Genomic DNA, 230686 nt, shown 5'->3' on the forward strand with positions numbered 1-230686 from the left:
AAAGTGTGGCCCTGTTGCTGTAAGGATTCACACCAGTACACCAACAGGGCCAGTAAATGGAAATATAGAAATGACACAGTTTAAATTACATTCCCATACCGTAAGTTAAAAATCTTATCTCTTTAATCGCAATTCTCTCCTCCGCTCTCATTAAAATCAGCGAGGCACTCTGTCAGGTCATTATTTGTTTCAGTACCATAGATCCCTCCATTTTCGGATAACCATGCTTGCGCATCATCAATGCAGCTTTGAACATCATCCGAAACATATGCCCCATTGGCTTGATTAAGTAAAGCCGCAATCAGTTGATGTGCCAAGCCAAGATTTGTACCTTGAACCGGGGTGTTGAGAATGGCGCACAGTTCATTTGCATTATAGGTCTCTTCACCTAAAGTTAGTCCATTTGCATTGACTTGCTGAGGCCACTCGTTTGAGTTATTCCCTTTAGCACAATCGCCTGGCCCGTGAGTTTTCCAATAACCTTGTGTGTAGGGACATGCTTTGGGTTCTTCTGGCTTTTTGCAGTAGTCCTCACATGTTTTGATATGTCCTTTAAAGCAACCTTTCTTAGTTTTGATATAGACTTTTGCACCACTAAGCATCTTATCTGCATCTTTCAGCTTAAAGTAGAACGTGGCTTTATTTTCCTTTAAAGCATAGTTTAATTCATTATTCAGGATTTTAAACTTCAGTACACCCTCTTCCTTTTCGTAATCACAGTTTTCATGTTCGAACTCCAGCTTAAAGTCTCCGTCTTTCACTGAAAAGGTCTTGCCACCAATTACTATTTTTGCATATTCAAGTTTGTACTTATCAAGTTTGATATGCTCTCCTTTACAGTTGTACAGTTTAAGGCTTAAGTGATATAAGCTATAAGCATCATATCCTTTCTTTACTTCAAAAGACCACTTGCCATCTTTATACTTTAAGCACCCTACTTTATAGCCGTCTATATTAACATAACCGATTTCCGAATTGCTGGCAGAAGAGCTCTCTAAAGATGCTGTAGGATTAACTTCCTCCTCCTTAGAACAGGCGAAGATTAACAAGCTGATAAGGAACATCAGCAGCGAATAATTCAGTACTTTTTTCATAATTTCATTTGCGATAATTAACTACCTACTTGATTTAGAAATGAGCATAGAAATTCCAGGCTGCCTGAGGCGCACGCATCAGCAGGAGGCAGCCTACACATAGAGGAGGAATTGAGCGGCAATGCTTACCGCAACAGGGAATGCTTAGTTTAAGAAGGACTTGCTCTTGGGAGTATATGCCCGTATAGCCCGGGCATAAAAGTATAAAGTAGTATCATAAACTTTTGTGCTATAACCTAAAGACATGAAGCGTCATCAAAGCTACCTGCTCCCCCAGTTCAGGGGCTCGCACAGAGCAGTTTCAGAGGTGGTTATTCAGGGTGATGGTCTAGTCAGATTGGTATGGCCCTTTAATGTAGCTTTATTTTCCTGTTAGGTATTTGGAGCAGACAATCAGTACTGTGTCTTTAAAGATATACTGCTTACAGGAAGAAAAGGTATAAAATAAACAATTTAAAGTTTAAATAATACAATATAAAGCAGTAAACGAACTTTAAAAGCCTGTGAAAAACATTAAGATTTTGGACTATATTAAAGGTATATAAAGCAAGAGGAGACAGCCGCAGCGGCTGCCTCCTCTTGCTTTAACAATTAGAAATCAGTTAGTTCTCTGAGAAGCTATAGTCGTAGAAGTTGTACACCTCCACTACTTTTGGTTTAGCATCTCCATATTGTCGCAGAAAAACATATTTGGGGCGCTCATCCGGAGACTCATACCCCCACTTCATCCGGTTCTTAAATTTAAGTTCCTCGGGTAATTCTAGTTTACGTTGTTTCATGATGCTGCCGCGTTAGTGGTTTCACAGACTACGCCCGTACAGGGGGTCGCAGCAAAGGTTGGATATGTACTTGTACGCTTTAATCACAAACAGGTAATTACACTGTTAAAGGATAAAGTATAACTAAATAAACCACCTGCTGCCACTGCTTTGTTCGCCTCCTGTTACGGTTACAAATAGCTATTGCACACACCATGCCAGAGCGGGTTCCGCGGCGCGGTTCTTTAGTTTCAGGCCGGCTCCGACACGGGCTCCTGCTGCAGCCTGGCCCTCCGCTTCCACTCTACCAGGCCGGCAAAGGCCATCACCAGAAGTATAAAGTAAAACACTGAGGAGAACACCAGGCCCTTTACGAAGTACAAGGGGATGGAGGCAATGTTCGTGGCAATCCACCAGTACCAGCTCTCCACCTTCTTGCGGGCCATCAGCCACATGCCCGTGTAGGCGGTGGCGCTGGCAAAGCCATCAGCCCACGGAATCACGCCCTCGTAGAAGGCGCCCTTTAAGTAGTGCAGGCAAGTATAAATGATGACGTACAGCACGCCGAAGAACAGCAGCTGCTGCCCCCACTGCCGCCTGTCGGAGAACGTGATGTGCAGCACATGCTCGTGCTGTTTGTTCTTTCTGGCCCACAGCACCCAGCCATACACGCTGAGGATGCTGTAATATACATTCACGCTCGCCTCCCCGATGAGGTGGTACTTAAAGCTGAGGTACACGTAGATGATCGTGCTGATGAGGCCAATGGGGTATACCAGGATATTCTCCTTGCGGGAGTACCACACACTGACCACCCCTGCCACCACGGCCACGTACTCCAGCAGCGAGGTTTGCTGCATGCCTGCCACAAACTGTGCCCACAACCCGTGCGTACTGCCGCCTGCGGCCGTCAGCACAAGCGAATTTATACTTTGCCAGATTTCCATTGCCGCAATTTACATGTACAAAGGTGCACTTGTAAGCAAAAGCTTCTTTAATTTTGGCCATGCGCGCAACCTGCCGCGGTTTGTGCCGCTAAAACTATACCTGCTATACTATACTTACATGGATGAGATCACGGCAAAGGAACTGAGGGACCGCCTGGCCCACAACAGCAAGATACAACTGGTGGATGTGCGCGAGCCGGAGGAGTTTGAGATATGCAACCTGGGCGGCGAGCTGATACCGATGGGCGAGCTACCCAAGCAGGCCGGGCGCATACGCCGCGACATACCCGTTGTGGTTATCTGCCACCACGGTTTCCGCAGCGCGCAGGCCATCAACTACCTCTCCCAGCGCCTTGGCTACGATAACCTGCTCAACCTGAAGGGCGGCATCCACGCCTGGGCCACGCAGGTAGACCCGGACATGGCTACCTATTAGGATTATACTTTAGTTTATACTTCCGGCTATATTTTATACTTGCCATGGATGCGCCGGCAATGCCTGCTAGTATAAACTGCACACTTTTATACTTTCCCATACTTTCTGCTTCCCCTGAGGATGAAAAGCCTCAGGCATACTTTGGGGTGCTCGCGCATTTATGCCGACGAGGTGCCGCCAGTATAAAAGCAATAGAAAACAAGGCTTTCAACTAGCCTGGATAGCACCCGCAACCAAGGCTAACACCTTAATTTCCAATTATCGCTATACTTTTATAGACGGGCTTCTCCAAAAAAATAAAGCTGCACTTGCGTAAATATCTGCTTAAGATTCTGTAACTTTACGCGGCAAATAAGAACCCCTAACTTTATTTGCCATGATCTCCGATCAGTCTAAGATTTTATTTGAGGCGCTCACCTACGACGATGTGCTTCTTCTTCCGGCCTACTCCGAGGTACTCCCCCACCAGACCGATACTTCCACCCAGTTAACCCGCAACATCCGCATCAACATTCCGCTTCTGTCGGCTGCCATGGACACGGTAACCGAGGCCGATCTGGCGATTGCGATGGCACAGGAAGGCGGCCTCGGCATCATCCACAAGAACATGTCTATCAGAAAGCAGGCCGAGCAGGTGCGCAAGGTAAAGCGTTCTGAAAGCGGTATGATCCTGGACCCGATCACCCTGAATGAGAAGGCCACGCTGGGCGACGCCGTGCAGATCATGACCGAGAACAAGATTGGCGGTATCCCGATCGTGAACGATGAGGGACGCCTGACTGGCATCATCACCAACCGCGACCTGCGCTTCCAGAAAGACCTTACCCTGCCTGTTTCGGGCGTGATGACGCGCGATAACCTGATCACAGCCCAGAAAGGCACCGACCTGGCCAAGGCTGAGGACATCCTGCAGGAGTTCAAGATAGAAAAACTGCCGGTGGTAGACGAGCACGGAAAACTGGCCGGCCTTATCACGTACAAAGACATCCTGAAGAAGAAAGACCGCCCCTTTGCCTGCAAAGACGAGTATGGCCGCCTGCGTGTAGGCGCTGCCGTTGGGGTAACCCCGGATGTGCTGGACCGCGTGAAGGCACTGGTAGACGCTGGCGTAGACGTAATCAGCGTAGATACAGCCCACGGCCACTCCAAGGGGGTGCTGGAGGCAGTGAAGCGCATTAAAACCGAATTCCCGAACGTAGACCTGATTGCCGGTAACGTGGCCACCGCCGAGGGTGCCAGAGCGCTGGCCGATGCTGGTGCCGATGCGGTGAAGGTTGGCGTTGGCCCGGGCAGTATTTGTACTACCCGCGTTATTGCCGGTATAGGCATGCCGCAGCTCTCTGCCGTAATGGAGGCCGTAAAAGGCCTGGAAGGCACCGGCGTACCGGTTATTGCTGACGGTGGCATCAAGTTCTCCGGCGACATTGTGAAGGCGCTGGCGGGCGGTGCAAGCACGGCTATGATTGGCTCGCTGCTGGCCGGCACGGAAGAGGCCCCGGGCGAGATGATCATCTACGAAGGACGCAAGTATAAAACCTACCGCGGCATGGGCTCTGTAGAAGCCATGGAGGAAGGCTCTAAGGACCGTTACTTCCAGGGCGACGAGAAAGACTCGAAGAAACTGGTGCCGGAAGGCATTGTGGGCCGCGTGGCTTACAAAGGCCTGGTAAGCGAGGTGATTTACCAACTGGTGGGCGGCATCAGGGCCGGTATGGGCTACTGTGGCACACCACGCATCGAGGATCTGCAGAAGGCTAAAATGGTGAAGATAACCGGCGCCGGCCTGCGCGAGAGCCATCCGCACGACGTGCAGATCATGCGCGAGGCCCCTAACTACAGCCGCTAACGTATAAAAAGTGCAGTGCCACACGTTTGTGTGGCAGCATGAGAGCATGTTTCAATTTCGTTTTTGCAAGCGAAAACTGGCCCGAACGGGTTCCGACAAAGTGGTTTTTGGGTCGCATAGCAGGGCTACGTGACGAGAAAAGTATGAAGTCAGGTTCTGTTCGGAACAGTCTGCAGCGCAAAGGATGAATTTTAAACATGCTCTTAAGTAAAAAGTATAGCAGCCGGTGCCTGTGCGCCGGCTGCTATACTTTTTTATAAACATAAACAAAATGCTATATTTTACGTTCGATACAGGGGCAAAGGCAAACCTGCGCTTCCTGAATTACGTTATGCAAGTTGTTTTGCCCCACAGGGCAGGACATCCTTAGCCAAGATGTCGTTTTTTTAACTACCTTTCATGTTAAAAGCAGGCCGGGAAACTTCCTATTCTGCTGTGGCTAACCAAAAGACGGATACCCGTTTTATGCTGTATAAGAACAACGCAAAAACCTTACTGGCAACCACTACAGTAGTAAGCTGGCTCTTGCTGCTGATTTATGTGTTGCTCACTGCCGAGAGCAAACTGGCAGGGAGCAAGGCGCCCGGTTTCGCGTATCCGTTCATCAGCAACTTCCTGACCGTAGTCTTCATCGTGTCGGTGTTCCTGTTTCAGCGGCTGCACACCGAGATGCTCAAGGGCATCGACTTCATCGGCTACCTCTGGAACCTCTTCTCCAAGGCGGGGGTGGCTGCTTACCTGAGCGTGGCCCTCTACCTGGTGTACCGGGTTTACATCAACTACATCGATGAGCAGTATACCTTGCTGCTGCACGTGGTGTACCAGATTAACTTCGGCTTGCTGGTGCTCTTTCTGGCCAAGGCCTTCTACATCTGGCGGCAGCTGCTGCTGCACCACAAAAACAAGTTTCTGCAGATAGCCTGGGATTGGTTTGAGCTGTTGCTGGGTGGCATCCTGCTCCTCACCCTGTTCAACTTTAAGTATACCAGCTACGTTTTCCTGCCGCTGCTGGCGCTGATGGGCTTCTACATCCTCTTCCTGTGCACCAACCTGAAGTGGGTGGCCTACCTTACCTTCAGCAACAAGAGCCGCTCGCTGGTGCTGCTGGGTGCCATCCTGCTGAGCTGCTACATCTTCATCCGCTTCTTCTACAACATGGCCGACAACGAGCAGCTCACGGTGGACTATACCGACGTGGGCTTCCTGCTGCTGGCCATGCTGTTTGTAGGGCTTTATACATTGGCAGCTTTCCTGGTGTCGTTGTTCAGTTTGCCTACCTCCAGCGTGTTCGAGCAGAAGAGCGAGGACCTGCTCAACTTCCAGCGCCTGAGCCTTTCCATCCAGCAGGGGCAGAGCGAGGCGCAGGTATACGACATGCTGGTGGACAGCACCATCAAGGCCTCGGATGCCAGCGCCGCCTGGTTCGAGGTAATCCGCAACAGCGATCCGCAGGTAACGCACCTGCTCAACATCACCGAGGCGCAGGTAAAAAGTATACGCCACCTGCTGCAGGCCTACAACATCCACAACATGGATTACATCAACAACAACCTGGGCCGCAACCCGGGCTTCCGGGGACTGGGCCTGCCCTGGAAATCCATGGCCATACTTCCGATAAAATCCACCAAGCACCTTTCGGGGGTGCTATACTTGCTCAAGGACGTGGAGGGCGGGTTTGACCACGAAACCGTGAACGTGCTGCGTACCTTTACCAGCCAGACCACCCTTACCATCGAGAACCTTCGCCTTGTAAACGAATCGCTGCAGAACGAGCGATACAAAGAGGAGCTGAAGATTGCCACGCAGGTGCAGGAGAGCCTGAACCCCAAAACATTCCCCACCGACAGCTGGTTCGAGATAAGCACCCACTCGGTGGCCGCCAAAGAGGTGGGCGGTGACTTTTACGATTTCCTGCAGCTGAGCGAATCGCGCATCGCCATCATCATCGGCGACGTATCAGGAAAGGGCATCTCGGCCGCGTTCCACATGGCGCAGATGAAGGGCATTTTTCATGGGCTGATGCAGCAGGACATGGCTCCGAGCGAGTTCATGAAACAGGCCAACAGCGCCCTGAGCCGCTGCCTGGAGAGAACCTCTTTCATTACTTCTTCGCTATATATCATAGATTACCGTATGAAGGGCTTTATGTTTGCACGCGCGGGCCACTGCCATACGTTATACTATAACTCTATGATGGATGACGTGTTCTATTTCAAGACCGACGGGCTGGGGCTGGGCATCCTGCGCGACGACAAAGCCTATGCCGGGCACATCCGCGAGATGTACTACGACTACAACCCCGGTGACGTGATGGTGATATACACCGACGGCATTGTGGAGGCACGCAGCCCGCAGAACGAGGAGTACGGCGAGGACAGGCTGCTGTACATGCTCAAGCAGACGTACCACCTGGAGGCCGACGACATCAAGTATGCCATCATCAACGATGTGAACGACTTTACCGGGCCCGACAACGTTTACGACGACCAGACACTGCTCGTCATAAAGTTCAGGCCCACCCAACAAAACACATGACTAACCCGTAAAGTATGCCGATGAAAATTACACAAGAAATCAGAGACAACACCGTAATCCTTACCCTGGACGGTGAATTGGACGCAAGTTCCTCCGTAATACTGGACGAAGAGTTATCCGACCCGGAAATTATGAAATACACTATGGTTTTGGTTAATTGCCAGAACCTGAACTATATTTCATCAGCGGGCCTTGGGGTGTTCATCTCCCACCTGCAGCGTTTCGAAGATGCCCAGATCCGGCTCATCTTCTACAACATGCAGGATAAGGTGCGCAACGTGTTCGAGATACTTGGTCTTGACCTGCTCATGACCATCGTGTCCGATTACGAGGAAGCAAGAAGCATTGCCAATGAGTAACTCCATTCGGGTAAATTGTACTAAAAAAAACCTGAAGCTGATACGGGACTTCGTGACGGAGTATCTGCGGACGCTTGCGCTCTCAGACATCCTCATGAACCAAATCGTATTGGCAGTGGATGAGATATGCGCTAACCTGATTATACACGCCAACCACGAGGACCCGAGCAAATACCTGACCCTGAAGGTGCACACTGTGAAAGACCAGGTGAAGTTTGAGATTTCTGACCAGGGCCGCGCCTTTGAGCAAAGCAACTACCGGGAGCCCAACATCCAGGAGCACATCCGGATGGGCAAAAAGGGCGGCGTGGGCATTGCCCTGGTCAACCGCATCATGGACAAGGTGGAGTTTATCACGGACGGCACCCAAAACACCTGCCTGCTTTATAAGAAAATCAGATAAAGTCAGTTACATACTTTAACTGCCCTTCTTCCGTTATCGGGGAACAAATACTCCTGCAATTATATTAAGGATACAGTTTTTGATTTATCTGTCAGAAATTTTACCTAAAATTGCAATTCCTGGTCCCCCGGGCCGGCGAGAAAGATACTACTGATTTTACATCAACCTATGCGCAGCAACCACCTACTGGTAGCGGTAGCCGCCCTGGCCATTGCCGGCTGTACCGCCACTAAGAAGAACGACAGTAAAGAACCCGCAATCGCTACGCTTGGCAACCAGCCTATTTCCACTTCTGAGTTCCGCTATGTGTATGAGAAGAACAACGGCGGGAACGATGATGCCTATACCCGCGAAAGCGTAACCGACTACCTGAGCCTCTACACTAATTTCAAGCTGAAGGTAATCGAGGCCGAGAACCGGGGCCTGGACACAACCATGGCCTTCAGGCGGGAGCTGGAGGGCTACAAGGAGCAGCTGGCGCAACCTTTCCTGACCGAGAAGAGCGTAACCGACCAGTTGGTGAAAGAGGCCTACGAGCGCATGAAGCAGGAGGTGAACGCCTCGCACATCCTTATTTCCCTGGCCTCGGACGCCGTCCCTGAAGATACGCTGGCCGCCTACAACCGCGTGCTGGAGCTGCGGCAGCGCGCCCTCAAAGGCGAAGACTTCGGAAAGCTGGCACGGGAGAACTCCCAGGATCCATCGGCCGCTGAGAACAATGGCGAGCTAGGCTATTTTACGGCCCTGCAGATGGTATACCCGTTCGAGGACGCGGCCTACAAGACAGCCGTCGGCGATATTTCCAAGCCCGTTCGCACGCGCTTTGGCTACCACCTGATAAAGGTGAACGACAAGCGTAACGCCCGCGGCGAGGCCAAGGTAGCACACATCATGGTGCGCTCCACGCCAAACGCCCCTGCCGCCGACTCACTGGCTGCCAAGCAGCGCACCGATGCTATCCACCGCCGCCTGCAGCGCGGAGAGCAGTGGGAGAAACTGGTTACTGAGTTCTCGGAGGATGCCAGCACTGCCCGCAACGGCGGCGAACTGCCGTGGTTTGGCACCGGCCGCATGATTCCGGCCTTTGAGGAGGCTGCCTTTGGCTTGCAGAAGCCGGGCGACATCTCCAAGCCGGTGTACACGCCTTACGGCTGGCACATTATCAAGCTGATCGAAAAGCGTAGCTTGCCGGCCTTTGAGGACATGGAGCAGCACCTGCGCAACAAGATAGCCAAAGACTCCCGCTCCGAGCTTAACAAGAGCGCCTTCCTGAAGCGCATCCGCCAGGAGAACAACTTTACCGAGAACGCGGAGGCAAAGGCTGCGGCACTAGCCAAAGCATCAGACGAGCTGCTGCAGGGCACCTGGACCTATGACGAGAATGACAAGGCGCTGAAGCAAACGCTTTTCTCCATCCAGGGGAAAAATTACACCGTGGCCGACTTTTATACTTATGTAAAAGCCGAGCAGCGCCCGCGCACCAGCGGCACCGCCGCCCACGCCATGAACCTGCTCTACGATAACTTTGCAGAGGAGTCCCTGCTGGAGTATGAGCGCAATAACCTCGAAAACAAGTATACCGACTACAGGATGCTGGTGCAGGAGTACCACGACGGCATTCTGCTGTTCCAGCTGATGGACGAGAAAGTATGGAGTAAGGCCATTGAGGACACCGCCGGGCTGCGTGCTTACTTTAACCAGAACCGCGAAAAGTATAAATGGGGCGAGCGCGCTGATGCCGTGGTTATCAGTGCGGCTAACAAGGAGTTGCTGCAGCAGGCACAGCAGCAACTGAATGCAGGTCGGCACCCTGTTTCTTTTGCCAGGCTGAGCGATGTGTTGTTTGCGCAGAACAAGGCAGATCTCACGGCGGAGGGCAAAGCCGAACTGGACAAGCTGGCAAGCCTGCTGGAGCAGAACCAAAGCCTGACGCTGGAGATTAACGGCCACACCGACGCCCGCGAAAACGCCAGTATAGCGGAGGCGCGCGCCAACGCTGCCAAAGCATACCTGCAGCAGCAGGGAGTGCCCGCCGCACAGATAACCAGTAAAAGCTTGGGCAAGAGCAAGCAGGCCGGACCAGACAACACAGAGACTGGCCGCCGCCGCAACCGCCGCACTTCCTTTGCACTTTATACTTCGGAGCTGGCTGCCCTGGCCGAGAGCCTGAATAAGGACAATCCGTTGGCCGTGCAGATCACGGAGAAGAAGTTCCAGCGGGGCGACAATAAGGCGCTGGACGCCGTGGAGTGGAAGGAAGGCAGCTATACCTTGCAGCAGAACGGCCGCGAGTACTTCATCCTCATCAAAGAGGTGCTGGCGCCTACCTACAAGGAGCTGAGCGAGGTGCGAGGCCCGGTTATCTCCGATTACCAGAACTACCTGGAAGAGCAGTGGGTGCAGGAGCTGCGCAACAAGTATCCGGTAAATATAAAAGCGGAAGAGGTAGAAAAACTGGTGCGGAAGTAGGCCATGGACCTGCGGCTAATTTGCCCTGCTTTTCGTGTATTTCAGAATAAAGAAGTAACTTGTGCGTTATTTCCCAGCATAAGTATAAATTAAAATAGATCCCTTGAAAAAGATACATCAGTTTGCCCTGTTGGCCTTTGCGGCACTTTGCCTCATCGTATCTTCTGCCCATGCCCAGGCCCCTGTGCAGCAGGTGCAGGTGGATGGCATCATCGCGAAGGTGGACAACCACGTGATACTTCGCTCCGACCTGGAATTCGGTTACCTGCAGTACCTGGCCCAGTCGAAACAACAGCCCAGCGAAGATCTGAAGTGCCAGATCTTTACCTCCCTGCTGCAGGACAAACTCCTGCTGGCCCGCGCTGAGATCGACTCGATAACGGTGGAGGAAGTGATGGTAACGGCTGAGCTGGACGACAGGATAAACTACCTGGCCAGCCAGGTGGGTGGCACCGAGCGCCTGGAGCAGTACTACAACAAGAGCCTGCGCCAGCTTAAAGACGAGCTTCGCAAAACCGTTCGCGAGCAAATGGTGATGGAGAAGATGCAGCGCGAGATCACCAGCAAAGTATCGGTTACCCCCAAGGAGATCAAACGATATTTCAACAACATCCCGAAAGACAGCCTCCCCTACTTTTCTACAGAAGTAGAGATTGGCCAGATTGTGAACCACGCGGAGATTGGCCGTGAGCAGAAACAGGCGGCGCGCCAGCAACTGGAAGAACTGCGCAAGCGTATACTTGCCGGTGAAGATTTCGCTACCCTGGCCAAACAATACTCCCAGGACCCGGGTTCTGCGCAGGACGGTGGCGAGCTGGGTTTCTTCAAGAAGAAGGAACTGGTACCGGAGTATGAGGCAGCTGCCCTTCGCCTGGAGCCGGGCGGCATCTCCAACGTTATCGAGTCGCAGTTCGGGTTCCACCTGATTCAGCTGATTGAGCGCCGCGGGCAGGAGTTTAACACCCGCCACATCCTGATAAAACCAGCCACCGCCACCGTTGACATCAAGGCAGCGGTAACCGAGCTGGACAGCGTTCGTTCGCTTATCGTAAGCGACAGCCTTACGTTTGCACAGGCAGCCAAGGAGTACTCCGACGACACCAACACCAAGGACAACGGCGGCATGCTTACGAGCCGCGCCACCGGCACTACCTACATCCCAATGGACCAGGTGGACCCGGCCATCTTCTTTGTGATTGATACGCTGGAGGTGGGTGAAATCTCTAAGCCGGTGGCCTTTACCACACCAGATGGCAAAGACGCGGCCCGCATACTTTACCTGAAGTCTAAAACGCCGCCGCACCTGGCTAACCTGACGGACGATTACCAGAAAATTGCCAACGCGGCCCTTGCCCAGAAGCGCAGCAGCGCCGTAAGCGATTGGTTTAAGAAGAACGTTAACACGGTATACATCGAAATAGACCCGCAGTACGAGGAATGCGGCGGGTTGGAGCATCTAACGCAATAACGAACCTATGAAGCAGTTCACCTCTGACAAAGAAGCAGCCGACGCCCTGCACCACTCCTACCGGGAGCTCACCTCCGAAATCTCAAAAGTGATTGTAGGTCAGGACGAAGTGGTAAGGTTAGTACTTACAGCTGTTTTTTGTCAGGGGCACTGCCTTTTGGTAGGGGTGCCGGGGCTAGCTAAAACGCTCCTCATCCAAACCATCGCCTCCACGCTCGACATGAGCTTTAACCGGGTGCAGTTTACGCCGGACCTGATGCCCTCCGACATCGTGGGTGCCGAAACGCTGGACAACGACCGCAATTTCCGGTTCGTGACGGGCCCTATCTTCGCCAATATTGTTTTGGCCGACGAGATAAACCGCACACCGCCTAAAACCCAGGCCGCGCTGCTGGAGGCGATGCAGGAGCACGCCGTAACCGTGGCGGGCCACCGATACCGCCTTCCGGAGCCTTTCTTCGTGCTGGCTACCCAAAACCCGATTGAGCAGGAAGGTACCTATCCCCTGCCGGAGGCCCAGCTCGACCGCTTCATGTTCAACATCACGCTGGGCTACCCTAGCTATGAGTCGGAGCTGCAGATTGTGAAGAACACTACCGGGGCTACCGTAAATCAGCTCCAAAGGATTCTGCACGCTGATGACATACTTGCGTTTCAGCAGCTCGTGCGCCGCGTACCTGTGGCAGACAATGTGGTGGAGTATGCCGTGAAGCTGGTGCACCAGACCCGCCCGAACATGCCAATGGCCTCCAAGCAGGCAAACCAGTTTCTGGAGTGGGGAGCAGGGCCAAGAGCTTCGCAGCATCTGATTGTGGGGGCCAAGTGCAACGCCATCCTCAACGGCAAGTATAGCCCTGATATTGAGGATGTGCAGGAAGTGGCCTTGCCTATACTTCGCCACCGCATTGTGCGCAACTTCAAAGCCGAGGCCGAGGGAATCTCAGAAGAACAGCTGATCCGGGAGCTTTTGTAGGGAGTTCCGAATGAGTGACTGAGTGAATGTATGAATCCTTGCCGTGTCATCCTGGAAGGAACTTGTTTGCGAGTAGCGATTGCTTCTATACATGGCCACTAGGTTCTTTACAAGATGACAGAACAGGGAGCGTCTGCCTTTTTACGCATACACTCATTCAAAATCCTTCCAATTGCAATTCAAACTTATTGGTGTAATTTTGCGCTCACACTTATAGTTACATTTACTCGATACAAATATGGAAGCGGCTGCTTTATTCCTTCGCTTTAGAGATAACCTCAACAGCATCGCCAATGCGCTGAACAGCAAACTGGAGATTCGCACCATGCCTTACAACGTCTCCATTCCGCTGGAGATAGACCTGCTGGCCGACGTGCTGCGCCTGCACGGGCTGGATTTTCAGTCAGGCACTCCTGGCTTGGCCCGCCTGTTTGATTTTCAGCAATGGTATCTGCAGCACCAGCAGCAGGCAGACGAGGTGATGCAACGCGTGCTGGAAGACAAGAAAGCCTATATGAAAACGGCCACCGGCACTGTGCTGCAGAAAGAGATGCTGTACCGCCGCCTGGAGTTCTTCAAAGAAACAGCCCACACGCTGGAGGTGATGATGATCCAGCAGAACCTGCACAGCCCGAAACACTTCAACTACCCGTACCTGAACGCGTAGCAAGTATAAAGTGTAAACGCGAAGCCACTCCCCAAAGTATAGGGAGTGGCTTCGTGCTGTTATGCGGCCTACACGTTACTTGCGGATAGAAGTATGGCTTTCCTTGGAGTGTTTCAGCTTCAGCTGCCCATCAGGCTGCTCCTTCATGCTGGCTGCGGCCATATCGCCGGCCGGGCCTTTGGCGATGAGCGTGCCCCCATCTACCGGGAAGATAGCACCGGTGACATAGGAGGCCTCCTCCGAAGCCAGGAACAAGTATACATTGGCCACTTCCTCCGGCGTGCCGCGGCGCCCCATCAGCGTGCCCTGCGTTACCATCTGCTCCATCTGCTTGTCCATCGGCCCGGTTTCCTTGTGGGTCCAGCCTGTATCGATGGGGCCGGGGGCTACTATGTTGCAGCGCACGCCTTTCTGTGCCTGCTCGGCGGCCAGGCCTTTGGCAAAGGCGTGCATAAAGCCTTTGGTGCCGCCATACGGCGCGTTTTGGGCAATACCCAGCGCCCCCGACTCCGAACCCGCGCAGACAATGTTGCCTTTGGTTTTCTGCAACTCCGGCAACGCCGCCCTGCTCATCACAAAGGCCGTCCGGATGTTGTTCTTGAGCAGGTAATCAAATGCCTCCTCGGAATAGTCGGAGAGCATGTTCACCTCCGGAAAGGTGCCTGCGTTGTTGATCAGGATGTCGAGTTTGCCATACTGCTTTACGGCCAGCTGCACGCAGCTCTCGGCGTTGGCCAGCAGCGATAAATCGGCTGTGAACGGGATGGCGGTGCCTCCCTCCTCCTGTATTTCGCGTGCCACGTCCTCTACCGGGTCCTCCGGAAAACCGGCCACTATAACGCTGGCTCCCTCTCTGGCGAATTTCTTACAGATGGCCTCACCGATGCCTGCGCCACCGCCCGTCACGATGGCTACTTTTCCTTCAAGTCTGTTTCCCATTTGCTTTCATGTCATTTTAAGTGGTTCAAAATCAATTCATACTTTGTAACGGCAGAAGCACGGCAACTGTTGGGTGCGCCTAAACTTGCCGGCATGGCAACACGTTTTACCTTAGTTAGCGTATGAGTGAGCAGAAACCTGACACTTTATCCCTGATGAGCTTTCTTTACAACGCACTCCCCGAAGACTTTGACGAGCACCTCGAAACCAAAAACCTACTGCTGCGCCCTTACCAGGACGGAGACGAGCGCGACTTCATGCGTTTGCTGCAGGAGAACATGGCATACCTGAGCCCTGCTTTTCCGGGCCGGCTGTCGCGTGTGCGTGTTTTGGATGATGCCCGCTCGCAGGTGCAGCAGCTGCGCACCGACTGGGACAACCGCCGCACGTTTGAGTTTGGGGTATGGCAGAAGCAGGATAATCATTACATCGGCGATATTGCCCTGAAGAACCTGGACCGCTCTGTTCCCAAAGCCGAGGTAGGTTTATACTTTGATGGCTGGCCTGCCACCCGGCAGCTGGCGCAGGAGGCGTTGGATGAGGTGATTCGTTTCGCATTCGGTCCCCTGGGCCTGAACAAAGTATACCTGCGCTGCACCACTGCCAACGAGAGCTACGGTTCCCTGGCAGAGAGCTGCGGGTTTATGAAGGAAGGCGTGCTGCGCTGCGACCACCGCGGCGCCGACTCGGATGAGCTGCTGGACCTGACCTACTACGGCCTCACCCGCCAGGATTTTGAGAGCAAGCAGCAACAGCAGGCCGCAAATTCTACGGCGGTTGTGTAGGTTTTTAGCACTGTAGTGCCGGGTCAACCACCCCTGCCCCTCAGAGCTGCGCTCGCTACCTTCGAACTCACGTTCTCGGTAGTCCAAGGAGGGGAGTCTGTAGTTACTGATTCTGAAGTATAAGTTTCATAGCCCTCTTTCACGCGCGGACAGGTCGCGACCTGTCCCTACAAAATATAAACCCACCCCAGCCCCTCCGAAGAGGGGAATTATTAGCAGACGATTACACCCCTATGGTCCCCTCAAGGGGACAGTTATACTTGTTGCATAGCAAGGGCAGCAGCTATCGAACTTGTTCCCAGCCTTTGGGTTGAGCGCCTTGTAGATTTCTGGTGCCCGTCAAGGGCATTGCGACCGAAGGGTAGCAAAATAAATGTACACCGAGCGATACCCTTATCGAGGGCCCCTTCCCCCAAGGCGAGGCCTCCCGGCCTGGGAGGGCACCAAAGCCAGAGATGCAACAGTAGCTTATTTAAGTCTGGAGGAGGAACGGTGGCTAGCATGAATAGCTTAGTTCAAATGGAAGGAAGCAGCGGCTATGAAGTATAGCCAAAGTATAAGTATGGCTTTTCCAGCCAGTCGAGTTACAAACCCGACACCGTAGTTAGGCACGAGTTACAAACTCGCGCCAGCGACGGGGATGGAAGTATAGCCCAAGGATAAAATCCTGTAAATCCTTTCATCCTGTAAATCCTGATTCAGACAAGTATAAAGTATAAACCTACTTCTATCCTCTCCATGTCTTCAGACAGCTATATTTTATACTTACCGCTTCGGCTTTGCCAGGAAAAAATCAGTGTTAAAAGCCAGGTAGAAGCCGCTGGAGAACTCCAGTTTGGGATTGTTGAAGTCCCAGAGCGGCTCCAGGCGCAGCGTTAGGTTCAGGTTCTCTACCAGCTCAATATCCTTCATCAACCGAAGTATAAGCAGTTCCCGCTCCTCCTCCAGGTAATCAGGGTGCTTAAAAGTAGTGGAGGCCGATTGGTATAGCTTGCCACCCAGCTCACTAATGTAGCCATCCCCGCGCCAGTAGCTCAGCATCACATCCTGGTATTTGGTGTCGGCCCCGATGTTGAAGTATAAACCGTGGCCCTGCTCGTAAGGCAGCTGCAGCTCGTTGGAGAAATCCTTAAAGCCCACCACATAATTTTTGGTATAGAGGCGGTGCAGCACCCGGCGGCTATACTTCTTCTCCAGTTCCAGGCCTATGGCGGCGTTGGCTACGGTGGTTAGCGGCAGTTCGGAGGCGTCTATCTGGCCGCCCTTGTGCTGGGCCGTGAACTGCACGGGCAGCGTTAAGTATAAACTATCGGTCAGGTTGGTGCGCCCCTCTTGTCCCAGCAAAAGTATAGCCATTGCCGCGCCGCCGTTCACCTGCTCCAGTTCGTTCTCTCCACGGTACAACATGTTTACCCAGTCGGCCCAGGCATCTACGCGGAAGCGGCTGGTTTGCAGCTTGTACTGGATGCCGTTTTCCAGCCGGTTAAGTATAAGCCGCTCAAAATCGTAGAGGGGTTCGATGTAGCCGTGGTTCAGGTTGCCCTCGAGCGTGCCGAAGAGCAGTTGCCAGTTTTGCCGCTGCACTTTAATCGTAAAGGTCGGGAGGATGTCCTCGTAGCCGGACGCGCCGAAGTCTTTCCAGAGCAGCGCGCCCGCTTCTATCACCAGGTTTTCGGTGGGCTGGTAGCTCAGCTTGGGGTTAAGCTGATAGCCAAACAGCGTATAGCCGTCGGCGATTTTGTTGAAGTACTCGTTATTTTTCAGGAAACCCAGCGCCTGCACCTGCATCCTAATATTTTTAGCATTTTGCTCCCGTACCTGCACCTGCTGCATCAGTGCCCGGTTGTTTAGCTGCGCCTTGGCAAGGGGACTTACAATCAACAAAATCAGCAGAAAAAAAACTTTTAGCAGGCGCATAAAAAAGCAGTAAGTATGGCACAAAAACAGGTGGAGCTATGTTATAATCAGACGGCAGCAATCAGCTAAAAAAATTAGCAAATTACTTGAAAACTATTTTGAAGATTGGTGCCGATTTAGTAATTTCACCTTCAATATAAAGCTAATTAAGAAAACACACATGAGCGTAAGCAACGAAAAACTGAAGGCCCTGCAGCTGACCATGGACAAGCTCGACAAAACATACGGCAAAGGCACCGTTATGAAGCTGAGCGACAACAAGGTCGAGGACATTCCGGCCATCTCCACTGGTTCACTGGGCCTGGATATTGCGTTGGGTATCGGCGGTTTGCCACGCGGCCGTGTCGTAGAGATCTACGGTCCTGAATCTTCTGGTAAAACCACGCTTACTTTGCACTGCATTGCAGAAGCACAGAAAAAAGGCGGCCTGGCGGCATTTATCGACGCTGAGCACGCATTCGACAGAATATACGCCCAGAAACTGGGAATCGACACAGAAAACCTGCTGATTTCTCAGCCAGACAACGGGGAGCAGGCGCTTGAAATCGCCGACCACCTGATCCGCTCTGGTGCTATTGATATTATTGTGATTGACTCCGTGGCCGCCCTCGTGCCGAAAGGCGAACTGGAAGGCGACATGGGCGACAGCAAGATGGGTCTGCAAGCACGCTTGATGTCTCAGGCACTGCGTAAGCTGACCGGTACCATCAACAAAACCGGCTGTACCTGTATCTTCATCAACCAGCTGCGCGAGAAGATTGGTGTGATGTTCGGCAACCCGGAAACGACCACTGGCGGTAATGCCCTGAAGTTCTATGCCTCTGTGCGTCTGGATATCCGCCGTGTAGGCCAGATTAAAGAGAGCGCCGACAACATTACCGGTAACCGTACCCGTGTGAAGGTAGTGAAGAACAAGGTAGCCCCTCCTTTCAAAGTGGTGGAGTTCGACATCATGTATGGCGAAGGCATCTCTAAAGTAGGCGAGGTACTGGACCTGGGCGTGGAGCTGGGCATCGTGCAGAAGTCCGGTTCGTGGTTCTCTTACAACGGCGACAAGCTGGGCCAGGGCCGCGACGGCGTGAAGCAGATCCTGCAGGACAACCCGGAGCTGATGGAAGAGATCGAAAACAAGATCAGAGCTATCGTAAAAGGCGAGCCGGAGAAAGTTGCCGCCGCCCTCGACGACTCAGCCGCAGCTGCAGCCGAGGCCGAGTGAACTTTATTTCCCGACCTGAAGTAAAAAAAGGTGCTACCCCGGTAGCACCTTTTTTATTTAAAATCAGTTGAATAGCTAAAGGAGATTCTATAATTTAAGCCTTGGCAAAGTTGGTACAGAACTTGATTATAGGTATGTATTGATACTGAAACCAAAAGGAAGGCACTTATGATGAAGAAGTTTTTCCCGGCACTCATTCTACTTTCGATCGTACTTTTTGGCTTTGCCACCAAGGACCGCATGCGATCCCACCCCAACGAGAGCTTTAGCACCGGAGAGGTATTGAAGTATAAGGTGCACTACGGCCCTATTACGGCGGCAGAGGCCGTGATCGACATTTCACCGGAGATACACACCGTAAACGACCGCGCCTGTTACAAGGCCACTGTTTATGGCAGAACCAATAGCTCTTTTGACCTCTTTATTAGAGTGCGCGATACCTGGCAATCCTACATAGATACGGCCGCTATTGTGCCGCAGCGCTCGTTTAGAAACATTGAGGAGGGCAACTACCGCAAGCGCGAGACAGTGCATTTCGACCATTTCGCCAACAAGGCGCATGTAGAGAAAAAGAAGAAATCTAAGAAGGTAGAGAAGCAGACCTACAAGATAACCGATAACGTGCAGGACATCGTGAGCGGCTTTTACTACCTGCGCACCCTCGATTTTAACAAGATGCGCGTGGGCGAAAAAGTATATGTGCAGGGCTTCTTCGATGAGGAGCACTTTAACATGGAGGTAGAGTTTAAAGGACGTGAGGTAGTAAGCACCAAAGCAGGCAACATCAGGGCCATTAAACTGGTGCCTCGCATGCCGGAGAACAAAATGTTCAAAGGCGAGAACTCCATCACCGTGTACCTGTCAGACGACCAGAACAAGATACCGGTGCTCATACAGGCAGAGATGTTTGTTGGCTCGGTTAAAGTAAATCTCTACGATTATAAAAACCTGAAGAACGAGCTGATGTTAGCCCGGAAATAAGTATAAAAGCCAGCGGCGGCTGGCTTTTATACTTTCCCTGCGCACTGTATAATATGCAAGGCACTGAATGCTGGTCTTTTAGAAGTATGGACCAACCCAAAGTTAAGAGAATGTTACCGGCAGGTTATACTTTTGTTACGTCATCCCTTCTTGCTACAAGGAATGGTATCTTTGCATAGAGAACGGCAACAGCCATTCGATACACAGCGCGTTGACCGGCGCAGGTGTAGCCTGACGCATATAACCAAAGACTCTATACCGTGCAAACAGCATCGCATTACAAAGTTCTTGTAGTAGACGACGATTCAGACATCGTGGAACTGCTGCAGTATAACCTCACCCGCGAAGGGTATGAGGTGAGCACTGCCGACAACGGGAAGAAGGCCGTTGAGATGGCCAAACAAATAAAACCAGACATTATCCTGCTGGACGTGATGATGCCGGTGATGGATGGCATCACGGCCTGCCGCCAGCTGCGCGAGCAGGAGGAGTTCCGCCAGACGCACATCATCTTCCTGACGGCCCGCTCCGAGGAGTTCTCGGAAGTTGCCGCCTTTGAGGCCGGTGCCGACGACTTTATCACCAAGCCCATAAAGCCCCGCGCCCTGCTTAGCCGCCTGGCAGCCTTTGCCCGCCGCGAGGCGCAACTGGAAGGCCAGGACAAGGTAATCGAGGCAGGCGACCTGAAAATAGACCGCACCAGTTTTGCCGTTTACAAAGGCGATGAGAAAATCACGCTGCCTAAGAAGGAGTTTGAGCTGCTGGCCTTTCTGGCTGCCACGCCTAACAAGGTGTTCACGCGCGAGGAACTGCTGAGCAACATCTGGGGCAACGACGTGTATGTAATTGCCCGTACGGTGGATGTGCATGTGCGCAAAGTGCGGGAGAAGGTAGGCGAGGGAAACATAAAGACCATCAAGGGTGTTGGCTATAAGTTTAACACCGACTAATACATGAACCTGAACTCGCGTACGCTTGCTCTCTTAACATCATTGGCGGTAGCTCTTGTGCTCACCGCCTTTCTTGCTTTAGCCAGCTCGTTCTCCTCCAAGGGGTTTATGATAGCGCTGGTGATTGTATTTGTCTGCTGCTTTGTGCTCCTGCACTTCTCTTACGAAGCGCTGGTTTTCCGGGAGGTAAAGAACGTTTACTCCAGCCTGGAGAAACTGAAGCGGCAGGATTTTAAGAAAGTGGAGAGCCGCTCTACCTTCGCCGCCGACCCACTGAAGAAGATAAAGGACGAAATTTACCTGATAGCCGAGCGAAAGCAGCAGGAGATTGATGAGCTGAAGAACCTGCAGATGATGCGCAGCGAGTTTCTGGCCGACGTATCGCATGAGCTGAAAACACCCATATTCGCAGCCCAGGGCTTTATCCATACTTTACTGGATGGCGCTGTGGACGACCCCAACGTGCGCGACAAATTTCTGGAGAAGGCAGCCCGCAGCCTGGACGGCCTTGATGCGCTGGTGCAGGACCTGATAAGCATCTCGCAACTGGAGAAGGGCGTGGTGAAGATGGCCAAGCGCAACTTTGACGTAGCCCAGCTGGCGCGCGATGTGGCCGAGCAACTGGAGCTGAAGGCGGTACAGCAGGAAATCACGATACACGTGGAGGCCACTGAGCCCATCATGCTCTTCGCCGACCCTAACCGCATCCGCCAGGTGTTCACGAACCTCATCGACAACGCCATCAAGTATGGCCGCAGGGGCGGCAACATTTGGGTCATGTTCGACGAGGGCAAGAAAAAGTATACCATCACGGTGAAAGACGACGGAAAAGGTATAGCCCAGGAGCATATCAACCGCATCTTCGAGCGCTTCTACCGCATAGACAAAAGCCGCACCCGCGACACCACCAGCACGGGCCTTGGCCTTTCCATCTGCAAGCATATCATTGAGGCGCACCGCTCGTTCATAGCCGTAAAAAGCGAGGTGGACAAAGGCACCACCCTTCGATTTAAGCTCCTGAAAGCGAAATAGGTTTTCGTTATTCGTGTGGTAAAACCGCTAACCTTGCTTGTGGCACCTGTAGCTATACTTTGGTAGAAGTATAGCGGCGCCACTAACAACGAGTATCGCTGGCAATCAACCAACCACTATTATCCGTATCTTTGCAGGATGCACGGCCGCAATTGGTGGCTGCGCCCGAACAAAGTATAAAGCGCATGAAGTACCCGGTTTTTGAAGACCTGATTATATTTGAGAACGAAGATTACGTAGTGGTGAACAAGCCGCCGTTTCTGGCCACGCTGGAAGACCGCACGCCTAACACGACCAACCTGTTAAAGCTGGCCCGCCAGTATAACCCGGACCTGCAGGCCTGCCACCGTCTGGACAAGGACACCTCCGGTTGCCTGGTGCTGGCCAAGAACCCGGAGGCCTACCGCAACCTGGCCATGCAGTTCGAGTCGCGGGAAGTATACAAAGTATACCATGCCGTGGTGTGGGGCACGCACAAGTTTGAGGATGAACTCGTGAGCCGCGCCATTTTGTCCAACGCCAAGGGGGTGGCCAAGCTATCACCACAGGGCAAACCCGCCGAGACCTACTTTAACACCCTGGAGAACTATGCCCGCCATACGTTGGTGGAGTGCCTTCCGGTAACAGGCCGACTGCACCAGATACGCGTGCACCTGGCCTTCCTGAATGCCCCCATTGTGGGGGATTCGTTGTACGGAGGCGAGCAGGTATACCTGAGCAGCCTGAAGCGCGGTTTTAACCTGAAAAAGAACACAGAGGAACTCCCCCTGATCAAGCGCTTTGCGCTGCACTCGTTCAACATTGGCTTTGTGCTGCCCAACGGAGAGCCGGTTAAAATTGAGGCCCCATATCCGAAGGACTTCGGTGTGCTGGTAAAGCAGCTGCGCGCGCATTAGGCTTAGACAAAAGAGATAAAAGACAAAGGATTTTTTGACAAAGGACAAAAGAAGTATGGATAGCCTGCTTCTTTTGTCCTTTTATACTTTAAGTGTCGGTTCAGGCATGTTATCCTAGATAAGATTTCTTGACCTACCATTGCTCCATGGACGTTTTATACTTCTATGCTTTTCCAAAGTATTTTTCCAAAGTATAAAGCCCACTCTTCGGAAGTATGAAGTTTCCTAGTCTTTTGTCCTTTGTCAAAAAATCCTTTGTCCGAAAGTCCTTTGCCAGAACCTCAGCTCACCCGCAGCACAATCTTGCCGATGTTCTTGTTCTGCTCCATGTAGCGGTGCGCTTCGGCTGCATCCTGCCAATCGTATACAGAGTCTATTACCGGCTTGAGTTTGCCCTCCTTAAACAGCGGCAATGCAAAGCGGCTCATGTCTTCGGTTAGTTTTATCTGGTAGTCCTTGGTGCGGGAGCGGAGCGTGGAGCCGATTACCTGCAGGCGCTTACTCAGGATTTTACGCAAATCCACCTCCTCTACCTTACCGCCACCCAGGCTGGCAAGTATAACCAGTCTACCATCCAGGCGCAGGCAGTCGAGGTTCTGGTTGAAGTATGGCCCGGCGATGAAGTCTACGATTACGTCTACGCCCTCGCTGTTTGTATAGGCCAGTACTTCATCCTCGAAAGGCACTTCTTTGTAGTTAATGGCTTTGTGTGCTCCCAAGTCAAGGCAGGCCTGTATTTTTTGCTCGGATGCCGTTACCAGCACCTCGGCCTTAAGCGCCCGCGCCAGTTGTATGGCTGCCGTGCCCACCCCGCTGGCACCGGCATGTATCAGGGCGCGCTCCCCGGACTGCAGCTTACCCAGCCACGCAAGCGCCTGCCACGCCGTCAGGAACACTTCGGGTATGGCGGCGGCCTCTTCCATACTTAGGTTCTCCGGCACCGGCATCGCCATGGCTTCGTCTATCACCGCATACTCGGCATAACCGCCACCGGGCAGCAGGCCAAATACCTTATCTCCCTTTTTATACTTGGTGCAGTTGATGCCTGCCTCCACCACCTCACCTGCCATTTCGAGCCCCAGCAACGAACTGGCCCCTTTGGGCGGCGGGTACTTGCCCTGCCGTTGGAGGGTATCGGCACGGTTAAGAGCAGTGGCGTGTACTTTTACCAGCAGTTCGTTCGGGTTGGGCAGGGGCTGCTCGTGCTCTCCAAGTATAAGTTGCTCCGGCCCGCCCGGCTGTTTTACAAGTATGGCTTTCATGGATGATCAGTTTAGTTGTAAGACTGCAAAGGTCACGATAGTAATAACTGTAAGCTACCGCTAAAGTTACGGGCGCTTTCCTGGTTTTCATTTCACGCTCGCTTTCAGCATTTTATTCAGGATGTGTTGCATATCAAAGAAATAGCTTCTATCTTTGTGTCCATTTTCCAAGAACCGAAAGTTCAAAATAAAAATAAATAAATCGCTTACAACCACTAAAAATGGATCATTTAAGTTATAAGACCCTTACTGTCAATAAGAAGACAGCCAACAAAGGCTGGGTGATTATTGATGCTGGGCAAGGAAGCTTGGGTCGTGTGGCATCTGAGATTGCCAAGATCCTGAAAGGCAAGCACAAGCCTTCGTACACTCCTTTCGCTGACTGCGGCGACAACGTGATCGTAATCAACGCTGATGACACACGTTTCACAGGCCGTAAGTGGGATCAGAAGTACTACCTGTCGCACACTGGTTACCCAGGCGGTCAGAAGAGGACTTCTCCACGTGAGCTTAAGGCTAAATCATCTACGCTGCTTGTTGAGCGCGCTGTTCGTGGCATGTTGCCTAAAAACAGACTGGGCCGCGAGCTGTTCCGTAATCTTCATGTTTTTGCAGGAAGCGAGCATCCATATGCAGCTCAGCAGCCTAAAGAATTAACCCTCAACATCTAATTAATTAATGGAAGTTATCAATACATCTGGTAGAAGAAAAACCTCGGTGGCTCGTATCTACATGACGGCCGGGCAAGGGAATATCACTATTAACGGTAAAGATATCAAGGCATACTTCCCTAACGAAGTACTGCAGACGATTGTGAATCAGCCGTTTCAAACCTTAGAAGCTATTGGCAAGTACGATGTGGTTGCCAACCTGAAAGGTGGTGGTGTAAGCGGCCAGGCTGAAGCACTCAGACTTGCTATCTCTAAAGCACTGGTAGTAGAAAACGCCGAGACTAAATCAGCCCTGAAGAAAGAGGGCTTCATCACGCGTGACCCACGCATGGTAGAGCGTAAGAAGTTCGGTAAGCGCAAAGCTCGTCGTTCATTCCAGTTCAGCAAACGTTAATATTAAAGGTGTATCAACAACATGGCAAGTACTAATTATAAAGAATTGCTTGAGGCAGGTGTTCACTTTGGCCACCTTACCCGCAAGTGGGACCCGAAGATGGCTCCGTACATCTTCATGGAGAAGAACGGTATCCACATCATTGACCTGAACAAAACGCTGGTTGCGCTGGATGAGGCTGCTGCCGCCATCAAGAACATCGCGAAGTCTGGTCGTAAAATCCTTTTTGTAGCTACTAAGAAGCAAGCGCAGGAAATCGTGGCAGAAGAGGCTCGTCGCCTGAAGATGCCTTACGTAACTGAGCGTTGGTTGGGTGGTATGCTTACAAACTTCGCTACAGTGCGTAAGTCTCTGAAGAAAATGTCTACCATCGACAAGATGATGAAAGACCCAGAGCAGTCTAAAGCACTGGCTAAGCGCGAGAAGCTGATGCTGTCTCGCGAGCGTGAGAAACTGGATCGTGTACTGGGCGGTATCGCCGACCTGTCTCGCCTGCCAGCTGCGCTGTTCATCGTGGACGTAAAGCGTGAGCACATCGCGGTAAAAGAGGCTCAGAAACTGAACCTGCCAATCTTCGCTGTTTGCGACACGAACTCTAACCCAGAGCTGGTGGATTTCCCAATCCCTGCCAACGACGACGCTTCTAAGTCTGTGTCCCTAATCGTTTCGATCATCGGTAAGGCTATTGAAGAAGGTCTGTCTGAGCGCAAAGTGGACAAGGAAGAGACTGAGCGCAAGCGTTCTGAGGAAGAAGGCATTAAGGCGAAGCAGGAAGCTGACGAGCAATAATCCCTGATTTATATTGCACTATATCAAACTGAACATTGGGCACGCTGCGCTTCAATGTTCAGTTTGTTTTAGGGGATTAGGAAGTGACAAAAGAAATTTTGACAAAGGACAAAAGACTTTATACTTCAAATCCTTTATACATAATTCTTAATTATTAATTCGTACTTCATAATTATATAATCATGGCTATTACAGCACAAGACGTTAACAAACTCCGCCAGGAAACCGGAGCTGGTATGATGGACTGCAAGAAGGCGCTTACTGAAGCTAACGGCGACTTTGAGGCAGCTAAAGATATTCTTCGTAAGCAAGGCCAGAAAATTGCCAGCAAGCGTGCTGACAATGCTACTTCTGAAGGTATCGTGCTGACGCACGTAAGCGAAGACGGCAAAAACGGTAAAGTGATTGCCCTGGCTTGCGAAACTGAGCCTGTTTCTAAAGTAGCTGACTTCCAGAACCTGGCTAAGGCTGCCCTGGAGACTGCTGTTTCTACAAACGCCGCTACTAAAGAAGAATTGCTGGCTGCTCCTCAGGCTGATGGCCGCTCACTGCAGGACCACATCACTGACCTGATGGGTAAAATCGGTGAGAAAATTGACGTTGTTTCTTACGAGACAGTTTCTGCTGAGCAAGTTGTTAACTACAACCACTCTAACGGCAAACTGGGTGTGCTGGTAGGCCTTGTAAACACTGGCGGTGCCAACGTAGAAGAGGTTGGTAAGGACGTAGCGATGCAGATTGCTGCCATGAACCCAATCGCGGTTGATAAAGACGGCGTTGATTCTGCTACTGTAGAGCGTGAAATCGAGGTTGGTAAAGAGCAGGCACGTGCCGAAGGCAAGCCAGAGCAAATGCTGGAGAAGATTGCCATGGGTAAACTGAACAAGTTCTACAAAGACAACACCCTGCTGAACCAGGACTTCGTGAAAGACCCATCCCTGTCTGTTGCCAAAGTACTTGACAACACTAGCAAAGGTCTGACAGTTAGCGACTTCAAGCGCGTAGCTATCGCTTAATTGCTGCTGAAAGTATAAACAAAAAAAGCCCGCCGTAAGGTGGGCTTTTTTTGTTTATCAAAGTATAATCTGTTGGTTTGTAGTAGAGTGCTACTTCACTTGTTCATACCAAAGCCCGGGGCCATCGCACGCCCACCAGGAACTTTGAAGCCCATCTTTATGCACCATTAAGGTTTCTTTCAGGCCAGCAGCATCACAACTACCTATAATGGTATTAAGTGACTGGTAAGTGAGTTCAAGGTACTGTTCTCCGGCAGTACTGTGGTAGGTATAAACGCCGGTAGCGGCAGTAGTTTCATCTCCCTTTTGCCTCACCTTAGAAAAACTACCATCGGGGTTAAGCACATAATGCTCCTGCCAAGGCATGTCCGCCCCTTTCTGCACGGAGTTGCGAATTTGACCGGACATTTGAACGAGCTGCCACTTTTGGGCCTGCTTGATATTACTTAAGGCTTGATGCGTACTCTCCTCACGGTTCATTGAATCGAGTTCGTCTTTTTGGCTGCATGAAAACAGGATTAGCACCAATAAAGGGAGCAACAGTAGCTTGTTCATCTGTCTAAACGTTAGGTTGTTGGTTCATTTTAAAACATGACCCTAAAGCCTGTCCATCCGTTGCATCGGATAAAGTAAATTTATCTTCACCCATTCCGCCTCATCGTACTCACAAAAGCATCGCGCATGTCCACAAAGCGGTTCACGACGGCCTCGATAAACTCTTCGTCTATCAGGGCTTTTACTCCTTCGTCGCCCATTACCTCGGTTTCCTCTATCTTATAAATCTGCTCCAGGTTGGCCTTCTCCAGTTTCAGGATATACTTGCCGTTGTAGGAGTGCAGCGTGATCTTCACGTGCGGGTTTGGTATGTCAGCTACTACTCTCATAGTTTAATGGTGTTGATAGTATAAATTACAAAGTATAGAATTGGGCAAGTATAAACCTTCCCCTCTTGGGCTACAAATAGGACACAAGTATAACCTACCTTCTCTCCCGCGAGCTTTCAGCTCGTGGTTATCCATAGCCGCAAGCTTTCAGCTTGCGGGAGCCGCTCTTTATACTTTCGCCAGTTGAAAACTGGCCCCATAATAGCTCCAAGTTGAAAACTTGAAGCAGCAATGGACTTGTGTCCTAAGCGTAAGCCCCTCCGGTGAAGTGAACTTGCAGTGTAGTCTTTTGTCCTTTGTCAAAAAATTCCTTTGTCAGGCAACTAAGCTTCTTCCTCAATCTCGATGCCCATGAGTTGCATAAGTTTGCTGGCGTTAAAGCTGCGGCAGAGGCCGGGCGTGAGCCTGTAATCGAAGCGAATCTCGTTGCCGATGATGTCGCTGTTGAAGCTGTAGTTTTCTACGCTGCCCTGCAGTTCCTGTTCCATGGCACCAAGCTCCAGGTCGTGGGTGGAGATGAGGCCAGAGGCATTGCGCTTGTGCAACTGCCGTATCAGCGACATGGCCCCAATGTGACGGTCGCGGGAGTTGGTGCCTTTGAGTATCTCATCCAACAGGTAGAAAACCGGCTGCCCTTGCTCCGTCAACTCCAGCAGCACGCGCAGGCGCTTCAGTTCGGCGTAAAACGAGGAAGTGTTCTCAGCCAGGTTGTCGGCCGTGCGCATGGCGGTGTATACTTGCGCCGGCGTCACCGTCATATCTCGGGCACATACCGGGGCACCCATCAGCGCCAGCACCATGTTGATGCCCACCGTGCGCAGAAATGTCGTTTTACCTGACATATTCGAACCCGTGATGACAATCGTATGGCCCGTGCCCTGCATCTGAAAATCGTTGGCAACAGGCTCGACCGAGAAAATGAGCGGGTGCGCCAACTCCGTGGCCTGGTACAGGAAAGGGACTTGGCTGAGTTGTGGCACAGCAAAATGCGGGTGCGCATGCTGGAAGGCTGCCATACTTGCCAAGGCCTCAACCTCGGCCAATACCTCCAGGCTGTGCTCCAGTTGCTGCAGGTGCTGCGCCTTCCAACGCTCCAGGCGGTACATCCACACAAAGTCCCACATCAGCATGGCATTCAGGAAAAAGGCCATCAGGGTGCTAAGCCGGTAGGAGAAGAAATCGATGATGTTGGCGAGCTTGTTTATACTTTCAGATGACCGCGTGCCGGACTTTGTGAGCTCCCGGTGCAGCGCCTGGAGCAAAGGCGTGTCGAACTGGTGCTGCTCTATGTGCTGCAGCTGTTTGGTGTAGCTACGCATGGCCTCATAAATGCCGATGCTCTTCTCATAATACTCGTCGCGCTCCGCAGTGAACCGGTTTGCCAACAGGTACTGCACCAGCAACAACCCAACCGCTATCCAGCCGCTAAGGCCATAGAACCAGCCGGCAATGGCTGCCAGTGTAAGTATAGGAAGTATAAACAGCAGCGGTTTCAGCCAGCCGTGCTGCCGGAAAAAGGCCTTATCCTTAAACCAACCTATAAAACCTGCTGCCGATTCCGCATCGTGTTTGTAGTGCATGGGCAGGGCCACCAGCTCTTGCAGCCAATCCAGCTTTTTGCCGGAGGCTAACTCGGCCACGGCCGCTTGCCGCTGCAGCACTTCCTGCGGGGCCGCCGCCTTACGCAGCCAGGTGGCCAGTTTATACATGCCAATGCTGGTAACAGAGCGGTTTAAAAGCTGGAAAAGCGAGTTGTGCCCGAAAATATCGAGGTCGGAAGTATAGGGGTGATGGTCATCCACGAACTCCTGGCCGCTATCGAAGTTTTTAAGCTTGCCCTGCAGCCGCTCCACCTCCTGCTCGTTTACCTGACGCAGCAGGCGCAGTTGCTGGTGCCGGAAGTTGAGGCGGCTGTGCCAGCGCATCACAAGTATAAAAAGGGCATAGAAGCCAAGTATGGCCAGCGTACCGCCGGTGGTATTATCTGCCTTAAAGAGAAAATAGGCCAGCACCGCGCCCGCCACAAACACCCCCACCCGCAGCCAGGAAACGGCGCTGGAAGTGGAGGCTGCTTTATTCTCCTGCTCGGCAAAGGCCGAAGCTCTTTCTAAGTATAAACGCTCTCTGCTTTCGCTCACCATCTGTTTTTTTAGTCCTGTTTATACTTGTTAGTCAATCATGGCAATGCACTTCAGCTCGATAGCAATGGGCGTGGGCAGCTTGTTTACCTCCACGGTGGTACGGCACGGCTGATTGTCTTTGAAGTACTCGGCATAAATCCGGTTATAGGTGGCAAAGTCGTCCTTCATGTTCGTCAGGAACACGGTCACGTCCACCAAACTGTCCCAACCAGAGCCGGCGTCCTCCAGGATGTACTTCACGTTCTGGAACACAGACCGGCACTGGGTTTCTATATCGTAGCTCAGGATGTTGCCCTGCTCGTCCAACTCCACGCCGGGTATCTTTTTGGTACCGCGCTCCCGTGGCCCCACCCCCGACAGAAACAGCAGGTTGCCTACGCGCCGTGCGTGCGGGTACAGCCCCACCGGCTCCGGGGCCTTGCTTGAGTTTAGTAGATCTTTATTAGTTGCCATAGCCAAATATACTTATTAATGAACAGGGATTCTATAGCCGTCTGAAAACAGAAAAAGCCGGCGGTCGCCAGCTCTTTCCTTCACCTTAAACAAACTATTCTAACGTCTTTTGCTCTATTTTATAAACCTTACATCGCCGTACTTGGAGATGATGCTTACCTCTGCCTTGGACGCGGTGTTGCCATACTTGCCCTTATACTCTGCCGAGGTATAGTCCTTTTCCAGGGAGGTGATAGTAATCAACGACTTATCTACGTTAAAGTTACCGAACTGTACATTCACGTCGAAGTTGAAGGCTGAATCATCAGCAAAACGCAAGCTAAGGGGAGAAAAACCGGAGTTCAGGGAAATCTTACGCACGTTGTTGCTGATATTGTCTACATTAAAGGAGCCATACTGCACCTTCATGTCGATGGCTTCCTGCAGGTTGCCGATGCTGAAGTCGCTGAACTTGGAGGAGCCTTGTAGCCCGCTCGCCTCCCCCACCTTCATGTTGCCATAGGCCACGCTGATGTTTCCGCCTTTTATATAGTTACAGTTGCCAGACCCGTACGCCAGTTTGATGGTATTCCCCTGGTTAGCCAGTCTGTCGCATTTCAGCGCGCCATACTTTACATCAATCTCGGCCTTGCCCTTCATCGAAGCCAGGTACACATCGCCGAACTGGTTCTTAATGGAGATGGCGTTTTCAGTAGGCATGTAGATGGTATAGTTTATCTCCAGGCTCTTGGTGTGCTTGCCGCTAATGTTCATCGGCGCTTTCTGGGTCCGGAAAACGTAGGCGTTCCCCTCGCGGCTTTCCTGGATGTTCACGCTGTTAAGTATGGCCTGCGCCCTGTCGTCAGTGGCGGCGCGGGCAATTACATCCACCTTTACCTGTATTTCTTTTTTATCCCAGGTGTTTACATGCACCTTGCCCCATTGGTTATCAATCTTCAGGGCGTCGGAACTGCTTACCTTAAAGGTTTTGTCGATGGTTTTGCGCTTCTCCGCGTCGAAGGCCATGGCCTCCTCGGTGGCATGGTTGCCGGTTTGGTCCACGATGACGATGTCTTGCAGTTCAGCCAGCTCTGCCAAATCAGCTAAATCAGCCAAGTTGGATAAATCAGGTATGCTCTCCAGCACAGCCAGCTGCGTTAGTTCCGTGAGGCTCTCCAAATCCAGGTCCTCCATCACCTGCAGCCCCGACAGGTTCACCGTTACATCCGAACAGGGTGCCTGGTCTTTTGCCTGACCTGTAGCCAGCATAGGTGCCAGCAACAGCACCACCATGAGGCGTAGATAATTATACATTTGAGGTATCATTTGTTTGTTGTTTTAGGTTGGTCTCCTTGTTTATTTTCTGCAGGCGCTGCAGCACCTCCAGTTGGCGGTTCAGCACTCTAACCCGTATTCCCAGGTTCTGAACCATGGCGTTTACAATTTCTTCGGTATTAGGAGATGTATAGAGTTGTTGCTTTAGGACGGTGTAGCTACTGTCGAGGCGGGCCAGTTCTTTGTCTATTACCTGCTGCTCATCCAGGCCCAGCACTTTCAGGTCATACTCGCTCAGCTCAGATTTCTTTTCCTCGATCTGGCTCACGTAGTACGCCTCTATCTCAGGCAGTTCGGGGGCAATGGCGCCCACCTCCGGCACTTCGGTAGTTATACTTTCTGAGGATGCGAGCGTGTAGGCCGACTCAGGGGTTTGCTGCTTCATCAGGAAGATGGTTAGTCCGCAGCCCAGTAGCAGCACGATGGCCGCCGCCACACGCATAAAGAAGTAGTCTGCGCTAAAGCTGGCACGGTCGCCGAAGGAGAATTTAATTACTTTAGCCTCTTTTTCGGGTGATTTCTGGGGCAGGTCCTGGCAGATTTGCTGCCATAGTTCCGTCCGGGGCTCAAAAACGTCGAACTCCTCGCGGTGGTCCTGTACAAATTTTTCTAGTCTATCTTTCATGGTAAAGCTCCGTCATACGTTTTTGTCTTAATTAAACCCTAAGCCACAAACTGAGGCTCTTTCATTATCTCGAGTAGCTTCTTGCGCGCCCGGCTGTACTGCGATTTAGAGGTAGACTCGGAGATACCCAGCACCTCCCCTATCTCGGCATGGTCATAGCCTTCCAGCAAGTATAAACTCAACACTACACGGTAACCGTCGGGCAGCTTTTGGATGGCGCGGCGCACCTGCTCCACCTGCCACTCCGACTCATCCTCATTCACTTCGTCTGCCATGTCAGCCACGGCGCGCTCATCCATCGGCACCAGCTCGGATCGGCGCTTGCGCACGGCATTAATGGCCGCATTGATGACAATCTTCTTCAGCCAGCTGCCGAAGCTCGCCTCCGCTTTGTAGCTGTGCAGGTTCTTGAAGGCGCTTACAAAGGCCTCCTGCAGCACGTCCTCCGCCTCCGCGTAATCATTGGTGATGCGCATGCTCACGTTAAACATGGCCTTGGAGTAAAGTTTATACAACTCATACTGCGCGCGATGGTCTCCGCTAATGCAGCGTTGCACCACCCCCTGGTTCACATCCTGATAGCTAAGTTTCTCCAATGTTTTTACTACTTAACCGGTTTCGTCGCGCTTACTCCTTGTATTTATACTTCCATCCGCCTCTTCCTAATCTCTGCACTAAAGACACGCCTGTCTATCCGAAGTTGCATATAGGTTACAAATATTTTCAGAAATTTTTCGTTAGGCGCCTTTATCCACACTATCCACACCCCTATGTGGATAATGTTTAGACATCGTTATCTGACTCACCCTCTTTTATTTATACTTTACGAAGTAAGATAACACAGGAAGCGAATGCCTCTTTTATTAATTTCTGCTTGCCATACAGCCAGTATAAACATGGGTTTTCCACATATCCACATACTTCTTATTCACAATTGTGGATAAGTATGCTTTATACTTGGGATGAGGTGGGAGATAAAAAGTGCAAGTATGGAGAAGGCAATGGCGGGAGGTAACAAGACTGTGCATGAAATGTAAAGAACTCGTCGCAAAGACAGTATAAACACCTCAAAAATGAGTAATCTATACTTTATCCGTCACAGCCATACTTTATGCACAAGTATAAACACAAAAACGCCGGCCCTTTGGTAGAGCCGGCGTTTTATACTTTGTCTAAGTCAGGATTTTCTGCTGCTAGAGCTTAAACTGAAAATCCTGGCAATCCTTACATCCTAAAAATCCTAGTCCATGATGTCGAACTTGATGCCCTGGGCCAGTGGCATCTCACGGCTGTAGTTGATGGTGTTCGTCTGGCGGCGCATGTAAATTCTCCAGGCGTCGGAACCGGACTCGCGGCCACCGCCCGTGTCTTTCTCCCCGCCAAAGGCACCACCAATCTCCGCACCGGACGTGCCGATATTCACGTTGGCAATGCCGCAGTCGGAACCCCAGTGGCTCAGGAAAGCCTCTGTCTCCAGCAGGTTGGTAGAGAAAATGGAGGATGACAGGCCCTGCTTCACGCCGTTCTGCAGCTCGATGGCGTTCTCCACGTCGCCGCTATACTTTATCAGGTACAGAATTGGTGCAAATGTCTCTTCCTGCACCAGCTCGTAGTGGTTTTCTGCCTCTACAATGGCCGGCTTCACATAAGTGCCCGTCTCGTAGCCACTGCCGTTGAGTATTTCGCCGCCTATCAGCAGCTTGCCTCCCTCCTGCTGTACTTTCTCCAGGGCAGCGGTAAAGGCATCCACCGCAGTCTTGTCAATCAGCGGCCCCACCAGCGTGGTGCTGTCCAGTGGATGGCCGATGGGCAGGTTGGCGTATACTTTCAGCAGGCGCTCTTTCAGCTGCTCATACACGTTCTCGTTCACAATAATGCGGCGCGTGGACGTGCAGCGCTGGCCGCAGGTACCCACCGCACCAAATACAATCGCCCGCAGCGCCATTTCCAGGTCCGCGTGCTCTGTCACGATGATGGCGTTGTTGCCACCCAGCTCCAGCAGCGATTTGCCCAGGCGGGCGCCCACTGCCTCGCCTACTTTCTTGCCCATGCGCGTAGAGCCCGTGGCCGATACCAGTGGCACCCGCGTGTCGTGGCTCATCAGGCTGCCAATCTCCGCATCCCCGATTATCAGGTTAAATATACCTTCCGGCAACTCATTTTCGGCCAGCACCTCCCGTATGATATGCTGACAGGCAATGGCTGCCAGCGGGGTTTTCTCAGACGGCTTCCATACTACCACGTCGCCGCAAACGGCGGCCAGCATGGCGTTCCAGCTCCAAACCGCCACCGGGAAGTTGAAGGCCGAAATTACGCCCACCACGCCCAGCGGGTGGTACTGCTCGTACATGCGGTGCTGCGGGCGCTCAGAGTGCATGGTATAGCCGTGCAGCTGGCGCGACAAGCCGACAGCGAAGTCGCAGATGTCGATCATCTCCTGCACCTCGCCAAGGCCTTCCTGTAGGATTTTGCCCATTTCGTAGCTTACCAGCTTGCCCAGGGCCTCTTTGTGCTGGCGCAGCTTCTCCCCTATCTGGCGTACAATCTCGCCGCGCTTGGGGGCCGGCACCTTGCGCCATACCTTAAAAGCCTCCTGGGCGGTTTTAATCACGTGGTCGTAATCCTCGGCAGTGGCCATGTTTACCGAGGCAATGGTATTGCCATCGGCCGGGGAATTGATGGTGCGCGTGGTACGCCCTTCGTGTCCGCCCCAGGCAAGGCCGGTGCTGTAAGCAGGGTTCACTTCTTTTATACCAAGCTGGTGCAGTACATCCGATACTTCTTTTACCAGCGGGGCTGCGTCTATGGTTTGCTTCATGGTTTTATTCCTCTTATATCTTTTTATCAGGCTCTTATACAAAGCTAAAAAATAAAAAAGCTTCTGCAAGGCTGCAGAAGCTTTCTCTTTATAGGGTTACGGTTTCTTAACCTTTTCCGATTGGGTAATAGGCTTTCAGGCCATCCGGGTAAACACCTTCGATGTAAACCACGCCACCTTCAAAGTTTTTCAGGTACTTCTCTACATCGGCCGGCTCGTTCACTTCATACCGGTCGATGCGGGTGATGATAAAGCCGTCTTTCATACCCGTGTCGCTGAACTTGCTGTCGCCCACCCCTTTGATTTTGGCACCGCCGGTTATACCCAGCTTGCTCATTTCCTGTCTGCTCACCGGCTCAAAAGTGGCTCCGTCAAACGTTACAGCTTTGGCATTGCTGCGCTTCACCAGCTCGGTGCTGTTGTTCAGATTCTTCAGCGTCACATTGGTATTTCTGTTCTTGCCGTCACGCAGATAGGAGATCTTCACCTTGTCGCCAGGGCGGTAGCGGGCTATCTGCTCCAGCAACTGCGACGACTTGGCCACCTTCACATCGTTTACGGCGGTAATCACGTCTCCAGCCTTCAGACCGGCCTCTTCGGCGCCACTGCTTGCCTGTACTTCCGCAATGTATACTCCGTCCAGTGTTTTAAGGCCTTTTTCTTTGGCAAACGTCGCGTCAATTTCCTGGATAGAGGCACCCAGCAAGGCTCGCTGTACTTCGCCATACTTCAGCAGGTCGTCTACCACCTTGCTTACAATAGAGGAAGGCACGGCAAAAGAATAACCGGCAAAAGAACCTGTTTGGGAAGCAATGGCGGTGTTGATGCCTACCAGATCACCATTCAGGTTTACCAGCGCGCCACCCGAGTTACCCGGGTTCACGGCGGCATCCGTTTGGATAAACGACTCGATGCTCATGTCGCGGTTGGCGCTGGTGCGCAGGATGTTGATGTTACGGCCTTTGGCGCTCACGATACCGGCCGTTACGGTCGAGGTCAGGTTCATGGGGTTACCCACGGCCAGCACCCACTCGCCTACCTGCAGTTCATCGGAGTTACCGTAGCGGATGGTGGGCAGGTTATCTGCGTTAATTTTCAGCAGGGCAATATCGGTGGTCGGGTCGGCTCCTACCAGGGTGGCCTCAAACTTACGCTTGTCATCCATCACCACCTCAATCTTGTCGGCTCTGTCGATAACGTGGTTGTTGGTAACGATGTAGCCGTTAGAGGCGACAATCACGCCGGAGCCGGAGCCAATCTGCGGGCTGCGCGGCACGCTTCTGCCAAAGCCGTCACCAAAGAACTCGCGCAGGAAGGGGTCCATTGGGCTGCTGTAACGCTCGGAGGAGCGCACGCTATACTCCGTCATCACGTGCACCACGGCAGGCGTGGACACCTGCGCTGCCTTTATAAAATTCAGCCCTTCGGGCACTATCACATTGCTGCTGCGCATGTCGCTGGTATAGCGAACGGTGGGATACTGTTGCTGATCGGTCTGTACTACTTTGTCGTCTTCCAACAGTTTGTAGCTGCCAACAGCTACACCGCCGCCTAACACGGCCGAAAGCGCAACGCCAAGTATAAACTGTTTCGTCTTCATATGTTGATTTTAAAACTTTACTATATATAAATTCTTTAATGGTATGCCTGCTGAAATGCTAACGCCCTACTTGTATACGATAGTATACCCACTACGCGCCAGCCATTTTCACTATACTCCTAACAAACAAAAAAGAGGCCAAAATTGCTGGCCTCTTTGTTACGCTTATGTTAAGAAGTTTATTTAGCGGTGCCGTTTTCTGCGATGGCTTTCTCCTTTTTCTCGGCTTTCACCTCTTTGGTAGCGCCGGCTGCGATAGAAATCTGACGCTTCTTCGTCTTCTTCTCATCTTTCGGAACATCCACCAGTAGGATGCCATCGCGGAACTCGGCGGTGATCTTATCGGGGTTTACGTTGTCGGGCAGGAAGAAACTTCTGCTGAAAGAGCCGTACTGTGTCTCCATCATATGGAAACGGCGGCCTTCCTCCTTCTTCTCCAGTTTGCGCTCTCCGGTAATAGTCAGCTTGCCCTCCTGGAAATCAATCGTAATATCCTCCTTCTTCACGCCTGGCAACGCTACCTCAATCTCATAACCGCGCTCTGTCTCGCAGGCATCCACGTGTGGCGTAAAACCAGAGAACGTTCTGGAGTTTACGGTGTCGTTAAAGAACCTGTCCAGCATTGCGCTGAAAGTTGATGGCATGCTCTCCTGCATGCTGTTATACCTTGTCAGTGCCATAATATACCTCCTTTTTTAAGCTTCCTTATTTTCACTTACACTACAGTAAAATGTGTGCCAACAGAATATTCCTGTTGAAAAGAGAAATAATGTCATTCATGAAGTATAAAAAGGCTTTTTTTACTGACGATTTTTCAGTTAAAGAGCTGATTAGTAAGTAATACTGGCAGTTTCGGGGGTGCGGTTGATCGTGTACTTTAGCTCCAGGCCCACCACTGGTGTAATGCGGTTGCGCTTGGTGGTATAGCCATCCTCCTGCAGTTGCCCCTGCTCGTTATACACCGGCGGCACCAGCACATAATAGTAATCTGTTTGCCGCATAAAGTATGGATTCACGCGCAGCTTCTCCGTCACCTCATAGTTCAGGCTCAGGCGCAGGCGGGTGCGGTCGATGGTGCGTTCCTGGATGCGGCCTTCATACGCTTTGCCTAGGTTGGAGCGCAGCATGGCCTCGTAGTTTATACTTGGAGTGATGAACTTACTGCCCAGCGGCAGGCGCTTGCCCAATTCGGCTGACAACCGGAAGCGCCCGAAGCTGTCATAATCCTCCTGGTCGACATACTCGAAAAGCAATTGCTTGTTAAAGTATAAACCCTTTACCTGACCGTTGTGGCGCAGAAACAGCGTATAAAACAGCGTCTTGGGGTAATCCTCAGCGGCATAGCGTAGTATGGCGCCGCCGCGCCAGTGGTCAGACAGCATGTGCTCGTAGCCCAGGCTCAGCTCCACCCTTTCAAAATTGCTCCCTATCCCCGATTCCCTCAGGTCGTTGAAGCGGCTGTCGGTGTTGATGCGGTAGCCGTTCCGCAGGAACAGCAGCCCCTCCTCGCCCACGCCGTAACTTACCTGCAGTTCCGGCCAGATGGTGGTAGGGGCATTTACCTTGCTCTGCGCCTGCACGATTGCCGGCAACAGCACCAGAAGTATAAAGTATAATTTTCTCATACGTGTCGCGTTTTGTGGTTCATCCCTCCAGCTCCTGCAGCGCTATCCAGGCCATCAGGCCTATACCTGTTTCCAGGGCCGTTTCATCAATATCAAACGTTGGGGTGTGCACGCCGGAGGTGATATCGCGAGCCTCGTTTCGGGTGCCCAGACGGTAGAAGCAAGCCGGCACCTGCTGGGTATAATAGGCAAAGTCCTCGGCGCCCATCCACAGGTCCAGGTCCACTACGTTCTCGGCGCCCAAGTATACTTCCGCGGCTTTGCGGGCTATGCCGGTTACAGTCGGGTCGTTTTGCAGGAAGGGGTAGCCAAACTTAATGTCGATGTCGCAGCTGCCGCCCATACTTTCGCAGAGGCTCTCGGCCAGCTTCCTGATTTTCTGGTGCGCCTCTTTGCGCCATACTTCGTTCATGGTCCGGAAAGTGCCTTCTATTTTCACCTCGTTGGGGATAACGTTGGTGGCACCCTTGGCCTCTATCTTTCCAAACGAGAGCACCGTCGGCACCTTCGGGCTGGCGTGGCGGCTCACAATCTGCTGCAGCGCCACTAGCAGGTGGGCCGAGATAAGCACCGGATCAACGTTCATCTCAGGCAGCGCGGCGTGGCCGCCTTTTCCCTTCACCGTGATGTAGATCTCATCAGCGCTGGCCATGTACATGCCCGACTTAAACCCCACCTTGCCGGCTGGCAGCAGCGGGAACACGTGCTGGCCCACTATACTTTCCGGGGCAGGGTTTTGCAGCACGCCTTCTTTAATCATGATAGAAGCACCACCTGGAAATTTCTCCTCGCCCGGCTGGAACACCAGCTTCACAGTTCCCTCAAACTCCCCGCGCAGTTCCTGCAGGATGCGTGCCGTGCCCAGCACCGAGGCGGTGTGCACATCGTGGCCGCAGGCATGCATCACGCCTTCGTTCTTTGATTTATACGCCACCTCGTTTGCCTCCAGAATGGGCAAGGCATCCATGTCCGCGCGCAGGGCAATCGTTTTCTTCTCCGGGTTCCGGCCTTTTATCAGGGCCACCAGGCCTGTGTTCGCCATACTTTCCGCCTCGATGCCATACTGCCCCAGCACCTGCTTTACATAGGCGGCTGTGTTATACTCCTCAAACGAGAGCTCAGGGTTGGCGTGGATGTGGCGGCGCACCTGCACCGTGTCGGGTGCGTAGGCCTTGGCAAGTGCTTTAATTCTATCTAGGGTAGTGGACATAATTCTAATCAAAATACCGGCTGCTTTATACTTTGCACCGGGGCTTATCAACTGTAAAACAAGGTAGCAATTTTATACTTTCCGGCATCAACAAAAAAGCGTTGCAGCTACTTCGCCACAACGCTTCTACGGCTTTCTGCGCCTATACTTTAATTCTTCCGGATGTTTATCTTATCCGGCACAATTTGCGCGTTCGGGATCAGGTCGGAGATTTTGTTCAGCACCTGCTGCGCCTCCACCCGGTTAAAGAAGTCGCCCACCATCAGGCGGAAGTTCGGCTGCTGGTAAGTGAGGTAATCCTGTACATCAGGCACCCTGGTGATGATGGCCTTGCGCAGGTCCATCACGGTTTGGCGCTGCGAACCGTTATAGGCCAGAATGCGGTAGCCCTGAGCATACTTGATGTTCTTGTTCACGCTGGCCACCGTATCCATCAGCACGGCCACCTGCTCGTTGTTGTGGAGCGTTGGCTCTACGCGCGCCAGCGGGGCATTCTCTGCCGTTTCATACCTTGGGCGGTACTGGCTCAGGTCGTCGAGCACCTTTTCGGACTTACCTGTTCCTACTCTTGCCTCGCTGCCCACACGGCCAGTGCCTTTAGAAGGTGCACATGCGGTTACTACTGCCAGCAGCAAGACCAGCGAAAAACTCAGAAATCTATTCATGGGAAACTATTTGTATACTGGCCGAGCAACCCAACCTGTCGGCGCCGGCTTTAATTAATGCCTCTGCTTCGGCGGTGGTTCTGATGCCGCCGGAGGCTTTGATCTTCATTTTGCTGGGCAGCACGCGGCGCATCAGCTTGATGTGCTCTACGGTGGCTCCTTTGGCAGCAAAGCCTGTAGAAGTTTTAACGTAGTCGGCACCGGCGCTGGTACAAATGCTGCAGGCTTTTATAATTTCCTCCTCCGTCAGCAGGGCCGTTTCGATAATCACCTTCAGCTCGGCTTCGCGCATGTGGCAGAACTTGGCCAAGTCGCTTAGCTCATTCTCCACCTCCTTATACTTACCGGACATGAAGAATGAAACGTTCATCACCACGTCTATCTCATTGGCGCCATCTTCAATGGCTTGGTGCGTCTCTAGAAACTTCACTTTGGGGTGCTGGTAGCCCAGCGGGAAGCCAATGACCGTGGCAACCTTTACCAAGGATCCCACGCCCAACCGCTCCTTGGCCTGCTGCACATAGCACGGCGGCACACACACAGCCGCAAAGCCGTAACTCCGGGCCTCGTCGCAGAGTTGCAGCACCTGGCTGGCCGTAGCATCAGGGTGCAGCAGCGTATGGTCTATATAAGAGGCGATGTCTTCTCCTGCCATAGTGGTTGGATAAAAGACAAAGGACATAAGATGAAAGTATACTTTCTCCTACATCCTCTATCCTATTAACAAATAAGGTATAAAAAGCAGCCACTACTTACTCGTAGCGGCTGCCGCTCTTTAGTCTTCAATCAGTACGCAGCGGTTGTTCTGCAGGTCGTCTTCCACACTCTTATACTTTACGTCCTTCAGCACGCGGCCATCGTTGTACTGCACGCTTACGCGCTCGTTACGGCCGGCAACTTTCTGGGAGTGGGCTGGCATAATCTTCTCCGCCTCCTGCGCTGGCGCGCTGGTGTGGCCTGTTTCATCCTCCAACGAAGAATGCACTTCCTGCTTCTGCTCTTTCAGCACCGGCGGCTTAGGGGCCATGGGTGGCCTTACCGGCTGCTGCACCTGCTGCGGAGCCTGCACCGGTATAAACGCACGGAACAGGAACTCGATTGTCTGCTCGTTTACTTTGCCGATCATGCGCTTGAACAGCTCAAACGACTCGAACTTGTAAATCAACAGCGGGTCTTTCTGCTCGTACACGGCGTTCTGCACGCTCTGCTTCAGGTTGTCCATCTCGCGCAGGTGGTCGGTCCAGGCCTGGTCGATGGTACCCAGCGTGATAATTTTCTCCATAGAGCGCATCAGCTCCAGCCCCTGCGTTTCGAAGGCCTTGGTCAGGTTGGCTACGGCAGCCAGCTGGCGCTTGCCATCGGTAAACGGCACGGCGATGTTCTCGATCATCGGCCCACGGTTGGCGTGGATATCGGCAATAATCGGGAAAGCCTGGGCTGCGATCTGCTTGTTGCGGTTCAGGTAATGGTTCAGGGCCTCGTTGTAGAGGCGCTCTGCCAGTTGGTTGGCATTACCGGACTTGAACTCATTGTCGGTAATGGCAGACTCGATACCAAATACGCGCAGCACGTGCAGCTGGAAGTTTTCGTAGTCGCTGGTGTTCTTGTAGCTCACGATCACGTCTTCGCTGATGTCGTAGATCATGTTCCAGATATCCAGCTCCAGGCGCTCACCGTACAGGGCGTTTCTGCGGCGCTTGTACACCACCTCACGCTGTGCGTTCATTACGTCGTCGTACTCCAGCAGGCGCTTACGCATGCCAAAGTTATTTTCTTCCACCTTCTTCTGCGCACGCTCGATGGAGTTGGTGATCATCGAGTGCTGGATTACCTCGCCTTCCTCCAGACCCATGCGGTCCATCAGGCGGGCAATACGGTCAGAGCCGAACAGGCGCATCAGGTTGTCCTCCAAGCTCACGAAGAACTGCGAAGAGCCCGGGTCGCCCTGGCGGCCGGCACGACCACGCAGCTGGCGGTCTACGCGGCGGGACTCGTGGCGCTCTGTACCAATAATGGCCAGACCACCTGCCGCTTTAGATTCTGGTGTCAGCTTAATGTCGGTACCACGACCGGCCATGTTCGTGGCAATGGTTACCGTGCTTGGCTTACCGGCTTCGGCCACAATCTCGGCCTCTTTCTGGTGCAGCTTGGCGTTGAGTACCTGGTGCCTGATATTGCGCAGCTTCAGCATGCGGCTCAGGAGCTCGGAGATCTCTACCGAAGTAGTACCTACCAGCACCGGACGGCCGGCCTCTGTCAAGGCCACAATCTCGTCGGCCACGGCGTTATACTTCTCGCGCGTGGTTTTGTATACTTTGTCGTGCTCGTCTTTTCTGGCGATGGGGCGGTTGGTTGGGATGACCACCACGTCCAGTTTGTAGATGTCCCAGAACTCGCCTGCCTCTGTTTCGGCAGTACCCGTCATACCGGCCAATTTGTGGTACATACGGAAGTAGTTCTGCAGCGTAACCGTGGCGTAGGTCTGTGTGGCATCCTCTACCTTCACGTTCTCCTTCGCCTCAATGGCCTGGTGCAAGCCATCGGAGTAGCGGCGCCCTTCCATGATACGGCCCGTCTGCTCGTCCACGATCTTCACCTTGTTATCCGGCGTTACGATATACTCTGTGTCCTTCTCGAACAAAGTATAAGCCTTCAGCAACTGGTTGATAGTATGGATGCGCTTCGACTTCTCCTGGAAATCGGCGATCAGTTTCTCTTTGGCGTGCAGCTGCTCCTCATGCGACAAAGCATTGTTATGCTCAATCTCAGCGATCTCGGTACCGATGTCAGGCATGATGAAGAAGTTCGGATCCTCGCCCTGGCCTGTAATCAGGTCGATGCCGCGCTCGGTCAGCTCGATCTGGTTGTGCTTCTCGTCGATGGTGAAGTATAGCGGCTCGTCGGCCTCCGGCATCTGGCGGGAGTTATCCTGCAGGTAGAAGTTCTCCGTTTTCTGCATAATAGCGCGGTTGCCTGTCTCGCTGAGGAACTTGATCAGCGGCTTGCTCTTAGGCAGACCACGGTAAGCGCGGAACAGGGCTAGACCGCCCTCTTGGGTGTTTCCGTCCTTGATCAGGCGCTTGGCCTCGGTCAGGAAGTTCTGTACCACTTTGCGCTGCGCCTCCACCAGCATGGCAATGCGTGGCTTCAGCTGATAGAACTCGTGCTCATCACCCCGCGGCACCGGACCAGAGATGATCAGCGGCGTACGGGCGTCGTCAATTAACACGGAGTCCACTTCGTCCACCATCGCATAGTGGTGCTTGCGCTGTACCAGGTCCTGCGGTTCGCGGGCCATGTTGTCGCGCAGGTAGTCGAAGCCGAACTCGTTGTTGGTGCCGTACGTGATATCGGCGCGGTAGGCTTTGCGGCGGGCTTCGGAGTTGGGCTGGTGCTTGTCGATACAGTCAATCGTCAGGCCATGGAACTCAAAGAGAGGAGCCATCCATTCGGAGTCGCGGCGTGCCAGGTAGTCGTTTACGGTTACCACGTGTACTCCGCGTCCCGAGAGGGCATTCAGGTAAGCCGGCAGCGTAGCCACCAGTGTTTTACCCTCACCTGTGGCCATCTCGGCAATTTTACCCTGGTGCAGCACGGCGCCACCAATCAACTGCACATCGTAGTGCAGCATATCCCAGGTAATTTCGTTGCCGGCAGCCACCCATTTGTTTGCCCAAGTGGCTTTGTCGCCTTCGATCTGCACGTTTGGCTTGCGGGCCGCTATCATACGGTCGTGCTCTGTGGCCGTTACCACCAGCTGGCCGTTCTCCTTCCAGCGGCGGGCGGTTTCCTTTACAACGGCAAAACCTGTTGGCAGTACTTCCAGCAGCACTACTTCCAGGTCTTTGTTGCGCTGTTTCTCCAGCTCATCTATCTCGGAGAAGATGTTCTCCTTCTGCACAATGTTCAGCTCTGTTTCTTCGGCTACGCGTTTGTGCAAAGCGGCAATCTTATCGTCAACCGGCTTCAGGCGCTCGTCAATAATCCCCTTTATCTCGAAGGTCTTCTGACGAAGCTCATCATCCGTAATAGTATTTAGCTTAGCATACTCCTGATTTACTTTAGATACGTAAGGTAGTACCTCCTTTATATCTCTGTCGGATTTGGTGCCGAAAAGTTTCGCAACGGTTTTACCGAGAAAATCAAACATCTGTATATGTTGTTCTTAAATGAATTTTTCTGTTCGCAATATCGCCAAAAATAGCTGTTTTTCCGATATATCTTACATCGTGCACTAAAACAATACCAGAATAAGCACGGCCTGCCTCGCCTGCCAAATTTACCGATGAAGTATAGTGCCACAGCTATTTATACTTTAAACGGCCAATAGGCTATGACATAATAGGTAACATGTGGCAGTGTGGCAGAAGTTCGTTTTGGGGTGAGTTATACTTTCGCTGGCGCAAGCGTCCGCTTGTGCCTTCTAATAGCTGCTGCTTCCCGCGCCCTGACACAAGCTATCCTTACTAGCCCCTGTTCATCCTCTAGTTCGCACAAACTTACTGTTGCATCTCCTACTTGGCTCCCTCCCAGGCCGGGAGGCCTCGCCTTCGGGCATCGCGCTGTGTTCCCTCCTTGCCTCGCTCGCGCTCGGCATGCCCTTGACGGGCACCGGATCTCACAAGGCGCTCTTTATACGAGGGCCCCTACCCCCACCCAAAGGCTGGGAACAGGTTCGATAGCCGCTGCCCTTGCTGTCATCTCGACCATCGGGAGAGATCTCATTAGAATTCCAAATAGATCTCTCGCGCTGCTCGAGATGACAGAGAAAGTATGAAGTATAAATCCCCTCCTCTGGACTAGCCAAAACGCGAGTTTTGAGCTAGCGAGCGCAGCTCTTAGGGGTGGGTTTACACTTGTAGGGACAGGTCGCGACCTGTCCGCACGAGAACAGAAGCTATAAAACTTATACTTCAGCTAAAGCTATTACAGGCTCCCCTCCTTAGCCAAGGAGGGGCAGGGGTGGTTGGAACCGGTACTGCCGAAACGCCCTCCCCTGTTTTTAGGGGAGGGCTGGGGTGGGGTTTAACAGGGTGCTATCACGGCTAAACCATCAGAAAACCTTCTGGAACTCCACGACATCCTCCCAGCCGTCAAGAGTTCTGAGCCACTCTTTTCTCACGCCTACTTGCTGAAAACCGGCCTGCGTGAAAAGGTGGATGCTTGGCAGGTTGGTGGCGGTAACTGAGCAGTATACCTGGTGTAGCTGCAGTTTGCTTTGGCAGTAACCAAGCAACAGGTGCAGGGCTTCTTTGGCGTGGCCGTTGCCGCGGTGCTCGGCGGTTACCACAATGCCAATGCCTGCGCGTCGGTGCAGCGGGTCAAAATCATACAGGTCTATGGCGCCGATGGCCTGTTGGCCGTGGTTGCAGATAACCAGGCGCAGCTGCTTCACGGTGTAAATGTCCTGGGCAGCGTTTTCGAGGTAGGCCTCCAGCACAAACCTGGAGTATGGTGTAAGGGTGTTGCCCACGTGCCACACCGATGTGTCGTTTTCCAGCGAATACAGGAAATCCAGGTCGGTCGGCTCCAGGGCGCGGAGGTAGGTATTATCTGCTTTCAGAAACACGTCAACTATGCTTTATACATGCATCAAGGTATAAAAAAGAAAGACTCCCGACAATTTATACTTGCCGAAAGCCTTCTTTTATAGTTAGAACGACGGGTTAATCCTTGGTTATGATTTATACATTAACTGAGCCGGTAAACACCTGCTTTGCCGGCCCGATCAGGTAAATGTACTTGAAGTTATCTGCACCGGAGCGCTCGAAGGCCACCTGCAGTTCGCCGCCCAGCACTTTTACCTTTACCGGGCTCTGCATGCCCTCCATGCCTGCCACCAGCGCAGCGGCTGTTACACCCGTGCCACACGACAAGGTTTCGTCTTCCACGCCGCGCTCGTAGGTGCGCACAAATATCTCGTTCTCGCCAATTTTCTGCACAAAGTTTACATTAGTGCCCACGGCTGCAAAACGGTCGTTGTAGCGAATGGCGCGGCCTTCTTCATACACATCCATCCCTTGCACATTGTCTACAAAACGGATGTAGTGCGGAGAGCCGGTGTTCAGGTAATAGTCTTCACCAATTCGTTCCACTTGCTTCACGTCGTTCATCTTCAGCTGAATCAGGTCGCGCTCTACGCTGGCTTGGTGCTCGCCATCGGCGGCCAGAAAGCAGGCTACGTCCTCAATCACGCCCAGTTGGCGGGCAAAACGAACGGTGCAGCGCGCGCCGTTTCCGCACATGGAGCCCACACGCCCGTCTGCGTTATAGTACACCATCTCAAAGTCGTAGTCCGGATGGTCCTGCAGCAATATAAGTCCGTCGGCACCCACGCCGGTGCGGCGGTCGCACAGGTGTTTTACCAGCGCTTCGTTCTCGCCCGGGAACGTCATCTTCCGGTTATCGATCATCACGAAGTCGTTACCGGTGCCCTGGTATTTGAAAAAATTGATTCCCATGTATCTGAAACAATAAAAACAGCAGGTTCGTGCACTTTTTATGGTGTGGCGGATAATGCGTAATTTTACCCCCTTACGGGCGCCTCGCCTGAAATAAACGACAAAGATATGTATTCCTTTCTTACAACAGAAAACTGGCCTGATTATGAGCTGGTAGACAGCGGAAATTTCGAGAAACTGGAGCGATTTGGCCAGTATTACGTGGCCAGGCCGGAGCCGCAGGCCATCTGGGACAAGCACTTGCCCGAACAGGAGTGGCAGCGCCTGGCGCAGGCCGTGTTTACCCGCGACAAAGGCAGCCAGGAAAAAGGCCAGTGGAAACTGAAGAAAGGGATGCCGGAGCAGTGGTTCATCAACTACAAGTATAATGACCTGAAGTTGCGTTTCCGTTTGGGCTTGTCGTCGTTTAAGCACGTGGGCCTGTTTCCAGAGCAGGACAGCAACTGGAAGTTTATTTACGACACCACCCGTCAGTTGAAAACGCCCCAGCCTAAGGTGCTGAACATGTTTGCCTACACCGGAGCTGCCACCTTGGCCGCCAAAGCCGCCGGCGCCGACGTGACGCACCTGGACTCGATAAAGCAGGTTAACTTCTGGGCCCGCGACAACATGGAAGCCAGTAACCTGGACAACGTGCGCTGGATTGTGGAAGATGCCATGAAGTACGCCCGTCGCGAGGTGAAGCGTGGCAACAAGTATAACGGCATCATCCTGGACCCGCCCAGCTACGGCCGCGGCCCGAACGGCGAAAAATGGCAGCTGGAAGACGAACTGAACGAGATGATAAAGCTTTGCCGCGAGATGCTGGACGGCACCGATTACTTCCTGCTGATTAACCTCTACTCCATGGGCTTCTCAGCACTGGTGCTCGACAACCTGATGCGCGGCACATTTGGCGAGATGGTGAAGAATGAGGAACTCGGCGAGCTATACTTGCTGGACGGCGGCGACAGGAAACTGCCGCTGGGGACGTTCTTCAGGTTTACTTCGGTGGGGAGGTAGGGAAATAATTTCCCAGCCAAGCACTTTAAAGCAGGTGACTTCTTATCCAAAATCAAAACTAATTAATTCACAAATCACACTTCTCAAGCAAAATATTAAGTACATATTATGAAACTTTTCACACCCGTGTTCAGGCTAACTACTATTTTATGTTTAATACTTCTCATGGGTTGTGATGAGGATAAAAATTTCGAGGAACTTGCACCTTACCGTACTTACACAGCTTTGCTAAATCAACAAGATGAAGATGCCCCAGTTGCCACTGTGCTTGAGAATACGTTGAACATAACAATAGAATGGTCAAGAACTAGTAGAGGAAAATACTTAGGCACGCTAAGTCAGCCGGTTGATATCAATAAAAGCACCCTTTGGGTATCAACGCCTCCAACTCATGCAGTTATGAGAATACGGTTTAATAGCCCGACAGAAATCTACCTGGAAGCTGGTCAAGGAGTTAATTTTCATACTGACACTTACTCCAATGTCTCCTTAGAGCTAAAAGTATATAAGTAAGGTAGTTCCTTGTCTTGCTATCTCTGCTACACTACAGTTGGCGTTTCAACATTACAACTTTAGATGTAAAGCGCGTTATATTCAACAATCAACTAACAACTAACAATCAAATGAACCGCCTCGCACTAATCGATATGGGAACCAACACCTTTCACCTGCTGGTAGTGGAGGTGGATGAACAGGGCCAACTAACGGAGCTTTACAAAACTAAAGTGCCGGTACGGTTGGGGCAGGGCGGCATCAGCAACGGCAACATTGCCCCCGAGGCTTACGAGCGTGCGCTGAAAACGCTGCGTCAGTTCCGCAGCACCATAGATGAGTATGGCGCGAAGACGGTCCGGGCGATGGCAACCAGCATGGTGCGCAACGCAGCCAACGGCGATGATTTTATAAAGGACATCTACAAGCAAACCGACATACAGGTAGAAGTGATTGACGGCGCCCGCGAGGCCGAACTGATTTACTACGGTGTACGTACCGCAGGCGCGCTGGACGAGCAGGCAGCCCTGCTCATGGACATTGGCGGCGGCAGTGTGGAGTTTATACTTTGCAACAACCAGGAGATCTTCTGGAAACGCAGCTTCGAGATTGGAGCACAGCGCCTGATGGACCAGTTCTTCACCGCCGACCCGATACCCGCCGAAAGTATAGCCGCTGAAAAAAACTACCTGAACGAGCGCCTGCAGCCCCTCACTGAGGCCGTGGCAAAGTATAAACCAACCATCCTCGTAGGCTCCTCCGGCACCTTCGATACTCTCTGCGACATCAACGCCCTCCGCCACGGCGACACCTCGCGCCAGCAAAATATACCGCCCGCATCAAGTATAAGTATCGCCGATTACTATGCCATCCACGAAGAACTGCTCCGCAAGAACCACGACGAGCGCCTGGCCATACCCGGCATGCTGGAGATGCGCGTGGATATGATTGTGCTGGCAAGTATACTGGTGGATTTTGTGCTGCAAAAGTATACCCTCCAGGAAATCCGCACGTCATCCTACGCGCTGAAAGAAGGCGTGCTGTATGAGATGCTGCAGAAATAATGATTGTCTGAATCAGGATTGACGGGATTGTAGGATTGACGTGATTTCTGCAGTGCCGGGTCCAACCACCCCTAGCCCCTCCTTAGCCAAGGAGGGGAATTTATACTTGTCACTCTCCCTGTCATCTCGAGCTCAGCGAGAGATCTATAGGGAATTCTAACCAGCTCTCTCTAAGGTCGAGATGACAGCAAGGGCAGCGGCTTTCGAAGTGATTTTGGATCCTTGCCTCACACAAGGCTCTGTTGACGATTAACATCCCCCTACCCCCTTCAAAGGGGGACTTTGGCTGAAGCTCCGTTAGCCACGGCTATCGACTTTATCCCAGCCTTTGGGTTGAGCGCCTTGTGAGATCCGGTGCCCGGTGAGGGCATGCCGAGCTGCAGCGAGGCAAGGAGGGAACACCGCGCGATGCCCGAAGGCGAGGCCTCCCGGCCTGGAAGGGCAGAAAGTAAGCTATGAAATGATAGGTTTGTGCGAACTAGAGGATGAACGGCAGTTAGAAAGGATAGCTTGTTTCCAGTGGAAGGAAGCGGTGGCTATGAAAGTATAAGCCGGCAAGTATAAAAAGTCATAAGCGGACACCCGCGCCAGACAAGTATAACGTTTGCCCTGCTGAAAAAAACAGCTCCGGAAGTATAACCTCCGGAGTTGTCTTAAATATTATCCCTTTGCCAGTCGCTTCCGCTCCTTCTCGTACGTTTTCTTCAGTTGCTTAAGCTCCGGATTGTTCTGGCTATACTTTACGGACAGGATTTTAGCGTCCTGCAACTGTGCCTGCTGCGTATCTTTCAGCGCGAGTTGCTGCCCCAGTTGTTGCTGCACTTTCTTGGTCTTGCCGGTGCGGTAGCCTTTTTCCAGCAACTGCGCCAGCAGCTGAATCGACGCCTGCTCCTCGCCTTCGTTCGCGTAATGAGCCACAACGGCAGCGGTGAACGCCTGCTTCTGATGGCTGTTGGCGTAGTTGAAGAGCGAGATGTGATCCAGGCCGAATTTGTTCACCTGCTGTGCCAGGTAGTAGGTTCTGGCTTCCTCATACTTTAAAATAGCCCCGCTATAGTTGTTTCTGCTGATGAGGTGGCTGGCCTCTTCCAGTCTGCGCTGGTAAGCAGCTGCTACCGCAATGGCTGCTCTGCCATCCGTAGCCGTGAAGGTAGCAATGCCGCACTCCGACATGCCCTGCGCCGATCTAATGGCGGCTTCATACGCCTGGTCTGCCGCGATAAACTTTTTCTCCCGAACCAGCGCCTGCGCATTCTGGAAGTGCTTGTCGTACTCAGCCTGGGTGTTGATGCACTCCTGGGTAAAGATGCGCTCACGCAGCAGGTTATACTTGCTCCGCACCTCCGCGTCCTGCACCAGCGCATAACGCTCCTGCATGGCCGTGGCCTCAGCGGCTGTCTGGCGGGCGTTGCTCAGCCTGTTCTGCATCGCCAACTCATAACCTTGTCCCAGCATGGCCAGCAGCACTGGCTTGGCCGCCCGCTGCGACAACTGCCGTAGCTCCTGCACCGGCCGGAAAGTATACTGCTGCTCCAGCGTCAGCGCCTCCTCAAACTGGCCCAAGGCCGCGCGGTGATTCTGCTGCGCCAGGTAGCGCTTGCCCTCATCGATATAGCCCAGGTAGTACTGGAACTTCACTTGGCTCAGCAGGTCGCCGGCTTCGGTGGCGTTGTGCAGCACGTAATCATACTCCCGCTGGAAACCCAATGCCTCCCGCGCTACCCGCTCTGCTTCCTGCAAATCGTTGCGCGACAAGAGGCGTTTTCCGTTTTCCACCATACTTCGGTATACACCGCCAGCGGCCCGGGCCTCTCCGTCGTTCAGCGCCTGCATGTTGCAGCGCAGGCCGCCAATGGTGCTGCACAGGTCGCGGGCTTCGGCGTAGGATTCCAGGGCAAAGCTATACTCGCCACGGGTGGTAAAGCGATTGCCTTCGGTGATGTGGGCCGCGTAGATGTCGTGGGCCAGCGCCAAGGCCATTTGCTGAGTCTGTGGGTCCACACGCATGCGGGTTAGCACATCGCGGGTGCGGTTAGCTGCCTCGCGGATATAACCGTTGCGCAAATCGATGCGGGCCAGCTGTACATGCGCCGGAGCGAAGCTGGGGTTGGCCTCTGCGGATTTGGCAAAGTATGTCTGGGCCACAGAGGCATTGCCGTTGTTCAGCAGGCTCACGCCACGGTTGTAGAAGTGCTCATGGATGGTGGCCAGCGTATAGTTCACGGCCTTACGACGCTCCTGCAACACCTGCTGCAGCTGCTCCATTTTATACTTCAGGCGCTGCGGGTCCTGCTGCTTCAGGTTAAGCTTTTCGGTGTAGTTCTCCTTTTTAAGGGATTCATACTGCTTCTCCAACTCGTGCAGTTTGCGGTCGTGCAGGGGCAGGCGGTCTATGTCGTCCGGCAGTACGAGCGCCACTTCTTTCAGCGCCTGTTGCACCTTGCTGTCGGCGGCAAAGTATGCGCGCACCAGGCTGAGCTGGTCACGCAGCTGCTGCACATCCACAGCAGTATACTCCACCTGCTCCTCCACCACCTGCAGCTTGTAGTTCTGGTTGGCGGCCGTGTCTGGTAGCTGCTCCTGCAGCAGCGCCACGCCGTTTGATTTTAGCGTTACGGTGCGGTCGTATACTTGCACCACCTCATTTCTGGCGTTCAGCAGCTGCACTTTGGCTTTATACTTTTCCGGCAGCAGGGCATCCGCCAAGTCAAAGCCTTTGTAGTCGGTGCTGCCGCTTACCTGTACGTTGGTTACCTGCACCTTCAGTTGCAGCTTGTCGCCGGCATCGCTAATCTGCGCCTGCTGCTCAAAGCGAAGCGTAAACTCCGGCGTGCGGGGTGGCCTGCCGCTGCGGGTAGTTACCTGGTTTTCCTTTAGTATATTGATGATGCTGTTAAGCTGCGCCTGGCTGCCTCCGGAGCCGGTGCCATACTTCAGTAGGTATACTTCGGCTGTTTTTTCCTCAAACAGCAATTTGGTTTGTGCCTCGACAGAGGAGGTTGCAAGGACGATAACGAGTAGTAGTAGCGCTTTTTTCATAGTACAGGGGCTTTGCTTGCTGAGGCCAGGGCAAAGCTTGTTCCAGTTTTTCTTCTATCAGCCCGTAAAGTATAGAAAAAATAAAATATTAGTGGTGAAGGGACAGTTATTTATAGTATTGGTAAGGTGCGTAGGTGCATAAAAAGTATAGGGCAAGGCATTGGTTTGATAATTTCTTAATTTGCCACCCTTAACAGAAGACGTTTAGATGTACTCATACAGACAACTTTTTGACTTTACACAGGAGGTGTTCCTGCACATGGGCTGCCCGGCGGAGGATGCCGAGCTGGCTACCGAAGTACTGCTTTCCGCCGACCTGCGCGGCATCGACTCTCATGGCGTGGCCCGCCTGAGCGGTTATGTCAGGCTCTGGGAAGCTGGCCGCATCAACGCCAAGCCTAACATCCGCATCGTGCACGAAACACCCAGCACCGCCACTGTAGACGGAGATGCCGGCCTGGGGCTGGTGGTAGCTCCACGCGCCATGGCCATTGCCAAGCAAAAGGCCGAGCAGGCAGGCACAGGTTGGGTATCAGTAAAGAACTCGAACCACTTTGGCATTGCCGGCTACCACGCCATGATGGCCCTGGAGAAAGACATGATCGGTATCGCCATGACCAATGCCTCGCCGCTGGTGGCCCCTACCTTTTCCACAGACCGCATGCTGGGCACCAACCCTATTGCCGTGGCCGTGCCCGCCAACAGGCAGCCCCCCTTTGTAGCCGACCTGGCCACCGCCGCCGCCGCCAACGGCAAGCTGGAGATACTGCAGCGAAAAGAGAAGAAGGCCCCGCTCGGCTGGATCCAGACAAAAGACGGGCAGGAATCTACCAACCCGAACGAGCTGAAAGATGGCGGTGCTTTGCTGCCGCTGGGCTCCGACCGCGACCACGGCAGCCACAAAGGGTATGCCCTGGCGGCGATTGTGGATATACTTTCAGCGGTGCTATCGGGTGCTAACTATGGCCCGTGGGTGCCGCCGTTTGTGGCCTTCCTGCCTGTGGCGGATAATTTACCTGGCGAAGGCATCGGCCACTTTCTGGGCGCGCTGCGTGTAGATGCCTTCCGTCCTGCCGATGAGTTTAAACAGCACATGGATAACTGGATTGAGACTTTCCGGAGCGCACATGTGGTACCCGGAGAGGGTGCTGTGTTAATCCCCGGCGACCCGGAGCGTTTGATGGAAGAAATACGCATGATCCAGGGCATTCCGCTGCTGGAGCCTGTGGAGCGCGACCTGGAGACCCTAAGCCAGCGTTTCGGCATTAAACTATAAAAACAAAGTATGGCAGCGGGAGGAGGTACGGCAGCAGCAAGGTTTTTCAGAAGTATAGGCTTAGTCTCAGGTAAGCGCAGCATGCTGATGCTGGTTGTTTCGTGGACGCTGAACCTGTTCTGGCTGGGGCTGAACTACTTTTGGCGGCTCGTCTCCGTGGAGGTGCTGCTGGCGATTCCGGTGCTCCTGCTACTCTACGCTCTGCTTGCCCTGGTAGCTTACGTCTATTGGGGTGTGCGCCAGGTGCAGGAAGAGGAGGCGCCCTATGCCAACGTAATGGTAGGGGCAATTGTGGCTGTTACGCTGCTATACTTTAATTTTAACCTGCTGCAGTATGTGCTGCAGGCGATTCAATAATACCACAGCGCGGCGCACCTATTACTTGAGCTCAATATCTACGATTTTTATTTTTTTATACCTAGGGGCCTTTGGCGTAGGAAAGCCACAGATATACTCCTCGTCCAGCAGGGTATAAGTGAGAGTAACTTTCTGTTCTTCCATCTTTTGAAATCTCTCAGGCAGGTTGACAGGTGAGTGGTAGGTAGAGTTGATTAGAATCAGCCAACCGCATCCATCAGCGGCTTGATCCCCATGGAACTCAACGGTAGCGTCTACAGGGCCTGTTAGTTTACATGCACAGACAGTATCATCTTTTTTACAGGCTATCGCGCTGGTAAGTAGCACTATAACCCCAATGATCAGATAAGCTGTTCTCATTGCTTGCATATCAGGAGTGTTTTTTCTCAACCATCAACCTTATCCATAAATATAAAAATTATACTTTATCAATTGCATTAACAAAGTATAATTTTGTTCCTAATAAGAAAGGTCGACTATGCGTAGTCGACCTTTCTTATCTATAGTTAGCCTTGTACTTGCTCAGGCAGCTTTATACTTCTACTCGATTTTCTTGCCTGCCATCGCCTGCTTAATAGAGATCTGCATCACGCGCTCGGCAAAGGGACTTGTCTGCTCCTCCAGCCTGTCTACGGCAGTGTAAATGGCGTCTTTGTCGCCACCGGCGGCCAGCACGTCTTTCAGCTGCTGCACGTTCTCGCGCGTCAGGTTTATCTCGTCCTCCGTCAGGTGCTGGCCATTCTTCTCCAGGAAGCGCTCTACCTGGTACAGCATCTGCTCGGCTGTGGTGCGGGCCTCAATCTGCATGCGCGTGGCCACGTCTTCTTTGGCATGCGTAATGGAGTCCATCAGCATCTGCTCCACCTGCTGGTCGGTCAGGCCGTACTGTGGCTTTACCTCCACCTCCTGCCGCACCCCGGAGCGCAGCTCAATGGCCTCTACTTTCAGGATGCCGTCGGCGTTAAGTATAAAGTTCACGTCCACTTTCGGGAAACCGGCCGGCATGGCCGGAATGCCCTTCAAGTCGAACTCGGCCAGCTTGCGGTTCTCCTTCACCACGTCACGCTCTCCCTGATAAACCGATATCTTCATGTTTACCTGCCCGTCTACCGAGGTGGTATACTGGCGTCCGGCCTTGGTCGGGATTTTAGAGTTTCTGGGGATAATCGGGTCCATCAGGCCACCCATCGTCTCAATGCCCAGCGTGAGCGGTGTGACGTCCAGCAGCAAAATGTCCTTGCGGTTACCGGCAAGTATATCAGCCTGTATGGCGGCACCCAAGGCTACCACCTCATCCGGGTTAAGGGAGTTGTTGGCCGGCTTTCCAAAGAACGTAGACACCGCCTCATACACCAACGGCACGCGCGTAGAGCCTCCCACCATGATCACGGCATCAATCTGCTCCGGCTGTAGCTTGGCATCGGCCATGGCTTGCTGGCAGCTCTCCATCGTTCGTGCCACAATGGGGGCAATGAGCTCCTCAAATTTATGCCTGGTAATACCGCATTCTATACTTTCGCCAACCTTGCTTACGTACAGCTGCTGCTGGCTAAGTGCCTTCTTCGCCTCTTCGGCTTTCAGGCGCAGCTCCTGCGACAGTTGCTTGTCCTGATGCACGGTATCGGCTACCAGCTGGTTTTCCTGTATCCAGTAATTGATGATGGCGCGATCGAAGTCGTCACCGCCCAGGTACGTGTCGCCGTGCGTGGAGAGCACTTCGAAGATGCCCTGATGGATGCTAAGTATGGAAATGTCAAAGGTGCCGCCCCCTAGGTCGTACACGGCTACCGTTTTCTCCTCATTCGGGTCTATGCCGATGCCGTACGCCAGGGCCGCCGCCGTAGGCTCGTTTACGATGCGCAGCACCTCCAGCCCCGCCAGTTTCCCGGCATCGCGTGTGGCCTGGCGCTGCGAGTCGTTGAAGTAGGCCGGAACGGTGATAACAGCACGGTTTACCGGGGTTTTCAGGGAATGCTCCGCCCGCTCGCGCAGCTCCTTCAGTATCTCCGCCGACAGCTCTATTGGGGAGTAGAACTTATCCTTCACCCGTATCTTCACCAGGCCCTCCGAGTCGTCATCGATGATCTTGTACCCGTAGTAGTCCTTGTGCTCGCCCAGGTCCTTGTACGACTTGCCCAGCAGGCGCTTTACGGAGTAGAACGTATTGGCCGGGTCTGTGGTCAGGTACGCTTTCGCCTCGGTGCCCACTATCGTCTCGCCCTGCTGCGTAAAGTGTACCACCGACGGCACAATGGCTCCGCGGCCCTGATCGTTAATCGCGATAGGCTTTTTATCTTCAGGATGGATGTAGGCCACCAAACTGTTGGTCGTGCCTAAATCTATGCCTACAATCACCTCTTCCTGCTGAAGGGATCCGGTAGAAAGGTTTATTGCAACTTTTGCCATAGTATCTGTATTTACGTGAGCCCGCCGCCAACCGGCAGCAGCGCTATACAACAAAGTTACAAATTATTTGGGCAGGGATTTGTTTCGGGAAGGGAGAGGTTGGTGGGGTTTATACTTCAAGTATGGAAATAAGGCTGCAGCATTCAGCACCATAGCTGGTAAGCCACCTACTCATTAGGAGCACAGCCGGGCGCTTACGCTATAAATTGATGTTGCTCCAATTTATACTTTAAGTAAAGACTAAGGGGGCTAAGTTATACTTTAAAGCAGTTCTACTAACTCTTTACTCTTCACTTTTAACTCTTAACTATACGTCCTACTCCTCCCTTGGCACGATGATGAACACCTCCTCGTTGGGCCGCTTCATCAGGTATTTCTCGCGGGCGAATTTCTCCAGCAGGGCCGGGTTACCCATCAACTCGCGACGGTCTTTCTCCACTTCCGCCATCTTTTCCAGGTAATGCTCCTTGTCACGCTCCAGGTCGCTTAGCTCCCGCCGCATCTGGTACTGGGTTACAAAGTCGTTGGAGTCGAAGAACAGCATCCACACCAAAAACAGAAAAGATGTTATAAAATAGAAGTTTCTGAAGATTTTTGGGATGCGCTGTATCATAGGTAAAAAGGTAGGGTGTACTTACAAAAATAAGGCTGTGAGTTATATAACCCACAGCCTTACGAAATATATTTTCTCTAAGAGAGATTTTAGAACTTCTTGCCAGGATAGTATGCTACCTCGCCCAGCTCCTCCTCGATACGAAGTAGCTGGTTATACTTGGCCATACGGTCTGAACGGGAAGCCGAACCAGTTTTGATTTGGCCGGTGTTCAGAGCAACTGCCAGGTCAGCAATGGTGTTGTCCTCGGTCTCGCCTGAACGGTGGCTCATCACGCTCTTATAACCGTGGCGCATGCCCAGGTTAATGGCATTGATGGTTTCGGTCAGCGTACCAATCTGGTTCACCTTGATCAGGATGGAGTTTGCCACGCCTTGATCGATACCCTGCTGCAGGCGCTCTACGTTCGTCACAAACAGGTCATCGCCTACCAGCTGGCACTTGCTGCCTACTTTTTCGGTCAGTTCTTTCCAGCCTTTCCAGTCGTCCTCGGCCATACCGTCCTCAATAGAGATGATTGGGTATTTGTTCACCCACTCGGCCCAGTAACTTACCATGTCAGAAGAAGACAGCTTATCGCCTGTAGACTTCTTGAAGTGGTACTGGCCTGTAGAAGCATCGTAGAACTCAGAGCTGGCCGCATCCATGGCAATCATGAAGTCGTCGCCTGGCTTATAACCAGCAGCCTCAATGGCTTGCAGTACCACCTCAATGGCCTCTACGTTAGAGGCAATGTTTGGCGCAAATCCACCTTCGTCGCCTACGTTAGTAGAAAGGCCTTTTTTCTTCAGCACGTTCTTCAGGTGATGGAACACCTCCGACCCCATGCGAAGCGCCTCTGAGAAAGAAGGAGCACCCACTGGCATGATCATAAACTCCTGAAAGTCGATGGCGTTGTCGGCATGGCTACCGCCGTTCAGGATGTTCATCATCGGCACAGGCAGGGTATTGGCGTTCACGCCACCCACGTAACGGTAAAGCGGCATGTTAAGCTCCTGGGCAGCGGCACGCGCGATGGCCAGTGAAACACCAAGTATAGCATTGGCGCCCAGGTTTCCTTTGTTCGGTGTGCCGTCCAGCTCGATCATGATCTTGTCGAGCAGGTTCTGGTCAAACACCGGGAAGCCTACAAGCTCTTCGGCTATCTTGTCGTTCACGTTCTTCACAGCTTGCAGCACGCCTTTGCCCATGTACTTGGCTTTGTCTCCATCGCGGAGCTCCACAGCCTCGTGAATACCGGTAGAGGCTCCGGAAGGCACGGCAGCACGGCCCATTATACCTGTTTCAGTCATTACATCTACCTCTACCGTGGGGTTACCACGGGAGTCGAAGATCTGCCTGGCTTTAATGTCAGTGATTAAGCTCATTCGTTCTGTCTTTTTACAATAGTTATACTTTGTTTTTACTCTTCTCTAAAAGGGCCACAAACTCATCAAACAAGTAAGTAGAGTCGTGCGGGCCCGGTGATGACTCCGGGTGATACTGTACGGAGAAAGCAGGCTTTGTTTTCATACGCATACCCTCCACGGTGTTATCGTTCAGGTTAATGTGCGTAATCTCCACCTCCGGATGGCTTTTTAGCTGCTCCATATCTACCACGAAACCATGGTTCTGGCTGGTGATCTCGCTTCTGCCGGTCAGCAGGTTCTTCACCGGGTGGTTTAAGCCTCTATGGCCGTTATGCATCTTATAGGTACCAATACCATTGGCCTGCGCCAGTAGCTGGTGCCCCATGCAAATGCCGAACATTGGCTTCTCTTTCTCCAGAATCTGCTTCACGCTGCTCACAGCCACCTGGGTAGCGGCAGGGTCGCCGGGGCCGTTGGAGATGAAGTACCCGTCCGGATTCCACTTCTCCATTTCCTCAAACGGGGTGTTGTAAGGGAATACTTTCACCTCACAGCCACGCTGCATAAAGTTGTTGAGGCTATTGCGCTTTACGCCCAGGTCAAGTACAGCCACTCTATACTTTACCTCCTCTGGCTTCAGCTCATATACTTCTGGCGTGCTCACTTTGGAGGACAACTCTAAGCCGACCATGGATGGAACCTCAGCCAGGCGCTTGCGAAGCTCCTCGATGTCTGTAATCTCTGAAGATACGATGGCGTTCATCGCCCCTTTGTCACGGATGTGGCGCACCAGCGCGCGTGTATCGATTTCGCAGATACCTACTACGCCAGCTTTCTCGAAGTACTCCTGTAGGGAGCTCTCAGCTGTTTTCCTGGAGAAGAAATGGGAGAAGTCTTTACAAACCAGTCCGCTAATCTGCACTTTATCGGATTCTACCTCATTCGGTATAACCCCATAGTTGCCAACGTGCGAAACCGTATTTACCACTAGCTGCCCGTAGTATGATGGATCCGTAAAAATTTCCTGATAACCAGTCATACCTGTGTTGAAACAAAGCTCTCCACCAGATGTACCGATACGGCCGAGGCTTTTGCCTTTGAACACGGTGCCATCTTCTAGTAATAGGATTGCTTCTGAGGAAGTATGTTTTTTCATTGCAAGAGATTTATTACAAACATAAAAAAGGGACACGACTAACGTCGTGTCCCTTTAAAAATTATTTACATAAAGCGCTTATTTAGCATCTTTTGTATCTTCAGTTGCATCGTTAGACTCAGCAGCAGGAGTTTCAGGAGCCTCAGCGGCCGTAACCTCAGTTGCAGTTCCTTCTGCCTTCTTCTTACCGCCACGACGACGAGTCTTCTTGGCGCCAGCTGCAGCAGTACCAGTTGTAGTCAGCATATCCTCGTTGTAGTCTACCAGCTCGATTACACACATTTCTGCGTTGTCACCAAGTCTGTAGCCAGTCTTCAGGATTCTAGTATAACCACCTGGTCTGTTTGCAATCTTAACAGAAACCTCATCAAAAAGTTCCTTTACAGACTCCTTGTTCTGAAGGTAGGCGAAAACCGTTCTTCTGGAGTGCGTAGTGTCGTTCTTTGATTTAGTCAGCAGGGGCTCCACATACTTACGAAGCGCTTTAGCTTTTGCTACTGTAGTAGAAACGCGCTTGTGCAGGATAAGGGATGATGCCAGGTTTGACAACATTGCCTTACGGTGTGAAGCTGTTCTTCCTAAGTGGTTAATTTTTTTACCGTGTCTCATTATTTTGAATTGTGCACGTGCATACCGTCGATCAACCTAAGCGGGATCGGGAATTATGCCGTAGGATTAATTAATTATTCTTCCTCTAATTTATACTTAGAAAGATCCATACCGAAAGTCAGACCTTTCTCCTGAACCAGGTTCTCCAGCTCTGTCAGAGACTTCTTACCGAAGTTTCTGAACTTCATCATGTCCGCAATATCAAGCTGCACCAAATCACCAAGCGTTTTGATGTCGGCCGCTTTCAGGCAGTTGTAAGCACGAACTGAAAGGTCCATGTCCTGAAGTGGTGTCTTGAGAACCTTGCGCATGTGCAGCAGTTCTTCGTCTACCGCCTCCTCTTCTTCCGGCTTGGCCGTCTCAAACGTCATTGTGTTGTCTGAGAACAGCATGAAGTGCTGGATTAGGATATTGGCGGCACCCTTCAGAGCGTCTTCTGGATGTATAGAGCCGTCTGTCTGTATGTCAAGAACTAGTTTCTCGTAGTCGGTCTTTTGCTCCACACGGGTGTTCTCAACACTATACTTAACGTTCTTGATAGGGGTGAAAATGGCATCGATAAAGATTTGCCCGAACACCTGATCAACTGGCTTATTTTCTTCAGCCGGTACGTAGCCACGTCCCTTCTGAATTGTAACTTCTAGCTCAAAGTTCACGCTTGGGTCCAGGTGGCAAATTACCAGCTCTGGATTAAGCACTTCGAAGCTAGAAGTAAATCTGTTTATATCTCCAGCCTTGAAAGTATCCTGACCACTGAAGTTAACAGTGATTTTCTCATCTACCACTTCGTTCACTTTCTTTAAGCGAACCATTTTCAGGTTAAGGATAATATCTGATACGTCCTCAACCACTCCTTCAACAGACGAGAACTCATGCAGTACACCACCTATGCGAACGCTGGTTATAGCATATCCTTCCAAAGAAGAAAGAAGAATCCTTCGCAGAGCATTACCGATGGTTACCCCGTAACCTTTTTCAAGCGGCTTGAATTCAAATAAACCATGAAAGTCGTCGGCTTTTTCCATTACAACTTTCTCTGGCATTTGAAATGCTAATATTGACATACTTGCAGTGTTAAAGGTTATTAATTGATTATGCTGCTTACTTAGAGTAAAGCTCGACGATCAGCTGCTCCTGGATTTTCTCAGGAATCTGATCTCTTTGCGGAGTGGCAATGAATTTACCTGCCAATCCGTTAGCATCCCACTCTAACCAACCGAACTGACGTGCATTACGAACAGTCAGGCTTGACGTAATAGCCTCAAGAGACTTAGACTTCTCACGTACAGACACAACATCACCAACCTTCAGGGTGTAAGAAGGAATATTCACAATCTCACCATTAACAAGGATGTGCTTGTGCAGAACCAGCTGGCGGGCAGCTCTTCTGGTTGGGGCGATACCTAAGCGGTAAACCGTGTTATCCAATCTGGACTCCAGCAGCGCCAGGAGGTTTTCACCCGCAACGCCACCTTTTCTTTGTGCTTTATCAAACAGGTTAGCAAACTGCTTCTCTAAAACACCATAGATATATTTCGCTTTTTGCTTCTCAGCAAGCTGAATTGCGTATTCAGACTGCTTCTTGCGGCGACCGCGGCCATGCTGCCCTGGAGGGTAGCTCTTCTTCTTAAGTGCTTTACTTGGACCAAAGATCTCCTCGTTGAAACGTCTTGAGACTTTACTTTTAGGACCTGTATATCTTGCCATTACTTAATTATTCTCTTTTAAGGAATTAAACTCTTCTGCGTTTTGGAGGACGGCATCCGTTATGAGGCAACGGAGTAACATCCTTAATGATGGTTACTTCGATACCAGTGTTCTGAACTGTACGGATGGCAGATTCTCTACCTGCGCCTGGACCTTTCACAAACACTTCTGCTTTGCGCATACCAAGGTCATAAGCAACCTTAGCGCAGTCAGCAGCTGCCATCTGTGCAGCATAAGGAGTGTTTTTCTTCGACCCCTTGAAGCCCATCTTACCTGCAGAAGCCCAAGAGATAACTTGTCCTGCGTTATTGGTTACTGATATAATAATGTTGTTGAAAGAAGCTTTGATGTGTACTTGGCCAGTAGGTTCAACAACTACAACACGCTTTTTAGCTTTATCTTTTCTTTTCTGAGCCATGATCTAGTGATTATTTAGATGCCTTCTTCTTGTTAGCAACTGTCTTACGCTTACCTTTTCTCGTGCGAGAGTTGTTCTTAGTTCTTTGTCCGCGTACCGGCAGACCCTTACGATGTCTCAAACCACGGTAGCAACCAATGTCAAGAAGACGCTTAATGTGCAGCTGAACTTCGGATCTCAATACACCCTCCGTCTTGATTTCTGCAGCAATAATATTTCTAATTTCACCGGCCTCGTCCTCAGTCCAGTCTTTTACCTTTTTGTCAAGATCCACCCCGGCCTTTGTTAAGATATGTTTGGAAAGACTTCGACCAATACCGAAAATATAGGTCAGCGCGATCTCTCCTCTCTTGTTATCCGGAATATCTACTCCTGCTAATCTAGCCATAAAAATTAATTAACCTTGTCTTTGTTTATATCTTGGATTTTTCTTGTTGATCACATAAAGCTTCCCCTTGCGGCGGATAACTTTACATTCAGCACTTCTCTTTTTTACTGATGCTTTGACTTTCATTGGATTTATTTATATCGGTAAACAATTCTGCCTTTAGTAAGATCGTAAGGAGACATTTCGAGCTTTACTTTGTCGCCAGGTAAAATCTTAATATAGTTCATGCGCATCTTACCTGAAATATGTGCGATAACCTGGTGTCCGTTTTCAAGTTCAACTCTGAACATTGCATTAGACAAGGCTTCTACAATAGTACCGTCTTGCTCTATGGATGACTGTTTTGCCATTTATGATCTTTTGATAGCCTCTTCTATATAATCAAATGTTGTTAATATCTCCGCTTTGTCCTTGCGCACTACAATAGTATGCTCAAAATGCGCTGAGGGTTTATTATCTTTCGTGCGAATGGTCCATCCATCATCCTCCTGCACAATATGCCTGCTACCCAGATTTACCATAGGTTCAACGGCTATAACCAAACCATTCTGAAGCTTTATGCCCTGGCCTCTTCTACCATAGTTGGGCACCTCAGGTGCTTCATGCAGGTTGCGGCCAATACCGTGTCCCACCAATTCACGTACTACAGTAAAGTTGTTCTTTTCAGCATACTCCTGCACTGCAAAGCTTACATCACCCAGCCGGTTACCTGCTACAGCTTTTTCAAGAGCTAAATACAAGGACTCCTTTGTAACAGTTAAAAGCTTCTGTACTTCAGGCGAAACTTCACCTACAGCATGGGTGTATGCGCAATCACTATGGAAACCATTCTTGTAAACTCCACAGTCAACAGAAATTATGTCTCCTTCGTTCAGAGCGTAGTTACTCGGCATCCCATGCACAACCACAGAGTTGACAGAGATGCACAAGCTATAAGGGAAACCATTGTAATTCTTAAAGGAAGGTTTCCCCCCATTATCGCGAATAAACTCTTCAGCAACTTTGTCAAGCTGAAGAGTTGTAATACCGGGTTTTATAAGACGAGCAATTTCGCCATGTGCTTTGCTAAGTATCAAAGCACTCTGGCGAATTAACTCAATATCTTCTTCAGTTTTGTATAAAATCATGGATTAAGAAACCATGGCAATATTCTCTGTTCTGCCTCTTAACTTACCTGACTTCATCATGCCATCGTAATGGCGCATCAGTAAGTAGCTTTCAACTTGCTTAAGAGTATCTAGTACTACACCAACCATGATTAGCAAAGAGGTTCCTCCAAAGAACTGAGAGAACTCCCTAGTTACACCGAATAGCATGGCGATAGCAGGGAATATAGCCACAAGTGCAAGGTAAATTGCCCCTGGTAAAGTTATCTTAGTTAAAATCGCATCGATATACTCAGAAGTAGCGCGTCCTGGTTTAACACCGGGGATAAAGCCACCACTGCGCTTCAGGTCGTCTGCTATCTGATTTGGGTTAACACTGATTGCAGTATAAAAGTAAGTAAATACAAGTATCAACAGACCAAATACGAGGTTATACTGCCAGGAAGTAAAGTCTGAAAACGTTGCACCAATATAGTTCGCTGTCTCGCTGGTATCTGCCCAAATAGAGGCAAGCATAGATGGCAGGAACATTAAAGATTGTGCAAAAATGATTGGCATAACACCTGCCGCATTCACCTTCAGAGGTATAAACTGGCGCTGACCACTATAAAGGGAACTGGCACCTACCTGCTTGGCATACTGTACAGGGATTCTTCTCACTGCTTGCGTCAGCATAACAACTGACATCACAACCAGGAACAATACCACAAGTTCGAAGATGAAAAGAAGAGCTCCGTCTAGTTGCTTGGAAGTAGCTTCGAAGAGAATAGCACCTGGAAAACGGCTGATAATACCAATCATAATCAGCATTGAAATACCGTTTCCAATACCTTTATCGGTAATCTTTTCACCAAGCCACATACAGAATACGGTTCCTGATGTAAGCACAATCATGGAGGTAATTGTGAACAACGTCTGATTGATCACAATGGCCTCAGCATTAATCGTAGCCACAAACCCAACAGCCTGTGCAAGCGTAATCACAATGGTCAGAACGCGAGTGATCTGGTTGATTTTCTTTCTTCCAGACTCACCCTCCTTCTGCATCTTTTGGAAATATGGAACGGCAATGGTTAAAAGTTGCAGTACGATAGAAGCCGATATGTAAGGCATGATACCCAGTGCAAAGATAGATGCATTGCTAAACGCACCACCTAAGAACGTATCCAGCAGGCCGAAAATACCCTCAGTATTTGACTGCAGCTGACTAGGTTCAACGCCTGGCAAAACAACAAAAGAACCAAGTCTGAAAATTGCTATAAAGAAAAGAGTGTTGAAGATTCTAACCCTCAAGTCCTCAATAGCGAAAATGTTCTTTAACGTTGTTATAAACTTCTTCATACTTTCTACTGATTAAAGAGCAACTGTTTTACCGCCTGCGTTTTCTATTGATGATGTAGCAGTTACAGAGAAAGCATGAGCGTGTACTTCTACAGCCTTGTTCAACTCACCTCTGCCCAAAACCTTTACTTTATCATTCTTCTGAACCAGACCGTGTGCTCTGAAGAAATCAAAATTAATTACTGTTTCGTTTGTAGACTCTGCCAGAGCCTGAATAACATCAAGGTTGATAGCTTTATACTCAACACGGTTGATGTTCTTAAAGCCATACTTAGGAACTCGTCTCTGAAGCGGCATCTGGCCACCTTCGAAACCAGCCTTCTGTGAATAGCCGGAGCGTGATTTTGCTCCTTTGTGTCCACGGGTAGAAGTACCACCTCTACCTGAACCAGGACCTCTACCTATTCTTTTTCTGGCTTTAACAGAACCTTCTGCAGGTTTTAAAGAATGTAAGTACATGATTATTGTTCTTTAACTTCTACCAAATTGTGGACTTTTCTTACCATACCAGCAATCTGAGGAGTATACTCAACAGACACTGATTTATTTATCTTACCCAGACCCAAAGCCTTGATTGTCAGCTTCTGGTTGTTCGGTCTGTCGATAATGCTTTTAACCTGAGTTATAGTTACTTTAGCCATCTCGTTTATCCGTTGAATACTTTCTGTAAGTTAACTCCTCTTTGCTGAGCTACCGCCAAAGGATCTCTCATCTTAGAAAGCGCGTCAAAAGTAGCCTTAACAACGTTGTGTGGGTTAGATGACCCTTTAGACTTACAAAGAACGTCCTTAATGCCGGCACTCTCCAAAACAGCACGCATTGCTCCACCGGCAATTACACCTGTACCTGCAGCTGCTGGCTTAACAAGTACAAAACCGCCGGAGAACTTACCTTCTTGAGCATGAGGCACAGTATTGTGATACAAAGGCACCTTCATCAGGTTTTTCTTAGCGTCATCAATACCTTTAGCAATCGCGTCAGTAACTTCGTTGGCTTTGCCCAGGCCGTAGCCCACAACCCCGTTTCCGTCACCTACTACCACGATAGCGGCGAAGCTAAATCTTCTACCACCTTTTACAACCTTGGCTACACGATTAATGGCAACTACTCTTTCTTTAAGCTCAATTTCGCTTGCCTTTACGCTACGTATATTATTCTTCAACATAATTTTTAGAATTTAAGGCCAGCTTCACGAGCGCCTTCTGCCAATGATTTTACTTTACCGTGATAAAGGTAACCGTTACGGTCGAATACCACCTGAGAAATACCTTTAGCAAGTGCTTGCTCAGCGATAGTAGCTCCTACTTTTCCTGCGGCTTCAACATTAGCTTTTGCATCATCAAATTTAACTGAAGAGGCAGCTGCCAGTGTCACACCAGTAGTATCATCGACTAACTGCGCGTAGATAGCTTTGTTGCTACGGAACACAGTCAGTCTTGGCCTTTCAGCGGTACCAGAAATTTTATTTCTGATACCTCTCTTAATTCTTAGTCTTCTGCTTATCTTATTAGTAGACATGATGATGATTATTTAGATGCTGTCTTACCAGCTTTTCTTCTAACAACTTCTCCAACAAAGCGGATACCTTTACCTTTGTAAGGCTCAACTTTACGCAGAGACCTGATCTTAGCAGCAACCTGCCCAAGAAGTTGCTTGTCATTTGACTCCAGCGTTACAATCGGGTTTTTACCTTTCTCCGTAACAGCGGTAGCAGTTACTTCCTCTGGCAAACTCAAAAAAATGTTGTGAGAGTAACCTAAAGAAAGCTCTAAAACTTTACCTTGAACAGTAGCCTTGAAACCTACACCAACAAGCTCTAGTTGCTCTTTATAACCCTGGCTAACGCCAACAACCATATTGTTGATGAGTGATCTGTAAAGACCGTGCATTGCTTTATGACGCTTCTGCTCAGTTGGACGCTCAATAACAATAGTGTTGTCGTCTTGTTTTACCAGGATGTCTTTATCAACAGCTGTAGAAAGCTCACCTTTAGGGCCTTTTACAGTAACAACATTATTATCACCGATGGTAACTTGTGTGTTGTTAGGCAGGGTGATTGGCAATTTTCCTATACGTGACATTGTCTATCCTCCTATTAATATACATAACATAACACCTCGCCACCTACGTTCAGTGACTTAGCCTCTTTATCTGTCATTACACCCTTAGATGTAGACAAAATGGCTACTCCAAGTCCGTTCAATACTCGTGGCATTGTTTCGGTGCCAGTGTACTTGCGCAGCCCTGGCTTACTCACCCTTTCCAGTTTCACAATAGCAGACTGCTTAGTGTTAGGGTTATATTTCAGAGCTATCTTAATCGTTCCTTGCACGCCAGAGTCATCAAATTTATAACTTTGGATATACCCTTTGTCGTACAATACTTTAGTGATCTCTTGTTTAATCTTGCTAGATGGTATCTCAACTATTCTGTGGTTAGCCTTGATGGCGTTACGCACCCTAGTTAAATAATCTGCTATTGGATCTGTGTTCATTATGAATGAATATAATAATGAATGCTTTATCTAAGCGAGGGGCAAAGATAATAATATCTTTTGAAAGATTCCTGCAGGGAATCCCAAAAAATTACCAGCTCGCTTTTGTTACACCAGGAATTTTACCAGCCGATGCTAACTCTCTGAAAGTTACACGAGAAATACCAAACTTTCTCATATACCCTCTTGGTCTTCCGGTTAGTTTGCAACGGTTGTGCAGTCTAACCGGGGATGCGTTACGAGGCAATTTATCAAGTGCCTCGTAGTCACCTTTAGCCTTCAGCTCGGCTCTTTTTGCAGCATATTTTGCTACAAGTTTCTCTCTTTTAAGCTCTCTTGCTTTTACTGATTCTCTTGCCATGGTTATTTCTTGATATTGGCGAATGGCATTCCGAACGCTTTCAGCAGCTCGTAGCTCTCTTCGTCAGTTTTAGCCGTTGTAACAAAAGTGATGTCCATACCTGAAATAGCTTTGATCTTGTCAATGCTAATCTCTGGGAAGATGATTTGCTCCTTAACCCCCATGGTGTAATTACCACGGCCGTCGAATCCTTTGTCACTGATTCCTCTAAAGTCACGCACGCGTGGAAGAGCAATGGTTACGAGGCGATCAAGAAACTCATACATTCTCTCACCACGCAAGGTAACACGAGCACCAATAGGCATTCCCTCACGAAGTTTGAAGTTTGAAACAGACTTCTTCGCAATTGTTGGAACAGCCTTTTGACCAGAGATGATTGAAAGCTCTTCTACCCCAATATCAACCAACTTCTTATCGGCTACAGCAGCACCAATACCTTTACTGATGGATATCTTGGTGATCTTAGGCACCTGCATCACGTTCTTGTACTGGAACTTTTCTTTCAAGGCAGGCACTACCTCGTTATAATATTTCTCTTTTAATCTTGCAGTTGCCATGTTAGATTACCTCTCCTGTCTTTTTAGAATAACGCTCTGTTTTACCTTCGCTGTTTTTTCTCCTAGCAGTCTTAGTAGCTTCACCAGTCTTAGGGTCAACTAGCATCACGTTGCTGGCATGAATAGGAGCTTCTACTTTTTTGATACCGCCTTGAGGATTCTGGGCGCTAGGCTTCTGGTGCTTTGTCACCAGGTTAAGGCCCTCAATCGTCACTTTCTGCTTATCTGTATCAACAGCTATGATGCGGCCTGATTTACCGCGCTCGTCACCGGCTATTACTTTAACTGTATCGCCAGTCTTTACATGAAGTTTTTTCTTATTCATTTTAATCTGAATTTGTAGTTATAGAACTTCAGGAGCTAACGAAACAATTTTCATGAATTGCTTTTCACGAAGTTCACGGGCTACCGGTCCAAAGATACGTGTACCGCGTGGTTCGTTGTTGGCATTCAGAAGAACAGCAGCATTGTCGTCGAAACGGATATACGAGCCGTCTTTTCTTCTAATCTCTTTCTTAGTTCTTACAATAACTGCTTTTGTAACAGTTCCTTTTTTAACGTTACCAGAAGAAAGGGCAGACTTCACTGTTACAACAATTCTATCACCAACAGAGGCGTACTTCTTGCCAGTACCGCCTAACACACGGATGCAAAGTACTTCTTTTGCACCGCTGTTGTCAGCTACATTTAGTCTAGATTCCTGCTGTATCATCTTACTTAGCCCTTTCTATAATTTCTACTAAACGCCATTTCTTGTTCTTGCTGAGCGGACGAGTCTCCTGAATACGTACAGTATCACCGATGTTGCATTCATTCTTTTCGTCGTGAGCCATGAACTTGGTAGACTTGCTAACAAACTTACCGTACATAGGGTGCTTCATTTTGCTTTCCACCAGCACAGTAATAGACTTGTCCATTTTATTGCTAACAACCTTGCCGCTTCTTTCTTTTCTTAGGTTTCTCTCCATGATCTGAATCAATATTAAGAGTTCGCTTCTATTTCACGACGACGAACCTCAGTGCTCAGTCTGGCAATAAGTCGCTTCGTCTCGCGGATCTTCATTGGGTTCTCCAGTGGAGATATAGCATGTGCAAAACGCATGTTTTGCAAGTTAGCCTTCTCAGTGTTAAGCTTCTCTTGCAGATCCTCTGCAGACAAAGCCGTTATCTCTGAATTTTTCATTTTATTTCTCAACGTAATCTCTACGTACTACAAACTTTGTTTTTACCGGTAGTTTCTGAGCTGCAAGTCTTAATGACTCTTTTGCTACTTCCAGAGGTACACCATCTGATTCAAACATGATAGTGCCGGGCTTAACTACTGCTACCCAATATTCAGGAGAACCTTTACCCTTACCCATACGCACCTCAGCAGGCTTCTTCGTAACAGGCTTATCAGGGAAGATGCGGATCCAAACTTGGCCTTCACGTTTCATGGCTCTTGTCATGGCGATACGCGCGGCCTCAATTTGGCGTGAGGTGATCCAAGTTGACTCAAGTGATTTGATGGCAAAAGAACCAAACGCAATAGAACTGCCTCTATGAGCAAGCCCTTTCACGCGGCCTTTATGCATTTTTCTATATTTAGTCCTTCTAGGCTGTAACATTTTCTAAAACTTATAATGTTAACACTTAATTATTGACGACGCTTGCGCTTAGGAGCTCCTTCGCCCTTCTTGTTGCGACGCTCGCCGCCACCACGTCTGTCACCAGAGGCTGCACCAGGTCCTTTGGTCTCAAGGCCAGCGTTCGGAGTAAGATCTTTCTTACCATAAACCTCGCCTCTGAAGATCCAAACCTTGATACCTAGTTTGCCATACACTGTCTGTGCTTCTGAAAGTGCATAATCGATATCTGCACGCAAAGTATGAAGTGGAGTTCTTCCTTCTTTGTAGTGCTCAGTTCTAGCCATTTCAGCACCCCCTAGACGACCGGAAACCTGCACCTTGATACCTTCAGCACCTACACGTAGTGCAGAAGCAATAGCTTGCTTCATGGCACGACGGAAAGAGATACGGGCCTGCAACTGCTGAGCGATAGACTCGCCTACAAGTTTTGCATCAAGCTCTGGACGCTTAATCTCAAAGATATTGATTTGGATATCTTTGTTCGTAAGCTTCTTGAGCTCCTCCTTAATTTTATCTACTTCCTGTCCACCTTTACCAATTACAACACCAGGTCTTGCCGTGTTGATTGTAATGGTAATGCGCTTAAGTGTTCTTTCAATTATAATTTTAGAAATACCGCCTTTAGGAATCCGGGCAAGTATATATTTTCTAATTTTCTCGTCCTCGATCAGCTTCTCAGCGAAATCTTTGCCGCCATACCAGTTAGAATCCCAACCTTTGATAACACCTAGTCGAAAACCTATCGGATTAACTTTCTGTCCCATAATTCTTACTTGTTGGCTTTTTTAGATTTCTTAGACTGTTGCTCTAGCTGCTCCTCTGTCATACTATCAATTACCAGTGTCACATGATTAGAACGCTTGCGAATTCTGTAACCACGGCCCTGAGGAGCAGGACGAAGACGCTTCAGCATTTTACCTTCATCAACAAAAATAGTCTTGATGTAAAGGTTTGCCTCTTCGATGCGGGCATCCTCATTTTTCTGCTGCCAGTTTGCTAACGCTGAAAGAACAAGCTTCTCAACTTTGGCTGCACCAGCATTGGCTTCGAACTTCAGAATACCAAGGGCTCTTGATACACTCTTTCCGCGTACCAGGTCCGCTACCATTCTCATCTTGCGAGGAGAGGTAGGAACATTTCTAAGTTTTGCTACTGCTTCCATTATTAACGCTTGCCTTTATCTTTCTTAGCAATATGACCTCTAAAGTTTCTAGTCGGAGCAAATTCACCTAGTTTGTGACCAACCATGTTCTCAGTTACATATACTGGGATGAACTTATTTCCATTATGAACTGCAAAAGTATGACCTACAAAATCGGGGGAAATCATAGACCGACGAGACCAGGTTTTGATAACAGACTTTTTGCCTGCCTCGTTCATTACAGTCACTTTCTTCTCGAGCCTAAAGTCAATATAAGGCCCTTTTTTTAATGATCTAGCCATTTACTATTTCTTCTTACCTCTATTAACTATAAGCTTTTCAGAATATTTGTTCTTGTTTCTCGTCTTAAGGCCTTTAGCATACAAGCCTTTGCGCGAACGTGGGTGACCACCGGAAGACTTACCTTCACCACCGCCCATTGGGTGATCCACAGGGTTCATAGCAACACCACGAACGCGAGGACGCTTACCTAACCATCTGTTACGGCCGGCTTTACCAAGTCTCACATTCATGTGCTCAGCGTTGGATACCGTACCTACAGTAGCTGCACAGTTAACAAGTACCATTCTCAGTTCACCTGAAGGAAGCTTGATAGTTGCATAACGTCCTTCACGAGCCACTAACTGCGCATAAGAGCCTGCACTCCTTGCAAGTGTAGCACCAGCGCCTGGCTGCAGCTCAATATTGTGAATGATAGTACCTAGAGGAATTTCTGATAAAGGCAGGCAGTTTCCAACTTCCGGAGCTATACCAGGACCTGAGTTAACTACAGTACCAACCTGTAGACCTGCAGGAGCAATGATATACGCTTTCTCACCGTCAGCATACTGAAGAAGGGCAATACGAGCTGTCCTGTTAGGGTCATACTCTATTGTCTTCACTGTAGCAGGAACACCATGCTTAGTACGCTTGAAGTCAACCAACCTGTACTTTCTCTTATGACCACCGCCTAAATAGCGCATAGTCATCTTTCCAGAATTGTTACGTCCACCAGATTTTGTAAGGGGTGCCAACAAAGACTTCTCAGGAGTAGATGAAGTAATTTCATCAAAAGCCGGGGCTACTCTGAATCTTTGACCTGGTGTTATCGGTCTTAACTTTTTTAAAGCCATTTTAACTTAATTATATGCCGCTATAAAAGTCTATTACTTCACCCTCTTTCAGGGTTACTACTGCCTTTTTGATGAGAGAAGTACGGCCGGTTACAGCACCAGATTTGGTGTACTTTGTCTTCTTCTTTCCGATGGAGCGCATCGTAGACACTTTGTCTACAGTCACACCATACATCTTCTCTACTGCCTTCTTGATCTCAACTTTATTGGCATTTCTCTCTACCTCAAAAGCATATTTACCAACCTCGTTCAAGGCAGCGTACTTTTCAGTAATAATTGGTCTTTTCAGAACGTTCATTATTTCGCGCTTAGGAGGTTTTCTAATTCATTTACTGATTGCTCAACAAGAAGAAGTTTTTCTGTGTTCAGCAGGTCATAAGTGTTAACATCTTTCACAGTAGAAACTTTAACCTTTGGCAGGTTTCTTCCTGATAGAACGATGTTCTTGTCCACTGCTGGGAGTACCACCAGTGTTTTACCTGTTGACTGTAAGTTGTTCAGTATACCTCTGAACTCCTTCGCCTTAGGCGCCTCCATTGTAAAAGATTCTACCAGCGCCACACGGTTGTCGCGGGCCAGCAGCGAAAGAGCAGAAAGACGAGCAACACGCTTGAGCTTCTTGTTCAGCTTAAAGCTGTAGTTTCTTGGCTTTGGTCCGAACACACGGCCTCCACCTACAAACACTGGAGACTTCAAGCTACCTGCACGGGCACCACCTGTACCTTTTTGCTTCTTGATTTTCTTGGTAGAGCCTGCAACCTCGTTACGCTCCTTTGACTTGTGCGTACCTTGTCTTTGATTGGCCAGGTACTGCTTCACGTCAAGATACATGGCATGCTCATTTGGCTCAAGACCAAATATAGCATCAGAAAGAGTTACCTTTCTGCCTGTATCCTCACCTTTGATATTTAATACAGAGAGCTCCATTTTATTTCTCAATTAACACATAAGAATTTCTGGCACCAGGAACAGAGCCACTAACAACAATAAGGTTTTTCTCAGCCAGAACGCGCAGTACAGTCAGGTTCTGAACCTTTACTCTTTTACCGCCCATTCTACCTGCCATTCGCATACCTTTGAATACTCTTGAAGGCCAAGAGCAGGCACCGATTGAACCAGGGTGTCTCGCCCTGTTGTGCTGGCCGTGCGTCTGTCCGCCCACACCGGCAAAGTTGTGACGTTTCACAACGCCCTGGAAACCTTTACCCTTTGATGTGCCAACTATATCAACGAACTCACCTTCATCAAAAAGCGACGCATCTACAACATCACCCAAGTTGAAGGTAGCACCTTCCACATCAAACTCAGCTACCTTTTTCTTTGGAGCTGTGTTAGCTTTCTGATAATGTCCAGCTTCCGCTTTCGTCACTCTCTTCAGCTTTTTGTCGCCGTAGCCAAGCTGCACTGCAGCATAACCATCGTTCTCAACCGTCTTCACCTGAGTAACTACACACGGTCCTGCTTGAATAAGCGTCACTGGTGTGTATTTACCATCTGCTGTGAAGAGGCTTGTCATTCCGATTTTTTTACCGATAATTCCAGGCATTCAACTTTTTTTTAGAGATGGATACAATAATTCATTCTCCCCTATTTTTGCTAAGGGAGTGCAAAGTTAATAATTTTTTAAGCTTCTTTTCAAACTTTATCTAAAATATTTATTCTCAAGCAGGTATAAAAAAAGAGGAGAACCGAGATTCTCCTCTTTTTTTATGTCAGTCTGTTGTTATCAAACTTTGATTTCAACATCAACTCCACTAGGAAGCTCAAGCTTCATTAGCGCATCTACAGTTTTAGAGCTAGTGGAGTAAATATCTACCAGTCTCTTGTAAGTGCAAAGCTGAAACTGCTCACGCGATTTCTTGTTCACGTGTGGTGAGCGAAGTACTGTAAATTTATCCTTCTCAGTTGGAAGCGGAATTGGACCGCTTACGATGGCACCTGTAGCTTTTACAGCCTTTACAATTTTCTCAGAAGACTTATCTACCAAGTTGTGATCGTAAGACTTCAGTTTTATTCTTATTTTCTGATTCATTTCTTTACTGATTATTTAGCTGCTGTTCCTTTTACTTTAGCAACGATAGCGTCTGCCAGGTTCTGAGGTACTTGCTCATAGTGTGAGAAAGTAAGAGAGGCTGTAGCTCTACCTGAAGTGATTGTACGCAGGTCTGTTACATATCCAAATAGTTCGGATAATGGAACATCCGCTTTCACTACAGTTGCAGTGCCTTTTGTATCCATACCTTTCATGATACCTCTTCTTCTGTTCAAGTCACCTGTTACCGGACCTGTATACTCATCAGGCGTAACAACGTCAACTGCCATGATTGGCTCAAGAAGTTTAGGAGCGCACTGCTTGCCAGCTTCTTTGAATCCTTGACGGGCAGCTAATTCAAATGATAATGAATCGGAGTCAACATCGTGGAATGAACCGTGGAACAGGCGCACCTTCATGGAATCGATAGGGAAGCCTGCCAGGATACCATTCTTCATAGCCTCTTCGAAGCCTTTCTGAACGGCTGGAATGAATTCTTTTGGAATCACACCACCTACGATAGCGTTCACAAATTCCAGGCCTTGCTTGCCATCCTCGCGTGGTCCCATCTCGAACACGATGTCAGCGAATTTACCACGACCACCAGACTGCTTCTTGAATACCTCACGGTGCTCAACGCTCTTCGTGATTGTTTCTTTATAGGCAACTTGTGGAGCACCCTGGTTCAACTCAACCTTGAACTCACGCTTCATGCGGTCGATGATGATCTCCAGGTGAAGCTCACCCATACCACGAAGGATAGTCTGACCTGTTTCTTCGTCCGTATTAACCTGCAGCGTTGGGTCTTCCTCAATAAGTTTGGCAATTGCCATACCCATCTTATCTGCGTCGGCCTGTGATTTAGGCTCAATTGCATAGCCAATTACTGGCTCAGGGAACTCCATAGACTCAAGAACGATTTTTGCACTCTGGTCGCACAATGTGTCACCAGTCTTGATGTCTTTAAAGCCTACTACTGCACCGATGTCGCCAGCTTCCAGTCTTTCGATCTGGTTTTGCTTGTTAGCGTGCATCTGGAAGATACGAGAGATACGCTCCTTGTTATTAGAACGTGTATTGAAAACGTATGAACCGGACTCAAGGACACCTGAGTAAGCTCTTACGAAGCACAGACGTCCTACATAAGGGTCTGTTGCAATCTTAAACGCCAGACCCGCAAAAGGCTCATCTACGCTTGGCTTGCGAGAGATCTCCTGCTCAGTATCTGGGTTGATACCTTTGATGTTGTCTCTGTCCAGAGGTGAAGGAATCAATGCCATTACGTAGTCAAGCATTGTCTGTACACCTTTGTTTTTGAAGGAAGAACCGCAAAGCATTGGCACGATAGCCATGTCAATGGTAGCAGCACGAAGAGCAGCCAGAATCTCATCTTCAGTGATGGAGTTCGGATCTTCGAAATACTTCTCCATCAGCGTCTCGTCATACTCCGCTACCGCTTCCAGAAGTTTCTCTCTATACTCAGCAGCTTCTTCAACCATGTCATCCGGAATCGGAACCTCAGTAAAGGTCATGCCTTTATCGCTTTCGTTCCAGATGATACCGCGGTTATTTACCAGGTCCACAACCCCTCTGAAGTTGTCTTCAGAACCGATTGGCAGCTGAAGTGCTACGGCATTGCTTCCCAGCATTTCTTTTACCTGCTTGCACACTCCTAAAAAGTCTGCACCGGAGCGGTCCATTTTGTTAACGAAACCGATACGGGCTACTTTGTAGTTATCAGCAAGGCGCCAGTTTGTTTCTGACTGAGGCTCCACACCATCCACTGCAGAGAAAAGGAACACAAGGCCATCCAACACGCGCAGAGAACGGTTTACCTCTACGGTAAAGTCCACGTGACCTGGGGTGTCGATGATGTTGATGTGGTAGTTGTTTCCTCTGTATGGCCAGTTTACTGTAACAGCAGCTGAAGTAATGGTGATACCACGCTCCTGCTCCTGCTCCATCCAGTCGGTTGTAGCGGAACCTTCGTGAGTCTCCCCTAACTTATGAGACTTACCTGTATAGTAAAGTATACGCTCTGTCGTCGTTGTTTTACCAGCGTCGATGTGCGCGGCAATACCAATGTTTCTTGTGTATTTTAGATCTCTTGCCATTGATTAGAATCTAAAGTGTGAGAATGCTTTGTTTGCTTCCGCCATTCTGTGCGTATCGTCTTTCTTCTTAACGGCAGCACCTTCACCCTTAGCAGCTGCGATGATCTCGCCTGCTAATCTGTCCTTCATTGTTTTCTCACCTCTTTTACGAGCGTATGATATCATCCATTTGATACCAAGAGATACTCTGCGGTCCGGACGAACCTCAGTCGGCACTTGGAAAGTAGCACCCCCTACCCTACGGCTCTTCACCTCAACACTTGGCATGATGTTATTCAATGCCTTCTTCCAGGTTTCGAGACCGTTTTCTTTAGTTCTTTGCTCTACTAGGTCTACAGCGTCATAGAAGATGCCATAAGCAACACTTTTCTTTCCGTCTACCATCAGGTAGTTCACGAAACGTGTTACTAATGTTTCTTTGTATTTAGGATCGGGAAGGAGAATTCTACTTTTCGGCTTTGCTTTTCTCATTGTATTATAACTCTAGGGATTATTTCTTTTTACCTTTACCCGCAACTGCAGCAGCTTGTCCTGGCTTAGGTCTCTTGGCACCATACTTAGAGCGTGACTGCAGACGTCCGTTTACGCCAGCTGTGTCGAGTGCTCCTCGTACAATGTGATAACGAACACCTGGAAGGTCTTTTACTCTACCACCTCTGATCAGCACGATAGAGTGCTCCTGCAGGTTGTGGCCTTCTCCCGGGATGTAGGCGTTAACTTCTTTACCGTTTGTCAGTCTTACCCTGGCAACTTTACGCATGGCAGAGTTAGGCTTCTTTGGCGTAGTAGTATATACTCTAGTACATACTCCACGACGCTGTGGGCATGAATCTAAGGCTGGAGACTTTGACTTGTACGTCAACTTTTCTCTGCCCTTTCTTACTAATTGCTGTATAGTAGGCATTTACTAGCTGTTATTTATAGATTTTCCAATTTAAATTTTGGTCTGCAAAGGTATAAAAATCACTTTGCAATATCAAAATTTTAATTCATTAATTCTCTGCATCTTAGGCCTCCCCCACTGTGCCCCCAAAGTTCATCGGGAAAGATGGGGTATCCTGTGTTTGCTTTATTTCGCCAAAGCTCGCTTCAAACTTCTTTATATTATCACCCAGAGCAGCCAATAATCTCTTGGCATGCTCTGGGGTGATAATAACTCTCGATTTGACTTTTGCTTTTGGCAGGCCAGGCATCAACCTTATAAAATCTATCACAAACTCGCTGCTGGAATGGGCTATCATAGCAAGATTGGCATACTCGCCTTCAGCTATCTCTTCCGTTAGCTCGATGTTTATCCGATTTTGTTTTTGCAACTGCTCTGCCATGGCTTAATTACCTGTTTTGAAGTTCCTGCTGCTTTGTCTTGGCTGTTGTCTTTTTAGACTCCACCAACGCCTCATATTCTTCCTTGCTTCCAACAATCAGGTTCTGGTATTCTCTCAGACCTGTACCTGCCGGAATCAGGTGTCCTACAATCACGTTTTCTTTCAGACCAAGCAGTTCATCTGCCTTACCTCTGATAGCGGCTTCGCTCAGCACCTTGGTAGTTTCCTGGAACGAGGCAGCCGAAATAAAGCTCTGTGTACCCAGTGATGCCTGTGTAATACCCTGCAGTGTTGGACGAGATACAGCTGGTTGCGCGTCACGCACAGTCACTAACCTCAGGTCACGGCGCTTCAGGCTAGAGTTTTCATCACGCAGCCTGCGTGGCGTTATAATCTGCCCTGGCTTCAGGTTCGTTGAGTCACCGGCATCCTCCACTACTTTCATGTCAATGATATTATCATTTTCTTCCATGAAGGTAACTTTGTCTACTGTCTGGTGCTCCAGGAAGCTTGTATCACCTGGGTCAACTACCACTACTTTCTGCATCATCTGTCTAACAACTACCTCAATGTGCTTGTCGTTAATCTTCACACCCTGCAGACGATATACTTCCTGAATTTCATTTACCAGATACTCTTGTACAGCACCGGGTCCCTGGATATTCAGAATATCGGTAGGAGTAATCGCACCATCAGATAATGGCATACCTGCGCGCACAAAGTCGTTATCCTGTACCAGGATGTGCTTCGACAGTGGCACCATGTACTTCTTCTTCACCCCGTCCTTAGACTCAATGAAGATCTCGCGGTTACCACGCTTCACGCTACCGTAGGTTACCACACCATCAATCTCAGACACTACGGCTGGGTTAGACGGGTTGCGGGCCTCGAACAGTTCCGTTACTCGTGGAAGACCACCGGTAATGTCCCTAGTTTTACCTATTGCACGAGGAATCTTAGCCAGAATCTGTCCAGCTTTAATTTTCTCGCCGTTTTCCACTGTCAGGTGGGCACCGACCGGTATGTTGTAGCCTTTTGAATCTCCGCTCTTAGGAGTAACAACAACTGCCGGGTTTTGTGTCTTATCTTTAGTATCGATAATAACTTTCTCACGGTATCCAGTCTGCTCATCTGACTCCTCACGGTAGGTGATACCTTCAATGATAGACTCATAAGATATCTCACCGTCGAACTCGGACAGTATCACCGCATTGTAAGGATCCCAGTTACACAGTATAGCGCCTTTCTCCACTATCTGCCCCTCACTTACATGCAGGAAGGAACCGTAAGGCACGTGGTTGCTGATGAGGAGTTTTCCAGTGTTAGGATCTACTACCTTCACCTCACCAGAACGACCCATCACTACTTTTACCGGCTCGCCCTCGTTGTTTACCGTATCAAGCGATCTTACATCTTCAAACTCGACTCTACCACCGAACTTGGCAAGTATAGTCGCGTCTACAGCGATGTTGGAAGCCGTACCACCCACGTGGAAGGTACGAAGTGTCAGCTGCGTACCTGGTTCACCGATAGACTGTGCGGCGATTACACCAACAGCCTCGCCCTTCTGCACCATAAATCCTGTTGCCAGGTTTCGGCCATAGCACTTGGCACAGATACCACGCTTCGACTCACATGTCAGTACAGAGCGGATCTCAACTGATTCAATCGCTGTTTCTTCTATAGAGCGTGCGATATCCTCTGTAATCTCTGCCCCGGATTCCACCAGCAGTTCGTTTGAGATAGGGTCATACACATCGTGCACGGCCACTCTTCCCAGAATACGCTCTGACAGGGACTCTACAATATCTTCGTTATCCTTCAGTGCACTTACTTCCAGACCTCTAAGCGTACCGCAGTCTTCCTCGTTCACGATTACGTCCTGAGAAACGTCTACCAGACGACGGGTCAAGTAACCAGCGTCGGCCGTTTTAAGAGCCGTATCGGCAAGACCTTTACGAGCACCGTGGGTAGAGATGAAGTACTCGATTACATCCAGACCTTCCTTAAAGTTTGAAAGGATTGGGTTTTCGATAATTTCACCAACTGAACCCTGCAGTGATTTCTGAGGCTTCGCCATCAGACCACGCATACCGCCCAGCTGACGGATCTGCTCTCTCGATCCACGAGCACCGGAGTGCATCATCATGTAAATGGAGTTGAAGCCCTGATCGTCGTTCTCCAGACGGCGCATCAACGTTTCAGTAATCTGGTTGTTGATACGGGTCCAGATGTCAATTACCTGGTTGTAACGCTCGTTGTCTGTGATCAGACCCATTGAGTAGTTCATCCATACAGCATCCACATCTTTCTTGGCTTGCTCAATGAGTTGTTCTTTCTCAACCGGTATATTGATATCACCCAGACCCATTGACAGACCACCTTTATAGGCTGACTGGAAGCCCAGTGTTTTGATATCGTCCAAGAATTGGGCGGTGCGAGCCATACCTGTTTCCTTGAATACTCTGGAGATTACCTGCTGCAGTTTCTTCTTCGTCAGCAACTCATCCAGGTACCCAACCTCTTCCGGTACGAATTGGTTAAAGATAACACGGCCGGCAACTGTTTCAATCAGTTTTGTCTCCAGTTCGCCTTTAGTATTCTTAACAGTAACCCTTACCTTAATATAAGCGTGCTTGGAAACTCTGCCCTCGTTGATGGCGATAATCACTTCTTCCGCAGAATAGAAGCTCATACCCTCACCGGCAATCTTTTCGTTCTCAGTGCTACGCTTACCCTTAGTTACATAGTATAGGCCAAGCACCATGTCCTGAGAAGGAACCGCAATCGGAGCACCGTTCGCAGGGTTCAGGATGTTGTGCGAAGCAAGCATCAGCATAGAGGCTTCCAGCACGGCAGCAGGCCCTAGTGGAACGTGCACCGCCATCTGGTCACCGTCAAAGTCGGCGTTGAATGCCGTACACACCAATGGGTGCAACTGAATGGCTTTACCTTCTATCAGTTTTGGCTGGAATGCCTGGATACCTAACCTGTGGAGCGTAGGGGCGCGGTTCAGGAGCACTGGGTGGCCTTTCAGCACGTTCTCCAGGATATCCCAAACAACAGGGTCCTTACGGTCTACAATTTTCTTGGCTGACTTTACAGTCTTTACAATACCTCTTTCAATCAGCTTGCGGATGATGAACGGCTTGAAGAGTTCGGCTGCCATGTTCTTAGGCAGACCACACTCATGCAGCTTCAGCTCTGGACCAACCACAATTACTGAACGGCCTGAGTAGTCCACACGCTTACCAAGCAGGTTCTGACGGAAACGTCCCTGCTTACCTTTCAGCATGTCAGAAAGCGACTTCAGTGCACGGTTGCCTTCTGCACGAACAGCGTTCACTTTACGTGAGTTATCGAACAGAGAGTCTACTGCTTCCTGCAGCATACGCTTCTCGTTACGCAGGATTACTTCTGGAGCTTTGATCTCGATCAGTCGCTTCAGACGGTTGTTACGGATGATAACACGACGGTATAGGTCGTTCAAATCCGATGTCGCGAAACGTCCGCCATCCAAAGGAACAAGCGGGCGAAGCTCTGGCGGAATAACAGGCACCATGCGGATGATCATCCACTCTGGTCTGTTCTCGATTCTGGTAACAGCGTCACGGAAGGCCTCTACTACGCGCAGGCGCTTCAGGGCTTCAGCCTTACGCTGCTGCGAAGTTTCATGAGCCGCAGCATGGCGGAGTTCATAAGAAAGGTCATCCAGGTTGATACGCTCCAGCAACATCTGCAGGGCTTCAGCACCCATTTTCGCGATAAACTTGTTCGGATCGTTATTATCCAGAATCTGGTTCTCGCGTGGCAGTTTATCCACCATATCCAGGTACTCATCCTCTGTCAGGAAGTCAAGTGTGTTCACACCGTCTTCTGCAAGTATGCCTGGCTGGATAACTACATATCTTTCATAATAGATAATTTGGTCAAGCTTCTTTGTTGGAAGCCCTAACAGATAACCTATTTTGTTTGGAAGAGACTTAAAGTACCAGATATGGGCTACCGGAACAACCAGCTCGATGTGCCCCATGCGCTCGCGACGCACCTTTTTCTCGGTCACTTCTACGCCGCAACGGTCGCAGATAATACCTTTATATCTAATTCTTTTATACTTTCCGCAGTGGCATTCCCAATCCTTCACCGGGCCGAATATTCTCTCGCAGAACAGGCCGCCCATTTCAGGCTTATAGGTTCTATAGTTAATTGTCTCAGGCTTTGTTACCTCTCCATTAGAACGCTCCAGGATTGACTCTGGTGAAGCCAAGCTGATCGTAACTTTAGAGAAGTCCTGAGTTAGCTTTTTGTTTTTCGCAAATGCCATATTATTAGAATAATGTCGATACAATGAATTGCCTTACAGCCTAACAAGTATAAGTATGCATAGCGCCTTCGTTCTCACGGGGCGCTATGCATTATACTTTCTATTCCAGTGTAATCTCTAGGGCCAGGCCTCTTAGTTCGTGAATCAATACGTTGAATGATTCCGGTATATTCGGCTTTGGCAACACATCGCCCTTCACGATTGCCTCATAGGCTTTCGCTCGGCCGATCACATCGTCTGACTTCACTGTAAGAATCTCCTGCAGTACGTTAGAAGCACCGAAGGCCTCCAATGCCCACACCTCCATCTCACCAAAACGCTGGCCACCGAACTGGGCTTTACCACCCAACGGCTGCTGTGTAATCAGCGAGTATGGTCCGATAGAACGGGCGTGCATCTTGTCGTCTACCAGGTGACCCAGTTTCAGCATGTAAATAACACCTACTGTCACTGGCTGGTCGAACCTGTCGCCAGTCAAGCCATCGTACAGGTATGTGCGTCCGAAACGAGGCAAGCCTGCCTCTGCCAACTCAGCTGAAACCTGGTCTTCTGTAGCACCGTCGAAGATTGGAGTCGCATACTTGCGGCCCAGCTTCAAGCCTGCCCATCCCAATACAGTCTCATAGATCTGGCCAATGTTCATTCGCGAAGGTACACCTAGCGGGTTCAGCACGATATCCATCGGTGTTCCGTCCTCCAGGAAAGGCATATCCTCGTCGCGTACAATACGGGCAACGATACCTTTGTTACCGTGACGGCCAGCCATCTTATCACCTACCTTCAGCTTACGCTTCTTGGCAATGTATACTTTGGCAAGCTGAACGATACCTGCTGGCAACTCGTCTCCAACTTCCAGCGTGAAACGCTCGCGCTTAAAGTGAGCGGAAACTATATTGCGGCGCTTGTTATAGTTTTTAACTAGCTCCACCAGCATGTTGTTGGTGTTCTCGTCCGTGGTCCAGTTCTCCAGAATCAGGTCTTTGAACATGTTCACCTCTTCCGGAACAGCGTAGTTGCTCTCGTCTTTGTAAAGGTTCTTCTCCGGGAACAATGCTTCTGTAATGTTCTTACGGGAGAATTTAACACCTTTAGAGAGAATCTCGTCACCGAACTTGTGGCGTATGCCCTGAGAAGTTTTTCCTTCCAGCAGAGCAACCAGCTTATCTACCATCACATTTTTAATGGCGGTAAGTTCCCTGGCATACTTCACCTTCAGTTCTTCAACTTCTTTCTTGGACTTTGCACGCAGGTTCTTGTCTTTCTTAGGACGAGAGAACAGCTTGGTTTCAATAACCACACCATTCAGTGAGGGCGGTGCCTTAAGCGAGGCGTCTTTCACATCTCCGGCTTTATCCCCGAAGATGGCACGCAGAAGTTTCTCCTCCGGTGTTGGGTCTGTCTCACCTTTCGGTGTGATTTTACCAATCAGGATATCGCCTTCTTTTACCTCAGCACCAATTCTGATGATACCATTCTCATCCAGGTTTCGAACCGCCTCCTCACTTACGTTAGGAATCTCTGAAGTCAGCTCCTCTTCGCCACGCTTCGTCTCACGAACCTCCAGTTCGAACTCCTCAATGTGAATCGAAGTGAAGATGTCATCACGAACAACGCGCTCAGAGATAACAATCGCGTCCTCGAAGTTATACCCTTGCCAAGGCATGAACGCCACCTGCATGTTACGTCCGATGGCAAGCTCCCCATTATTGGTAGCATAGCCTTCGCACAGCGGCTGCCCTTTCGTCACGCGTTCCCCTGTCTTAACGATAGGAGTCAGGTTGATACACGTATCCTGGTTTGTTCTTCTGAACTTAACCAGCTTGTAGGTAACATACTCTGCGTCGAAGGAAACAAGTTTCTCTTCATCTGTCAGGTCATATTTTACTACAATCTTGTTTGCATCTACGAAGTCAATCACGCCATCGCCTTCTGCTACTACAAGCGCTCTGGAGTCAATGGCAGCTCTGCCTTCCAGGCCGGTACCTACAATTGGTGCTTCTGGCTTCAGCAGTGGCACAGCCTGACGTTGCATGTTCGATCCCATCAGGGCACGGTTAGCGTCGTCATGCTCCAGGAATGGAATCAGAGAGGCTGCAACTGATACAATCTGGTTAGGCGCGATGTCCATGTAAGTGTACCTGGTTGGCTCCTCCACAGGGAAGTCACCCTCAAATCGACCTTTCACCCTGTCGTTTACAAAGTTGCCATCGTCATCAATCAGCGCATTGGCCTGTGCAATGTAGTGCGTATCTTCCTCTTCAGCTGTCAGGTACTCAACCGTACCATCTACCTGCACTTTACCTTCAATCACCTTACGGTAAGGTGTCTCAATGAAGCCCATGTGGTTTACGCGGGCGTGCACGCAAAGCGATGATATCAGACCGATGTTCGGGCCTTCTGGTGTTTCGATAGTACACAAACGGCCATAGTGCGTGTAGTGAACGTCACGCACCTCGAAGCCGGCACGCTCTCTGGAGAGACCACCTGGTCCGAGAGCAGAAACGCGACGCTTGTGCGTTACTTCTGCCAGCGGGTTCGTCTGGTCCATGAACTGAGAAAGCTGGTTGGTACCGAAGAACGAGTTGATTACAGACGATAAGGTACGAGCGTTGATCAGATCAACTGGTTTGAAGTCCTCATTGTCGCGCACGTTCATACGCTCTTTGATGGTACGGGCCATACGAGCCAGACCAACCCCAAACTGCGCATACAACTGCTCCCCTACCGTCCTTACACGACGATTGCTTAGGTGGTCAATATCATCCACTACAGCCTTAGAGTTTATCAAACCAATCAGGTACTTCACGATCAGTACGATATCCTCATTAGTCAGAACCTTGGCATCCCAGTTTGTATCCAGGCCAAGTTTCTTGTTAATTCTGTAGCGCCCTACCTCACCCAGATCATAACGCTTGTCAGAGAAGAATAGCTTCTGAATAATGTCACGTGCCGTTTCCTCGTCCGGAGCTTCTGTGTTACGAAGCTGACGATAGATTTGCTCGACCGCTTCTTTCTCAGAGTTAGAGTTATCCTTCTGCAGCGTGTTATAGATAATGGCGTAGTCCGCAATGTTAACGTTCTCGCGGTGCAGGATAATTGACTGCACGCCAGAGTCAAGTATAACATCTATATCATCCGGAGTGATTTCCGAGTCACGCTCCAGAAGCACTTCGTTACGGTCAATAGAAACAACTTCACCTGTATCTTCATCCACAAAGTCTTCTGTCCATGTTCTGAGAACACGGGCAGCTAGCCTGCGGCCAATAGAGTTTTTCAGGGTATTCTTATCTGCCGGCACCTCCTCTGATAAGCCAAACAAGTCAAGAATATCCTTATCTGTACCATAGCCAATTGCGCGAAGCAAGGTAGTTACAGGGAATTTCTTCTTACGGTCGATGTAAGCATACATGACGTTGTTCACGTCGGTGGCAAACTCAACCCAAGATCCCTTGAAAGGAATAATTCTGGCAGAATAAAGTTTTGTACCGTTGGTGTGCTTGCTTTGCGCAAAGAACACGCCCGGAGAACGGTGCAACTGAGATACGATGACACGCTCAGCCCCATTGATCACAAAGGAGCCCTTTTCTGTCATGTATGGGATGTTGCCCAAGAATACCTCCTGCTCTATTGTTTCAAAATCTTCGTTATCTTCATCATTACAGATCAAGCGAAGTTTTGCCTTAAGCGGAACAGAGTAAGTTAGTCCTCTGTCGATGCATTCATCTACAGAGTATTTTGGAGGGTCTATATGATAGTCGATAAACTCCAGTACGAAGTTTTCGCGTGAATCTGAGATAGGAAAGTTCTCGGCAAACACCTTAAACAGCCCTTCTTGCGCCCTATTTTCAGCCGGAGTTTCCAGCTGAAAGAAATCCTGGAATGATTTCACCTGCACATCTAGGAAGTCAGGATAGTCAATCACGGGCCTGATAGAGGCAAAATTGATTCTCTCTGTCGTCTTATTCTTAGCCAAAGCTTTGGAATTTTACGTTTATAATCAGTTTCAAGCACACAGAGTCCAAAACAGCTGTGGGCAAAAAAAAGATTCAATTACCTTGAATCTGTATACAAACAGGAAAAGACCTGACGAATTTGCCAGGTCTACCTGTTCTCGGTATGTTGATAAAGCGAGATTATTTTACCTCCACTTCAGCACCAGCTTCTTCTAGAGACTTCTTCAGTGAATCTGCTTCGTCTTTCGCTACACCTTCTTTCAGTGTTTTCGGAGCACCGTCAACCAGCTCTTTTGCCTCTTTCAGGCCAAGACCAGTAAGCTCTTTTACAAGCTTAACTACTGCTAGTTTCTGAGCACCAGCTGACTTAAGGATTACGTCAAAAGATGTTTTCTCTTCTGCAGCAGCTCCTCCTTCAGCAGCACCACCACCAGCAACCATCACTGGAGCAGCAGCAGCAGGCTCAATGCCATACTCATCCTTAAGAATAGTAGCTAGTTCGTTAACTTCTTTAACAGTCAAGTTTACTAACTGCTCAGCGAATGCTTTCAAATCTGCCATTTTTATAGAAATTAAAAGTTACTTATTGATTACGTTTTTAAATTATTCTTTTTCTGATAATGTTTTCAAGATACCCGCTAGCTTACCGCCGCTGCTCTGAAGGGCAGAAACCACATTCTTAGCAGGCGACTGAAGAAGACCGATGATATCGCCAATAAGCTCATCCTTAGACTTAATCTCGGATAGTGTCTTCAGCTGCTCTTCGCCAATGAAAAGGCCACTGTCGATGTAAGCACCTTTCAGCAAAGGGAGCGTATTGCCTTTCTTTCTGAAGTCTTGGATCAGTTTCGCAGGTGCATTGCCTGACTCTTTCGAGAACAGGATACCGGAAGCGCCCTTTAAAACATTCTCAAGCGCAGCAGTGTCGGCTTCTAAAGTATCTAGCGCTTTCTTGATAAGTGTATTTTTGTACACTTTGTATTCGATGCCACGATCGAATGCCATTCTTCTGAACGCGTTGATGCCGGCCACACTCATGGTAGACGCATCAGTAATATAGAAGTAGTTGGTATTAGCTAACTTCTCGCTCAGGTCTTTTACAATTATCTCTTTTTCTTCCCTGGTCATTTTCTTAGATAGTTGCGTTCTTGTCAACGATTACGGCCGGGCTCATTGTGCTGGACAATGTGATGCTCTTGATGTATGTACCTTTAGCTGAGGATGGCTTCAGACGGTTCAGTGTCTGTATTACCTCATTCGCGTTTGCAGCAAGCTGCTCAGCAGAGAAGGAAACTTTACCAACGCTGGTGTGGATGATACCGGTCTTGTCAACTTTGAAGTCGATCTTACCTGCTTTCACCTCTTTTACAGCTTTTGCTACGTCCTGTGTAACGGTGCCCGACTTAGGGTTTGGCATCAGGTTACGAGGACCCAGGATTCTACCCAAACGACCAACTTTGGCCATAACCGCAGGCATCGTGATGATAACATCTACATCAGTCCAGCCTTTTTCGATTTTCTGGATATAGTCATCAAGACCTACGTAGTCAGCACCCGCATCCTTAGCTTCCTGCTCTTTATCAGGAGTAACCAACGCAAGTACCTTTACTTCTTTACCAGTTCCGTGAGGCAGTGTAACAATACCACGCACCATTTGGTCGGCTTTACGTGGGTCCACGCCTAAACGTACATCAATATCTACAGAGGCGTCAAACTTCGTAAAGGTAATTTCCTTTACTACTGCGGCTGCATCTGTTAGAGAATACTCTTTCGTTAGATCGGCTTTGGCTAAAGCCGCTTTTCTATTTTTTGAAATTTTCGCCATTTTCCTTCAAATGTTATTCGCTCCACGGAGCTGTGCCAGAAACTGTAATCCCCATGCTTCTTGCTGTACCTGCTACCATTTTCATGGCTGACTCCAGTTTGAAAGCATTCAGGTCAGGCATCTTCGTTTCGGCGATCTCTCTTACTTGATCCCATGTCACCGAACCCACCTTGTTACGGTTAGGCTCTTTGGAGCCGCCTTTCACTTTGGCAGCATCCATCAGCAACACTGGAGCAGGTGGAGTCTTAACAACGAAGTCAAAAGACTTGTCTGCATAAATTGTAATCAAAACTGGTAACACTTGGCCAGCCTTATCCTGGGTTCTAGCATTAAACTGCTTACAGAACTCCATGATGTTAAGACCCTTAGAACCAAGTGCAGGTCCAACCGGTGGCGATGGATTCGCTGCACCTCCCTTTATCTGAAGTTTCAGATAACCTTTAATTTCCTTTGCCATTAATATGTATTTACTAGGATTCTTTTTCTACCTGCATGTAGTTCAGCTCAACCGGTGTATTTCTTCCGAAAATCTTCACCATCACGTTGAGTTTCTTACGCTCTTCAAACACCTCTTCAACAGTGCCTGAGAAACCGCTGAACGGACCATCCATTACTTTCACAATCTCCCCTACTACAAATGGAGTATCCAGCACTTCCGCCTGCTCTTCTGCCTCATCTACAGTACCTAGTATTCTATTTACCTCAGATTGGCGCAATGGCACCGGCTTCTTACTTGGGGAGCCTTTTTCATCTGTTCCCAAGAAACCAATTACTCCCGGAGTACTGATGATGATGTGCTCGGCTTCACCATGGGAGAGATCCGCATGAACAAGAACATAACCTGGAAAAAAGCTACGCTCTCTGATTCTCTTCTTTCCGCCACGCATTTCGTACACTTTCTCTGCAGGAATTAGTACCTGAGGCACGTAATCCTGAAGACCGTGGCGCATTATCTCGTTTTCAAGGTAAGACTTCGCTTTCTTCTCCTGCCCACTAACGGCGCGCACTACATACCACTTTAAATCAGCCATGCAACTCTAATTTAAAACTGGTTGTAAAACCACGACAACACAGTGTCGAACCCAAAGTCCATAACACCTACTATCAAGGCAAAAATCAAAGAACCGATCAACACCAACACTGAGCTATTTTGCAACTCCGCGTATGAAGGCCAGGAGACCTTGTTCTTCATCTCTTCTACAGTGTCGTTGATATAGGTTCTTATATTGCTCATGGCTTTGATTACCAGATAGTGAAAATTGCACGGGTGGAGAGACTCGAACTCCCAGCCAACGGTTTTGGAGACCGCTACTCTACCAATTGAGCTACACCCGTAAAAAAATGCACGCCAATTTTTTATTGGAGTGCAAATTTATTCATAAGTTTTATGAAAACAAACCCGATCCTAAAAAAACTTTTAAGACCGGGTTTGCAACATAATATTAGTCAAGAATCTCAGTTACCTGACCGGCACCTACTGTTCTACCACCCTCACGGATAGCGAAACGAAGGCCTTTCTCCATCGCAACAGCGTTGATCAGGTTTACCTCGATAGTGATGTTGTCACCTGGCATAACCATTTCTACGCCTTCTGGCAGCATAATCTCGCCAGTTACGTCTGTGGTTCTGAAGTAGAACTGTGGACGGTACTTGTTGAAGAATGGAGTATGACGGCCACCCTCTTCTTTAGAAAGTACGTAAACCTCAGCTTTGAATTTAGTGTGAGGCTTAACAGAGCCTGGCTTACAGATTACCATACCACGACGGATATCAGTTTTCTCGATACCACGCAGCAGCAGACCTACGTTGTCACCAGCTTCACCTCTGTCAAGGATTTTGCGGAACATTTCCACACCAGTAACTGTAGACTTCAGGTTCTCAGCACCCATACCCAGGATCTCAACAGGATCACCAGAGTTGATTACACCACGCTCGATACGGCCTGTAGCAACAGTACCACGTCCTGTGATTGAGAACACGTCCTCAACTGGCATCAGGAATGGAAGGTCTACCAGACGCTCTGGAAGCGGAATCCAGTTGTCAACAGCGTCCATCAGTTGCTCGATAGTAGCAACCCACTTCGGATCGCCGTTCAGGCCACCAAGAGCTGAACCCTGGATAACTGGGATATTGTCACCGTCGAAGTCATAGAAAGAAAGCAGCTCGCGGATTTCCATTTCAACCAGCTCAAGAAGCTCTGGGTCATCCACCATGTCTACTTTGTTCATGAACACTACCAGCTGAGGTACACCTACCTGACGAGCAAGAAGGATGTGCTCACGAGTTTGTGGCATAGGACCATCTGTAGCAGCTACCACAAGGATAGCACCGTCCATCTGAGCAGCACCAGTAACCATGTTCTTCACATAGTCAGCGTGACCAGGGCAGTCAACGTGCGCGTAGTGACGATTCACAGTAGCATACTCTACGTGAGATGTATTGATAGTAATACCTCTTTCTTTTTCTTCAGGAGCGTTGTCAATTGAAGAGAAGTCACGCATCTGAGCAAGACCTTTATTTGCCAGCACTGTAGAAATAGCTGCCGTCAAAGTAGTTTTGCCGTGGTCAACGTGACCGATAGTACCGATATTTACGTGCGGTTTGGAACGGTCAAATGTTTCTTTAGCCATTGTATGATATTAAATTAAGGTTAAAACGTTTAAGTATCTGTCGCGCTTTTAATATTACACGTAACGGACTCTGAGCCAACGATGGGAATTGAACCCACGACCCCTTCCTTACCAAGGAAGTACTCTACCCCTGAGCTACGTCGGCTTATACTAGAGCTCATCAGAAAACAATATCCCTATTTACACTAAAAAGGAAGCTCATCTGCATGAATTTCCTCCTCCAGTCCTTGGTAATAAATATTTCCTGACAATAAAGAGCGGGAGACGAGGTTCGAACTCGCGGCCTATAGCTTGGAAGGCTATCGCTCTACCAACTGAGCTACTCCCGCTTTTTTTGATTTAGAATGAGAAACAGCCGAACAACTGAACACAGACTCACTTATTCAAGTCCTCAGCTATTTGCTCATTATCTTGTGGGGAGAGCAGGATTCGAACCTGCGAAGTCATTACAACAACGGAGTTACAGTCCGTCCCATTTGGCCGCTCTGGAATCTCCCCGAAACTAATTTCTACATTAAATTAGCAGAACTACCCTTAGATGTTCGCCGCTTTCGCCGCGCTGCTTGTTCTAAGGAGATGCAAAATTAAGCCCTTTTTGTTTCAAGTCAAATATTCGGACAAAAAAATGCGAAAAAATTTCTCCCGCCCTACATGCCATACATTTGCAGCAGGCGCTCGTCTTTCTCATTTGCCTTTATCTGCTGCATCAGGCTTTCTACCTCGGGCTTATCCGACATCACCATAAGTGTCTGGTAAGCAGCCGCTCTAACATAGTATAGACGGTGGCTCTTGGCTAGATCACCCAGAAATGAAATCACCTCCGGGGTATTCGTTTCGGGGTTGCTGGCCAGGTAAGCGCCAAAGCTCTGCAGCAGATAGTACAGCTGATTGTTGCTGGCCTTATGCAGCTTTTCCATAAACCAGTCATACTTCTCAGGTCCGGCCTGCACTGCATACACGGTTGCCAATGCTAAAGCTACCTCTTCGCTGTCCTCCTTCTCGAACTGCGTCATTTTCTGGTTGGCATCGCCAGCGCCTGTGCCGGCATAGGCCAGCAACGCAGCAGCAGCCACCTGGTACGAGCTGTCATTCATCGCCTGGTTATACAGACTCTGGTACCTGGGCCCGCCCCACCCCGCTAAAGCAAGCAAGGCCTCGGCACGCACTGCGCTCTTCTTATCCTTTACCGCCATTTGCCTGATTTGTGGCTCCAGTGTCGAAACCTGACCTTCTTTCAGGCGGCTAAGTATACCCAATGCCGTACTCCGCACCGACCAGTGTGCATCCTGCAAGGCTTCTTTATACATGCTTTGCACCTGTGCCCGGGCCGCCTGATCTTGCAGCTCTTGTAGCGCCTCCAGCTTCGACGCCATCTGCCCTGCGTGGCGGAACTGGAACAGCAGTTCGTCCTCAGTTTTCTCATGCTCTACTGTGGCCAGCAACTGCTGCTCCGCATCAAACAAAACTAGCTGCGGTTGTGTAGGGGCCTCGAAAGAGAAGACCTGCTGGGCTTTATCGATGACAACCGGGTGTACCTGCTTTTTGCCGTCGGACCAGATAGCCACCTGCACCGGCAGGCGGTAGACGGGCATGTAGGTAGTGTCCTGCACTTGCTGCACCTGTAGCTGTAACTGTCCTTTGCTGTAGCGCTGGGTTACAATCAGCTCCGGGTGGCCCGGCTTCATGAACCATTGGTCAAAGAACCACATCAGGTCCTGGCCGGTCACATCCTCAAAGGCCATGCGCAGTTCGGCCACCTCCACGTCGCTATACTTGTTGCGCGTTAAGTATAAGTTGAGCGATGCCCACCAGGCCTCATCGCCCACAAGCTTGCGCAGCATGTGCAGCACCCTTCCTCCTTTGGCGTAGGAATGGCTGTCGAACATATCTTCCCGGTCGTTGTAGTAATAGCGGATCAGCGGCTCCCGCTTCGTCTCTGCCTCATCCAGGTATTGCTCCAACTCCCCCAAGTGCAGGTAGGCTGCCTCGTCCGGGCCATACTTATACTCTGCCCACAGGTACTCGGAGTAGTTGGCAAAGGCCTCGTTCAGGGGCAGGTTGGCCCATGACTCTGTGGTGACCAGGTTGCCAAACCACTGGTGGAATAACTCGTGGGCAATGATACCGTCCCAGCTTTTATCCAGCAGTTCGCGTTCGTTCAGCTGCAGGTCCTCCATGAACGTGGAGGCCGAGGTGTTCTCCATCGCCCCGGAAACGAAGTCGCGCACCACTACCTGAGAATACTTCGCCCAAGGGTAATCTACTCCGAGCTTGGTGGTGAAGAACTCCAGCATCTCAGGCGTATTGCCGAAAATCTTCTTAGCGGTTTTCTCATAGGCAGGCTCCACATAGTAGTTCACCTCCAGTTCGCGCCAGCTGTCTTCTACCACGGCATACTCGCCAATGGCCAGCATGGCCAGGTAGGGCGCGTGCGGCTCTTCCTGTTTCCAGTAGTCGGTTTTGGTCCCGTCGGCATTCTGGCGGGAGTATATGAATGTGCCATTGGAGAGCGTGGTGAACTCCGGGTCGATGGTGATGTAGATATCCTGCGTCATGCGCTCATTCGGCGCGTCGATGGTGGGGAACCAGACGGAGCTTGCCTCTGTCTCGCCCTGCGTCCAGATTTGCCGGGGCTTGTTAGGCTCGGTGCCAAGCGGGTTGATAAAGTATAAACCCTTGTCGTCGGTGATGGTGTCGGAGCCGCTGGAGGCATACTCGTTTGGCTTGGCCGTATAGTCAATTTCTAGTTTATACTTCTCGTCGCGGGTATACTCCTTACCCAGGTCTATGGTAAGCTTCAGCCCATCATACTCATACTTCAGTTCCTTGCCATCATAGCCTTCCATCAGGTGCACGCTGTGGATATCCATGCCTTTGGCGTCGAGCACCAGTTGGCGCTGGGGATAGAAGTAGGGTTTCAGCGTGAGTTCGGCCAGCCCGTGCAGGTATTGTTTCTCCCAGTTAAAGCTGATGCGGAGGGTCGTGTGCAGCAGGTCGTGCTCGCGGGTGCGGGAAGGGTTAAAACTGTGTTTCTTGGGTGCCCATACCGGCTCAGCGCCTGCCGAAGGCGAGGCTTTGGCTGCGGCAGCGGCTTGAGGCTTTGTATCCAGTACAGGCTTGTTGATGTTGCAACCTCCGGCAAAGGCCATGGCAGCAGCAAGTCCAACTATACTCAGAAACCTATGGTTCATGGGCTGAAAGTTTTAAAATTTAAGGTCAAGTTCTAAAATACTCTGAGAAAACACTAACTTTAAGGTCGAAAACCACACGAAAAGAAGATGCTCCAGGTAAAAACCGGTAACGGCAAAACATGGCAGGTTGATATCCAGAAAGATACTATTCTTCTCAATAACTCACCTTTTGATTGGGATATTTCCCCCATCGGCCCCCAAACGTTTCATATCATTAAAGGCGCGCGCTCCTTTACCGCTGAGGTGGTTTCGGCCAATTACCAGGACAAGACCTTCACGTTTAAGATAAACGGGGCCGTGCAGACGGTGAGCGTAAAAGACCGCTTTGACCTGCTGCTGGACCAGCTGGGCATGAGCAATGCCAACTCCCACAAAGTGAACGACGTAAAAGCGCCCATGCCGGGTCTTATACTTGAGGTAAAGGTGCAGCCGGGCCAGGAGGTGAAGAAAGGCGACCCGATCATGATCCTGGAGGCGATGAAGATGGAAAACATCCTCAAGTCGCCGGGGGATGGGGTAGTAAAGGAAGTGAAAGTGCAGGTCAGGCAGAATGTGGAGAAAAACCAGGTCCTGATCCTGTTTCAGTAAAGAAATTTATGTTAGCACAAGCGGCTGCCCCGGTGGCCGCTTTGTTGTGTATAACGAATCCATAACCTATACAGATAGTTTACCGTGAAGTATAAACGAATTTTGCTGAAGCTGAGTGGCGAGGCGCTGATGGGCGAACAGCAGTATGGCATCGACTCCAACAGGCTGCTGCAGTATGCCAAAGAGATTAGAGAAGTGACCGACCTGGGCGTAGAGGTGGCCGTGGTGATTGGCGGGGGCAACATCTTCCGGGGCGTGCAGGCCGAGCAGGTAGGCCTGGACCGCGTGCAGGGCGACTACATGGGGATGCTGGCAACCGTTATCAACAGCATGGCCCTGCAAAGTGCCCTGGAGAAGCTGGGGGTTTACACCCGCCTGCTCTCCGGCATCAACATCCAGCAAGTATGCGAGCCATACATCCGCCGCCGCGCCGTACGCCACCTCGAGAAGGGCCGTGTGGTGATCTTTGGCGCCGGCACCGGCAACCCATACTTCACCACCGACTCTGCCGCGTCCCTCAGAGCCATTGAGATAGAGGCAGACGTTGTATTGAAGGGCACCCGTGTGGATGGCATCTACTCTGCCGACCCGGAGAAAGACCCGAACGCCGTGTTCTACAGAAATATTTCCTTTAAGGATGTTTTTGAGAAGGGCCTGAATGTGATGGACATGACCGCCTTCACGCTTTGCAAAGAAAACGGACTGCCGATTATTGTGTTTGACATGAACACGCCCGGCAACCTGAAGCGCCTGATACAGGGCGAGGAAGTGGGCACCCTGGTAAGTATGGAGGACCTTGGCGAGACACTGAAGCAGACGGTAGACCAGATACAGCCCGCCCAAAAAACAGATAAAATTTAATTTTATTATTTTTGTCCTAAATTTTTTAGAACTCAATAAGTAAACCGATATGACGGAAGAAATTCAGTTTTACCTAAGCGAGGCAGAAGAGTCTATGCAGAAGGCAGTGCAGCACACTGGCCAGCAGCTATCCAAGATCAGAGCCGGCAAGGCATCTCCTGCCATGGTGGAGCACCTGCGTGTGGACTACTACGGCACCCCTACCCCTATTTCCCAGGTGGCAAACATTTCGGCAACAGATGCCCGTACACTGCTCATCAAGCCCTGGGAGAAAAACATGCTGGGCGAGATCAACAAAGCCATCAAGAACAGCGACCTGGGCCTGAACCCGCAGCAGGAAGCAGACGCCGTGCGCCTGAACATCCCGGCCCTGACGGAGGAGCGCCGCCGCGAACTGGTAAAGCAGGTGAAAAACGAAACGGAGTCCGGCAAAGTGGCCATCCGCAACATCCGCAAAGATGTGAACGACTCGCTGAGAAAGCTGCAGAAAGAAGGCACCGCCGAAGACGCTGTGCGTGACGCTGAAGGCCGTGTGCAGAAGCTGACAGATGCCTACATCGTAAAAATCGACGAGCTGCTCTCTAAGAAAGAGGCAGAGATTATGACAGTGTAGTTTTTTGATAAAAGACTGCAGGACAAAGGACATAGGACTTTCTCCAAAGTATAAAAAGAGCCCCTGCCAACTAGTTGGCAGGGGCTCTTTTTATACTTTGGCTTCAGAATACTAGGTATCCATTCTCCTATGTCTTATGTCCTTTGTCAAGGCACCACTACTGATACAGCTTGTGCACCTGGATGTACTCTGCCACCACGTCGGGCACCATGTACTTTATACTTTTCTCCTCCCGGATGCACTGCCGGATAAAGGTAGCGGAAATATCCAGTATAGGCGCCTTGATAAAGGTTAAGCCGGGCATTTCGGGCAAGTCGGTGGTGACGGAGCCGGTGCGCGGGTACACGTATACTTTGTGATAAGCCAGGATGCTTTCGTAGTTCTTCCACTTCGGGAAGAGCGGCAGGTTGTCCTCCCCCATAATCAGCACAAACTCGTAACTTGGGTACTTTTCCTGCAGGTACGTCAGCGTGTCAATTGTATAGCTGGGCTTGGGCATGCTGAACTCGATGTTCGACACCCCCAGGTTTGGGTTATCCGCAATGGCCAGACTTACCATGTGTAGCCGGTCGAACTCGTGCAGCAGCGTGTTGCTGGGCTTAAACGGGTTCTGCGGCGACACCACCAGCCACACCGTATCCAGGTCGGTGTTGGTGGCCATAAAGTTGGCAAGTATAAGGTGCCCGATGTGGATGGGATTAAAGGACCCAAACAGCAGCCCTACCTTCATACTATCGCAGGCTCAGACTTCAGGAAATCATTCACTAGTTTTTCGGCTTCGGCGCAGGCTTTCGGCAGGTCGTCGTTCACGATTACCTTATCGAACTTATCCTCAAAGCTAAGCTCGAACTTGGCCTTAAACACGCGGCTGCTGATGCTCGAAGCCGAGTCGGTGTTGCGGGCGGTCAGGCGCTTGGCCAGCTCGTCAATGGAAGGCGGCTTTACGAACACCGCCAGTGCTCTCTCTTTGTAAAATTGCTTTATACTTAATCCTCCTTTAACATCTACGTCCAGTATTACATGCTTGCCGCTCTTCCAGATGCGCTCAATCTCAGACTTAAGCGTACCGTAAAAAGCGCCCTCGTATACTTCCTCCCACTCCACAAACTCGTCGTTCTCGATTTTTTTCTTGAAATCCTCGGGGGTGATGAAGTAGTAGTCTTTGCCGTTTTCCTCGGAGCGGCCGCGCTTGTCGCGGGTGCAGGCCGAAATAGAGAAGCTCAGGTTAGGGTTTACGCCGAGCAGATGCTTTACAATAGTGGTTTTGCCGGCGCCGGACGGCGCCGAGAAGATAATAATCTTGCCTTGCATTAGGGGTTATAACGTTTCTTGGATTCTCGCTTTTATTGACTGTACCAGGCTATGTGGTACAATCACGCGCTTCAGGTGGCCAGATACCAGCCCTTTCAAGAGCTTTTGCTTCTGATGGTTCTCAAAGCAGCTGACGCACTCCTCGATGTGCTTGTTAAAGTATTGTTGCTCGTCTGTGGAGGCCTCCCCGTCTATCATCAGGTCCAACATGTCGGATACCCGCAAACATTCTTCCTCCCTGGTTGCGTCAGGCGTTTTCGGATACGCTTCTGTAAATTTAGATTCCATCTTTGCTCAAACTCTTTTAGTGTCTTTAACTGTTATATCCCATGCTTTTCGCATATTTTTCCAACTTCTCTTTCAAAGAGTTCCGGGCCCGGTGCAGCCTGGAGCGTACAGTGCCTATTGGGATGTCCAGTATCTTGGCCATCTCCTCGTAGGTAAAGCCTTCCAGGTCACAAAGTATGATAACGGTTCTGAAGTCTACGGGAAGTGCGTTCAGGGCGCTGGCTACTTCATCCCCAATCAAGTCCTGCACACTTTCGGTGCGCATGTCGGTGGTGGTGGCCACCCCGCTCTCGCCTTCTACGTCGTCGGTGTTGTAATACCCCTCTACCTCGCTGTAATCTACCTTGGCGGGTTGCTTGCTCTTTTTCCGGAACTCGTTAATGAAAGAGTTCTTCAGGATTCGGAACAGCCATGCTTTTGCATTAGTTCCTTGCTCGAAATAGTCGAAAAAGCGATAAGCCTTCAGATATGTCTCCTGCACCAAATCGTTGGCGTCGTCTTCGTCTAAGGTGAGCCTGTAGGCAAAATTGTACAGGGGATCGAGCACGGGCAACAGCTCGGCCTCGAACCGTGCGTCCTTTTCCTCCTTACTCAGTTGTTTACCTGTTTGATCGCTCATCTACTTAAGTGGATTTTGTACCTTGTGAAGCCCTCCATCGCGCGTAAACGCAAATATAGGAATTTTAATTACATACCCTGCTTGCCGCCTTAGGGTTGCACCGGAGCGGGGCACAGGAACGGCACCTTTGCCCTATTGCACCAATGCAGGCAGAAAAAAGCCGGTATCGTTAGTGCTTTTACGTGTATACGTTTTATAAGATAGGGTTTGGGTACTATTTCCGTATAACTTCGCCGGGCTGCCTACTTTATACTACTTTTGTAGCCACAAACCCGCTACACAATAAATAAGCAAAGCACATGCGCGTACTACACCTTGTATCAGAGAAAACATGGAGAGGCGGCGAGCAGCAGGTGGCCTACCTGATAGCGGAACTGCAGCAACTGGGGGTGAGCAATTATGTGGCCTGCCGCAAAGGTTCTGCCTTCCATGAGTATTGTCAGCGGCAAAGCATCCCACACTCGGCCCTGCCCTTTGCCAACGAGTTCGATGTGGTGACCGCGCTTCGCGTAAAAGCTTACTCCCGACAGCACAAACTGGAGCTGATGCATGTGCACAGCGGCCACGCCCACGCCATCAGCGTGCTGTCGCATGCGCTGGGCAATACCCTGCCCATTATACTTAGCAGGCGCGTTGATTTTCCGGTTAAGAACAACCTGCTTTCCCGCCTGAAGTACAATTACAAGGGTATCCGGCGCGTGGTGTGCGTGTCTGACAAGATCAAGGAGGTGGTGTCGCAGAGCCTGGATCGGCCGGAGCTTTGCGTTACCGTGTACAGTGGCATAGACCTGAGTCGCTTTGCCGGTAGCGCCAAAACAGGCAAGCTGCACCGCGAGTTTAACCTGCCGCCGACATCTCCGCTTATTGGCAACATATCGGCCATTGCCCCGCACAAGGACTATTATACTTTCATCGACACGGCCGAACTAGTGCTGCAGCAGCACCCTGAGGCCCGGTTCTTTATCATCGGCGATGGCCCGCTGCGCCAGGACATCGAATCCTACGCCCGCCACAAAAACCTGCAGGACCGGGTTATCTTCACCGGTTTCCGGAAAGACATACCTGAGAGTATGCCTGAGCTGGATGTGATGCTGGTTACTTCTGAAACCGAAGGGCTGGGCACTACCATTCTGGACGCCTTTGCCTGCCGGGTGCCGGTAGTGGCCACTAGGGCCGGCGGCATTCCGGAAATTGTGCGGGATGGGGTTACAGGCCTGCTGGCGCCGGTAAAGGCCCCTGCCGAGCTGGCCCAAAAAGTACACGAGGTCCTCACCAACGAGCAGAAGCGTCAGCAGCTCATCGAGGGTGCCTCCCGGCTGCTGCAGGAGTTCTCCAAGCGAAACACCGCTTTGCGCACGCTGGCCATTTACCAGGAGGTGCTCGGCAAAGTATAAAACCGGGTTACACTTCCCCCCGCTTCTGCTGCCTGTTGTGCATGTATAGCTTCAGGTACTTATAGTATACCGACTCGGCCGACGAAACCGAGATGATGAACCCCTCCGGGCCATCGAGGAAGCCGCGCTTGAGGATATAGGCCCTGAAAAAGCGGAAAAGCGGCTTGAGGATGACCATGGGCAGCGACACCGTTTTCCCGTCGCGGATGAGCGCCCTGGACGAGGCATCCGTAAACTTGTTGATTTGCCCCAGGTGCTGCGTGACGGTATAGTAGGAATAGTGCAGCAGGTCGCCGCGCAGGTGCTGCAGGGTAGCCCCCTGGCTCAGGATAATCTTATCATGCGGGTTCTCGCCGCCCCATACGGCCTTGCTGCGGTCGAACAGGCGGACTTTGGTATCGGGGTACCAGCCGGAGTGGTGGATCCACTTGCCGCAGTAGTTGGTGAGCCGGTTCATACTATAGGCGTCGGACTGCCAGTTGTTTTTTGCCGCCAGCACCGCCTGCTCCAACTCCGGCGAAAGGGCCTCATCCGCATCCAGCGACAGCACATGCTGAAAAGTAGCCTGGGTCAGTGCGTAATTCTTCTGCTCGATGTGCCCTTCAAACGGATGCTCCATAAACCTGGCCCCGTAGCTCAGGCAAATCTCCCTAGTGCGGTCGGTGGAGTAAGAGTCCACCACCACTAGCTCGTCCGCCACCCGCTTTACAGACTCCAGGCAACGGGCGATATTGCGCTCCTCGTTATAAGTGATGACAACAACAGAAAGTTTGACTGGCATAAGGCGACTTCAAAAAAATCGGTAATCTATACGTTTATACTTTAACCGGTTTGGCTACGGCAAATTTAACCCTCAAAGGTATTCTAAAATCTTAAGTTACGCCTCTTACACACTCAAACTATACCTTTTACAGGCAAACTTCCCCCTATCACCAATAAAATGTAACCCTTAAACCCATACTTTTCAGCCATTCCTGCGTAAGCAAATTTATACTATAACCTCCTTGCACTTGCACTTTGCAAAGACACAACTAGCACCGGGGCCTGTAAGTATGGAGACTGACCATGTACCTGAGACGTTTACTCTTTTTTCTGAGCCTGTTCGTGGCTTCTGCCGCCACCGCACAACAGTACAACATACGCAGCTGGACGCTGGAGCAGGGGCTGCCGCAGTCGCAGGTGATGGCCATACAGCAGGACGAGAAGGGCTTTCTGTGGCTGGCTACGCGCGCCGGACTCAGCCGCTTTAACGGCATCAACTTTCATACCTACACCAAAGACCATGGCCTGAGCAGCCACAACATCTCCACCCTGTTTATCGACAGCCGCCAGCGCCTCTGGATAGGCACCACCGATGCGGGGCTGCAGCTCTTCGACGGCACCAGCTTTGAGCGGTATGGGCCCGGCTACGGCCTGCGGGCGCAAGCCATTAACTGCATCTCCGAAGACAGGAAGGGCAACATCTGGCTGGCTACCAACGAGGGCATCTTTTACATCACCAGCACCCGGGTGGAAAAGTATAAAGCGCTGCCCGATGCTTTCTATACAGCCATTGCCCATACTGCCTCCGGCGATCTGTGGGCAGGAACGCAGCAGAACGGCGTCTACAAAGTATCTGCCGATAACCTGGTGTCGCATTACACTCCCGAAAGCAGCGCCCTGCCGCACCAGCACATCACGGCCATCACTACCGACAACGATGGCCATGTATGGATAGGCACGGCGCGCGGCCTGGCAAGAGCCAGCGACACCCTCAGCCAGGTGGAGTTGCCCGGCAACCTGGACAGCAGCTACGTTACCTGCTTTACCCACGACAGCTACAACAACCTCTGGATAGGGCTGCAGCGCGACGGACTGCTAAAGTATGACGGGCAGAGCTTTTCCTACATCACGCGCCGCAGCGGCCTTCGCACGAGCCGTATCACCTCGCTGGCCACCGACGCCGAGGGCAACGTCTGGATCGGCACCAACGGCTACGGCGTGCAGCAGTACCGGGCTCCGTGGTTTGTGCACTTCTTCGACTTTGGCCACCTCACCGAACCCCGCATCACAGCTGTGGGGCAAGACCAGTCGGGCACGCTTTGGTTTGGGACAGATGAGGGCGAACTAGCACGGATGCTGCCGCGGGGTCCGGAGTGGCAAACACCTGCCCCATGGCCGCGCGGGGCGTCTATCTACCACTTTTTGCCAGCGGGCGAGGAGATGTGGGTAAGCACCAGCAATGGCATCTGGCGGCTGGGCAAGGGCAGCCCTAAAAGGTATGCTGTGGCCCAAGGACTGCCCTCCCCGGATGTATACCAGGGCGCAGTGGGCCCGGATGGCAAGTTATACTTTGCAACGGCCGGCGGCGTGGTCATGCTCTCGCAGGACTCGCTCAAACGCATTCCATTTGCCGGAGGCACCATCAAAGCGAGCACCATCTTCCGCGACAGCCAAAACAGACTATGGGTTGGCGCCGACCAGGGAGCCTTCCTGGTAGAGCAGGGGCAGCTGGTAAAGCCGCAGGAGCTCGCGCAACACCACCTGACCGAAATCCGCTCTATAACAGAGGACAAAAACGGAAATTTATACTTTGCCGCCTTCAACACGGGGCTTCTGGTGCTGCAGGGCAGCCAGGCTAAACTCTATACTTCTGCCGAGGGGTTACCCAACGAGGCCATAAAAACACTGTATACAGACGATCAGGATAACCTGTGGATAGCCACCAACCGCGAGTTGCTAAAGGTCGATCTCCCCTTGCTGCACAAGCAAGGCCGCTTTAGCTACCGTACCTACACCAGCCCAAGCGGCTTCAGGGGCCAGGAAGTATGCGACAATGCCATACTGCAGACAGCGGACGGACACATATGGTTTGGCACCAACAAAGGCCTTACGCACTACCTGCCCCACCTGGACCGCCAGCGGCCGGCTTATCCCAAGCTGGTGCTGACAGAGGTCCTGCTGCACTCTACCCCCACTGACTGGGATGCGTTGGGCTATAAAGTAGACAGCCTGACCGGACTTCCCCGGAACCCGCGCCTCCCGTATACGCTCAACCACCTTTCCTTTAACTTTCACGGCATCTCGCTTTCAGACCCGGAGCAGGTAGAGTATAAGTATAGGCTCAGGGGCTTCGACGATACCTGGTCGCACGGTACGGAACGCTCTTACACCACCTTTGCCAACCTGCTGCCCGGCAGGTACACGTTTGAGCTGCTGGCCCGAAACACCGACGGCAACTGGACGCCCGAGCCGCTCACCTACAGCTTCACCATCACCCCTCCTTTCTGGCGGCGCGAGTGGTTTATCGGGGTGCTGCTGCTGGTGCTGGCCGGGGCGGTGCTGAGTGTGGTGCGCCTGCGCGAGCGGAGCCTGGTAAAAATGAACTCGCTGCTGGAGATGAAGGTGGATCACCGCACCCGCCTCTTGGAGCGCCAGAACCGGGAGAAGGAGATTCTGCTGCAGGAAATCCACCACCGCGTTAAAAACAACTTGCAAATCGTTATCAGCATGCTTAACCTGCAGGCCCGCCACGTGCAGGACCCCGCCGCGCAGGAAGTGATGCAGGCCCTGCGAAGCCGCGTGCGGTCCATGTCGCTGCTGCACGAGCGCCTCTACCGCCACGACGACCTGGAACAAATCAGCCTGGAGGAATACTTTTTGGAGATTTGCGAAAGCCTTTATGCCTCTTATGGCGTAAGTATGGATAGAGTTGAGCTGGAATTGGATATTCCTTACACAAAAGTAGACTTAGACGCGGCAATTACGTTAGGCCTTATTGTAAACGAGCTTGTATCCAACACCTTAAAATACGCTTTCCCGAACAATGCGCATGGGGTGCTACGCATTGAGTTAAAGAAGCACGATGACGTGCAATATACCCTGACTATCAGCGACAATGGACGCGGCTTGCCGAAGGATTTCTTTGAGAAGCAGCAGAGCGGGCAGTCATTCGGGCTCAAGCTGGTGCAGTCGCTGAGCCGCAAACTGGAAGGCAATATTAGCTTTTACAACAACCATGGCACAAAATCAATATTTTATTTTGTTTTGCCATCATAATGTTATTTTTTACGTATGCACCTAATGCTATGACAAAACCTAAAATCCTCATTTCGGAAGACGAGGTCATCATCGCAGAAGATCTAGCGGCAAGCCTGGAAGAATTAGGTTACGAAACGTGTGCGATAGACTCAGGGGAGGACACAATCGACATGATTCGGGAAACACAACCCGACCTGGTGCTGCTGGATATCAATCTGAAAGGCGATGCTGACGGAGTTAACATTGGTGCCCGCATCCGGGAGGAGTTCGGCATCCCGTTTATTTACCTTACGGCCTACGCTGACCCGGCCACGATTGACCGCGCCAAAAAAACGGAGCCGGATGGTTTTCTGGTCAAGCCTTTTGATGAGAAGAGCCTGCGCTCGGCCATCGAGATAGCCCTGTACAAGCACGACAGCAACCACAAAGACAACAGGCATAACAACGGCGCCAGCCTTAACCCGAAGGATAAGGAGGTGAACGCCGACTATATTTTTGTGAAGGTAAAGCACCGCATCATAAAGGTGCATTACAGCGATATTTTGTGGGTAGAGGCCTATGACAACTACTCCTTTATCGTGACTGCCGACCAGAAATACCTGGTAAGCTCTACCCTGAAGGACATGGAGAACAAGCTTCCGTCGCAGAACTTTGTGCGCGTGCACCGCTCCTACATCGCCAACCTGGACAAGATAGAGGCCCTGGAGGAAAACTCGGTGGTGTTCTCGAAAGGCGAGATCCCGATTGGCAAGTCTTACAAAAAGGCCCTGATGTCGCGGTTTAACATTATCTGACGTATGGCCATCGTTCACTGAGGCATACTAATTAACGCTTCTGAAAAAACAAGAGGCCAGCACTTTGCAGTGCTGGCCTCCTTATACTTACAGCCGTTCAGGCTTAGTATCTGTAGTACTCCGGCTTAAACGGACCTTCCACGGTTACGCCAATGTAGGCAGCCTGGTCAGGAGTCAGTTCGTCGAGCTCCACACCGATTTTACCCAGGTGCAGGCGGGCCACTTTCTCATCCAGGTGCTTGGGCAAAGTATAGACCTTGTTCTCGTAAGCATCAGCGTTCGTCCAAAGTTCAATCTGGGCCAGGGTCTGGTTAGAGAAAGAGTTAGACATCACAAACGATGGGTGTCCGGTAGCGCAGCCCAGGTTCACCAGGCGGCCTTCTGCCAGCACAATAACGTCTTTTCCATCGATGTTGTACAGGTCTACCTGCGGCTTTATCTCGTCTTTGGTGTTGCCATAGCTGCTGTTCAGCCAAGCCATGTCGATCTCGTTGTCGAAGTGGCCGATATTACAAACGATGGCCTTGTCCTTCATAGCGCGGAAGTGCTGCTCTGTAATGATATCTTTGTTACCAGTGGCAGTTACTACGATATCAGCCTCTTTTACGGCGTCAGCCATTCTTTTCACGGCAAAGCCGTCCATAGCAGCCTGCAGCGCGCAAATCGGGTCGATTTCGGTAACGATAACACGGGCTCCGGCACCACGCAGCGAGGCAGCAGAACCTTTGCCCACGTCGCCATAACCCGCTACAACAGCCACTTTACCGGCCATCATCACGTCCGTGGCACGGCGAATCGCGTCTACCAAAGACTCTTTACAGCCATACTTGTTATCAAACTTAGACTTGGTAACTGAGTCGTTCACGTTGATGGCAGGCATGGGAAGCGTACCGTTTTTCACGCGCTCGTAGAGGCGGTGCACCCCGGTAGTCGTCTCTTCAGACAGCCCTTTGATACCGGAAGCCAGTTCCGGATACTTGTCCAGCACCATGTTGGTCAGGTCGCCACCGTCGTCGAGGATCATGTTGAGCGGCTTGCGGTCTTCCCCGAAGAAAAGCGTCTGCTCGATGCACCAGTCAAACTCCTCGGCCGTCATGCCTTTCCAGGCGTAAACCGAGATACCGGCAGCGGCAATAGCGGCAGCGGCGTGGTCCTGGGTAGAGAAAATGTTGCAGGAAGACCAGGTAACCTCAGCACCCAGCTCCACCAGCGTTTCAATAAGAACAGCCGTCTGGATGGTCATGTGCAGACAGCCGGCAATGCGCGCACCAGCCAGCGGCTTGCTTGGGCCATACTCCTCGCGGATGGCCATCAGACCCGGCATCTCGGCCTCAGCCAGCCTAATTTCTTTGCGGCCCCACTCAGCCAGCGCTATATCTTTAACTTTATACTTCAGATACGTCTCAACCATTTTTTCTTCTTTTTTCTGATAAAACACAAAATTACGCAATTTGTTGCATTCCATCAAGATTAGCTGGTCTACTGTGGCTAATAAACGGTGAGTATAAAAAAACAGCGCCCACCAAAGGATGGCGGGCGCTGCAGCTACGGGTAAAGGAGTTATTCTTCGTTCACGATAACTTGTGCCCCGAGTGTGTTGGTGTTACCCTCTGGTGGGCTCAGGAAGCCACGGGCAAACACCGTGTAGATATCACCGCTTCTCAGCTCTACGTTCGGGATGGTGAGCACTGCCGTAGTGCTACCGGCCGGGCGAACTTCCAGCGTATAAGTCCCCGCACTGACAGGCGTAAAGGGAGTAGCCGATTTAAACGCACTATTGCTGAACAGCACCGGGCCACCCTGCACGGCAATGTCAACGGCAGGCGCATCCGGAGAGAGGTGCACAAAACGCACATGCGACATACCGCTGGCCGGGTCGGTCAAATCGTCTTCCAGCACCAGCGCTTCGATGTTATCCAGCGTGTTGATGGCGAACACAGTATAATCCTTGTCGCGCTGCAGGTTAAGGTCCGCATCGATGACGGTGGTGGCGGTGCCCGCCGCATTTACCTTTATGTTCTGCGTGCCGGCCGGCAACTCCAGATACTCCGTGTTGTTGGGGAAGGTAAGGGGAGAGTTGTTCACTTTCACGTCATTAACCAGCAGGTCCACGCCAGGAGCATCCGGCGAAGCATGCACAACCATCACTTCCGCCTCCTCTACCAGGTCCACTCCGTCGTCATCGTCATCGCATCCTGCCAGGAACAATGCGGGCACCACAGCCAGCACTGCCATTCTTTTCATCCAATACTTCATAGCTCATTCAGAAATTAAAGTTTAATAAATTGATTGTTTTATACTTCCTTTAACTGCCGTGGCGATATTTTGTTTAACAAAAATGTAAAAACATTAAACAAATTAGTGTGCCGCCTCTTTTTTTTAATCAATATCTTTGCAGCAGCCCATACAAAACCGCCATGCGTACATTTACACCCGAGGAGCAGGACTTTATACTTCGGCACCAGCAGCACGACGTAGCCCAGCTGATGCTGCAGGCCAGCCGCTATCCGCAGTTGCCGGTGCAGGAGCTGGTGCAGCAGATTAAAGCGCGGCAGAAGGCTGTCCAGAAGTTGCCTACCTGGGTGCAGCACCCGCAGGCGGTGTTCCCGGTGGCGCTGTCGGTGGAGCAGAGTTCTTCGGAGGAAACGGCGGCATATAAGGCCAGCCTGGTGCGCGGTAAATTACTGGTTGACCTGACCGGCGGCTTTGGGGTGGACAGTTTATACTTTGCCCGCAGCTTTGCGCAGGTGGTACACGTGGAACAGAACCAGGAGCTGCAGGAGGTGGCCAGGTATAACTTCGGTCTGCTGGGCGCTGCGAACATCCAAAGTATAAACACCACGGCCGAGGACTTTCTGCAAACGATGGAGGGCAAGGCCGATGTTTTATACTTAGACCCCGCCCGCCGCGGCCACCACGAGCAGAAGCTGCACCTGCTGCAGGACTGCGAGCCGGATGTGCTGCACCTGCTGCCGCTGCTCTTCCAGAAGGCCGACGCTATACTTTTGAAAACCTCGCCCATGCTCGACATTGAGCAGGCCCTGCAGGAACTGGCCCAGGTGGTGCAGGTGTGGGTGGTGGCGCTGCAGAACGAGGTGAAGGAAGTTTTATACCTGCTCCAGCCCGCAGCCCCCGCCCCTGCCGATGTGCCCCGCACGGCCGTAAACCTGCTGCCCAACGCCGCGCCGCAGTTGCTTACTTTCACCCGTGCTCAGGAGGAGGCTGCCAATCCCATTTATGCCGACCCGCTGGCATATGTGTATGAGCCGAACGCTGCCATCCTGAAGGCAGGGGCTTACCGTTTTCTGGGCCAGCACCTGCAGCTAAGCAAGCTGCACCCCAACAGCCACCTCTATACTTCGGCGCAGCTGCTGCCCCATTTCCCGGGCCGCAGCTTCAGGTGCCTTGACGTGAGCCGCTACAACAAAAAGGAACTGCTCAAACACCTGCCGGAGAAGAAGGCCAACATCACGGTGCGCAACTTCCCGGAGTCGGTGGCGGATATCCGCAGGAAGACTGGCATTAAAGAGGGTGGCCATACCTACCTTTTCTTCACGACCGACAGGCATCAGAAGCCGGTCGTGCTCATCTGCGGGAAAGTATAACTGCCGTTCTCAGCCCGAACAAAGTATAAAAGTATAGCTGCTTCAGGCCGGGGTTTATACTTTGTATCCGTTTCCCGCACGTGCCATCGGACCGGTAACCCCACAGTGTACGGGAGCCATGGTGCCCGCCAGAACTAACTCTCAAAGCGCCAGCAATATCCCCAACAGCCGCCCCGAAACAGACACCGGTAACAAAAGACGCACTCAGGAGTTGTAACATAACATACACAGCAAACCGCCGTACACCTCTAGAACGGCTATGGCTGTAAGGTTTTTATGTTTCACCAATAATCTACTGAAAACGAATGAAAGACCAGAAAAAGAGAAGCTGGGAGTTCCACGGCTTTGCAAGCAACCCTGAAAAGTCATTTGAGGCAGGCAAAAAAGGCAACCGCCTGGCCATCGAAAACTCCATTAGGAACAGCAACAACAGCCCGAATAACCCGATGGCCGAAAACCGCACCGCCTCTAAAACCAGCAACCAGAACAAGCCTGCACAAGGTAAAGGCTGGCAAAGTGTAAAAGCAGGCTCCAAAGAGGCAGGCCGCAAAAACGAGCGCACAGCCGAGGAATAGCCCGAACAACTTAACCTATGAAAACCATGAAGAATCAGGATAAAAACAAGCAGAGCGATCTGACCGACAAAAACAAAAGCGGCAAGAAAGATACTGGCAACAGCCTGGACCGCGACATTACTGACAGCAAGCAGACCGGCAGAACGCCTCAGGCCCGCACTGACAACGAGCAGGATAGCGAAAGCAACAAGCGCAAGCGCTAATCGCGAAGTTTAAAGTTTAGGAAAACAGCCACAGCACCTTATGCTGTGGCTGTTTTGCGTTACGCTTCTTTGTAAATCTTCGTACTTTACCCGTATACGTTCCATGACCATGACAAAAACGCTCCCGACGCTCCTGCTCCTGTGGCTGTGCTCGCTTTCGGCCCTTGCCCAGGCTGCCTCCGAGAAGGTGGTGGGCTTTCTGCTGCACGCCCCCGGCCTGCCCGACACGGCACAGGTATACATTACCGGCAACGCCCCCGCGCTGGGCAACTGGAGCCCTGGCAAAGTACAGATGGAGCGCACCGGTCCCGATACCTGGCAGAAGGAGATAGTGCTGCTGGAGCCGATGCTGCTGGAGTATAAGTATACCTTGGGCAGTTGGGAGCAGGAAGCCGCCGACAGTACCGGAAGCCCCCTCCGCAACTTTACCGTGAAGGTGGAGAGCAGCCTGCAGGTAAAGAACAAGGTAACCAACTGGCGCAGCGGCGACAGCAAGGAACCGGTGAAAGGCGGCGTGACGGGCGAACTGGTTTACCACGAAAAGGTGGGCAAAAGCGCCCTCATCCCGCCCCGCGACCTGGTGGTGTGGCTCCCTCCCAATTATGAACAGGACAAGAAAAAGCACTACCCGGTACTCTACCTGCACGACGGCCAGAACCTCTTCGACCCCAATACCAGTTCCTTCGGGGTGGATTGGCGCGTGGATGAAACCGCCGACAGCCTCATCCGCAATAAAACCATAGAGCCGATCATTATTGTAGGCATCAACAATACACCGGACCGCATGCAGGAGTACACCCCCGGCGAGAAAGGGGCCGCTTACATGGATTATGTGGTAAACACGGTAAAGCCCTTTATCGACAGCACTTACCGCACCAGGCCGGGCGCAAAGTATACGGCCACCGGCGGCTCCTCGGCAGGCGGCACCATTGCCTTTATGCTGGCCTGGGAGCACCCGGAGATTTTCTCCAAAGCCATCTGCATGTCACCGGCCTTTAAAATTCAGGATATCGACTACGTGGACGATGTGCAGGCTTACAAGGGGAAAAAGAAGCCGGTATACTTCTACATCGATAACGGCGGCGTGGAGCTGGAGGAGCAGCTGCAGCCGGGCATAGACGAGATGCTGCAAACCCTGAAGCAGAAAGGCTACCGCGAGGGCAAAGACTATACCTGGGTGAAGGATGACAAAGCCAAGCACTTCGAGTCGGCGTGGGGCAAGCGCATGCCGCAGGCGCTGCAGCTGCTGTTCCCGGCAAAATAGGCCATGCCGCTACCCTAAAATTTAGCACTCTCTTAATATGGGCAGCTTTTACGGTTGCCCATTAATGGTTAAATTGCTTCTCCCCTTACGCTGAAAAAGCTTTGGGAAGAAATGAATGCAAAGGCAATGTTTGAGATCCGATACCTGCACGAAACTCCCGAGCACTTCGACACTGTAGCCGACTGGATTTACCAGCAGTGGTGGCAGAAGCCCGGCAACACCGCAGAGGTGGTGCGGGTGCCGCTGCGCGAACACCTGCAGGCGCAGCCCTTGCCCACTGCCTTTGTGGCGCTAGATGCCGAAAAACCAATAGGCTCTGTGCTGCTGATAGAAAGCGACGGCGTGGATGCCCTGCCCGACCTGAGGCCCTGGCTGGCCGCCCTCTACGTGCTGCCAACCTACCGCGGCCAAGGTGTGGGCAAGCAACTGGTGCAGGCCCTGGAGCAGCACGCCCTGCAGGTAGGCTTCACCGACCTGTACCTGGTCGCCACCGACAGGGTGAGCTTTTATTATGAGTTGGGCTGGCGGGTGTACACTAAACTGGTAGGCAAAAACGGAATTACCATCATGCACAAAAGTATGGCTGCCGCCTCTGCGTAAGGCCAACAGGAAGTATAAAACAGTCGTTTGTGCTGAAGTATAGATTGTAGGATATAAAGCGTTATCTAAATCCTTCTTATACTTTCTTTCTACTGTTTACCCATACAGGTTTATGCTGCAAAAAATCTTACGCACTGATAATGCCCGCACAACGATTCTAATCCGACTGATGGTGGGTGTCGTGTTTTTGTCGGAAGGCATCCAAAAGTTTCTGTTTCCAGACGTCCGCGGCGCGGGGCGCTTTGAGAAGATTGGCCTGCCCTCGCCTGAGTTTCTGGGCACTTTGGTGGGCTTTGTAGAGACCAATTGCGGCGCTTTGCTTATACTTGGGTTCTTTACCCGCCTGGCCAGCATACCGCTAATTATCATTATGCTGGTGGCCCTGGGCACCACCAAGCTGGAGATTCTGGCAAACGAGGGCCTCTGGGAAATGCTGCATGCCTTCCGCACAGACTGGGCAATGCTGCTAGGCAGTATTTTTCTGCTGATAAAAGGCGGCGGCTATGGGTCTGTGGATAAAAAACTGATGAATGAAAGCTAAAAACGGAGAACTGAAGGAGGTTGGCAAACTTTTCCTGAAGCTCGGCACGATAGCGTTCGGTGGTCCGGCCGCGCACATCGCCATGATGGAGGACGAAGTGGTAAAGAAGCGCAAATGGATGACGCACGAGCACTTCCTGGATCTGGTAGGCGCTACCAACCTTATCCCCGGCCCCAACTCCACCGAAATGACCATGCACTGCGGCCACGAGCGCGCCGGCTGGAAAGGCCTGGTGGTGGCGGGCGCCGCCTTTATACTTCCGGCGGTGCTGATTACGATGGTGTTTGCCTGGCTTTACAGCAAGTATGGGCAGCTGCCCGCGGTGGAGCCTTATATTTACGGCATCAAGCCGGCCGTTATTGCCATCATTTTTTCCGCCCTGATCAGCCTCGGCCAGAAAGCGCTGAAAAGTACAGAGCTCTGGATTCTTGGCATCTTAACCGCCGCGGCTGCGCTGCTTGGGGTAAATGAGATTCTGGCGCTCTTCGGCTGCGGCTTTGCCGGGCTGCTGCTCTACCTCATCCGGAACCGCGCTACAACCGCCAATGGCTTCGCCCCGCTCCTCCTCTTGCAGGCGCCGTTGCTGGCAGTTCAGAGCAGTAATCTCAAAATCTGGCTCAGCTTTCTGAAGGTAGGTGCCCTGCTCTATGGCAGCGGCTATGTACTGTTTGCTTTTCTGGATGCGGAGTTAGTAGCCAAAGGCCTGCTGACACGGCAGGAGCTGATTGACGCCGTGGCCGTGGGGCAGTTCACGCCAGGGCCAGTGCTCTCTACTGCGACGTTTGTGGGTTGGCAGCTGAATGGATTCTGGGGCGCAGTGGCCGCCACCGTGGGTATTTTCCTGCCTTCCTTTGTTTTTGTAGCCCTCCTGAACCCGCTCATCCCCAAACTGCGAAAGAGCAAAGCCATGTCCGCCTTTCTGGATGCCATCAACGTGGCCGCCGTCGCTGTTATCCTTGCCGTCGCCGTCGAGATGAGCCGCGACACCCTCACCGACTGGCGCACTGCCCTCATTGCTGTTATCAGTTTTATCGTAGTTTTTAAGTTCAAGAAGCTGAACAGCGCCTTTATTGTAATCGGCGGGGCTGTACTTGGTTTTTTGCTGACGCTGGTGTAAACCCCACCCCGGCCCTCCCCTAAGAACAGGGGTGGGAGTTTAGCAGTCTCGGGTTCAACCACCCCTACCCCTCCTTGGCTAAGGCGGGGAGTCTGTGATTACTATTCCTAAGGTATAAGTTTCGTAGTTGCGGATATTGCGCGGACAGGTCGCGACCTGTCCCTACAGCTGTAAACCCACCCCTAGCCCCTCCGAGGAGGGGAATTATACTTGCTACTCACTATGTCATCTCGAACGTAGTGAGAGATCTATCTGGAATTTAAATCAGATCTCTCCCAAAGGTCGAGATGACAGCAAGGGCAGCAGCTATTGATTCTGTTCCCAGCCTTTGGGTTGAGCGCCTCGAGAGGTTCCGGTGACGAGCGGCAGCGAGGCATTGCGACGCAGGAGCAAAGGAAGCGAAAGCAGCGCAATGCCCGAAGGCGAGCCCTCTCGGGCTTGAGAGCACCAAAGTATAAATGCAACTGTAGGTATGTGGGGCTGGAGGATGAACGGCAGCTAGTAAGAATAGCTTGTGTCAAGTTGCGGGAAGCAGTGGCTATGGAAGTATAAGTATGGTCAACGCGGACTTGGAAGTCCGCAGCAGAATGGTTTCGGACATGGATGTCCGAAACAGCGGAAAATGTTTAAACTGGCAAGTATAAAGTATAGCCGAAGCAAGTATGGCTTTTCAAGCCAGTCAAGTTACAAACCTGACCTCATCGTAGGACACAAGTCTGAAGCCTTGCGCCAGAAATTGCATCTCATTTCTTCCTACTCACCCATTTATTCCCCTTTACCCAAAACCGCCAGGGCAGCAGGGCGTCCTCCCCGGCATAGTCTACCCCGATGCGGGGGCCGGCAGCTATACTTTCTTCTGGCAGCACTAGCCCCTTATCCTCTATCCAGATGGTGTCACCCGTCAGGTCGGCGCCGTAGAGTTTCCGGTCTATCCCCAGGGCTATACTTAGCACACCCGGACCGGCTGTTAAATTCGGTTTTATACTTTGAAAGCCGCGGCGCAGCAGCATTTCCTCCACTCCTACTTCCGGCTCAATGGCCCGCACCAGCACGGCATCGGCCTTGTCTTGCTCGTTGGTGATGATGTTGAACAGGTGGTAAATGCCGTAGATGAGGTACACGTAAGCCACGCCGCCTTCGCTGTACATGATTTCGGTGCGGGCAGTGCGGCGGTTGAGGTGGGCATGGCAGGCGCGGTCGTTCTGCCCCGAGTAGGCCTCGGTCTCCACAATCATCCCGCCGGTCAGCATGCCATCTACACAAGTATAAAGGTACTTGCCCAGCAGCTCCTGCGCCAGCTGCACTACATCAGGCCGGGTATAGAATTCTTTCGGAAGCTTCAAGGTTAGTGATTCGTTATTCGTTGTTGGGGTACGTGCTCTTAGAAGCAGAGTTAACCGCCATGATAAATGTTAACTGATAAATGAAAAATGTTCCCTACCTTTGCCTTCAGATTGGTGGCTGTAGAATTATCGTTCTATGGCCTTAAAAGGGAAGCAGGTGTGAGTCCTGCGCTGTTCCCGCAACTGTCATCTTCTTAAAAAGGGTTAGCCAACACCTTAGCCACTGTGCCGCTCGCGCTGCATGGGAAGGCGCGCTAACTGAAGAGAGCCAGGAGACCTGCCAGTCCGACACTGATTTTGTCGTATGCTTTCGGGTAAAAAGCTGCACGGCCACCGCCATACTTTATCGCGTTTGCTGTTCCTGCCTTTGCCCCTACTAGCATGCTTCGGGATGTAAGCAACGTTTGTTTTGGTAAGATTCTCCTTTCTGAAAGTATGGCTCTGCGCATGCCTCGGCAGCGTGCCTGTCGCGGCGATGGCGCAGCAGGATACCACGCAGCACCAGTTGCGCACCGTGGAGGTATTTGGCAAACCCGCCGAAGTATACGCTGCGGGCAGCCGTGTGGTGCAGCTCGACAGCGCCTTCCTGAGCACCTATAGCTCCGGCTCCCTGGCTGAAGCGCTGCAGGCCCGCACGCCCTTATACTTTAAAACCTACGGAGCCAGCGGAAGCTCTACGGTGGCGTTTCGTGGCACCAACGCCTCCCAAACGGCCGTGCTCTGGAACGGGCTCCACATCGCCTCTCCTACTTTGGGTCAAGCTGATTTCTCTGTCCTGCCCTTGAGCGGTATCGGGGAGGTGGCGGTGCAACATGGCGCGGCAGCGGCAACTTATGGCAGCGGGGCCATAGGCGGGGCGGTGCTTCTCAACTCTCCCAAGTATAACTCCGAAGGTTTGGGCGGTGATGTGAAGCTGGAGGCAGGCAGCTTTGGCCGTTACTTTGGCAGCGGCAGCCTGGGCTACGGCAGCAAGAACTTCAGCTATAGCTTCAGCGCCTACGAACATTTGGCCGAGAACAACTTCAAGTATAAAGACCTGAGCCGCTTTGGCACCCCGGAAGTACGGCAGGAACACGCGCAGGTGCAGCAGCATGGGCTCACGCAGGACCTGAACTGGCACATCTCCCCCAGCACCGCGCTAAGCCTGCATGGCTGGTATACTTTCTCGGACCGGGAGTTGCAACCGGCCATGGGCTCTGTGAATACCAACGCCCGGCAGCTGGACGAAAGCCTGCGCCTGATGGCGGGCCTGCAGCACCAAAGCCAGTTGGGGCAAACTGATGTGAAACTCGCTTACTTCAACGACCTGCTGCACTATACCGACAACAGCACCGACTCTGAGGCGGATGTGGATACCTACCAGCTGCAGGCGGAGCAGACCTATACCCATGGCGATCGGTGGAGCCTACGTGGCGGAGTCAATTTACAGCACTTTGTGGCAAGGAACGATGGCTACGCCAGTGAGCAAGAGGAAAGCCGCGCGTCCCTGTTCGCTCTTTTCCGTTACGACCCGGTGCAGCCGCTGCAACTCACCCTGAACCTGCGCCAAGCGTTGGTAGACAACTATAACCCGCCACTTACGCCGGCACTAGGCTTTAACTGGAAGTTCCTGAACAGCAACCAGCATCAGGTATCGCTGAAAGGCAATGCCAGCGGCAGTTACCGGGTGCCTACCCTGAACGACCGCTTCTGGGCGGGCGCCGGCAACCCAGACCTCAAACCAGAGCAGGGTTGGAATTACGAACTCGGCCTTCGCTACGTGCTCGTGCAAGGCAGCACTTTCCTGCTGGAAACGGAGGCAACCGGCTACTACATGCTCATCGACGATTGGATTCAGTGGGCCCCCAACCACACCGGCCTCTGGCGCCCGACCAACCTGCAGAAGGTAGAGAGCAAGGGCTTTGAACTCAGCACGACTGCGACCGCTGCGCTCGGCGAGGTCAGGCTCAGCTCCACGGCAGGCTATACCTATACTTCGTCGGTTCAGGCCAAGGTATACGAGGGCAGCGGAAGCGACAAAGGCAAGCAGCTCATGTACGTGCCGCGCCACAAGGCCATCTTGGCTGCGGAGGCAAAGTATAAAAACTGGAGCCTGCTGGGCAACCTGAACTACACCGGCCTGCGCTACACGTCCAACTCCGAAACCAGCCACCTCGACAGTTTTATACTTCTGAACCTGGCCCTGAGCCGGAAGCTGCAGCTGGGGCCAAACACGCTGCTGCTCACACTCCGCTCCGACAACCTGACCAATGCCGCCTACCAGACCATGGCGTACCGCGCCATGCCGCCACGCGGTTATACGTTTAGCTTACGCTTTATCATTCCATAAAATCATACTTTAAAATCATAATGAAGAAACTCAACTTTTTCCGCAGCTTTTTCCTGGCTGCCACGCTTGCCATTACCTCCATTGGCTTTACCAGCTGCGACGACAAGGATAATGTAGAACCGGAGCTGCCTATCGAGGTGCGGGGGGCATTTGACCAGAAGGGCGTGTTTATACTGAACGAAGGCAACTTTAGGAATACCAATGCCTCCGTTTCCTTCATGAGCGATAGCGCCGGCCACTCGGTTGCCAACCACATCTTCAGCAAAGCCAACGCAGAAAGGCCGCTGGGCGACGTGCTGCTGGACCTGGACCTGGTGGAGGACCGCGCTTACCTAACAGTAAACAACAGCAACAAGATGGAGGTGGTAAACGCCTATACTTTCAAAACTGAGGCGGTGCTGGAAAACCTGAAGCAGCCCCGCTACTTCACAGCCCTGAATGCCGATAAAGGATATGTAACTGAGTGGGTTGTATATGGTGAGCCGGGCCAGGTATCCGTTATCGACCTGAAAACGATGAAGGTAACCAAAAGCATACCGGTGGGCATTCAGCCGGAGGAGCTTATACTTGCCGGCGGCAAACTGTATGTAGCTAACAGCGGGGAGAACACCCTTACAATAATCAACCCAGCCACAGACGCGGTAGAGGGTACCATCACCGTTTCTGATTCTCCAACCGACCTGGTGCTGGACCGCAACCAAAACCTCTGGGTGCTGAGTGCGGGCAAAGTGGTTTACAATGCAGACTGGACAGCGATAGACTATACGCTGACAACTGCAGGGGCTCTGAGCAAGGTGACGCCAGCCACGCAGAAGGTGCAGACTTTTACCTTCGACAGCAACAGAACCATGCCTGCGAACCTGGTTATCAACGGAAGCGGCGATAAGTTATACTTTATCTATGACGGCAAAACCTTCGTGCAGGACATCAATGCCTCCGGCCTGAGCAGCACTGTGTTCATCAACAGCGGTTTCCATGGCCTGGGCGTAGATCCCGAGACAGGCCATATCTACGCCGGAGACCATAACAACTGGACCGGAGACGGCACGGTGCATGTATACAGCCCGGATGGCAAGCCGGTAAGCAACTTTAAAGTAGGGATTGGGCCTCGTGGCTTCGTGTTTAACTAAAACCACTTAGCTTACAAAGTATAAAGCCAGCCTTACCCTTACCGGGACAGGCTGGCTTTATACTTTGATACTTTAAAACAGACTACTACTGGTCATTTACGTCGTCGCGGTCTGTGCCATCGCTTTTTCCGTCGCCGGCATGCACGGCTGAGCCTTCTTCGGTGCGCTCGTAGTGCTGCTCCATGCTGTCGCGCTCGGCTTCATTCTCGTCTTTAGCGTCACTGCCCACCATGCTTCCCTCGTCGTGGTGTTCGCTGTCTTCCACATTGGTATCTCCAGGCTGGGTGCCTGTGTCGCAGGCCGAGAAGCCAAAAGTAGCTACGGCTGTCGCCAGTAGCGCAAAAAAAGCAGTCCTTATCTTTCGTGTATTCATTATCCTGATTCCTTTCCGGTTAAACATACTTGCCAGGGGCCTTTATACTTTGCCCCGGCCTTAAACGTGTACGTTGCGGCGCATTTTAATGTTGAAAACCGCACCGGCAGGCAGCATTGCCCGTACATGAGCACATAACCACACTTTTACCTGCCATGCAAGAGCAAAAGCCAAACCACCCGCCCCGGGAAACTACCAAAGACGACTCCTCTGATGTGGAGAAAGTAAGACAGGACAAGCAGGGCCCACCGCCCGAGCCAAAGCCTGAGTCGGCGAGTGACAAATCCGATGAAGAGGACGAGGAAGCAGAAAAAGGCCACTCCTGATTTTTTTATCTCCTGGTCTGCCGTCTATCTTTGGGCCTACAGAAAGTATAACTATGGCAAAGCCCCTCCTGAAACCACACCTGCGCCGCAAGCTGCTGCTTATCGGACTTATCAGCCTGCTGCTGGCTTCGGCGCTGGAGCTGTACGCCTTTGGCCTGAACGCGGACTTCCCGCTCCAGCTGTTGCGCAGCTTTTTTGTGCTGTTTCTGATGATTTCGTTAACGGTGCTGGTCATTGTGCCGGGAGTTAGCAAGGCGGTGGATAAGGTGCTAAAGTAGCCTGTTCGAAAACCTCTTTTAGATTTATACTTCGTGCGGCCGTTCGGCTCCAAAACACAAGCGCCCGTGCTATGGCACAGGCGCTTGGTAAGTATAGGGGTTAGTTGGTACGGGTGCCAAAAATTTAGTTATAGTTGCCTGCTGCCAGGTGTGCAGCCGAGTCGAGTTGCAGCTGCATCATCCCCGCCTTAAATACCTGCCTTTCATACCCACCTGTTGTGTAGGCGCCTCTTCCCTCAGCTGCCTCCAGGGCGTGGTACAAACAGCAATCGACGTACCTGCCAGCCGCGGCCAGTGCCTTCTTTGGGTTTTCCTGCTGCTTTGCCACAGGGGTTTGGCGGCTTACTCTTTCCTGCCAGTTCATGGCAAGTATAGCCAGTACCAACAGCAGTATCGTCAGTACCATCTGCAGGCTTTTTTGTGTGCTCATCATGAAGGGTGTAGGCATAGTGGCAGCGCGTTATAAGTCCCTCAGCAACAATTTCTTTTCTCAGAACAAATATAAAAGCCGGAATATTAAATACAAAATAAATTATATAAATTATTTTTAAAATATAATGATTAATTAATACTGATGTGCTGCTTACCCTGCTTTCTATACTTAGGTGAACCACAAGGCCCGCCTGCGCTGTTAACGCTGAAAGTGTGCGCTATTATCCATACTTTTGTGTTTTGGCTGATTAGCCGCCATACTCTTATATTTTAAGCCCGTTTATACTTTGGAGAAGAAGCCGACCATCCTGCTCATCACGCCGCCCCTCACGCAACTGAACACCCCCTACCCTGCCACCGCTTACCTGAAAGGTTTTTTAAAAGGCCGTGGCTACGAAGTGGTGCAGGCCGATATGGGCATCGAGTTGGTGCTGCGCATGTTCTCCCGCAAAGGGCTTCAGCGTATTTTTGAGGCTATTGAGCAGGGCGGTTACGATCTTTCCGACAACAGCCTGCGCATCCTGCACCTCAAGCGCGATTACCTGAACACCATCGAGCCCGTCATCCGCTTTCTGCAGAACAAGGACCATACGCTGGCCCAGCAAATCAGCTACAGCCGTTTTCTGCCCGAGGCCTCGCGCTTCGACCAGGTGGAGGACATCGACTGGGCTTTCGGAAGTATGGGCATTACCGACAGGGCACGTTACCTGGCCACTTTATACTTAGAGGACCTCGGCGACCTGATCAAGGAAACTATTTCGCCATACTTTGCCTTCAGCCGCTACGCCGAGAAACTGGCTTTGTCGGCCACCTCGTTCGACCCGCTGGAGGAGGCGCTGCAGGAGGCCCCAAGCCTCGTGGACCTTATGTTACTGGAGCTGCTGGAAGAGCACCTGCAGGCCGCGCAGCCCGATGTGGTGGGCTTCTCGATTCCTTTCCCGGGCAACCTGTACGGTGGCCTGCGTATGGCAAAGTATATCAAGGAGAAGGACCCAAGTATAAAAACAGCCATGGGCGGTGGCTACCCCAATACCGAGCTGCGCAGTCTGCGTGAGCCGCGCCTGTTTAAGTATATCGATTTCGTGACGCTGGACGATGGCGAGGGGCCGTGGCTGAAACTGCTGGAGCACCTGCAGGGGCAGCGCGAAGCCGAGCAGCTGCAGCGCACATTTATACTTGCCGATGGCAAGGTGAAGTATATGAACGGCTCCACCGATGCCGATATTCCGCATACCGAGGTAGGCACGCCAGACTACAGCGATTTGCCTCTGCAGGACTACTTGTCGGTGATTGACGTGATAAACCCTATGCACCGCCTCTGGAGCGACGGCCGCTGGAACAAGCTCACCATCGCGCACGGCTGCTACTGGAAACGCTGCTCCTTCTGCGACGTGACCCTGGACTATATCAACCGCTACGATGTGGCACCTGCCACCTTGCTGGTGGACCGCATCGAACAAATCATCGCTCAGACCGGGCAAACCGGCTTCCATTTTGTAGACGAGGCCGCGCCGCCTGCCCCGCTCCGCGACATGGCTATCGAGCTTATCCGCCGTGGCGTGAAAATCAGCTGGTGGGGGAACATCCGCTTCGAGAAGACCTTTACGCCTGACCTGTGCCGCCTGCTGGCCGCCTCGGGTTGTATTGCCGTGTCGGGTGGCTTGGAGGTGGCTTCTGACCGCTTGCTGCAGCTCATGGCGAAGGGCGTCAGTATAGAGCAGGTGGCCCGCGTAACCGATAGCTTTACGCAAGCCGGCATCATGGTGCATGCCTACCTCATGTATGGCTTCCCGACGCAGACGGCCCAGGAAACCATTGACTCGCTGGAGGTGGTACGGCAGCTGTTCGAAACCGGCGTGATTCAGTCCGGTTACTGGCATCGCTTCAGCATGACGGCGCACAGCCCCATTGGTAAGCACCCCGAGAAGTATGGCGTGGTAAAGGTTGGTCCGCCAGAAGGCAATTTTGCCAACAACGACCTCTGGCACGACGACCCGAAAGGCACCGACCACAGCATGTTTGGCGAGGGACTGAGTAAGGCGCTCTATAACTACATGCACGGCATTGGCCTGGAGGAGCCGCTTTCGTTCTGGTTTGATTTTAAAGTGCCGCGCACGACTGAGAGCCCGAACCTCATTGCCGAAGCCATCTCCGCCCCGCACCGCCCCGACAGCACCCGCCCCAACGCGCGCGTACTCTGGCTAGGCAACACGCCGGCCATCGATTTTACCATGATCGCCAAGAAAGGCCAGACGATTGAGCGCTGCCTGCTCACCTTCTTCGAGAAAGGCGAGGATTTTGAAGTGAAGACCACCGCTACTATTGGCCAGTGGCTGTTCGAGGTGCTGCAGAAAGCAACGCCGGATAGCCCGGAGGCCGTAACACTGAAGCAACTGGAGGCAAGCTTTCCGGCCGAGGCACACCTGAGCTTCGCTGAGTTCCTCAGCTCGCCGAGCTGGTTTGATTTGCGGGAGAAGGGGCTGTTGTTGCTGTAGGGAAAGTATACTGGAGTTAATAACAAGACCAGGCCTTGCTTAATTGCTTGAACAGTTCCTGTTTTCCCTCAACCTTTCTATAGCTTCTGCCACTTAGGCAAGGCTCTTTGATTTTAGCTTGCTGCCTTCAATCAGTAACGCATCTCTATTTTCCTTGCATGAACTACTAATACACTGGGAGATATTTCTATTTCTGAAATAGCGTCCCATTCTATTCTCTTTGAGGTCTTAAGGTTAGTTATTACTTGCTGATTTTATAAGGTATACATCCGTCGACTCGTTGACTGCAACTAGCGCCATTACGCCAGCAAGAAGGAGCATATTCGCGATAAGGTGAATTCCGCTCAGGTTATTCAGAGCCATTACAGCAAGCACCGCCCAGGTCATCATGGCCAGGATCCAATCATTTTTTTTCAGGACAAAGATGTCTTGGCTATTCTGCTTGATTATCCGTCTTAAGTATAAATATCTGCCCATCAGATAAGCTGGAAAAAGAGACAAGAAAATGGTTTGCATAGGCCCTTTTTCAACATCGAAATAGTTGACAATAGCAATCGCCAGAATCACTAAGGACAGTTTGAAAATGGTTTCTAGGTTCATGATTCTCAAAAGTAGCAAACAGCTTATGCATTAAGTGAGCAAGACATAGCCAAAACTTCCTCGCCAGGCAAACTCATTCTTACCGGTACTGCGCCCAGTCAATGTTGCTCATCAGATAGAAGGAGAATATCATGTTGCCTAGAATCAGTAATACAAGCAAGAACACAAGCACTGCACCTATTCTGTTTTTATGCTTAGGCCATTTGTCAAACTCCCTGAAATATTTTTTCCATGGCCTTTTATGCTCCAGGATATAGTAGTTTAGCCCGGTTAATAAAAAGACTACAATACATAGAGCAGGAGCTAGCAGCTGGTTGGGGATTAAATCATACTTGGTATATACTTTATAGTAAACTATAAGCGATAAAAGCAGCCAGATTTGAAGGACTTTGATAGAAAAACTGGCTCTCCAGTGCGCTCCCCGGTTAGCTACCCAAAACAAATCTGAAGTATAATACCTATAGAGCCTGTAATACAAATAAAAGAAGGCTTCTCTGATTGACATCTTCTGAAGGACCTAAATATGCCGGGTTAAAGTATAAAGTACTATGCGTTCACATAAAGAAGCTATAGCCAAGCTATAAGAATTATAATATATAAATTCCCTGCTATTGTTGGTACCATCCCCAACAATTTATACTTCTAAAATGGCTTCACTAGCCCGCGCACATATATTAACAGGGCACCTACAGCAGCTTCACTTCCCGGATGACTCTGGCATCCTTTGACATATTTGGAAAACTAGTATGCTCTAGACCTTGCCGCTATCCTAAAAAAACCTAACCAAAGTCATCTCTGCAGGTAACCAAAATCATATTTCCTTAAGTGTTTGTGTAGCAATATTGTAAGACACAACACATCCAAAATTGAAGTATATGAAAAGAATCTTACCCATGGCCGTGGTCTTAGCCGCAGGCGCTATGCTGGCCGCTTGTAATTCGTCGGAGCAGCAGGCTACCACCAACGAAGTGCACCACGAGGCGCCGGCCACCGCAGGCCAGTCGGCCGTGCAGGACGACGAATCGCAGAAGAACGTGGTGCAGGTAGCCGCCTCCTCCCCCGACCATACCACGCTGGTGACAGCCGTGCAAAAGGCCGAACTGGTAGACGTACTCACCAATGCCGGTCCGTTTACAGTGTTTGCCCCCACCAACGAGGCCTTTGCGCAGCTGCCTGCCGGTACGGTAGAAGGTTTGCTGAAGCCTGAGAAACGCAGCGACCTTCGCAACATCCTGCAGTACCACGTGTATGTGGGCGTGCTGAATGCTGACAGCTTTGTGGATGGCCAGAGCCTGGGCCAGGTAAACGGCGGCCGCGTTACGATGGGCGTGAAAGATGGCAAGGTGACCGTGAACGGGGCTAACATTGTAGCCTCTATCCCTACCTCCAATGGCGTAATCCACGTGATTGACAAGGTGCTGTTGCCGCAATAAGTATAATCAAAGGCTAAGTCCTGCAGGGGCATCCCCGCCATACTTGCAAGTATGGCGGGGACGCCCCTGTTTTTTATGAAAATATTTTCATGCCCATGCAACCTTGCCGGCAAATCCGGAATCATATTATCGGAAGCCGGCAGAAAAGCTGCCAGCTTTCAGACTACTACCTACTACTACCAAATAAAACTATGATGAAAACCTGGCCCTGCCCCTGCGTCCCCACATTGCAGGGGCAGGAACACCAGATTACCCACCGTACCTAACCCTGCTCTATATACATGAAAAGCACCTACAGCCTAGGCCGCAGGTGCTTTTCTGTTTTTATAATTCAGGCTGGGTTTTTATGACTTTCGTGTTAAAGTATAAACCCACCCCCGCCCCTCCCAAGAGGGGAATTCCTGCAAGTGTAATATCATTCCCCTCCTTGGAGGAGTTAGGGTGAGTTAGTCACAACTTAGGTTTTATACTTTCTAACTATAAAGACGCAAAGTATTGCGTCTCTACAACTCCTAAATTCCTAAACTCTCTAACTCCTAAACTCCCCTAGTCCCGTCTGGTCTTGAGCAGTTTGCGCAGTTCGGCCAGCTCGTCCCGATACTTGGCAGCCTGCAGGAAGTCCAGGTCTTTGGCGGCGGCCTCCATCTGCTTCTCGGTTTTCTTGATGAGTTTCTCGAGTTCTTCGCGGCCCATCATCTGTATCACAGGTTCTGCCGCAATCGATACTTCCTCCGGCCCAGCGTACATCTTCACCTCTTTCTTGCGCATGTCAGCCACCGAGGTCTGTTCAAAGATTTCGTCCTTCGACTTCAGCACCGTGCGCGGCGTGATGCCATGCTCCTCGTTGTACGCCATCTGCGTGGCACGGCGACGGTTGGTCTCGTCCATCGCACGTTGCATAGAGCCCGTGATACGGTCGGCGTACATGATAACCTTGCCCTTTTCGTTTCGGGCGGCACGGCCCATGGTCTGTATCAGGGAGCGCTGGTCGCGCAGGAAGCCTTCCTTGTCGGCATCAAGTATAGCCACCAAGCTTACCTCCGGCAAGTCCAGGCCCTCGCGCAGCAGGTTTACACCCACCAGCACGTCAATCTCGCCCAGGCGCAGCTCGCGCAGGATCTCCACCCGATCCAGGGCCTTTACCTCAGAGTGCAGGTATTTCACTTTAATATTGAGTCGCTCCAGGTACTTGGTTAGCTCTTCGGACATGCGCTTGGTAAGCGTGGTCACCAGCACGCGGGCACCTTCTTTTACGCGCTCGTCAATTTCATCGAGCAGGTCGTCTACCTGGTTTGTGCTCGGACGCACCTCTATCTCTGGGTCCAGCAGGCCGGTTGGGCGGATGATCTGCTCTACAATCACACCTTCGGATTTCTGTATCTCATAGTCGCCAGGCGTGGCGCTCACAAACACCACCTGGTGCATCAGGCTCTCAAACTCGTTGAAGGTGAGCGGGCGGTTGTCCATGGCCGCCGGCAAGCGGAAGCCATACTCTACCAGTGCCACCTTGCGCGAGCGGTCGCCGCCCCACATGGCGCGCACCTGCGGCACGGTTACGTGGCTCTCGTCTATCACCATCAGGAAATCGTCCGGGAAATAATCAAGCAGACAGAACGGGCGGGCGCCTGGAGCACGGCGGTCGAAGTAGCGGGAGTAGTTCTCAATGCCGGAGCAGTAGCCCAGCTCCCGGATCATCTCCAGGTCGAACTCGGTGCGCTCTTTGATGCGCTTGGCCTCTACCGGGCGATCCTCCTTCAGGAAATAGTCGTGCTGGGCCACCATGTCGAACTGGATCTCTTTGATAGCCTGGTGCAGCGTGTCCTTGCCGGTCACGAAAAGGTTAGCCGGGTACAGCGTAACCGCTTTCTCGTCCGAGAGCTTCTTACCTGAGACCGGATCGATGCGATGAATGGCCTCCAGCTCGTCGCCGAAGAAGTATAAGCGGTAGGCAAAATCCGCGTAGGCCGGAAAGATGTCCACCGTGTCGCCTTTCACCCGAAATGTTCCACGTGTGAACTCAGCCTCGGTGCGGCTGTAAAGAATCTGCACAAACGTATAAAGCAGGTTATTGCGGCTATAGCGTTGCCCCGGCGCCAGGTAAATCACGTTCTTGCCAAACTCCTCGGGGTTACCGATACCATAAATGCACGACACCGACGCCACCACCACAATATCGCGGCGACCCGAAAGCAAAGCCGAGGTAGTATGCAGGCGCAGCTTTTCAATCTCCTCGTTAATTTGCAGGTCTTTCTCGATAAACACATCCGAGGAGGCGATATAAGCCTCCGGCTGGTAGTAGTCGTAGTAGGAGATGAAGTATTCGACAGCGTTATCCGGAAAGAACTGCTTAAACTCGCCGTACAGCTGCGCGGCCAGGGTTTTGTTGTGGCACAGCACCAGCGTGGGCTTGCCGGTGTTGGCAATCACATTGGCCATGGTAAAGGTTTTGCCCGTGCCCGTGGCTCCCAGCAATACCTGTACAGGCTCACCTTTGTTTATACCTTCTGTAAGTTGAGCGATGGCCTTGGGCTGGTCGCCTGTCGGCTGAAACTCAGATGTCAGTTTAAAATCCATTTGTTGATTTTACGGATTAGTAAAGATAAACTATAACATGTAAACTATACTGTAAGTTTACCCTCTTGCCAATTTATACTTGCCATGGCACAGCGTGTTACGCCACACTTTGGCCACGAAAAAAGCCTGTTGCAGAACAACAGGCTTAGTGTACTAAAATTACAGAAAATTCTTCTCCGGAAAGGGTTTTCAAGCTCCACGCCATCCACACAAAGTATAGCCAGGCTTTAAAGTATACCCTTTACCATACATAACTTCCAGTGAGCGGTTTAGGTTACGAGTTCCCATAAAAAAGGCAGCCCGAAATCTCTTCCGGGCTGCCTGAAAGTATAATTTTTTTGCTCGTTACTCGTTGGCTGTAGTTGGGTTAAGCCTCCACAGATCGTCGAAACGGGTGGCGCCACTGTTGCCAAGGCCGATGTAGCCATATTCGCCTACACCAAAGCCAATGGCTCCCATGCGGATACCTGCCTTAAAGTCGCCCAGCCTGGTCCACTGATCTGCCGCGGGGTCATACTTCCATACATCATTCAGCGGGGCACCGTTGTTGCCGCCCACTACATAGCCAAAGTTATGGATGCTGAAGGTGGCCGCATACGTACGCCCGCTCGGGAAGGTCTGGTTCGGACGGTCGTCGCTGGTCAGCCCTTTCAGGGATTTCCACTGGCCGGTGGCAGGGTCAAACTCCATCAGGTCGGTCTGAAACAAGCTGTTGTTCTGGCCTCCGCCAATGTAGCCCTTGCCGTTTACCGTGAAAGCAAAACCGTTCAATCGCTTCGCCCCTATCAGGCCAATCTGCTCCACCCAGGTGCTGGTGGCAGGATCATACTTCCAGAAGTCTTTCTGGTAATTGCCATCAAAGCCTGCGCCCACATAGCCCGCGTTCTCAAACGACAGGGCAACGGCACCGTAGCGGCCGGTGGCCGGGAAATCCGCTATTTGTGTCCATGTCAGGGCAACCGGGTCATACTCGTAAAAGTCCTTCAGGTAGTTCACGCCGTCGTAGCCGGTGCCCACGTAGCCTTTGCCAGCCGCAGAGAAAGCAACAGCGGCACTACGCGCGTCCCCCGGAAAATCAGGGAGCCTCACCCAGTTGTTCATGGCAGGATCATACATCCAGAAGTCTTTCAGGCGCTTGGTGCCGTCGTAGCCGGTGCCCACGTATACTTTGCCATCGATGGTAAAAGAGACAGCGCTGTTACGGGCCACACCGGCAAAGTCCGATTGCTTTTGCCAGTTGCCCGGCGCCGGGGCATCGTCTTTGGTTTCCGTATCGCAGGAGGATAGCAGGCCCACCGATAGCAGCAGGGCCATCAGCATAAACAGGCGGGTGGATTTAAACTGTTTTTTCATAGTTGTAGGTTATTGGATAGTAGTATAGTAGATGCGGAGGCGTACATTTTTAAGAGCAGGGCTCGGAGCACCCACCACCAGACGGCTCACGCCACCCTGCACCTCAGCGGCCGTTGGGGCCAGGTACAGCGGCTTATTCAGTTCTCTTCCATCTTTCAGCCTGCTGATCAGGTACTCTGTAATAGAGAACTCGTAACGGCCATCGGTAGCGGTTTCGCTGGATTTGATAAAGTTGGAGGTCAGCAACTGCGGGCTTCTCGGATCTGGATACTCCATAGGGAGCGGCGAGTACTGCACATTGTTTCCGGCTGTTTGGTACAGCCCCATCGAGGCCGGTACTGGGAACGGATAAGTGGTGGAAGCGCCTCTGAAAGGCTCCACAACCAGCGTAGCCTTGTTGATGAGCTCCGGACGCACAATCTCACGCAGCTTATCCAGGTGCGGAATGTCTATCCGGATAAAGAGCCCCGTTCCGCTCTGAGCCACGGCGATTTCGCCGGCCTGGCTTGCTGGCAGTTCCTTAGCATTCTGAAGCCCCTCCAGCGGGGTACCTGTATAGTCTCCCTCATACCGGTTGTACTGCAGCGGCGCGTTGGCCAGCGGGAAGTCCATCGTTTTTACCGTTCTGGCGCCCCCCGAGGCGGAAGGCTCAGAAAAGTATAGCCGCACAATGGCGCCCGAAGTAGGGAAGCCAATCACAGCGTTACCGGCAGTAGACGTAATAGCCAGCCCTTTGAAGTAGGCCACAAAATTAGTGACATCCTTTATCTTCTCGTCGCCGGCCTTGTGCAGGTCGAACCACCTTTTGCCCAGATCATCGCTCAGGTCGATGATCAGAGTATCCTTCCTAACAGGCCTTGGTGCGAACGTATACGTAGCCAGCGGCTCTGGCTGCAGGGTTGCTTTGGTGGTATTGTAAAGGGCAGCGTTCTGGTAGAAGTATGAATTTGGCTCCTCCTGCGGCACAGTGGGCGGAAGAGCGCGTGCCGTTAGCGCGGAGGTAAGCTCATGTATGCTAAGCGTCAGACTCTGCGTGGTGTCGCCGTAGTAATAGCCCGAAGTGGGCAAGTGCAGCTTTATGGAATCAAAAGCTGCCTCTGCGTTTAGGGTTGGCAGCGCCGATGGGCCAACCTGAAAGTAGGTGGAGGCGCGCAGGGTACCGGTTTGCGGGGTAGTATACTGCCCCACAAGCATGCTCCCTCTGCCGGAGGTAGCAATAGAGTCTGCTTTTACAGTCGTCAGGTTTAGGGTAAGCGTGTCCACGAAGGTACCAGACACGTTATCCTCAACCAGTTCCAGGCCCAGCTCGTTCGGGTCCTCGCAAGAGGCCAGCAACAGCACAGCGCCCAGGCAGTAAAGCAGGTGGTTAAACTTTTTCCTGAAAAGGGATTTTTTTGTAGGGAATTGCATATGAAAATGACCTTGAAAACAGGTTTTCCTCAACTGAGCAGAGGCGGCCTTTTTTGTGCTTGCCTCACCTGGCCTTGAAGAGAAACATCGTGTAAAGATTCCTTTTGAAACCATAGCCACGGGGCTACAATTAATTCAGCTTCAAATATAACACTAAATTTTTCTTCATCAGAAAGATATTACCTCCTGTAAACTGCAAACACAGCAGATTATTGTGCCGTAATGCAGCGTTCGCCAGCCGCAGCGGAACCGCAACCTGCGGGGTAAACAAAAGGCCCGCCAAGCAGGCCTTCTGATTTTTTCACCTTATTTAATCGATCACATTACACTTATTCACTTCACATTATTAACTGGCCCCGGGCTCGCCGCAAACACCTGCCACCCGCACAGGTGGGTACAGCATCGCATTGGCAGTGCAGCGTGGGCCGTCGGAGCCGTTCAGCTCCAGGCGCAGGCTCACCTTCTGGCCGGGCTGCCTGTACTGCTCAGGCAGGTTGCTGGTCGTAACATAGCCGCCATGCAGCTGCCCTACATAGCTCCCGGCCCTGGTGGCCACGTCCTCGGTGTCATCCTCCAGCTTCAGGATATACCAGCCGGGAGCGCAGTCCTGGGCCACCACCTCTGCCATGGTGCAAGCCGGCACCGGCGCTGCTTTGTTGCAGCCCGATACCAGCAGCGCAAGGCAGAGGTAAAGTAAGATGATGCAGCCGATGGTTTTCATGTTGATACGCAGGGACGATGGGTACTTAGCTGCCACTTTGCCGGAGGCAGCACTGATTCATAGCTCAGAAAATGGCACTGATTTTTAAAGTATAGCCAGGATTAGAAGCACCAGCAGCAGGTACCACCCGTACAGGTTCTCTTGAGCCGCAAACAGAAGTAATTCCAGTATGTCCAGCAGTGGCTTCATAAGCGGCGGCTTTTATCCTTCTACAATATGATGACCCGTAAACGGGGCCGAGCGTTGCAGGCTTGCGAAGAAAAATATACTTACCTGCGGCCAGCGCCCAGCTCGTAGTTTAGCGCCATGTTGATGCCTATGGTGTACGGCTTGCCTTGCGGTGCCTGGGCTTTGTCTGAACCCGTGAGCAGCGTATCGAAGTAGGCCCTGTACTCCGGACCGATGGCCACGGACAGGTTATTGGAGAGGCGCTTACCCACACCGGCTGTCGCATTGCCGGACCATTGCAGTTTCCGGAACGGGGAGTTCTCATCGTTCAGGCCGTAGTCAATGTCTTTTACCTCCGCCGAGGAAGCTAGCACAGATGTTTGCAGCAGGATATTGGCCGCCACGCCTCCTCCGGCGTACCAGAACCAGTCCTTGCCCAGATTGCCCTCGTATTGTGCCCCAACAGGCACAGTGAGGTGACGGTAACGGTAAGTGACATTGAACTCGTCGGTTTTAGCCAGGCTGAGCGAGTCAGAGGCGTAGTTGCTGCTGAGGGTGGGCACAAAAACGGTGCTCTCCGCCGCAGCTTTCCCCTGTCTTGAGCCCGGGTTGCGCCAGAACTGCTGCATCACGTAGCTCGACTTGGAGCGGGCTGTACTTTGCATAAAGCCCAAGCCGCCCAGCAGCTTCCATTTCTTCCCGACTCTCATACCTGCCTTCACTTCCACACCGAATGAGAAGCCCGGCTCCATTTCCTGGTCATGCTCCTCGCGAGCCTCATCCATCAGCCGTGAAGACTGCTCCATAGCCGTAGAAGGCGCAAGGGATGCAAAGCTGGTTACCGGCCCCATTGTCTGGGCAGGGGAACTGATGTTCTGCTCGAAGTAGCTCGGGGCATAAGCCATACCCAGCGACCACCTTCCTCCGGCGCTCGCGCCCTGCTCCGGTTCAGAAACCCCGACAGCTGCCAGCGCTTTGTTATCCGATTTGTAAGTTTGCAGCACGGATTCCTGCTCTTTCCGGATTTGCTTCATGCGGCTGATCACAGCCTCGTTCAAGGCTCTAAAATCATCAACCGGATTTGGTACAGCCTCCGCGAAGCCCTGATTTCTACCTGAAGACATAAGGCCGGCAGCAGAGTTTGATCTGTCAAGAAAAGAGGCGTTTATACTTCCAGAACTTATGGCGCGGCTCAGGTTTATACTTTGCCTGTTTCCGTTGTGCTGGCTTGCAGCGGTATACTTGCCTGCCCGTGTACTGTACCAGGCGCCCGGCGCTGTTGTTTCTGCCTTGGCCATACTTTCAGCCTCTGTCGCAGCTGCTTCTGCCACAGGGGCAGCGGAGGCGATTGACTGCGACGGTGCTTTCTGACGTGGCTGCTCCTCCTGCGGCCTTACAGCTGCCTGCATGGCGGAGGCAATAGCTTCGTCCGGGGCCACGGCTTCTGCTGCTGCCTTCTGCTCTGGCGCAACAGCGGCGATGCCCTGCATCTGAGGCTGTGCTCCGGCTAACGGACTTTCAGGCTGCCCGCCGAAGTAGTAGGCGGCAAACCCGCCCGCCACAAGCAGCAGGGTAATACAGGCAGCGGCCAGCTGCCTGTAAAACAACATCCCTCGCTTGTATTGTCCGTTTTCCTGTACCGTCAGGCTATGGTCTATGCGCGCCCATAGGTCTGCAGACGGAGAGGCCTCAGCGTCCTGCAGGCGACGGCGAAACTCTTCCTCAAAGTTTCCTCGCTTATGGTTAGTTGCTGATGACATGTTCCTTAACTTTTTGCTCCTGGCGCAGCAGCATACCCTGTAGTATGGCCCTGGCTCGTGAGTATTGTGACTTAGAAGTTCCCTCTGAAATGCCCAGCAGCTCGCCTATCTCCTTATGGTTGTAGCCCTCAATGGCGTACAGGTTAAACACCATGCGGTAGCGGGGAGCCAGGCTCTGGATCATGCCCATCAGTTCGCTCATCGTGTAGCCGCTCAGGCTTACGTCTTCAGAGCTTATGTTGGCCACTTCCTCCGCTTCATGCGACACCGTGAGCAACTGCTTGCTGCGCAGGTGCTTCAGGGCGGTGTTTATCACGATGCGGCGGATCCAGAACTCAAGCGGGCAATCCTTTTTAAAGCTGGCAATATGGTTGAACACCTTCACAAAGGCGTCCTGCATGATATCCTCAGCTTCAAAGGTGGTGGGGGCGTAGCGCAGGCAGACAGCCATCATCTTCTTTGAGTATAGGTCATAGAGCAGACGCTGCATGTCGCGCTTGCCCGCGATGCACCCCTCTATGAGTTTATCCTCGTCCGACTTTGGTTTTGTAAAAAGCTTCAAGCGCGCCTTGCTTACGTTTCCTTTTCTCTATGATTCCTGCCGCGCGGGTATGGTTGCAAGCAGGTTAAAATATTTTTCAGGGGCAGGCAAGCCCCTGACAGAGACCTGCTTTCCGGATCTAAAGATAGGAAAATCCTGTAGGAGCATCAGCAGCGCCCGCTGTGTTTATACCAGATTTTACCAAACAAAATACCATCCGGCACCCAGCAGGCAGATTTATACTTTAGCAAGGGGCGTGAAAAGTATAGGCACCTATAAAAGTAAAGCCTCCCGGGGAGGGAGGCTCTCTTCTTTCGCAGCAAGCTTTTGTAGTGTTGTAAATCATCTTAAACCTCGCTCAAAAGATCTTTGGTGTCTTAGTAAGGCATTTTAATATAAAGCAGCTTGTAGCAAAGTATGGCAATTATCGTCAACAATAAAATCCAGGTATAACTGATGGCTCTTAGCGCCAACACAGATTCATTCATGTCCTCTATGGCGTTCAGCCTCGCTTCGTCCCGCACTTTATCGGGCAGCAACCTGTACGAAGCGGTCAGTCCCACTGCTACGATGACCACGTCATCCAGGTAACCAAAAACCGGTGTAAGGTCGGGCAGCAAATCCAGCGGGCTTACTGCATATACCAGCGATAAAGCCAGGAGCACTCTTACATACCACTTCACGCGCGCATCGCGGTACGCCAGGTACAACGCGTAAATCTCAGTATGGAATAGGTGTGCTTTTTGTTTAAGGGTGTATAAATGCGTCATGCAGTAGGGTTTAGGTGCTTCCCTACTTAAACGCATCTAACACAGGGTAAAGTTGCAGTGCAAGAGGCTTTTATTACGTGCCCAGTAATTGTATAACAAAATATTATAAATTCCAAATACTCCAGGCAGCTTCAGCCTGCAGGTGCAGCATGGGCAGCCCGTTGAGCACCTTGGCACCCTTGCCGGCAGCATGCTGCAAAAACAGGGTCTGCTCCGGGTTATACACCAGGTCGTAGAAGTAATGTCGGCTCGTTATACTTTCGTAGGGCAGCTCCGGCGCCTCCAGCACCTGCGGGTACATGCCCAGCGGCGTGGTGTTGATGATGAGGTTATACTTTTGGATCAGCTCCGAGGTAAGCTGGGCATAGCTTAGCTGATCCTCCCCTGCTTGCCTGGAGACGCGCTTGTAAGGAATCTGCAGCGCATCCAGTGCGGCCCACACGGCTTTGGCAGCCCCGCCCGTGCCCAGCACCAGCGCCTGCCCCCGCTCCTGCTCCGGGTAAAATGCCTCCAGCGAGTCCCGGAAGCCGATATAGTCGGTGTTGTAGCCTTTAGTACGGCCCCCGCTTATCTTAATGGTGTTCACCGCCCCGATTTTGGCGGCAGCTTCGTCGAGCTCATCCAACAGCGGGATCACCTGCTCTTTGTAGGGCACCGTTACGTTCAGGCCCACCAGTTCGGGCTCCTGCAGAAGCAGCTGCGGCAGTTCCTCCGCTGAGGGCAGCTCGTACAGTTCATAGACGGCATCCGTCACGCCCTCTCGCAGAAACTTCTCTGTAAAATATTTCTTGGAAAACGAGTGGCCAAGCTTTTTACCGATGAGACCGAACTTTCGCATAGCAGGGTTTATACTTTAGTCGTGTTATTGTCTGTGTAATGGTCGATGAGGTACACGAACAGGAAGCCGAAGATGGCCAGCAGCACGCCGTAGAGCAAGTATGGCTCATGACCGGTCAGGGCCTCGTAAGTGCCTGGCAGCACATTTTCCTGCACCAGCGGTTTTAACTCGCCGTGGCGGTCGGTGTACGTCTCCATGGTCTGTTTCCAGGGCCATACTTTGTTCAGGGAGCCGATCATAAAGCCCGTCAGCAGCGCCACGGTTACGTTGTGGTAGTTCTTCAGCATCCAGTTAAGCACATGCGAGAAGAGCAGGATACCGGTAATACACCCCAGGCCGAAAGTAAGTATAACGCTTATCCGGAGCTCTTTGAGCGCCAGCATGATAAACTCATACTTGGCCAGCAGCACCAGGATAAAGCTCCCGGAGATGCCGGGCAGGATCATGGCGCAAATGGCGATGGCTCCCGAAAGGAACACAAACCAGTAGGCATCGGGGGTTTGTGCGGGCGTGGCTACCGTAATGTAGTAAGCCAAGGCAACCCCCAGCAAACCAGCCAGCACCACCCCCAGGGTCCAGCGGGTGATCTTTTTGGCCACCACCACGGCAGAGGCCACAATCAGCCCGAAGAAAAAGGCCCACAGCATTTCCGAGTGATACTCCAGCAAGTATAAAATCAGCCTGGAGAGCGAAACAATAGACAGGCCAATGCCCGCCAGCAGCACTACCAGGAAGTTGCCGTTGATGTGTTTCCAGAACCCGCTGATGTTGAAGCGCAGCAGGAGCCTCAGCGCCTCGCCATTAACGGAGCGGATGGAGCCCAGCAGCTCCTCGTAGATACCGGTGATAAAGGCAATGGTACCTCCCGAAACGCCCGGCACGACGTCGGCGGCGCCCATGCCCACGCCCTTCGAGAACAGCAGCAAATACTCTTTCAGCGATCTTCTTTTCATATGTGCTAAAGCTATACGTTGGTGTAGCCTCCCTTAAAAAGAAATTGCCCGCACGGCCACACCGACGGGCAATTTATACTTTCATACTTATACTTTAAATCTGCAGACCGTTGTTTTCCATGTTCAGGAAATGGTCGAAGGTATCGCCACGCAGGCCCAGGCGGATGGTCTCCAGCGGAATAACCTCGCTTGGGGCGATGTTGCCCAGGTTTACGTTCGCTCCCAGCAGCTTGATGAACCATACTTGCTGCGCCTTCTGCGGGGCTTCCCACAGGATTTTCTCGAAAGGCACCTGCGTCAGGATTTCCTCTACCAGACCGCTGCGCACCTCACCGGTGGAACGGAACAAGCCAACGTTACCTCCCTCGCGGGCCTCGCCAATCACTTTCCAGGCGCCTGCCTCCAGCTCGGCCTTCATCAGCCTGATCCACATATAGGGCGGGATGATTTTCTCGGCATCCTTGGAGCCCACCTCCGACAGCACCGTTACCTGCTCTGCCAGCTTGGCGATATACTCGCACTTTGCCTCATGCGGCATTTCCAGCGAGCCGTCCGACACCTCGGCAAAGGTCATCTCATACTTGTCCAGCACCCGGCGGTAATCGTCGAACTGGTTGCGGGCAATAAAGGCCTCAAACAAGGTACCTCCAAAGTATGTGGGGATACCGGCAGCCCTGTACACTTCCAGCTTCCTTTTAAGGTTAGGCGTCACGTAGGACGTGGCCCAGCCCAGCTTCACAATATCAACATACTCTCCGGCTACCTCCAGGAAGTCCTCTACTTCCCGTATGCTCAGGCCTTTGTCCATGGCCATGGTAAAACCACGCTCACGCGGCTTTGCCTCGCGCTCCGGAATGCTTTTAAGGGTGTAATTCATCTGATTCTATTTGCGGTACTGATCAATTAATCGGGCCAATGCACGCTGCGACTCCAGCTCGGGGAAGAACTCGAACAGCAGCTTGTGCTTGTCGAAGTCCAAAATTAATGCATTTTCCAGATAATTGTATGCCTCGCGGTATTTTCCTGCAGAAAGCATGTAGGCGCAGGCCCTGTAATACAGCTCTGCCTCACGGGGTTGCAGCTCTATGGCGTTCAGAATAATGTCCGTGGCCTCTTCAAAATTACCTTGCTCGTAAAGTATAACCGACCAGTTCAGGTAGATATTCTTGTCATCCGGGCGAATCTCGGCAGCGCGCTCATAGCTCTCCAGCGCCGACACCACATGGCCCACATGGTACTCCGCGCCAGCCAGGGCCACCCAATAGTCGGCGCTGTCGTCGTAGAGGTCCACAGCCTTCTTAAAAAAGTGAATGGCCTCGTACCATTTGCCCTGCGCATCCAGGATCACGCCGATGCCAAACCAGGCCTCGTCCATTTCCGGGTCCAGGTCCACCGACTTCTGGTAATAGCGCCGGGAGAGGTCCCACTGCCGCAGCTTTTCGTAGCACTCGCCTATATTGCAGTAGATCTCCGCGTTTGGCTTGCCGTGCTCTATCATGGCATTAAAAGCATCAATCGCCTTGCTATACTCGCCCGTAAACACCAGGGCGTTGGCCATGTTGTTGTAGGCCGTAATAAAGTCGGGGCGGATGATGGTGGCGTAATCGTAGGCACCTATGGCCTTATCGTAGGCGCCCATCTTGTTGTACACGTTGCCCAGGTTAAACCAGGCCACGTACGAGTACGGGTCGTCGTCGACGAACTTCTGGAAGAACGGCACATTCTCACTCACGGTGTTGGTCACGTCCAAGCAATAAAGTATCTCCTGCATGGCCGCCTCGTTCTCCAGGTTCAGCTCGATGCATTTTTTATAGTACTTCACAGCCGACGCCAGTTTCCCCCAGGTTTGGTAGGCAAGCGCTATGTTGAAGTATATGTCATCACGGTCATCGGCATAGGCCAGGGCCTTTTTAAAGTAATCGATGGCATCGCGAAACTCGCCACGCTGGGTATAGATAATGCCCCGGGTCAATTGCACGTCGGCGTTCTCCGGATCCACCTCCGCCACTTTGTTGATTAGCTCCAGGGCCTCGTTAAAGCTGCCGGACATGGCCAGCAGTTGCGCCTTGTCTATCTGCAGATCCATCGAGAAGGGATACTGCGTTAAAGCAGCATCGCAGGCAGCCAGGGCCTTCTTATACTCAAAGTTCGCCGTGTAGTGATCTATAATATACTCAAAATCAGTGAGGTCGAAAAACGCCGTCTCATTGCCACTGAGCGTGCGCTCGTAACGCTGTATGAGCTCTAGCTCCTCGCTGTGTTCGTCAAAGTCTTCTTTCATCTCCAGTATCCAACCAGCTGCTCTGGGCAGCTTTTTTCTTACTACATATTAACACTGCAAATAGTTTATTTGGCCGCCTGCAGTGCACCTTTGGCCATCATCCCCTGTAGCTCATGGCACACCCAGCTCACCGACTTTGACACGGGCCTGAACTGAAGCCCGATTGCCTTCTGGATTTTATCGCTGTTGAAGAAATGGGTTTTACGCGACACCCTTGCCGTGTCCTTCGTAATAAGGGGCCGGCTGCCGGTTAGCCAGGCACGGGCGTGCTCCAGCCGCCATACCACCTCCGCCAGCGGGCCGGGCACTTTCACACCGGGGGCTTTCTTGCTGAAGCAACGCGCCACCATCTCAAAAAATGCCTTATAGCTTAGCCGCTCTGAGTTTAAGATAAACCTTTCTCCGGAGATACCCGAGAAGGTTAGCTGCAGCATGGCCTCCACCACATCCCGCACATCCACAAAATTCGCTTCCCCCGCGGTATAAAAGGGGCGCTCCCGGTAGACATACCGGAACAGCTGGGTGCTGCTGCGGCTCCAATCGGCCGGGCCAAGTATGATGGATGGGTTCACGATAACGGCATCCAGGCCTTCTGCCACACCGCGCCATACTTCCAGCTCCCCGAAGTACTTGGAGCTGGCATAGGCCGATGTCCTCTCAGCCGGATCCCACTTGGCCTTCTCTGTCAGGTTCTCCTTTTCTTTGGGCCGTCCGATGGCAGCAATGGAGCTTACGTGGCACAGCTTTATACTTCCGGCCTCCAGGCACGCATCCACGATGTTGGCGGTACCCTCTATGTTCACCTGTTTCAGCAGCTCCTCGTCCTGCGGCGCGTACGACACCAGCCCGGCACTATGGAACACATACTTTACATCCACCAGCTCGGCCCGCAACAGGGCAGGGTCCAGAATGTCGCCCTCCACCCACTGCACCTGGTCTGCCCCGGCCACGGCCGGCACCGTGCCACGGTAAAGCGCCTTTACCTGGTGGCCCCGTCGCAAAAGCTCCGGTATCAGAAAACTGCCGATGAGGCCACTGCCGCCCGTTACGAATACCATATGTTGATGTGGAAGTATAAAGTATAAAACAAGATGATAATTATAGTTGCCTGTTGCGAAGCGGCAAGGCCAGGGCCTTTACGAGGTATTTTGAACTTAGCACCTTATGCAGGGTAGCTATATGCTTCAGCCCGTGCGTGTCGGTGCCCAGGAAGTCTACATACCCTTGCTCTATCAGACGCTCCGCTACATCCCTGGCGCCGGGAGAGTAATAGCCTGCCAGCGAGTTGAGGTTGGGCTGAAACAGCACCCCAAGCTCCCGCAACGCCACCAGCTCCTCGAACTTGCCATAGAAATAGGTATAACGCTCCGGGTGCGCCAGCACGGGCTGGTACCCTTTGGAGCGCATCTTAAAGATAGTTTCCCGCAGGTTCAGGGGCTCATTCAGGAAAGACGTCTCGAACAGCAGGTAGTTTTTACCAAATGTGAGCAACTCCTCGTCGTTGTCCAGCTTGTCCAGCAGGCCCTCGTCCAGGTAATACTCTGCCGCACAGTCCAGCTCTATCTCAATTCCAGCCTCCTCCACGGCCTGCCGCAGCAGCTGCAGCTTCTCGCGGATGATCTCAGGCGTGTTCTTGTAGAAGTCGCTCATGATGTGCGGCGTCATGATCAGCTTACGGTAGCCCAGCTCCTTCATGCCCCGCACCAGCTCCAGCGACTGCTCCAGGCTATCAGAACCATCGTCTATACCCGGAAGTATATGCGAATGCATGTCCGCGCCGAGCTCGCCAAGCGATACACCCAGCACAGGCTCACTTCCTCCAAACAGGTTCTTTATAAACTGTATCATCTTACCAACGTTGGCGCCTACGGCCCTGCTGTGGGTGCAGAACGGCAAACAAACTTCAAAATAACAGAAATAAAATTCACTGTCAAAATAAAGCGGCCATCACACAGGTGCCTCTTTTACATACGTTTAAATCTATATAGGTGATTGGTGCTTTGGGTGCAATTATATAGTTTTGTAAACATCGGATATTCTTATCCCGTTATACTTCCGACACATATCACCTTAACTACTTTCAACCCAAAACTATTACATGGAATTAAAAACAACTGAAAACCAGCGCATGATTGCGGACATGGTTCGCGACTTTGGCGCCAGGCACATCAAACCCAAGATGCGTGAGTGGGACGAGACCCAGGAATTCCCGGTGGCGCTGTTCCGGCAGCTGGGCGAGCTGGGGCTGATGGGCGTGCTCGTGCCGACCGAGTACGGCGGCTCGGGCTTCGGCTACCTGGAGTACGTGACGGCCATCGCAGAGCTGTCCAAAATCGACGGTTCCATCGGCCTTTCGATGGCAGCGCATAACTCCCTGTGCACCGGCCACATCCTGGCGTTCGGCAACGAGGAGCAGAAAAGGAAATACCTGCCCAAGCTGGCCACGGGCGAGTGGATCGGGGCCTGGGGCCTGACAGAACCCAACACCGGCTCCGATGCCGGTAACATGCGTACCGTGGCCGTACAGGATGGCGATCATTGGGTTATCAACGGAGCCAAGAATTTTATCACGCATGGCAAATCAGGCAATGTGGCCGTGGTAATTGTGCGCACCGGCGAAGTTGGCGACTCACATGGCATGACCGCCTTCGTTATCGAAAAGGGTACACCGGGCTTCAGCGCAGGTCGCAAGGAGGACAAACTAGGCATGCGTGCCTCCGAAACCACGGAGCTTATCTTCCAGGACTGCCGTGTGCATAAAGACCAGATCCTGGGCGAGGTTGGCGATGGCTTCGTGCAGGCCATGAAAGTGCTGGATGGTGGCCGCATCTCCATCGCGGCACTTTCGCTGGGCATTGCACAGGGTGCCCTGGAGGCAGCCTTGGCCTACTCCAAAGAGCGCCATCAGTTTAACAAACCCATCTCCAGCTTTCAGGGGATAGCCTTCAAATTAGCCGACATGGCCACAGAGGTAGAGGCAGCCTCGCTGCTTACCTACCAGGCTGCCGATATGAAGAACCGGGGGCTGAATGTGAACAAGGAATCGGCAATGGCGAAGCTTTTTGCCTCAGAAGTGGCGGTACGCGTGGCAAACGAGGCGGTACAGATATTCGGCGGCTACGGCTTCACGAAAGATTACCCCGCCGAGAAGTACTACCGCGATGCCAAGCTATGCACCATCGGCGAGGGAACCAGCGAGATACAGAAGCTTGTTATTTCCAGAGCCATACTCAAATAAAGAAGTGGCACAAAAGACCGGTTTAGCTTTTTGCGCCACTTTTGGGAAATAAAACATGGCTGGCTAATAAATATTTAGCGCTTGCATTGACTTAAGTATAATATTGTTTAAATTTGCGTCCCTAAATCCAAAGAGAAGCGAGGAAAAATATGATTATTGTAAACGTAAAAGATAACGAGTCTGTAGACCGTGCTCTGAAGAGATTCAAGAAGAAATTTGAGAGAACTGGTGTTTTGAAAGAACTGCGCTCAAGAGCGTATTTCGAGAAGCCTTCTGTTACCAAAAGAAAGCAGAAAGAAAGAGCTGTGTACAAGCAGCAGATGTTTGCTAACGAAAACTACTAGTATCTCTAACAAGATATACTATTTTTCCATACTTTAGTATACCTGGGTTATTTGACCAGGTATACTAAAGTATGGATTTGTTTTTCAAGTATTTACAGTACGAGAAGCGGTATAGCCCGCATACCCTTACCTCTTATCATACCGATCTGGGGCAGTTTGCCGGTTACCTGAAAGAGGTATACCAGATCTCCGATGCCGCTGAGGCCGATCACACCATTATCCGCTCCTGGATACTGACACTGGTGCAGAACAACATCAAGCCACGTTCTATCAACCGGAAGATCGCCTGCCTCCGCTCCTACTACAAATTTTTGCTGGCGCAGGAACGCATCAAGGTAAACCCCATGCTGCGTATCAAGGCGCCCAAGGCCAGTAAGCGGCTACCCGCCTTTGTGCAGGAGGAGCCATTCAACAATTTACTCGACAGCTTTACATTTGAGGATACCTTCGAGGGGCAGCGCGACAGGCTGATCCTGGAGTTTCTGTATGGCACCGGCATACGCCTCGCCGAGCTTATCAACATCGAGCCCCCTGACATAAACCTAAGTGCTAAAACAGTACGTGTGCTGGGCAAGGGTAACAAGGAGCGCATCGTGCCCCTGAACGACTCGCTCTTATTGGCGCTAGATGCCTACAAAACTGAGAAAAAGCATTTTTTAGGTGATAACAATTCGGTAAAATTGCTCGTTACCAATAAAGCACGGCCTCTTTACCCGAAGTTTGTGTATCGTGTCGTAAAAAAATATATCAGCTTGATTACCACATCCGAACACAATAGCCCGCATGTGCTGCGACACTCATTCGCCACTCACTTGCTCAATAAGGGAGCCGATCTTAACGCGATCAAAGATCTGCTTGGCCATGCCAGCCTGGCTGCTACCCAGGTTTACACGCACAATTCCATCGAGCAACTCAAATCTATTTTTGAGAAGGCTCACCCAAAAGCATAATAAGTTTAACTTTTTAATTGTAAAGCATATGAAGCTACAGATGCATTCCATCCACTTCGAGGCAGACAAACAACTTACTGACTTTGTACAGCAGAAAGTGAACAAACTCGAAACATTCTATGATCGCATTGTGGAAGGCGAAGTGTTTCTTAAACATAACAACAAGGATGGCGTGGACAACAAGACCGTAGAGATCAAGTTGTTTGTGCCAGGCTCTACTCTATTCTCGCAGGAGGACGCCCCCTCGTTTGAAGCTGCCGCCGACGCTGCCGTTGAGGCGATGCGACGCCAGCTAAAGCGCTTTAAGCAAAAACAAATGGCCCACCACTAAGACTTATACTTTCTGGAAAGTATAAAAAAGCGGGGCCTGCTACAGAATAGCAGGCCCCGCTTTTTTGTTTACCAAACCAAGCCATTTTACAGGCCAAACTCGGCTTTAATCTTGTCTACATAATCAAGTTTCTCCCAGGTGAAGGTCTCGAACTCCCGCACTTCTTTCTTGCCGTTTACCAACACCTCTACTTGCTTCGTACCCGGTGTTCTGCCCATGTGCCCATAGGCTGCCGTCTCAGAGAAAATAGGGTTCTGCAAACCAAAACGCTGCACAATAGCATAAGGGCGCATGTCGAAAAGCTTGTTTACCTTTTCGGCAATCTCGCCATCGCTCATAGTGTTGCCGTTTGCGTCTTTCACCTTCGTAGAGCCATAGGTGGTAACATACAGGCCAACTGGCTTAGCCACGCCAATGGCGTAAGCTACCTGTACCAGCGCCTGGCTGGCTACACCGGCCGCCACCAGGTTCTTGGCGATATGGCGGGCAGCATACGCCGCAGAACGGTCTACCTTAGAAGAGTCCTTTCCAGAGAAAGCTCCCCCGCCGTGTGCACCTTTTCCCCCATACGTGTCCACAATAATCTTACGTCCTGTCAGGCCAGTATCGCCGTGCGGTCCACCGATTACAAACTTACCCGTTGGGTTAATGTGGTAGACGATGTCCGCGTTGAAAAGATCCCGGATACGCTCAGGCAGCTGCTTCAGTACGCGGGGAATCAGAATGTTGTCAACATCCTCTTTTATCCTGGCCAGCATCTGGCGCTCCGCCTCGTTTTTCGCCTCCGTACTATCGTTATCAGCCTTTACAAACTCGTCGTGCTGGGTAGAGATCACTATGGTGTCGATCTTCTCGGGCACGTGGTTGTCGCTGTAGCGGATGGTAACCTGAGACTTTGCGTCTGGCCGCAGGTAAGTCATCACTTTTCCTTCTTTGCGAATCGCAGCCAGTTCCTGCAGCAGCAGGTGCGAAATGCTTAACGCAAGCGGCATGAAGTTATCTGTCTCGTCGGTGGCATACCCGAACATCATGCCCTGGTCGCCGGCCCCCTGGTCTTCCGGGTTGGCGCGCTCAACGCCCTGGTTTATATCTGCAGACTGCTCATGGATGGCCGAAATAACCCCGCAAGCATCTGCATCAAACATATATTCCGACTTGGTATAGCCAATTCGCTTTATAACATCGCGTGCTACCTTCTGTACGTCTACGTAAGCCTCCGACTTCACTTCCCCGCTCAACACCACCAGGCCGGTGGTAACGAGGGTCTCACAGGCTACCTTAGACTGCGGGTCTTGCTTTAAGAATTCATCCAACAGCGCATCCGAAATCTGATCGGCCACTTTATCCGGGTGCCCTTCTGACACAGACTCAGATGTAAATAAATAAGGCATATTTTTCTATGGGTTTAGGTACAAAGTATAAACCGACTGCCCCCTTTGGCAGCGGGTACAAAGCTAAGACAAATCTGCCACACTTGAAACTGATAGAGGGCACTCTACAGTGGCATGTAATAATTTAACAGCATAAAGGTTACGCCCCCGCAAAACTTGCTTTGGTAGGGAGCAGCAAGCAGAACAACACAACCTTTGAAAACGCCCCCCGTTCATTTACATCAAATTGTATTTTTTTAGATAACCTATATGAAACGCCTATTAACTATATTTTGCCTTTTAACCTTTCTGGCAGGACAAGTACATGCCCAAGATGACTCTCCTTATAAGACTAGCTTCAAAGTGGATGCCCCCATTATAGTGGCCGGCATGGGCCTCAGTGCTTATGGCCTGAAACTGATGAAGGACAAAGATGGACTGAGCGAGGAGGAAATCCTCTCCCTGAGCAAGGATGACGTAAACGGCTTCGACCGCTTTGCCGCCGGCTACCACTCAGACAATGCCAAGAAAATCAGCGATTATCCCTTTTACGCCTCCTTTGCTACTCCCTTTCTGATGCTCCTGAATGACAACGTTGGTAGCAAGGCTGGCCAGGTGTTGGTACTCTATGTAGAGACGATGGCAGTGACCGGTGCATTTTTTACCATGACCAATGGCAACATAGCGCGTGAGCGCCCGCTGGTATACAGCCCGGATGTCGACATTTCGGATAAGAATGACGCAAACGCCCGCAACTCCTTTTATGCCGGCCACACAGCCGCCACGGCCAGCGCCACCTTCTTCGCGGCCAAAATATTCCACGACTTCAACCCTGACTCCCCTGCCCGCCCCTATGTATGGGCCGCCGCTGCTGCAGTACCTGCCGCTGTGGGCTACCTGCGCCTGAAGGCCGGCAAGCACTTTTTAAGCGATAACCTGCTGGGCTATACCATGGGCGCGGCCGCCGGTATACTGGTGCCGCAGCTGCACAAGAAGACGAACAAGCGCAACATTAGCCTTATGCCTGTGTCGGGCAAATACTTTAACGGTGCGTTGATGACGTATACTTTCTAAGGACTATACTGTCGCCGTGTTTCCTATACATTCCCCTGCTTTTATCTCTTCATCTTAGGGTAGTGAAACTAGTTTTGAGGTTATACAGGACATAGTGGTAGATACTTTTTCAACGGTATTGCTGTTGACAGAGGAATCATTATTCTGGTGCTAGAATTGTGTATATAAGTCTCCAAGTTCTAGCTATTTAAAATAAACAATGAATAGAGTTCTAAAGGAGATCTATACCTGGTAAGATATGGAAACATAAGAAAAGGCCACCCATAAGGGTGGCCTTTTCTTATGTTTCCTACAATAAGCATTGCAGGAAGAATTTTATTATTGTTACTTGTTGAGGTCAGGGTTGTTAAGCACTTCTGCCTGTGGAATCTCAAACGTCAACTCGTCAGAGTCCCATGCAAAAGTTTGACCTGGCAGGAAGATGTGATTCTCACCTCTGGTCACATTAACTTTGTTTCGCTTAATGGCTAAGTAAGCTTTACCTTCACCCCACAACTCAATTCGAGTCTGCAGCAAAATTTCATCCTTTAGGGCCTGGCCACCAATGCCATTCAGATAAGAATCATACTCTGCATAAGCACCTTCCTCAAATCTGTTTTGCATCAGCATCTTCAGAGCATCTTTCGCTTGAGCTTCTTGACCTAATCTTGCGTGTGCTTCAGCTTTCAGCAGGATCATCTCCTCTATACGCATGTACACGTAATCCGTGATGACATTCCTCTGGCCGCCAATCTTTCTAGCTGGGTCAAAGAACTTATTAAGTGGCATCAGGTCAAAATCGCCCTCCTCATAGCCATCTTCTTTATAAGCAGCTTCAAGACCACCACCAATTGGATCGAACCAGTTCTTTCTATAGTCATCCTTACGAATGGCATTATACAAGTTAATATCAATGGTTTTAGGATCTCCAGCCCAAGCATAGCTATAAGTAAAGATATCTATTTGTCCCCACCATGAAACCAGGTCCAGTCCATTTGCTAATGTGAGGTCTACACCCCACATCCAGCTTGGAGTGGTCACGTTGTTGAATCCTGACTGAGGGTTTGTTAAAGCACCTGTACTTGGGTTTATTTGAGCATAAAGCTCACCCTTGTTAGTAATGCGATATCCACTTGCTATCAGGTCATCGGTAAGGGTTACGACCTGCTGCAGGTCAGCTTGTGTGCCTCTGGCTGCCAGCGCATAAGCCAATAAACCTTTTGCCACAGTCTGGTCTATTTGATCTTTAGAGGAGCGGTTAAAGTCTTCCAAGTAGCTGATTGCCTCTGTAAGATCATCAACGATAAGATTATATACTTCTTCAGAAGTAGCCTTTGGCTGATTCGGAACCTGCGTATTTGTATAAATAGGAAGAATTTTCTCTGAGCCGGTACCGTATCCTGGAGAATACAATTGAGCAAGATAGAAGTAGGCATAAGCACGCATAGCTTTAGCTTGTCCCATTATATGGCGCTGCAGTGGTTCTGTCTGCTCAGCATCAGTTCCACCCAGTGCATCGATTACCGTGTTGGCCCCAAAGATGATACGGTAGTAGTATCTCCATGGCATGTAACCTTCGTTCTGCGTATAGTCCTTCGTGTCCTGATACTGAGCGATACTAGAATACCATCCATAAGTTGCACCAGCCAGTACCATGTCCGAGGAAAGCATATCCATGTAAATATCCCAACTCTTCTGGCCAAAGTCATCGTGCTGCAGGTCTGTACCGCCTGTGCCGGTGTTATACATGGTAGCGTATAAACCTGCAATGTTACCATTCAAAAGCGATGGATCTTTTGCTGCAGCGTCAGCAAGCTGCTCAGGCGATATTTCGTCTCCAGAGGGCTTTACATCCAAGTACTCTTTTTCACAACTGCTTAGCGAAAGAGTGAGAGCAGCCGCTCCTATTATATATAAATTTTTCTTCATATTAATCAGTCAAATTAAATTTTAACTTTTAAGCCTGCTGTAAAGGTAGATAGCGGAGAATAGCGGTAGGTGCTTGAGCTACCTGCTTCTGCAGTTGAGGGGTTAAAGCCTTTACGGGCTGTGTTAATCCAAAGATTATCACCAGATAACCAAATAGATAGGCCACCAATACCATACTTGCTTACGAAGTTGCCAGGTACAGTATATGTTAGACGCACATTGTTCAGCACCAGGAAGTTTGCCTTGGTTAGGAAGCGCGTTGAAGATGAGGCTACGTTTGTATCGTATCCGCGTGAAAGGCGAGGCACATCTGTAATATCGCCTTCTTTCTGCCATCTATCCATAATGTCCTCGTGCCAGTTGTTACGCCCAGCTAGGTCGTTATGCATCAGGTTAGCATAAGCACCATCATAAGCATAACCTCCAAAGCTATACAGCATCTGAGCACTCAGGTCGAAGCCTTTATATCCAGCAGATATGTTAAAGGCGCCACGCACATCTGGAATAGCAGACTTCCCGTTGTACTTCAGCGTAGCAGCTGAATATGTCTTGGTAGTAGCTGTCTTCAGGTCACCCTCGTTTACATCAGGATTGTTGTACAGGTAGTCAGACAGGTTTGCAATTCCTTCGCCCTGATCCAGCGCTCCGTTACCGTTAGCATCGTTGTAAACAACATTCCACATACCTCTACCATCCTGTGGATCTACACCAGCCCACTCGCGCAGGTAAAAATCATAGATAGAATGCCCCTTAGACCAAGCATACTGACCTTGCACATCTATTGGCTTAGGTTTACCTGTTACAGGATCAAGAGGCATCTCTGTGATTTTATTAGAGAAAATCTCTCCATTAACCCCTATGCTTAAGCGGTAGTCTTTTCCTTGGAATACATCACCAGTCACATCAAATTCTAAACCTTGGTTTCTCAGGTTGCCGTCATTCACTTGAATCAACGCATAACCAATAGATGGGCCTAGTCTTCTCTCGAAAATTAGGTCTGTTGTGTTCTTGATGTAGTAATCAATAGAACCATAAATACGGTTATTTGCGACTTCGAAATCAATACCTGTTTGGAACTGCTTGGACGTTTCCCAAGTCAGATCCTGATTGCCTTTTGTAGAGAAGGCAAAAGCTGGGTTATCATTAAGGTTATTTATGTTATAAATATCATAACCCGGATAGAAACCTACACCAGCTTGATCACCAATCAGACCATAGCTAGCCTTCAACTTCAGCATGTCAAAGATGTTCTGACTGCTCATGAAGTCTTCACTGGTAATCATCCAACCAGCACCAATTGAACCGAATGTGCCCCACTTGTCTTTTCTAAAGCGAGAAGAACCATCTCTTCTGATAGTAGCAGATAGGAAATATTTATTATCGAAGTCGTAGTTAACCTGACCGAAGTAGCTTTCAAGGGTGTACTGATGTGTAGCCCCGGTAGATGGGTTATGAATCACCGCATTGCTCAGATCTTCGATGTTAGGGTCAACTAGATTTTGCCCAGAAGCAGTTTGAACATTACGCTTCCAATCTGTTACTTCATGGGCAGCAAGCGCCTCCACGTTATGTAAACCGAAAGTTTTATTGTAGCGCAGTAGGTTCAGCAGGTTATAGGAGAAAACTTCTGTACCACGGTGGAAAAGGCTACCATTCTGTGTAGCTGAGCTACCGTAGTATTTGTTACCCCTGTTTACAAATTTGTTGTTGAAATATTGCGCACCTAGCCTATTCTCCAGTGTCAGGCCCTCTGCAATATTCACGTTCAGGCTCGCATTACCGTTTAACTCGTTACGGTTACTTCGGTTGGTATCATAAGTAGCATCTGCAATAGCGTTAGTAAGTGCACCAAAGCCACGGCCTACACCATAGTCATACTGATTTCCACCAAAGATTGGGTCTGTGATAAAATTACCTTCTGCATCTCTACTAAATAGCGGGTAGATAGACGGAATATTATCTACAAACCAGAAGATGCTTCCAGAGTCTTCGCTCTGCCCATTATTGTTTGTCTCAGAACGAGAGTAGTTAAAGTTAAAGTTACCAGTCAGCCAGCTGTTAATCTCCTGGTTTAGATTCAAACGCGCAGTAAGACGCTCGTAGTCAGAATTGATTAGATACCCTACGTCCTTCAGATAGCCAAAAGAGGAGTAATAATGTGTTTTATCAGAAGAACCACCAAACTTCACATTTACCTCAGAACGATTAGAGTTTTGGAAGCCATAGTCTTCCCAGTTCTCAGGGTTATATTTTCTTTCTACACCAGGTCTAACAGTTCTAGTCACTGGGTCTATAATTTCAGCAGCAGTACCACTCCAGAGGTTGTACTTAGGATTAATTCCTGAGCTTGAAAACAATGAAGAATTTGCATAAGTTGTCGCACGGGCATCATCGTAGCCACCTGCAGCTACACCATAGTTGTATAAGCTCTCCCAGGTCAAACCAACATACTGCTCAGGAGATTTGATGGTCTGGTAGCGTGGAAGCAAAGCTTGGTTCGTACCAAAGTTGGCATCAACCTCAATGTAGTTGTCTTTACCTCTACCTGTCTTAGTTGTGATAACAATAACGCCATTTGCACCTCTAGAACCATAGATGGCTGTAGCTGCAGCATCTTTTAGTACTGTAGTGGACTCAATATCAGCAGGGTTTATAGAGTTAATGCTGCCATTAAAAGGAACACCGTCTACTACATATAATGGATCACGGTTACCGTTCACAGAACCGATACCACGAATACGTACCGTCGCCTCAGTACCTGGCTGACCGCTCGTATTAACAATTCTCACGCCTGAAACCTCACCGGCAAGTGCCTGAGAAACGTTTGACACACTTTTGGACTCCAGTCTCTCCGCACTCACCACTTTCGCCGTACCTGTGAAGGACTCTTTTGTTGTGGTAGAGTAACCTACTACTACAATCTCTTCCAGTGCTTTGGCATCCTCAGATAGAGACACATTTATAGTGCTTCTGCCTGACACGTTTACCTCCTGAGCCACATAACCCAAGAAGTTAAAAATCAGTGTTGCATCTCCAGAGGGCACATTTACAGAATAATTGCCCTCAATCCCCGTAGTAGTACCTGTTGTGGTACCTTTCACAATGACAGCAACTCCAGGTAGCGGTTGTCCACTACTGGCATCGGTCACCTTACCCGTAACAGTTTGGCTTTGCGCCCACGCCTGATTCACAAGCGCAAGAAGCATCACCAAACTAAATAATAGAACTTTTCTCATAAAGTTAGATTAGATTGATTGGTAAAATAGTTTATGGTTGTTTCTCAAATATAGGTCGATGTTATAACACTTCCCACAGCCATTTTAAAAAAACATTCCAAAAATTTAACCTAACCTTAATTTTGCCGCAAAAGGCAAGCTTGTTGCATATTCAACCAACTGTATATAAACCACTTACCTCACCCTACTAATCAATTTGGCATTTTTCTTATACAGCTTCAAAAACCTGTGTCAAAGAAAATATTCAGACATTCCGCTATAGGAAATTGCTGTTACAACTTCCTTTGACCTTGAGGTTTACTAACATACTGTATTAAGTTTGGAATTACACTTTTAAAGCATCTAGACTTAACTATATTTAGTTAATGTTAGTCTACTTTGAAATGCATGAATTATTCATCAGCAGTATTAATCATCCCTTATTGTAAGGGGCTTTTTTATAAAAGTGTTTCATTAAATAATTCTTTATTTAACACTAGTATTTCACTTTTCTGATTCTCTTATTGCTTGATCTAGAATGTCAGATTTCACTGCAAATAATGTATGATCATTACTGATAAGACACAAAAAAGCGCCTTAGTGAAATTCTAAGGCGCTTTAAAACTTACACCTCTATAAATTGGTAGAGGTTTTTTTACTTGTTACATTAAGTATCAAGGCATTACAGTGGGTTCTGTTTCATACCCGGATTTCTGTTAGCATTTAACTCATCCTGTGGAATCAACCACTGCCAGCGGTTATCGCCTGCTGGAACTGAAAACAAGTTATTTACAAGAGTCGCATCGTGGTTAGCACCAGTTCTGTCAAGTGCGCTATTCGTGCGCTTCAGATCTAAGAAGCGGAAACCTTCGCCCCACAGCTCAATACGACGCTGCAACAGGATTTCATCAATTAGATCCTGCCCAACCAGTTCAATTAGTGTGTACTCCTCGTCACGGGCCTCCATTAACTCAGCCAGTACCAGTGCAGCATCCACGCTTCTTCCAAGGCGAGCAAGCGCCTCCGCCTCAACCAAGTACATCTCAGCAGCTCTCATGTACGGTACGTCACCAATACTACTGGCTCCACCGTCAGCCATAAACTTTCTGTTCATATAGGGCTTAGCCGAAAAGTTGGACGGGATTACAAATCCATTCACATCATAACCTGTAGTCTTGCCGTCAGCATCCTTCACGGGCTCTGGCTTCGGATCCCAAAGCTGCTTACGCACATCAGTATCCCCAATCTCAGCATACAGCTTGCTGTTGATGGCTTTAGGGTTTGACCTGATGTTAGTAGAACTAAAGTTAGCCGACATATAGGCGAAGAAAGAGTAAAAATATGTTGTCTGGTCAGCAATTTGATCACTGCCCCACATCCACTCGCCATTCTCCACGTTGTTGAAGCCTGCCAGATAATCTTTAGTGCTCATCAACGAGTAAGCTTGGCGTGCCTCATTTGCGTACTGAGCAGCAGTTTCCCAGTCCTGCATCGTAAGGGCTACTCGTGCCTTGATACCTTTGACAACGTCAATATTGAAATGAGACTTAGCATTACGACCTTCTGGCAATAGCGAAATCGCCTCATCGAGGTCTTTATTAACCTGAGCGTATACTTCTTCTACAGATGCACGAGGTTGGCCCTCTGTTGTATTCTCCGTCAAAATTGGCACACCAGCCTGTTCATTAGTGCCTTTAGTAGCATCATAGCGCTCCGCAAAGATCTGCACTAGTTGGTGGTGAGCCCAAGCCCTGTAAGCCAGTGCCTGCCCCTTAATCTCCTCTTTATCCGCATCAGAACCATCCACATTATCAATGTTGTTGATGATCATGTTTGCGTTAGCTATTAGCTTATAGTAGAACCTATAGGTGAAGTAGACTGTAGTGGCATTTGCATTGCGGTGTGTTAGCCATTTATAGGTGTTATTGAACCAGCCATTACCGGCTGCAGTCATCACCACGTCTTCACCCAGCATATCCATATTAATCATTACTGACCCCTGACCAGCTTGATCTTGGGTACTGTATTGCATAAACATGGCTCTGTGGATACCATTAAGGGCAGCCCAAGCGTTGGCAGTAGTCGTAAACACTGATTGTTCAGAAACAGCATCCGTTGGCTGTGTCTCCAGGTAGTCCTTTTCGCAGGAGGAGAAAACCAGCATGCAGGCTGCAAGCGAACTATATAATACTTTTTTCATTTTCAAAAATTAAAGGGTAACGTTCAAACCAACTGTGTAGATACGAGCAGGTGAATATGTATTGGAAGTAACACCTGAGTAAGACTGATTAACGTTCATGCCATCACGTTTTGAGAACAGACCAAGGTTCTCTCCTGAAGCGAATACGCTGGCATTCTTTAGGAACACCTTAGAAGTGATGTTTGAAGGCAGTACGTAGTTCAGGTTTACAGATCTGATGTTCAGGTAAGAAGCATCAATCAACCAACGGTCTGACTGCGCATTATACTGCGTAGCAGCCGTCAGGTCCATGCGAGGCACATCTGTTACGTCGCCTGCGTTTTGCCAGCGGTTCAGAATATCTGTATGCAGCGCACCACCTTGCGTACCGGCGTTCATCAGAGAAGCATAATTCGCATCGTATACTTTGCCGCCCACCTGGTAAGTCAGTAACACAGATAGTGACAGGTTTTTGTAAGCGAAAGTGTTTGTGATACCACCTGCAAAATCAGGAATAGCAGAACCCGCGTAGTGGTACTTGGCACCGTTAGCCTGCGTTGTTACTCTTTTACCGTCCAGATCATATGCGTTTTTATCTTCTGGGTTATCAGCGATAAACACACCGTTACCGGTATTCGGGTCTACACCATACCAGTCGCGCAGCCAGTAATCATATACTGATCTACCAACCATATACTTCTTAGTACCGCTGATGATCTCTTCCTGGCCTTCTGGCAGTTGCTTAATCTCATTCTTGTAAGACGAAACGTTCACGCTCACATTCCATGTAAAGTCTTGCGCTTTTACAGCATCAGCAGATATTTGAGCTTCCACGCCAGTGTTGGCCATAGTACCAACGTTTTGCCATCTGGTTAGCACACCGCTTGAAAGTGGGAGCGGCACTTGAAACAACAGGTTCTCAGACTCTCTCTTGAAATATTCTACACTACCATTAATTCTGCCGAACAAGTCGAACTCAACACCAACGTCATAGCTATTGTTAGATTCCCACAGCAAGTCTTGGCTGGCAAGGCTTTCCTGAAGGAAGCCTGGCTCAGCAGCGTTATTGTAACCTAAGCCATAAAGCGCCTGCCAACCGTAGTAGTTGTTTGCACCGCTTGAGGTTAAGATAGCGTCATTGCCAACCTGCCCATAAGATCCTCTCAGTTTCAACATATCAACCCAAGCTGGCATAACGATGAAATCTTCTCTATCAAGGCGCCATGATGCACCTACTGACCAGAAATCACCCCATCGTACATCTTGGTAGAACCTTGATGATCCATCGCGGCGGTAAGACCCAGATACCGTATATTTATCATCAAATGTGTAGTTCAGACGGGAGAAGTAGCCTTCTGTTCTATAAAGATCCGTGCGTGAGTCAAGGCTATTAGTTGTTGTAAAGTTACCCAACTCAGTGTTACCTTCTACAATTAGGCCCTGACGCATGCCGTACAGGTATTTATATTGATAATTGTAGTTTTCGTGCCCTAACAACACCTCTACATAGTGCCTGTCGTTGAAAGTCTTAGCATAGTTCAACAACTGGTTCAGGTTGTAGCTAGTTGTAGTTGAGCTGGTGCGGTTTGCTCTGCCGGCTGGCGCGCCATCCCCTACCTTATTGTTGTCATACTCTGCTGCCAAGTAGTTAGAAATATCTACACTAAGGTTAGTAGTGAATTTAAAATCCTTTAGGAAGGTAATTTCACCGTAAGTTCTAGCACTTAACACATTGCGATTGTACAGATTGTTGTTCCACATGGTCTCTGCCACTACGTGGCGGCCTACACTTGCACTGCTCCCACGATTTGGCAAGCCTAGTTCAGACAAATTGCCGTAGTCGTAGATCTTGCCACCGTTCTGGTCCAGTAGGTAAGCACCTGTAACAGGATCGTGGGCATATACAGGATAAATAGGGCCCATGTTACGAGCAAAGAAGAATGGGTTAACATAACCTGTACTACTTCCTGTATTTGCTTGGTTAGATTCAGTGATAGTACCTGCTATGTTCAGACCTGTTTTAAACCAGTCTGTAGCCTGTGTGTTTACATTTACACGACCAGTGAATCGCTCATAGTCCGACTTAATCACAAAGCCTTTTTCATTCAAGTAACCTAAAGAAACAAAGTAATCGCTCTTATCATTACCACCGCTGAAGTTTAAGCCATAGTCGCTTCGGCTACCGTTACGCTCAATTGGGTCAAACCAATCCAAGTCATCTGCATAAAGTAGTCTTGCCTCAGGATTGATTTTGCCATCTAGCCCAACAATTTCATTATCAGCAACATTAAAAGGGTTATAACCTAATATACCCTTCACTCCGTTAGTTGCCGCAAGGTTGGCCTCGTCCATAGTTTTAGGATCCTCAGTGGCATATACAAGGGAGTTCCGTTGTGCTTCCCAAACCAACGGATAATACTCATAGGCATTTACACGATCATACTCCTTCAGGCCTCTGTTTGTAACACCCTGAGAAATCTTCAGGTTGATCTGGTTGCGGCCACTCTTACCTTTTTTGGTTGTAACCATTACCACACCGTTAGCGGCACGAGCACCGTAGAGTGCTGAAGAAGAGGCATCTTTTAGAATGGAGATACTTTCGATGTCGTCTACGTTCAGGTTCGCAATGCTGCCTGAGTAAGGGACACCGTCTACTACATATAGCGGATCGTTGGAAGAGTAAACAGAACCGATACCACGAATACGGATATCAGGACCAGAACCTGGCTGTCCGCTACCTGAGTTTGCCTGGACACCCGCAGCCTGACCAGCAATGGCATTTGTAATGTTAGTTACTGGACGCTGTGCAATTTTTTCACTTGAAATTTGCGCTGCAGAACCGGTAAAAGAACCTTTATCAGCAGTACCATAGGCAACTACCACCACTTCTTCAAGTTGCTTGTCATCTACCCCTAAACTTACGTTTATGGTTGATGCATTGTCAATTCCGCGCTCTACTGTTTGGTAGCCAATAAAGCGAAAAATCAAGGTATTACTTCCGGCAGGTACGTTAATGCTGTAATGGCCATCCACCCCGGTTGTAGTTCCTACGGTTGTTCCTTTCACAATGACGGCAACACCTGGCAATGGTTGTCCACTGCTGGTATCGGCCACCTTACCTGTTACAGTTTGGTTTTGCGCCCACGCTTGGTTCACAAGCACAAGGAGCATCACCAAACCTAATAATAGAACTTTTCTCATAAAGTTAGATTAGGTTGATTGGTAAAATAATTGATTGTTGTGCGTAAAAATTATAATTAAGAATGATACTTCCCACAGCCATTAAAAAAAAACATCCCTAAAACTTAACCTAATCTTAATTTTGACGTAAAAAGCAAGCTTGTTGCATATTCAATCGACTGTATATAAACCACTTACAACTCCTTAGCGATCAGTTTGTCATTTTTCTCATATCGCTTAAAAAAGCGCTTCAGAGAAAATATTCAGACATTCCGCTATAGGAAATCTCTGTTATAACTCCTTTTGAGCTTGGAGCTTACCTACATCCTGTATTAGGCGAGTAATTATACTTTTCATGTATACTAAAAAGTATATGTAGCACGTTTATACTTGATGCGGCACAAAAAAGGCGCGTCAGACTTATGCCTGACGCGCCTTTTTTACAAAGCTAGAAGAGTGTTATTTTTTCTCTTTCAGATTCTGCTCAAACAGCTTAAAGATACGCTTGTACTCATCCGTCCAGCTGGCTGGCTCCGTGAAGCCATGGTCCTCTACCGGGTATACAGCCAGTTCCCAGTTGTCTTTGCCCAGCTCGATCAAACGCTGCGACAGCCGCACCACATCCTGAAAATGCACATTCGTATCCACCATGCCATGGCAGATTAACAGCGCACCTTTCAGGCCTTCCGCATAGTAGATCGGGGAGCTCTTGGCATAGGCCGTGCTATCGGTGTATGGGGTGTTGAGGATATTGGAAGTATAGCCGTGGTTATAGTGTGCCCAATCGGTTACGGAGCGTAGTGCGGCACCAGCGGCAAACACATCCGGCTCCGTGAACATGGCCATCAGGGTAATAAAGCCGCCGTAGGAGCCGCCGTAGATGCCAATGCGTTTCGGGTCTACGTTATACTTTTCTACCAGGTGCTTGGCCCCGTCCACGTGGTCGCTTAGGTCTTTGCCACCCATAAATTGATAGATGCCGGTGCGCACGTCGCGGCCATAGCCGGCGCTGCCTCGGTAATCGATGTCCAACACGGTATAGCCCTGGTCGGCCAGGAAGTTGTGGAACATGTATTCGCGGAAATAAGAGCTCCACCACTTGTGCGCGTTCTGCAGGTAGCCGGCACCGTGCACGAAAATCACGGCCGGACCGTTCTGCACCGCGTTCTCCGGACGGTACAGGCGGGCGTATACATCCACCCCATCCTGTGCTTTAAAGGTAATCACCTGCGGCTCGCGCCAGTCGTAGGACTTGAACTCGTCGGTCAGGGAGTTGGTGATTTGACGTGGCTTGGCGCCTTTCTTGTTGTCCATCACAAACAGCTCCCAGGGCTTGTTGCTGTAAGAGTAGCGGATTGCCAGCTTCTTCTCGTCCGGCGACAGTTCTACCTCGTGGGCTCCGGTCATACTGGTGAGCTGCACCATCTCCCCGCCATTTACCGGCATGCGGTAGAAGTGCTTCTCGCCCGGGTGTACTTTGTTAGCCGTGAAGTAGAAATGCTTTTTATCATTGGATAGGCGCACATCCGACACCTCGTACTTGCCGCTGGTCAGGGCTTTCTTCTGGCCGGTGTTCACATTTACGGCATACAGGTGCGAGTAGCCGCTCTCCTCCGAGTGGAACCACACGCGCTCGTTGTCTGGCATCCAGCCGATGGTACCAGGGCCATAGCTAATGCCCGGGCCGTTGATCCAGGCCTCGTCGCGCTGGCGGTCCAGCACGGTGAGTTTCGAAGTTGCCGGGTCCAGCTTCAGGATCCAGCGGTCTTTGTTATCGGCGGATCGGGCCACCACCACGGCGTGTTTGCCATTGTCAGACCAGTAGGTGCCATAGATGGCCGCGGCACGCGGCTCCGGCTTTTTGGTTTTGCTGTCTGCGGCAGAGGTAGACGCACTGGCCTTTGCCTCCTGCTGCAGCAGGTAAGCCGGTTGGTCGTAGATACCTTCCACGTCGTTCATCAGCACGGCATAGGCCGTGTCGCGCTGCGTGTCGTACACAAAGAACTCGTACGTACTTTGGGCATCGCCTACCTTGGTGCGGGTGTTGATGTCCTCGGTGTAACCGGAGGCAGTCACAAAATCCGGCACGATGGCCACTTTGGCGTTCTTCGGACGCGTGATCAGCTGGTAGGTGATAAAACGCTCATTCGGCCCCAGCACCACGCTGCTCACGATCTTATCCTCTATGTAAATCTCTTTCGGGCGGGCAGGCGCGTCCAGTTTCTGCTGCTTCTCGGCGGCTTCCTTGTCTTCCTTGCGCTCGCGCACGATTTGGAGCAGGGTCAGTTGCTGCTCCTTCAGCCAGTCGCGCTGCGGGTTCTTGCCTTCCTCTGCCGGCTTGCGGCCTTTCCTGAAGTCCGTGAGCTGCGCCGTCTGGCCCGAGCCGATGCTCCAGGCGAAAAGGTTGCTATCCTTGGTATACACCACCTTCTGCTCGTTGTGGCTGAAGGCCGGACTGCTTTCGCGCTCCACGGTGTTGGTCACCTGCTGCGATTTGCCGGTTTTTACATCGTACAGGAAAATGTCTCCGTTCTGCTCGTATACTTTCTTGGTACGGGCGCGGTTATACACCCCACGCTGGGCCGGCAGGCTGCGACGCTCCTGGGCACTTACCTTCTGCAGGTTTCGGCCGTCGGCGCTCACGCTGTAGAGCGAGTCTTTGCGGTTGCCCTCGGGGTTCCAGTCGAAGTAAATCTTCTTGCCGTCTTCAGACCAGAACACGTTGCTCGGAGAGGTGCCGATCCACTTTGGGTCGCGCATGATCTTCTCCACGCTCAGTTCCAGCTTACTGTCTTGCGCCTGTAGCTCGGCGCTGCCGATTAGCAGCAAAGCCATAAACGCCACGGCCTTTTGTTTCAGTTGCATGGTTGGTTTTATTAGGTTTAGGTAGTTTAGTTTAAGGTTCTGTCTTCAAAATAAAGTATAAACAGAGAAGTTAACAAAAAACCGCCTGCAGGAACTGACGCCTTTGGGCAGTTTTTATACTTCCTGGGCAGGCAAAGTATAGACAGTAAAGTATAAACAGGTTAACTATACTTGGCCGGGAGCGGATTTATACTTAGGAACATGGAGCGACATCAGATACGCTTGCAGCGTGTTTTAAACAGCAAATGCTAAAGCCTCCGAAGCATTCATCGGCAAACATTACCGAAGGACTAAAAGTATAGATTTCAAAGTATAAACACGCGGTTTATACTTTGAAATCTATACTTGCTGCCGAAGCCCGCTATACTTTAGGACTTCTTCTTTTTAGTAAATGCCATACTTGGGTGCTGCTCCTCGTGCGGCGTTATACTTTGGTAGAAGCTGGCAAAGCGCAGCAGCTCGGCCTCGCCAAAGAGTTTGCCCATAAACGTGATGGTGGTTGGCATGCCATTTTTCTGAAAACCGTTTGGCACCACCACGCACGGATGGCCCGTCAGGTTCGTCACGATGAGGTTGCTGCTGGCGAAGGAGGGGCTGATGTACACGTCCACGTCCTGGAGTTTCTCCTGCATCTGCTGCACCAGCAAGGTGCGCACGCGCTGCGCCTGCAGGTACTCCACGGCAGGTATAAAACGGGCAGTGCGGAAGATGTTGGGCCAGGCGTTTTTATGCTGCGCCACCAGGAGGCTGTCGCGGCCGCTACGGGTAAGCTCGTCAAAGGCCGCAGCCCCCTCCACCGAAATGGTCAATAGCAGGTCGCTGGCCGGTAGGTCGGGCAGGGAGATCGGCACCAGCTCTACGCCAGCCTTGCAGAGCGCCTCCAGCGCAGCCTGGTCGTTTTCCTGAAAGCCATACTTCTTGGCAAAGTCCTCCTTCAGGTAGCCTACGCGTAATTTCTTCGGGTTTATACTTGGCGTATAGTTAAAGGGCGCATCGTACACCGATTGGTCTTTCCCGTCAGGCCCGTAGATGGCGTTGAACACAATGGCGCAGTCTTCGGCGGTGCGGGCAATCGGCCCGATCTTATCCATAGACCAGCTCAGGGCCATGGCGCCGTGGCGACTCACGCGGCCGTAAGTAGGCCGGAGTCCCGTGGTACCACAAGCCGTAGAAGGCGAAACAATGGAACCGAGGGTTTCCGTGCCGATGGCATAGGGCAACAAACCAGCTGCCACCGCCGCGGCAGAGCCCGCCGAAGAGCCGCTGGAGCCTTTGCTCACATCCCATGGAGAGCGGGTTTTGCCGCCGTACCACACATCGCCCATGGCCAGGGCACCCAGCGTCAGTTTGGCCACCAGCACCCCACCGGCGTCCTGCAGGCGCTGCACTACCGTCGCGTCCTCGTCCAGCACCTGGTCTTTGTAAGGCGTGGCGCCCCAGGTGGTTTTATACTTGCGCGTGGAGAGCAAATCCTTCACCCCAAACGGGATGCCGTGGAGCATGCCTTTATACTTGCCAGCTTTGATCTCCTGGTCGGCTTGGCGGGCCTGCTGCAGTGCCAGCTCCTCGGTAAGGGAGGTAACGCACTCCAGCGCCGGACCATACTTCTTCAGGCGGTCGAGGTAGAACCTGGTGAGTTCCTCGGAGGTGATTTGCTGGGTGCGCACCAGTTCGGCCAGTTGCGGAATAGTATAAAACGCCAGTTCCTCGCGCTTTTTCGGAAGTTTTACGTTTTGCGGCCGCTCCACCTCAAAGGCAGATTTACCAGTAGGGAAAGTATAACCCACCGGAATGGGGTTGAACATCAGGGCCGGAGGAACGCTGTTGGGCAGGTTTTGCTGGCGCAGCGCCTCGTAGCTTTTTTTAAAATCTTCCAGCTCCGAAACGGTGGAGTCGAGCTGTGCCTCCGTAAAGTTCAGGCCGATAAGCTTCTGTGCCTCCTGCAGCACATTCACCGTAATTGCATTATCTGCCACTCTGGCCACAAAAGCCCCTGACATAAAGCAGGCGACGCCAAGTAGGGCTATGGTTCTGTTTTTCATGCTGCTAGGATTTGAGTTTCCGAATATAAAGGTTTTAGAACATAAAAGGCAGATTTCTGCAGCCTGAGTTTCCCGCCTCTTTCCAACGAATACCGACAAGACTAAGTGGACGGTACACACCGCTTAAATTTTGTAAAAGTTATACTTTGCCTTACCCCTGAAATAAATTGCCTAAAAGTGTTAGTTTGCAACAGCAAAAACCAATCTACCTATGAACAGACGATTACACCTGCTGCTGGCGCTATTGCTGGTGCTAACACAACTAATGCCCGCACTCGCCAACGGCGGAAAGGAAGAGAACGCGCTCCTCTGGAAGATCACGGGCAAGGGCCTGAAAAAGCCGTCTTACCTGTATGGCACCATCCACGCCGTGTGCCCCGACAAAATGGTGATTTCGGAGACGCTGCAGAAAGCGCTCGGGCAGACGGAGCAATTATCGCTGGAGCTGGATATGGACGACCCGGACATGATGTCCCAGTTCATGATGCTGTCCACCCTGCCAGAAGGGCAATCCCTGAAGGCCATGTTCACCAAGGAGGAGTATGAGGCGGTGGGAGCACTTTTCAAGAGCACCTACGGGGCAGACCTGCAGTTTGTGGATAACCTCAAGCCTTTTGTACTGTACTCCATGCTGATACCAGTACTTACCGAGTGCACCCCCGAGTCGTATGAGCAGAAGCTGATGAACCTGGCGCACAGCCAGCAGAAGGAGGTTTTGGGGATAGAGTCCGTGCAGGAGCAAATGGCCGTGGTAGATGAGCTGCCCAACAAGTTTTACGTGGACATGGTTACCCGCACGGCCACCAACCTGGCCAAATCCAGGGCCGAGTACAGCGAAATGGTGGATCTATACTTTGCACAGGACTTAAAGGGCCTGCAGGAGCTCATGCAGCGCGACTACCCGGAAGAGGATTACAGAAAGTTTAACGAGGCGTTCCTGGTTAAGCGCAACAGAAACTGGATACCGGTGATGGAGCGCATGGCGAAGGCCAAACCTACCTTTTTTGCCGTTGGCGCGGCACACCTGTCAGGTGAGGAGGGCGTTGTGGCGCTGCTGCGTAAGCAGGGCTACAAAGTGGAGCCTGTTCAGAAATAACATTTAACCTAAACCCAAAAAGCGGCCAGGTTCTGTAACACGTACCTGGCCGCTTTTTTTATGTCTTTCTTCTACTTAAAGTATAACAGCACCCTAGCGCCCGTAGCGCATCATGGCCACTACCTGGTCCGCCTCCTTCACGTTATACTCGTAGGCCAGCCGCTTGTGGTTCACCAGGTCTATGATGGTACCGATGAGGCAGAGCCCGCCGGTAAAGAAGTAAAGTAGCCCCATACCAATCTGCCCGGTCAAAAAGCGCTGGATGCCGGCCACGCCAAAGAAACCGATCAGCGTGGTGATCAGCAACAGCATGGGCTCGCGGCGGCGGGAGCGGTAGATGTTGGCGAACTGACGCGCCTCATCTTCGGTCATAGGTTGCACCAGGGTCTGCACATAACCCATTTCATCCGGCTCCAGGTCCGGCATCAGGTGGAGTATACTTGCCATATAGTTTTATTTTGATGGTTTTACACTAACATAACAGTAATGAAAGTATAGCAGCCTGCCGCAGCGCCACAGCAGCAACAGCACTGCCGGAACAGTGAGCGGGTGCGCCTCCCACGATGCGCGCCACTCGCCCCGGGCCAGGAACGCCACGCCATGCCCCAGCCCACAGCCGGGACAGCCGCTTTCCAGCACCCAACTGAACGGGCAAAAGCTTAGCAGGTGGTCGCCTCTGGGGTCCATGAGCGCCAGCAGCGTGAGCCCTACACCCCACAGCAGCGCCTCCAGCGGCGCCTTTCCAATCGTTTGCTGTATCCTGCCCCGCATAAAGTAGTATTTAAGCGGATTGAATGTAGTATAATTTTCTGATAATCAAAACACAGCTTGGGGATATTTGGCCTGATTAGGAGCGGCAGGGGCAAAAAAAAAGCTCCACAGAATGGAGCTTTTTTAAGCTTACTATATGACGTTCACAGTTATTCTTGACCTGAATCGGCGGCACCGCCTTTCTCATTCATTCTTACAACGCCTTCCTGACCTTCTGCATTGGTCATGGTGATTTCGTAAACCACCTCAGCGTTGGCAGCGCCCTCCTCTGGAGTTATCTTGTAGATTTCACCTACAGTCCAGTCTTTGTATACATCGCTTTTCAGAGCGTTCTTCACGGCTTCCGGCAACTGATCCTGCGTTACTAACTCGCGGTTGCCCTCAGCTTGTTGTTCTGTCTGCTGCTGTTGCTGCTGACCTTGGTTCTGGCCCTGCGTCTGCGCAACGGCATCCAGCGATGCAAATCCTAACAATCCTACTGCTGCTATTATGAATGTTGTTTTCATGTTTTATGGTAGTGTAGTTCAAAATCGTACTCGGCAGGTATAGTGACAGAATCGTGCCAAACTCATAACAAAGCCTATAGCATTGATTTTTAGCCTTTAGAAGCCATAGCATAAAATCACAGGTTGTAGAATAAGCCTTGCATACTGTGCTGCAATTCCCCAATGTGTGGAAATTTTCCACAACCTAATCTTTCGCTGTTGTGGCTACAGAAAAAATTCTACCGGAAGAACAGGCTCCCGCATCTTAACAAAAGCCCCGCCCTGAAGTATAACAACAAAAAGCATTTACTTCAGATAATATGGAATGTAACGTAGGAATTGTGGAGCAAAAAGCGCGCGTGCTGGCCGGCCTGGCGCTGATTGGAATCGGGGCTTACTATGACTCTAAGCCGCTGGCGGCCGCCGGGCTGATACCCATACTTACCGGCATGCTGCGCTGGTGCCCGCTAAATGCAGCAATTGGGTACAACGGATGTGAGCCTGAGCAACGGCGGCATGACAAAAACTAACGCATCAGGCCTGTCGCACCCCATGCTGGTGTACGATGGCGACTGTAGTTTCTGTAAGTACTGGGTAAACAGATGGCGCCGCAAAACGGGCGACAAGGTGAAGTATACTTCCTTTCAGGAGCTCCCGGAGGAGTTTCGCGGGACCACGCATGCGCAGTTTCGCAGGTCGGTGTACCTCTTTACAACCTATGGGCAGCGGCTGCACGGCGCTGCGGCCGTGGCTGCCCTGCTGCACCTGAGTGGCCACAGCACCTGGAACTGGCTGTACCACCGCCTGCCGCTGGCCGGCAAAGTGGCGGAGGCTGGCTACAGGATCGTGGCAGACAACCGTGACTTTTTCTTCAGACTCACGAAGCTATTCTTCAGAGACAATCCCCGATAACCCGCCAACCATGCGCAGACTTATACTTTACATCGCCACCAGCCTCGATGGCTACATTGCCCGGCCTAACGGCGACACCAGCTGGCTGCACGACGAGAGGTATAGCCTGGAGGGCGAGGACTTCGGGTATGGCGCCCTGCTGCAAAGTATAGATACTACGCTGATGGGCTACAAAACCTACCAGGTTATACTTGGTTTTGATATGCCTTTCCCCTACCCCGATAAGACGAACTATGTGCTCAGCCGCAGCCCCCATGCTGACACAGCCCATGTACGGTTTGTGCGGGATGATGCCACCATTTTTGTTCAGAACCTAAAGCGGCAGCAGGGGAAGAACATCTGGCTGATTGGCGGAGGACAAATAAACACACTCCTGCTAAAGGCAGGCCTGATAGATGAGTTCATCATTACCTACGAGCCCGTTATACTTGGGGACGGCATCCCCCTATTCGCCCAGGGCACCCCGGAGAAACAGCTGCACGTGCTGGAGAGCAGGAGCTTCCGGAACGGCTTTGTACAGCTATGGATGCAGCCGTAAAAAAACAGCCGCCCGCACGCGCATTGGCGTGGCGGCGGCTGCTCCCCCATCATTTTTTAAGTAGTAGTAATCAGTAGGCTGGTGTTAAACCACATCAGTGGTGGGTTTTTCATCCAGTGGGCAGCTTGGGTAAATGGGTTCCTCTGCCTTGTGCTCTTTTTCCAGCCTATGCTTGCGCAATATGCGTTCCTCGTCCAGCAGCCCCTGCTCCAGGGCGTCGGTAAACTCGTGGGTGAAGCCCAGGTTATCGCTTACGGAGTTTAAGCTGTAGTTCCAGGTGTCGGAAATTGCCCCTGTAGAAGTTCTTCTGTGTCGTCTCATCTCACACACTCCTTTCTTGTTAAATAAAACTTTAAACCGGGCAAATACCTTTAAACTTATTAAAGACTATTTACAATTTATTATACGAAAGTTACTGTGCTTAGTACGCCCAAACAGTTTATTTTAATACAATTTTTTCTCGTCCAACAACAGGTATAATCCGCCAGCAAAAGCTGCCACAGAACCATACAAGTGCTTTTTAAACGAACACTTGTTAGCCACCTCCGACCAAACGCCCTTTATTATCTACAAAAAGGAGGATTGTATCGGTGCAAAAGCAAAAGGCCGGTACAGACAAGTGCTGCACCGGCCCCGGCAACGGCTAAAGCGCCTGCTTATTTTTTCTTCTTTGCCTTGGCTTTTGCCTTCTTGCTTTTGGCTGCTTTGGCTTTTTGCTCTCCCTCCTCAGCCTCTTTCAGCAGGGCCTTCCAGTCGTACTTAGCATCCGCGCTGAAGTCCAGTGTGGCCTCGTAATCCTCCTTCTCCACTTCCAGCACCTTGATATCCTTGGTAAGATACTGCTGTATCTCCTCCAGTATAGGTCTTTCCTCCAGGGCGCAGAAACTAACGGCAATACCCTTCTCGGTACCACGGCCGGTCCGGCCCACGCGGTGCACATAGTTCTCCGGCTGCTCGGGCAGGTCGTAGTTCACCACATACTCCACCCCGGGGATGTCTATGCCGCGCGCGCTCACGTCGGTGGCGATCAGCAGTTTCACCTCGCCTTTCTTAAACCGGCGCATGACCTCCAAGCGGTCTTGCTGCTCCTTGCCGCCGTGTATGCTTTCCGCCTTTATCCCCACGCGGTCCATAGCCGCCACCACACGCTCGGCGCGCACCTTGGTGCGCACGAAGGCTAGGATCTTCTTATCCGGGTTTTCCTTCACCACACGCTCCAGAAAAAAGCGCTTGTCGTCCATCTCCACAAACATCACCGAGTGATCCACGTTTTTCGACACAGGGTCTTTGGGTGAGATCTGGATGCGTACCGGCTTGTTCACCAGCGAGTAAGCCAGCTCCTTTATCTTTTCATTGATGGTGGCCGAGAAGAACAGCGTCTGGCGCTTGCGGGGCAGCTTGCTCGTAAGCTGGCGGATGTCGTGGATAAAGCCCAGGTCCAGCATGTGGTCGGCCTCATCCAGTATCAGGACCTCCACTCGGTGCAGGTGCAGGTGCCCCTGGCTTACCAGGTCGAACAGGCGGCCCGGCGTGGCTACCAGCACATCAATGCCCTCTTCCAGTTTCGCAATCTGCGGCCCCTGCTCCACCCCGCCAAACACGCAAAAGGTTTCCACGCGGGTGCCGCGGCCAATCTCATTAAACACCTCGGTTATCTGCAGGGCAAGCTCCCGGGTGGGCACCATCACCACGCACTTAATGCCGTCGCCGCGCTTGCGGTTCTTGCCAAACTGCAGCCTGTCGAGCACCGGAATAGCGAAAGCAGCCGTTTTGCCTGTACCTGTTTGGGCAATAGCCAGCACGTCCTCGCCTTTCATGATGGGCGGAATGGCCTTAAACTGAATATCAGTCGGTTTTTTAAAGCCCAGCTTGCTCAGGCTTTTCTTTATCTCGTCGGAAATGCGGTAATCTTCAAACTTCATGGTGTAGCGGTATTATACTTTGCCTTGCCTATACATACGGCATAAGCAAGGTGCAAAGGTAGAGCTAATTATTGATTGTTGAGCGGTCGTCAGACGCAACAGAGGAGGGTATTGCCCGCCTGAGCTTTGGCCTTCTCCTGCAAATCATAAAAAAATATGGCGCCGGGCTAAACTTTTTTAATAGTAATACTATTACACATAAAAGCTTCCGTCACATTTTTTAGAGCAGTTGCTCGTGGGAAGTATGACCAAAGACGCACCTTCAACACTTAATGTATGGCCACCAGTATCCAGATAAACCTGAAGCACCAATCGTACCTGCGGGAGCCTGAAGGCACCGAGCTAGGCCGAAAAATCATTGCCGAAAGTATAAGGCTGCTGGACGTGCTGGGCTACGAGGATTTCACGTTTAAGAAACTGGCGGGCGAGATAGGCTCCACCGAGGCCTCCGTTTACCGCTACTTCGAAAACAAGCACAAACTGCTGGTTTACCTGGTGTCCTGGTACTGGGCCTGGCTGCACTACTTGGTCACCCTCCAGACACGGAACATTGCCGACCCGCGCAAGCGCCTGAGCCGGGCCATCGAGGTGATTGCCAGGGCCGGTGAGGCCGATGACCCCACTGTGTGGCACATTGACGAGCGCGCGCTGCACCGGGTAGTAGTGGCCGAGGCCTCCAAAGTATACCACACCAAAGAAGTGGACGCCGAGAACAAGGAAGGTTATTTCCTGGAGATGAAGCACTTGTGCCAGCGCCTGGCCCAGATTGTGCTGGAGATCAACCCGGACTATCCTTACCCGCACGCCCTGATGAGCACCGTGCTGGAGGCGGCGCATCAGCAGCTGTTTTTCGCGCAGCACCTGCCCTCGCTCACAAACGTCCGCTCCGAGAAGTACACGGAAACAGTGGCCTTCCTGAAACAGTTGGTTTTTGCCGCAGTAGACAACTCCTAACCTCCTTACCTCCAAATCCGAATGGATGCCAATTCAACGCATAAAAAACTGCCGCCTACCAAGCGCTTCCTGCAACTGCTGTCTATAGAGCGCCGGGAAATCCTGTACATGTACGTGTACGCCATCGCCGCGGGCCTTATCACCCTGATGGTGCCTTTAGGCATACAGAGCATCATCGGCTTTGTGTCGAGTGGGCAGGTGACCACCTCGGTGGTCGTGCTGATAAGCCTGATTGTGCTGGCCCTGCTGATTGTGGGCGGGTTGCAGGTTATGCAGCTCTGGCTGGTGGAGTTCATCCAGCAGCGCCTGTTTGCCCGGACGGCCTCCGAGTTTGCCTACCGCATTCCCCGCTTTCAGCCGGAGGCCTTGCTAAAGTATAACCCCCCGGAGCTTATGAACCGCTTTTTTGATGTGGTAACGCTCCAGAAGGGCCTGGCCAAGATTCTGGTGGACTTTTCCACAGCCGTGATACAAATCGTGTTTGGCCTCCTCCTGCTGTCGCTCTACCACCCATACTTTATTTTCCTGGGCCTGCTCCTGTTCATCGTGCTGATTCTGATCATCTGGCTTACGGGGGGCAAGGGCATTGATACAAGTATAAAAGAATCCACATACAAGTATAAGATGGTGGCGTGGCTCGAGGAAATGGCCCGCTCCATGAGCACCTTTAAGCTGGTGGGGCACACCAACCTGCCCATGGACCGCACCAACAGCTATGTAAAGAATTACCTTAAGGTGCGCCGGGAGCACTTTAAGGTGCTCATGACGCAGTACTATAGCTTTGTGGGCTTTAAAACCTTTATCACGGGCGGCCTGCTGGTGCTGGGCTGTATTCTGGTGGTGCAGCAGGAAATCAACATCGGCCAGTTCGTGGCCTCTGAGATCATCATCATCATGATCATGAACGCGGTGGAGAAGGTGATCATGAAACTGGACACGGTGTACGACGTGATGACGAGCCTGGACAAGCTCGGGCTGGTAAGCGATCTGCCGGTAGAGGAGTTTAAAGGCATAAAGCTCGATGAGCTGCCCCTGAACGGAGGGCTGAGCATACACGCCCGCAACCTAGGCTACAGGTTCCGGGATACCAAGAAAGTGGCGCTGGAGGGGCTTAACTTCACTATACAACCCTCTGAGCGGGTATGCCTGGCAGGCTTCAACAGCTCCGGGAAAAGCACCCTGATCAGCATCATACTTGGCCTGCTGCCGTCCTACGAGGGGAGCCTGTCCTTTAACGGCATTTCCATGCACGACCTGCACAAGGGCAACCTGCGCAGCCTGATTGGCGACAACATCGGTAAGGAGCAGGTATTTGACGGAACGCTGTTGGAGAACATTACCCTGGGCCGCAACCTGCCCATGCAGGACGTGCTCTGGGCGGTGGAGATTACGGGCCTGGCGCCCTTTGTGCACACAACGCCCGGCGGCCTGCAGGCCAGCCTCACGGGCGGCAGCATGCGCCTGCCGGGCACCATCGCGCGTAAGATAGTGATGGCCCGCAGCCTGGTGCAGCGCCCCAAACTTTTGATCGTCGACAATTACTGGGCAGGACTGGAGAAGAAGGAACGGCTGGAGTTCCTGCGCCTGCTCACTGCCCCACAGTTCGACTGGACCATGATCATCGTGTCGAACGACAAGGACATCATGCGCCTGTGCGACCGCACACTCCTGCTTCAGAACGGGCAGTTGGCTGCCGACGGACACTACGAGGAGATAAAGCACCTGGAAGTAATGCAGGAACTAATAGACGTAACCGGCTAAAGTATGGCTTCAGAGCTAAACAAGATGGATAACACAGACCACGAGCTGGAGGTAATGGCGGAGGTGCAGACGCCGCGCCTGGGCCGCACCCTTACGTACTGGCTCGGCGGAATCTTCCTGATCATTATCCTTTCGCTATTCCTCCCCTGGACGCAGAACATCCGCTCGCAGGGAACGCTTACGGCACTAACCCCACAGGACAGGCCCCAAACCGTAGAGGCGACCATTGCAGGCCGTATAGAGCAGTGGCACGTGATGGAGGGGGCTTACGTGAAGAAGGGCGACACCATTGCCAGCCTCTCGGAGGTGAAGGAAAAGTACATGGACCCGGACCTGCTGGTGCGCCTGGAGGAGCAGGTACAGGCCAAAGAGGGAGCCATGGAAGCCAACCTGGCCAAGGAAAGGGCCATGCAGGAGCAGATAAAGGCACTGCGCGAGGGCCTTAGCTTTAGCCTTCAGAAAGCGCGTAACAAGGTAGGGCAAACACGCCTGAAACTGCAAAGCGACAGCATGGAGGTGGTAGCGCAGCGCACCGAGCTGACTATAGCCGAGGCCCAGTTTGAGCGCCAGGAGAACTTGTATAAGCAGGGCCTGAAGTCGCTGACGGAGCTGGAGCAGCGCCGCCTGAAGCTACAGGAAGCGCAGGCTAAGCTGCTCTCGCTTATCAATAAGTATGAGGCCGCACAGGCCGAGCTGCAGAACGCCCGCACCGAGCTAAACTCGCTGCAGGCAGAGTATGGCGACAAGGTTGCCAAAGCCGAAGCCGAACTCAGCGCCACCCGCTCTTACACCTTTGCCACGCAGGCAGACGTGGCCAAGCTGCAGAACGAGCTCAGCAGCACCCGCATCCGCAGCCAGTACTATCAGATTGTGGCGCCCCAGGATGGCTATGTGGTACAGACCCTGAAAGCGGGTATCGGTGAGACGATAAAGGAGGGCGAGGCGCTGGCTACCATCATGCCGCGCGACCCGCAGCTGGCCGCAGAGCTGTACATCGACGCCCTGGACCTGCCGCTCATCAAACCCGGCGATGAGGTGCGCCTGCAGTTCGAGGGGTGGCCCACCATTGTCTTCTCCGGATGGCCGGGAGCCACCTTTGGCACCTTTGGGGGCCGGGTGGCTGTAATAGACAACACCGGCACCAACGGCCGCTACCGCATGCTGGTAGTGCCCGACTCCGATGCTACGTCCTGGCCTGAGCCGCTCCGCGTAGGCTCGGGTGTGTATGGTTGGGCGATGCTGAAAACGGTGCCGATCTGGTACGAGATCTGGCGCCAGCTTAACAATTTTCCCCCTGACTATACTGAAACCCAGGGAGCCTCTACAGCCAATGGAAAAAAGACGTCTGAAGTCTCTCAAAAGGAATAACCTTCGCATGCGCATCCTCTATACCATCCTTGTAGCGCTTACCGCCCTGTTTATACTTGGCACAAGCCGTGCTGCTGCGCAGATGCCGGACTCTGCGCAGCAGGTGCTTACGCTGCAGGAGTTTCACCAACTCATCCTGCTGCACCACCCGGTAGCCTCGCAGGCGGCGCTGCTGACGGAGCAGGCACGCCAGGAGCTGCGCATTGCCCGGGGCGCCCTCGACCCGGTTATCTCCAGCAAAGTATACCGCAAGGAGTTTGGAGGCAAAGAGTACTACAACCTCTGGAGCAACACGCTGCAGGTACCGCTGTGGTTTGGCCCGGAGCTGAAGGCAGGCTTCGAGAAGAACACAGGCGCGAACCTGAACCCCATGGACTATACCCCCTCCGAGGGGCTGAGCTCTGTAGGGATTTCGGTGCCGCTGGGCCAGGGCCTGTTTATAGACGAGCGCCGCGCCACCATACGGCAGGCCCGCCTGATGCAGGAGATTGCCGAGGCAGACCGCATTAAACTCATCAACAAGCTGCTGCTGCAGGCTACCAAGGACTATTGGGACTGGCTTTTATACTTTCGGCAGGTACAGCTTTACGAGGAGGCAGTAGAGCTGGCCGATTTCAGGCTGAAGGCGGTGCGCACCCGCGTACAGGAAGGCGACTTGGCCGCTATAGACACGGTGGAGGCGCTGACAGAGGTACAGGCACGGCAGGTGCTGCTGCAGGAGGCCCTGCTGGGGTATAACAACGCCCGCCTGCTGGTGGCCACCCACCTGTGGGCCGAGGACGAAACGCCGCTGGAGCTGCAGGAGCAAACCATACCCGCCCTTACCGGCAGCGAGATCGCGTCGCTGTCGCAGAGCGACCTGCAGCAGCTGCTGGAGACAGCCAAAGCCAACCACCCCGACCTGCGCAAGCTCAGCCTGAAAGGCCAGCAGCTACAACTGGATCAGCGCGTGGCCGCCGATAAGCTCAAGCCCAAGCTGAACGCAGAGTATAACCTGCTGCAAAGCGATTTTTACATGAGGCCCGAGGCCATAGACCGCAGCTTTATGGGGGAGAATTACAAACTGGGTCTCAGCTTTAGCCTGCCCCTGTTCCTGCGGCAGGAGCGCGGCAAACTGCAGCTTACCAAGGCAAAGCAGCAGGCCAATGCCCTGGAGCTAACCCAAACCGCGCGCGAAGTGGAGAACGGCATACAGGCCGCTTACAACGAGTGGCTGGCGCTGGAGGAGCAGATAAGGCTGCAGGAGCAAATGGTGGCAAACGCCAACACCTTGCGCAACGGCGAAGTAATCCGCTTTCAGAATGGCGAAAGCTCGCTGTTCCTGGTAAACTCCCGGGAGATGAAGCTGATGGAGGCGCAGGTAAAGCTTTATACGTTACGGGCAAAGTATGCCAAGGCCCGCACCTTCCTCTACTGGTCTGCCGGAAGTATAGAAATGGAGTAGGCTGATTGCTACGTTCCTATAGCCCCTGTTTCTCAGCTATGCATGTTGTTAGGCAGGGGCTCGCTGTTTTACCCCTTTTACTGGGCTTGGTTTCTTTTTTAGCCTTCCTTGTTGTATAAAAAGACGAATATATCCCTACTTTTGCTCCCGCGCACGACCCTACTAATCCACATGAAAACAGACCGATCCCACTCCGTGGGCAACCCGCCCAACCCCTCTGCCAGCTGCAATTTTTTATCTTTTATACTTTAACATTCATGAAACAACTTTACACCCTCACGCTGGTGCTGCTGCTAAGCTGTACATCGGCATTTGCACAGGACAATGCCAAAATCAAGGACATCCGGGAGCTGCTCCACCTGACCAAGGCCGGGGAGCTTGGCATGCAGGCCATCCAAACAAGTATGGAATCCATGCGCAGAACAAACACATCCGTTCCGGCAGAGCTGTGGGACGAGTTTGAAAAAGCCTTCACGGCTGAGGATCTTGTCAATCTGAACATCCCCATATACGACAAGCACTACACGCACCAGGATATCAAAGACATGATCGCCTTGTACAAAACTCCCCTTGGGCAGAAGATGCTGGAAAAAACACCTTTGGTAATGCAGGAGTCTATGATGAAGGGGCAGCAGTACGGCCAGGAAGTTGCCATGCGTATTATCCAGAAAATGCAGGCAGAAGGAAAACTTCCTAAAAACTAAGCTACCAAACCGGTAAAACCTATAAGAAGCAACAGGCACCACTCCCCATTCCAGGAGGTGGCGCCTGTTTCGTTTTAACCATACTTTGGCTACCCTTTCCGGCCAAACCACTGCTGCACGGTGCTGGCAAGCCCGGCAAAGTCACTGCCGCCGGAGCCGTACGTGTCGTAGGCGAATTTGAGGATAATGCCGGAAACCACCACCAGGAACAGCACCCGCACAAAACCTACGCCGCGCTTGAGCGCCGTGCGTGTGCCCAGCTGCGAGCCGATGATGCTGCACACGGCCATCGGTACGGCCACCTCGTAGAGCACATGCCCGTTCCAGGCGAAGTACAGCAGAGCCGAGAGGTTGGTGGCTACGTTCACCACCTTGGCCGCCGCTGAGGCCGCCAGAAAGTTAAACCCAAACAGGCCGATAAAGATGAAGATGAGAAAGCTGCCCGTGCCGGGGCCGAAAAAGCCGTCGTAAAAGCCGATGGCCGCGCCAACCAGCAAGCCATACAGCCGCTCTTTCGATTCGGTGAGCCTGGGCGCGTGCAGCGACCCAAAATCCTTCCTGATAAACGTATAAACGGCTACCAGCACCAACAGCACCAGGATAAGCGGCTTCAGCAGATTGGCATCGAGCTGGCTCAGGGCACGGGCGCCCAGGAAAGAGCACACAAAAGCCGCCGCAGCCGCCGGAAGTATGGCCAGGTAGTTGATCCTGACGCTGCGCACATACTTTACCATCGCCGCCGTGGTGCCTGCAATACCCGCAAACTTGCCGGTACCGAACACCGTGGGCAGCGGCACACCGGGCAAAAACACCAGCAGGGCCGGCACCTGAATCAGTCCGCCCCCTCCTACCACCGAATCTATGAAACCCGCCATAAAGGCAAACAGGCACAGGTAAAGAATCTCTTCCACAGAAAGTATAAAGTATAAAAAAGTGGCACAAGATACGGCACGGCAACCTGAGCCCAAGCACCTGTCCTCCTATTTTTATTTTATCGCCTTATACTTTGATAAAGGGCACTTCTTAGGCAAAAACGCTGTTGAACTTCTGCAAAACAGAAAGGCATCACCCGTGATAAAAAAACTCTTTATTTATACTTTGCTGCTCGGCACCCTGCTGGGCCATACTTCCTGCGAAGAAGAGGCCTCGGCCGCTGCCCCGGTAGCCGAAGAGCAGCCCACACCAGCCCCGCCCGTAGCCGAAGACCTGTATGTGTCGTCGGAGCTGCTGCTGAGCGTGCCGAAGGAAATGCTGCAGCAGTTGGTTTCAAAGCAAGGCTTTGGCAGCTACGGCCACGAGATAAAGTATGGCGTGTCGGTTTTCAGGCTGATTTACACCACCACTTACCAGGGCCAGCCCATCCACGCCTCCGGACTGGTGTGCCTGCCGCAAAACATGAGTGCGCCGGCCCCTGTTATCAGTGCCCAGCATGGTACTATTTTCACCGAGAAGGATGCTCCCTCAAATTTTGAGGGGCTGTCGGGCTTTGAGCTCTTTGCCTCGGCCGGCTACATCACGCTGATTCCGGATTACATCGGGTTTGGGGCCTCCAAGAACATCTTCCACCCCTACTACGACCAGAAGCACTCAGGCCTGGCAGTAGTTGACCTGATCAAGGCGGCCAAGACGCTTTATGAAAAGGAAAAAGTGGCGGCAGACGACAAGCTCTTCCTGGTGGGCTATTCGGAAGGCGGCTACGTCACATTGGCTGCGCAGAAAGAGATCGAAACGAACCCGGAGCACGGGCTGCAAGTGACGGCTTCGGCGGCAGGCGCAGGAGGCTACGACTTGATGGAGATGCTCAGCGGCATTAAAACCGGGCAATCCTACCCTTACCCGGCCTACCTGGCGTATGTGCTGCAGTCTTACAACCTCACGAACAAGTGGAACAGGCCGCTTTCGGAGTTCTTTCAGGAGCCTTACGCCAGCAGGCTGCCATCCTTGTTCGACGGCAGCAAGAGCGGCAGCGCCATTAACCGCGAGCTTACCACCGATCCCAAAAAGCTCTTTAACCCCGAGTTCTTTGCCGACCTGCAGCAGGATGGGGCGGAACAGGCCCTGAAGCAGGCGCTCCTGGCCAACAGCTTCCACGATTGGGTGCCGCAGCGCCCTACCCGCCTCTACCACGGCACTGCCGACAACATTGTGCCGATCAGCAACTCCCGCGCCACCTACGAGCGATTTAAGGCGGGCGGCGCCAAACAGCTGGAGTTTATCCCGCTAGAAGGCAAAGGCCATGGTTCTGCGCTTGCCCCCATGCTGCAGTCGCTGGTGCCCTGGCTGCAGGGCTTTAAATAGGGTTTACCGCTAGCACCCTAGCCGGCGCGATGTATACGTAAAGTATAGAAAGGCAAACAGCCAGCCCCAATAGGAGCCGGCTGTTCTACCTTCAACACAAACAGGTATTTTTAGTCTCTTGGAATCACAAAGCGCTGACCGGGACGAATCAAGTCTGGGTTGTCGCCGATCTTGTCTTTGTTGGCATTGTAAATCTTGGTCCAGGCGTTGGCATCGCCGTAGTGCTTCTTGGCAATCTTAGAGAGCGAATCGCCGCTCTGCACAGTATACACGTCCTGGCCTGGCCCGGCATCAGTGGCTTTGTTCATGCCGCTCTGGCCGAAAAAGTCCTTGTTCTGTTGTCCTGGCTGGGTGCCCGGTTGCGTCTGCATGTTCTTCGACGACGGCGCATTAGGCGATGGTTTGGCGGGCTCCTTCTTTCCCTTCTTAAAAAAATCTGACAGTCCCATATTATTGTCTTTTTAAATCAAACTTGGTTACATAGCGATGGATACAGATAGCCATGCATAAAATAAGATACGCCGTATCAGCCACTTAGTTGTGCCAACCTTTGCAACGACAATACAGAGCAGGCCGTAAGCAACATTCAGAACAAGATGTTAAATAAAAAACTATGGAAACAATGAAAAAAGGTTGGCATGGGCTGTTGGCAGTGCTGCTGGCCATACTAATAACAAGCTGCGGTGGCAACAAGGAAGAAGTAGGCTCGGAAACTATGATTGCAGGCACCAGCAGCAAAACATGGGTAGCCGATAAGGAGCGCGACGCCACCGGCGATAAGGAGAAGCTAACAGACGCGGAGAAGGACCAGACCATGCAGTTTTACGCGGATGGCCGCTTTGCGCTGGGAGCAGGCGCTGCGCTGCAAACCGGCACCTGGACGTTTGACCAATCCGCCAAGCGCCTGACGCTGCAGTTTGAAGGGGCAGATATGTCGGAGAACTTTGAGGTGATAAAGCTGGACGACGATGAACTGGACCTGAGAGCCTCAGACGGGTCTGTGATGGAAATGGAGCTGAAGAAATAACTTTTCAGCACCTTCTAAAGTATAGAAATACGGTTTCGATTACAGCGGCAGCCTGCGCACAGCGGGTTGCCGCTTTTATTTTGCCCGGAGCAGCGGGCGCATGGAAAGCAGCCCCAGCAGCGGCCCGACTGCCAAAAGTATAAACACGCCCCGCAAAGGCATTACGGAGAGCAGGTAACCCGTAAGCTGTATGCTGACAATCGTAATAGCGAAGCCGATGGAAGTGACCACCGTGAGGGCCGTACCCACCAGTTGTGGCGGTGCGGCGCGGGCCGTAAGCGCAGAAAACTGCGGTGAGTCGCCGGCCACCACCACGCCCCAGAACAGCAGGAAGGGCAACAGCAGTTGGGGTAGCTGCAGCACCCACACGCTTGCCACGCAGCACAGCCCCGACAAGAGCAACTGCACAAAGGCCACACGCCCGCTTCCCCAGCGCTGCGACAGGTAACCGCCCGCCACACAGCCTACAGCCCCGGCCGCTATCACCAGGAAGCAAAACACCGACAGCTGCCCCGGTGCCCACTCCGGAAAGGCGTAGGCAAGTATAACCGGCACAAAGGCCCACAAAGTATAAAGCTCCCACATGTGCCCAAAGTAGCCCAGCGCGGCCGCCCGCAGCTCCCCTACCCGGAATACCCGTAGCATATTGCCCACCTCAAACCGGGCACCCTTACTCAGGTAGGGTCCGTTGGGCACGAGCAGGTACATCGCCAGGCCACCGGCGGCGGCAAGTATACTTATCGCCAGCAGCATCGTCTGCCAGGGCAGCGACGCCCCCAGCCCCCGCAGCAAGTATGGAAAGGCAGTGCCCAGCACCAGTGCGCCCACCAGGTAACCGATGGCTTTGCCCAGCCCGCCACTGTACCAACTGGCTGCTATCTTCATACCCACCGGGTAAATGCCCGCCAGCAAAAACCCTGTAATGCCGCGCAACAGCAGCACGCCGGTTATACTTGTGGCGCCTGCCAGCAGCACATTGGCCAGCGCCCCCAGCAGCGAGCACAGCAGGAAAAGCAAACGCGGCGATATCCTGTCCGCCAGGGAGAAAAAGGCAAAGCAGAGCGTGCCAAGTATAAATCCCAGCTGCACGGAGGAAGTTAGCAGGCCGAGCGCCTCGCCCTTTAGCCCCAGCGATGCCTGCAGCTCTGGCAGCACTGCGTTTCCGGCAAACCACAGCGAGGTGCCTGCAAACTGCGAGAGCACAATGACGGGTAGTATGCGGGCAGGTGCTGGTGCCGCTATGGCGGTTTTGGTCATGCAGGTGAGCGTTCTAAAAGGATAAAGATAGGGCAGATTTTGCTATTGAAAGTATGGCATGCGCCAGAGGAGACTGGCGGGTTAAAAATTATGCCTGTTGCCCTGTATAAATTATAAAACAGCGAAAGCTTTTGGTTGATTGCCTACCAGAGTCCCTGATTCAGTTGAAGGAGCTCCAGACTGTTGTCATACCTAGCCTTTAAGTATACAACCACTAAACCAACTCTCTAACTCTTAAACTCCCAAACTCTCTAACTCCCCAGGATTGTCTCCGCGAATTTCTCCAGGGCTTTGCGGGTTTCGTAGGTTCGCTCAAACATGCCCATGTGGCCGGTCTTCTCCAGGAAGTAGACCATACTGTTGCCAGGCAGGTGACACTGTTCCAGCGCCTTGTCCAGCGGCACGGCACCATCCTCCTTGCCAAAGATGAACAGTACCGGGCACTTTATTTCGCGCAGCACCTGGCTACGGTCGGGGCGGTCACGCATGGCGGCCAGGGCCCCGGTTATACTTTCCCTTGGGGTGGCTTTGCCGATGTTTTTCATCAGCTCTATCTCCTGTTGCAGACGCGCACGGTTTCCCTCGTAAAAGAGTGGCTCTATGAAGGGGTTGATAAAGTTGTCCACGCCGTGGCGCTCCACAAAATCTATACTTTTGTTGCGTTGCTCTTTCTTCTCGTCGGTGTCGGGCAGGGCGGAGGAGTGGAAAAGGCAGAGGCCGCGGAGCAAGTGGCCATACTTCCCGGCAAAGGCCATCCCCACGTAGCCACCCATCGAGTGGCCTACCAGGAGGCAGCTCTTTATATTTAGCTCGTCCAGCTGCCGCTTCACCTCGTCGGCCATACTTTCCATACTATAGCTGCTGATATTTTCGGTGTTATCGCCGAAGCCGGGCAGGTCCAGGGCCAGGATTCTGAACTTCTGCTGCAGCGGCTGGGTAAACTCGGCCCATACTTCTTTGCTCTCGCAGAAGCCGTGCAGGAAAACCAGCGTATCGCCGGAGCCGTGGTCGGTGTAGGTGTTTGTCATCAGATCAGGATTTTCATTGATAGCAAAGTTAATGGATACGGAATATTTACAGCACCGGGTCCAACCACCCCTGCCCCTCCTTATCCAAGGAGGGGAGCTTTTTCATACTTGTTTTTCTATCTTCCGTTTAGCAAGATGCTTTTTTCGTAACAATGGCACAATTTCGTAAGGATGGCACAACATAATCGTAAATACCTAAAGGATAACCGTAAAGTATTACGTAGCAATTTAACTCCTGCTGAAGCCGAATTATGGAAATATCTGAAAGATGTAAGCATGGAAGGCAGGAAGTTTAGACGACAGCATAGTGTCGGGAATTACATACTCGATTTCTACTGCCCATCGGAGTATTTAGCTGTTGAGTTAGATGGCCAGGTGCACAACCATGCTGCAGCCGAGTATGCAGATCGTGAAAGAGACTTATACTTGAACAATCTAAATATTAAGGTTCTTCGTTTTGAGAATAAAGACGTGTTTGAAAACCTAGAGGCTACACTACAAGTAATCCGTAGCAACTTTAGGAAGTAGAAAGCTCCCCTCCTTGGCTAAGGAGGGGCAGGGGTGGTTGGACCCGGTGTTGCAGGCTCGACATCATCAGCAGGGACGGAGGCATGTTCATGTCTGCAGAAGATGCAGCGTAAGGTCTCTACAAATCCTGTCCATCCTAAAATCCTGTAAATCCTGATTCAGACAAAAAAAGCCCCGCAGCTTTTATACTGCGGGGCTTTGCTCTGGATCCTTACTGTTATTCTTCAGTTTATACTTTCACCGGCACACCAGCCAGCTCGCGTACAGTGTTCTCTATGTCGGTTGGGGCGAAACCTGCCTCGTGCTGTAGTTCCAACTGAGAGCCGTGCTCGAAGATGCGGTCCGGGATGCCCAGGCGCTTCACCTGCGACGTATAGCCGTTATCGACCATAAACTCCAGCACCGCGCTTCCAAAACCGCCTTGCAGGCAGCCGTCTTCCACGGTAATCACTTTTTCATACTTGGAGAAGATGTGGTGCAGCAGTTCCTCGTCCAGCGGCTTGGCAAAGCGCATGTCGTAATGGCCTGGGTGGATACCGTCGTGCGCCAGCTTCTGGCAAACCTCCACGGCGTAGTTGCCCACGTGCCCGAAAGTAAGTATAGCTACTTCCTCGCCTTCCTGAATAGTGCGGCCTTTGCCTACCTGTATAGGCGCTAGCGGTGTGCGCCAGTTCGGCATCACCCCCTCGCCGCGTGGGTAGCGGATCGTGAACGGGCCCATGTTCTCCTGCGAGGCCGTGTACATCAGGTTACGCAGCTCCTGCTCGTTCATCGGCGCCGACACCACCATGTTCGGGATGCAGCGCATGTAGGCAACGTCGTAAGCGCCGTGATGCGTTGGGCCGTCGGCACCGGCAAAACCGGCACGGTCGAGGCAGAAGACCACATTCAGGTTCTGCAGGCACACATCGTGCACTACCTGGTCGTAGCCGCGCTGCATAAACGAGCTGTAGATGTTACAGAACGGTACCAGTCCCTGCGTCGCTAAACCAGCAGAAAAAGTTACAGCGTGCTGCTCGGCAATGCCCACATCAAAAGCGCGGTCAGGCATGGCGGCCATCATGATGTTCAGCGAACAGCCCGATGGCATGGCAGGCGTAATGCCCATGATTTTGGGATTCTGCTCGGCCAGCTCCACCAAGGTATGGCCAAACACGTCCTGGTATTTTGGTGGCTGCGGCGCGTCGTAGTGCTTTTTGTAGATCTCGCCGGTGATTTTATCGAAGGTACCCGGGGCGTGCCACTTGGTCTGCTCTTTCTCGGCCAGGGCAAAGCCTTTGCCTTTGGTGGTGAGCACGTGCAGGATCTTCGGACCCGGGATATGCTTCAGGTCTTCCATCACCGATACCAGGTGGTTGATGTCGTGGCCGTCGATTGGGCCGAAGTAGCGGAAGTTAAGACCCTCAAACAGGTTGCTCTGCTTCAGGATGGCTGCCTTCACGCCGCTCTCAATCTTGGAGACGATGGTGCGGGCATCCGGACCAAACTTGCTGATCTTGCCCAGTATTTTCCACACCTCATCACGCATTTTGTTGTAGGTGCGGGAGGTGGTGATGTCGGTTAAATATTCTTTCAGGGCGCCCACGTTCGGGTCGATGCTCATGCAGTTGTCGTTGAGCACCACCAGCAGGTTGGCATTGGCCACGCCGCCGTGGTTCAGCGCCTCGAAGGCCATGCCGCCCGTCATGGCACCGTCGCCGATCACGGCAATGTGCTGGCGCTTATCCTCGCCCTTATACTTGGAGGCCACGGCCATACCCAGTGCCGCCGAGATGGACGTGCTGGAGTGGCCTACGCCAAAGGTATCGTACTCGCTTTCCTTGCGCTTCGGAAAACCGGAGATGCCGCCATACTTGCGGTTGGTATGGAACACCTCGCGGCGCCCCGTCAGGATTTTATGCCCGTATGCCTGGTGCCCCACATCCCACACCAACTGGTCGTAAGGCGTGTTAAACACATAGTGCAAGGCTGTTGTAAGCTCCACCACACCAAGGCTGGCGCCAAAGTGGCCGCCGTGGATCGATACTACATCGATGATATACTGCCTCAGCTCCTGAGTTACCTGCAGCAACTGCTCCGGCTTCAGATTTCGCAGATCGGCAGGCGAGTTGATGGAGGCAAGCAGCTCTCCGGGTTTGATTATCATATAGTTATCCTTATAGGCCACTAACAAAAAGTACGGGTAAATGTTTAAAAAGCACAAATGCCGTACTCTTTACCAAAGCGCAAAGTTAAAAATAAAAAGACACTGGCTGCCACTTTATGTGGCAAAACAAGTGTACGCGTCTTATAGATAAAGGTATCTGCATATACATATAAAAGCGTACTCGTTGAAGCCGCCCTACCTGCCTATGCCACTATAACTTAATATATTGCAGTATACAGGCGTGTGGTTAAATTGTTGTACCTTTTGCTTCGGCCCTTTCAGGTAGAACAGCAGAATGGGCGTATACAATCCACTGAAAATGTTTATTTTTGCCATCTGCGCAGCCAAACGCGCCCAAAATGAGTTGATAAGGTGAGTTTCGAGATTAGATTACCGTTGTTTGAGGGTCCGTTCGACCTGCTGCTCTTTTTTATTGAGCGCGATGAGCTCGACATACACGACATCCCGATCTTTCAGATCACGAATGAGTTTATGGGTTACCTGCAGGAGCTGGAGCAGCTGAACCTGGAAGTCGCCAGCGACTTTATACTTACCGCCGCCACGCTCATGCGCATTAAGGCTAAGATGCTGCTGCCGCGCGTGGAGAAGGATGAGGAGGGCAACGAGATAGACCCACGCCAGGAACTGGTGCAGCACCTGCTGGAGTACAAGAAGTATAAAAGCGTGGTGCCGGAGCTGTCGGTGATGGAGGACCAGCGCCTGGCGCAGGAAAACCGCGGCAACATACACCACGAACTGCAGCAGATCGCCAATGCCAACCACTTTGAGTATGAGCTGCAGGACCTGAGCCTCTACAAGATCATGCGCGTGTTCGAAAAAGTGATGACGCGCTACGAGGAAGAGCAGAACAGACCCAAGCACACCGTTATCCAGTACCCGTATACGATTGAGGGGCAGCGCGACATTATCCTGCGTATGGTAAAGCAGCGCGACCGCGTTACCTTTTCCAGTCTGATAGAGGAGTTCCCGGACAAGATCGGCATGATCTTTAACTTCCTGGCCATACTGGACATGCTGCAGCTCAACCAGATCGGCATCGAGGTAGGCGAGGGCTTTAACGATTTTATCATCACCGTGGCCGAAGGGCAGGCAGCCCAGGTGACACAACTACTCGTAGAGCAAGCGTAAAACACTGTTTAAGGAGCCCCGCGCCCCTGCATTCTTCCATCGCGTGCCCGGCTTGGCAAAACACCATCTATAAAGTGAGCCGGGTAGACCATGATGATTTTAAATGGATCAGAACCAAAAAACCATAGTAAAGAGCTTTAGCCCGATCAAGATACTGGTGCCTGTCGTGCTGGGGCTTGGGGCTACGGCCTGGCTCTTTATCAAAGACGACAAGATTGGGGAGCTGAAAGGGATTGCCGAGGCCAACATCTGGTGGTTAGTAGCAGCCCTGCTGGTGCTGCTCATCCGCGACTTTGGCTACATCTACCGCATCCGATCCCTCACCGATAAATTCCTGACCTGGCGTAACAGCCTCGATGTGATCATGCTCTGGGAATTTGCCTCTGCCGTTACCCCCTCGGTGGTGGGCGGCACCACGGTGGCCACCATCATCCTCAACAAGGAAGGAATTCCGCTGGGCAAGTCGCTGGCCTACGTGATGCTCACGGCCGTGCTGGACAACATGTTTTTCATCGTGGCCGCGCCGATTGCCCTCCTGGCAACGCAGGGGGAAGTGTTCCCGACCTTTAACCTGGACCCTTCTGACGTGGACAAGCTGAAAATGGCCTTTTACATCAGCTACTCCCTCATAGCGATCTATACTTTCATCATGATCTACGCGCTGTTTGTGCGCCCGCGCGCCTTTAAGTGGTTGCTGCTTAAGATCACGTCTTACAGCTTCCTGCGCAAATGGCGCGTAAGCGCGTTTCAGCACGGCAATGAGATCGTGTGGGCCTCGGAGCAACTCAAAGGGAAGAACTTCGGCTATTGGGCCAGCGCCATCCTTTCCACCATTTTTGTGTGGGTAGCGCGCTACTTCCTGCTCAACTGCCTTATTGCCGCCTTTGTGGATGTCACCTTCAGCGAGCACATGCTCATCATCTCCCGCAACCTCATTTTCTGGATTGTGATGCTGATCGCCATTACGCCGGGCGGCGCCGGTATCGTGGAGATGGCTTTCCCTAGCTTCTTTGGGCTGTTTTTGGGTGGCTTTGCCAGCGTGGTGGTGGTGCTCTACCGCCTCATCACGTACTACCCATACCTGGTGCTGGGCTCCATCTTCCTGCCCAAGTGGATAGCCAAAGTGTTCGGCAACAAAGCGCAGGAAGAAGAGGCACTGGCCTCCGAAATGAACCGCTAACACCTGACTGCAAAGTTTGTCGGCAGAGGCACCTCCACGGCTACCAGTATACCTCAGGTTCCAACACTTGCCTTACCTTTGCGGTTGAAGCATAAAGTATAGCCATGAAAGTTATCGTTGTAGGGGGAGGTATAGGCGGTTTGTGCGCAGCCATCGCGTTGCAGCAAGCCGGATTTGAAGCGGAAGTATACGAGGCGGCGCCGGAACTGAAGCCGGTTGGCGCCGGGGTGGGGCTGGCCGCCAATGCTATGCAGGGCCTGCAGCGCCTGGGCGTGGCCGACGAGGTGGTGGCCAGAGGCAGGCAGCTGGAGGCCCTCACTATCTTTGACGAGCGCGGAGGCATCATCAGCAACATGGATACCCGGCCGCTCAGCCGCAAGTACGGCATCAACAACTTCGTGATTCACCGCCCCGACCTGCACGATGCGCTGGCCCAGCGCCTGCAGCCGGGCACGTTATACTTAAACAAGCGCTGCCAACGTATTAACCAGCAAGGCAACCAGGTACAGCTATACTTTACCGACGGCACCACCGCCACGGCTGACCTGCTTATTGCCGCCGATGGCATCAACTCTGCCATACGGCAACAACTGCTGCCCCAGAGAAAGCCCCGCTACGCCGGTTATACTTGCTGGCGCGGCGTGATAGAGAATCCGGGAGTGGCGATAAACGAGAAGATTTCGGCGGAAACCTGGGCACCGCAGGGGCGGGTGGGCATTGCTCCCCTTAAAGACGACAAAGTATACTGGTATGCCTGCATCAACGCGCCGCAAAACAGCGAGCAGATGCGCCGGACGCAGCCCACCGACCTGGCAGAACACTTCGCGGACCTCCCTCCTGCCGTACCCGCTATATTGGGCGCAACGCCTCCCGAGCAGCTTATCTGGGGCGACATTGCCGACCTGAGACCCCTGAAGCGTTTTGCCTACGGCCGGGTACTGCTACTGGGCGACGCTGCGCATGCCACCTCGCCCAACATGGGCCAGGGCGCCTGTCAGGCCATTGAGGACGCCGTGGTGCTGGGGCAGTGCCTGCAGCAGGAGAAAAGTATAGAAAGGGCTCTAATACAGTATGAGCAACGACGGCTGGCCCGCACCGCCAAGGTAATCCGTCTCTCGCGGCTGCTGGGGGCGGTGTCGCAGTGGGAAAACCCGGTGCTGCGCGGCCTCCGCAAGGTGACCTTCGGGGCTATGCCCACAGCAGTTACCCAAAGCCAGATGGAGTGGCTCTATCAGGTTGACTTTTAGCAGGCTATACTTTTGATATACCCCAAGCCGTTTCCCTTTCCTATGCGGAACGGGAATTTATGTGTAGATTCAACCATTCTTAGTGCTCAAAATCATACTTCAAATTTATCCTTCATGCTTAGATACACACTGCTTTTCGCCTTCGCGCTGCTGCTTTTTGGCTGCTCCGGCTCTAACCAGGAGCTTAACCAGAAACTGAAAGCCGCTGTAACCGAGGGCGAGGCCGGTGCAGCAGGGTATAAAACCATCCAAATGGCCGAACTGACGGATTTTGACTGGGATGTGATGTACTACTTTCAGCCGAACGAGGATCAGAAAGCCATCAGCGACGTGATTGGGTTTAAGTGGGAAGGTGCCGAAGTACCGGATAATCACCGCCGCCTGCTGTTTGTGAAGGGCGAGGAAGTGGCCTCGTATGTAGACTACTACTACAACGATTTCCCGCTTTTTGTGTATGGCTGCGGCGATGACAAGTGGATTTACCCTAAAAGCCGCGCTACCTTTGCCAGCTTTAAGTACTGCAGCGGAAACCAGGAAGTATACGCCTTTATCCCCGAGCCCTGTGTGGATAACATCCGGATGCTGATGGACAACCCCTGCCCGGAGGGCGAGGCAGCCTCCGCAGAGTAACACAAAAGCCGGCTACTGACCGGCTTTTTTAATTTAGAAACTCAACTTACTGCCTGGTAGAAGTGTAAACCCAGCCCTTGCTGGGAACCATATTACACTTGCTGGAATTCCCCTCCTTGGAGGGGTTAGGGGTGGGTTAATCGCAACTTAGGATTAGGAGTACCTGGCGTGCTGCGGGTGCAGCTTCCAGTAGATCATCTCGTCGTCCCGCACCACTTCCTGCATGCCCAGTTTTTCCAGCAGGCGGATAGAGGCAGCGTTTTCCAGGAGGCAGTTCGCCGTGACGCATTTTACCTGCGGCTGCCGGAAGGCCCACGCCACCAGTGCCTGGGCCGTTTCGAGTCCGTAACCGCGCTGCTGTTCCTGCTCGATGATGGAATAGCCGATATCCACAACACCGTCTTTGTTCGGAGCCCCTTTAAAACCGGCATCCCCTATCACCGTGGCGTTGTGTTTCAGCACAATCATCCACGACTCAAAGCCGGTTGGTTCGGGTAGTTGCTCCAGCCGTTTAATGATGCGGGGCAAGGTGTCCATACTTTCCTGGTCGGGCCAGATGCGGGTGGGCTGCAGGCCAACCTCGGCAAGTATACCGGTGTTGCCAGCCCGAAGCGCCCGCGCTACGTCTAAGGTAAACGGGATAAGTACAAGCCTTTGGGTGTGGATAGGTGGTACGGGCATGGGGCAGCTTTAGCTTATGCTCGGTTGAATGAACGGCGCCTCATAAAAAAGATAACCGGCCCTACCACAGGCAGCAGCAGCGTACCGAGCATCCAAGCCAACGTATAGGGCGCATTTAGTCTGCTGCTAAGCAGGATCATCGTCCAGGCGGTCATGAACAGGATCACGTGAAACGCTATAAAAATCTGCCAAATAATCACCCCAGTCTGGGCTGAGACAAGTTCCATGTGCGGTTGAGTTAAGTTTGCTATCCGAAGATGAGTATTCTTAATACAAGCCTAAGTATAAGCGTTTTTCCCTGATTTTAAAAGTATGGACTTGTAAGACAGAAGGGTAATGCTATTTGCGGTTCGGAAAGGCTATCCGTGGAAGTATAAGGATGCTTTTGGGCTCGCTGTTCAGGGTTTCAATCTACGTACCTACTATAAGGTCGGGCAGACGTTATTCGCATGGCGAACAGTCAGCCGCCACCTGCCATCTTTCTTCATCCAAATGTTGGTATACCGGCGTTGTATCCTCTTTTCGGCGTTGGGTGCGCCCTTGGCTGGAACAACAATTTCACTGCCCATAACCACCACCATATCATCAAAAAACAGGAACGTTTCCGGAGTCCGTTCAAAGGATGTATACCGGATTACCCCCTGCTTTATCAGGTCAAGCAACTCTTGCTTCTCTTTCACGATTCGGTTAGTAGGATGATTCACTGTCACCTCATCATCCATCAAACTATCCAATGCTAAGGCATCACCATTCAATATGGCCATGGCATGCGCCTGATCCAACGCCTTGATTTCTGCTTGCAATGTCGCGTTCAGGTTATCCTGTTGTGCAAGTGCCGAACTAAGGAACAGGAAGGTTAAAATGAAAAGTAAAGCGTATTTCATAGCAGGTTGGCTTTAAAACTCCATGTACCAATTTATAGACAGTACGAGCTTCTCTGCCTTTAAGTGGAGTCGAGCGTATGGCTAACCTTTACATGCCGCAAGTTTAGCGAAGCGTAACTTGTGGCTGTACATGAGGCAAGTTTCCCCGAAATGCTTCGGGACAGGCCAACTTGCTTTCTGCGCCAGCAGAAAAGTATACCTTCAACCATCCTTCACACTATACCTTAGCCAAAGTATAAAGTATAGCAGCAGTTTGCAGTCCTTGCTTTTGCAAAGCAAAGACTGCAAACTGCTGCTATACTTAACCACAAGTTACGCTTCGCTAAACTTGCGGTATGCGGCGCCTTTACCTATCCCTCAACTCTAGCTTCATCATAATATCCGTTTGCTCGTCATTTCCCAGCCTGAAGATGTGCTTGTCGAAGGCAACGAAGCCGTTCTTTTTATAAAAGTTGATGGCTCTGAGGTTTTCTTCCCAGACGCCCAGCCAGACATAGTCGGCGTTTGTCTCCCTGGCCACTTGGATGGCCTTGTTGTAGAGCAGTTGCCCAACGCTTTTGCCGTGGTATGCCTTCAGCACATAAATCCGCTCAATCTCAACGGCTCTGTCGTCTTTCAATTCTGTCTGCGATTGGCCAAAGTTCAGCTTTAAATACCCGATGACAGTACTACCAAGCATCGCAAAGTAAAATGCCGAGTTTGGGTTGTTCAGTTCGGTGGTCAGCTTTTCTAGGGAAAGCTCTTCAGCCAGGTACTTCGCCATGTTCTCTTCTGTGTTGTTTGCCGAGAAGGTTTCGAAGAAGGTTTGCCTGCTGATAGTTTGCAGTTGACTGAGGTCGTTGAAGCTTACCTCTACTATGCTGGTGTCTTCCATACTTTTAAAAACTTTCTTTAACAAAAAATGGGGACCCGGAAGTCCCCATCAGTTCGCTTCCGGACATGGAAGTCCGGAAGAGCAATTTATACTTATACTTTGTCGTGCTACGTGATACGTGTGTCGTGATACGCAACCAAACCTACACCAGCTCGTGCTTCACCAGGTACTCGGCAATCTGCACGGCATTGGTGGCGGCGCCTTTGCGCAGGTTATCGGCCACAATCCACATGTTCACGGTGCGCGGCTGGGTTTCGTCGAGGCGCACGCGACCTACCAGCACCTCGTCTTTGCCGTGCGCGTCTTTTGGCATCGGGTACTGCAGGTTCTTCACATCGTCTACTACCTTCACGCCTTCGGTCTGGTTCAGGATGCGGTATACTTCGTCCAGCGTAAAATCCTTCTCAAACTCCACGTTCACCGACTCGGAGTGGCCACCCATTACCGGGATGCGCACCGCCGTGGCCGTCACGCGGATAGAGTCGTCGCCCATTATCTTCTTGGTTTCCAGGATCATCTTCATCTCCTCCTTGGTATAGCCGTTGTCCTGGAATACGTCGATGTGCGGCAGCACGTTCAGGTCGATTGGGTAAGGGTATGCCTTCTCACCTTCCTTGCCCGCACGCTCGTTCATGAGCTGCTCCACCGCCTTCACACCCGTACCCGTCACCGACTGGTAGGTGCTCACCACAATGCGGGTGGCCTTTAGCTCCTCGTGCAGCTTGTTCAGGGCCACCACCATCTGGATGGTCGAGCAGTTCGGATTGGCAATAATCTTATCTTCTTTCGTCAGTTCTTTGGCGTTAATTTCGGGCACTACCAGTTTCTTGGTCGGGTCCATGCGCCAGGCCGAGGAGTTATCCACCACCACGGTACCCACTTCTGCAAACTTTGGGGCCCACTCGGTAGAGGTGCTGCCGCCGGCAGAGAAAATGGCAATGTGCGGGGCAGCCGCAATCGCGTCCTGCATCCCGATAACCTTTATCTGTTTACCCTTAAACTCCATCTGTTTACCAACAGACCTCTCAGAAGCAACCAACATCAACTCTGTTACCGGGAAGTCGCGCTCCGCCAGTACTTTCAAAATCTCGCCGCCTACCAATCCGGTGGCGCCAACTACTGCTACTTTCATTGTTTAGGGTATATAATTAATGGTTTAATTGATGATTGTTAAATGGTTAGATTGTTGATTGCTGATTGCTTGGTGCAAGGATTCGGACAGGTCGCGACCTGTCCCTACAGGCTATTCCTTCCAAACTTTCTAACTTATACCTTTCTAACTTCCCAACTTTTTAACTTCTCCAGCCGCCTCCCGTAATAGTTCTAAAATTCAGAAAAGCGGCTGCGTTACCTTCTGACTCACAGCGTTTTCAGTACCTGTGAGCGTTTATACTTTGGGCGTGTCCTTTCGCTTGCGCGAGCAGGCCGGGCTTTCGCCTCTACTCCTCGCTCACGCTGCGGGGTGCCGGCTCTATCCCTCACGCAATCGCAATTTCGGAAGTTTTCAGCACAATTCAGGCATGAAACAAACTTTACCACAATCGTTTGCGCAGAAAATTAACACCTTCATCGCAGCTTTTGCAAGCAAAAACTTCCGCTGTGGGGCTATTTCCAGCAGGAATTTCCTGCGCCATACTTACCTGGAAAGTATAAAGCCAGCATATAAGTCAGGCTTGGCAGGGGTTTTTATACTTCTGCTGCTTCCGTTTTTGGCCGCCGCCCAGCTGCAGGAAACCTTCTCCGACGGCAACTTCACCCACAACCCTACCTGGAGCGGCGATGTCAATAGCTTTATCATCAACCCACAAAACCAGCTCCAATCTAGCGGCCCAGCGGTAACCGGCACCGTCCTGCAGCTTACCACTTCCTCGCAGGCAGCCGTGGGCACCACCTGGGAGTTTTGGGCCAACCTCAGGCTGGCCACCTCCGCCAGCAATTACACCGACGTGTATCTGATTTCCGATAAAGAAGACCTGAAAGCCCCTGACGTGAACGGCTACTTTGTGCGCATCGGCAACACCGCCGACGAGGTGAGCCTCTACCGCAAAGACGCCGGCAAGGCCGCTACTATCATCATCAACGGGCAGGACAAAACGGTGGCCACCAGCAACAACGTGGTGCGCGTGCGGGTAACCAGAAGTATAAATTTCGAATGGGAGCTAAGTATAGATGTTACCGGCACCGGCCAAAGCTACATGAGCCAGGGCACCGCCACCGACGCCACGCATAGGCGCTCTTTATACTTTGGCGTGCTGCTGCGCTATACTTCGGCCAATAGCCAGCGCTTCTATTTCGACGATTTCAGGATTACTGACGCCCAGCCGCCGGTACTGGACGAGCTGCAGACGGTAAACCCGCAGGAACTGATACTTCGCTTTAACGAGCCACTGCAGCCAGAGCAGGCACAGCGCGCAACGAACTATACGTTGAACGGAAGTATAAACCCCATCCTGGCGGAGCTTACCGGAGATGCCACCGTGCGCCTGGTATTCGGGCGAAGCTTCAGCACGGGCGCCAACGAGCTAAGTATATACAACTTGCAGGACCTGTACGGCAACGGCCTCGCGGCGCCTATACTTTCCAGTTTCAGCTTTGTGCCTCCGGCCGTGCTGCCCGGCTACAACGAACTGCTCATCACCGAAATCATGGCTGATGAAACGCCCACAGTTGGCTTGCCGGCACAGGAGTACATCGAACTGTATAACCCCACCGGCAAGGTGCTGCGGCTGCAAGGCATCCGCTATTCCGATGCTACCTCCACGTCCATACTTCCGGATGTGCAGCTGCTGCCGCAGGAGTATGCGGTGGTCGTGCCCAACAGCCAGGTGCAGCAGTTTAGCCAGTTCGGCAAAGTAATCGGCATCAGCAACTTCCCGAGCCTGAACAACAGCGGCGAGCTATTGCAACTGCGCCAGCCCAATGGCATGCTAATATACGCGGTAAACTACGCCGACACCTGGTACAAGCACAACACCAAGCGCGAAGGCGGCTGGAGCCTGGAGATGATAGACGTCACCAATCCCTGCGCCGGCATTGAGAACTGGACGGCCTCCGCGGACCCGCGCGGCGGTACGCCGGCACAAGCCAACGCCGTGGCCGCCTCCAACCCCGACAACACGCCACCCATACTTGTTGATGCCATCGCCACCTCACCAGACAGAGTTATACTTCGCTTCAACGAGCGCCTCGACAGCACGCAAGCGGCAAGTATAGCCCACTACAACATCAGCCCAAGTATAGACGTGGCCGGTGTGCAGGTGCAAGGCCCGCTGTTCCATGAGGTTATGCTTCTACTTGCGTCCCCACTGCAGGAGCGGCAACCCTATACCCTCACCGCCCAAAGTATAACCGACTGTGCCGGCAACCGCAGTCAGCCCTTAACCGCTACTTTTGCCCTCCCTTCAGCCCCCGCCCCCGGCGATGTGGTCATCAACGAGATTCTCTTCAACCCACGGCCCGGCGGCGTGGACTTCGTGGAGCTGGTAAACCGCAGCGACAAGTACATAGACCTGCGAAACTGGCAACTGGCCAACCTCAGCAACGACTCTATCAGCAACTTCCGAAGTATAACCGCTGCTCCTTACGTGCTCGCGCCGGGACAATACGTGGTGCTCACCTCTAACCCTGAGAACATCAAAGCCAATTACCCCGCCTCCCGCCAGGAAACCTTCTTGCGCATGACCAGCCTACCCAGCTACCCCGACGATGCCGGCACCGTGTTTGTCCTGCAGCCGGATGGCCAGGTGGCGGATAGGTTCAGCTATACTTCTGACATGCACTTTGCCTTGCTGGACGATAAGAACGGAGTCTCGCTGGAGCGGGTGCGGCTAGAAGGGCCAAGTATAGCCAACAACTTCCACTCGGCAGCGACTACCGTTTTTGCCACGCCAGGGTATAAAAATTCGCAGTCGCAGGAGGGAGTGCAGGCACAGCGGGTATTTGAAATTTCGCCCAGGGTTTTCTCCCCTGATGGTGACGGCTACGAAGACTTCACGACCATCAACTACGCCACCGAGCAAACCGGGCTGGTCGTAAATATTACCGTTTTTGATGCGCAGGGCCGTGAAATTCGCAAGCTTGCCCGCAACGAGCTGCTGGCGGCCAACGGCTTCTTCCGCTGGGACGGCTTGCGTGAGGACGGTGCTAAGGCCAATATCGGCTATTATATTTTCTACATCGAGCTGTTCGGGCTGAACGGCCAGAAGAGTGTGCATAAGGAGAAGGTAGTGGTGGGCGGGAGGTTTTAAGGTGATAACCTTAAGCTGGCGCAAGCGCCCGTTTTTGCCTTTAGTGGTGATCCTCCTCGCTGGCGCGGGTTTGCAACCCGTGCCTTTCTATTTTCTCGGATTTGCAATCCGAGTGGCTTGAAAAGCCATACTTATACTTCAGCTATACTTCCTATACTTACCAATTTATACTTTATACTTTCATAGCCCCTGCTTCCCGCAACTTGACATAAGCTATCCTTACTAGCTGCAGTTCATCCTCCAGCCCCACAAGCGGCTCGTTTCATCTCCTCCTTTCTGCCCTCCTAGGCCGGGAGGCCTCGCCTTGGGGGTAGGGCCCTCGATAAGGGCATCGCGCTGCTTTCGCTTCCTTTGCTACCCTTCGGTCGCAATGCCTTTCAGGCACCGGAACCTCTCGAGGCGCTCCACCCAAAGGCTGGGATAAGTTCGATAGCCGCTGCTACTACTGTCATCTCGACCTTTGGGAGAGATCTGATTAGAATTCCCGATAGATCTCTCACGCTGCTCGAGATGACAGCGAAAGGGGCAAATATAATTCCCCCCCTCGGAGGGGCAAGGGGTGGGTTTACACTTGTAGGGACAGGTCGCGACCTGTCCGCGCGAGAACAGCAACTATGCAACTTATACTTCTGCCAAAGCAGTAGCAGGATCCCCGCCTTAGCCAAGGAGGGGCCAGGGGTGGTTGGACCCGGCACTGCAGAAAAGCGGACAAGGATGTCCGCGGCAGAGGAGGTTCCGGACAAAGAAGTCCGGAACAGCAGTGGTAGGACCCAGCATTGACAAAACTCCCTCCCCTGTTTTTAGGGGAGGGTTGGGGTGGGGTTTATACTTGGCCAGGCATAGTCAGACCCGGCGCTGCCAAACTCCCTCCCCTACTCCTAAAAGAGACTAAATGAAAAAGCCCACCAGGCATGACACCTGGCGGGCTCTTAATCAATAAGTATACTTTAAAAAAGCTTAGAAGCGCTCGTCGGCAGCGAAGAAGAAGTCACCTTCAATCTGCGCGTTCTCGTCAGAGTCGGAGCCGTGGATGGCGTTTGCCTCGATAGACTTGGCGTATACCTTACGGATAGTGCCTTCCTCCGCCTGAGCCGGGTTAGTGGCGCCGATCAGCTTGCGGAAATCCTCCACGGCGTTGTCCTTCTCCAGGATCATCGCCACGATAGGGCCGGAAGACATATACTTAACCAGGTCGCCGTAGAACGGACGCTCCTTGTGCACCTCATAAAACTTGCCTGCGCGCTCCTCAGACAGCTTTGTCTTTTTCATCGCCACAATACGGAAGCCGCCTTCCTCGATCATTTTGGTAATGCCGCCAATATGGTTTTCTGCTACCGCATCAGGCTTAATCATGGTGAATGTGATGTTTCCGGCCATGTTCTCTTTTACTTTATCGTTTAAAATCTCTACTTTTAGCCTGCAAAAATAGTGGATTTTGGCCAATATTGGTATACTTTTCCGCTATCTTTCATTCATGCGCCGCCCTGTGCCGTGGCCGTGCTGCGGCACAGGCAACCACGCCTACTGTTGCGTAAGACATATTTTATTCGGAAATTCGCGCCTTATATCCTTATCAGTCAGAGGATTTATACTTACCCTATGCATGATATTAATGCTCTGAAAGAGCTTCTGAAAGAGCCTAAAGAGGTGCTAATCACCACACACCACAAGCCTGATGCGGATGCGTTAGGCTCCTCGCTAGGCCTGGCTGGCTATCTTAGAAAGAAAGGACACCGTGTTACCGTTATCACCCCGTCTGACTACCCTAGCTTCCTGAACTGGATGCACGGCAACAGTGAGGTGATTGTATACTCTGAGCAAAACGACACCCTGGTGCAGCGCCTTATCAAAGAGGCGCAGATGATTTTCTGCCTGGATTTCAACACCCTCTCGCGCATTAACGAGATGGGCGAGTACATCCGCCACGCCAACGGTACCAAGGTGCTGGTAGACCACCACCTGCAGCCGGAGGCCTTTGCCGACCTGAGCTTCTCCAACACCAGCGCCGCCGCCACCGCCGAAATCGTGTATGACATGATAAAGGCCATGGGGGACGCCGACCTGATAGACACAGAGATAGGCGAGTGCCTCTACGCCGGCATCATGACCGACACGGGCTCTTTCCGCCACCCCAGCACCTCCAAAAACGTGCACCTGATCATCGCAGACCTGCTGCAGATCGGGGTCGAGACCTCTAAAATCCACCGCCTGATCTATGACAGCTCCTCCGAGTTGCGCCTGCGCTTCCTGGGGTATGCCCTGAAAGAAAAACTGGTGGTACTGCCTGAGTACAGAACGGCTTACTTTGCCATCACAGCAGACGAACTGAAGGCATACGACTCCAAAACCGGTGACACAGAGGGACTTGTAAATTACGCGCTTTCCATCGAGGGCATCGTTTTTGCGGCGCTCATCATCGACCGATCGCAGGCCGTGAAGATGTCGTTCCGCTCGGTGGGTGATTTCTCGGTGAATGATTTTGCCCGGGAGCACTTTAACGGGGGCGGCCACAAAAATGCAGCCGGCGGCATGTCTATAGACACGCTGGAGAATACCGTGAACAAGTTCGAGAGCCTGCTGCCGCTTTACAAAGACCAGTTGCAGCACGCCACAGATAAATAAAACCTTAATCCATACTATACTAGATGCTATTTAAAACCAAATTCATGCTGCCGGTTCTGGCCGGAGCACTCCTGTTGCAGAGCTGCAACAAAGACAACAACGAGTTTCATACAACGGCCGATGGCCTGGAGTATAGAATTTACGAGCAAACTGGCAAAGGCAAGTATAAAGAAAGAGGCGAGATCTCGGCCGCAGACTCCCTAGGAGCCAAAGAAGGGCAGTTTATCGCTCTCCACTGGCAGATCCTGAACGCGGATGACTCTGTTTTTGTAGACACCCGCAACAACCCGCCGCACCTGCCAATGGTTATCCCGTTCATGCAGCCCATGATGAAGGGCGGCCTGGAGGATGCCGTAATGATGCTGGCCGCCGGCGACAGCGGCGTGTTCAGAATGAACGCCGACACCGTATTCACGCAGCTTTTCAGAAGCCCGCTTCCGGAGCACATCAAGCCGGGCACCGACGTGACCTTCCGCATCAAAAACGAGCGCATCATGAACCGCGCCGAGGCCGACACTTACCAGCAGGAGCTGATGCAGCGCTACATGGAGGAGTCTAAGGTGCGTGCCGAGAAGCAGATAAAGGTAGACGACGAGAAGATACAGCAGTACATCAAGGATCAGAAGCTGGGTGAGGCTCAGAAAACGGAGTCTGGCGTGTACTACATCGTAACCGAGCAGGGCAAAGGCGAGAAGCCAGCCGCCGGCGATATCGTAGCCGTGCACTACAAAGGCACCCGCCTGGATGGCAAGCAGTTCGACTCTTCTTACGACAACCCAATGTCTGGTGGTGAGCCTATCCGCTTCCCGATTGGCCAGCAGCAGGTAATCAAAGGGTGGGATGATGCCATTCCACAACTGAACAAAGGCTCTAAGGCTATCCTGCTGATCCCGTCGCCGCTGGCTTACGGTGAGCAGGCTCCAAGCCCGGACATCCCTGCCAACAGCATCCTGCGCTTCGACGTGGAGTTGGTTGACATTCAGAAACAAGCAAACCAGTAAGTCTAACGTATGATTTCAGCATTAAAAGGCAACAGGAGCCGCCTGCTACAGGCGCTTCTGGTGCTTTTCGTAATACTTGGCTTTGCCGCCTGCAAAAAGGACGACAACACGCCACAGCGCGAGAAAGACGACAAGAAGCTTCAGGAGTACTTCAAGGCCAACGGCATTGACCCTGCCACCCTGGTAAAGCGTAACTCAGGTTTATACTACCAGCTGCTGCAGGAGGGAACCGGCGACAAGGTTTTCCCTGGCGATAAGGTATCGGTGCACTACACGGGCACCCTCCTCGATGGCACCAAATTTGACTCCAGCCACGATAGAAGTAAACCCTTTGAATTCACGGTTGGCTACGGACAGGTTATAGCCGGATGGGATGAAGGCCTGACACTGATGCGTGTAGGCGAGAAAGCCAGATTATTTCTGCCTTCCCATTTAGGATATGGCAGAGGTGGCTCAGGTACCATTCCGGGAAACGCACCGATTATCTTTGAGGTAGAAGTGCTGGAGGTCCTGCCGTAAGTATACTTGAACAACAGCAACAGAAAAGCCGCCGGGTTTATACTTCCCGGCGGCTTTTTTTTTATACTTCCGCCTCTATAGTTTATGCTTCGGAGAGGATGCTTTTATACTTTCACGCTCCGCTTTCCATACTTCATTTATACTTTGTAACTGTGGTAACGATAAACCCACCCCTGCCCCTCCCGAGTGGGGAATTTTAAAAGTATAATTTGATTCTCCTGTCAGCAATAGGCCGATTTATACTTCTACTCTACTTTTACTCTGTCATCCTGAAAGGATCTTGGTGGCAAGTTGCAGAGGCTTAGCCCCCCTCCTACCAAATACTTTCACAGCATGACAGATGGCTTAGGGTCTCTGTAGGTAAAATAAAAAAGACCTGCATGGAATAGGCTAATGCGGCTTGCCCACAAGATCCTTTCAGGATGACAGATGAATAGATATTATTCCTGCCTTCTTATCTCCGCCCGCTATACTTTATAAATCAAGTGCGGTTTGCTACTACGGTGAAGGTGTAAACCTGCCCCTCCCTAGAGGGGAACTCCGGCCAATGTAACATAATTCCCCTCCCCGGAGGGGTTAGGGGTGGGTAATCGCAGCGTTGGGTTTTATACTTCAAAGTCTTTTGTCCTTTGTCAAAAGTTCTTTTGTCTTGCTACGTGTGTCGTGATACGCCAACTCCCCCTACTCTTCCAGCACCTCCGAAAGTATGGCCAGGGAGTTGATTTCGCCGAGCCGGTCTACGTGCAGTTGGTAGTAGCGGATGAGGATGTCGAGCAGCTCGCGGCGGACGCGGCCGTTGGGGATGGACGTGTGGTCAGGCTCCCGCAGCAGCTCGTCGAAATACTTTTCGTGCACCTGCACGGCCATTATAGTAGGCGCTGAAGTGGCCGCCTGCGCATTCGGTGAAAACACCACCTGCTCCACAATTTCCGTTCCCGAGCTCGGCCCAAAGCCTAGATGGTAGCTAAGCTGCAGCAGAAATACCAAGTGAAAGTTCTCAAACCCGCTCTCCATCTCGTCAAAGGTGGTGATGGCCGTGTAGAGGAAATGGAACAGGGGCAGGTTTTCCTCCTCCTCCTTCACCGTGCGCGCCACCACCTCCGATAGAAACAACATGATGCTGCTCTTGCGGATATCGAACGGAATGGACACAAAGGAATAGGAGGTTCTGTACTCAGAGATGCGCGACAGGCCGCCCCGGTGCGAGGTATAGACCACCATCTCCAGCAGCGTGAACGGCTGAAACAAGGCCACACGGGAGCCATTGCCCTTCTTGCGCACGCCGTTTACCACGTACGACTGCACGCCTAGCGCCTCGGTATAGATTTTGGTGATGATGGACGTCTCCCTATACTTGATATTGCTGAGAACGATTCCCCTTGTCTTGACTAACATTTACTCGAGTACGGCTATTTTACTGATACAGGTTTGCTCGCCATTGCTGCCCAAAACCAGGTATACCCCGGCCTTCACGCGGTTCCCGTTGTAGTCGCGGGCATTCCAGGCGAAGGTGCCGCCGTTGGCTTTGCCCTTGTACACCAGCGTGCCCGCCACATCGGTAATACGCACGTCAGCATTGTTTGGCAAGCCCGAAACGCCTACTTCTCCGGTATACTCCGGGCGGACCGGGTTAGGAAATACCATGGCGCAATCAGGTTTGCCCTCGGTGAGGGTGGCGTTGGAGCGGAAAGAGGCTACGCCGGCATCAGTCGCCACAAACACCTCGCCGGATTGGTGCTCCACCCCTACGGCATATATTTTGTCGGAGGGCAGCGGGCTGTTTTGGGTGGTGAAGTGGTGAAGCTGCGCATCGCCATCGGGACTGAAAAGCCAGAGGCCGTTATCGGTCCCGACCCATTTGCGGTTGGCACCGTCCACGGCGATACTTCTGACGATTTGCCCATCCAGCAGCGGGCGGCCATCTATAATAGGGATACGCGCATCGTAGCGACCCGACTCAAAAACCAGGGCGGTGTTGTAATAAATGCCGATGCCGCTGGCCGTACCCACCCAGATATCACCGTTGAAGTCTTTGGCCATACTGTACACCGCGCCGCTTGGCAGGCCGCCATTTCCCTCGCCCACGCCCAGCGTCCGGGTGCGGTTCTGCTGCTCGTCGAATACCACCAGGCCGCTGCGGCTGTTGCCCCTCCTGGCGATGGAAAGCCACTTCTGCCCGTAGTCGTCGAGCACCAGAGCGGTCAAATTACTGGCGTCGGCCAGGTTATTCAAAGTATAGGATTGCCAGGTGCCGTCAGGACTGAGTTGGTGCAAGCCGGGCGCACCGGGTTGCTGGCTGGGGTTCACTACCCACACGTTTCCCTCGTAATCCACCGCCACATCGGTAACGCGCACCTGACCTGTAGTAGCTGTCGGCAATAACGGGCTGTTTTCCTGGTTATAAAGGATGGCTTTATCCGGGCTCTCCCATTCTATCAGGCCGCTGCCGTAGCTGGCCAGGTAGAGCTTGTTGGTGGTGAGGTTGAGCATCACGCTTGCCAGATCCTGGCTGGCCACAAAAGAAGGCTGCGGGTACAGCGCGCGGTTAAAGCTCTGCCACGCACCGTTGCTGTAAGTATAAAAGCCGTTCCAGTTGTTGAATGGCTCATAGCTTTCGGTATAGCCGCCGCTCACCACATATACCTTGCCGCCGTACGTATAAATCCGGAAGCCATCGCTGGCGTAGGGGCCACCGGGCGCAAAAGCAGCGGCCTCGGAATTGCTGAGGTTCAGCTTGACCAAACCCTTCGCTTTGTCGGCCAGCCATACTTCGCCGCTTGTTGTAGTCACTGCCTCCTGCGGCTGCGTGGGCAAAGCATGATTCAAAGTATAAACCTGACCACTGGCATCTAGCACCGTCACCCCTTCCGCGGAAACTACACTTAGGTTAGCCTCTGTGGTATTTATACTTTTAACCTCCGCCCCGGAAGCCAGTGTGGTGGCGCTCCAGTTGTCCCCGCTCAAAGTATAAACACCGCTCGTAGTGCCCGCATACAACTTTCCTTGAAAAGCCGCCAGGCTTGTAACAGCCGCATTCTCCGGCAAGCCGCCGCTCTCGTTTCGCCAGCTTCGGAAGTCCTGCAGATTTGCACCTGAAAGGGGCGCGGAAAGCACACCCAGGCTGGTGGCCAGGTAAATCTTATCTCCGAGTATGGCGACGTCGGTGGCATTTATACTTTCGCCGTTAGGGCCAAGGCTGCTGTAGGTTTCCTTTACCTCGCGCTTGGGCAGGTCCAGCACCACCACTCCGAAGCTGGTAGCCAGGTAAGCCAGCTGGTTAAAAGTATAAATGCGGTTGATTTTCTTCTCCCCGGCGATGCTCTTCCGGAAGATGTCGGTGATGGCATGGAGGCGGTTGCCCTGCAGCAGGTCCACTTTGGTGTTGTGGTAGGCGATAACAAGCGTGTTGGCACCCGCGCTGAAGGCAATGTCGCTGATCTGCTGCTCGCTCAGGCCATCTACCTTCGAGATGGTTTCAGTAGTGTTAAACTCGGTGTCGTAGTAAAAAAGCCCCCGCTCAGCAGCCAGGTATACTTTGTCGCCGGCCACGGCCACGGCTTTGCCCTGGTGGTAAGGCACATGCACCTGCCAGCCCCCAATCGGCACCTGGCTCTGCGCCTGCGCCACACTGCACCACCACCCCAGCAGCAGGCATTGCAACGTATAAGCAAGTATGAATTTCCGGGCAATGGACATCTGGACAAAGTATAAAGCCTCTGTTAACCTGAACTGCGCGTATTTCTATCCAACGCAGTCACTCTCCCTACCGCAAGTTTTCAACTCGTGGTTTCCTACATCAGCAGGCTTTCAGCCTGCATGATACAAGGCCATACTTTCGCCAGTTGAAAACTGGCCTTATGGAGAGCCACGGGTTAAAAACTCGCGGCAGGTATTTAGCACTGGGCAATACCGCCATGTATACTTACGGAACTATCAATCAGTTATTTCTTCTGCTTCATGCCCTCTGTAAAACAATGGCGGCAGCGGGCCTCGTACGAGTCGGTTTCGCCCAGCAGCACCTGTTTCTCGTCGGCCACGTTACGGAACGAATAATTGGCAATGTCGCCGCACTGCACGCAGACAGCGTGTACTTTGGTAACATACTCGGCCACTGCCATCAGGGCTGGCATCGGGCCAAACGGCTTGCCAAGGTAATCCATATCCAGGCCGGCGGCAATCACGCGCACCCCGCTGTTGGCCAGCTTCACGCATACTTCGGCCAGGCCATCGTCGAAGAACTGCGCCTCGTCTATGCCCACCACATCGCAGCTACCGCCCAACAGCAGCATATCCTGGGCAAAGTCTATGGGCGTGGAGCGGATGGCGTTGGCGTCATGCGACACCACATCCTCCTCATGGTAGCGCTTGTCTATAGAGGGCTTAAAAATCTCAATCTTCTGCTTGGCAATCTTAGCGCGGTTCAACCTCCTGATCAGTTCCTCCGTCTTACCCGAGAACATCGACCCGCAGATCACCTCAATCCAACCCTTCCTGTTAACATGGCTTTTGTTGCCTACGCGCGGTTCAATAAACATATTGATTGCTGGTTGCTAGTTGTTGATTGTTTGTCAGGTGTAATTGCAACGCCCTTCGGAAGAACAATCAGCAATTGACAATCAACAATAAAACTTTCTAACTTTTTAACTTTCTGATTTTCTAACTGCTATACTTCATGTGCGGCAGCTTTGTCTGCTCCGGCACCTTCCCGGTAATTTCGCCGCCTGTCAACGTACACTGGCAGGTCAGTCGTTCGTTATCTTTCAGGCGGCCTCTGTCGCGGTAGCGGATTTCGGCAGCCGTAAGCGGCCCTGTGTGCTCCATTCCCTGCAAAACAATGATGCGGCAGGTGGTGCAGCGGCCCTTTGCCCCGCAGGCGTGCATCCAGTCGGTGCCGGCAGCCTGGAGCGCCTTCAGCAGCGTTTGCCCTTCGGCCACCGTTACCTCCAGGTTCGCCAGGTTTTGCACCTTTAACTTCGGCATAATTTTATAACTTTACAGGAGAAAGCGACAGCAATGGAAGACAAATATAATCAATTACACCTGGAACGGTACAGCAAAGAGCTGGCAAATCTGCTCTGCGACCGTCATTTTGCATCTCACGACACCCTGAACGGTCCGCAACTGATTGGTTTTACGCCCATCAAGCAGGTAAACCTGTTTGTAATAAAGGAGTTGCTGCTGAAGTGGCACCACGAGATGGCCAACCTGCGCAGCCCATACTTTGATTATGAGCACGAGGAGGTGAAAGAGGCCCTGGTGAACTTCATGAACGTGCTCTCGCGCAAGATCCTGATGAAGCGCGACGCCTTTGAGCCGCTGCTGCAAAAGGCCATCCACGACACTTTTCTGGTAGTGCTGGCACCGGTGGTTACCTTCGAGGAGAAGTTCCTGCGCATACAGGAGGAGATTACCCTGCCCAAGCTGCAGGAGAACCTGAAGTATATCGATATTGACAAGGGCCTTTTTGCAGGTTTTGTAGATACGCTCTCGCCAAGCAGCCGCGACCGCGAGTACATCCTGAGCCGCTTTAAGCTCTATATAAACGCCAACCAGGGTCTGCGCACGCCACTGCACCACTTGGTGGAGCAGTTCAATGCATTGCTGCCCGTTACCGAGGCCGAGATAAAAGAGCAGGCAGAGCCAAAGCCCGCGCCATCGTTCCTGGACAGGCCGGCCGCCGCTGCCAAGCCTGCGCCTGCCGCCCCGGTGCAGGAGAAGGACGTGGTAGCCCCCATACACACGGCCCAGCGCGAGGCAGCTGCCCCTGTGGCACGCCCTGCCATGTATAAGGAGGAAGACGACGAGTTAGAGGAGGTGGCAGCCAACGCGCGCCCGACCCTGAACGATAACTTCCGCAAGGCCGCCGCTCCGTCGTCGCTGGCTGCCGCGCACAGCAACCGCAAGATAGACTCGCTGAAGAACTCGATCTCCATCAACCAGCGCTTCAGTTTCATCAACGAGCTCTTCGACGGCGACAACCTGACGTACTACCAGACCATCCAAACATTGGACAATTTCACGGACGCGGACTCGGCGATGCAATACATTACCGGCACCCTGGCCGGCAAGTATGACTGGAGCAGAAAGCAGGAACACGTTTCCAAGCTGCTGAAGCTGGTGGAAAGAAAGTTTGCCTGATAAACGCCGGCATGAAGCTTAGAGGAGGAGCCGCTACCCAGTAGCGGCTCCTCTTTTTTATGGCTTTTTTACCTGGTCTGGCCTGCATTTTCATACTTCCGGGCGGCGCTGTACTGATAATTTAGGCAACATGGCTAAATGTACAGTCGTAGGCATTGCAAATAAAGGCACGAAGTACTAATTATGCACTTTGCATTGCGCCAGGCTTCGGAAATTGCACTGAACTGCCTGTTGGGAGCGGCAAAAAATTACCACGACCTGACACAAAGACTGTTTTAACCCGTAACAACTAAAAAGCAACCTGATTATCACCATGAGAGACGATTTTGACTACGAGGACGATTTCGCCTACAACGATTTCGACGATGAGGAGGAGGATGACTTCGGAATGACGTTTGAGGAGGATTTGTACCTGATGATACGGGAAAAACTCCGCGACACCATTCAGGAGTACAAAGGGCAGTACCCGGCTCTGAAAAAACTGGAGAGCGCCGTGAGCTCGTTTAAGGTGAACGCCAAAAACACGGACGACTCTAAATTTTACCCGCTGGCGGCTAAACTCCTGAGCGAGCACATCAAGCCCCTAACGGAGGACTCGGAGGAGATCCAGGAAATCTACGATAACATGCAAACCGACATATCACGCTTTAAAAACCAGCGCGCGCACGGGTATGAGGGTGAGTTCTACCTGACAGACTGAGCCGTTGGCTAAAATATTCAGGGCAGCCTGGACCGGAGTGAACGGTTCAGGCTGTTTTTTTATTATATATAAGTATATAAATCTTAACAGACAAAAACACTTTTAATTGCTGCTACCCAGGCACTTAAATAAATCCTTTTGTTGGTTATCCGTATAATAGTGCAAAATACAGAGCTAAGAAGATAATAAATTATATATTTGTGGCATTATATTGATGCAACCCTTTACAGGTATTGGGAATCTTAAAGATACCGAACCGTAAAAATGAAAGCTGTGATACATACATTATTTCGCTCCTTATTTACCATTAACAAACTTAATACTCCGGCCCAAATGGCGACAACGAAGCTACTAACTGGAGAGCAGTACCTTATCCAAACTGTGGATAAGCGCATAGCCCTCACAACACACCGATTGATTCAGCGGCAGCACCCGCTGTCGTGGCGCAGCAGCAAAGCTGTTATGCTGGAGGACATTGCCGCCTGGGAAGTAAAACCCACTGGCTCGCAGGTATACCTTGGCCTTAGTGTGCTTACAGCCCTGCTGGTATACTTTAATGAGTCCTTTTTCCTGCTTAGCGGCTTCTTCATCTCCCTCTTTTTTATGACGCGCAGCCAAAAGGTGCATGTGCTAACCGCACAGGGCCACAGCATGGTGCTGCCGCTTGATGTGGAGCAAAAACACATGAACAGCCTGATAGAAATGGTAAAGCAGGCACAGCAAAACCGTCTTAAAAAGCTGGGTATTCAAAAACCAGTATACAATAAAGCCAAGGCGGTGGCGGCTGTAGGAAGTGCCGAAGCAGGCGCCATGGCTGCCGCCTGACATTCTCACCCATAGATGCGAAAGCACGTAAAAGGCAGCCTGAAAGCTGCCTTTTTTGTTTTGGCCCTGTGGGCAATATAATGGAACCACATCCGTATTATCGCTATATTTAGGCGCTAAACAGACTCTTTACCTGACAGAGGTCGGAGCTTTTGTATACTTATCCGGACAACGTGAACGCATATCAACTAAAAATAAAGCAGGTTTTCAGCGAAGTGGGCAAGGTGGTGGTCGGCCAGTCGTACATGGTGAACCGCCTGCTGATTGGCCTGTTCACCGGGGGGCATATCCTGCTGGAGGGCGTGCCCGGGCTGGCCAAAACGCTTACCATCAACTCGCTGTCCAAGGCGCTGCACCTCGATTTTCAGCGCATACAGTTTACCCCGGACCTGCTGCCTTCGGACCTGATAGGCACGATGATCTACAACCAGAACGCCTCAGCCTTTGAGGTAAAGAAGGGCCCCATCTTCGCCAACCTTATACTTGCCGATGAAGTGAACCGCTCCCCGGCCAAGGTGCAGTCGGCGCTGCTGGAGGCCATGCAGGAGAAGCAGGTTACCATCGGCGAAACCACTTACAAGCTGGACCTGCCTTTTCTGGTGCTGGCTACCCAGAACCCGGTGGAGCACGAGGGTACCTACCCGCTGCCCGAGGCACAGGTGGACCGCTTTATGATGAAAGTATACATCGACTACCCCAAGAAGGAGGACGAGCTGGAAATCATGCGACGCATGGCCAACATGAGTTTCACCGGCTCGGTAGCCAAGGTGCTCTCCAGAGAGGATGTGTTCGCCATCCGCAACGAGATAAACCAGGTGCAGATATCCGAGACGCTGGAGAAGTATATTATCGAGCTGGTGTTTGCCTCGCGCCGCCCGTTGGAGTACGACCTGCTGGAGTTCGCGCCCTACATCCAGTTCGGGGTATCGCCGCGAGCAAGTATAGCCCTTAACCGCGCCGCCAAGGCCGTGGCCTACTTCGATGACCGTGACTACGTGCTGCCCGAGGATATCAAAGAGGTGGCCTACGACGTGATGAACCACCGCCTTATACTTAACTACGAGGCCGAGGCCGACGGCATCCGCACCAAAGACTTTATCGAGTCCATCCTTCGGAAGGTGCCGATCAGCTAGAAGCCTCTTAAACGTTATAGAATCCGCCCACGTACCAAAAACTCCCGCTGCAGCCTTGTGTAGCGGGAGTTTTTGGTTTTGCTAGTTATATTATGTGGAAAGGTCTTTTAAAGCTATACTTCCTAAGAAGGCTGTTGGGAGGCGGGCGCGGTGACAGCGGTGGCAGCGGAGGAGGCTGTGGTTGCCTCGGTTTTATCGTGCTGCTGGTTATACTTGCCCTGGTCTTTCTGCTCTTCCGCTCTTAGACCACCGCTGCTGTGCCACTGGCTGCCAACAGGCAACAGCAAGTATAAAAATAGACCCGCCCTGCTGGCGGGTCTATTGGCGCAGTGTGGGAGACTAAGCCACACCACTCTTGATTGCGCAGTAGATCTCACCCATAATGCGCAATCAGTTTCTTTATAAAGGCAGGATTGATGCAACAAAACTATCCCTGCAATATTAGCTGTAGATTATTGCAGCGTTACTGTTTTGTTAAAATCCATCCGGCAGCCATTTCTTACCTCAGTAACAGCGGTTTCTCCCCCCGGCCGTTGCCAAACCCTGAGCCGGCTACGCAAAACTATTATACTTCAGCACGTTACAAATAAGAATTCACCTTTGTTAATAGAAGCTTAACCCCCTATTAATATTGAGGTAATACAATCCCTCTACTTTTGTCGCATCAATTAGACTACAATACAATGCGACAGAATCTCACCACAGTTCTATTTTTCCTGTTATCCGCTTTCCTATCGGTGCATGCGCAGACTGGCAGCATACAGGGAGCCATTAAAGACGCCAGCAACGGCGAAGAGTTGATTGGCGCTATCGTCAGGGTTCAGGATACGGGGTTGGGGGCGCCTTCAGATGCCTTCGGCAACTTCCGCATCGACAACGTGAAGGAAGGTACTTATACCTTAGAGGTGAACAGCCTGTCATACACGCCCAAAACGATTGCCAATGTTACCGTAACGGCAGGCAAAACCACAACGCTTGACATCAGGCTGGAGCAAAACACCGCACAGCTAGCAGAGGTAACAATTACTGCAAAAGGGAACAGGGAAACGGAGCAAATCTTACTCTTAGACCAGAAGAAAGCCGTTATAGCCACCCAAGCCATCGGCGCACAGGAACTCTCCCGGAAAGGGGTTAGCGATGCCGAAGGCGCGGTTGCCAAAATCTCAGGCGTTTCGAAGCGTGACGGCGTAAAGAACGTGTTCGTCCGCGGGTTGGGCGACCGCTACAACACCACCACCCTCAACGGGTTCGCCATACCTTCCGAAGACCCTGAATTCAAGAACATATCCCTCGACTTCTTCTCTAGCGACATGATTCAGTCGGTTGATGTGAACAAGGTATTCTCCGCATCGATGAATGGTGATGTGGGGGGCGCGCTGATTAACATCAACTCCAAAGAACTTGTGGATGACAGTGAGTTTCAAATCGGAATCTCGACCGGGATAAACAGCCAGGTGCCAGGCAGCGACTTTTATGTGCCCGATGGCCTGAGCAAATTTGGCTATGCCACAGCATCAGGCAACCCTAAGACCGGGAGTGGGCAGCAATTCCTAGGTGATTATTCCTTCAATAACTCGCTCGACCCAACACAGAAAAACCCCTTGTTAAATGGCGGCATCTCTTTTTCCGGCGGCAAAAGGTTTCTGGACAAGCATCGTTTCTTTATTGTCGGGGCCATGGATAACAAGTACCACTACCATGAGGGCGTTACCCGGTTGATTACAGCCACCAACCCCGAGAACCCCTTCCGTGACTTTGATTACCAGCAATCCACCCGAAGCGCCTCCCATATGTTAGGGGCTAACCTGGAATTCAACCTCAATAACAGCCAACTGCGCTATAACTCCCTGTACCTGCATACAGCCACAGCCGCCGCCGCAGGTTTCTACGGCAAGGAAACAGAACAATTCCAGGTAGCAGAGGATCATAATTCCGAAGGCTACACCAGGCGCCTGCAGGTCAACGACAATACGGCCTTCATAAACCAACTTATCTGGGACGGCAACTTAACGGATCGGATTACCTTTAACGTAGGGGCTGCGGTAAACCACGTGATTGGCCAGGAGCCTGACCGCAGAATCATTTTGTTCCCTTCTATCGGGGACGGCATGGTGCAACTGGGTATGGGGGAAGGAAGAAACCAGCGCTTCAACAGTAAAATAACAGAAACCGCTATACTTCCTAAAGTTAACCTGCAGTACGCGCTTTCAACAGACCCGGAAAAATTGTCTTATCTGGAAGTCGGCTACGATAGCAGGATAAGCACCAAAGATTTCTCGGCACCCATTTACAACCTTATCTGGGCTGGCGGGCAGAGCACTCTCCCTACTTTCAGATTAGATGATATCCGCCTCGAACCATACTTTAATCAAGCGGGTTTTGCGAACGGCGACTTCCGGGTGGAACACTTCAACGACACATATGATGTGGAAAGAAACAACCATGGCGCCTATGTGGACGTGGTGCATCAGGTCGGAGACAAACTTACATTAAATGCGGGTTTAAGGGCAGATGACATTTACACGAAAATTAACTATAAGGTTAACCGTGGCGCTGATGTCGGTTCTAACACGATTGATGAGTTCTTTCTTTCGCCCAGCCTTAACGTGAAATACGAACTCAACGATAAAAACCATCTGAGAACAGGCATCAGCCGCACCTATACCCTGCCGCAGGATAAGGAAATATCACCCTTCATTTATCTGGGCATTGACGGAAACGAGAATGGTAACCCGAACCTGGAGGTTTCCACCAACTACAACTTCGACCTGAAATGGGACTTTTACCCATCCGCGGGCGAGCAGATATCGGTGAATGCGTTTTACAAGCATATCCTCAACCCCATCGCAAGGGTAGACCAGGGCAACTCAGCAGGTTTAAGAACCTATGACAACGTTTCGGACCATGCCGTGGCCACCGGTGTGGAGCTGGAAGTGAGAAAATCGCTGATGAACCTGGCCGAAAAGCACCGTCTGAACGCCGGCCTGAACGCGTCCTACATCCATACAAGAGTAAACCTGGACCCGACTTTCTTTGTGCAGAACACATCCTCTACCCTGGAAGGAGCGGCCCCTTACATTCTCAACGCGGACCTGACTTACAATCTGCTGACGGACAAAAATGTGAGCGTAACGTCAGCACTGGTGCTGAACTACCTGAGCGACAAAGTGCATACCATCGGTACACGCGGCTTCAACAACCTGATTGAGGAAAGCATCACCACCCTGGACTTTGTGACCGCAGTGGGCCTGAACGAGCACCTTAAGCTCAACCTGAAAGCCAAAAACCTCCTAAACCCGGCCTATAGACTCACCCGGGAAGGTGCCGGCGCCGATACAGCTCCTCAGACTGTGGTTATCCGCAGCTATAAAAGAGGTGTACAGTTTGACTTCGGCGTGACATACCAGTTTTAACAATTAGTTAATAATCCGTTCACATTCAGTTGATTTCTCATTACTAATATTGTATAAACAATCAAAAAAATGAAAAAGACAATCCTTTACCTATTGATGATTCCGCTGGGGTTATTCTCATGCAAAGATGACGATGATTCGACACCAGCCCCAGTTGTGAGCAATGAGCTAAGCGGTGACATTTCCACCGAAGTAACACTTGACCCAAACATTGAATACAAACTAACAGGCTCACTGCTCGTAGTGGATGGCGGTAAACTCCGTATTCCTGCAGGCACAGTTATCAAAGCCGAGAAGGGCTTCAACAAGTACATCCTTGTGGAGCAAGGCGGTCAGATCTTCGTGAACGGAACGGCCGACAAGCCAGTTAAAATAACTTCTGCAGCGGCCAGCCCTGCCCAAGGCGACTGGGGTGGGTTGATTATTAACGGTAAGGCAAAACTTTCCGGCCCGGCTGGCAAAGTTACCACCAGCACCACAGAGGTTAACCCGGCTGTTATCTACGGTGGCGACAATAACAACGACAACTCTGGCTCAATCGAATACCTTATCCTGGAGTATACCGGCGCGAAATCCTCCGCTGATATCGAGCACAATGGCCTGACGCTGAATGGCGTGGGAAGCGGCACTAAAATCGAGAACGTTTACATTCCGTATGGTGCTGATGACGCGATAGAGTTCTTCGGTGGCTCGGTAAATGTGAAGAACCTACTGGTAGTGGACTCTGACGACGACATGTTCGACGTGACACAAGGTTGGTCTGGCACGCTGGATAACGCCTACGGTGTTTGGAAGGCCGGCTACACCAGCACAGAGTCTGACCCAAGAGGCGCTGAACTGGATGGCAACCTGGATGGCAACACCCCCGGCGACGTGAACCAGTCTGACTTCATCTTCAAGAACATCACGATTGTGAACGAGTCTACTTTCGAGATGCAGGACGCTGTGAAAGTACGCAGAGGCGCTAAAGCCAATATCACCAACCTCCTTATCAAAGGCGGTTCCGCCACAGACCTGATTGACCTGACAGACGGCAAGGGTAACGGAAATGCCGGAACTGTTGTCGAGTATCACCATACAGGCGTAACGGTGAAAGGCCAGGAGGTTAAAAACCCTGACGGCGCAAACATCAAAGCAAACAGTGCAAACACAGGTGCTGATACATCCGTATTCGGCTGGACTGGCTACAAATTCTAAACAGAATTTAAAACTATACTGGAGGCTGTTGCAAATGTATATTTGCAACAGCCTTTTTTTGTGCGTGAGGGGGTGGGCCAGGTTTATACTTTGTGGCGGAAGGTGGCACGCATCGCCTGTTTATACTTTGTACTGGAAAAGCAAAAAGAAGATTTGTTAACACTATCTTAACACCGGCATAACAAACAAATAATATTAACACTCAATCTTTGCGGCGTTGAAAACGGGGGCCTCTTTTGAAGCAAATGATGAAAGGCTTTTAGTTTCAACAACTGCCTTCCTTACGCGAGTAGACTCCGCGCCGAGAACAGACTAGGGCAGTCAGTAAAACCATACTCACCCAAAAATGAAGGTAACGACAGTAACGCGTGCTATCCTGGCGGCAGGACTAGCCACAGGCTTTTTAGTCTCGACAGAAGCAAAAGCCCAAACCTCAGACTCTACCGCACAGAGCACGTCGGTGCTGGTGCCGCTGCCAGCCCCTGCTGCAGCGCAGGAAGCTCCTAAAAAGAAGGCCTGGTACGACATCATCTCCATCAGAGGTTACGCCCAAATCAGGTACAACCGCCTGCTGGAAACCAACCCCGACCTGAAGTGCGACCAGTGCGACAAGTCACTTGGTGAAAATGGCGGATTATTTATCCGGCGCGCCCGCCTGATCTTCAGCGGCAATGTAACCGACCGAATCTCCTTTTATATACAGCCAGACCTGGCCTCCTCGGCAAGCTCCAGCGCTCTGAACTTCCTGCAACTACGCGACGCCTACTTTGATGTAGCGATGGACCAGAAGAAGGAATACAGGATACGCCTTGGCCAGAGCAAGATTCCGTACGGCTTTGAGAACTTGCAATCGAGCAGCAACCGCCTTACCCTGGACCGCAACGATGCCCTTAACAGCGCCATCGCCAACGAGCGTGACCTGGGTGTTTTCTTCTACTACGCGCCACAGGAAATCAGGGGCCGTTTTGATGAGCTGACCAGCTCTGGCCTGAAAGGAAGCGGAGACTACGGCATGCTGGGCATCGGCGTATTTAACGGGCAGACTGCTAACAAACCTGAGGCCAACGACAACCTGCATGCCGTTGCCAGGCTCACCTATCCTTTTAAGCTAAGCAATGGCCAGTTTATAGAAACAGGTATACAAGCCTACTCCGGCAAGTATACGGTTACGCCTGATATGGTAACTTCTGGGGTTGCCGTGGACAAGAGCTACACAGACCAGCGCGTGGCGGCATCGCTTGTGGTGTATCCGCAGCCCCTGGGCTTCCAGGCAGAGTATAACGTTGGCAAGGGCCCCGAGTACGACCCAACGGCAAACGCAATTGTAGAGAAGTCGCTGCATGGTGGCTACGCCCAGGCCATGTACAGGCTTAAGGCGGGCGATCAGGTTATCATGCCATTTGTAAAGGCACAGTACTATGATGGGGGCAAAAAACATGAGAAAGACGCACCCGGCTACTTGGTGTATGAAACAGAGATTGGTGCGGAATGGCTCATCAACAAGAGTCTGGAGTTTACTGCCCTCTACTCCATCGGCGACAGAACGGTGCGCAATGCAGCTAACCCGGATAACAACCAGCACGGCAACCGGCTGAGACTGCAGGCACAATTCAACTTCTAATACCTCCTTCGCAGGTACAGCATACCCTTTGGCTGCAATGCCAGAGGGTATGCTTTTTTTATACTTTTACATTTGGCTCCATACTTTGCACTGCTCTCCCCAGCAGGCTCTCAACCCCACAGAGGCGCGCAAACCCACCGCCTACACGACTTAACATTAAGTTAACATTGGGGTAATTAACAGGTAATATAACACGCGTTACTTTGCAGCGTAGATTGCAAAAGGTAATACCCGCAGCCTGACTAACTGCAGGTAATTTGCAAAAAAGTATGGCCTGACTAACCATACGCAAGTATAAAGGTTAATTCTCACCTAACCCTTTACCTCGTGAATAAACACTTTAAAAGAGCTGGATGGGTGCTCTTATTTTTCCTTGCTGCCCAGGCTACCCACGGGCAAAGTATAAATGACTCCAGGTTTGGCAAGGGCCTACAATTTGTAGCCGCCGACTCCTCCTTCGCCCTCAAGTTCAGCACCCGCTTTCAGGTACTTTACCAGGGAATCCAAAACCCTGCCACCGACAACTGGGACGACAGGCTCCTCATCCGCAGGGCCCGCCTGAAGTTTGAAGGCTTTGCCTACTCCCCTAAGCTCACCTACAAAATCGAGCTCGGGCTGAGCAACAGCGACATCGGCAGCGACATCCCCGACAAGACCAACAACGCCGATAATGTTATCCTGGACGCGGTGGCCCGATGGAATTTCGCGCCGGGCCTGGAACTGTGGGCGGGCCAGACCAAGCTCCCCGGCAACCGCGAGCGGGTTGTTTCCTCCCAGAAAATGCAATTTGTTGACCGCAGCCTCCTGAACTCACAATTCAACCTCGACCGCGATGTGGGCCTGCAGCTGCACCACCAGCACCAGGTGGGTAACATGGTGCTGCGCGAGAGTGGCGCCATCAGCATGGGCGAAGGCCGCGACATCACGGTGAACAACGCGGGTGGCTATGCCTACACCGCCCGGGTGGAGTTGCTGCCCTTCGGAGAGTTCAGGGGCGATGGGGACTACGTGGGCGGAGACCTGGAACGGGAACAGACACCGAAACTGGCTTTGGCCGCCTCCTACGACTTTAACGACAACGCTTCCAGGGCCAGAGGCCAGTTGGGGGACTTCCTGACGGCAGAGCGCGACCTGAGCACCGTGTTCGTGGACGCCATGTTCAAGTACAGGGGCTTCTCCTCGATGGCTGAGTATGCCAACCGGAGAGCGCCGGACGGCCCGGTGGTGCTGAGAGACGAAAGCGATGCCGTGGAAGAGACTTTTGTGACGGGCAACGCCTTTAATATACAAGCCGGTTACCTGTTGCCATCCAACTGGGAGGTAGCCGGACGGTACACCACCTTCAACCCGGAGAATGAAACCGGAATCAGGGCGCAGGAGCAATACACGCTGGGAGTCTCCAAGTATATTGTGGGGCACAGCCTGAAAGTACAAAGCGACGTGACGCTGCAGGACCAGCCGGGCAGGGATAACACTTACCAGTTCCGCCTGCAGATGGAGTTATCGCTGTAAAGAGAGAAAAGCTTTATAATTTCTTAACACGTTTAATTATCAAATTCCATCAGTTCTGTGTCACTTCGCACCCTAAAAGGCCATTAATCTGCGGCAGGCGCGGCTCCCAAAACTACTTACCGGACACACAAGTATAATCTGGAGTGTCAGTACATATAAGACTTCTAAAAATCAACCTTATAAACAACCAACAGCTTATGTTAAAATTTAAGCTTACAAACCTAAACGCTGCAGCCATACTGGTGGGCACCACCATGCTGTTTAGTGCCTGTGGCGGCAACCAGGAAAACGCCGGCGGCTCAGATCTTTCGGGCAATGTGCAGGTAGACGGTTCCTCTACGGTTTACCCTGTTACCGAGGCTGTGGCAGAGGAATACCGCGCCGAGGCTCCGAATGTAAGGGTAACAGTGGGCGTATCCGGCTCGGGAAGCGGCTTTAAGAAACTGGTGAGAGGCGACGTAGACGTTGCCAACGCCTCCCGCTCCATCCACGACGATGAGGCCAAAGCCGCTGAGCAGAATGGCCTGTCTTATGTAGAACTGACTGTGGCCTACGACGGCCTGACCGTGGTGGTGCACCCGGAGAACGACTGGGTAAAGGAAATTACCGTGGAGGAGCTGAAAAAAATATGGGAGCCTGCGGCACAAGGCAAAATTACCCGCTGGAACCAGATTCGCCCGGAGTGGCCTGATCAGGAACTGCACCTGTACGGCCCTGGCGTGGAGTCTGGCACCTATGACTACTTTACGGAGGCCATTGTGGGGGAAGCCCGCGCCAGCCGCGGCGACTTTACGGCCAGTGAGGATGATAACGTGCTGGTGCAGGGCGTGTCGACAGACAAGTATGCACTGGGCTTCTTCGGGCTTGCCTATTACGAAGAAAACAAGAGCAAGCTGAAAGCAGTAGCCGTGGACGATGGCGATGACAGCAACGGCAAAGGCGCCATTGTAGCCTCCCTGGAGACAGTGAAAGACGGGTCCTACGCCCCACTGTCGCGCCCGCTGTTCATCTATGTGCAGTCTAAAGCTGTGGAGCGCCCGGAGGTGGTAGACTTTGTGAACTTCTACCTCGACGCAGCAGGCGAGCTGGCCCAGGAAATAGGCTACATTCCACTCCCAGACAACCTGTATGACGAGCAACGCCAGAAGTTTGAGCAGTTTGTTTCCGGCAAGGGAGCAGCCTCTGCTAAGCAATAATAAAATTAAAGTCTAAATAATTGCCCGGGTGTGGTTGGGAAAACCGCCATACCCGGGCTACTTAAATAAACAGCACCTTGAGAGTAACTGAGAAAATTATCGAGGGCTTGTTGTGGTTATCCGCCCTAATCACAATTCTTGTTACCATAGGCATTATCTGGGTACTGCTTTCTGAGTCCATCGGCTTCTTTAAGGAGGTATCCATCGTGGAGTTCCTTACAGAGAAGGAATGGACCCCGCTTTTTGCCAACAAAAAGTTTGGCATCATGCCCCTGGTGGCAGGCACCTTGCTTACCACCCTTATTGCCATCGCCGTGGCCTTGCCCATCGGCCTTACCATCGCCATTTACCTGAACGAGTACGCGCATGCCCGCATGAAGCAGATCGTGAAGCCGATGCTGGAGGTGCTGGCCACCATCCCGACGGTTGTGTACGGCTTCTTTGCCTTAACAGTGGTAACCCCTTTTCTGCAGCAGTTCATACCTGGCCTCGCAGGGTTCAACGCCCTGTCAGCCGGCATCGTCATGGGCATCATGATCATCCCGATGATCTCCTCCCTGAGCGAGGACGCGATAAGCTCCGTGCCGCGCTCGCTGCGCGAGGCTGCTTACGGCATGGGCTCTACCAGGCTGCAAACCTCTTTCGGCGTGATGGTTCCGGCCGCTTCCTCGGGCATTATAGTGTCGGTTATACTTGCCATTTCCAGGGCCGTGGGCGAAACCATGATCGTGGCCGTGGCCGCCGGCCAGCAACCGCGCCTCACCATGAACCCGCTCGTCCCTATCGAGACAATCACCACTTACATTGTGCAGGTAAGTATGGGCGACGTGCCGCAGGGCTCGCTGGAGTATAAAACCATTTTCGCGGCAGGCATCACGCTGTTCGTCTTCACATTCGCGCTGAACAACCTCAGCTTCTGGATTAAAAAGAAATATCAGGAAAAGTATGACTAACTCTGAACTTAACAGGTTAAAGGATAAAGCCTTCCAGATCTTCGGTATCTTCTGTACCTTTATAGGATTGGTGGTGCTGGCCATCTTCCTGATCGACATCGTAATGGAGGGAGCCAAACGCCTAGACTGGGATTTCCTGACCAGCCTGCCATCGCGCAGGGCCAGCCAGGCTGGCATTAAGACGGCCTGGGTAGGTACCCTCTGGATTCTGGTGCTAACCACGCTCATTGCCCTGCCCCTGGGGGTAGCTGCCGGGGTTTACCTGGAGGAGTATGGCAAGAAAGGCAGATGGGCTAATTTCCTGGAGATAAACATTGCCAACCTGGCTGGCGTGCCGTCTATTATCTATGGCTTGCTGGGCCTGGAGATTTTCGTGCGTCAGATGAAACTGGGGAGCAGCCTGCTGGCCGGTGCGCTCACGCTTTCGCTGCTCATACTTCCGATCATCATCGTGACGACCCGCGAGGCGATCAAGGCAGTGCCACGCAGCATCCGCGACGGCTCTTACGCCCTGGGCGCGTCTAAGTGGCAAACGGTGTGGAACCAGGTACTGCCCGCCTCTTTCGGCAGCATCCTGACAGGCATCATCCTGGCCCTATCCAGGGCGGTGGGTGAGACAGCGCCGCTGATTGTGATTGGCGCCCTGGCTTACGTGCCGTTTACGCCAAGCTCTCCGCTGGATGAGTTTACCGTGCTGCCGATCCAGATCTTTAACTGGACCTCCAGGCCACAGGAGGCATTTTTGACAAACGCCGCAGCCGCTATTATAGTGCTGCTGCTGCTTACGTTCCTGCTCAACGGCATTGCAGTGTACCTGCGCAACAGGCAACAGCGCAAGGTAAAATGGTAAGGCAGGGGCTTATTTATACTTCCTTTTAAACATGAGCAAAAAACATAACAAGCTGGAGGCCAAAAACCTCAACGCCTACTACGGAGATTTCCATGCGCTGAAGAACATCAACATCGCCATGGAAGAGAAGAACGTGACTGCCTTTATCGGCCCGTCAGGCTGCGGAAAGTCTACTTTCCTGCGTACGCTAAACCGCATGAACGACTACATAGAGGGCTTCAGGGTAGAGGGCGATATTCTGCTGGACGGCCGCGACATCTATGCCAAGGATGTGCGTGTGGACGAGCTGCGCAAAGAGGTAGGCATGGTGTTTCAGAAGCCCAACCCCTTCCCGAAAAGCATTTACGAGAACGTAGTATACGGCCTTAAGATACAGGGCATCAAGAAGAAGTCGGTGCTGGAGGAGGCCGCGGAGCAGTCGCTGCGCCAGGCGGCCCTCTGGGAGGAGGTAAAGGACAAGCTGGACAAGTCGGCGCTGGCTTTGTCGGGGGGGCAGCAGCAACGCCTGTGCATTGCCCGCGCGCTGGCCATCTCGCCCTCGGTGCTGCTGATGGACGAACCCGCCTCGGCGCTGGACCCGATCTCCACGGCTAAGATTGAGGAACTGATTTACGAGCTGAAAAACGACTATACCATCGTGATTGTGACGCACAACATGCAGCAGGCCGGCCGCGTAAGCGATTATACCGCGTTCTTTTACATGGGCGAGCTGGTAGAGTACAACAAAACCAAATCGATGTTCACAAGTCCGAAAAACGAACGCACCCAAAATTACATCACGGGCCGTTTTGGATGATACGATCGTACCTTCCTTTTTGTACCTTACAGTGCTCACCCCAAAAAAAGACTTAAATGAACCAATTAGATATCGAATTAAACCGCCTCAAAACTAAGCTCATGGAAATGTGGGACTTAGTAGAGTACCAGCTGCAGGCCGGCCGCGAGGCCATGCTGACAGCCAACAAAGAGTTGGCCGAGCAGGTAGTAAAGCGTGACCGCAAGGTAAACCAGTTCGATATTAAGATAGACCGCATGTGCGAGAACTTCCTGGCACTGCACACACCGGTAGCAGTGGACCTGCGCCTGGTGCTGGCTATACTTAAGATCAACTCGAACCTGGAGCGCATCGGCGACACGGTAGAGGGAGTTGCCCACTTTGTGGCGAAACTTGACGCTCCTTTTAACCCCGAGCTTCTGGAGCAGACAAACGTGGTGTACATGTATGATGAGGCGGATAAAATGTTCGCCAACTGCCGCTCAGCCTTCGTTAACAACGACACGGACCTTGCCAGGCAGGTGATCAAGCACGACAAGACCCTGAACAAAATCTACCGAAAATCTGATAAGATTATGACCCGGTACATGACCGCTAACCCGGACATGATAGCGGAGGCGCTGGCCATACTTTCCATCATCAAGAAGATTGAGCGGGTAGGCGACCAGGTGACCAACATAGCCGAGGAGATCATCTTCTACCGCGACGCCAAGGTAGTGAAGCACAAGGCGGATAAGAAAAAGAAGAAGAAAGAAGAGTAGAGACAACTGCTGGATGGCTTCCTTGCCAATCCACCAAAGTATAAAGTATAGAGCACGGGCCATAGCGGTACGTGCTTCTTTGCTTTTGGCGGGTAAGGAAGAAGGCTATACTTCTGGTAAAGGCTCAGCCGCACAAGATGATAAGCTGGACAAGGTATAAAGTAAGCCGGGGAACAGCGTGGTTAACTTCCCAACTTTCTAACTTTTTAACTCCCAAACTCTCTAACTTTTCAACTCTCCAACTCCTCAACTCCCAAACTCTCTAACTCGAACTACTTTCCCAACGATTTGTGCCTTACCTTTGTGGTAAAATAAAAGGAACGTGCTGTTTAAAGAAATTTTATACCTGATCCGCAAGGACCTGGTGCTGGAGTGGCGGCAGAAGTATGCCCTTAACGGGATGCTGCTGTATGTGGGCAGTGTGGTGTTTGTCTGCTACCTCAGCTTCGGCATGCGCTCAAACATTCTGGTGGCCCCGGTCTGGAACGCCATGCTCTGGATAATCCTGCTGTTTGTGTCGGTGAACGCCATCGCCAAGAGCTTTATGCAGGAGAATCGCGGGCGGCTGCTATACTTTTACTCCATCGTCAGCCCACAGGGCATAATCCTGGCCAAGATCATCTACAACACCCTGCTGATGCTGCTGCTGGCCATCATCTGCTTCGTGTTTTATGGTTTTGTGCTGGGCAACCCGGTGGAGGATGTGCCCATGTTCCTGCTCTCCATCCTGCTGGGCGCCGTGGGTTTTTCCACCTCGCTCACCATGATCTCGAGCATTGCCAGCAAGGCCGCCAACAGCAGCACCCTGATGGCCGTGCTCAGCTTTCCGGTTATTGTGCCGATGCTGCTGATGCTGATAAAGATGTCTAAAAACGCCATGGACGGCCTCGACCGTAGCGCCAGCTTCGACGAACTGCTTACTCTGCTCGCTATAAACATGATTGTAATCACTGTTTCTTACATCTTATTCCCGTACCTTTGGCGTTCGTAAAGGTATAGGAGCGAAAAGCGGGTGCTCTGAGCGGAAAAAGTGCTGCGTTAGGCTCGTAAACAGAGACGAAACAGAACGAATTAGAAGCTTTAAGTGTCTTTAGAAAAGCAGGCAACGCGCCCCGCAAGACCTGCATACTTTGATTTGACATGAAGAAAAATTGGTGGAAAGTGCTGGCGGTTGTGCTACTGGTTTACACAGTAGTGGTCGGCATGCTGCATGAGGTTCCGAGATTGGCCATCCTGAACGAGACTATCCGTAACCTATACTTTCACGTGCCGATGTGGTTCGGCATGATCCTGATCCTGCTCATCTCGGTGGTTTACTCCATCAGGTACCTCCGCAAGCCCAGTATCGAGAATGATGTGATCGCCAGCGAGGCTGCCAAGGTGGGCATCCTGTTTGGCGTGCTGGGCATCATTACAGGTATGGAATGGGCCAAGTTTACCTGGGGCGAGTACTGGAGCAACGACCCGAAGCAGAACGCATCGGCCATTGGCCTGCTGATATACTTTGCCTACCTGGTGCTGCGCAGCTCCTTTAACGAGCAGCAACAGCGCGCCCGCATCAGCGCCGTGTACAACATCTTCGCCTTTGCGGCGCTTATCCCGCTTCTGTTTATACTTCCGCGCCTGACGGACTCGCTGCACCCCGGCAACGGAGGCAACCCCGGCTTTAACGCCTACGACCTCGACAGCCGCCTGCGCATGGTGTTTTACCCTGCCGTGATGGGCTGGACGCTGCTGGGCATCTGGGTAGTAAACGTAAAATCAAGACTGGAAATACTGAGACAACGCTTATATGAAACTGTTTAAGATACTGGCCCTTTGGTGCTTTATACTTGTGGCAGCTGCCGGACTACAGCCTGCACAGGCGCAACCCGGGCAGATGTCGGAGGTGGAGTTTTCTTCGGCCCCGCAGACACAGATAGAGATGGCCGACACCCTGCGCCAGGACGGCAAGATATACGTAGTAGTGGTAGTGCTGCTGACGGTGCTGGTGGGTACCATCGCTTACCTGGTCGCGATAGACCGCAAGGTGAGCCGCCTGGAAAAGCAGCTGAAAGATGATCTGGTAAACAAATAAACCGGCTTACCGGCCAAAAATAGTTTTAGCACGTTGGATTTAAAACATACCAGCGTGTGTTAGCCAAACAGCAAAAGAGCTCCTTTATACTTTTACAAAGATGAAAAAGACACACATCATCGGGATTATGGTAATTGCCGTGGCAATTGTTATCATCATGTCTTCGGTAGGCGACGCCAGCACCTACGTTTCTTTTGGCGAGGCTATTGAGCGCGCCGACGATGGCGACATGACCAAGGTACACGTGGTGGGCCGCCTGAAGAAGGACGATCAGGGCCATATAGTGGGCATGAACTACGACCCGCTGGTAGACCCGAACTACTTCTCGTTTATGCTGGTGGACACCAACCGCTACGAGCAGAAGGTGGTCTACTTTAACCCTAAACCGCAGGACTTTGAACGCTCAGAGCAAGTGGTGATAACGGGCAACATGCAAAACGACGTGTTCGTGGCCGACAAAATCCTGCTCAAGTGCCCATCCAAGTATGTGGAAACCGAAATTAAGGACGGTAAAACGGCAAGCCTGTAAAATATAGTTAATAGTTGATAGTGAAGAGTTAAAAGTGACAACTCTTCATTCTACTCTAACTCATAACTCTCAACTTTAAACTTTTAACTCCTAAAGATGATTAACACGCTGATTGGGGATATTGGCCATGCTGGTGTGATTGTGGCTTTTGTGGCGGCTATCGTATCCTCTTACGCATACTTTATGGCGTCCCGCACAAAGGTGGAGCTTTCCGGCGACGACAGCTGGCGCAAGCTGGGCCGCTGGTCGTTTTATGTGCATAGTGCCGCTGTAATGGTAATTATTTTTACGCTGTTCAACATCATCTACGAACATCGTTATGAGTACTACTATGCCTGGAGCCACTCTTCCAACCACCTGCCTGTGCACTACATGGTGTCCAGCTTCTGGGAGGGCCAGGAGGGCTCTTTCCTCCTCTGGATTTTCTGGCATGTGGTCATCGGCCTGCTGCTGATATACAGCAGCCAGAAGAAGAAAGTATGGGAGGCGCCGGTAATGGGCATGTTCTCCTTTGTGCAGCTCTTCCTTACCTCCATGATACTGGGTGTGGTGATCGGCGACCTGAAAATCGGTTCCTCTCCCTTTATCCTGATGCGTGATTTTATGCCGGACACCCCGGTGTTTGCCATGGACCCCAACTTTGTGCCTGCCGACGGAACGGGCCTTAACCCGCTGCTGCAGAACATCTGGATGGTCATCCACCCCCCTACCCTGTTCCTTGGCTTCGCTGCCACGCTGGTGCCTTTTGCCTTTGCCATGGCCGGCCTGTGGAAAGGAAAGTACTCGGAGTGGATTAAGCCGGCCCTGCCTTGGGCGCATTTTGCGGCTGTATCGCTGGGCATGGGTATTATGATGGGTGCCTACTGGGCCTACGAAACCCTGAACTTTGGCGGCTACTGGAACTGGGACCCTGTTGAAAATGCCGTATACATCCCGTGGCTGGTGCTGGTGGGCGCTATCCATACCATGATTGCCTATAACCGTGGTAAGTCAGGCCTGAAGGCTTCCTTTATCCTCCTGATTGCCTCGTTCATACTTATACTTTACGCGACCTTCCTTACCCGAAGCGGTATCCTGGGTAACGCCTCCGTGCACTCTTTCACGGACCTGGGTTTATCCGGACAGCTCTTCACCTACCTGGCAGCCTTCGCTGTGCTGTCTGTGGCCCTGCTGATTTACCGCTGGAAAAACATTCCAACATCAGAGAAGGAACTGACCACGTATAGCGGCGAATTCTGGGTGTTCATAGGCGCCATTGTGCTTTGCCTTGCCGCCTTCCAGGTGCTGTTTACTACCTCCATCCCGGTTTACAACTCCTTCCTGGGCTTTATCGGGATAGAGTCAAACGCAGCCCTGCCAGCCGACCAGATCGCGCACTACACCAAGTTCCAGTTGTGGGCTGGCGTAGCAGTAGCCGTGCTTACCGGCGTGGGCCAGCTGCTGTGGTGGCGCAAGGGCGAGAAAGGTACTTTTGTAGATGCCATCACCCTGCCAGGTATGCTGACGCTGCTGTTCGCCAGCTTGGTGATTGTGCTCTCGAAGATGGGCATGCTGCACGAAACTATGGATAACCCTAAGTTTATCATACTTCTGGTTGCCTCCTTGTTTGCCGTGTTTGCTAACCTGAGCATCATCCTGAGCCTGCTGCACAAGAAAGTAACGCTTTCGGGCGGAGCGGTGGCCCACATGGGCATCGCCCTGATGCTACTGGGCATCCTGTTCTCCTCCGGCTACGATAACATTGTTTCGCAGAACACTTCCGGCCTGGTATACTCCCGTGAGTTCCCGGATGAGATTAACCGCGACAACGTGCTGCTGTGGCGCAACACGCCTACCGACATGGACAAGTATACCGTGAGCTACCACGGCCAGTTCCAGGAGGTAATCGGTGTGCCAGGATACGTAAACCGCGAGCTGCTGTGGCCAACTGCCGACCCGTATACCTCTATCGCCCGTGGGCAGATAAAGGTAGGCGACAAGGTATACTTTGAGGCTGGCGACACACTGGAAATGTACTCTCCGGAAAACACGTTCTACGAGGTGCAGTACAAAGAGCGCGAGGGCGACAAGGTGTTTACGCTTTACCCGCGTGCCCAGGTAAACCCGAACATGGGACTGCTGGCCTCTCCGGACATCAAGCACTTTGCCAACAAGGACCTTTACACCCACGTTTCCTCTATTCCGGACCCGAACGAGGAGAAGGACTGGGGCGAGTTGCAGGAGTATGACCTTGCCGTTGGCGATACCATTATCCTGAACGACTACATCGCCGTGTTTAACGGCATCGAGCGCGTGCCGCAAGTGCCGGGCGTAGCCATGGCAGAAGGCGACGTGGCGGTGCAGGCCGACCTGAAAATCTACGGAGAGCGCAAAGAATACCACGCACACCCTGTCATGCTGATAAAGAACGAAATGGTGGGCCGTATCCCGGAAGAAATCGCGGACCTGGGCCTGCGCCTGACGTTCCTGAGCATTGACACGGAGAACGACAAGTTTAAAATCGGTGTGAACGCCTCGCAAAAGGATTACATCATCCTGAAGGCAGTAGAGAAGCCATTTGTGAACCTGCTTTGGATTGGTACAATCGTGATGACAGTTGGTTTTGTGATGGCCATCGTGCGCCGCAAGGAAGGCAAGAGCATGGCTAAAGCCAAAGCCAGACCCACTGTGCCACAAGAAACAAGACGGCAGGCGGCATAAAGCAACCTGCTAACTTACAGAAAAGCCTTTGCCCAAGCGGCAAAGGCTTTTTTATTACCCCCCAACGGGCGTAACTTGCCAGCACAGCAAAGTATAAACGTATGAACGTAGCGATAATCGGGGCCGGAAATGTAGGCTGGCATCTGGCGCAGGCACTGCAGGCAGCAGGCCACACCGTAACGGGCGTTTACAGCCGCACCGCCCCCCCGCGCGAAGAACTGGCAGCTCAGTTAAAGTCGGCACAGCCGCTCAGTTCGCTTGGCCTGCAAAGTATAAACGCCGATGTAGTGCTGGTAGCCGTGCCTGATGCCGCAATTGCCGCAGTGGCAGCAGCGCTACGGGTACAGCCAGGAACGGTGGTGGCGCATACGTCGGGCTCGCAGCCGCTGAGTATACTTGCTGCCGTGCAGGACGCGCAAACAGGCGTGTTCTATCCCCTGCAAACCTTCTCTAAAGCCAAGCCCGTTGCTTTTAAACAGGTGCCTATACTTCTGGAGGCCACAGACCAGGCGGCACTGCAACGGCTGCAGGAACTTGCCACAAGTATAAGCCATACCGTGGAGGTAGTGCCGTCGGGTGCGCGAAAGCACCTGCACCTGTCGGCGGTGTTTGCCTGCAACTTCACCAACCACCTGCTGGGCATCAGCCGGCAACTGCTGCAGGAGGCCAATCTGCCCCAGCACCTGCTGCAGCCACTCATCCAGGAAACAATCGCCAAAGCCATGCAGCACGACCCGTATACCGTGCAGACCGGCCCCGCCATCCGCCGCGACCAGAATGTGATAGAGGAGCACCTGCACATGCTGCAGCAGCACCCCCGCCTGCAGAAGCTCTACCGGCTGCTGACGCAAAGTATACAGGCCGCTCCGGAAGGGAGATAACCATTTGTGCCTAATTCTGTTAGATAAAGGCAACCATAAGCCCACGCCTATACTTTGATTCGGCAGGCTGGCTTTGTAACTTTGCACTTTATCATAAAGACACCGACATGAAAGTTGTAAATATAACGTTTAAGTTTGCTGATGGCTCACCGGATGAAACGCATCCGGCCGTTGAAGGCGAATCGGTATTGGATGTAGCCCTCAACAACAACATTAAGCTGCAGCACAACTGCGGCGGCGTGTGCGGCTGCAGCACCTGCCATGTGTACGTGGAGGCTGGCATGGATGACCTGCCCGAGATATCGGATAAGGAAGAGGACTACATTGACCGCGCCGTAGACCCGCGCATTAACTCGCGCCTGGGCTGCCAGTGCGTGGTGCAGGGCAACGAGGATATTATAGTAACCATACCGGAGCAGGATTTCCTGGGCCATTAATTCATTTGTCATTTAACAACTCCCAGTAAGTGTTAGATGACAAATGTTGATTGATAACTGATAATTGATAACTGAAAACATGAGCTACGAGCCACCTATACACTGGAACGACTACGAGGACATCGCGATGGCGCTTTACGAGAAGTTCGGGGATGACTTCAACGAGTCTAAGATTTACCGCATCCGCTTCACCGACCTGCTGGAGTGGGTACTGTCGCTGCCAAACTTTGCCGGCAAGCGCGAGGAAGCCAACGAAGGGCACCTGGAGCAGATTCAGGCGGCCTGGGTTTACGAGTGGCGCGACAACCAGGACTAAATCTTACCTGCATCGGCAAGTATAAATTCAGAAAATTCTATACTTTTAAAGGCTCTTTCCCGGGAAGGAGCCTTTTGCTTTTCTATACTTTATTAACGCTTTTTTCACAGGCTATACTTATGTCTATCACCCAAACAGACCTCACCAGCATTAATACCTTTGTTTTTGATGTGGACGGCGTACTGACCGACGGGCTGCTCTACTGCTTTGCTGACGGCGAGCAGGTGCGCGCCTTTAACATCAAGGACGGGTTTGCCATCAAGCACGCCATCAGCCAGGGCTACCGGGTAGCCATTATCTCGGGCAAAAACGAGCCGGGCGTGCGCCGCCGCCTGGAGCAGCTGGGCATTGAGGATATTTTCCTGGGGATAGATGACAAGGTGGAGGCGCTGGAGGACTACCTGTACATGCAGGGTATAAACCCGGCCACTGCCGCCTACATGGGCGACGACATGCCTGATTACGAGGTGATGCAGCGCTGCGGCCTGCGCGCCTGCCCTGCCGACGCCGCGGACGACATACAGGCCATCGCTACTTTTATTTCATCGAAAGACGGAGGCAGGGGCGCCGTGCGTGAACTGATTGAAACAGTGATGAAAGCACAGGACAGCTGGTAAACATAAATTACTTATACTTTTCTAGAAATAAATTGAATATTTTTTTTATCCCCTATTGTATATATAGAAATTAATTTTTAGATTACCAGCAGTTTAATTACCATCAACAGTTCAAATTTTTATGAAGACAGGAAAAGTAAAATTCTTTATCGAGTCCAAAGGTTTCGGTTTTATAACTGAGGACGGAACAAACGAGGACTTCTTTGTGCACGTTACCGGCTTAAACGGTCTGCAGATTCAGCAGAACGACCGCGTTGAGTTTGACACGGTGGAAGGCAAAAAAGGAGTTAATGCTGTAAATGTGAGGAAGTTTTAAGACAAACATACTTTACAAGCACTGGAAAAGCCCCTGCGTCAGGGGCTTTTTTATTGCCCGGTAGCTTCTGTGTCGTATTTTTACAAAGTACAAAACGCCATACTTCTGCAAACACCCCCGTGAAATCCATCCTGACGCTTATACGTGCCCGTAACCTGGTGATGATTGTGCTGTCCCAAGCCCTGGTGCAAGCTTGCCTTTTAGCCCATGGGCAGGACTGGCGGCGCCTGCTGGATGGCGGTTTCTGGGTGCTGGTGCTGTCTACGGTGTGCATTGCGGCGGCCGGCTACATCATCAACGACTACTATGATGTGAAGATAGATGCCATCAACAAGCCAGACCGGCTGTTGGTGGGCCGCCACATCCGCAGGCGCAGGGCCATGTTCGCCCACCTGATACTTTCGGGCATTGGGGTGCTGCTGGGCCTGCTGCTCTCCATACCGGTTGCCCTGATAAACATTGGCGCAGTGCTGCTGCTTTGGGGGTACTCGGCAAGGCTCAAGAAACTGATACTCGCCGGCAACGTGGTGATTGCCCTGCTGTCGGCTTCCATGCTGCTGGTGGTGGCGGTTTATGCCGATGAGCTCAACCGCATCACGATGGGGTATGCCCTCTTCGCGTTTCTTATTTCGCTTATCCGGGAGATTATAAAGGACATTGAGGACATGAAGGGCGACGCCTCCTTTGAATGCCGCACCCTACCCATAGTAGTGGGCATGCGCGGCGCCAAGCTGGTGCTGTACCCGCTCCTGGCTGTTTTTCAGGCTTTCCTGCTCGTGGTTATACTGCATGAGGCCTCCGGGCTGGTATTCGACGCCTACATGGTGGCGCTGGTGTTGCTGCCAAGCGTGTGGCTGGTCGTAAAGCTGGTGCGCGCCGACCGCAAGCGCGATTTCTCTTACCTGAGCAACCTCAATAAGCTCATCATGCTCACGGGCATACTTTCCATGCTGCTGCTGTAGCGCCTGTATAAAACTACTCTTTTAGGCATCGTGCCATACTTGCAGAAATGAGTTTCGGCCAGGCTACAAAGTATAAAAGCCCGGGTGCTGGCCCGGGCTCTTCATTAAACCAATAGAGTAAAAAAATTATTTTACTATCAGGCGGCTGGAGGCCACATCATTCTCGGCCATCACTTTAACAAAGTAAGTGCCGCGGGCATACTGCTGCGTGTTGATCTCCACGGTTCCGTTTGCGTTGCTCAGCTCCAGCACCTTACGGCCCAGCATGTCCATCACGGCTACGTTGGCGTTGCGTATCTTGCCCAGGCTCAGCTTCACGGTTCCCGTCGAAACAGTTGGGTAAACGGCCACGCGGGCATCGCCGATCATGTCATCGATGCTCGCCACTGTTCCGGCGGTCACTGTCTCGGTTACAATTGCCAGTGGGTTGCCATCGTCGCGGCGCAGGATCAAATCATACTTGTAAATGCCGGGGGCGGAGAAGTTGATCTTAAAATACTCTTTATAAGAAGTTGGCAACGGCTCCCCTCCTTCCGGCCCAATCACGGCCACGCCATCGGTAAAGGTAACCTGGGTATAAACGGCTTCATCCTCGTTGGCTGCGTCGCGGTTGGAGTTGTAGTGCAGCGTAAAGTTGTTGCTTTGCGCCGGGTTGTGCAGTTTAATTTCCAGATTGGTCTTGTCGCCCTGGCGGTCGAAGGCGTTGATGTGCACCTGCCACTGAACGTCGGAACCTATCACCAGGTCACCTTGCTCGGAGATAACATCCAGTGTGCCGTTTACAGTAGCTTCCTTGGTTTGCGCATTGCTAACGCCTGTTGCCAGTACAAACGCGAAAACAGCAGCAGCAATGTGTAGAGCTTTTTTCATTGTAAGAAAATTTAACATTTTAACGTGATATATAACAATAAAAACTTATACTTAAGTATTTCGATACATACGACAAAGACGTGTTTTGGCTCCATTTTTTTGAATCTTTTTTACTATATAATATTTTTCGATATTTTTGGATTGTTTCTTTTCCGAGGTACTACCAGCTGTATTTAAAATCGAAAGGAGTGGAATAGCAATATAATGGACAAAGCACAAGCGCTTCTAGATGAGTATGGTTTGCGCAAAACCGGCTGTCGGCTGGATGTTTTGCAGCAGTTTCTGGAGAATGATTTTGCACTATCGCACGCCGACCTGGAGAAGCTCCTGGACAGCAACTACGATCGCGTTACCATCTACCGGACATTGTACTCCTTTGAGGAAAAAGGACTTGTGCATAGTATAAACGATGTGAACGGCGCCGTAAAGTTTGCCCTGTGCAAGAACGACAACTGCAATCCGCACAGGCACGAGGACAACCACATCCACTTTAACTGCGTTGCCTGCGGACAGACGTTCTGCCTGAACGATGTGGGTATCCCGCGCCTGACGCTGCCAGACGGCTACACCGCCAACCGGCTGCACTTCTCGGCCGAGGGGGTGTGCAAGGGCTGCCACCAGGAAGGTTGATTTGCGCCCACACAAAGTATAAACCAAGTTACCATGAAGCACCAGCTACCAGACCATGCCGCAGCGTTCCGCCAGCTGGTAACCTCTCCGGTTAAGTTCCGCCTGTTCCTGCTCACCAGGCTGCCCATGGCTTACCTGGCTGGTCTGCGCGTTGCTTCCCTCACGCCGGAGCATGCATCGGTTTCCATCAAGTATAAGTACCTTACCCAGAACCCCTTCCGCTCCATTTACTTTGCCTGCCTGAGCATGGCCTCCGAGCTCTCTACAGGTGCCCTGTGCATGATGTATGTGTACAAGGCAAGTCCCGCAGTATCCATGCTGGTGGTGCACATGGAGGCTACCTTCACGAAGAAGGCAACAGGCAAGATTACCTTTACCTGCCACAACGGGCAGCAGATACAGGAGGCCGTTGCGCGCACAAAAGCCACCGGTGAGGGCGTAACGCTAACAGCCACAAGTATAGGCGTAGATAAGGCCGGCGACCAGGTGGCCGAGTTCCGGTTTACCTGGTCGTTGAAAGCGAAGAGCAAAGTATAGATTTATACTTGCAGCGGCTATTACCGCATGATTTCCCCATAGAAATAAATATATCCCTACCCATGAAAGACTATAAGAAGTACTACATTATACCTGCCGAGCCCGCGTTAGTATATGCTGCCTTAACCAACCCACTCACCATACAAGCCTGGACCGGCGAGGAAGCTGAGATGAGCGTAGAGCCGGGGTCGGAGTTCTCGCTGTGGGAAGGCAGCATCGTAGGCAAGAACCTGGAGTTTGAGGAGGGTAAAAAGATTGTGCAGCAGTGGTATTTCGGCGAACAGGAAGAACCTTCCATTGTCACCATCAAACTACACCCGCATAAACTAGGTACCTCCGCCGAGCTGCGCCACGCCAATATCCCCGACGAGGCCTACGAGGACATCACCGAAGGCTGGGACCACGCCTACTTCGCGGCGCTAATAGAGTTTTATGAGGGGGAGTAAAGACGATGAATTACATTCCGGTCTGTTTTTACCAAACCTCCCGTTAAGTTATATGGAACAGAAAGCCAGGAGCGCCTTATTCGCCTTTCTAATTAGTCTGGTCTGCACTCTGTTTTGCTTTTGCTTACACGTACTGCCTTCATCAAACAGCATGGTAAACCTTCGGATGCCCTCAGCAGGTGTCCAGAAGCCCTTTATCTCGGATGAATACCTACAAGTAGTTGTGGAATTCCACAAAGAGCACCCTGCGTTCGCGAAACGCCCCATTACGACATACCTGTCGGAGACCTTAGATCGTATAACGTCACTAAGTATAGGAGAGGCATTCACAGCGGTTAGTTTTGTGTCACTCCTACTCTGCGGTGTAGCTCTTTACTACCTGGCCGCCCTTACAGGAAGCACCGCAAAGGAAGCCGCCCTAAGTATAATAGGGTTCTTCTCCAGCTTTAGTATTCTCTTTGCCTTCTTCCCTCCTATATATACCTACGATGAGCCTATACATTATCTCTTAGTCTATATGAGCTTAATCTTCTTGAGGCAAGAAAGGTGGCTCCCCTTTATCTTCTTGTTCAGCCTAAGCTTAGTTGCTAGAGAAAGTAGCCTCATACTGCTACCAGGTGCCGCTATGTTGGTGATTTATGCTGATCAGGACAGCAAGACTTCTATCTGGAAGCTTTCTATTCTACTAGCGCCAGTAGCCATATATGTGCTATACCTCGTCTTATTTATCACAGGAAGCGGAATAGAAGACGCCTCGAAGCAAGACTTCGTGGGCCGGCTGGAGCATTTCAAGTACAACTTCCAGAGCATTAAGTTCGCGCTAGAAGCGCTATTATCATTCTTTCTCGCCTTGGGATTTCAGACTTACCTATTGTGTAGCTATGCGAGCAGAAAACATCTCTCCGTAACCGAAAGAAAATTCATTGCCGCCTTTATCATTACTTTAGCACTAAATACAGTAATTGTATACTTCACAACCTGGGCTAGAGAAAGTAGATTGTTGGCGCTGCCACTTCTCTTCTTGTGGCCCATCCTGGGCAAGATTGCGCAGAGCGAGTTTCAGTATATCAAAGCCAAGGTAAGGGCCTCAACACACAACGAAATCCTAAGATGGCTACCGCTGTTTACAACGCTAGCTATTGTGATCATTTATATAACACAGAAGGTATACTTTCAGACAATAGGAAGCATATCTGACAATTTATTTAATGAATACACGGCTATCATACTAATATTTCTTGTGGCACATGCTATCCTTCGATTCATGTTAAAACCAAAGAGCCCCATGAAAGATGAACGGTAAGAGCCAACGTAGTATCTATGCTATAGAATATAGCCGCTAACAGTGAGAAGCAACACATTTGTTACTTCTTCTCTGACAATTAGCCCAAACCCACTATATTTGCAGTTTAATTCAAGCCTGTACTTTGGAACCAAAGGATAAAAAAAATATTGTCATTTTCGCTTCGGGGTCTGGGAGCAACGCGCAGCGCCTGCTGGAGCATTTTGAGCACCACCCTGCCATACGTGTGGCTGCCCTGTTCTCTAACAATCCGAAAGCGTATGCCCTGAAACGAGCCGAGACGTTCCATGTCCCGGCTTTTTTGTTTACCCGCGAAGAGTTTTACAACACTGACAAAGTGCTGGAGCAGGTGCAGCAGTATAACCCGGATCTAATTGTGCTGGCTGGCTTTCTGTGGCTGGTGCCCAACAACCTGCTGCGCGCCTTCCCGAACCGCATCATCAATATACACCCTGCCCTGCTGCCCAAGTATGGCGGCAAAGGCATGCACGGCATTAACGTGCACTCAGCCGTTTTGCAGGCCCAGGAGCCGGAATCGGGCATCACCATCCACTACATCAACGAGGAGTACGACAAGGGCGAGTTTATACTTCAGGAGCGCTGCCCGGTGCAAGCCACCGATACTCCTGAGGATCTAGCCGCCCGCGTGCTGCAGCTGGAGCACAAGCATCTGCCCGAGGTGGTGGAAAGGCTATTACTGACGCAGGAACAACTATAGAAATCAATCATCAACCCAATACTCAATCTCATGCAATCCGTTAAGATAAAATCCGCATTAATTTCGGTTTACTATAAAGACCGCCTGGAGCCACTGGTGGAGCTGCTGAAGCAACACGGTGTAACCATCTACTCCACCGGCGGTACCCAAACCTTCCTGGAGGAGCAGGGCGCTCAGGTAGTAGCCGTAGAGGACCTGACTGACTACCCTTCCATCTTTGGAGGACGCGTTAAAACGCTGCACCCCAAAGTGTTTGGGGGCATTCTGCACCGCCGCGATAACCAGAGCGACCTGTCGGAGCGCGAGAAGTATGAAATTCCGCCGATAGACCTGGTGGTGGTAGACCTTTACCCGTTTGAGGAAACCGTAGCCTCCGGCGCCTCAGAAGCGGACGTAATTGAGAAAATCGACATTGGCGGTATCTCCCTGATCCGGGCGGCGGCCAAGAATTTCAAGGATGTGCTGATCGTGTCGTCGCGCGAGCAGTATGACGAGGTGGTGGAACTGCTGCAGGCCAAGAATGGTGCTACTGACCTGGAAGACCGCAAGCGCTTTGCCGCCAAGGCCTTCAACGTATCGTCGCACTACGACACGCACATCTTCAACTACATGAATGCCGACAGCGAGATTCAGGCCTTTAAGCAGAGCGTGCAGCACAGCATGCCGCTGCGCTACGGCGAGAACCCGCACCAGAAAGGCACCTTCTATGGCAAGCTGGAGGACTTGTTCGAGCAACTGAACGGCAAACAGCTTTCTTATAACAACCTGGTAGACGTGGACGCTGCTGTGGCCCTGGCCGCTGAGTTCGAGGAGCCGGTGGTAGCCATCCTCAAGCACACAAATGCCTGCGGTTGCGCCATTGGCGACACCATAAAAGAGGCGTACCTGAGCGCCCTTTCCTCCGATCCGGTTTCTGCTTTTGGCGGAGTGATCATCGCCAACAGAACGATAGACCTGCCAGCTGCCGAGGAACTGAACAAGCTCTTCTTTGAAGTGCTGATTGCCCCGGAATTTGACACAGACGCGCTGGAGCTGCTGAAGACCAAGAAAAACCGCATCCTGCTGAAGCAGAAGCCAGTGGAGCTACCAACCAAGCAGTTCAAGACGCTGCTGAACGGCGTGATTGAGCAGGACAAGGACCTGGCCACCGAAACAGAGGCTGACTTTAAAACCGCTACCAAGCGCCAGCCAACCGCCGAGGAGAAAAAGGCCCTGGTGTTCGCCGCTAAAGTATGCAAGCACACCAAATCCAATACCATCGTGTTGGCTACGGATAAAATGATGTTCTCCAGCGGCGTGGGCCAGACCTCGCGCGTGGATGCCCTGCGCCAGGCCATCGAGAAAGCCCAAAGCTTTGGCTTCGACGTGAGCAAGACCGTGATGGCCTCCGATGCCTTCTTCCCTTTCCCGGACTGTGTGGAGATTGCGGATAAGGCAGGCGTGAAAGCGGTGGTGCAGCCGGGCGGCTCCATCAAAGACCAGGACTCTATTGATTATTGCGATGCCCACGGCATGGCCATGGTCATGACAGGCGTGCGCCACTTCAAACACTAAGCAAGTAGCTTCTAATAGCACTTTTCACATAAAAGTCCCTGCTGCCGTTAAGGCCAGGGACTTTATTATTTCCAGCCAGACCTCAATTTTAGCCCACACGCGGCGTTAGCTAGGCATTCAGTGGCTTTTTAAACAAATTTCAGGTATAAATAAATATTTATTCAAGTAACAGTGGATAACTTGCACTACTAATTACACTGAAATTCGCTAATTTTGCCGCAAGTTTCTGACTAGAAATATTGTATATTGAAAATATAACAGGCGGGCGCACGCCTCTCAAACTTCACCATGGGACTATTTAACTTTCTGACCAGCGATATAGCCATAGACCTGGGTACCGCCAATACCCTCATTATCCATAACGATAAGATTGTAGTTGACGAGCCTTCTATCATCGCCGTGGACCGCACAACCGGCAAAGTGCTGGCCATTGGCCGCCAGGCGATGCAGATGCACGAGAAAACGCACGAAAACATTAAAACCATCCGTCCGCTGAAAGACGGGGTAATCGCTGACTTCCACGCAGCCGAGGAGATGATCCGCGGCATGATCAAGATGATCGACACGGGCCGTCGCTTGTTCCAGCCCTCACACCGCATGGTGATTTGTATTCCTTCGG

The 230686-nt window shown here is 51.6% G+C and carries 226 protein-coding genes, 4 tRNA genes, 1 pseudogene and 1 riboswitch (1 of these 232 cut by a window edge); of the genes and pseudogenes, 100 read left to right on the forward strand and 131 right to left on the reverse strand.

The annotated features are described in order from the left end of the window. Positions 1-122 precede the first annotated feature (122 nt). From C8N40_RS15225 to pnuC, 3 genes are all read right to left on the reverse strand, one after another. Positions 123-1094 carry a hypothetical protein gene (locus C8N40_RS15225; protein ID WP_108212716.1) on the reverse strand — a complete coding sequence of 324 codons (972 nt, stop codon included), beginning with the start codon at positions 1092-1094 and terminating at the stop codon, positions 123-125. A 602-nt stretch (positions 1095-1696) separates the two neighbouring features. Continuing rightward, complete coding sequence (locus C8N40_RS22720) at positions 1697-1873, reverse strand: hypothetical protein (RefSeq protein WP_170114119.1); 177 nt, start codon at positions 1871-1873, stop codon at positions 1697-1699. A 230-nt stretch (positions 1874-2103) separates the two neighbouring features. After that, positions 2104-2799 (reverse strand): nicotinamide riboside transporter PnuC, encoded by a 696-nt coding sequence (pnuC, locus tag C8N40_RS15230; RefSeq protein WP_108212717.1) that lies wholly within the window; start codon positions 2797-2799, stop codon positions 2104-2106. A gap of 13 nt (positions 2800-2812) precedes the next feature. Here pnuC and C8N40_RS15235 point away from each other — a divergent pair, with 13 nt between their 5' ends. From C8N40_RS15235 to C8N40_RS15275, 9 genes are all read left to right on the forward strand, one after another. After that, on the forward strand, positions 2813-3235 hold the full coding sequence (locus tag C8N40_RS15235) for a rhodanese-like domain-containing protein (RefSeq protein WP_245905144.1): 423 nt from the start codon (positions 2813-2815) through the stop codon (positions 3233-3235). A 376-nt stretch (positions 3236-3611) separates the two neighbouring features. After that, positions 3612-5081, forward strand: a complete 1470-nt coding sequence (gene guaB, locus C8N40_RS15240) for an IMP dehydrogenase (RefSeq protein ID WP_108212718.1) — start codon at positions 3612-3614, stop codon at positions 5079-5081. Between the two features lie 399 nt (positions 5082-5480). Continuing rightward, positions 5481-7616: a GAF domain-containing SpoIIE family protein phosphatase gene (locus tag C8N40_RS15245; protein ID WP_108212719.1), complete on the forward strand. Its 2136-nt coding sequence runs from the start codon at positions 5481-5483 to the stop codon at positions 7614-7616. Between the two features lie 20 nt (positions 7617-7636). Then, positions 7637-7975: an STAS domain-containing protein gene (locus C8N40_RS15250; protein WP_092102149.1), complete on the forward strand. Its 339-nt coding sequence runs from the start codon at positions 7637-7639 to the stop codon at positions 7973-7975. Then, a complete protein-coding gene (locus C8N40_RS15255; RefSeq protein WP_108212720.1) occupies positions 7968-8378 on the forward strand; it encodes an ATP-binding protein in 411 nt (136 codons plus the stop codon). Before C8N40_RS15250 ends, C8N40_RS15255 begins: the two co-directional genes overlap by 8 nt. 168 nt (positions 8379-8546) lie before the next feature. Then, entirely contained in the window at positions 8547-10847 is a 2301-nt protein-coding gene (locus C8N40_RS15260) for a peptidylprolyl isomerase (RefSeq protein ID WP_108212721.1), read from the forward strand. 103 nt (positions 10848-10950) lie between these two features. Then, positions 10951-12315 (forward strand): peptidylprolyl isomerase, encoded by a 1365-nt coding sequence (locus C8N40_RS15265; RefSeq protein WP_245905145.1) that lies wholly within the window; start codon positions 10951-10953, stop codon positions 12313-12315. A 7-nt stretch (positions 12316-12322) separates the two neighbouring features. Beyond that, positions 12323-13288 carry an AAA family ATPase gene (locus C8N40_RS15270; protein ID WP_108212722.1) on the forward strand — a complete coding sequence of 322 codons (966 nt, stop codon included), beginning with the start codon at positions 12323-12325 and terminating at the stop codon, positions 13286-13288. Positions 13289-13526: 238 nt separating this feature from the next. Continuing rightward, on the forward strand, positions 13527-13955 hold the full coding sequence (locus C8N40_RS15275) for a hypothetical protein (protein WP_092102164.1): 429 nt from the start codon (positions 13527-13529) through the stop codon (positions 13953-13955). A 75-nt stretch (positions 13956-14030) separates the two neighbouring features. On the opposite strand, the gene C8N40_RS15280 is transcribed toward C8N40_RS15275, so the two are convergent. Further along, complete coding sequence (locus C8N40_RS15280) at positions 14031-14894, reverse strand: SDR family NAD(P)-dependent oxidoreductase (RefSeq protein ID WP_108212723.1); 864 nt, start codon at positions 14892-14894, stop codon at positions 14031-14033. 122 nt (positions 14895-15016) lie between these two features. On the opposite strand from C8N40_RS15280, the gene C8N40_RS15285 reads away from it, so the two are divergent. Beyond that, positions 15017-15679, forward strand: a complete 663-nt coding sequence (locus C8N40_RS15285; protein WP_245905146.1) for a GNAT family N-acetyltransferase — start codon at positions 15017-15019, stop codon at positions 15677-15679. Positions 15680-16444: 765 nt separating this feature from the next. Here the strand turns inward: C8N40_RS15285 and C8N40_RS15290 are convergent. Further along, the gene (locus tag C8N40_RS15290) at positions 16445-17596 is read right to left on the reverse strand and encodes a hypothetical protein (RefSeq protein WP_245905147.1); all 1152 of its coding nucleotides are present in this window, start codon (positions 17594-17596) and stop codon (positions 16445-16447) included. Between the two features lie 160 nt (positions 17597-17756). Here C8N40_RS15290 and recA point away from each other — a divergent pair, with 160 nt between their 5' ends. The 5 genes from recA (at position 17757) to C8N40_RS15315 (ending at position 22671) form a co-directional block, all read left to right on the forward strand. Further along, positions 17757-18812, forward strand: coding sequence for a recombinase RecA (gene recA, locus C8N40_RS15295; RefSeq protein WP_108212724.1), 1056 nt, complete (start codon positions 17757-17759; stop codon positions 18810-18812). A gap of 168 nt (positions 18813-18980) precedes the next feature. After that, a complete protein-coding gene (locus tag C8N40_RS15300) occupies positions 18981-19793 on the forward strand; it encodes a DUF3108 domain-containing protein (RefSeq protein WP_245905148.1) in 813 nt (270 codons plus the stop codon). A gap of 260 nt (positions 19794-20053) precedes the next feature. Beyond that, entirely contained in the window at positions 20054-20743 is a 690-nt protein-coding gene (locus C8N40_RS15305) for a response regulator transcription factor (RefSeq protein WP_108212725.1), read from the forward strand. A 3-nt stretch (positions 20744-20746) separates the two neighbouring features. After that, positions 20747-21775 carry a sensor histidine kinase gene (locus tag C8N40_RS15310; protein WP_108212726.1) on the forward strand — a complete coding sequence of 343 codons (1029 nt, stop codon included), beginning with the start codon at positions 20747-20749 and terminating at the stop codon, positions 21773-21775. Positions 21776-21960: 185 nt separating this feature from the next. Next, positions 21961-22671: an RluA family pseudouridine synthase gene (locus C8N40_RS15315; RefSeq protein WP_092102177.1), complete on the forward strand. Its 711-nt coding sequence runs from the start codon at positions 21961-21963 to the stop codon at positions 22669-22671. 281 nt (positions 22672-22952) lie between these two features. On the opposite strand, the gene C8N40_RS15320 is transcribed toward C8N40_RS15315, so the two are convergent. Beyond that, a complete protein-coding gene (locus C8N40_RS15320; protein ID WP_108212727.1) occupies positions 22953-23933 on the reverse strand; it encodes an NAD(P)H-quinone oxidoreductase in 981 nt (326 codons plus the stop codon). A 221-nt stretch (positions 23934-24154) separates the two neighbouring features. On the opposite strand from C8N40_RS15320, the gene rplM reads away from it, so the two are divergent. From rplM to tsf, 4 genes are all read left to right on the forward strand, one after another. Then, complete coding sequence (gene rplM / locus C8N40_RS15325) at positions 24155-24604, forward strand: 50S ribosomal protein L13 (protein WP_108212728.1); 450 nt, start codon at positions 24155-24157, stop codon at positions 24602-24604. A 7-nt stretch (positions 24605-24611) separates the two neighbouring features. Further along, positions 24612-24998 carry a 30S ribosomal protein S9 gene (rpsI, locus tag C8N40_RS15330; RefSeq protein ID WP_108212729.1) on the forward strand — a complete coding sequence of 129 codons (387 nt, stop codon included), beginning with the start codon at positions 24612-24614 and terminating at the stop codon, positions 24996-24998. A gap of 21 nt (positions 24999-25019) precedes the next feature. Further along, positions 25020-25787 (forward strand): 30S ribosomal protein S2, encoded by a 768-nt coding sequence (gene rpsB / locus C8N40_RS15335; protein WP_108212730.1) that lies wholly within the window; start codon positions 25020-25022, stop codon positions 25785-25787. 182 nt (positions 25788-25969) lie between these two features. Continuing rightward, positions 25970-26803: a translation elongation factor Ts gene (gene tsf / locus C8N40_RS15340; protein WP_108212731.1), complete on the forward strand. Its 834-nt coding sequence runs from the start codon at positions 25970-25972 to the stop codon at positions 26801-26803. A gap of 90 nt (positions 26804-26893) precedes the next feature. Here tsf and C8N40_RS15345 read toward each other — a convergent pair whose 3' ends face one another. From C8N40_RS15345 to dapF, 17 genes are all read right to left on the reverse strand, one after another. Next, a complete protein-coding gene (locus C8N40_RS15345; protein WP_108212732.1) occupies positions 26894-27358 on the reverse strand; it encodes a hypothetical protein in 465 nt (154 codons plus the stop codon). 86 nt (positions 27359-27444) lie between these two features. Then, positions 27445-27687 (reverse strand): hypothetical protein, encoded by a 243-nt coding sequence (locus C8N40_RS15350; RefSeq protein ID WP_108212733.1) that lies wholly within the window; start codon positions 27685-27687, stop codon positions 27445-27447. A 323-nt stretch (positions 27688-28010) separates the two neighbouring features. Then, positions 28011-29828, reverse strand: coding sequence for a MutS-related protein (locus C8N40_RS15355; protein ID WP_108212734.1), 1818 nt, complete (start codon positions 29826-29828; stop codon positions 28011-28013). Positions 29829-29855: 27 nt separating this feature from the next. Next, positions 29856-30281 carry a RidA family protein gene (locus C8N40_RS15360; RefSeq protein WP_108212735.1) on the reverse strand — a complete coding sequence of 142 codons (426 nt, stop codon included), beginning with the start codon at positions 30279-30281 and terminating at the stop codon, positions 29856-29858. 114 nt (positions 30282-30395) lie between these two features. Next, entirely contained in the window at positions 30396-31574 is a 1179-nt protein-coding gene (locus C8N40_RS15365) for a hypothetical protein (protein WP_245905149.1), read from the reverse strand. Then, positions 31567-32220, reverse strand: a complete 654-nt coding sequence (locus tag C8N40_RS15370) for a hypothetical protein (protein WP_108212736.1) — start codon at positions 32218-32220, stop codon at positions 31567-31569. The genes C8N40_RS15365 and C8N40_RS15370 overlap by 8 nt, the downstream gene beginning before the upstream one ends. Before the next feature lie 38 nt (positions 32221-32258). Further along, positions 32259-32816 carry an RNA polymerase sigma factor gene (locus C8N40_RS15375; protein WP_108212737.1) on the reverse strand — a complete coding sequence of 186 codons (558 nt, stop codon included), beginning with the start codon at positions 32814-32816 and terminating at the stop codon, positions 32259-32261. 644 nt (positions 32817-33460) lie between these two features. Further along, positions 33461-35038: an L-piperidine-6-carboxylate dehydrogenase gene (gene amaB / locus C8N40_RS15380; RefSeq protein WP_108212909.1), complete on the reverse strand. Its 1578-nt coding sequence runs from the start codon at positions 35036-35038 to the stop codon at positions 33461-33463. Positions 35039-35144: 106 nt separating this feature from the next. Then, positions 35145-36638: a Do family serine endopeptidase gene (locus C8N40_RS15385; RefSeq protein WP_108212738.1), complete on the reverse strand. Its 1494-nt coding sequence runs from the start codon at positions 36636-36638 to the stop codon at positions 35145-35147. A gap of 179 nt (positions 36639-36817) precedes the next feature. Beyond that, positions 36818-37318 (reverse strand): Hsp20/alpha crystallin family protein, encoded by a 501-nt coding sequence (locus tag C8N40_RS15390; protein ID WP_108212739.1) that lies wholly within the window; start codon positions 37316-37318, stop codon positions 36818-36820. A 150-nt stretch (positions 37319-37468) separates the two neighbouring features. After that, positions 37469-38263 carry a DUF2490 domain-containing protein gene (locus C8N40_RS15395; RefSeq protein ID WP_108212740.1) on the reverse strand — a complete coding sequence of 265 codons (795 nt, stop codon included), beginning with the start codon at positions 38261-38263 and terminating at the stop codon, positions 37469-37471. A gap of 19 nt (positions 38264-38282) precedes the next feature. Then, a complete protein-coding gene (locus tag C8N40_RS15400) occupies positions 38283-39473 on the reverse strand; it encodes a M20 metallopeptidase family protein (protein ID WP_108212741.1) in 1191 nt (396 codons plus the stop codon). Between the two features lie 149 nt (positions 39474-39622). Beyond that, positions 39623-40138, reverse strand: a complete 516-nt coding sequence (locus C8N40_RS15405; RefSeq protein WP_108212742.1) for a sporulation protein — start codon at positions 40136-40138, stop codon at positions 39623-39625. Further along, positions 40131-40793: a deoxyribose-phosphate aldolase gene (gene deoC / locus C8N40_RS15410; protein ID WP_108212910.1), complete on the reverse strand. Its 663-nt coding sequence runs from the start codon at positions 40791-40793 to the stop codon at positions 40131-40133. Before deoC ends, C8N40_RS15405 begins: the two co-directional genes overlap by 8 nt. A 120-nt stretch (positions 40794-40913) precedes the next feature. Further along, complete coding sequence (secA, locus tag C8N40_RS15415) at positions 40914-44288, reverse strand: preprotein translocase subunit SecA (protein ID WP_108212743.1); 3375 nt, start codon at positions 44286-44288, stop codon at positions 40914-40916. Between the two features lie 903 nt (positions 44289-45191). Then, on the reverse strand, positions 45192-45707 hold the full coding sequence (locus C8N40_RS15420) for a GNAT family N-acetyltransferase (protein ID WP_108212744.1): 516 nt from the start codon (positions 45705-45707) through the stop codon (positions 45192-45194). Between the two features lie 115 nt (positions 45708-45822). Beyond that, positions 45823-46599 carry a diaminopimelate epimerase gene (gene dapF / locus C8N40_RS15425; protein WP_108212745.1) on the reverse strand — a complete coding sequence of 259 codons (777 nt, stop codon included), beginning with the start codon at positions 46597-46599 and terminating at the stop codon, positions 45823-45825. A gap of 108 nt (positions 46600-46707) precedes the next feature. Here dapF and C8N40_RS15430 point away from each other — a divergent pair, with 108 nt between their 5' ends. From C8N40_RS15430 to C8N40_RS15440, 3 genes are all read left to right on the forward strand, one after another. Beyond that, positions 46708-47601 (forward strand): class I SAM-dependent methyltransferase, encoded by an 894-nt coding sequence (locus tag C8N40_RS15430; RefSeq protein ID WP_108212746.1) that lies wholly within the window; start codon positions 46708-46710, stop codon positions 47599-47601. A gap of 108 nt (positions 47602-47709) precedes the next feature. Continuing rightward, positions 47710-48114: a hypothetical protein gene (locus tag C8N40_RS15435; RefSeq protein ID WP_146173579.1), complete on the forward strand. Its 405-nt coding sequence runs from the start codon at positions 47710-47712 to the stop codon at positions 48112-48114. Between the two features lie 110 nt (positions 48115-48224). After that, positions 48225-49157, forward strand: coding sequence for a Ppx/GppA family phosphatase (locus C8N40_RS15440; protein ID WP_108212748.1), 933 nt, complete (start codon positions 48225-48227; stop codon positions 49155-49157). Positions 49158-49817: 660 nt separating this feature from the next. On the opposite strand, the gene C8N40_RS15445 is transcribed toward C8N40_RS15440, so the two are convergent. Further along, positions 49818-52196: a tetratricopeptide repeat protein gene (locus tag C8N40_RS15445; protein ID WP_108212749.1), complete on the reverse strand. Its 2379-nt coding sequence runs from the start codon at positions 52194-52196 to the stop codon at positions 49818-49820. A gap of 208 nt (positions 52197-52404) precedes the next feature. Between C8N40_RS15445 and C8N40_RS15450 the strand changes: the two genes are divergently transcribed. Then, positions 52405-53472 (forward strand): Ldh family oxidoreductase, encoded by a 1068-nt coding sequence (locus C8N40_RS15450; RefSeq protein ID WP_108212750.1) that lies wholly within the window; start codon positions 52405-52407, stop codon positions 53470-53472. Between the two features lie 9 nt (positions 53473-53481). Then, complete coding sequence (locus C8N40_RS15455; protein WP_108212751.1) at positions 53482-53829, forward strand: hypothetical protein; 348 nt, start codon at positions 53482-53484, stop codon at positions 53827-53829. Positions 53830-53850: 21 nt separating this feature from the next. On the opposite strand, the gene C8N40_RS15460 is transcribed toward C8N40_RS15455, so the two are convergent. The 53 genes from C8N40_RS15460 to C8N40_RS15720 form a co-directional block, all read right to left on the reverse strand. Continuing rightward, on the reverse strand, positions 53851-54198 hold the full coding sequence (locus C8N40_RS15460) for a hypothetical protein (protein WP_146173580.1): 348 nt from the start codon (positions 54196-54198) through the stop codon (positions 53851-53853). A gap of 171 nt (positions 54199-54369) precedes the next feature. Continuing rightward, complete coding sequence (hscA, locus tag C8N40_RS15465) at positions 54370-56235, reverse strand: Fe-S protein assembly chaperone HscA (RefSeq protein WP_108212753.1); 1866 nt, start codon at positions 56233-56235, stop codon at positions 54370-54372. Positions 56236-56551: 316 nt separating this feature from the next. Then, positions 56552-56848, reverse strand: coding sequence for an FtsB family cell division protein (locus C8N40_RS15470; protein WP_108212754.1), 297 nt, complete (start codon positions 56846-56848; stop codon positions 56552-56554). An 89-nt stretch (positions 56849-56937) separates the two neighbouring features. Next, complete coding sequence (eno, locus tag C8N40_RS15475) at positions 56938-58215, reverse strand: phosphopyruvate hydratase (RefSeq protein ID WP_108212755.1); 1278 nt, start codon at positions 58213-58215, stop codon at positions 56938-56940. A 22-nt stretch (positions 58216-58237) separates the two neighbouring features. After that, the gene (gene carA / locus C8N40_RS15480) at positions 58238-59353 is read right to left on the reverse strand and encodes a glutamine-hydrolyzing carbamoyl-phosphate synthase small subunit (protein WP_108212756.1); all 1116 of its coding nucleotides are present in this window, start codon (positions 59351-59353) and stop codon (positions 58238-58240) included. Positions 59354-59431: 78 nt separating this feature from the next. Then, on the reverse strand, positions 59432-59962 hold the full coding sequence (gene rplQ, locus C8N40_RS15485; RefSeq protein WP_108212757.1) for a 50S ribosomal protein L17: 531 nt from the start codon (positions 59960-59962) through the stop codon (positions 59432-59434). A gap of 74 nt (positions 59963-60036) precedes the next feature. Then, entirely contained in the window at positions 60037-61026 is a 990-nt protein-coding gene (locus tag C8N40_RS15490; RefSeq protein ID WP_108212758.1) for a DNA-directed RNA polymerase subunit alpha, read from the reverse strand. A gap of 37 nt (positions 61027-61063) precedes the next feature. After that, entirely contained in the window at positions 61064-61669 is a 606-nt protein-coding gene (gene rpsD, locus C8N40_RS15495) for a 30S ribosomal protein S4 (protein WP_108212759.1), read from the reverse strand. A 25-nt stretch (positions 61670-61694) separates the two neighbouring features. Then, entirely contained in the window at positions 61695-62087 is a 393-nt protein-coding gene (gene rpsK, locus C8N40_RS15500) for a 30S ribosomal protein S11 (RefSeq protein WP_108212760.1), read from the reverse strand. Positions 62088-62097: 10 nt separating this feature from the next. Beyond that, positions 62098-62475: a 30S ribosomal protein S13 gene (gene rpsM, locus C8N40_RS15505; protein WP_108212761.1), complete on the reverse strand. Its 378-nt coding sequence runs from the start codon at positions 62473-62475 to the stop codon at positions 62098-62100. A gap of 9 nt (positions 62476-62484) precedes the next feature. After that, the gene (gene rpmJ / locus C8N40_RS15510; RefSeq protein WP_007654264.1) at positions 62485-62601 is read right to left on the reverse strand and encodes a 50S ribosomal protein L36; all 117 of its coding nucleotides are present in this window, start codon (positions 62599-62601) and stop codon (positions 62485-62487) included. A gap of 5 nt (positions 62602-62606) precedes the next feature. Further along, the gene (gene infA, locus C8N40_RS15515; RefSeq protein ID WP_092102289.1) at positions 62607-62825 is read right to left on the reverse strand and encodes a translation initiation factor IF-1; all 219 of its coding nucleotides are present in this window, start codon (positions 62823-62825) and stop codon (positions 62607-62609) included. Continuing rightward, complete coding sequence (map, locus tag C8N40_RS15520) at positions 62826-63602, reverse strand: type I methionyl aminopeptidase (protein WP_108212762.1); 777 nt, start codon at positions 63600-63602, stop codon at positions 62826-62828. Between the two features lie 3 nt (positions 63603-63605). Next, positions 63606-64922: a preprotein translocase subunit SecY gene (gene secY / locus C8N40_RS15525; protein ID WP_092102295.1), complete on the reverse strand. Its 1317-nt coding sequence runs from the start codon at positions 64920-64922 to the stop codon at positions 63606-63608. A 12-nt stretch (positions 64923-64934) separates the two neighbouring features. Next, positions 64935-65381 (reverse strand): 50S ribosomal protein L15, encoded by a 447-nt coding sequence (gene rplO / locus C8N40_RS15530; protein WP_108212763.1) that lies wholly within the window; start codon positions 65379-65381, stop codon positions 64935-64937. Between the two features lie 2 nt (positions 65382-65383). Next, on the reverse strand, positions 65384-65563 hold the full coding sequence (gene rpmD / locus C8N40_RS15535) for a 50S ribosomal protein L30 (protein WP_092102301.1): 180 nt from the start codon (positions 65561-65563) through the stop codon (positions 65384-65386). A gap of 5 nt (positions 65564-65568) precedes the next feature. Further along, positions 65569-66087 carry a 30S ribosomal protein S5 gene (gene rpsE, locus C8N40_RS15540; protein ID WP_092102304.1) on the reverse strand — a complete coding sequence of 173 codons (519 nt, stop codon included), beginning with the start codon at positions 66085-66087 and terminating at the stop codon, positions 65569-65571. 5 nt (positions 66088-66092) lie between these two features. Further along, on the reverse strand, positions 66093-66440 hold the full coding sequence (rplR, locus tag C8N40_RS15545) for a 50S ribosomal protein L18 (RefSeq protein ID WP_092102309.1): 348 nt from the start codon (positions 66438-66440) through the stop codon (positions 66093-66095). Between the two features lie 8 nt (positions 66441-66448). Continuing rightward, positions 66449-67003, reverse strand: coding sequence for a 50S ribosomal protein L6 (rplF, locus tag C8N40_RS15550; RefSeq protein ID WP_092102312.1), 555 nt, complete (start codon positions 67001-67003; stop codon positions 66449-66451). A gap of 14 nt (positions 67004-67017) precedes the next feature. Beyond that, on the reverse strand, positions 67018-67416 hold the full coding sequence (gene rpsH, locus C8N40_RS15555; RefSeq protein ID WP_092102315.1) for a 30S ribosomal protein S8: 399 nt from the start codon (positions 67414-67416) through the stop codon (positions 67018-67020). A gap of 91 nt (positions 67417-67507) precedes the next feature. Next, a complete protein-coding gene (gene rpsN / locus C8N40_RS15560; protein WP_092102319.1) occupies positions 67508-67777 on the reverse strand; it encodes a 30S ribosomal protein S14 in 270 nt (89 codons plus the stop codon). A gap of 2 nt (positions 67778-67779) precedes the next feature. Next, positions 67780-68334 (reverse strand): 50S ribosomal protein L5, encoded by a 555-nt coding sequence (gene rplE / locus C8N40_RS15565; protein ID WP_092102324.1) that lies wholly within the window; start codon positions 68332-68334, stop codon positions 67780-67782. 1 nt (position 68335) lies between these two features. Then, the gene (gene rplX / locus C8N40_RS15570) at positions 68336-68659 is read right to left on the reverse strand and encodes a 50S ribosomal protein L24 (RefSeq protein ID WP_108212764.1); all 324 of its coding nucleotides are present in this window, start codon (positions 68657-68659) and stop codon (positions 68336-68338) included. A gap of 18 nt (positions 68660-68677) precedes the next feature. Then, entirely contained in the window at positions 68678-69046 is a 369-nt protein-coding gene (rplN, locus tag C8N40_RS15575; protein WP_092102330.1) for a 50S ribosomal protein L14, read from the reverse strand. Position 69047: 1 nt separating this feature from the next. Next, complete coding sequence (rpsQ, locus tag C8N40_RS15580) at positions 69048-69302, reverse strand: 30S ribosomal protein S17 (protein ID WP_092102333.1); 255 nt, start codon at positions 69300-69302, stop codon at positions 69048-69050. A 14-nt stretch (positions 69303-69316) separates the two neighbouring features. Beyond that, complete coding sequence (gene rpmC, locus C8N40_RS15585) at positions 69317-69517, reverse strand: 50S ribosomal protein L29 (protein WP_108212765.1); 201 nt, start codon at positions 69515-69517, stop codon at positions 69317-69319. 1 nt (position 69518) lies between these two features. Then, positions 69519-69941 (reverse strand): 50S ribosomal protein L16, encoded by a 423-nt coding sequence (gene rplP, locus C8N40_RS15590; RefSeq protein WP_092102339.1) that lies wholly within the window; start codon positions 69939-69941, stop codon positions 69519-69521. 29 nt (positions 69942-69970) lie between these two features. Further along, entirely contained in the window at positions 69971-70726 is a 756-nt protein-coding gene (rpsC, locus tag C8N40_RS15595; protein WP_092102342.1) for a 30S ribosomal protein S3, read from the reverse strand. A gap of 5 nt (positions 70727-70731) precedes the next feature. Further along, entirely contained in the window at positions 70732-71124 is a 393-nt protein-coding gene (rplV, locus tag C8N40_RS15600) for a 50S ribosomal protein L22 (protein WP_108212766.1), read from the reverse strand. Positions 71125-71126: 2 nt separating this feature from the next. After that, complete coding sequence (rpsS, locus tag C8N40_RS15605) at positions 71127-71405, reverse strand: 30S ribosomal protein S19 (RefSeq protein ID WP_025609055.1); 279 nt, start codon at positions 71403-71405, stop codon at positions 71127-71129. Positions 71406-71408: 3 nt separating this feature from the next. Further along, entirely contained in the window at positions 71409-72236 is an 828-nt protein-coding gene (gene rplB / locus C8N40_RS15610; RefSeq protein WP_092102348.1) for a 50S ribosomal protein L2, read from the reverse strand. A gap of 10 nt (positions 72237-72246) precedes the next feature. Continuing rightward, on the reverse strand, positions 72247-72534 hold the full coding sequence (gene rplW / locus C8N40_RS15615; RefSeq protein ID WP_092102351.1) for a 50S ribosomal protein L23: 288 nt from the start codon (positions 72532-72534) through the stop codon (positions 72247-72249). Further along, entirely contained in the window at positions 72534-73163 is a 630-nt protein-coding gene (rplD, locus tag C8N40_RS15620) for a 50S ribosomal protein L4 (protein ID WP_092102354.1), read from the reverse strand. Before rplD ends, rplW begins: the two co-directional genes overlap by 1 nt. Position 73164: 1 nt before the next feature. Continuing rightward, entirely contained in the window at positions 73165-73782 is a 618-nt protein-coding gene (rplC, locus tag C8N40_RS15625) for a 50S ribosomal protein L3 (protein WP_108212767.1), read from the reverse strand. 180 nt (positions 73783-73962) lie between these two features. Continuing rightward, positions 73963-74268 carry a 30S ribosomal protein S10 gene (rpsJ, locus tag C8N40_RS15630; RefSeq protein WP_007654312.1) on the reverse strand — a complete coding sequence of 102 codons (306 nt, stop codon included), beginning with the start codon at positions 74266-74268 and terminating at the stop codon, positions 73963-73965. A gap of 11 nt (positions 74269-74279) precedes the next feature. After that, positions 74280-76382 carry an elongation factor G gene (gene fusA, locus C8N40_RS15635; RefSeq protein WP_108212768.1) on the reverse strand — a complete coding sequence of 701 codons (2103 nt, stop codon included), beginning with the start codon at positions 76380-76382 and terminating at the stop codon, positions 74280-74282. 3 nt (positions 76383-76385) lie between these two features. Then, positions 76386-76853, reverse strand: coding sequence for a 30S ribosomal protein S7 (rpsG, locus tag C8N40_RS15640; protein ID WP_092102363.1), 468 nt, complete (start codon positions 76851-76853; stop codon positions 76386-76388). 19 nt (positions 76854-76872) lie between these two features. Continuing rightward, positions 76873-77286: a 30S ribosomal protein S12 gene (gene rpsL / locus C8N40_RS15645; RefSeq protein ID WP_108212769.1), complete on the reverse strand. Its 414-nt coding sequence runs from the start codon at positions 77284-77286 to the stop codon at positions 76873-76875. Positions 77287-77389: 103 nt separating this feature from the next. Then, positions 77390-77707 (reverse strand): DUF3467 domain-containing protein, encoded by a 318-nt coding sequence (locus C8N40_RS15650; protein ID WP_108212770.1) that lies wholly within the window; start codon positions 77705-77707, stop codon positions 77390-77392. Between the two features lie 7 nt (positions 77708-77714). Continuing rightward, positions 77715-82031 carry a DNA-directed RNA polymerase subunit beta' gene (rpoC, locus tag C8N40_RS15655; RefSeq protein ID WP_108212771.1) on the reverse strand — a complete coding sequence of 1439 codons (4317 nt, stop codon included), beginning with the start codon at positions 82029-82031 and terminating at the stop codon, positions 77715-77717. 100 nt (positions 82032-82131) lie between these two features. Next, positions 82132-86004 (reverse strand): DNA-directed RNA polymerase subunit beta, encoded by a 3873-nt coding sequence (gene rpoB / locus C8N40_RS15660; protein ID WP_108212772.1) that lies wholly within the window; start codon positions 86002-86004, stop codon positions 82132-82134. Positions 86005-86164: 160 nt separating this feature from the next. Next, positions 86165-86545: a 50S ribosomal protein L7/L12 gene (gene rplL, locus C8N40_RS15665; RefSeq protein ID WP_092102378.1), complete on the reverse strand. Its 381-nt coding sequence runs from the start codon at positions 86543-86545 to the stop codon at positions 86165-86167. Between the two features lie 42 nt (positions 86546-86587). Further along, positions 86588-87112 (reverse strand): 50S ribosomal protein L10, encoded by a 525-nt coding sequence (gene rplJ / locus C8N40_RS15670; protein WP_108212773.1) that lies wholly within the window; start codon positions 87110-87112, stop codon positions 86588-86590. A 4-nt stretch (positions 87113-87116) separates the two neighbouring features. After that, complete coding sequence (gene rplA / locus C8N40_RS15675) at positions 87117-87809, reverse strand: 50S ribosomal protein L1 (protein WP_108212774.1); 693 nt, start codon at positions 87807-87809, stop codon at positions 87117-87119. A gap of 13 nt (positions 87810-87822) precedes the next feature. After that, the gene (gene rplK, locus C8N40_RS15680) at positions 87823-88266 is read right to left on the reverse strand and encodes a 50S ribosomal protein L11 (protein ID WP_108212775.1); all 444 of its coding nucleotides are present in this window, start codon (positions 88264-88266) and stop codon (positions 87823-87825) included. A gap of 13 nt (positions 88267-88279) precedes the next feature. Continuing rightward, complete coding sequence (gene nusG / locus C8N40_RS15685) at positions 88280-88840, reverse strand: transcription termination/antitermination protein NusG (RefSeq protein WP_092102390.1); 561 nt, start codon at positions 88838-88840, stop codon at positions 88280-88282. A gap of 11 nt (positions 88841-88851) precedes the next feature. Next, positions 88852-89043 carry a preprotein translocase subunit SecE gene (gene secE / locus C8N40_RS15690; protein ID WP_092102393.1) on the reverse strand — a complete coding sequence of 64 codons (192 nt, stop codon included), beginning with the start codon at positions 89041-89043 and terminating at the stop codon, positions 88852-88854. Between the two features lie 28 nt (positions 89044-89071). Further along, a tRNA-Trp gene (locus C8N40_RS15695) sits at positions 89072-89144 on the reverse strand. Positions 89145-89251: 107 nt separating this feature from the next. Then, positions 89252-90439 carry an elongation factor Tu gene (gene tuf, locus C8N40_RS15700; RefSeq protein WP_108212776.1) on the reverse strand — a complete coding sequence of 396 codons (1188 nt, stop codon included), beginning with the start codon at positions 90437-90439 and terminating at the stop codon, positions 89252-89254. A gap of 73 nt (positions 90440-90512) precedes the next feature. Next, a tRNA-Thr gene (locus tag C8N40_RS15705) sits at positions 90513-90584 on the reverse strand. Positions 90585-90695: 111 nt separating this feature from the next. Next, a tRNA-Gly gene (locus C8N40_RS15710) sits at positions 90696-90768 on the reverse strand. An 85-nt stretch (positions 90769-90853) separates the two neighbouring features. After that, a tRNA-Tyr gene (locus C8N40_RS15715) sits at positions 90854-90937 on the reverse strand. Positions 90938-91086: 149 nt separating this feature from the next. After that, the gene (locus C8N40_RS15720) at positions 91087-93630 is read right to left on the reverse strand and encodes a M1 family metallopeptidase (protein WP_108212777.1); all 2544 of its coding nucleotides are present in this window, start codon (positions 93628-93630) and stop codon (positions 91087-91089) included. Between the two features lie 87 nt (positions 93631-93717). Between C8N40_RS15720 and C8N40_RS15725 the strand changes: the two genes are divergently transcribed. From C8N40_RS15725 to frr, 3 genes are all read left to right on the forward strand, one after another. Continuing rightward, positions 93718-94218, forward strand: a complete 501-nt coding sequence (locus tag C8N40_RS15725; RefSeq protein ID WP_108212778.1) for an acyl-CoA carboxylase biotin carboxyl carrier protein subunit — start codon at positions 93718-93720, stop codon at positions 94216-94218. Positions 94219-94302: 84 nt separating this feature from the next. Continuing rightward, a complete protein-coding gene (gene pyrH, locus C8N40_RS15730; RefSeq protein WP_092102406.1) occupies positions 94303-95079 on the forward strand; it encodes a UMP kinase in 777 nt (258 codons plus the stop codon). A 49-nt stretch (positions 95080-95128) separates the two neighbouring features. Next, positions 95129-95692 carry a ribosome recycling factor gene (gene frr / locus C8N40_RS15735; protein WP_092102409.1) on the forward strand — a complete coding sequence of 188 codons (564 nt, stop codon included), beginning with the start codon at positions 95129-95131 and terminating at the stop codon, positions 95690-95692. Between the two features lie 157 nt (positions 95693-95849). On the opposite strand, the gene nadD is transcribed toward frr, so the two are convergent. From nadD to C8N40_RS15755, 4 genes are read right to left on the reverse strand one after another with little or no spacing between them, the layout of a single operon-like run. Next, positions 95850-96422 carry a nicotinate (nicotinamide) nucleotide adenylyltransferase gene (nadD, locus tag C8N40_RS15740; RefSeq protein WP_092102412.1) on the reverse strand — a complete coding sequence of 191 codons (573 nt, stop codon included), beginning with the start codon at positions 96420-96422 and terminating at the stop codon, positions 95850-95852. Then, positions 96419-97003 carry a guanylate kinase gene (gmk, locus tag C8N40_RS15745; RefSeq protein ID WP_092102415.1) on the reverse strand — a complete coding sequence of 195 codons (585 nt, stop codon included), beginning with the start codon at positions 97001-97003 and terminating at the stop codon, positions 96419-96421. The genes nadD and gmk overlap by 4 nt, the downstream gene beginning before the upstream one ends. Positions 97004-97009: 6 nt before the next feature. Continuing rightward, positions 97010-97291, reverse strand: a complete 282-nt coding sequence (locus C8N40_RS15750; RefSeq protein ID WP_092102418.1) for a zf-HC2 domain-containing protein — start codon at positions 97289-97291, stop codon at positions 97010-97012. A gap of 25 nt (positions 97292-97316) precedes the next feature. Then, a complete protein-coding gene (locus tag C8N40_RS15755; protein ID WP_046310151.1) occupies positions 97317-97910 on the reverse strand; it encodes a sigma-70 family RNA polymerase sigma factor in 594 nt (197 codons plus the stop codon). A gap of 299 nt (positions 97911-98209) precedes the next feature. Here C8N40_RS15755 and C8N40_RS15760 point away from each other — a divergent pair, with 299 nt between their 5' ends. Continuing rightward, a complete protein-coding gene (locus tag C8N40_RS15760; protein ID WP_108212779.1) occupies positions 98210-99304 on the forward strand; it encodes a glycosyltransferase family 4 protein in 1095 nt (364 codons plus the stop codon). Positions 99305-99311: 7 nt separating this feature from the next. Here C8N40_RS15760 and C8N40_RS15765 read toward each other — a convergent pair whose 3' ends face one another. Further along, a complete protein-coding gene (locus tag C8N40_RS15765; protein ID WP_108212780.1) occupies positions 99312-100085 on the reverse strand; it encodes a glycosyltransferase family 2 protein in 774 nt (257 codons plus the stop codon). 284 nt (positions 100086-100369) lie between these two features. On the opposite strand from C8N40_RS15765, the gene C8N40_RS15770 reads away from it, so the two are divergent. Next, entirely contained in the window at positions 100370-103342 is a 2973-nt protein-coding gene (locus tag C8N40_RS15770; RefSeq protein WP_108212781.1) for a ligand-binding sensor domain-containing protein, read from the forward strand. Between the two features lie 29 nt (positions 103343-103371). Next, on the forward strand, positions 103372-104118 hold the full coding sequence (locus tag C8N40_RS15775) for a LytR/AlgR family response regulator transcription factor (protein WP_092102429.1): 747 nt from the start codon (positions 103372-103374) through the stop codon (positions 104116-104118). A gap of 103 nt (positions 104119-104221) precedes the next feature. Here C8N40_RS15775 and ahcY read toward each other — a convergent pair whose 3' ends face one another. Continuing rightward, entirely contained in the window at positions 104222-105529 is a 1308-nt protein-coding gene (ahcY, locus tag C8N40_RS15780; RefSeq protein ID WP_108212911.1) for an adenosylhomocysteinase, read from the reverse strand. 149 nt (positions 105530-105678) lie between these two features. Next, a complete protein-coding gene (locus C8N40_RS15785) occupies positions 105679-106362 on the reverse strand; it encodes a DUF4397 domain-containing protein (RefSeq protein WP_245905150.1) in 684 nt (227 codons plus the stop codon). 173 nt (positions 106363-106535) lie between these two features. Here C8N40_RS15785 and C8N40_RS15790 point away from each other — a divergent pair, with 173 nt between their 5' ends. The 7 genes from C8N40_RS15790 (at position 106536) to chrA (ending at position 112023) form a co-directional block, all read left to right on the forward strand. Then, entirely contained in the window at positions 106536-107723 is a 1188-nt protein-coding gene (locus C8N40_RS15790) for a THUMP-like domain-containing protein (RefSeq protein WP_108212783.1), read from the forward strand. A 305-nt stretch (positions 107724-108028) separates the two neighbouring features. After that, complete coding sequence (locus C8N40_RS15795; RefSeq protein WP_108212784.1) at positions 108029-108298, forward strand: hypothetical protein; 270 nt, start codon at positions 108029-108031, stop codon at positions 108296-108298. 17 nt (positions 108299-108315) lie between these two features. After that, positions 108316-108501, forward strand: a complete 186-nt coding sequence (locus C8N40_RS15800) for a hypothetical protein (RefSeq protein ID WP_108212785.1) — start codon at positions 108316-108318, stop codon at positions 108499-108501. A gap of 109 nt (positions 108502-108610) precedes the next feature. Continuing rightward, on the forward strand, positions 108611-109765 hold the full coding sequence (locus C8N40_RS15805; protein WP_108212912.1) for an alpha/beta hydrolase-fold protein: 1155 nt from the start codon (positions 108611-108613) through the stop codon (positions 109763-109765). Between the two features lie 111 nt (positions 109766-109876). Next, positions 109877-110365: a GNAT family N-acetyltransferase gene (locus C8N40_RS15810; RefSeq protein WP_108212786.1), complete on the forward strand. Its 489-nt coding sequence runs from the start codon at positions 109877-109879 to the stop codon at positions 110363-110365. A gap of 112 nt (positions 110366-110477) precedes the next feature. Then, complete coding sequence (locus C8N40_RS15815; RefSeq protein ID WP_108212787.1) at positions 110478-110906, forward strand: DoxX family protein; 429 nt, start codon at positions 110478-110480, stop codon at positions 110904-110906. Next, positions 110896-112023, forward strand: a complete 1128-nt coding sequence (gene chrA, locus C8N40_RS15820; protein ID WP_108212788.1) for a chromate efflux transporter — start codon at positions 110896-110898, stop codon at positions 112021-112023. The genes C8N40_RS15815 and chrA overlap by 11 nt, the downstream gene beginning before the upstream one ends. Positions 112024-112766: 743 nt before the next feature. Here chrA and C8N40_RS15825 read toward each other — a convergent pair. After that, on the reverse strand, positions 112767-113366 hold the full coding sequence (locus C8N40_RS15825; RefSeq protein ID WP_108212789.1) for a DNA-3-methyladenine glycosylase: 600 nt from the start codon (positions 113364-113366) through the stop codon (positions 112767-112769). Between the two features lie 95 nt (positions 113367-113461). Continuing rightward, positions 113462-113665: riboswitch (cobalamin riboswitch) on the forward strand. Positions 113666-113775: 110 nt separating this feature from the next. Between C8N40_RS15825 and C8N40_RS15830 the strand changes: the two genes are divergently transcribed. Both C8N40_RS15830 and C8N40_RS15835 read left to right on the forward strand, forming a co-directional pair. Further along, positions 113776-115695, forward strand: coding sequence for a TonB-dependent receptor plug domain-containing protein (locus tag C8N40_RS15830; RefSeq protein ID WP_146173581.1), 1920 nt, complete (start codon positions 113776-113778; stop codon positions 115693-115695). Positions 115696-115715: 20 nt separating this feature from the next. After that, complete coding sequence (locus C8N40_RS15835) at positions 115716-116825, forward strand: DUF5074 domain-containing protein (protein ID WP_108212791.1); 1110 nt, start codon at positions 115716-115718, stop codon at positions 116823-116825. An 85-nt stretch (positions 116826-116910) separates the two neighbouring features. Here C8N40_RS15835 and C8N40_RS15840 read toward each other — a convergent pair whose 3' ends face one another. Further along, positions 116911-117198 (reverse strand): hypothetical protein, encoded by a 288-nt coding sequence (locus C8N40_RS15840; RefSeq protein ID WP_146173582.1) that lies wholly within the window; start codon positions 117196-117198, stop codon positions 116911-116913. Positions 117199-117353: 155 nt separating this feature from the next. Between C8N40_RS15840 and C8N40_RS22725 the strand changes: the two genes are divergently transcribed. Together C8N40_RS22725 and C8N40_RS15845 are read left to right on the forward strand one after the other, a co-directional pair. Continuing rightward, positions 117354-117524: a hypothetical protein gene (locus C8N40_RS22725; protein ID WP_170114121.1), complete on the forward strand. Its 171-nt coding sequence runs from the start codon at positions 117354-117356 to the stop codon at positions 117522-117524. Positions 117525-117577: 53 nt separating this feature from the next. Beyond that, positions 117578-117802: a DUF2798 domain-containing protein gene (locus C8N40_RS15845; protein WP_108212793.1), complete on the forward strand. Its 225-nt coding sequence runs from the start codon at positions 117578-117580 to the stop codon at positions 117800-117802. A 124-nt stretch (positions 117803-117926) separates the two neighbouring features. Here the strand turns inward: C8N40_RS15845 and C8N40_RS15850 are convergent, their stop codons facing one another. Then, entirely contained in the window at positions 117927-118250 is a 324-nt protein-coding gene (locus tag C8N40_RS15850) for a hypothetical protein (RefSeq protein WP_211318125.1), read from the reverse strand. Between the two features lie 271 nt (positions 118251-118521). Between C8N40_RS15850 and C8N40_RS15855 the strand changes: the two genes are divergently transcribed. Beyond that, a complete protein-coding gene (locus C8N40_RS15855; protein WP_108212795.1) occupies positions 118522-120729 on the forward strand; it encodes a B12-binding domain-containing radical SAM protein in 2208 nt (735 codons plus the stop codon). 234 nt (positions 120730-120963) lie between these two features. On the opposite strand, the gene C8N40_RS15860 is transcribed toward C8N40_RS15855, so the two are convergent. Together C8N40_RS15860 and C8N40_RS22985 are read right to left on the reverse strand one after the other, a co-directional pair. After that, on the reverse strand, positions 120964-121329 hold the full coding sequence (locus tag C8N40_RS15860; RefSeq protein ID WP_108212796.1) for a hypothetical protein: 366 nt from the start codon (positions 121327-121329) through the stop codon (positions 120964-120966). A 79-nt stretch (positions 121330-121408) separates the two neighbouring features. Beyond that, positions 121409-121834, reverse strand: coding sequence for a hypothetical protein (locus tag C8N40_RS22985; RefSeq protein ID WP_108212797.1), 426 nt, complete (start codon positions 121832-121834; stop codon positions 121409-121411). 370 nt (positions 121835-122204) lie between these two features. Between C8N40_RS22985 and C8N40_RS15870 the strand changes: the two genes are divergently transcribed. Next, positions 122205-122762 carry a fasciclin domain-containing protein gene (locus tag C8N40_RS15870; protein ID WP_108212798.1) on the forward strand — a complete coding sequence of 186 codons (558 nt, stop codon included), beginning with the start codon at positions 122205-122207 and terminating at the stop codon, positions 122760-122762. A gap of 546 nt (positions 122763-123308) precedes the next feature. Here C8N40_RS15870 and uvrB read toward each other — a convergent pair. The 13 genes from uvrB to C8N40_RS15935 all read right to left on the reverse strand — a co-directional run bounded on the left by uvrB (position 123309) and on the right by C8N40_RS15935 (position 137979). After that, positions 123309-125336 (reverse strand): excinuclease ABC subunit UvrB, encoded by a 2028-nt coding sequence (gene uvrB, locus C8N40_RS15875; protein WP_108212799.1) that lies wholly within the window; start codon positions 125334-125336, stop codon positions 123309-123311. A gap of 345 nt (positions 125337-125681) precedes the next feature. Next, positions 125682-126689, reverse strand: a complete 1008-nt coding sequence (locus tag C8N40_RS15880) for a Kelch repeat-containing protein (RefSeq protein WP_108212800.1) — start codon at positions 126687-126689, stop codon at positions 125682-125684. 9 nt (positions 126690-126698) lie between these two features. After that, the gene (locus C8N40_RS15885) at positions 126699-128099 is read right to left on the reverse strand and encodes a DUF4270 family protein (RefSeq protein WP_170114122.1); all 1401 of its coding nucleotides are present in this window, start codon (positions 128097-128099) and stop codon (positions 126699-126701) included. Between the two features lie 346 nt (positions 128100-128445). Further along, positions 128446-128856 (reverse strand): hypothetical protein, encoded by a 411-nt coding sequence (locus C8N40_RS15890; protein WP_108212802.1) that lies wholly within the window; start codon positions 128854-128856, stop codon positions 128446-128448. Between the two features lie 233 nt (positions 128857-129089). Beyond that, a complete protein-coding gene (locus C8N40_RS15895) occupies positions 129090-130748 on the reverse strand; it encodes an outer membrane beta-barrel protein (RefSeq protein WP_108212803.1) in 1659 nt (552 codons plus the stop codon). Next, positions 130732-131310 (reverse strand): RNA polymerase sigma factor, encoded by a 579-nt coding sequence (locus C8N40_RS15900; RefSeq protein ID WP_108212804.1) that lies wholly within the window; start codon positions 131308-131310, stop codon positions 130732-130734. The genes C8N40_RS15895 and C8N40_RS15900 overlap by 17 nt, the downstream gene beginning before the upstream one ends. A gap of 356 nt (positions 131311-131666) precedes the next feature. After that, positions 131667-132059 carry a YkvA family protein gene (locus tag C8N40_RS15905; protein WP_170114124.1) on the reverse strand — a complete coding sequence of 131 codons (393 nt, stop codon included), beginning with the start codon at positions 132057-132059 and terminating at the stop codon, positions 131667-131669. Between the two features lie 103 nt (positions 132060-132162). Next, a complete protein-coding gene (locus C8N40_RS15910) occupies positions 132163-132897 on the reverse strand; it encodes a shikimate dehydrogenase family protein (RefSeq protein WP_108212806.1) in 735 nt (244 codons plus the stop codon). Between the two features lie 8 nt (positions 132898-132905). Next, on the reverse strand, positions 132906-133850 hold the full coding sequence (locus tag C8N40_RS15915) for a polyprenyl-phosphate transporter (protein WP_211318126.1): 945 nt from the start codon (positions 133848-133850) through the stop codon (positions 132906-132908). A gap of 94 nt (positions 133851-133944) precedes the next feature. After that, positions 133945-134727: a phosphosulfolactate synthase gene (locus C8N40_RS15920; RefSeq protein ID WP_108212807.1), complete on the reverse strand. Its 783-nt coding sequence runs from the start codon at positions 134725-134727 to the stop codon at positions 133945-133947. Positions 134728-134733: 6 nt separating this feature from the next. After that, complete coding sequence (locus C8N40_RS15925; RefSeq protein ID WP_108212808.1) at positions 134734-136131, reverse strand: tetratricopeptide repeat protein; 1398 nt, start codon at positions 136129-136131, stop codon at positions 134734-134736. 65 nt (positions 136132-136196) lie between these two features. Further along, entirely contained in the window at positions 136197-137189 is a 993-nt protein-coding gene (locus C8N40_RS15930; protein ID WP_108212809.1) for an NAD-dependent epimerase/dehydratase family protein, read from the reverse strand. Between the two features lie 40 nt (positions 137190-137229). Next, positions 137230-137979, reverse strand: coding sequence for a tyrosine-protein phosphatase (locus tag C8N40_RS15935; protein WP_108212914.1), 750 nt, complete (start codon positions 137977-137979; stop codon positions 137230-137232). 250 nt (positions 137980-138229) lie between these two features. On the opposite strand from C8N40_RS15935, the gene C8N40_RS15940 reads away from it, so the two are divergent. The 4 genes from C8N40_RS15940 to hpf all read left to right on the forward strand — a co-directional run bounded on the left by C8N40_RS15940 (position 138230) and on the right by hpf (position 140994). After that, entirely contained in the window at positions 138230-139369 is a 1140-nt protein-coding gene (locus C8N40_RS15940; protein WP_108212810.1) for an acyl-CoA dehydrogenase, read from the forward strand. Between the two features lie 149 nt (positions 139370-139518). Further along, a complete protein-coding gene (gene rpsU, locus C8N40_RS15945; protein WP_092102520.1) occupies positions 139519-139713 on the forward strand; it encodes a 30S ribosomal protein S21 in 195 nt (64 codons plus the stop codon). 71 nt (positions 139714-139784) lie between these two features. Next, positions 139785-140663 carry a tyrosine-type recombinase/integrase gene (locus C8N40_RS15950; RefSeq protein WP_108212811.1) on the forward strand — a complete coding sequence of 293 codons (879 nt, stop codon included), beginning with the start codon at positions 139785-139787 and terminating at the stop codon, positions 140661-140663. A gap of 28 nt (positions 140664-140691) precedes the next feature. Beyond that, a complete protein-coding gene (gene hpf / locus C8N40_RS15955) occupies positions 140692-140994 on the forward strand; it encodes a ribosome hibernation-promoting factor, HPF/YfiA family (protein WP_092102526.1) in 303 nt (100 codons plus the stop codon). Between the two features lie 86 nt (positions 140995-141080). Here the strand turns inward: hpf and metK are convergent, their stop codons facing one another. Beyond that, on the reverse strand, positions 141081-142385 hold the full coding sequence (gene metK / locus C8N40_RS15960) for a methionine adenosyltransferase (protein ID WP_108212812.1): 1305 nt from the start codon (positions 142383-142385) through the stop codon (positions 141081-141083). Between the two features lie 249 nt (positions 142386-142634). Between metK and C8N40_RS15965 the strand changes: the two genes are divergently transcribed. Further along, positions 142635-143438, forward strand: coding sequence for a phosphatase PAP2 family protein (locus tag C8N40_RS15965; protein ID WP_108212813.1), 804 nt, complete (start codon positions 142635-142637; stop codon positions 143436-143438). Between the two features lie 324 nt (positions 143439-143762). Here the strand turns inward: C8N40_RS15965 and C8N40_RS15970 are convergent, their stop codons facing one another. The 6 genes from C8N40_RS15970 to C8N40_RS15995 form a co-directional block, all read right to left on the reverse strand. After that, the gene (locus C8N40_RS15970) at positions 143763-145346 is read right to left on the reverse strand and encodes a RagB/SusD family nutrient uptake outer membrane protein (RefSeq protein WP_108212814.1); all 1584 of its coding nucleotides are present in this window, start codon (positions 145344-145346) and stop codon (positions 143763-143765) included. 14 nt (positions 145347-145360) lie between these two features. Continuing rightward, entirely contained in the window at positions 145361-148582 is a 3222-nt protein-coding gene (locus C8N40_RS15975) for a SusC/RagA family TonB-linked outer membrane protein (RefSeq protein ID WP_108212815.1), read from the reverse strand. A gap of 661 nt (positions 148583-149243) precedes the next feature. Next, complete coding sequence (locus C8N40_RS15980; protein ID WP_108212816.1) at positions 149244-150761, reverse strand: RagB/SusD family nutrient uptake outer membrane protein; 1518 nt, start codon at positions 150759-150761, stop codon at positions 149244-149246. 9 nt (positions 150762-150770) lie between these two features. Then, positions 150771-153941, reverse strand: coding sequence for a SusC/RagA family TonB-linked outer membrane protein (locus tag C8N40_RS15985; RefSeq protein ID WP_108212817.1), 3171 nt, complete (start codon positions 153939-153941; stop codon positions 150771-150773). A 438-nt stretch (positions 153942-154379) separates the two neighbouring features. Further along, positions 154380-156785 (reverse strand): prolyl oligopeptidase family serine peptidase, encoded by a 2406-nt coding sequence (locus tag C8N40_RS15990; RefSeq protein WP_108212818.1) that lies wholly within the window; start codon positions 156783-156785, stop codon positions 154380-154382. A gap of 368 nt (positions 156786-157153) precedes the next feature. After that, entirely contained in the window at positions 157154-158827 is a 1674-nt protein-coding gene (locus C8N40_RS15995) for an amidase (protein ID WP_108212819.1), read from the reverse strand. A 211-nt stretch (positions 158828-159038) separates the two neighbouring features. Between C8N40_RS15995 and C8N40_RS16000 the strand changes: the two genes are divergently transcribed. Continuing rightward, on the forward strand, positions 159039-159923 hold the full coding sequence (locus tag C8N40_RS16000) for a TraB/GumN family protein (RefSeq protein WP_108212820.1): 885 nt from the start codon (positions 159039-159041) through the stop codon (positions 159921-159923). 93 nt (positions 159924-160016) lie between these two features. Here the strand turns inward: C8N40_RS16000 and C8N40_RS16005 are convergent, their stop codons facing one another. From C8N40_RS16005 to C8N40_RS16015, 3 genes are all read right to left on the reverse strand, one after another. After that, positions 160017-160370, reverse strand: coding sequence for a TM2 domain-containing protein (locus C8N40_RS16005; protein WP_108212821.1), 354 nt, complete (start codon positions 160368-160370; stop codon positions 160017-160019). Positions 160371-160376: 6 nt separating this feature from the next. Further along, entirely contained in the window at positions 160377-160694 is a 318-nt protein-coding gene (locus C8N40_RS16010; RefSeq protein ID WP_108212822.1) for a DUF2752 domain-containing protein, read from the reverse strand. A 149-nt stretch (positions 160695-160843) separates the two neighbouring features. Beyond that, the gene (locus tag C8N40_RS16015) at positions 160844-161200 is read right to left on the reverse strand and encodes a hypothetical protein (protein WP_108212823.1); all 357 of its coding nucleotides are present in this window, start codon (positions 161198-161200) and stop codon (positions 160844-160846) included. Positions 161201-161499: 299 nt separating this feature from the next. On the opposite strand from C8N40_RS16015, the gene C8N40_RS16020 reads away from it, so the two are divergent. The 3 genes from C8N40_RS16020 to C8N40_RS16030 are packed head-to-tail and all read left to right on the forward strand — an operon-like array spanning position 161500 to position 162629. Further along, positions 161500-161709, forward strand: a complete 210-nt coding sequence (locus tag C8N40_RS16020; protein ID WP_108212824.1) for a YgaP family membrane protein — start codon at positions 161500-161502, stop codon at positions 161707-161709. Further along, a complete protein-coding gene (locus C8N40_RS16025) occupies positions 161696-162091 on the forward strand; it encodes a thiol-disulfide oxidoreductase DCC family protein (protein ID WP_170114125.1) in 396 nt (131 codons plus the stop codon). The genes C8N40_RS16020 and C8N40_RS16025 overlap by 14 nt, the downstream gene beginning before the upstream one ends. Before the next feature lie 10 nt (positions 162092-162101). Further along, a complete protein-coding gene (locus tag C8N40_RS16030; protein WP_108212826.1) occupies positions 162102-162629 on the forward strand; it encodes a dihydrofolate reductase family protein in 528 nt (175 codons plus the stop codon). A gap of 84 nt (positions 162630-162713) precedes the next feature. Here the strand turns inward: C8N40_RS16030 and C8N40_RS16035 are convergent, their stop codons facing one another. Beyond that, a complete protein-coding gene (locus tag C8N40_RS16035; RefSeq protein ID WP_108212827.1) occupies positions 162714-162950 on the reverse strand; it encodes a hypothetical protein in 237 nt (78 codons plus the stop codon). A gap of 335 nt (positions 162951-163285) precedes the next feature. Next, positions 163286-164551, reverse strand: a complete 1266-nt coding sequence (locus C8N40_RS16040; protein WP_108212828.1) for a DEAD/DEAH box helicase — start codon at positions 164549-164551, stop codon at positions 163286-163288. Positions 164552-164827: 276 nt separating this feature from the next. Between C8N40_RS16040 and C8N40_RS16045 the strand changes: the two genes are divergently transcribed. The 5 genes from C8N40_RS16045 (at position 164828) to C8N40_RS16065 (ending at position 170782) form a co-directional block, all read left to right on the forward strand. Then, complete coding sequence (locus tag C8N40_RS16045; protein ID WP_108212829.1) at positions 164828-165505, forward strand: TetR/AcrR family transcriptional regulator; 678 nt, start codon at positions 164828-164830, stop codon at positions 165503-165505. Positions 165506-165526: 21 nt separating this feature from the next. Continuing rightward, positions 165527-167266 (forward strand): peptidase domain-containing ABC transporter, encoded by a 1740-nt coding sequence (locus C8N40_RS16050; RefSeq protein ID WP_108212830.1) that lies wholly within the window; start codon positions 165527-165529, stop codon positions 167264-167266. Between the two features lie 3 nt (positions 167267-167269). After that, on the forward strand, positions 167270-168634 hold the full coding sequence (locus C8N40_RS16055) for an HlyD family secretion protein (RefSeq protein ID WP_108212831.1): 1365 nt from the start codon (positions 167270-167272) through the stop codon (positions 168632-168634). Positions 168635-168641: 7 nt separating this feature from the next. Then, positions 168642-170078: a TolC family protein gene (locus tag C8N40_RS16060; protein ID WP_170114126.1), complete on the forward strand. Its 1437-nt coding sequence runs from the start codon at positions 168642-168644 to the stop codon at positions 170076-170078. A 257-nt stretch (positions 170079-170335) separates the two neighbouring features. After that, positions 170336-170782, forward strand: a complete 447-nt coding sequence (locus tag C8N40_RS16065; RefSeq protein WP_108212833.1) for a DUF2059 domain-containing protein — start codon at positions 170336-170338, stop codon at positions 170780-170782. Between the two features lie 89 nt (positions 170783-170871). Here C8N40_RS16065 and C8N40_RS16070 read toward each other — a convergent pair whose 3' ends face one another. Then, entirely contained in the window at positions 170872-171693 is an 822-nt protein-coding gene (locus C8N40_RS16070) for a sulfite exporter TauE/SafE family protein (RefSeq protein ID WP_108212834.1), read from the reverse strand. A gap of 160 nt (positions 171694-171853) precedes the next feature. Here C8N40_RS16070 and C8N40_RS16075 point away from each other — a divergent pair, with 160 nt between their 5' ends. Next, positions 171854-173080 (forward strand): alpha/beta fold hydrolase, encoded by a 1227-nt coding sequence (locus C8N40_RS16075; RefSeq protein WP_245905151.1) that lies wholly within the window; start codon positions 171854-171856, stop codon positions 173078-173080. A 110-nt stretch (positions 173081-173190) separates the two neighbouring features. Here the strand turns inward: C8N40_RS16075 and C8N40_RS16080 are convergent, their stop codons facing one another. Beyond that, positions 173191-173529: a LysM peptidoglycan-binding domain-containing protein gene (locus C8N40_RS16080; RefSeq protein WP_108212835.1), complete on the reverse strand. Its 339-nt coding sequence runs from the start codon at positions 173527-173529 to the stop codon at positions 173191-173193. Positions 173530-173693: 164 nt separating this feature from the next. Here C8N40_RS16080 and C8N40_RS16085 point away from each other — a divergent pair, with 164 nt between their 5' ends. Continuing rightward, entirely contained in the window at positions 173694-174107 is a 414-nt protein-coding gene (locus C8N40_RS16085) for a hypothetical protein (protein ID WP_108212836.1), read from the forward strand. Between the two features lie 75 nt (positions 174108-174182). Here the strand turns inward: C8N40_RS16085 and C8N40_RS16090 are convergent, their stop codons facing one another. Together C8N40_RS16090 and C8N40_RS16095 are read right to left on the reverse strand one after the other, a co-directional pair. Continuing rightward, positions 174183-175364: an MFS transporter gene (locus tag C8N40_RS16090; RefSeq protein WP_108212837.1), complete on the reverse strand. Its 1182-nt coding sequence runs from the start codon at positions 175362-175364 to the stop codon at positions 174183-174185. A 251-nt stretch (positions 175365-175615) separates the two neighbouring features. Then, positions 175616-176392 carry an alpha/beta fold hydrolase gene (locus C8N40_RS16095; protein ID WP_108212838.1) on the reverse strand — a complete coding sequence of 259 codons (777 nt, stop codon included), beginning with the start codon at positions 176390-176392 and terminating at the stop codon, positions 175616-175618. A gap of 171 nt (positions 176393-176563) precedes the next feature. Between C8N40_RS16095 and C8N40_RS16100 the strand changes: the two genes are divergently transcribed. Next, the gene (locus C8N40_RS16100) at positions 176564-176920 is read left to right on the forward strand and encodes an endonuclease domain-containing protein (protein WP_108212839.1); all 357 of its coding nucleotides are present in this window, start codon (positions 176564-176566) and stop codon (positions 176918-176920) included. A 229-nt stretch (positions 176921-177149) separates the two neighbouring features. On the opposite strand, the gene dxs is transcribed toward C8N40_RS16100, so the two are convergent. Then, positions 177150-179066 (reverse strand): 1-deoxy-D-xylulose-5-phosphate synthase, encoded by a 1917-nt coding sequence (dxs, locus tag C8N40_RS16105; protein ID WP_108212916.1) that lies wholly within the window; start codon positions 179064-179066, stop codon positions 177150-177152. Positions 179067-179438: 372 nt separating this feature from the next. Between dxs and C8N40_RS16110 the strand changes: the two genes are divergently transcribed. The 4 genes from C8N40_RS16110 to C8N40_RS16125 all read left to right on the forward strand — a co-directional run bounded on the left by C8N40_RS16110 (position 179439) and on the right by C8N40_RS16125 (position 183272). After that, positions 179439-180215 (forward strand): segregation and condensation protein A, encoded by a 777-nt coding sequence (locus tag C8N40_RS16110; protein WP_211318127.1) that lies wholly within the window; start codon positions 179439-179441, stop codon positions 180213-180215. 103 nt (positions 180216-180318) lie between these two features. Then, complete coding sequence (locus C8N40_RS16115) at positions 180319-181395, forward strand: lysylphosphatidylglycerol synthase transmembrane domain-containing protein (RefSeq protein WP_108212841.1); 1077 nt, start codon at positions 180319-180321, stop codon at positions 181393-181395. A gap of 104 nt (positions 181396-181499) precedes the next feature. After that, complete coding sequence (locus C8N40_RS16120) at positions 181500-182642, forward strand: FAD-dependent monooxygenase (RefSeq protein ID WP_108212842.1); 1143 nt, start codon at positions 181500-181502, stop codon at positions 182640-182642. 114 nt (positions 182643-182756) lie between these two features. Beyond that, entirely contained in the window at positions 182757-183272 is a 516-nt protein-coding gene (locus tag C8N40_RS16125) for a hypothetical protein (protein ID WP_108212843.1), read from the forward strand. 153 nt (positions 183273-183425) lie between these two features. On the opposite strand, the gene C8N40_RS16130 is transcribed toward C8N40_RS16125, so the two are convergent. The 5 genes from C8N40_RS16130 to C8N40_RS16150 form a co-directional block, all read right to left on the reverse strand. Then, positions 183426-183953, reverse strand: coding sequence for a GNAT family N-acetyltransferase (locus C8N40_RS16130; RefSeq protein WP_108212844.1), 528 nt, complete (start codon positions 183951-183953; stop codon positions 183426-183428). A 14-nt stretch (positions 183954-183967) separates the two neighbouring features. After that, on the reverse strand, positions 183968-184180 hold the full coding sequence (locus C8N40_RS16135) for a PLDc N-terminal domain-containing protein (RefSeq protein WP_108212845.1): 213 nt from the start codon (positions 184178-184180) through the stop codon (positions 183968-183970). 195 nt (positions 184181-184375) lie between these two features. Further along, entirely contained in the window at positions 184376-184837 is a 462-nt protein-coding gene (locus C8N40_RS16140) for a nuclear transport factor 2 family protein (RefSeq protein WP_108212846.1), read from the reverse strand. Between the two features lie 346 nt (positions 184838-185183). Continuing rightward, positions 185184-185711 (reverse strand): GNAT family N-acetyltransferase, encoded by a 528-nt coding sequence (locus C8N40_RS16145; RefSeq protein ID WP_108212847.1) that lies wholly within the window; start codon positions 185709-185711, stop codon positions 185184-185186. A gap of 142 nt (positions 185712-185853) precedes the next feature. Then, the gene (locus tag C8N40_RS16150) at positions 185854-186843 is read right to left on the reverse strand and encodes an aspartate-semialdehyde dehydrogenase (RefSeq protein WP_108212848.1); all 990 of its coding nucleotides are present in this window, start codon (positions 186841-186843) and stop codon (positions 185854-185856) included. Positions 186844-187231: 388 nt separating this feature from the next. On the opposite strand from C8N40_RS16150, the gene C8N40_RS16155 reads away from it, so the two are divergent. Beyond that, the gene (locus tag C8N40_RS16155) at positions 187232-189958 is read left to right on the forward strand and encodes a lamin tail domain-containing protein (RefSeq protein WP_108212849.1); all 2727 of its coding nucleotides are present in this window, start codon (positions 187232-187234) and stop codon (positions 189956-189958) included. 957 nt (positions 189959-190915) lie between these two features. On the opposite strand, the gene C8N40_RS16165 is transcribed toward C8N40_RS16155, so the two are convergent. Then, positions 190916-191335 (reverse strand): nucleoside-diphosphate kinase, encoded by a 420-nt coding sequence (locus tag C8N40_RS16165; RefSeq protein ID WP_092102933.1) that lies wholly within the window; start codon positions 191333-191335, stop codon positions 190916-190918. A gap of 222 nt (positions 191336-191557) precedes the next feature. On the opposite strand from C8N40_RS16165, the gene C8N40_RS16170 reads away from it, so the two are divergent. The 3 genes from C8N40_RS16170 to C8N40_RS16180 are packed head-to-tail and all read left to right on the forward strand — an operon-like array spanning position 191558 to position 194100. Continuing rightward, positions 191558-192580: a DHH family phosphoesterase gene (locus C8N40_RS16170; protein ID WP_108212851.1), complete on the forward strand. Its 1023-nt coding sequence runs from the start codon at positions 191558-191560 to the stop codon at positions 192578-192580. Positions 192581-192603: 23 nt separating this feature from the next. Further along, positions 192604-193581 (forward strand): FKBP-type peptidyl-prolyl cis-trans isomerase, encoded by a 978-nt coding sequence (locus C8N40_RS16175; protein ID WP_108212852.1) that lies wholly within the window; start codon positions 192604-192606, stop codon positions 193579-193581. A gap of 9 nt (positions 193582-193590) precedes the next feature. Continuing rightward, positions 193591-194100 (forward strand): FKBP-type peptidyl-prolyl cis-trans isomerase, encoded by a 510-nt coding sequence (locus C8N40_RS16180; RefSeq protein WP_108212853.1) that lies wholly within the window; start codon positions 193591-193593, stop codon positions 194098-194100. Positions 194101-194781: 681 nt separating this feature from the next. Here C8N40_RS16180 and recO read toward each other — a convergent pair. The 4 genes from recO to C8N40_RS16200 all read right to left on the reverse strand — a co-directional run bounded on the left by recO (position 194782) and on the right by C8N40_RS16200 (position 199080). After that, positions 194782-195495 carry a DNA repair protein RecO gene (recO, locus tag C8N40_RS16185; protein ID WP_108212854.1) on the reverse strand — a complete coding sequence of 238 codons (714 nt, stop codon included), beginning with the start codon at positions 195493-195495 and terminating at the stop codon, positions 194782-194784. Beyond that, the gene (porZ, locus tag C8N40_RS16190; RefSeq protein WP_108212855.1) at positions 195496-197796 is read right to left on the reverse strand and encodes a type IX secretion system anionic LPS delivery protein PorZ; all 2301 of its coding nucleotides are present in this window, start codon (positions 197794-197796) and stop codon (positions 195496-195498) included. It abuts the gene before it with no gap. Between the two features lie 245 nt (positions 197797-198041). Beyond that, on the reverse strand, positions 198042-198635 hold the full coding sequence (locus C8N40_RS16195) for a thymidine kinase (protein WP_092102664.1): 594 nt from the start codon (positions 198633-198635) through the stop codon (positions 198042-198044). Positions 198636-198756: 121 nt separating this feature from the next. Beyond that, complete coding sequence (locus C8N40_RS16200; protein WP_108212856.1) at positions 198757-199080, reverse strand: 2Fe-2S iron-sulfur cluster-binding protein; 324 nt, start codon at positions 199078-199080, stop codon at positions 198757-198759. A 33-nt stretch (positions 199081-199113) separates the two neighbouring features. Here C8N40_RS16200 and C8N40_RS16205 point away from each other — a divergent pair, with 33 nt between their 5' ends. From C8N40_RS16205 to C8N40_RS16220, 4 genes are all read left to right on the forward strand, one after another. Continuing rightward, positions 199114-200238: a hypothetical protein gene (locus tag C8N40_RS16205; protein ID WP_108212857.1), complete on the forward strand. Its 1125-nt coding sequence runs from the start codon at positions 199114-199116 to the stop codon at positions 200236-200238. A gap of 313 nt (positions 200239-200551) precedes the next feature. Further along, the gene (locus C8N40_RS16210) at positions 200552-200938 is read left to right on the forward strand and encodes a hypothetical protein (protein ID WP_092102674.1); all 387 of its coding nucleotides are present in this window, start codon (positions 200552-200554) and stop codon (positions 200936-200938) included. A gap of 381 nt (positions 200939-201319) precedes the next feature. Further along, positions 201320-201763, forward strand: a complete 444-nt coding sequence (locus C8N40_RS16215; protein WP_211318128.1) for a hypothetical protein — start codon at positions 201320-201322, stop codon at positions 201761-201763. A gap of 173 nt (positions 201764-201936) precedes the next feature. After that, positions 201937-202896, forward strand: a complete 960-nt coding sequence (locus tag C8N40_RS16220) for an AAA family ATPase (protein ID WP_245905152.1) — start codon at positions 201937-201939, stop codon at positions 202894-202896. 122 nt (positions 202897-203018) lie between these two features. On the opposite strand, the gene C8N40_RS22730 is transcribed toward C8N40_RS16220, so the two are convergent. Then, the gene (locus C8N40_RS22730; RefSeq protein WP_211318129.1) at positions 203019-203183 is read right to left on the reverse strand and encodes a hypothetical protein; all 165 of its coding nucleotides are present in this window, start codon (positions 203181-203183) and stop codon (positions 203019-203021) included. A gap of 396 nt (positions 203184-203579) precedes the next feature. Between C8N40_RS22730 and C8N40_RS16225 the strand changes: the two genes are divergently transcribed. The 21 genes and pseudogenes from C8N40_RS16225 (at position 203580) to C8N40_RS16320 (ending at position 224009) form a co-directional block, all read left to right on the forward strand. Next, on the forward strand, positions 203580-206309 hold the full coding sequence (locus tag C8N40_RS16225) for a TonB-dependent receptor (protein WP_108212859.1): 2730 nt from the start codon (positions 203580-203582) through the stop codon (positions 206307-206309). A gap of 69 nt (positions 206310-206378) precedes the next feature. Next, complete coding sequence (locus tag C8N40_RS16230) at positions 206379-207506, forward strand: hypothetical protein (RefSeq protein ID WP_108212860.1); 1128 nt, start codon at positions 206379-206381, stop codon at positions 207504-207506. A gap of 346 nt (positions 207507-207852) precedes the next feature. Next, positions 207853-209127: a porin gene (locus C8N40_RS16235; RefSeq protein ID WP_108212861.1), complete on the forward strand. Its 1275-nt coding sequence runs from the start codon at positions 207853-207855 to the stop codon at positions 209125-209127. Between the two features lie 357 nt (positions 209128-209484). Next, positions 209485-210639: a porin gene (locus C8N40_RS16240; protein WP_108212917.1), complete on the forward strand. Its 1155-nt coding sequence runs from the start codon at positions 209485-209487 to the stop codon at positions 210637-210639. Between the two features lie 197 nt (positions 210640-210836). Then, a complete protein-coding gene (locus C8N40_RS16245) occupies positions 210837-211835 on the forward strand; it encodes a PstS family phosphate ABC transporter substrate-binding protein (protein WP_108212862.1) in 999 nt (332 codons plus the stop codon). 77 nt (positions 211836-211912) lie between these two features. Then, positions 211913-212788 carry a phosphate ABC transporter permease subunit PstC gene (gene pstC / locus C8N40_RS16250; protein WP_092102939.1) on the forward strand — a complete coding sequence of 292 codons (876 nt, stop codon included), beginning with the start codon at positions 211913-211915 and terminating at the stop codon, positions 212786-212788. Then, positions 212781-213638, forward strand: coding sequence for a phosphate ABC transporter permease PstA (pstA, locus tag C8N40_RS16255; protein ID WP_108212863.1), 858 nt, complete (start codon positions 212781-212783; stop codon positions 213636-213638). Before pstC ends, pstA begins: the two co-directional genes overlap by 8 nt. A 31-nt stretch (positions 213639-213669) precedes the next feature. After that, positions 213670-214434 carry a phosphate ABC transporter ATP-binding protein PstB gene (gene pstB, locus C8N40_RS16260; RefSeq protein WP_108212864.1) on the forward strand — a complete coding sequence of 255 codons (765 nt, stop codon included), beginning with the start codon at positions 213670-213672 and terminating at the stop codon, positions 214432-214434. A 56-nt stretch (positions 214435-214490) separates the two neighbouring features. Continuing rightward, entirely contained in the window at positions 214491-215174 is a 684-nt protein-coding gene (phoU, locus tag C8N40_RS16265; protein WP_108212865.1) for a phosphate signaling complex protein PhoU, read from the forward strand. Positions 215175-215187: 13 nt separating this feature from the next. Continuing rightward, on the forward strand, positions 215188-215334 hold the full coding sequence (locus C8N40_RS22735) for a hypothetical protein (protein ID WP_170114128.1): 147 nt from the start codon (positions 215188-215190) through the stop codon (positions 215332-215334). Between the two features lie 162 nt (positions 215335-215496). Next, positions 215497-216165, forward strand: a complete 669-nt coding sequence (locus C8N40_RS16270; RefSeq protein WP_245905153.1) for a heme exporter protein CcmB — start codon at positions 215497-215499, stop codon at positions 216163-216165. 149 nt (positions 216166-216314) lie between these two features. Next, a complete protein-coding gene (ccsA, locus tag C8N40_RS16275; RefSeq protein ID WP_108212866.1) occupies positions 216315-216980 on the forward strand; it encodes a cytochrome c biogenesis protein CcsA in 666 nt (221 codons plus the stop codon). Next, positions 216967-217251: a CcmD family protein gene (locus tag C8N40_RS16280; protein ID WP_245905154.1), complete on the forward strand. Its 285-nt coding sequence runs from the start codon at positions 216967-216969 to the stop codon at positions 217249-217251. Before ccsA (C8N40_RS16275) ends, C8N40_RS16280 begins: the two co-directional genes overlap by 14 nt. 100 nt (positions 217252-217351) lie before the next feature. Continuing rightward, the gene (locus C8N40_RS16285; protein ID WP_092102713.1) at positions 217352-217780 is read left to right on the forward strand and encodes a cytochrome c maturation protein CcmE domain-containing protein; all 429 of its coding nucleotides are present in this window, start codon (positions 217352-217354) and stop codon (positions 217778-217780) included. 96 nt (positions 217781-217876) lie between these two features. Continuing rightward, the gene (gene ccsA / locus C8N40_RS16290; protein ID WP_108212867.1) at positions 217877-220480 is read left to right on the forward strand and encodes a cytochrome c biogenesis protein CcsA; all 2604 of its coding nucleotides are present in this window, start codon (positions 217877-217879) and stop codon (positions 220478-220480) included. A gap of 98 nt (positions 220481-220578) precedes the next feature. After that, positions 220579-221361: pseudogene (locus tag C8N40_RS16295) on the forward strand (Rossmann-like and DUF2520 domain-containing protein); the annotation flags it as partial. Between the two features lie 107 nt (positions 221362-221468). Next, positions 221469-221798 (forward strand): 2Fe-2S iron-sulfur cluster-binding protein, encoded by a 330-nt coding sequence (locus C8N40_RS16300; RefSeq protein WP_092102722.1) that lies wholly within the window; start codon positions 221469-221471, stop codon positions 221796-221798. A 79-nt stretch (positions 221799-221877) separates the two neighbouring features. Beyond that, complete coding sequence (gene iscX / locus C8N40_RS16305; RefSeq protein WP_108212869.1) at positions 221878-222114, forward strand: Fe-S cluster assembly protein IscX; 237 nt, start codon at positions 221878-221880, stop codon at positions 222112-222114. A 119-nt stretch (positions 222115-222233) separates the two neighbouring features. Continuing rightward, positions 222234-222731, forward strand: a complete 498-nt coding sequence (locus C8N40_RS16310; RefSeq protein ID WP_108212870.1) for a KdsC family phosphatase — start codon at positions 222234-222236, stop codon at positions 222729-222731. A gap of 121 nt (positions 222732-222852) precedes the next feature. Continuing rightward, positions 222853-223047: a cold-shock protein gene (locus C8N40_RS16315; RefSeq protein ID WP_092102731.1), complete on the forward strand. Its 195-nt coding sequence runs from the start codon at positions 222853-222855 to the stop codon at positions 223045-223047. A 119-nt stretch (positions 223048-223166) separates the two neighbouring features. Continuing rightward, on the forward strand, positions 223167-224009 hold the full coding sequence (locus tag C8N40_RS16320) for a geranylgeranylglycerol-phosphate geranylgeranyltransferase (protein WP_108212871.1): 843 nt from the start codon (positions 223167-223169) through the stop codon (positions 224007-224009). Between the two features lie 126 nt (positions 224010-224135). Here the strand turns inward: C8N40_RS16320 and C8N40_RS16325 are convergent, their stop codons facing one another. Further along, complete coding sequence (locus tag C8N40_RS16325) at positions 224136-224879, reverse strand: T9SS type A sorting domain-containing protein (protein ID WP_170114129.1); 744 nt, start codon at positions 224877-224879, stop codon at positions 224136-224138. Positions 224880-225083: 204 nt separating this feature from the next. Here C8N40_RS16325 and C8N40_RS16330 point away from each other — a divergent pair, with 204 nt between their 5' ends. From C8N40_RS16330 to C8N40_RS16360, 7 genes are all read left to right on the forward strand, one after another. After that, entirely contained in the window at positions 225084-225509 is a 426-nt protein-coding gene (locus C8N40_RS16330; protein WP_108212873.1) for a Fur family transcriptional regulator, read from the forward strand. A 33-nt stretch (positions 225510-225542) separates the two neighbouring features. After that, the gene (locus tag C8N40_RS16335) at positions 225543-226046 is read left to right on the forward strand and encodes a DUF4442 domain-containing protein (RefSeq protein ID WP_108212874.1); all 504 of its coding nucleotides are present in this window, start codon (positions 225543-225545) and stop codon (positions 226044-226046) included. A 62-nt stretch (positions 226047-226108) separates the two neighbouring features. Then, positions 226109-226492 carry an SRPBCC domain-containing protein gene (locus C8N40_RS16340; protein WP_108212875.1) on the forward strand — a complete coding sequence of 128 codons (384 nt, stop codon included), beginning with the start codon at positions 226109-226111 and terminating at the stop codon, positions 226490-226492. Positions 226493-226643: 151 nt separating this feature from the next. Beyond that, entirely contained in the window at positions 226644-227795 is a 1152-nt protein-coding gene (locus C8N40_RS16345; RefSeq protein ID WP_211318130.1) for a hypothetical protein, read from the forward strand. Positions 227796-227919: 124 nt separating this feature from the next. Next, positions 227920-228513 (forward strand): phosphoribosylglycinamide formyltransferase, encoded by a 594-nt coding sequence (gene purN, locus C8N40_RS16350; RefSeq protein ID WP_108212877.1) that lies wholly within the window; start codon positions 227920-227922, stop codon positions 228511-228513. Between the two features lie 30 nt (positions 228514-228543). Then, on the forward strand, positions 228544-230067 hold the full coding sequence (gene purH / locus C8N40_RS16355) for a bifunctional phosphoribosylaminoimidazolecarboxamide formyltransferase/IMP cyclohydrolase (protein ID WP_108212878.1): 1524 nt from the start codon (positions 228544-228546) through the stop codon (positions 230065-230067). Positions 230068-230355: 288 nt separating this feature from the next. Further along, positions 230356-230686: the 5' portion of a rod shape-determining protein gene (locus C8N40_RS16360; protein WP_092102755.1), read on the forward strand. 695 nt of this gene lie beyond the right edge of the window; the window shows 331 of its 1026 coding nt (coding positions 1-331); the start codon lies at positions 230356-230358; its stop codon lies off the right edge, out of view.

The sequence above is a fragment of the Pontibacter mucosus genome (assembly GCF_003054055.1).
Lineage (GTDB): Bacteria > Bacteroidota > Bacteroidia > Cytophagales > Hymenobacteraceae > Pontibacter > Pontibacter mucosus.

Coding starts and splice junctions, on each gene's coding strand:
- C8N40_RS15225 (WP_108212716.1), bottom strand. CDS start 1,094: ATGAAAAAAGTACTGAATTATTCGCTGCTGATGTTCCTTATCAGCTTG.
- C8N40_RS22720 (WP_170114119.1), bottom strand. CDS start 1,873: ATGAAACAACGTAAACTAGAATTACCCGAGGAACTTAAATTTAAGAAC.
- pnuC (WP_108212717.1), bottom strand. CDS start 2,799: ATGGAAATCTGGCAAAGTATAAATTCGCTTGTGCTGACGGCCGCAGGC.
- C8N40_RS15235 (WP_245905144.1), top strand. CDS start 2,813: ATGTACAAAGGTGCACTTGTAAGCAAAAGCTTCTTTAATTTTGGCCAT.
- guaB (WP_108212718.1), top strand. CDS start 3,612: ATGATCTCCGATCAGTCTAAGATTTTATTTGAGGCGCTCACCTACGAC.
- C8N40_RS15245 (WP_108212719.1), top strand. CDS start 5,481: ATGTTAAAAGCAGGCCGGGAAACTTCCTATTCTGCTGTGGCTAACCAA.
- C8N40_RS15250 (WP_092102149.1), top strand. CDS start 7,637: ATGAAAATTACACAAGAAATCAGAGACAACACCGTAATCCTTACCCTG.
- C8N40_RS15255 (WP_108212720.1), top strand. CDS start 7,968: ATGAGTAACTCCATTCGGGTAAATTGTACTAAAAAAAACCTGAAGCTG.
- C8N40_RS15260 (WP_108212721.1), top strand. CDS start 8,547: ATGCGCAGCAACCACCTACTGGTAGCGGTAGCCGCCCTGGCCATTGCC.
- C8N40_RS15270 (WP_108212722.1), top strand. CDS start 12,323: ATGAAGCAGTTCACCTCTGACAAAGAAGCAGCCGACGCCCTGCACCAC.
- C8N40_RS15275 (WP_092102164.1), top strand. CDS start 13,527: ATGGAAGCGGCTGCTTTATTCCTTCGCTTTAGAGATAACCTCAACAGC.
- C8N40_RS15280 (WP_108212723.1), bottom strand. CDS start 14,894: ATGGGAAACAGACTTGAAGGAAAAGTAGCCATCGTGACGGGCGGTGGC.
- C8N40_RS15285 (WP_245905146.1), top strand. CDS start 15,017: ATGAGTGAGCAGAAACCTGACACTTTATCCCTGATGAGCTTTCTTTAC.
- C8N40_RS15290 (WP_245905147.1), bottom strand. CDS start 17,596: ATGCGCCTGCTAAAAGTTTTTTTTCTGCTGATTTTGTTGATTGTAAGT.
- recA (WP_108212724.1), top strand. CDS start 17,757: ATGAGCGTAAGCAACGAAAAACTGAAGGCCCTGCAGCTGACCATGGAC.
- C8N40_RS15300 (WP_245905148.1), top strand. CDS start 18,981: ATGATGAAGAAGTTTTTCCCGGCACTCATTCTACTTTCGATCGTACTT.
- C8N40_RS15310 (WP_108212726.1), top strand. CDS start 20,747: ATGAACCTGAACTCGCGTACGCTTGCTCTCTTAACATCATTGGCGGTA.
- C8N40_RS15315 (WP_092102177.1), top strand. CDS start 21,961: ATGAAGTACCCGGTTTTTGAAGACCTGATTATATTTGAGAACGAAGAT.
- C8N40_RS15320 (WP_108212727.1), bottom strand. CDS start 23,933: ATGAAAGCCATACTTGTAAAACAGCCGGGCGGGCCGGAGCAACTTATA.
- rplM (WP_108212728.1), top strand. CDS start 24,155: ATGGATCATTTAAGTTATAAGACCCTTACTGTCAATAAGAAGACAGCC.
- rpsI (WP_108212729.1), top strand. CDS start 24,612: ATGGAAGTTATCAATACATCTGGTAGAAGAAAAACCTCGGTGGCTCGT.
- rpsB (WP_108212730.1), top strand. CDS start 25,020: ATGGCAAGTACTAATTATAAAGAATTGCTTGAGGCAGGTGTTCACTTT.
- tsf (WP_108212731.1), top strand. CDS start 25,970: ATGGCTATTACAGCACAAGACGTTAACAAACTCCGCCAGGAAACCGGA.
- C8N40_RS15345 (WP_108212732.1), bottom strand. CDS start 27,358: ATGAACAAGCTACTGTTGCTCCCTTTATTGGTGCTAATCCTGTTTTCA.
- C8N40_RS15350 (WP_108212733.1), bottom strand. CDS start 27,687: ATGAGAGTAGTAGCTGACATACCAAACCCGCACGTGAAGATCACGCTG.
- C8N40_RS15355 (WP_108212734.1), bottom strand. CDS start 29,828: ATGGTGAGCGAAAGCAGAGAGCGTTTATACTTAGAAAGAGCTTCGGCC.
- C8N40_RS15360 (WP_108212735.1), bottom strand. CDS start 30,281: ATGGCAACTAATAAAGATCTACTAAACTCAAGCAAGGCCCCGGAGCCG.
- C8N40_RS15365 (WP_245905149.1), bottom strand. CDS start 31,574: ATGTATAATTATCTACGCCTCATGGTGGTGCTGTTGCTGGCACCTATG.
- C8N40_RS15370 (WP_108212736.1), bottom strand. CDS start 32,220: ATGAAAGATAGACTAGAAAAATTTGTACAGGACCACCGCGAGGAGTTC.
- amaB (WP_108212909.1), bottom strand. CDS start 35,038: ATGAAGCAAACCATAGACGCAGCCCCGCTGGTAAAAGAAGTATCGGAT.
- C8N40_RS15385 (WP_108212738.1), bottom strand. CDS start 36,638: ATGAAGACGAAACAGTTTATACTTGGCGTTGCGCTTTCGGCCGTGTTA.
- C8N40_RS15390 (WP_108212739.1), bottom strand. CDS start 37,318: ATGGCACTGACAAGGTATAACAGCATGCAGGAGAGCATGCCATCAACT.
- C8N40_RS15395 (WP_108212740.1), bottom strand. CDS start 38,263: ATGAGAAAATTATACTTTATACTTCTGGTGCTGTTGCCGGCAATCGTG.
- C8N40_RS15400 (WP_108212741.1), bottom strand. CDS start 39,473: ATGTCCACTACCCTAGATAGAATTAAAGCACTTGCCAAGGCCTACGCA.
- C8N40_RS15405 (WP_108212742.1), bottom strand. CDS start 40,138: ATGAATAGATTTCTGAGTTTTTCGCTGGTCTTGCTGCTGGCAGTAGTA.
- deoC (WP_108212910.1), bottom strand. CDS start 40,793: ATGGCAGGAGAAGACATCGCCTCTTATATAGACCATACGCTGCTGCAC.
- secA (WP_108212743.1), bottom strand. CDS start 44,288: ATGTTTGATTTTCTCGGTAAAACCGTTGCGAAACTTTTCGGCACCAAA.
- dapF (WP_108212745.1), bottom strand. CDS start 46,599: ATGGGAATCAATTTTTTCAAATACCAGGGCACCGGTAACGACTTCGTG.
- C8N40_RS15430 (WP_108212746.1), top strand. CDS start 46,708: ATGTATTCCTTTCTTACAACAGAAAACTGGCCTGATTATGAGCTGGTA.
- C8N40_RS15435 (WP_146173579.1), top strand. CDS start 47,710: ATGAAACTTTTCACACCCGTGTTCAGGCTAACTACTATTTTATGTTTA.
- C8N40_RS15440 (WP_108212748.1), top strand. CDS start 48,225: ATGAACCGCCTCGCACTAATCGATATGGGAACCAACACCTTTCACCTG.
- C8N40_RS15445 (WP_108212749.1), bottom strand. CDS start 52,196: ATGAAAAAAGCGCTACTACTACTCGTTATCGTCCTTGCAACCTCCTCT.
- C8N40_RS15450 (WP_108212750.1), top strand. CDS start 52,405: ATGTACTCATACAGACAACTTTTTGACTTTACACAGGAGGTGTTCCTG.
- C8N40_RS15455 (WP_108212751.1), top strand. CDS start 53,482: ATGGCAGCGGGAGGAGGTACGGCAGCAGCAAGGTTTTTCAGAAGTATA.
- C8N40_RS15460 (WP_146173580.1), bottom strand. CDS start 54,198: ATGCAAGCAATGAGAACAGCTTATCTGATCATTGGGGTTATAGTGCTA.
- hscA (WP_108212753.1), bottom strand. CDS start 56,235: ATGGCAAAAGTTGCAATAAACCTTTCTACCGGATCCCTTCAGCAGGAA.
- C8N40_RS15470 (WP_108212754.1), bottom strand. CDS start 56,848: ATGATACAGCGCATCCCAAAAATCTTCAGAAACTTCTATTTTATAACA.
- eno (WP_108212755.1), bottom strand. CDS start 58,215: ATGAGCTTAATCACTGACATTAAAGCCAGGCAGATCTTCGACTCCCGT.
- carA (WP_108212756.1), bottom strand. CDS start 59,353: ATGAAAAAACATACTTCCTCAGAAGCAATCCTATTACTAGAAGATGGC.
- rplQ (WP_108212757.1), bottom strand. CDS start 59,962: ATGAGACACGGTAAAAAAATTAACCACTTAGGAAGAACAGCTTCACAC.
- C8N40_RS15490 (WP_108212758.1), bottom strand. CDS start 61,026: ATGTCAATATTAGCATTTCAAATGCCAGAGAAAGTTGTAATGGAAAAA.
- rpsD (WP_108212759.1), bottom strand. CDS start 61,669: ATGGCAAGATATACAGGTCCTAAAAGTAAAGTCTCAAGACGTTTCAAC.
- rpsK (WP_108212760.1), bottom strand. CDS start 62,087: ATGGCTCAGAAAAGAAAAGATAAAGCTAAAAAGCGTGTTGTAGTTGTT.
- rpsM (WP_108212761.1), bottom strand. CDS start 62,475: ATGGCTAGATTAGCAGGAGTAGATATTCCGGATAACAAGAGAGGAGAG.
- rpmJ (WP_007654264.1), bottom strand. CDS start 62,601: ATGAAAGTCAAAGCATCAGTAAAAAAGAGAAGTGCTGAATGTAAAGTT.
- infA (WP_092102289.1), bottom strand. CDS start 62,825: ATGGCAAAACAGTCATCCATAGAGCAAGACGGTACTATTGTAGAAGCC.
- map (WP_108212762.1), bottom strand. CDS start 63,602: ATGATTTTATACAAAACTGAAGAAGATATTGAGTTAATTCGCCAGAGT.
- secY (WP_092102295.1), bottom strand. CDS start 64,922: ATGAAGAAGTTTATAACAACGTTAAAGAACATTTTCGCTATTGAGGAC.
- rplO (WP_108212763.1), bottom strand. CDS start 65,381: ATGTACTTACATTCTTTAAAACCTGCAGAAGGTTCTGTTAAAGCCAGA.
- rpmD (WP_092102301.1), bottom strand. CDS start 65,563: ATGGCTAAAGTAACTATAACTCAGGTTAAAAGCATTATCGACAGACCG.
- rpsE (WP_092102304.1), bottom strand. CDS start 66,087: ATGTTGAAGAATAATATACGTAGCGTAAAGGCAAGCGAAATTGAGCTT.
- rplR (WP_092102309.1), bottom strand. CDS start 66,440: ATGTCTACTAATAAGATAAGCAGAAGACTAAGAATTAAGAGAGGTATC.
- rplF (WP_092102312.1), bottom strand. CDS start 67,003: ATGTCACGTATAGGAAAATTGCCAATCACCCTGCCTAACAACACACAA.
- rpsH (WP_092102315.1), bottom strand. CDS start 67,416: ATGAACACAGATCCAATAGCAGATTATTTAACTAGGGTGCGTAACGCC.
- rpsN (WP_092102319.1), bottom strand. CDS start 67,777: ATGGCAAGAGAATCAGTAAAAGCAAGAGAGCTTAAAAGAGAGAAACTT.
- rplE (WP_092102324.1), bottom strand. CDS start 68,334: ATGGCAACTGCAAGATTAAAAGAGAAATATTATAACGAGGTAGTGCCT.
- rplX (WP_108212764.1), bottom strand. CDS start 68,659: ATGAATAAGAAAAAACTTCATGTAAAGACTGGCGATACAGTTAAAGTA.
- rplN (WP_092102330.1), bottom strand. CDS start 69,046: ATGATACAGCAGGAATCTAGACTAAATGTAGCTGACAACAGCGGTGCA.
- rpsQ (WP_092102333.1), bottom strand. CDS start 69,302: ATGGAGAGAAACCTAAGAAAAGAAAGAAGCGGCAAGGTTGTTAGCAAT.
- rpmC (WP_108212765.1), bottom strand. CDS start 69,517: ATGAAAAATTCAGAGATAACGGCTTTGTCTGCAGAGGATCTGCAAGAG.
- rplP (WP_092102339.1), bottom strand. CDS start 69,941: ATGTTACAGCCTAGAAGGACTAAATATAGAAAAATGCATAAAGGCCGC.
- rpsC (WP_092102342.1), bottom strand. CDS start 70,726: ATGGGACAGAAAGTTAATCCGATAGGTTTTCGACTAGGTGTTATCAAA.
- rplV (WP_108212766.1), bottom strand. CDS start 71,124: ATGGAAGCAGTAGCAAAACTTAGAAATGTTCCTACCTCTCCTCGCAAG.
- rpsS (WP_025609055.1), bottom strand. CDS start 71,405: ATGGCTAGATCATTAAAAAAAGGGCCTTATATTGACTTTAGGCTCGAG.
- rplB (WP_092102348.1), bottom strand. CDS start 72,236: ATGGCTTTAAAAAAGTTAAGACCGATAACACCAGGTCAAAGATTCAGA.
- rplW (WP_092102351.1), bottom strand. CDS start 72,534: ATGAACGTTCTGAAAAGACCAATTATTACTGAAAAGTACGCTGCCTTG.
- rplD (WP_092102354.1), bottom strand. CDS start 73,163: ATGGAGCTCTCTGTATTAAATATCAAAGGTGAGGATACAGGCAGAAAG.
- rplC (WP_108212767.1), bottom strand. CDS start 73,782: ATGCCTGGAATTATCGGTAAAAAAATCGGAATGACAAGCCTCTTCACA.
- rpsJ (WP_007654312.1), bottom strand. CDS start 74,268: ATGAATCAGAAAATAAGAATAAAACTGAAGTCTTACGATCACAACTTG.
- fusA (WP_108212768.1), bottom strand. CDS start 76,382: ATGGCAAGAGATCTAAAATACACAAGAAACATTGGTATTGCCGCGCAC.
- rpsG (WP_092102363.1), bottom strand. CDS start 76,853: ATGAGAAAAGCAAAGCCGAAAAGTAGAATTCTCCTTCCCGATCCTAAA.
- rpsL (WP_108212769.1), bottom strand. CDS start 77,286: ATGCCTACTATACAGCAATTAGTAAGAAAGGGCAGAGAAAAGTTGACG.
- C8N40_RS15650 (WP_108212770.1), bottom strand. CDS start 77,707: ATGGCAGAGCAGTTGCAAAAACAAAATCGGATAAACATCGAGCTAACG.
- rpoC (WP_108212771.1), bottom strand. CDS start 82,031: ATGGCATTTGCGAAAAACAAAAAGCTAACTCAGGACTTCTCTAAAGTT.
- rplL (WP_092102378.1), bottom strand. CDS start 86,545: ATGGCAGATTTGAAAGCATTCGCTGAGCAGTTAGTAAACTTGACTGTT.
- rplJ (WP_108212773.1), bottom strand. CDS start 87,112: ATGACCAGGGAAGAAAAAGAGATAATTGTAAAAGACCTGAGCGAGAAG.
- rplA (WP_108212774.1), bottom strand. CDS start 87,809: ATGGCGAAAATTTCAAAAAATAGAAAAGCGGCTTTAGCCAAAGCCGAT.
- rplK (WP_108212775.1), bottom strand. CDS start 88,266: ATGGCAAAGGAAATTAAAGGTTATCTGAAACTTCAGATAAAGGGAGGT.
- nusG (WP_092102390.1), bottom strand. CDS start 88,840: ATGGCTGATTTAAAGTGGTATGTAGTGCGCGCCGTTAGTGGGCAGGAG.
- secE (WP_092102393.1), bottom strand. CDS start 89,043: ATGAGCAATATAAGAACCTATATCAACGACACTGTAGAAGAGATGAAG.
- tuf (WP_108212776.1), bottom strand. CDS start 90,439: ATGGCTAAAGAAACATTTGACCGTTCCAAACCGCACGTAAATATCGGT.
- C8N40_RS15720 (WP_108212777.1), bottom strand. CDS start 93,630: ATGAACCATAGGTTTCTGAGTATAGTTGGACTTGCTGCTGCCATGGCC.
- C8N40_RS15725 (WP_108212778.1), top strand. CDS start 93,718: ATGCTCCAGGTAAAAACCGGTAACGGCAAAACATGGCAGGTTGATATC.
- frr (WP_092102409.1), top strand. CDS start 95,129: ATGACGGAAGAAATTCAGTTTTACCTAAGCGAGGCAGAAGAGTCTATG.
- nadD (WP_092102412.1), bottom strand. CDS start 96,422: ATGAAGGTAGGGCTGCTGTTTGGGTCCTTTAATCCCATCCACATCGGG.
- gmk (WP_092102415.1), bottom strand. CDS start 97,003: ATGCAAGGCAAGATTATTATCTTCTCGGCGCCGTCCGGCGCCGGCAAA.
- C8N40_RS15750 (WP_092102418.1), bottom strand. CDS start 97,291: ATGGAATCTAAATTTACAGAAGCGTATCCGAAAACGCCTGACGCAACC.
- C8N40_RS15755 (WP_046310151.1), bottom strand. CDS start 97,910: ATGAGCGATCAAACAGGTAAACAACTGAGTAAGGAGGAAAAGGACGCA.
- C8N40_RS15760 (WP_108212779.1), top strand. CDS start 98,210: ATGCGCGTACTACACCTTGTATCAGAGAAAACATGGAGAGGCGGCGAG.
- C8N40_RS15765 (WP_108212780.1), bottom strand. CDS start 100,085: ATGCCAGTCAAACTTTCTGTTGTTGTCATCACTTATAACGAGGAGCGC.
- C8N40_RS15770 (WP_108212781.1), top strand. CDS start 100,370: ATGTACCTGAGACGTTTACTCTTTTTTCTGAGCCTGTTCGTGGCTTCT.
- C8N40_RS15775 (WP_092102429.1), top strand. CDS start 103,372: ATGACAAAACCTAAAATCCTCATTTCGGAAGACGAGGTCATCATCGCA.
- ahcY (WP_108212911.1), bottom strand. CDS start 105,529: ATGGTTGAGACGTATCTGAAGTATAAAGTTAAAGATATAGCGCTGGCT.
- C8N40_RS15785 (WP_245905150.1), bottom strand. CDS start 106,362: ATGAAAAGAATGGCAGTGCTGGCTGTGGTGCCCGCATTGTTCCTGGCA.
- C8N40_RS15790 (WP_108212783.1), top strand. CDS start 106,536: ATGCGTACATTTACACCCGAGGAGCAGGACTTTATACTTCGGCACCAG.
- C8N40_RS15795 (WP_108212784.1), top strand. CDS start 108,029: ATGAAAGACCAGAAAAAGAGAAGCTGGGAGTTCCACGGCTTTGCAAGC.
- C8N40_RS15800 (WP_108212785.1), top strand. CDS start 108,316: ATGAAAACCATGAAGAATCAGGATAAAAACAAGCAGAGCGATCTGACC.
- C8N40_RS15805 (WP_108212912.1), top strand. CDS start 108,611: ATGACAAAAACGCTCCCGACGCTCCTGCTCCTGTGGCTGTGCTCGCTT.
- C8N40_RS15810 (WP_108212786.1), top strand. CDS start 109,877: ATGAATGCAAAGGCAATGTTTGAGATCCGATACCTGCACGAAACTCCC.
- C8N40_RS15815 (WP_108212787.1), top strand. CDS start 110,478: ATGCTGCAAAAAATCTTACGCACTGATAATGCCCGCACAACGATTCTA.
- chrA (WP_108212788.1), top strand. CDS start 110,896: ATGAAAGCTAAAAACGGAGAACTGAAGGAGGTTGGCAAACTTTTCCTG.
- C8N40_RS15835 (WP_108212791.1), top strand. CDS start 115,716: ATGAAGAAACTCAACTTTTTCCGCAGCTTTTTCCTGGCTGCCACGCTT.
- C8N40_RS15840 (WP_146173582.1), bottom strand. CDS start 117,198: ATGAATACACGAAAGATAAGGACTGCTTTTTTTGCGCTACTGGCGACA.
- C8N40_RS22725 (WP_170114121.1), top strand. CDS start 117,354: ATGCAAGAGCAAAAGCCAAACCACCCGCCCCGGGAAACTACCAAAGAC.
- C8N40_RS15845 (WP_108212793.1), top strand. CDS start 117,578: ATGGCAAAGCCCCTCCTGAAACCACACCTGCGCCGCAAGCTGCTGCTT.
- C8N40_RS15850 (WP_211318125.1), bottom strand. CDS start 118,250: ATGCCTACACCCTTCATGATGAGCACACAAAAAAGCCTGCAGATGGTA.
- C8N40_RS15860 (WP_108212796.1), bottom strand. CDS start 121,329: ATGAACCTAGAAACCATTTTCAAACTGTCCTTAGTGATTCTGGCGATT.
- C8N40_RS22985 (WP_108212797.1), bottom strand. CDS start 121,834: ATGTCAATCAGAGAAGCCTTCTTTTATTTGTATTACAGGCTCTATAGG.
- C8N40_RS15870 (WP_108212798.1), top strand. CDS start 122,205: ATGAAAAGAATCTTACCCATGGCCGTGGTCTTAGCCGCAGGCGCTATG.
- uvrB (WP_108212799.1), bottom strand. CDS start 125,336: ATGGATTTTAAACTGACATCTGAGTTTCAGCCGACAGGCGACCAGCCC.
- C8N40_RS15880 (WP_108212800.1), bottom strand. CDS start 126,689: ATGAAAAAACAGTTTAAATCCACCCGCCTGTTTATGCTGATGGCCCTG.
- C8N40_RS15885 (WP_170114122.1), bottom strand. CDS start 128,099: ATGCAATTCCCTACAAAAAAATCCCTTTTCAGGAAAAAGTTTAACCAC.
- C8N40_RS15895 (WP_108212803.1), bottom strand. CDS start 130,748: ATGTCATCAGCAACTAACCATAAGCGAGGAAACTTTGAGGAAGAGTTT.
- C8N40_RS15905 (WP_170114124.1), bottom strand. CDS start 132,059: ATGACGCATTTATACACCCTTAAACAAAAAGCACACCTATTCCATACT.
- C8N40_RS15910 (WP_108212806.1), bottom strand. CDS start 132,897: ATGCGAAAGTTCGGTCTCATCGGTAAAAAGCTTGGCCACTCGTTTTCC.
- C8N40_RS15915 (WP_211318126.1), bottom strand. CDS start 133,850: ATGAAAAGAAGATCGCTGAAAGAGTATTTGCTGCTGTTCTCGAAGGGC.
- C8N40_RS15920 (WP_108212807.1), bottom strand. CDS start 134,727: ATGAATTACACCCTTAAAAGCATTCCGGAGCGCGAGGCAAAGCCGCGT.
- C8N40_RS15925 (WP_108212808.1), bottom strand. CDS start 136,131: ATGAAAGAAGACTTTGACGAACACAGCGAGGAGCTAGAGCTCATACAG.
- C8N40_RS15930 (WP_108212809.1), bottom strand. CDS start 137,189: ATGGTATTCGTAACGGGCGGCAGTGGCCTCATCGGCAGTTTTCTGATA.
- C8N40_RS15935 (WP_108212914.1), bottom strand. CDS start 137,979: ATGATACAGTTTATAAAGAACCTGTTTGGAGGAAGTGAGCCTGTGCTG.
- C8N40_RS15940 (WP_108212810.1), top strand. CDS start 138,230: ATGGAATTAAAAACAACTGAAAACCAGCGCATGATTGCGGACATGGTT.
- rpsU (WP_092102520.1), top strand. CDS start 139,519: ATGATTATTGTAAACGTAAAAGATAACGAGTCTGTAGACCGTGCTCTG.
- C8N40_RS15950 (WP_108212811.1), top strand. CDS start 139,785: ATGGATTTGTTTTTCAAGTATTTACAGTACGAGAAGCGGTATAGCCCG.
- hpf (WP_092102526.1), top strand. CDS start 140,692: ATGAAGCTACAGATGCATTCCATCCACTTCGAGGCAGACAAACAACTT.
- metK (WP_108212812.1), bottom strand. CDS start 142,385: ATGCCTTATTTATTTACATCTGAGTCTGTGTCAGAAGGGCACCCGGAT.
- C8N40_RS15965 (WP_108212813.1), top strand. CDS start 142,635: ATGAAACGCCTATTAACTATATTTTGCCTTTTAACCTTTCTGGCAGGA.
- C8N40_RS15970 (WP_108212814.1), bottom strand. CDS start 145,346: ATGAAGAAAAATTTATATATAATAGGAGCGGCTGCTCTCACTCTTTCG.
- C8N40_RS15975 (WP_108212815.1), bottom strand. CDS start 148,582: ATGAGAAAAGTTCTATTATTTAGTTTGGTGATGCTTCTTGCGCTTGTG.
- C8N40_RS15980 (WP_108212816.1), bottom strand. CDS start 150,761: ATGAAAAAAGTATTATATAGTTCGCTTGCAGCCTGCATGCTGGTTTTC.
- C8N40_RS15985 (WP_108212817.1), bottom strand. CDS start 153,941: ATGAGAAAAGTTCTATTATTAGGTTTGGTGATGCTCCTTGTGCTTGTG.
- C8N40_RS15990 (WP_108212818.1), bottom strand. CDS start 156,785: ATGCAACTGAAACAAAAGGCCGTGGCGTTTATGGCTTTGCTGCTAATC.
- C8N40_RS15995 (WP_108212819.1), bottom strand. CDS start 158,827: ATGAAAAACAGAACCATAGCCCTACTTGGCGTCGCCTGCTTTATGTCA.
- C8N40_RS16000 (WP_108212820.1), top strand. CDS start 159,039: ATGAACAGACGATTACACCTGCTGCTGGCGCTATTGCTGGTGCTAACA.
- C8N40_RS16005 (WP_108212821.1), bottom strand. CDS start 160,370: ATGGCAAGTATACTCCACCTGATGCCGGACCTGGAGCCGGATGAAATG.
- C8N40_RS16010 (WP_108212822.1), bottom strand. CDS start 160,694: ATGCGGGGCAGGATACAGCAAACGATTGGAAAGGCGCCGCTGGAGGCG.
- C8N40_RS16015 (WP_108212823.1), bottom strand. CDS start 161,200: ATGAAAACAACATTCATAATAGCAGCAGTAGGATTGTTAGGATTTGCA.
- C8N40_RS16020 (WP_108212824.1), top strand. CDS start 161,500: ATGGAATGTAACGTAGGAATTGTGGAGCAAAAAGCGCGCGTGCTGGCC.
- C8N40_RS16025 (WP_170114125.1), top strand. CDS start 161,696: ATGACAAAAACTAACGCATCAGGCCTGTCGCACCCCATGCTGGTGTAC.
- C8N40_RS16030 (WP_108212826.1), top strand. CDS start 162,102: ATGCGCAGACTTATACTTTACATCGCCACCAGCCTCGATGGCTACATT.
- C8N40_RS16035 (WP_108212827.1), bottom strand. CDS start 162,950: ATGAGACGACACAGAAGAACTTCTACAGGGGCAATTTCCGACACCTGG.
- C8N40_RS16040 (WP_108212828.1), bottom strand. CDS start 164,551: ATGAAGTTTGAAGATTACCGCATTTCCGACGAGATAAAGAAAAGCCTG.
- C8N40_RS16045 (WP_108212829.1), top strand. CDS start 164,828: ATGGCCACCAGTATCCAGATAAACCTGAAGCACCAATCGTACCTGCGG.
- C8N40_RS16050 (WP_108212830.1), top strand. CDS start 165,527: ATGGATGCCAATTCAACGCATAAAAAACTGCCGCCTACCAAGCGCTTC.
- C8N40_RS16055 (WP_108212831.1), top strand. CDS start 167,270: ATGGCTTCAGAGCTAAACAAGATGGATAACACAGACCACGAGCTGGAG.
- C8N40_RS16060 (WP_170114126.1), top strand. CDS start 168,642: ATGCGCATCCTCTATACCATCCTTGTAGCGCTTACCGCCCTGTTTATA.
- C8N40_RS16065 (WP_108212833.1), top strand. CDS start 170,336: ATGAAACAACTTTACACCCTCACGCTGGTGCTGCTGCTAAGCTGTACA.
- C8N40_RS16080 (WP_108212835.1), bottom strand. CDS start 173,529: ATGGGACTGTCAGATTTTTTTAAGAAGGGAAAGAAGGAGCCCGCCAAA.
- C8N40_RS16085 (WP_108212836.1), top strand. CDS start 173,694: ATGGAAACAATGAAAAAAGGTTGGCATGGGCTGTTGGCAGTGCTGCTG.
- C8N40_RS16090 (WP_108212837.1), bottom strand. CDS start 175,364: ATGACCAAAACCGCCATAGCGGCACCAGCACCTGCCCGCATACTACCC.
- C8N40_RS16095 (WP_108212838.1), bottom strand. CDS start 176,392: ATGACAAACACCTACACCGACCACGGCTCCGGCGATACGCTGGTTTTC.
- C8N40_RS16100 (WP_108212839.1), top strand. CDS start 176,564: ATGGCACAACATAATCGTAAATACCTAAAGGATAACCGTAAAGTATTA.
- dxs (WP_108212916.1), bottom strand. CDS start 179,066: ATGATAATCAAACCCGGAGAGCTGCTTGCCTCCATCAACTCGCCTGCC.
- C8N40_RS16115 (WP_108212841.1), top strand. CDS start 180,319: ATGGATCAGAACCAAAAAACCATAGTAAAGAGCTTTAGCCCGATCAAG.
- C8N40_RS16120 (WP_108212842.1), top strand. CDS start 181,500: ATGAAAGTTATCGTTGTAGGGGGAGGTATAGGCGGTTTGTGCGCAGCC.
- C8N40_RS16125 (WP_108212843.1), top strand. CDS start 182,757: ATGCTTAGATACACACTGCTTTTCGCCTTCGCGCTGCTGCTTTTTGGC.
- C8N40_RS16130 (WP_108212844.1), bottom strand. CDS start 183,953: ATGCCCGTACCACCTATCCACACCCAAAGGCTTGTACTTATCCCGTTT.
- C8N40_RS16135 (WP_108212845.1), bottom strand. CDS start 184,180: ATGGAACTTGTCTCAGCCCAGACTGGGGTGATTATTTGGCAGATTTTT.
- C8N40_RS16140 (WP_108212846.1), bottom strand. CDS start 184,837: ATGAAATACGCTTTACTTTTCATTTTAACCTTCCTGTTCCTTAGTTCG.
- C8N40_RS16145 (WP_108212847.1), bottom strand. CDS start 185,711: ATGGAAGACACCAGCATAGTAGAGGTAAGCTTCAACGACCTCAGTCAA.
- C8N40_RS16150 (WP_108212848.1), bottom strand. CDS start 186,843: ATGAAAGTAGCAGTAGTTGGCGCCACCGGATTGGTAGGCGGCGAGATT.
- C8N40_RS16155 (WP_108212849.1), top strand. CDS start 187,232: ATGAAACAAACTTTACCACAATCGTTTGCGCAGAAAATTAACACCTTC.
- C8N40_RS16165 (WP_092102933.1), bottom strand. CDS start 191,335: ATGGCCGGAAACATCACATTCACCATGATTAAGCCTGATGCGGTAGCA.
- C8N40_RS16170 (WP_108212851.1), top strand. CDS start 191,558: ATGCATGATATTAATGCTCTGAAAGAGCTTCTGAAAGAGCCTAAAGAG.
- C8N40_RS16175 (WP_108212852.1), top strand. CDS start 192,604: ATGCTATTTAAAACCAAATTCATGCTGCCGGTTCTGGCCGGAGCACTC.
- C8N40_RS16180 (WP_108212853.1), top strand. CDS start 193,591: ATGATTTCAGCATTAAAAGGCAACAGGAGCCGCCTGCTACAGGCGCTT.
- recO (WP_108212854.1), bottom strand. CDS start 195,495: ATGTTAGTCAAGACAAGGGGAATCGTTCTCAGCAATATCAAGTATAGG.
- porZ (WP_108212855.1), bottom strand. CDS start 197,796: ATGTCCATTGCCCGGAAATTCATACTTGCTTATACGTTGCAATGCCTG.
- C8N40_RS16195 (WP_092102664.1), bottom strand. CDS start 198,635: ATGTTTATTGAACCGCGCGTAGGCAACAAAAGCCATGTTAACAGGAAG.
- C8N40_RS16200 (WP_108212856.1), bottom strand. CDS start 199,080: ATGCCGAAGTTAAAGGTGCAAAACCTGGCGAACCTGGAGGTAACGGTG.
- C8N40_RS16205 (WP_108212857.1), top strand. CDS start 199,114: ATGGAAGACAAATATAATCAATTACACCTGGAACGGTACAGCAAAGAG.
- C8N40_RS16210 (WP_092102674.1), top strand. CDS start 200,552: ATGAGAGACGATTTTGACTACGAGGACGATTTCGCCTACAACGATTTC.
- C8N40_RS16225 (WP_108212859.1), top strand. CDS start 203,580: ATGCGACAGAATCTCACCACAGTTCTATTTTTCCTGTTATCCGCTTTC.
- C8N40_RS16230 (WP_108212860.1), top strand. CDS start 206,379: ATGAAAAAGACAATCCTTTACCTATTGATGATTCCGCTGGGGTTATTC.
- C8N40_RS16235 (WP_108212861.1), top strand. CDS start 207,853: ATGAAGGTAACGACAGTAACGCGTGCTATCCTGGCGGCAGGACTAGCC.
- C8N40_RS16245 (WP_108212862.1), top strand. CDS start 210,837: ATGTTAAAATTTAAGCTTACAAACCTAAACGCTGCAGCCATACTGGTG.
- pstA (WP_108212863.1), top strand. CDS start 212,781: ATGACTAACTCTGAACTTAACAGGTTAAAGGATAAAGCCTTCCAGATC.
- pstB (WP_108212864.1), top strand. CDS start 213,670: ATGAGCAAAAAACATAACAAGCTGGAGGCCAAAAACCTCAACGCCTAC.
- phoU (WP_108212865.1), top strand. CDS start 214,491: ATGAACCAATTAGATATCGAATTAAACCGCCTCAAAACTAAGCTCATG.
- C8N40_RS22735 (WP_170114128.1), top strand. CDS start 215,188: ATGGCTTCCTTGCCAATCCACCAAAGTATAAAGTATAGAGCACGGGCC.
- ccsA (WP_108212866.1), top strand. CDS start 216,315: ATGAAGAAAAATTGGTGGAAAGTGCTGGCGGTTGTGCTACTGGTTTAC.
- C8N40_RS16280 (WP_245905154.1), top strand. CDS start 216,967: ATGAAACTGTTTAAGATACTGGCCCTTTGGTGCTTTATACTTGTGGCA.
- C8N40_RS16285 (WP_092102713.1), top strand. CDS start 217,352: ATGAAAAAGACACACATCATCGGGATTATGGTAATTGCCGTGGCAATT.
- ccsA (WP_108212867.1), top strand. CDS start 217,877: ATGATTAACACGCTGATTGGGGATATTGGCCATGCTGGTGTGATTGTG.
- C8N40_RS16300 (WP_092102722.1), top strand. CDS start 221,469: ATGAAAGTTGTAAATATAACGTTTAAGTTTGCTGATGGCTCACCGGAT.
- iscX (WP_108212869.1), top strand. CDS start 221,878: ATGAGCTACGAGCCACCTATACACTGGAACGACTACGAGGACATCGCG.
- C8N40_RS16310 (WP_108212870.1), top strand. CDS start 222,234: ATGTCTATCACCCAAACAGACCTCACCAGCATTAATACCTTTGTTTTT.
- C8N40_RS16315 (WP_092102731.1), top strand. CDS start 222,853: ATGAAGACAGGAAAAGTAAAATTCTTTATCGAGTCCAAAGGTTTCGGT.
- C8N40_RS16325 (WP_170114129.1), bottom strand. CDS start 224,879: ATGAAAAAAGCTCTACACATTGCTGCTGCTGTTTTCGCGTTTGTACTG.
- C8N40_RS16330 (WP_108212873.1), top strand. CDS start 225,084: ATGGACAAAGCACAAGCGCTTCTAGATGAGTATGGTTTGCGCAAAACC.
- C8N40_RS16335 (WP_108212874.1), top strand. CDS start 225,543: ATGAAGCACCAGCTACCAGACCATGCCGCAGCGTTCCGCCAGCTGGTA.
- C8N40_RS16340 (WP_108212875.1), top strand. CDS start 226,109: ATGAAAGACTATAAGAAGTACTACATTATACCTGCCGAGCCCGCGTTA.
- C8N40_RS16345 (WP_211318130.1), top strand. CDS start 226,644: ATGGTAAACCTTCGGATGCCCTCAGCAGGTGTCCAGAAGCCCTTTATC.
- purH (WP_108212878.1), top strand. CDS start 228,544: ATGCAATCCGTTAAGATAAAATCCGCATTAATTTCGGTTTACTATAAA.